The following is a 230,686-nucleotide window of genomic DNA, read 5'->3' as shown; positions in this document are numbered from 1 at the left end:
TCGAACAGACAGGCACGCCGTTCGAAGTCTTCAACCAGCCGCGCACGGAATTCGTTGCGCGCTTTCTCGGCGGCCATAACGTGCTTGGTGCGAATGGCCGGCTCTTTACCGTACGCGCCGACCGTCTGCGCATTGCGCCGCAAGGTGTGACGCCGGGCACGAGCGCGGGCGACAGCGGCCTGAGCCGCATCGGCGGGCTCGCCTGCACGGTGCGCGAAGCCGAGTATCAAGGCACGCATCTGCGTATCACGCTCGATCCGCAGGACGGCTCGCCTTCCCTTGTCTCGCTGATGAGCGACGCCGAATACGACCCGCAACGTCTCGGACCCGATGCACGCGTGACCGTCTGGTGGGACGAACAGAACGCACATCCACTCGCAGCTTGATGCACTCAACGACAATTTCTTAAGAGGAGAAAGCAATGAACGACGACAAGGCAGTCGCAGGCGTGCAGCAAACTGAAGAAGAGACCGTCAACAAGGGCATCTCGCGTCGAACGTTCATCAAGGGCGCAGTCGCGGCTGCGGGTATCGCCGGTTTCCCGTATGTGCACGCGCAAGAGAAGATCACGTTGCGCTACCTCGGCACCGCCGTTAACCAGAGCTCGGACATCGCGAAGAAATTCAAGGAAGACACGGGCATCGAGATTCAATACATCCCCGTGACCACCGACGACGTCACGAAACGCATCATCACGCAGCCCAATTCATTCGATATCGTCGACACCGAATATTTCTCGCTGAAGAAACTCATCCCGGCGGGCACGCTCGCGGGCATGGACGCAAAGCGTATCAAGCTTGCCGACAAGATCACGCCCGTACTGACGAAGGGCGAAGTGGACGGCAAGAAGATCGGCGATCAAGGCACGGCACCGAAGAAGGTCATGTTCCTCAAGGGCGCACGTTCGACGGAATTCTCCGCAACGCCGACCGAGTGGATGACGCTGATTCCCACCACGTACAACGCCGACACGCTCGGCATTCGCCCGGACCTGATCCCGCGCCCCGTAACGACGTGGGCAGACCTGCTCAATCCGCAGTTCAAGGGCAAGGCGGCGCTGCTGAACATTCCCGCAATCGGCATCATGGATGCCGCCATGGCGATCGAAGCAATGGGCCGCGTGAAGTACGGCGACAAGGGCAACATGACGAAGGCCGAGATCGATCAGACCATCAAGATCCTGATCGAAGCCAAACGCGCCGGCCAGTTCCGCGCGTTCTGGCGTGACTTCAACGAGAGCGTGAACCTGATGGCGTCGGGTGAAGTGGTGATCCAGTCGATGTGGTCGCCCGCCGTCACGAAGGTCCGCACGATGGGCATTGCGTGCAAGTTCCAGCCGCTGAAAGAAGGCTATCGCTCGTGGGCGTCGGGCTTCGGCTTTCCGCGCTCGCTGCAGGGCAAGAAGCTCGATGCCGCGTACGAGTTCGTCAACTGGTTCCAGGACGGCTGGGCAGGCGCGTATCTGATGCGTCAGGGCTATTACCCCGGCGTGACGGAAACGGCGCGCACGCACATGCAGGCGTACGAATGGGACTACTGGATGGAAGGCAAGGCAGCCGCGCAGGACATCAAGGCGCCCGACGGCCAGCTGCTCGAAAAAGCCGGTGCCGTGCGCGACGGCGGCTCGTACAACCAGCGCATGGGCGCGATTGCCTGCTGGAACGCGGTGATGGACGAGAACATCTACATGGTGCAGAAGTGGAACGAGTTCATCGCAGCATGACGGTGCTCACGACAACGCGCGGAGTCTGACGATGGCCTCGGTCGAATATCTCCAGCAAGCGAAGCAGACAGCCGTGCGCCATCGGCGCGTGAGCGCGTGGCTGCAAGCCACGCCGCTCACGCTGACGTTTGCGTTCTTCTTTATCGTGCCGCTCGTGATCACGTTGATCGTCAGCTTCTGGGACTTCAACGAGTATCAGATCATCCCGGCGTTCACGCTGAAGAACTACGCGGCGATATTCGACGGCTGCGGCTCGTTCACGGACGTCTGCGTGACGTTCAAGACGTACTGGTCGACACTGAAGTTCTGCGCGATCGTGTGGGCCGTGACGCTCGTACTCGGCTTTACGATCGCGTACTTCCTTGCGTTCCATGTGCGCACGACGGCGATGCAGACGGTGCTGTTCCTCGTCTGCACGATTCCGTTCTGGACGTCCAACGTGATCCGCATGATTTCGTGGATTCCGCTGCTCGGCCGCAACGGGCTCGTCAATCAGGCATTGATGTCGGCGCATCTGGTCGATCAGCCGCTCGAATGGTTGCTGTATTCGAACTTCTCCGTCGTGCTGGCGTTCGTGCATCTCTACACGTTCTTCATGATCGTGCCGATTTTCAACGCGATGATGCGCATCGACCGCTCACTGCTCGAAGCCGCGCGTGATGGCGGCGCAAGCGGCTGGCAGGTGATTCGCGACGTCGTGCTGCCGTTGTCGAAGACTGGCATCGTGATCGGTTCGATTTTCGTGGTCACGATCGTGATGGGCGATTTCCTCACGGTTGGCGTGATGGGCGGACAGCAGATTGCGTCGGTGGGCAAGATCATCCAGGTGCAGACGGGTTATCTGCAGTTCCCCGCTGCCGCCGCCAACGCGATCATTCTGCTCGCGGTGGTGCTCATGATCGTCTGGGCACTCACACGTGCCGTCGACATCCGGAAGGAGCTGTGACATGAGTGTTTCGCTCAGACATCGCGAGCGGCGGCCTGCTAGCTTTTACTGGCTTGCGCTGCTGTTCGGGCTGTTCGTGCTGTTTTTGTATGGGCCAGTGATCACGATCTTTATTCTGTCGTTTCAGGGACCCGAGGGCGGTTTGACGTTCCCGATGCGAGGCGTGTCGCTGCACTGGTTTCAGGTGCTGCGCGATGGAGTTGGGGATATCGATATCTGGGCGGCGTTCGGGCGCTCGGTCAAGCTCGCGCTTGCTGTTACCGTGCTGACGGTGCTGTTCTCTGTGAGCGCGGGGCTCGCGTTCAGAAGGCGGTTCCGGGGCGATACGGCGGTGTTTTATGTGTCGGTGGCGAGTCTGATCATGCCGTCGATCATCGTGTCGCTTGGTATTGGGTTGACGTTCCGGTTGCTCGATACGTTGATCAAGTATCTCGCTGGCGCGTGGGGCTTTCAGTCGGTTGCGGATACGTGGACTACCTCGATGGGTCTTTATACGTCGGCGCTTGGTGCTCATCTTACGTGGACCTTGCCGTTTGGTTTGCTCGTGATGTTTGCTGTTTTTAATCGATTTAATCCTGCGTTTGAAGAGGCCGCGCGTGACCTTGGCGCATCGCCGTGGCAGTCGTTCAAGCATGTCGTGCTGCCTATCATCGGGCCTTCTGTTATTGGTGTCGCGATGTTTGGGTTTACGCTCTCGTGGGATGAGATTGCACGCACCTCTCAGGCGATCGGGGATCAGAATACGCTGCCGCTTGAGTTGCAAGGGTTGACTACGTCGGTGACGACGCCTGTGATTTATGCGCTCGGGACGATGACGACCTTGATTTCCCTTGCGGTGATGGTGGGGGGGTTGTTGATTGCCAGGGCGCTTTCAAGGAAACGGGTTGTGGGGGGGTGATGTTCTGTTGTTGCTGTCGCGGTTTAGGTTTTCGCTGGCATCTGCGATTTCGCTGGCATCCGCGTTTTAGCTGGCATCCGCGATTTAGCTGGCATCCGCGTTTTGATATCGGTGCTTCAAGCGTCGCCCCTGTGCGGGGCGGCACCTACTTTTCTTTGCCGCGGCAAAGAAAAGTAGGCAAAAGAAAGCCGCTGAACACCGCCAGTTCTTCTTTCCGCCTGAGGGCCCCCAACGGGTCCTCCGCTTCAAACGGCAACCTGCCTTTCACTGCCCGTTGCCAGCGCTCCGAATTGGCGCCTCACCCGCTTCATGCTCCCGCGTCGCCATACACGCGATCAAATCGCCCACGTTCTATAGCGGCAAACTGTGTGTAGGCTGTCGCGGCTTATGCGCTTCACTCCGGACTGAAAAACAAGGTGGGCGGCTCGAAACCACGATCGGTGTCGTAGGAACGCTGACGTGTGAGGCACTACGACCTACACACAGTTTGCCACCTGGGCGGCATCAACCATTCGCAGCCGCTGGCTGCGCTACGGGTGATTGAAGCGGGTGAGGCGCCAATTCGGAGCGCTGGCAACGGGCATCAAACTGAGCGGTTGCCGGGTGAAGTGGAAGACCCGTTGGGGGCCCTCAGGCGGTGGTCAAGAACGGGCGGTGTTAGCCCGCTTTCTTTGCTTACTTTCTTTGCGGCGGCAAAGAAAGTAAGTGCCGCCCCGCACAGGGGCAACGTCTGAAGCACCGATAACAAAACGCGGATGCCAGCGAAAGCAAAAGCAAACCCAAACCCAAACCCAAAACCCAGATAGTTTTTCTATCCCACCCCAGCAGATCTTCTCATTTGCCGCACGGCATGCCAACACCGATAGTTGAGTCACCGAGACAAAAGCAAAACTCGGCACCCGTGGTCGCCTTCAGGGAATGGCTGCTCGCCGAGATCGGGTCGCGTTAGCGACTCGACGCGCGCCGGTATATGTACGACAAATCGCTGCGCGGAATATGTTCCGAATAGAACCGGGGTGCCGGCCGGTCATCAGCGTAGAACCCGTCAGCAACTATCCGCCCGCCTGCTCGCGCACGATGTATTCGGCGTACCAGTCGGGCCAGTTTTCATCATGCTGGCCGGTGGTTTTCTCGTGTTCGCCATGCGCGGCGGCGGCACGGCGCAGCGCGCCCGCGAGTTCTTTCGACGAAGCAAATGTCGTATCGCCTGGCTCGACTCTTCCGGGCAGCCGCGTCGTCACTTCCTGGAAAACCCAGCCGTTACCGTCGGGATCGCTGAACGCAGCGAACGACCCATAGCTGGCACGCACGGGATGCAGACCGCTCAATCGTCCGACTTCGCCGGCATGATGAAACACGCCGCCGACGTCATGGAAGATCTCGCTCACTTCAACGCCGCGTTCGATCAGTTCCGCGCGCGCCGCCTCGACGTCGGACACGATCAGATGGAGGCCTTGCACCGAGCCTGGCTTCTCCGTCGTGACGCCGTTGCCGAACAGAAGCGAGCATTGCGAGCCCGTTGGCGTGAAATGCACCACGCGAAACTGATCGTCCTTGACGATATCGACGTCGAGCCGCCAGCCAAGGCTCGAATAGAACTGCTTCGCGCGATCCACATCCGAAACGGGGATGACGACGACCTCCAGCCGCATGTCGACCGTTCTCGCTTTCCCGGTCGCCGGCGAAGCTTCGCTGCGCGTCTGTCCATTGCTCATGTCACGCTCCTCATGAATGGCCGATGCAGGGGCAAAAACAATCCAGCCGACTACCAAGGGGGAATCGTCGAAAGCAGTCTACCCGCCGGTTGCTCATGGGTCCAGGCAACGGACATGTGCAACTCGCGATCAAGATGGCGAGCGGCCACTGTGCGTGATGCTTCGTTACCTCGCCCGTTCATTCGCACGATTCTTCGCCCACACTGCACAGCCTGCCGTCACCAGGAGCAGCACGACAGCGAGCGCGACATTCCCTGCCGCGATGCCAATCAGCCGATGATAGGCAACCGCAACATCGTCGCTGAGCCACACGCGGTCATGAACGAACGTCAGGATCACGACCGCGCCGCATTGCGTGCCGACGTAGCTGATATCCGAATGCCCAAAGCGCAGATAGCACGACAGCCACACGAACACGCACACGGCCAGCAAACAGTAGACGATGCTCCCAGCCGTCAGCGGCAGCACGACGAGCACAATCGCGCAGCCCAATGCGCAACCCAGCAGCCGATGACACATCCGCTGAACGACACCATAGGGTGACCACGTGCCCTGTGCATCGACGGGGACCATCAGAACGACGAGCGCCGTCGTCATCGCCTGCGGAAAGCCCTCCACGGGATAACGCCACGCCAGATACGCGAGCACCGAAAGCGTGATTGTGCCGATCATCGTATGCGGCACCCGTCCAAGCGTGCGATCGGTCAATGCATGCGCGACGGAGGGACGCGCTTCATCGGGAGCGGGTTCGTGTGCATTCCGTAGCAGCATGACGGCTGCCCCGGCCAGCGTCACGCCCAGATAGGCGGTGGTGCCGATCAGTGCGTTGATCCACATGGCCTGTGCGACACCGCGCGTGTCTGCGTCGGGTGAAGCATGCGTGGTCGTTACGATGAAAATGGCGAGCGCGGTGGAAAGAATCCACATGTAGCCCGCCGAACGCTTCGTCGCCAGATAGAGTCCGCTTGCTGATAGCAGCGCCATCAAGACCACGAACTGCGCGACATCGTGTGCGGCGAAGCGCGACAGCAGCAAACCAATGACCGTACCGGCGAATGTGCCGATGATCTGCTGGACACCGAGATCGAGTGCGGCGCTAAACGCGAGGCCCGTTAGTGAGAACGCGCAGATTGCTGCCCACCAGGCTTCTGGTAAACCGAAGTAGCGGCTCGCGCATATGGCGATGATGGTTGCCAGCACTGCTTCCGTGCAACGGCGCAGGCGTGTGATGAATGTATGCCTGGAAAGGTCGGTCTTGAAGGCGGTGAGTGTGTTGCGCAGAGCGCGCAGGAATGTGGTGTACATGGGGTGGGTCCCGGTCGGGACGGAGGTTTTTGCATGGTACGACATTGGAAATGTTTTGGTTTTGGTTTTGGTTTTGGTTGGCTTCGCGGCTTGCCTTCGCGCTGGCATCCGCGATTTGTCTTGCCTGCTTCAGGCGTTGCCCCTGTGCGGGGCGGCACTTACTTTCTTTGCCGCCGCAAAGAAAGTAAGCAAAGAAAGCGGGCTAACACCGCCCGCTCTTGACCGCTGCCTGAGGGCCCCCAACAGTTCCTCCGCCTCAATCGGCGTTCTGCCTTTCACTGCCCGTTGCCAGCGCTTCGAACAGGCGCCTCACCCACTTCAATCACCCGTAGCGCAGCGAACGGCAGCGATTGGTTACGGCCGCCCAGGTGGCAAACTGTGTGTAGGTCGTAGTGCTCCACACGTCGGCGCTTCTACGACACCGATCGTGCTTTCGAGCCGTGACCTTGGTTTTCAGTCTGGAGTGGAGCGCGTACGGCGCGAAAGCCTACACACAGTTTGCCGCTATAGAACGTGGGCGATGCGATCGCGCGTGTGGCGACGTGGGAGTGTGGAGCGGGTGATGAGCCAATTCGAAGCGTTGGCAACGGGCAGTGAAAGGCAGGACGCCGTGTGAAGTGGAGGACCCGTTGGGGGCCCTCAGGCGGGAACGAGGGCTGGTGGTGTTAGCGGCTTTCTTTTGCCTACTTTTCTTTGCCGCGGCAAAGAAAAGTAGGTGCCGCCCCGCACAGGGGCGACGCTTGAAGTGGTAAGTCACATCGCGGATGCCAGCGAAAACCCAGGCAAACCAACCAAAACCAAAACCACTATTCAGCGCTAATCGTAGTCACAGGAACCCACTTCCCACCCTTAACCTGATAAAGCGTCGACGTCGGATGCTTAAGATCTCCATATTCATCAAACTCAATCTTCCCCGTAATCCCATCGTATCTGGTAGTACGCAGCACCGGCATAAAAACATCCGGCTTCGCCGAATTGGCCTGCTTCATCGCATTGATCGCCACCCACGCGCAGTCATACGCAAAAGGCGCATAAGTCAGCGTGTCCGCACCAAATCGCTTCTTGAACTTCTCGGCAAAAGCCTTGCCCTGAGGCAGCGACTCGACAGGGCGCCCATACTCCCATGCCATCGCGCCTTCGGCAGCACTACCCGCGACACTCAGGAAAATACTATCGGCAATCCCGCCGCTACCGACAAACTGCGCCCGCATGCCAAGCTGCCTCATGCGCTTCGTCAACAACGCCGCCTGATTGTTGAGCCCGGCAAAATACAGCAGATCGGCATTGGCCGCCTTGATACTCGTGAGTTGCGCGTTGAATTCGACGGCCTTGTCATTCGTGAATTCCGATGCCGCGATCTGACCGCCCGCCGCCTGCACCGCCTTCTTGAACTCGTCCGCTGCACCCTGGCCGAATGCAGTACGGTCATCCATCACTGCAATGCGCTTCGCCTTCGTGACGTTCACCGCATACTTCCCGGCATTGCCGGAGTTCTGCGCATCCGTGGCGATGATACGGAATACATTCTTCAAGCCTTGCCGCGTGATCGCCGGATTCGTTGCGGCCGGGTCGATCAGCGGTATGCCCGCCTTGGCGAAGATCGGCGACGAGGGTAACGCGACGCCCGAGTTGTAGTAGCCGACCACCGCCACCACGCCATCGTCGACCAGCTTTTGCGCGACCTGCACGCCAATGCGCGGATCGCCCTGATCGTCGACAGAATCGAGTTCGAACTGCACGTCCTGGCCACCCAGCTTGATATGCTGCGCGTTCGCCTCTTCAATCGCCAGACGCACGCCGTTCTCGATGTCCTTTCCGTTGGCCGCGCCATTGCCCGTCAGGGGCGCGGACACGCCTATCTTCACGACCTGCTGCGCACTGCAGACGTGACTCGCGAGCGTCAGCGCGACGGCAGTCAGCGCGAAGACGCAAAACCTGCGTGAAGTATTGAGCATCGTTTTACTCCTTGTTACCAGCGTGTCACGCGTTGCCGGGTTGTCAAACCGGTGCGCGAGAAACGATCGTCGAGCCAGTGTGAGCGACCACCAGCACCGTGCAGCCTTCCGCCGATGACGTGCTATGCCGCGAGCCCGCCGCGTAGCACACCGTGTTTCCCGGAAGGAAATCGGTGCCGTCTTCGTCGGTGAATACGCCGTCGAGGATCATGATGAGTTCCGTCGAATCATGCTGATGCTCGAACGAACGCGCGCCCGGCTGCAGGCGCATCCAGTAGCTGCTCCACGCGCCGCCTTCGTCGTCGGCGACGGGGATCCAGAAGAAGCCAGACAGCACCGTCTCGCCGATTTTCATCGGGCGCCAGTCGCGCTCGTCGATCGAATACCAGCGGCGCGCGCCTTTGACGTTCAGACCGAAGAGCACCATTTCATCAGTCAGTTGTGTTGCCGTCATGTCGTATCGTTCCTGTAGTCGTGTTGTGCGTGATCGCCGCGCGCGGTTCAGCTTTCGGCCATCACAGGCGAGTGGCTTTGCGGACGCGCCACGCGATAAGCCACGGGCGACTCGCCGAATTCCTTCCTGAACTCGCGGCCCAGGTGCGATGCATCGGAAAAGCCGCAAGACGTGGCGATATCGGCCACCGTGCGGTCCGAGCTCGTCAGCAGCCACGACGCCATGCGGATGCGAATCTGCCGCCCATACGCATGCGGCGACTTGCCCGTCTCGGCGGCAAACAGACGCTCCAGTTGCCTGACCGACATCTCCAGCCGACGCGCGAGTTCGGCGAGGCTCAACGGCTGGCCGATGTGCTGCTCCATCAGCAGGATCGCGCGCCGCACCTTCGGATGCGTGGCCGGTTCGAGTCCAGGCGGATGCGGCTGCGGCGCGTTGCCCTTTTGCGCGTCGTCGACCAGCATGATGCGCAGCGCCTTCTGCACGATCGTCGCTTCGACATGCCGCAGCAGAATCGCGGCCGCCACGTCGATCGACGCGCGTCCGCCAGAACACGTAATGCGTCGCCGGTCGATCACGAACAGGCGGTCTGCGACCAGCGTGCGTTCATCCACGCCCGGAAAGCGCTCGACAAAATCCCAATAGTGAAACCAGCTCACGCAGATGCGATAGCCTTCCATCACTTCGGCACGCATCAGCGCGAATACGCCCGTGCATATGCCGACCAGCGTCGCCGACGTTTTCGCGGCATGCTGGATGAACTGCAACGTGGCCTTGCTTGCCGACGGCCCCGAATGCAGCAGCCCGCCCACGACCACGACATAATCGAACTCGCCCGCCTGGTCGAAGGTCATCCACGGCGTGACCTGAATGCCGCAACTCGCCCGCACCGGCACGAGCGACTCGCCAACGATCGTCCACGAACAGCGCACGGGGCGGCTCATATCGCCTTCGTCGCTGGCCAGTCGGAGCAGATCGACGAAACCCGAAAACGCCGTCAACGTGAAGTTCGGCAACAGCACGATGCCAAAGCGCAATGGGCGCGCCGTTCCGGCCCTGTTGTGCATGACGTCGCTCAACATGGCGCTGCCTGCGTCGACGCTGTGGGACTCGTGGCCGCTCATGTCGTTTGCGCCAATACGCTATTTCGTCGCCGCTTCGGCTTCGACGCTGCGCCATTCGCCCATCATCGAGGCGACTTCTTCGCCGAGCCATTCACGGAACTGCAGATACTCGGGCCGCAGCTTCGCATTCTTGTGCGTGATCAGGTAGTGATGACGGTCGTTGAATTCGAGCGCATCCTGCACGGGCCGCAACAGCCGCCCCTGTTCGACCTGGCGATGCACGAGGTGATGCCAGCCGAGCAGCGTGCCTTCGCCGGCTTCCGCCTGCGCGACCAGCAGCCGGTAGTCGTTGCTCTCCAGATGATCGTTTTCGACCAGCCGGTCCGAGCCGTCGCCCTGCTGGAACCAGTTGCGCCATACGCGCCAGTCCACGTGCTCGCAAACCTGCGCGCGTCCCAGCAGCGACAGGTTCAAGGTCGGATGCGACAGCAGATCCAGCGGCTTTAGCTGTCTCGCGTGGAAATGCCGCTCATGAAACGACGGACTGCACACGGGATACACCACGTCATGAAAGAGCGGCTCGATCTCGTACTCCGGCTGGCGCGGCGGATTCTTCGTGATGATGATGTCGGGTTCCATGAGCTCGTCCAGCTCCATGAAATGCTCGGTGACCATCACATGCAAACGGATGTCCGGAAAGCGCTTGCGAAAGGCCGGCAGCCGGAGCGACAGCCACAGCGCCGAGAACGTATGCGACACGCAGATCGTCAGCGCATGCCGGTCGGTGCGGCGCACGGCTTCGGCCGCTTCGGCGATGTTCATGATCGACAGATAGGACGCGTTGTACAGAATGCGCCCCGCGTCGGTCAGCGCGATATGTCTGCCCGTGCGCTCGAACAGCGCGACTTCCAGCGAATCTTCCAGTTCCTTGATCTGGCGGCTGATCGCAGCCTGGGTGACGCACAGCACCTCGGCGGCCTGCGTGAAGCTTTCGTAGCGGGCGGCCGTGACGAAGCAGCGCAACGCGCGCAAAGATGGCATCTGCGCGAGCAGCCGGTCGGCGAACAACTGTTTCTTTTGCATGGCTTTCACCTGTGAAGCGGATGCGCAATGCGGCCGCGATGCGTCGGGTTCTTGTTGCCCGCGCTAAAAATAGTGTGCGATTCTTCCCGGCAACTGGCAATGGCGGGCAACCCGGGTGCGCTGACGCCTTCTTTACCGCTGTGCTGCATCTGATGATTATCCGCCGCCGGTGCTCGCATTGTGCCTTCGACGCCGCTCGTCACGCGCGTCCGCTGATTCGCCGCAGCACGCCGTCGAGCGCGTCGCTGTAACACGCGTAAGCGCCGCGGCGCGAAAGCTCGGCGTGCACCTGTTCATTGATGCCGCCCGGTGTCATGGAGTGCTGCACCATCGCTGCGAACGGCGCGTCGGTGCGTGTCGTGTCGTGAGCGAGGCCCACACAGTAGCCGGACAAAAATGCACGCGCGTCGGCATAGTCGAGCCCTTGTTGCACAAGCCACGATGCCTGCGTTTCGAGTACCGCGTAGAAGCTCGCCATCGTCGCCGTCACGGCCGATAGCGCATCGAACTTGTCTTCACTGTCCACTTCGACGGCTTTGCCCAGCGGCGCGAAAATCGCGCGGGCGACCTCGTCGGCGGGACAGATTGCCGTGCTGCCCTTACCCTCCGCCACGGCGGGCAGCGGCACGGCACGCGCAATCTTGCCGCCCGTACGAACAAGGCCGCGCAACTGTTCCAGCGAAACGCCCGCCATGAAGCTGATCACATGATGACGCGCGTCGAAATCGAGTTCGCGCAATACTTCCGACGCGATCTGCGGCACCACCGCAAGACACACGACGTCCGAATGCTGAAGCACTTCCTGATTGCTCGAGCAGACGTGAATACGCCCGTCACGCGCGGCCAGTTCAGCGGCCGTTTTCGCGTTGCGAGGCGACAGCGATATCTGGTCGAACGGCACGCCGAATTTCAGCATGCCCGTCACGACTGCCTGTGTGATCGTGCCCGTTCCGATGAATCCTAGTCGCATGGTGTTCCGCGTTGAGTTGTGGAAAAACCCGGCCTGAGCGGCCGGGTTGGCGTTGCACATTCAACCAGTCTAGTCGAGCTTCAACCAGGTGGTCTTCAGCTCGCAGTACTGGTCGTGCGCGTAAACCGATTTGTCGCGTCCGCCGAAGCCCGATTGCTTGAACCCGCCGAACGGCGTCGACAGGTCGCCCTCGCCGAAGCAGTTCACCGTAACGGTGCCCGCGCGAATCCGCGCCGCGACCTTGTGCGCGTTGTTCACGTTGTCGGTCCACAGCGAAGCCGCGAGGCCATAGCAGGTGTCGTTGGCGATCCGCACGGCTTCATCCACGTCCGCATATTCGACGAAGCACACCACGGGGCCGAACACTTCGTCGCGCGCGATGCTCATTTCCGGCGTCACGTTATCGAAGATGGTCGGCTCGACGAACCAGCCGCCCGACTCCGCGCGCGTCGCCTTGCCGCCGCACACGAGGCGTGCCCCTTCCGCCTTCGCCTTTTCGATGTGCGCGAGCACCTTTTCAAAGTGCTTCTGCTCGATCAGCGAACCGAGCTTGACGTCGGGGTCGAGCGGATCGCCCGTCTTCCAGCCTTCGAGTACCGCCAGTACTTTTTCGAGCAGGCTTGCTTTCAGAGAAGCAGGCACCAGGATTCGCGAGCCCGCGCTACAGTTCTCGCCCATGTTCCAGAATGCAGCGGCAACGGCCTGCTCGGCAACGGCATCGAGATTCGCAACGTCCGGCAACACGACTTGCGGATTCTTGCCGCCGCATTCGAGCACCACGCGCTTCAGGTTGGTGTCCGCCGAGTAATGCAAGAACCGTTTGCCCGTTTCCGTCGAGCCGGTGAACGCCACGAGATCGACATCGGCGTGGCGGCCCAACGCCTGCCCCGCGCTTTCGCCGAAGCCCGTCACCACGCTGAACACACCGGCCGGCACGCCCGCTTCCTGCGCGAGATCGGCGATACGCAGCGTCGATAGCGAGGTCTGTTCGGCCGGCTTCACGATCACGCTATTGCCGACCGACAGCGCCGGTCCGATTTTCCACGCAAGCATCAGCGCCGGAAAATTCCACGGCAGCACCGCGCCGACAACGCCAATCGGCTCGCGCGTAATCATGCTGACGACACTCGCGCCCGACGGCGACAGCGCGTCGTAACGCTTGTCGGTCACTTCCGCATGCCAGCGGATGCACGCCGCCGACTCGGGGATGTCCAGTCCCATGCATTCGCTGATCGGCTTGCCGGCTTCGAGTGCTTCGAGCAGCGCCAGTTCGTCGGCGTTCTCGTCGATCAGTTGCGCGAGGCGCAGCAGCACCGCCTTGCGCTGCGCAGGCGCGGCCTTCGACCACACGCCCGATTCGAACGCGTCTCGCGCCGCCGTCACAGCGCGATCGATATCTTTCGCATCGCACTTGGCGATATCGGCGAGTACTTTGCCTGTCGAAGGATTGAGCGTCGCGAAGGTCTCATTCGACGCCGCGTTTGCGCGTTCACCCGCGATAAAGGCTCTGCCGTCGAGCGACAAGGCGTCCGCTTTCTGCTTCCATTCCTGATACGTCGTCATGTCCTGTCCTCACAGATTTAAAGCTCGGCTCCCGCCGAAAATTCCTTGACCCAGATGGCCGCCGACACGGCGACATCGGCAATTGGCCGCACGGGCAGCGAACGCGGATGCGGCTGGTTCAGAAGCTGGCGCACGAGATCGCTTGACTGACCAAGCGCGTATTCGGCAATCAGCTTGCCGGACGCCGAACCGCGGCTAAGACCCAGACCATTGCATCCGACCGCTTCGAACACGCCATCGGCCCTGCGCCCGAAAAGCGCGCCGTTATTCGCCGACAGGCACAGCGGACCGCCCCACGTGTATTCGAGTTCGACGTCCTTCAGCATCGGAAAGCGCCGGTCGAAGGAGCGTTGATGCAGACTCTTCGCTTTTGCCAGATCGGCTTGCGATACTTCGAGGTTCGGCCGGAACGCGAAGTGATTGCGCACGCAGATGCGGTCGGTAGCCAGACGGCGCACGGTCGAGCCCATCGGGTCGGCGGGAATCAGCGACCATGAACGCGTGCCGCCCAACCGTTTGACTTCGTCAGGGTTCATCACGCGCGTCATCGATGCGAACGTGTACACGGGCAACAATCCGTTCGGATGACCGCCGAACGTCGCAGCGTACGCATTCGTGCAGAGAATCACGCGCTTCGCGACGATCTTGCCGTCCGCGAAAGTCAGCACCTTCGTTAGCCCTTCGTCCTCGATACGCTTGACTGCGCTGAGTTCGAAAACCTGCACATTGGCGGGCAAGGACGCAGCAAGACCGCGCATCAAAGCCGCGGGCTGCACCGTGCTGCATCCGGGCGTGAACAGCGCGCCTTCATAGAAGTCCGTGCCCGTGACCTTCGTAATAGCGGCTTTGTCCAGCCATTCGAAGGCTTCGTCGATGCGCTCCAGCCCTTCGGCAAAATGCGCGAGCGCCGCGTGTCCCTTGCGATTCACCGACGCATGAAATTTCCCGTCGTCGCGCCAGTCACACTCGATCTTGTGCGCCTTCACCGCCGAGCGCACATAGTCGATACCGTGACGCTGGAAGCGCACATCCGCCTTGTCCGCTTCCACGCTGCGCGAATAGCTCTCGCTGCTGATGTCGTGCGGCAGATCGACGAAAAAGCCGGAATTGCGCCCAGCCGTCGTGCGCCCGATGCGATCCGCCTCGACAAGCGCAATCGACGCATCGGGTGCAAGCTCGGCAAGCCGCCGGGCCGCGCACAAGCCCGTAATGCCGCCACCGACCACGACCCAGTCATAGCGGCGTTCCGACGACACCGCGACGGCAGGCTTGGGCGGCGGCAGGCTTTCCCACCATCCGTTGACGCCGTCGGGAGCGGGAAACCGCGCGAATTCCAGTTTCGAGGCCATGCAGATTTACTGAGCGTTGCGCAACAATGGGCGAACGAGCTTTGCAAACGTGCTGCGTTCTTCTTCATCGAGCGTGCCGAGCGGCGCGCGTGCCGCACCGACGGGCGTGCCCGCCAGTTCGCAGCCGTATCGAACGTACTGGATGAACTTGCCGCTGCGCTCCAGCAGCTCGAGCACGGGCAGCAATTGCGCCATCAACTGTCGGCCGGTCGTGAAATCGCCTTGCTTTACGCAGGCATCGAACAGCGCGGTATGTGCTTCCGGCAGGAAATTGGACGCGCCGCCCACCCAGCTCTTTGCGCCCCACACGAAGAATTCGAGTGCCTGATCGTCCATGCCGCAGCTCAGCACCAGACGGTCCTTGAAGTGCGTGGCGAGGTGATGCAGATGCGAAATGTCGCCGGTGCTTTCCTTCATCGCGATGAAGTTGGAGCGTTCGAGCAGTTTCGACAGCACGTCGTCGCCGATTGCCGTGCCGGTGCGCGCCGGGAAGTTGTACAGCATCACGGGCATGTCGAGCGCGTCGTCCACCTTCAGCAGATGGGCCAGCAGTTCTTCCTGCGTCGGCTGCGCGTAATACGGCGCGGCGAGCAGCAGCGCGTTGAGGCCCGCACGCTTCGCTTCCTGACCGAGGCGGATCACCTCTTTCGTCGTCGTGGCGTTGATGCCCGCCGTCAGATACGACTTGCCGCCCGCTGCTTCGGCGACAGTGTTGAAGGTCTCCACGCGCTCGTCGAAACTCAGCGCGTAGTATTCGCCCGTCGTGCCGCCAATGCCGAGGCCGGAAACGCGGCCCGCGAGATTCGCGGCGTGCTTGCCGAGCAGAACGTGATCGATCTCGCCATCGGCCTTGAACGGGGTGACGAGCGGTGTGTGGACTCCCTCGAAGCTCATGTCGGTTCTCTCTTGAGTAATTGCACTTGCGGCGCGCGAAACTGCGTGCCGCGGTCGGTTGAATCAGCGGCGTCGCTTAGACAAGCGCTTCCGCATGCGAATAGATCGGGAACTGGTTGCACAGGTCCCGCACGCGGCTGCGTACGGCGCGTTCCACCTGTTCATCGCCGCTGGGCTCCCGTTCCAGTGAAGTCAGCACTTCCAGAATCATCTGGCCGATCTGCTCGAACTGCGCAGTGCCGAAGCCGCGTGTCGTACCTGCCGGCGTGCCGAGGCGAATGCCGGACGTGACCGTCGGGTTTTCCGTATCGAACGGGATGCCGTTCTTGTTGCAGGTGATACCCGCGCGCTCCAGTGCTTTCTCCGTCTGCGTTCCCGTCAGACCTTTCGAGCGCAGATCGACCAGCAGCAGATGGTTGTCCGTTCCGCCCGTCACGAGGTTCACGCCGCCCGACTTGAGCACATTGCCGAGCGCCTGCGCGTTGCGCAGCACCTGATCAATATACGCCGTGAATTCAGGGCGCAGTGCTTCGCCGAACGCAACCGCCTTGCCCGCGATCACATGCATCAGCGGGCCGCCCTGCAAGCCGGGAAACACAGCCGAATTGATCTTCTTCGCGATGTCGCCGTTGTTGGTGAGGATGAAGCCGCCGCGCGGCCCGCGCAGCGTTTTGTGCGTCGTCGACGTCACGACGTCTGCGTATTGAACCGGGTTCTCGTGCCGGCCTGCCGCGACGATGCCGGCGATGTGCGCCATATCGACCATCAGCAGCGCGCCCACGCTATCGGCGATATCGCGGAACGCGGCGAAGTCCAGCGCACGCGGATACGCCGAATAGCCCGCGATAATCAGCTTCGGCCGATGCTCTTCGGCAAGACGGCGCACCTGGTCATAGTCGATGCGATACGTGTCCGGGCTCACGCCATATTGCACTGCGTTGAACCACTTGCCGGACAGCGCGGGGCGCGCGCCGTGCGTCAGATGCCCGCCCGCATCGAGCGACATGCCCATCACCGTTTCGCCTGGCTTGACCAGCGCGAGCATGACCGCGCCATTCGCCTGTGCACCCGAATGCGGCTGCACGTTGGCGAATTCCGCTTCGAACAGCGCTTTCACGCGATCGATGGCGAGCGCCTCGACGCGATCCACATGTTCGCAGCCGCCGTAATACCGCTTCGACGGATAACCTTCCGCGTACTTGTTGGTCAGCACCGTGCCTTGTGCTTCCATCACGGCCGCTGAGACTATGTTTTCGGAAGCGATCAATTCGATCTGCGTTTGCTGGCGGCGCAATTCCAGCGCAATCTCCGATGCGATGACAGGGTCGCGGCTCTGGAGCGTTTCTGCAAAAAAGCGCGAGTTCTCGTTCACGTGGTTACTCCGGGAAAATTCGTGAAGCATGTAGTGCAAGACGGCACAAACCAGTTGATGCGATGCGCAATGCTGTAAGGCTTACTGCTGCAGCCAGGCCTTCAGCTTTTCCGGGTGTGCATCGACGAATTTCTTGGCAGCCGTCGCGTAGTCGTTCGTACTGTTGCCTTCAAATTCGATCGCTTCGACGTCGGCGAGCGTCAGCTTGAAGTGCTTGAAGAACACGTCAGCACGGGGAAATTTGGTAGCGAACTGCTTCGATGCGAATGCGTGCACCTGTTCCTCGCCGCCGAGCGTGCCCTTCGGATCTTTCAGGTAGCGCATCTGCCACTTCTGGAACAGCCAGTGCGGGCTCCACACCGTCGCGACAATCCACTGCTTCGACTGATAGGCACGCGACACGCCAGCCAGCATGCCCGCCTCGCTCGACGATTGCAGGTTGTAGCCGTTCAGGTCATAAGCCTTGATGGCCTTCTCTGAAGCCTGCATCAGACCGCCGCCAGGTTCGATACCCTGAATCGTGCCGTTCAGCTTGCTCTTCACATCCGGCTTTTCGAGGTCGGAAATCGTCGCGACCTGCGACTCGGGAATATAGGCAGGCACCGCCCAACCGTTCTTGCCGCCCGTGTAGATCACGCCGACATCGTCCATGTCGTTCTTGTACTTCGCGTAGTAGGCGCCGTGCGTGACGGGCAGCCATCCGCCCACCATGATGTCGAGGTCGCCGCGCGCAACGCCCTGGTACTGGATGCCGATATCCGCCTGCACGAACTGCACGGGCTGCTTGAGGCTCGTTTCGAGCGCGTACTTGGCCACGTTGGCGACAGCGAGAACGTCTGCCCAGTTGGTGACTGCCATCTTGATCGGCTCGGCGGCGAGTGCGTGGCCCGCGCCGACGCTCATCGCCACGACTGTCGAGACAGTCAGTTTCGCAACCAGCGACTTGAACAGATTGGTCTTCATACAGTACTCCTACGCGATTATGAAAGTTTTCGAAAATGGACAAACATAGCGGTGTGGTGTGTTTCTGCTTTACTACGAGATGCCGATGCAGCCAGTATTCAGGTGCGCGCTGCTGCGCTCGCGCCCGGCTTTGCGGTCCGCACGCTGCTGCGTTTCGTCTTCTTTGCCTTTACGCCGAAGCTTTCCGTGAGACGGTCCAGCACGATCGCAAGCAGCACGACGCCCAATCCGCCCTCGAAGCCAATCCCGATGTCGAGGCGCTGGATGCCGCTCAACACGTATTCGCCGAGACCGCCTGCGCCGATCATCGACGCAACCACGACCATCGACAGCGCCATCATGATGGTCTGATTCACGCCCGCCATGATCGAAGGCAGCGCATTGGGCAACTGGATCTTCCACAACAGTTGCGAATCCGTGCTGCCGAACGAGCGCCCTGCTTCCAGCAATTCTTCGCGCACCTGGCGAATGCCGAGCGTGGTGAGACGCACGACGGGCGGCATCGAAAACACGATGGTCGCAATCACGGCGGGCACGCGGCCCAGCCCGAACAGAATGACAGCAGGGATCAGATAGACGAAGGCGGGCATCGTCTGCATGAAGTCGAGCAGCGAGCGCAGCACCACTTCGACGCGCCGGTTTCGCGCGCCCCAGATGCCCAATGGCACGCCGATCACGAGACTGAACACGGTTGCCGCCACCACCAGCGCGAGCGTCGAAACGGTCTGCGCCCAGAGGCCCATGTAGTGAATGGCAAGCAATGCAATGCCGACGAAGATGGAGAACACGACACCGCGCCGCCACAGCGCAAAGGCGACGAGAAATACGAGCATGGCGGCGAACGGAACGGCAGCAAGCCCGTCTTCCAGCAGCTTGATAACAGCACCCAACGCAGCGGAGAAAGCGTCGAAGCCGCCGCGGAAATGCTGAAACAGAAAATTGACCGCGTTTTCCGCAAACTTCCCGATGACTGACGAGTTCATGCTGCTCTCCGTTCCATGACCTGCTTGAGAATCGTCCGGCATGACACGACGCCTGCGAGCTTGCCGGCGGTGTCGGTGACGGGTACGTCGTGTTCCTGGTTCAACGCGATCGTCGCGAGCTGATGCAGATCCGCATCCAGCGATACGGCATTCATGTCCTTCACGAAGGCGTCGCGAATCGGATGGGCGCCAGACTTATGCAGCGAAGCGGGCGTGACGCAGCCTTGATACCGGCCGGCTTCGTCGCAGACGTAGCCGCATTCGACGCCACTATCGATCAGCTGATTCAGGTAGCGTTCGGACGGCGCGGCGACATCGCAGGAAATCAGACCGCGATCGACGCTCGTCATCAGGCTCGACGCTTTCAGGAAACGCGACACGTCGACATTGCGGAAGAAGTCGCGCACATAGGCATCGGCGGGCGACTGGATCAGTTCGGCGGGCGTGCCGACCTGAATCAGACAACCGTCTTTCATGATGCCGATACGGCCGCCAATCTTGATCGCTTCTTCGATATCGTGCGAAATGAACACGATGGTGCGTTGCTCTTCTTTCTGAAGGCGCAGCAGTTCGTTTTGCATTTCAAAGCGGATCAGCGGATCGAGCGCGGAGAACGCTTCGTCCATCAGCAGCACGGAAGGGTTCACCGCGAGCGCGCGGGCAAGACCAACCCGTTGCTGCATGCCGCCAGACAATTCGCCCGGCAGCAGCTTTTCATACGAACCGAGGCCGACCCGCGTCAACGCAGCGCGTGCGATCTCGTAGCGTTGCGCTTTCTTCAGACCCGACACTTCCAGTCCATACGCGATGTTGTCGATCACCGTGCGGTTCGGCAGCAACGCGAACGACTGGAACACCATCGCCATCTTCTTGCGGCGCACCTCACGCAGTTCGAGCGTCGACATGGGCGCGATGTCGCGGTCTTCGAGTATCACCTGGCCCGAGGTCGGCTCGATCAGCCGGTTGAGCAGGCGCACGAGCGTCGATTTGCCGGAACCGGACAGGCCCATGACGACGAAAATCTCGCCGGCCTTGACGCTGAGGCTCACGTTATTCACGGCAACCATGTTGCCCGTCTGTTCGAAGATCTCGTTGCGGCCGAGACCTTGCCGGACCAGCTCGGCAGCACGCTCGGGCTTGGGGCCGAAGATCTTCGACAGGTTCTTGACCGTAAGAATGTCGGTCCCGGAGATCGCGACAGACTTCGCCGCTGCGGAGAAGTCTTCCGCTCCGATCGCGCCCGGATGGATCACGCTGTCCGGCGCAAATGTCAGGTTTGGGGTCATTCGGTCATCCCAACTGGCAAGTTCAAGAAATTGGCGTCGCGTGTCGCGTATGTCCCGCGTGTGTCGTTGCGTGGCATCACTCGACTGCGAACCCGCGGTTCGTTCGCGCAAAATGTCGCTTGTCTTCCTGTTTGCAGAAGATTTGTGCGTCACATCCGGCGAACATCGGGCTTAATGCATGAGTTGCAGCGTATCAAGCCAATTTGCTTCAACCAGCTACATTTTCTACGCGCTTTTCCATACCTCTGGTAATGCAAGGTATTGGGGCAATGGGTGTGAGCGTGTGCTTTCGTCGTGCGGATGATGCGCGGTTCGAGGCGGGGCGGGGGTTTGCGGGCGATTGACGGGTTGTGCGTCGGGGGATTTGGGGGTTGCGGGACGGCGCGCCTTTGGCTGCCTCGTAGGGAATGTACCAGGGCAGCAGCTATATATATGGCAATTCGCCCCGTGCGACGTCACCCACGGGGGCTTGTGCCGCGCGCCTGGAGGCCTAGAACGCCGCGGGAACCGCGCCAGCCGGATGAAAGTCCCGCTCGAATTTCTCGCTCTGATAGCGTTCAAAAGCCTGACGGTCGCCTTCCAGTACACAACCGCATGCGGTCGGCCCTTCGTAGACAAACACATCGCCGTTCCCGATCTTCACAATGCGGCCAGGTGTCAGGCTATTCAATTCATGTGCTTTCAGATTACCAAGCGGTACAGTTTTAAAGCCTGCATTGGACAGCAGTGCTTCCGTTGCATGTGCCTCGTCTCCGACACTCGTACACGCGGCAAGGAGTGACGCAGCGATCAACAAGGCAGCGAGTCCGATCGTATTCTTCATGGCGAATTCCTTTCGAACTGCTACCGCATTTGCCAACCGCCTTGCTCGACATCACGCGCCGCGTGATCCTCGGCACAGTAAAACGAGATCGACACGGCCGCCATCGTCTTGACCACGACTTCCACCAGCGACAGATAGAAGAACGTGCGCGACAACGTGTACAACTCGGGCAGCGTCGCGCCAGTCACGACGATACTCACTACGCAGCAGAACGCGCACGCGGCAAGCGCTGCGAACGAGCCGCACAGCGCGGCCAATGCAATGCCCGCGATAACCAGCTTGACGAACACGATGATCGCAACATGGAGCTTGCCCATCGGATAGAGCAGATCCCAGCGCGTTTCAAGAAGCGACCACAACAGCATCGCGACGATGGATGCCCTGCAAGCAATACCCGGCGATGGCGTTATCCGGCTGTCGTGGGGTTCAGCACGCATGGCCACCTCCTTCGATACATGGCGAGTGAATCAATCTCACCGAGTATCCATGGATGGCTTTGCGCGCTCTCTCAGGTTCGTTCGGGAAATTGTCGATATGAACGGCGACGCTTGTCTCAGAACACCCTGGTTCTGTCCGCGGGCTCCGCGCGCCGCAGTTCCTCGCGCCCTTCGTCGTCGCGCGCAGGATAGCGATGCTGGCCAAACCGCAGGATGTACACGCTGATCGCGAGCACGGCTATTCCTAGCGTCGTGAACAGAACATGCTGATCGGCGGTATCGCCGGCACGCAGGATCAGATCCCGCGCAAGCGACGCCATCGCAATGTAAAGCGGGAAGCGAACCGGCATTTGACCGAGACGCAGATAACGCGCGTCCATCGCCAGTACTTCCAGATAAAGGAACATCAGCAGCAGGTCCGTGAGCGAAACCTGACCGGCCATCAGCACGCGCCACGCTTCGATCGCCATCGCGTATGCAGTCGCCAGGCCGATAAGTATCAGGCCCGCCAGTTCGACCACATTGATAAAGCGATCGAATCGGCGCCGGATGTTCTCCGTCATATTCTGTTCGGGACAATTCTTCATATCGACAACCTGGACGTCTCAGCATGCAATGAGAGAGAGGTTATCGTGTCGAATACGTATGAATGGCGTACAAACCGGCTGTTTCGCGTGCAGCACAGCAGCACAGCAGCACAGCACTACGCTAGCGATCCCTGTGCGACAGGCAGATTCGGCAGTTGCTCGCGCAAGAACTGAATCCACGTCTTCAGCTTGATATTGAATGAATGTCGCGGCGGATAGATCGCGAAGTACTGCACCTGTTGCGTGCTGTACGCGGGTAGCAGATGAACGAGCTTTCCCGTCCGAAGATGCGGCAATGCATCGGCAATCGGCAAAATGCCCACACCCATCCCGCGACATAACGCCACTGCCATTGCATCGGCCAGATTGACGGAGAATACGATCCGTCCCGGTACCGCCGATTCCTCGCCGTCCGGCCCGTCGAACAGCCATTCGCCGTGTGCGGCAAGCGGCGAGCGCAATTCGAGGCACGCATGCTGTGATAGTTGATTGAGCGAAGTCAGCAAGCCACGCCGCTCGACATACTCCCGCGAAGCGCACAGGATGCTATGCGCACTGCCCACGCGTTGCGACAACAAACCGCAGTCGCCGAGTTCCGTACCCTGTACGATCGATACGTCGTACCCTTCTTCGATCAGATCCGGCATTCGCTGACCGAGTGTCAGATCGATCTGTACATCGGGAAATCGCTCGCGGTAACGCGAGATAACGGGCACCACGCAGTGCTGCCCGAAGCTCGTGACGGAGTGAATCTTCAATCTTCCAGATGGGTGCGGCGCACCGTCTTCCGCTTCGGACTCAGCCTCATCGACGCTGGCAAGAATATGCTCGCATTGCTGCAGATAGCGCTGGCCTGCTTCAGTTGGTGAAATACGGCGGGTCGTGCGATCCAGCAAGCGCGTGCCAAGGCGCGATTCAAGATCGCTCACCGCTCTCGATGCGTGCGCGACTGTCGCCCCGATATCGCGTGCAGCCGCCGTAAAGCTGCCTGTTTCGATCACGCGCATGAACATGCGCATGTTGTTGAAAGTGTCCATCGTGAAGCTCTTCAATGTTCATCTGCACTGGATTCTTGCATGAAGAACTCACGTTATTGCACGGTATTCCAGCAATATTGCTTTGTCCGATAGCCTGTAATCCGCTGATTCCGCAACGTTTGGGAAAGCAGACTTTGCAGTAATCGTATTTATCCCTGCGTGCCGGGTTCCTAGACTGATCACCAAGGTCGCGAACAAACGTTTCTCGGCCTGACTGACCCAGACACGAGGTATGAATCATGAAGACTTTGATCAAGGCTGCTGCGCTGGTCGCAGCAATGGCAATGCCGCTGGTTTCGTTCGCACAAACCGCTCAGCCCGTCACGCGTGCACAGGTGAAAGCGGAACTGGTGCAACTGGAGAAGGCAGGCTACCGTCCCACCGATTTCAGCGACACCAACTACCCGGATAACATCCTCGCCGCCGAGGCCAAAGTTGCCGCGCAAAACCAGAAGGCACAAGACGGCGGATACGGACCGTCTACTGCCGGTGTTTCGCAGTCGGGCCATCGTTCAACGGACGCTTTTGCGCTGTCGTCGAGTCCCGTCTATGACCATCACTGAGACCGTATTGCCGGTTGCTCCGCCTTCGTGACGGATCAACCGGCATTGGCGAACCACACTCCTTCTGCAGTCCACTTTCTCCCCGCCCGCATCGCAATCACTGCGACTGCTTCGCAACGACAAACCCAAACAGTTCCTCGCTCAACAGCGCGCCTTCTTCGGATAGCGCTGCATAGCCGCGTCCGTCTTCGAACACTTCAAACTGAAGCAGCCCGGCCGACCTGAGATCGGTCAATGCCCTGCGCAACGTGCTCATCGGCAGCGCGCTGCGCTTTGACAACTTCGCCAGGGACCACGGTTGTTCCCGCGCTTCGTTGAAGGCGATCCACAACTGTTCGAGCACATCGACAAACACCGGATCGAATTCGACGCTTGCCGGCACGGTTTCGGTTTCGTTTTCCATTTTCATCACCATCACAGTTCGTCACGATGGCGCGATTGTAGTCACGAACACCCACTGTGCTCTTTATCCGATGCACTGCGTCGCACAGAAGAACCGAGCGTGCATTTATGAAAACAGGCGCTATATCAGGCGTTTTCTCCGCAAAATCAACCTGAAAACAGGCGCTTTTCAAACTGTACTCTTAACCGCCCCATCGATTTGTGCGCTCCGGCCAACTGTATTTGATTCTATTCTGCTCACCAGTCGGATGCGTGAATGAAGAACCTGTCTCCAGGCTTCAGCGCAGCACAGTCAACGGGAGCCGAACTCATGGACAAACCGAAACAGCAGGGCCGTATCGAGCCATACCATCACCCCGCAGCGGGCTGGGGCGCATTGAAGTACGTCGCGATCAATCTGATCAAGGAACGCGTGTCCGGCGGCAACTACCGCACGCTCTTCAAGCAGAACCAGCCTGACGGTTTCGATTGCCCGGGCTGCGCGTGGCCCGATCGCGAACATGCTTCCACGTTCGAATTCTGCGAAAACGGTGTGAAGGCCGTCGCCGCCGAAGCGACGACCAAGCGCGTCACGCGCGAGTTTCTCGCGGCGAATACGACCGAAGCACTGATGAAGCAGACCGACTACGAACTCGAGCAGCACGGTCGTCTCACGGAACCGATGGTCTACGATCCGATGACCGACACGTACAAGCCGATCGACTGGAACGATGCGTTCGCGTTGATCGCTGCGCATCTGAACAAGCTGGAGTCGCCGCATGAAGCCGCGTTCTACACATCGGGCCGCGCGAGCAATGAAGCTGCCTATGTGTATCAGCTGTTCGTGCGCATGTTCGGCACCAACAATTTCCCCGACTGCTCGAACATGTGCCACGAAGCGACGAGCCGTGGTCTGCCGGGCACGGTGGGTATCGGCAAAGGCACGGTGACGCTCGACGACTTCGAGCACGCCGACACGATCATCATCTTCGGTCAGAACCCGGCTACGAATCACCCGCGCATGCTCGGCGAACTGCGCGAAGCCGCGCGTCGCGGCGCGACCATCGTGTCGGTGAATCCGCTGCGCGAACGCGGGCTCGAACGTTTCTCAAGCCCGCAACACCCCATCGAAATGCTGACGATGGGCAGCACGAAGATCGCCTCGCTGTTCATCCAGCCGAAACTCGGCGGCGACTTTGCGCTGATCAAGGGCGTCGCAAAACATATCCTTGAACTCGACGATATTGCGGTCGAAAACGGCACGGAGCGTGTTCTCGATCTCGACTTCATCGCGCGTCATACGCTGGGCTTCGAAGCATTCGCAGAAGATCTGCGCAATGAAGACTGGTCGCTGCTGGAACGCGAATCGGGCGTCGCACGCGAAGACATCGAAGCGCTCGGCCGAATCTACGCGAACGGCAAGCGCACCATCGCCACGTGGGGCATGGGTATCACGCAGCACAAGCATTCGCATCAGACCGTTCACATCCTGTCGAACCTGATGATGATGAAGGGCAATATCGGCCGGCTCGGTGCGGGTCTGTGTCCCGTGCGCGGACACTCGAACGTGCAGGGCAACCGCACGGTCGGCATCGAAGAAAGACCTTCTACGGAGTTCCTCGATCGTCTCGCACAGGTCTACAACTTCGAACCGCCGCGCGGGCAAGGACTCGACGTCGTGGAAACAGTGGAAGGCATGCTCGAAGGTCACGTGAAGGTGTTTATCGGCCTGGGCGGCAACTTCGCGATGGCGACGCCCGACACGTTCCGCACGTGGGACGGCCTGCGTTCCTGCGACCTGACGGTGCACATCACCACCAAGCTCAATCGCAGCCACCTCGTGCACGGCAAGCACGCCCTCATTCTGCCGACGATGGGCCGCACGGAAATCGACATTCGCAACGGCGTCTCGCAAGGCGTGACCGTCGAGGATTCGATGAGCATGGTGCACATTTCGTACGGCATGAATACGCCCGCGTCGAAGCACCTGATGTCGGAGACAGCCATCGTCGCGAACATCGCGCATGCGACGCTTGGCGACAGCAAGGTCAAATGGCTCGCCTTTGCCGACGACTACTCGCTGATCCGCGACGACATCGCCAAGGTGTTCGACGACTTCGCCAACTACAACGAACGCATCAAGCATCCGGGCGGCTTCCATCTGCGCGTCGCATCGCGCGAACTGGACTGGCAGACCTCGACGGGCAAGGCGAACTTCGTCGTTCACGCTGTCCAGGAAGACACGCCGATCAAGCGCGCACAGAAGATTCACGGCGAACGCCTGATGACGCTAATGACCACACGCTCGCACGATCAGTACAACACGACCATCTACGCACTCGACGACCGCTATCGCGGCGTGTTCGGCCAGCGCCGCGTCGTGTTCATCAATCCCGCCGACATCGAAATGCTCGGCTTCAAGAATGGCGACTGGGTCGACATGACAACCGTCTGGGATGACGGCGTCGAACGTCGTGCGAATTCGTTCCGGCTCGTCGAATACGACATTCCGCGCGGCTGCATCGGCGCATATTACCCGGAGACCAATCCGCTCGTGCCGCTGCACAGCGTGGGCGATGTCTGCAATACGCCGACTTCCAAATCGATTCCCGTATTGCTGCATCACTCCGCCGAGCCGGAAGTCGCTCATCCGTTCTGACCCGTCACTTTGTATCCCACCGGGCGCGCTCCCCTTCGCGCCCGGCGTCAACCTGGAAATGGTATCTGTCATGTCTCTGGAAGCCCTCCACCTGGCACGCGGTCAGTTCGCGATGACCGCCATCTTTCACATACTGTGGCCGATTCTCACGATCAGCCTTTCCGCATTCCTGCTCGTCGTGGAAACGCTGTGGGTCAAGACCAACGAAGTCGTCTGGTACCGGCAGGCGCGCTTCTGGAGCAAGCTGCTGTTGCTGAACTTCGCCGTCGGCGTGGTCAGCGGCATTCCGATGGAGTTTCAGTTCGGCACCAACTGGGGGCCGTTCTCAAACTACACGGGGCAATTCTTCGGCAACATTCTCGGCTTTGAAGGCGCGATGGCGTTCATGCTCGAGGCGGGCTTTGTCGGCATCATGATGCTCGGCTGGGGCCGCGTGCCCAAGGGCGTGCATCTGTTCGCAACCGCCATGGTCGCGCTCGGCTCGACGCTCTCCGCGTTCTGGATCATGGTCGCGAATTCGTGGATGCAGACGCCCGCTGGCGTGACCGTCGAGAACGGCAAGCTGGTCGTGACGAGCTATATGAAGGCCATTTTCAATCCGGACATGTTCTGGGGCGTCAGCCATATGTGGTTCGCCGCGCTCGAAACCGGCCTCGTCGTCGTCGCGGGTATCTCCGCGTATTACCTGTTCAAGCGCCGCAACCCCGAATTTTTCATCCGCTCGTTCAAGGTCGCGCTGCTGTTGCTCGCGTTCGTCGCGCCTGTGCAGATCTGGCTCGGCGATTCGAGCGGTGTCGATGTGTTCGAAACGCAGCCTGCCAAGGGCGCGGCCATCGAAGGCCACTGGGAAACCAACGCACCGGGCACGGGCGCGTCGTGGTCGCTGATTGCATGGCCGGACAAGGCGAAGCAAGGCAACGACTGGTCGCTCGAAGTCCCCGGCTTGCTGAGCGTGCTCGGCACACACAGCCTGCACGGCCAGGTCAAGGGTCTGAAGGACATCCCCGTGGCTGACCAGCCGCCGATGCTGCCGCTCCTCTACTACGCATTCCGCGCGATGGCGGGTATCGGCTTCCTGTTCATGGTGCTCGCGTTCTGGACGATCTACGTGTTCCGCAAGACGCGCGGCAATTTCGAAGCGCTGCTCGCGCAGAAGAAGCTGTTCCTCGCGTGGGTGCTGGCGATTCCGCTGCCGTATATCGCGGTGGAATGCGGCTGGATCGTGCGTGAAGTCGGCCGCCAGCCGTGGGTCGTGTATGGACTGCTGCGCACCGAGCATGCGGCGTCTGCCGTGTCTTCGACGGCGATCAGCGGCAGCATGCTGATGTTCGCTGCGTTCTATGTGGTGCTGATCACGTCGTTCTTCATCTTCGCGCGCCGCTGGCTGAAAAACGGTCCCGACCTGACGCTGCAACCGCCCGTCGAGCCCGCGCCGCGCACGACGCAACAGGCAATCGAATACTGATTCGCCCGTCTGCCCATTCAATGCTCTTATCGACAGGCTGAAAAATGAACGCCGTGACAACACAGGAATTACTCAGTAACGCATGGTTCGGCATCATCGGACTCATGCTCGTCTTCTACGTGATAACGGACGGATTCGACCTTGGCGTCGGCATCCTTACGCTATTCCGCCGTAAAGAGTCTGACCGCGACGTGATGATCCAGTCGATCGGCCACGTCTGGGACGCCAATGAAACGTGGCTGGTCGCTCTCGGCGGCGCGCTGTTCGGCGCGTTCCCGGCGGCGTACTCGCTGCTGCTCACGCAACTGTACGTGCCCGTGATGCTGCTGATCGCGAGCCTCATCATGCGCGGCGCGTCCATCGAGTTCCGCCATGCGGCGCATCGCAGCAAGCCCGTGTGGGATGCCGTGTTCGGCATCGGCAGCCTGCTCACTGCCATCTGCCAGGGCATCGTGCTCGGCAAGGTGCTGACGGGTCTCGTGCCCGGCATCGACAACGCGGCCTTCGTCGCCGTCACCGCCATCGGCGTGGTGTCCGGCTATTCGCTGCTCGGCGCGACGTGGCTCATCAAGAAGACGACGGGCGCGATCGAAGACGCCTCACGCCGTTACGCGACTTATGCCGTGTTCACAACGGTGATCGCTGCGATCGTCGTGTCGCTCGGTACCGTGAAGATCAGCCCGGTTGGCGTGACGCGCTGGGACGACATTGGTGTCTTCCACGTGCTGCTCGCGCTGGCCGTGCTGGCTGCCGGCGCGTTCGCGTATATCCTCTACGCGATCCGGATGCGCGGCGAACATAGCCCGTTCGTTGCGTCGATGGTGCTGTTCGTGGTGTCGTTCGCGGGCCTCGCGATCAGCCTGTTCCCGTACATCGTGCCAGGGCAGCTGTCGATCGCGTCTGCAGCCTCGGATGGCACGACGCTCGTGTTCATGCTGTTCGGCATCGGCATCGTGTTTCCGATCATGATCGGCTACAACCTGTTCCAGTATCACCTCTTCCGTGGCAAGGTCGTGCCCGTCAAGCACTGATCGTCGGCTTCGCGACATGACGCCGGTGCGCGCGCTCGACGCCGCACCGGCGTTTGCATGAGACCCGCGGCCTGAGGCCGCACACCTGTGTGCGCCGGACAGGCGGCCCACTGCAACTGGATTTGACTTATGAACCTGACCGTGTGCGACGGTACTGTGCTACAGCATGTGACCCGTGTGCGCGACGGCGCAATCAGCACGTCCGACGACCTCGTCGTGCAGGAAATGCCCGTTTCACTCGCGTTCAACGGCACGTCACACGCGGTGATGATGTGCACGCCCTGCGACCTCGAAGCATTTGCCGTCGGATTTTCGCTGACAGAAGGTCTTGTCGACCGCGCCGCCGATATTCTCGACGTGTCAGTCGAACGTCATGCGGACAGTGCCGTTGTCGACATCACGATCACCTCCGAAGCCTTGACGCGCGTCAGACAGATGCGGCGAACGCTCGCGGGCCGCACGGGCTGCGGCGTATGTGGAATCGAAAGTATCGATCTGCTCGACATGCAGCCGCACCCCGTTCGCGATTCCAGCGCAGCGCGCGACGTGAGTGCAGCCGCGATCGGGCGCGCGGCGCGCGAGTTTCCCGAATGGCAGAATCTGATGCGCAGCACAGGCGCCGCGCACGCAGCCGGCTGGTGCTCGCTGAACGGTGCGGTGCTCGCCGTGATGGAAGATGTCGGGCGCCACAACGCGCTCGACAAGCTGATCGGCAAGCTCGTGGAGCGCGATGTCGATCTGACGCACGGCTTCGTTTTCATGTCCAGCCGAGCCAGCTATGAACTCGTGCGCAAGGCGGCGAGACTCGATATTCCGATGATCGCGACCATTTCCGCGCCCACGTCACTCGCGATACGCATCGCCCAGCAGGCCCACATGCGGCTGGTAAGCTTTTGCCGTAAGGACGGATTCGTCGAATATTGCGCAGCGCCTCTGCTGCAAAAGGCATGAGGTCATACACAATGAATCAGGGTTTGGAAACGGGCGTCGCTGAAAAGCCGGATCTGCTGGCCGATTTTGATTCCGTGCAGCAGTCGCTGCTTGCCGCTACCCCCACGCTCGATCTGGGCGAACAGCTTTCACTCGAGGAATGCGCCGGGCGCGTCCTGCTCGACGACGTGATCGCCGCTCACGACATGCCGCATGCCGACAACAGCGCGATGGACGGCTACGCGATCCGCTACGCGGACTATGCCGACGGCGCTACGTTTCCCGTTCAGGACTGCCATTACGCGGGCGACATGCCGCCGCCGCTGCAGCCCGGCAAGGCGACGCGGCTTTTCACGGGCAGCCTGCTGCCGGAAGGCGCAGACACAGTCGTCATGCAGGAACATGTCTCCTCGGACGGCGAGTGCATCCGGATCAACAAGCCAATACGCGCGGGGCAGCATGTGCGGCGCCGCGGCGAGTTCGCCCGGCACGGCGATACACTGATCGCCAGAAGCACGCTTCTGAATGCCGCGCACACCGGCCTGCTTGCGATGCAGGGCATCGGCTGGGTCCGCGTGCAGCGCAAGCTGCGCGTCGGCATTCTGACGACGGGCGACGAACTCGTGCGCGTTGGTGAACCGTTGCGCGCGGAACAAAGCTACGACAGCAACGGACCGATGCTCTCCGCGCTCGTGCGCGGCATGGGTGCGTCCGTCACGGCGCGCCTGCATGCGAAGGACGATTTCACGCAAACGCGCGCTGCAATCGCGCATCTGCTCGCGCATTCCGACCTCGTCATCAGCGCGGGCGGCATTTCGACGGGCGAGAAAGACCTGCTGCACTCGGTTCTCGATTCGCTCGGCGGCGAACTGGAAGTCTGCAAGGTGCGCATGAAGCCTGGCAAGCCGTTTTCGGTCGGCACCGTAGCGGGCAAGAAGCTCGTGTGCCTGCCGGGCAATCCTGGCGCGGCGTATGTGGTGTTTGCGTTGATGGTCAGCCCGATGTTGCGGCAGCTTCAGGGACGCAGCGCGGTACTTCCTCGCACGCCGCGTCTGCCGCTGGTTGGCCGCACCCGCGTGGCGGGACATCGCGACGAGTTCATCCGCGTCGAGCTGCGCGTTGCATCCGACGGCACGCAGCAATTGCATCCGTTCGATCAGCAAAGCCCCGGCTCGCTCAATACGCTGGCTGCCGCGACGGGTCTCGCGCGCATTCGGGCAGGCGGCAGCGCCAATGAAGGCGAACGCGTCGAGTACTACGACTTCGACACCTGGCTTGCCTGACGCGGCACTACCCCATCAGCGGCAGCGTGCGAATACACAAGCAGATTCGCGCGCGGCGCCGCAACATCGAGCCATTGGCCGTACCCAGCCTGTACCAATCAATCAAATCCGATATCCCAGTCTTATGGACATGATTCAGAACATGCGCGTCTTTACGCGTGTCGTTGAAAGCGGCAGCTTTACGGCGGCCGCGCTGACATTCGATGCGGCGCCCAGCGCCATGTCGCGCGCCGTCACCGAACTGGAAACCCATCTGCGCGCACGGCTGCTTACGCGCTCCACGCGCAGTCTCGCGCTGACGCCCGCCGGGCAGGTCTATCTGGAACGCTGCAAGCAGATCCTGTCCGACCTCGCGAGCGCCGAAGAAGCGGTGAACGAAGCGCACCAACGCCCGGCAGGCACGCTGCGTATCGTCAGCTATGCGAGCATTGGCCAGCACTACATTCTTCCCGCGATCTCGAAGTACCGCACGATCTATCCCGATGTGCGCGTTGAACTGACGCTGACGCAAAACACGCCCGCGCTGTATGCAATGGGCGCGGACGTCGCCATTTTCCCGGCCTCGTCGCTGTCGGACTCGGAAATGATTTCGCACACGCTCGGCTCGACGCATAACGTGCTGTGCGCGTCGCCGGAATATGCGCGTGCTCGCGGGCTGCCCGACACACCGTCCGAACTCGCAGCGCACGATTGCCTGACGCTGAGCATGCCCGGCTTTCCGACCTGCGAGTGGATGTTCGAAAAGGACGGCAAAACGGAAGCGGTGCACGTCGACAGCCTGTTGCAGGCGAATATCGCCGAATCGCTGATCGTCGCGATGCGCAATGGCATGGGGATCGGCGCACTGCCTTCGTATGCCGCGGTTCCCGCGTTGAAGGACGGCAGCCTTGTGCGCGTGCTGCCGCAATACTCGCTGCACAAGATGAACATCTATGTGCTGTATCCCGCAGGCAAATTCATCGACGCGCGCACGAAGACCTGGGTATCGTTCGTGCGAGATTACGTTTCTGAACTGATTACGCGCGATGAAGCGGCGCTTGAGCTGCCTGTCGTCGAGAACTTCATCTCGATCTGATCCCACGTCGGGCCGTGCCATCGCGGCCCCTTTTCTAACGGAAGTGGAACGGCGCTTCCTTGTCGATCAGCGTGCTGCGCATGAACCGCAGGCACGCTCGCATGCGTCGCACCTGCTGGATCTTATGCGTCGCGCCATACAGCTCATCGAGCATGTTTCCCGCCACGCCGATTTGCGCATCGATTGCCGCGATGCATTGCGTGAGGTTCGCCTTGGTCGGGTCGTCGAAAAGTCGCGAGAGCTTGCCCATCGTCCTGTCCGTCAACGCCAACCATTCCGGACGAATGATCGTCACGAAATGCGCGTCGCGGTTTTCGGTTCTCAGATCGATTGCCGCATGGCCGATTTCGAGCACGGCAAGCATCCATAGCAACGCGTCGTCATAGCCTTTCGGGTGTTGCGGCGCGAGTGCGCGAAGCTGAGACATCATGTCGTGCGTGCTCGACTGGAATATCTCCTTCAAACCGTCGGGTAACGCCGTGCATGTCAGTCTGACCTGTCCACGCAAGTCGCGTGTCAGCGCAGCCAGCCGCCATGGAATTTCGACCGGGAACACAACAGCGAACGCAAGCGCACAAGCCAGCATCGAGATCGTCAATGCGAGTCCATTGTTCAGCAATTGCTGCGGCATATAGTGGATCACGTTGTCGGGGCCGGCCAGCACGCAGAAGAAGATGCAGAAGCTCACGCCGTAGCCCGTCAGTTTCGGACGCGTGGCGAGGAATGCGCCGAATCCAAGCAATGGCGCAAGCACATAGCACAGCAGCGGAAACCCTGTGATGTTCGGATACAGAAACGCGAGTGCGAGATAACCCATTGCCGTGGCTGCCACCGCGCCGCCCGCCATCTGCATGCAGAACCTGGCCGGCTTCGGCGAGTTCGAACTCAGTGCAGCAGTCGCCGCCGCGCCAATGATCGCGTAGCCACCGCTCGGCCAGTCACTCGACAGCCAGAACGCGCCGATCGTACCGAGTATCACAGCTGTCGTGACGAACGTGAGCAAGACCACGTAGCGATTGGTCTTTACGACATACTTCACTTCCGTGTCTTCCAGCGCGTGCCGTTGATAGGCGAGCGACACATACGTCTGCGCATAGCGGACATAGCCTGATGCAAACGCTTCGAGCAATTCGATCGCCGTGTCGAAGTCGAGCTGCTCCTCTTCATTCAGCAGTTCGCCTGTGTCGTTCAGCGCCGCGCGTGCCTGCGCGGACAGCATGTTGCGAAACGTCGCGACGCTAGCCGCCTTTTCACCGACGTAGATATCGTCCACCATTGCGGGATCGCTATGCACGGCGATCAGATGCGCCAGTTCCTGCGCGAACGGCGTGACGATTCCAACGATACGCGCCCGGTCAGACATGCCGACTCGTGACATGAAACGATGCAGCGCATGCAGCCGCGTGCAGAGATCCATGAAGTCGCTATTGAGCCGCGCAAGGCGCTTCGTCCTGGCGCGGATATCCGGATCTTCGAACGACGCGAACGCGCGCGTCGTTTCGAATCCCACCACGCTGTCGACGAACTCGCCGTACCTGGCCCGAAAAGCAGTCGCGTCGATATCCTCGGTCAACGAGCGCGCGGCGAAGGTCGAAAAGTTGGCGAAGCGTTCGCGCCGCATATGTTTGAGCCGTGTGCCCGACCATTGCGGAAACACGATTGCGCTGACGAGACCCGAGCAGAGAATGCCGAGCAAGACCTCTGCGCCCCGATTGAGCGCCGCGATGAACAGCCCGTCAGGATTGAGCACAGTCGGAATGCCGATCAGCGCAGCCGTGTAGCCCGCCAGCACGAATGCGTACCACTGGAAACTCCGGTAGCGAATTGCGGCAGCCGTGCACAGCGCCACCCACAGGCTCATACCTACGACATACAGCGACGCCTGCTGCGGAAACAACGCACCAAGCGCGACGGCTGCAATTGCGCCCGCAAGCGTGCCGAGCACGCGGTAGAAGCTCTTCGACAACACCATGCCGCTGAGCGGCTGCATCAGCACGAAGACGGTCGCCATCGCCGTGCGAGGCGCGGGTATTTCCAGCTTCATCGCGATGCCCATTGCAAGGAACGCAGCGATCAGCGTCTTCGCCAGATGCAGCCAGATCAAGCCGTTGGTCGCACCCCAATGCGACACATGCATGCGCATCGATCTGAGCCATGCGCGTTCGGCCCGCGAGACCGTCATTTCCATGCAGAAACCTTTCTTCGATGTTCATTGCCCGCGTAACGCATTTTTCGAACGCGAACGCAGCGGCTAAAAAAATACCCAAGCCGCAGGGGCTTGGGCGAATCCATCAGGGTTGATGGAGAGGGTCTACGATACGGGTCAAATGGCCTTGCGAAGCACGAAAACGGGTTCCGTGTGACGCGCATCCATGTTGATCTTTCTGGCCCGCCCGCGCTGCCCTGCACGAACGGAAGTTTCTGTATCGCCCGCTGCCGGCGGGTATCACGCAATCTTCAACTGTCCACTGCGGGACGTCGTTCAACTGTGTATCCCACGCGTCGCGCACGCCGGTATGGTGTAGACATGAGGCAGCCGCTTTCTTCCGGTTGCCCGCTACACATGGCATCGACATATGGAACACGACACCGTCACCGAAGCAACCCTGCTCAACCTGTTGCGCGTCATCGCGCAGGCAACCGATCCAGAAGGGAATCTCGTCACCACGAAAACCATCGCAAAGCAAACCGGTTTGCCACTGGAACTCGCCACCCGTTTCATCTTTGGCCTCGCCGACGCCGAGGCCGTCGAACTCGAATCTTGCGGACGGCGCGACACGTCGGTACGGATCACGCGCTTCGGCCAGGAGATCCTGCAAACGGAGTCCTGATCTCACGACGTCGTGCCGCGCAGCGAGAGCGGGTGTGTCCTGTCGTCACTTTTGACGACGACGGTGCACGTGGTGCCCGCGGCAAGCTCGACGCCATCCGGCACCGAATCGATCTTGATGCGCACCGGCACGCGCTGCGCGAGCCGCACCCAGTTGAACACGGGGTCGACATTGGCGATCAGTTCCTTGCTCTCGGGGTTGTCCTGGTCGTAGATGCCGCGCGCGAGGCTCTCCACGTGACCTTGCAGCTCACCGCCGCCAAGAAGACGCATCTCGGCCTTGTCGCCGACTTTCACATGCGGCAGCTTGGTTTCTTCGAAGTAGCCGTACACCCAGAACGAATGTGCATCCACGACAGCAAGCTTCGCGGTGGAGATCGTCGCGTAGTCGCCTTGCCATGTGGTCAGATTCGTCACATAGCCGTCCACGGGCGACACGACCCGCGTTCTCGACAGATTGAGCTTCGCGGCATCGAGCGCGGCGACGGCTTCCTCATACGCGGCCTGCGCGGCGTCGGCCGAATGCTGCGAGTCTTCCTTCGTTTCCGTCGATACCACCTCGTTATCGAGCGCCGCACGGCGTTTCGCGTTGTCGCGCCGCAACGCCAGTTCTGCCTTGCGCGCAGCCACCGTGGCCTCCGCCTGCTGGACCGCGATCTCGTAGTGCGACGGATCGATCTGCATCAACAGATCGCCCTTCTTGACGAACTGGTTGTCGTGCACAGGCAGCCCGACGATGATGCCCGACACGTCCGGCGCAACGGTCACGATTTCAGCGTGGACGCGCCCGTCGCGCGTCCACGGTGCGTACATGTAGTGCACCCACAGCACGCGGCCCACTATCGCGGCGATCAGAACGAACAACGTCGTCGCGAGCGCCCCTACGATCTGCTTGCCTTTCATTTCGTCCTCTTGTTTCGTTCTCTTGTTTCGTTCTCTTGTCACCGGTACACGAACAGACTCAAGCCGCCGCACACGATCACGAGCAGACTCGCGCGAAAGAGCGCCGGATGCCACACGACCTTGTAGAGCGACACGTAGGCAAGCACGCGGTCGAGCAACCACGTCAGCCCCGCGCCGCCGAGACAGATCAGAATCAGGCTCGGCATGTAGGTGTCGAAGAATGCAATCTCACGCGGCATGGTCGGGTTCCAGTACGAAGCTTGAATGGAGTTCGGCGGCCGTCATTGACTCGCCTTCGGTTCAGCAGGCTTTTCGCCGAGGCCAAACGGATGCAGGCTTGCTTTCGGCAAGGTCTGATCGGATGAAGGACCATCCGAAGGCTGTGCGAGCCCACCGCCCAGCGCGACAACCAGCGATGCGCGGTTGTTCAGCCGTTCCGCCTGCACTTTCGCGAGACTCTCCTGTGCGTGCAGCAGTTGTGTCTGCGCGATCAGCACATTGACGTAGTCGGTGAGGCCCTGCGTAAAGCCCTTTTTCGCGAGGTCATAGTTCCTCTGCGCGATCGAAACGGAACGCTCCGCATCGTCCTGCTGCGTTTGCAGCGAGCGCATGTGCACCACTTCGTCGGATATCTCTTTCAGCGCGTTGACGATGCTCTGGTTGTAGTCGTCCACCGCTTCGTCGTAGCTCGCCGATGCTGCGCCCAGTTGCGAGCGCAGGCGGCCACCGTTGAAGATGGGCAGCGACAATGCGGGCCCCGCAGTCCACCCGCCGCTCATCGATTTGAGGAACTGGAACAATGGACCGGCCGCCGCGTAACCGCCCACCGATGCCAGCAGATTGATGTCCGGATAGAACTCGGCTTTCGCCACGTCGATGCCGCGTGCCTGCGCGGCAACCGTCCATCGCGCGGCAACCACATCGGGACGATGGCCGATCAGGTCGGCGGGAATCGTCGACGGCAATGCTGTCGGCGCACTCATCGCGAGGCTCGGGCGCTTCAATGCATCGCCTGCGCCCGGACCTTTTCCTGCCAGCGCGGCGAGCCGGTTCCGGTTCAGCGCAATCGATTCTTCAACGGCATCCACGCGCCGCTCGTAGTCGGGAATCGGCGTTTGTGCCTGCGTGACTTCGAGTTCCGTGCCGAGACCGCCCTTGAAGCGCTTCACGGCGATTTCCGCGATCTTCTTCTGTTGATCGAGCGTGGCGTTCGCAATGTCGAGCAACTGATAGTTCAGCGAGAGATCCACATACGTGCGCACCACGTTCGCTTCGAGTTCGAGTTGTGCAGCTCGTTCATCGGCGGCTGTCGCGTGCGCGAAATCGAGTGCCTTGAGCGCGCCGTTCCTGTCCTTGCTCCACACATCGAGGTGATACGAGAATTGCAGCGCGGCTGTGTTGTCCCACGTCGTCGCATCCGCGAGCGGACCGGGGCCATAAAACACGTTGTCGGGCCAGCCATGACGCTGCACGGACATGTTGCCGTTCACTTGCGGCGCGAGCGCCGAACGGGCGATGCCCATCACCGCCTGCGCCTCGCGGATTCTCGCCTGCGCAGCCGCCAGCGACGGACTGCCGCTCACCGCCATCGCGACCCAGTCATTCAATTGCGGATCGTCATAAACGGTCCACCAGTCGGATGCGGGCCATTGCGCGTCGGTATCGGCCGCGCGTATTGCCTTGCCCGCATCGAGCGATGCGGGATCGGATTGTTCTGCCTGAGCGTGGATGCCACCCGTACTCGCGCATCCGACTAATGTCAATGAAACGCCGAGAACCGTAGCCATGGCCGCTCGCTTCCATATCGGCGCCAACACAGTTCAACCTCTCCAAAGAAACCCGACGCATGGCGAGTTATGTTTTTGCCATTGCGCCAAACAATGCGGCACCCGGAGAGTGCGAACAGATTCGCATTCTCCCGACATTCGAATACTTCACTGGATGTCTTGCCGCGATGAAACGATGACCCGCGTTATCGCTTGCTTTCGATGCTTGCGCGAACCATGTCAGACACGGAATGACGATACGGGGTATCCCATCCGCTCACTTTCGGAATCCTTCCGCGCGCATTGAAAATGCACGCTGCCTTTCTTTCGCGACCTATCCCGCTGCGCAACTGCCGGGTTGCGAGCTGACAGCGACATGACCCTCGGCTTTCTGTTTCGCCTTCTGCGCCGCGAGCCTTGCCTCGGCCGCCTGGATCCGGTCCGGATAATCCTCCGCGTCGCCGTCCCACAGGTGATAGCCCGCATGCTCCAGTTCGACCAGTTGGGCGCGAACCTGCGCGCGCGTCAGCGCACACGGCGCTTGCGCAAAGGCTACAGCGGGCACCGCGAGTGCGATGGAAAGAACGATGGCTCGACGAAGGGCATTCATAAGGCTGGCTCCTGCACGGGTTGCGACGATGATCCGTCAGTCACAGGTATGAAGTCTAAGAGCCAGAACGGACATGAATAAGGGGTCGGGCGGGTAAGGAGAATTGCTCGGTTTCAGCGGTATCGGCGTGCGTGGAAACGCTTGCAGGCACCTGACGCGACAACATGTCGCGTATCGATCCGGTTCGCCGATTACTCACGAATCCGGCAAGTAAGCGTTCCCGACTATGGCCTTATTCTCCGCCGCTTCGCCTTATAGACTTGTTTCAACGTTGACGCACATCTGTTCAACGAACTTTCGATCCCTGATCATTATTGGAGTACCAGCCATGAAAACCCGCCTCATTGCCGCCGCCCTTCTTGCCGCTACTGCACTCGTATCCGCTCCTGTGTTCGCCAGCGGCTATGGTCCGGCGCCTTACTACAATCCGGCTGTTGGCGCGCCCGCTTCGCAACAGGGTCCGTCCGCCTCGGTCGCGCAAGGCGGCGACACGGGTTCGACGTCGTACGGCGGCGTGGCTGCAGGTGCATCGCAATCCGGTTCGCACAGCCTGTTCCACAAGCGCACCGGCGATAATTCGTGCGTCGGTCCCGTCAGCTACTGCAACACCTACTTCGGCAGCTAAGTGCCTATGCGTGATTTCGCATCGCACCTGAATCGCCCTTTACATCAGCGGTTGGCTTTGTTTCGAAGCTGCCGCTGATTTGCCTCACACGCTGCCTTTCTGTTCACTGCGCTATCGCGTCACTCAACGCGCCATCACGTCCTCTTCCGTGCTCGCCTCTCTGCGTTGAAACGAAACAACGCGCGCCGCAATCTTGCCAAGCGTAACGATCGAACCCTCGATTTCCGGCGACCATGCATAGCTGTAGTTCAGGCGGAACGCATTGCCGTACTGGCTCGAACGCGAAAACATGCAGCCCGGTCCAATTGTGATGCCGTTATCAATCGCGTTTCGGTAGAGTCGCATCGAATCCGTCGAATGCGGTAGCTCGACCCACAACAGATAACCGCCCGCCGGGTTGGTCATCTTCGTACCTTCAGGAAAGAAGCGTTCGACAGCGCTGCGCATCAGACTGACATGCTGCATCAGCGTGCGCCTCACGCGTCGCAAATGATGGTCGTAACCGTCGTTCTCCAAAAACTCCGCAATCGCAAGCTGCGCGCTGGATGGCGTCGTCAGCGTATTGAGCAGCTTTAACCGTTCGATCTGCGCGCGATAGCGGCCCGCCAACACCCAGCCGATGCGTAATGCAGGCGTGAGACTCTTCGAGAACGAAGCGCACTGTAAAACCAGTCCCTGCGTGTCGTATTGTTTCAAGGTGCCAGGCGGCGCGTCGCCGAAGTACAACTCGTTGTACACGGCGTTCTCGATGACAGGCACCTGATGCCGGTTCGTCAGCTCGATCAGCGCCCGCTTGCGCTCGTCAGGCATCTGATAGCCGAGTGGATTGTGGAAGTTCGGCATCAGCAGGCAGGCATCGACCTGTTTCGTTTCGATCAGCTTCGCGAGTGCGTCGACATCGATGCCCGTTGTCTGGTCGGTCGGTACTTCGACCACGCGCATGCCCATTCGCTCGATGGTGTGAGATATCGCGTAGAACGTGGGCGATTCGACGGCAATCGCATCGCCTGGTCGCGCCACGGCCTGCAGGCTCAGATTGATCGCTTCCGTTGCACCGAGCGTGACGACGATCTCGGCGGGATCGATTGCTGCGCCATTCTCCAGATAACGGCGCGCGATCTGCCGGATCAGTTCGGGCTTGCCGGGCGGCAATTCGGACGGCACGCCCCAGAAGGTCTGCTGACGCGCAATCGCATGCGCATAGCGGTTGATCCTTTGCAGCGGAAAGAGCGCGGTATCCGGATACGGCGAGCCAAGCGGAACCGCGCCATTTACACCGATCGAATGCAATGTGGACAGCACGAGACCGCTGATGTCGATCTGCGAAGGCTCAGTTCCCGCATCGGCTGCGGCGGCATGCGTCAGTGCAGGCTTGGTCCCTGCGGCGCTGCGCACGCGCACGAAATAGCCGGATTGCGGCCGGCTTTCGATCATCCCGCGGCTTTCGAGCAGCAGATACGCGCGAATCACCGTCGTAATGCTCAACTGATGGTTCTGGCTCGTCTGCCGCACGGATGGAATGCGCTCACCAGGCAGCAGCACGCCGCGCCGGATCTGTTCCTCGATTGCGTCAGCCAGCTTCTCGTATAGCTTCACGGTCTGTCACCCAGAAAATGAAAAAGCCGCGCCTTGCACGACGGCGCGGCCTTTCCGGTGGCATGCAATGTAATACGCGTTTGTGTGTCGCCCAGGCTTTTGCCGATATGCATGGCCGGGCTGTCGGTAGTTCAACTTTCGACTGTTACGACCTCGTCGAGCGGCAGGATGAACTGCATCGTCGTGCCGCGTCCTTCCTGCGATTCGGCCCAGATGCGCCCGCCATGCGCTTCGACAATCGAGCGGCAGATCGACAGCCCGATGCCCATGCCTTCTTTCCGCGTCGTAAAGAACGGGCTGAACAGACGCCGGCTGTTCTCTTCGCTGATGCCCGTGCCCGAGTCTTCGACGCGCAATTGCGCATGCTGCTCATCCACTCTGTGCGTGACGACCTTGAGCCGCCGCGCGCGGTCCTTCACTAAGGACATCGCCTGCACGGCGTTCATCATCAGGTTGATGATGACCTGCTGGATCTGCACGCGATCGACACAAACACGCATCACGTGTTGCAGATTGCGCGTTTCGACTTCGATCGCGTGTGCTTCCAGTTCGCGCCGCAACAGTTCGATCGCCTCGCGCGCGAGCGCATTCAGATCGAGCGGCATCGGCGCCGGATCGCGCTTTTGCGCCATCGCGCGTATCTGCCGGATGATGTCGGTTGCACGTTTGGCGTCGCGTGTCATGTTGCCGATCGACAGGCCGACTTCGTCGAGATCGGGGCGCGGCCGGTTGAGCCAGCGTGTGGCCGCGTCGCCGGCCGTGACGATCGCCGCGAGCGGCTGCGTCACTTCGTGCGCAATCGATGCCGCCATTTCGCCGAGCATCGTCACACGCGTGATATGCGCGAGTTCCGCTGTCGAACGATCGAGCGCTTGCTGCGCGGTGACGCGATCGGTGACGTCCATCAATGCGCCGACATACTCGACTTTCCCCGAATCCGGCGCCGACAGATGCGCAACATAATGAACGTGCCTGACGGTGCCATCCGTCAGCAGCAAGCGGAATTCACTATCGATATGCGACTCGCCCTGCATTGCCCGTTCATGCGTGCGCTTCACTTCTTCGATATCGTCGGGATGCGCGCGCGCCGCGATCAGGTCGATGGTAGGTGTCACGTAACGAGGCACGTCGAGAATCCGGTACGTCTCTTCCGACCACCACATGTCGCACTCCGGCACGCGCGTGCCGATGCTCCCGGTGCGGCTCAGGCGCTGTGCATCCGAAAGAAACGCCTCACTGCGCTGAAGCGCCTGCTGTGTCTGCTTGTGCTCTTCGATATCCGTATTCACGCCGTACCAGCGCACGATCTCGCCGTGCGCGTCGCGCAGCGGCTCGGCGCCGATATGCATCCAGCGGTACACGCCGTCCGTGCGCCGGATGCGCGCCGTCGTTTCGAGCGCACTGCCCGTCGCGACGGCGTCGCGCCACGCGGCCTGCATCGCGAGCAGATCGTCGGGATGAACGATCGACTGCCAGATATCGGGAATGTCGTCGGCAAGCTTCACGCCGTATTCGTTCCAGCGACGGTTCATGTAATCGGGGCAGCCGTCGCGCGACGAACTCCAGACCATGCCGGGAATCGCGTCGATGGTCGCGCGCAGTTCGTCCTGCTGGCGACGCAGTTCCGCTTCCATCTGCTTGCGCGCGGTGATGTCGTTGCTGGTGGCGAGCACTGCAAGCGGCTTGCCTCTGTCGTCACGCCACAGTGTGCAACGGCTGGAAATGAACACGGTCTCGCCGTCCTTGCGGATGCGTTGCAGTTCGCCTTGCCAGCCGCCATGCAATGCCGTCTCACGTCGGATATCGTCGATGCTCATCGCCGACGCCTTCGTTTGCGTGAGACCGTGCAAGGGCCTGCCCAGCGCTTGCGCCGCCGTCCAGCCGTACAGGCGCTCCGCGCCCTGGTTCCAGAACGTGATGCGGTCGGCCATGTCGTAGACGATGATCGCGTCGTGCGTGAGGTCGAGCATGTCGAGCTGCTTGCGCAGCATGTCGTTGCTGGCCTGGTTCCTGAGCGCGAGCATCGCCGTCGTGGCGATGGCGAGCAGGCTGACCACGCAGCGCGCCATCGAACCATCGGAGTAGTGCCCGTTGTGGGCCACGATGTAGCCGAGCAGCGTCAACGCGACGCAACCCCACGCGACATTGGTCGTCGTCGCGCGCGTTCCCGCCGATGCAACCAGCAACACTACCGTCGCATACAGCACGGCGACGGCGATATCGATCATCGTGAATGCGTCGATGACGAACACGGCCAGCGCAACCACGGCAGCCACCAGATAGAGCGCGCGCGTGCTCCTGACACGGCCGACCTGCAACGCACCGAATATCATCGCGCTCCCGCTGGAGGTTGCGCCGACGATGCGCGGGAAGTATGCGTGCGCACCGATTCGAGGCAGCGTGTCACGTCCGACACGTCGACCGGTTTGCTGAGCATGCAGACGGCGCCCGCGTCGAAGGCCTGCTTGCGGACCTTGTCCGAGGCGAAGGCGGAGATGAAGATGATCGGCGTCTGCACGCCCTGGCAGACGAGCCGCCGGTACATGTCGATGCCGGAGATGCCGGGCATCTGCACGTCGGAGATGATGCAGGTCACGTCGCAGAGATTGCCGCATGCCATGAACTGCTCGGCCGACTCATAGAGCCGGGCTTTCCAGCCGAGCGAGCGCACGAGGCTGGAGGTCGCGACGCGAACGGATTCGTCGTCGTCGATGATGGAGACAATCGGGTTGTTGCACACGACACGGCCCTTCAACTTTGAAGCGCCGCGCGCCGCCTGGCCCGTCTATTTCCGCTCGGGCATCCGGCGCGCGACTCAATGGATTGTCGCTGTCGATATCGACAGCCTGCATGGAATCCATTATCTGAGCCGCCATCGACGCAGCCTCCTTGTTCCACCCGGTAATTTCATATTTGCACGGCTTTCCCGATCGGCGGCATGACGCACGCGATCATCCCGCACGTCGCTGCGGCAGCAGACTTTGAGGCATTTGCTCCATAATCGAAGGCCGAACCGCACGGAGGATGAGATGGACTATGTGAAGCTGGGCCGCACCGGACTCGATATCTCCCCGCTCTGCCTGGGTTGCATGACCTACGGCGTGCCCGAGCGCGGCCCGCATCCGTGGACGCTGAACGAGGACGCGAGCCGCCCGCTGATCCGCCAGGCTGTGGAAGCCGGCATCAATTTCTTCGACACCGCCAACACCTATTCGGATGGCACGTCGGAAGAGATCGTCGGGCGCGCGTTGAAGGACTTCGCAAAACGCGATGAAATTGTGCTCGCGACCAAGGTGTTCTTCCCGATGGGCAATCGCGCGGATGCGAAGCGGCCGAACGGCCCGGGCCTGTCGCGCAAGGCGATTTTCCAGTCGATCGATGCGAGTCTCGCGCGGCTGGGCACCGACTACGTCGATCTGTATCAGATCCACCGCTGGGACTACGCGACGCCGATCGAGGAAACACTGGAAGCGCTGCATGACGTCGTGAAGGCGGGCAAGGCGCGCTATATCGGTGCATCGTCGATGTTCGCGTGGCAGTTCGCGAAGGCCTTGCATGTGGCCGAACGAAACGGCTGGACGCGCTTCGTGACGATGCAGAATCATTTGAACCTGCTGTATCGCGAGGAAGAGCGCGAGATGCTGCCGCTGTGCGCGGACGAAGGCATCGGCGTGATTCCGTGGAGCCCGCTCGCGCGCGGTCGTCTCACGCGCGACTGGGAGCAGACCACTGAACGCCAGCAGACCGACGGATACGGCAACAGTCTCTACGACAAGACGGCGGACGCCGATCGCCGCGTGGTCGAAGCCGTCGCGAAGATCGCGCAGGCGCGCGGCATTCCGCGCGCGCAGGTCGCGTTGGCATGGGTGATCGGGAAAGCAGGCGTGAGCGCGCCGATTATCGGCGCGTCGAAGCCGCAGCATCTGAGCGATGCGATCGCGGCGCTCGACGTGAAGCTCACTGCGGATGAAGTGGCGTCGCTCGAGGCGCCGTACGTGCCGCACAGCGTCGTGGGCTTCGAATAAGCGTCGTTCTCGCGGCGCGGCGGCAGCGCGCGATCACTCACAACATGGGCAGCATCGAGCGAATATGCTCCGCAAACGCCGTCGTCAACAGCGACGGCCTCGCCCTCGCGAACTTCAGCGTCACGCCGACGGCAGGCAGCAGCGGCAACCCGGCATCGGCGGTGAGCACGCTCAGGTCTGCGGGAACGGCCGTTTGCGTCATCACGGCGAATGCCTGTCCGGAACGCACCAGCGCGGTGAGACCCGAAAGACTGCTGCTCGCATACGCGATGCGATACGCCCTGCCCGCGCGCTGCAACGCTTCGCAGGCGGCGATGTGATCGAGCGTGTCCGGGTCGGACAGCGCCAGCGGCAAAGGGTCGAAGTGCGCGGAATCGAGCCCCGGATAGCCGATCCACACCAGTTGCTCACGGCGAATGATGTCGTCATGTGCGCTGGCATCAGGCAAGGAAATCATCGCGAGGTCAACCGCCCGCTTGTCCAGCCGCTCCAGCAGGCGCGGCGTCGGTCCGCACACGACCTCGACGAGCGCATGCGGATGCTGGCTCGAAAACTGCCTCAGCAGCGGCGGCAAAAACACGGCGGCGTAATCGTCGGGGCAACCGAAGCGGATCGTTCCCGATAACCCCTTGCCGGACAGATCGGCCATCGCCTCGTCATGCAGCCGCAGAATGCGCTGCGCATGAACCAGCAGACGCTCGCCGGGATTGGTCAGCACCACACCCCGGCCGGTGCGCTGAAACAGCGGCTGATCGACGATTTCTTCGAGCCGCTTCATCTGCTGGCTCAGCGCGGACTGCGTGCGGTCGACGCGGCTGGCCGCGCGGCTGAACGCCCGCACCTCGGCGATTACCGCGAACGATCGCAGCAGTTCGATCTCGAGCGAAACACTCAAGGTATTAGCCCCTCTTCTATCTCACATTAAAACTATTCGATTCTATAAAACCAGAGAGGCGCCTAGACTGCAAGCTATTCCTACCATCCGCGAGGAGAAGCACGGTGTCCAAAAACGACGACGCAGTCTTCTGGCAGAACGCCAGGCAGCATCTGATCCGCTACGGCGGCACGTTCGAGCCGATGATCATCGAGCGCGCGCAGGGCAGTTTCGTCTACGACGCGGATGGCCGCGCGATCCTCGATTTCACGTCGGGCCAGATGAGCGCGGTGCTCGGGCACAGCCATCCGGACATCGTTTCCGTCATCAGCGAATACGCGGGCAAGCTGGACCATCTGTTCAGCGGCATGCTGTCGCGCCCGGTGGTCGATCTGGCAAAACGGCTCGCCGACATCACGCCCGACGGGCTCGACCGCGCGCTGTTGCTCAGCACCGGCGCGGAATCGAACGAGGCCGCGATTCGCATGGCGAAGCTGGTTACCGGGAAATACGAAGTGGTCGGTTTTGCGCAGTCGTGGCACGGCATGACGGGCGCAGCCGCATCGGCCACGTATAGCGCGGGCCGCAGGGGCGTCGGCCCTGCGGCCGTCGGCTCGTTTGCGATACCCGCGCCGTTCACGTACCGGCCGCGCTTCGAACGCGACGGCCATTACGATTACCTCGCGGAACTGGACTACGCATTCGATCTGATCGACCGTCAGTCGAGCGGCAACCTCGCGGCGTTCATCGCGGAGCCGATCCTGAGTTCGGGCGGCATCATCGAACTGCCCGAAGGGTATATGGCGGCGCTCAAGCGCAAGTGCGAAGAGCGCGGCATGCTGCTGATTCTCGACGAAGCGCAAACGGGCGTCGGCCGCACGGGCACGATGTTCGCGTGCCAGCGCGATGGCGTCACGCCCGACATCCTCACGCTGTCGAAGACGCTCGGCGCGGGCCTGCCGCTCGCCGCTATCGTGACGTCCGCGCAGATCGAAGAGCGCGCGCATGAACTCGGTTACCTGTTCTACACGACGCATGTATCCGATCCGTTGCCTGCCGCCGTCGGTCTGCGCGTGCTCGACGTGGTTCAGCGCGAAGGGCTGGTTGCGCGGGCAAACGTGATTGGCGATCGGCTCAGGCGCGGCTTGCTGGATCTGATGGAGCGCTTCGAATGCATCGGCGACGTGCGCGGGCGTGGCTTGCTGCTCGGCATGGAAATCGTCAAGGATCGCCGCACGAAGGAACCCGCTGACGGACTCGGCGCGAAGATCACGCGCGAGTGCATGAAGCTCGGGCTCAGCATGAATATCGTGCAATTGCCTGGCATGGGCGGCGTGTTCCGCATCGCGCCGCCGCTGACGGTCAGCGAGGAAGAGGTCGATCTGGGCCTGGAGTTGCTGGGCGAGGCGATCCGGCGTTCGGTCTGATTACCGCCAACGGGCGACGCATGCACGTTCGTCGCCTGTTCTCTTGTGCTGATGGGCGATGTCGCTCGCCAATTCCCACGGTCGCTGCCCACGCGAGGCAGCGATTCTCTTCCGACGGTCGCGCCATCGCAGCCTTCGCAATCCTGTCCGGCGCCGTCACGCTCCAACTGACTTGAGATAGCGTCCACGGCTATATCGACTACTCTTCACTGACGAGATCGCGCCGGTGAACGCTTGCCATTCATCGTACGGTTAAGGATTGGCCCGGCACGTCATCCGCGCGCTCTCGCATGCCATTGCATCCGGACGTCCCATCTGCTCATGGAGCGCCATCATGCACATCGGGAGCCTGATACTGCCGATCTTCGCGATCATCCTGACGGGCTGGCTCGCCGGCGTATCGGGCTACTTGCCGCGCACGGTCGCGGGCGCGCTGATGCAGTTCGCCTACTACGTCGCGATGCCCGCGCTCGTGTTCCTGACCGTCGCCAAAGAGCCGTTGGCGTCGCTGCTGGAATGGCGCTTTCTCGCCGCATTCGGCGGCAGCTCGCTGATCTGCTTTGCCGCCGTGCTGCTCGCTTCACGCATCGTGTTGCGCGCGAGCCTCGGCAAAAGCGCAATGCTGGGCGCGATCGTTTCGATGACGAACACGGGTTTTGTCGCGCTTCCCATTCTGCGGGCGCTGCAAGGTCAGCATGGCGTGCTTGCGGCCGCCGTCGCGACGGTGTTTGTCGGCGCAATCATGTTTCCGGCGCTCGTGATTCTTCTGGAAGTCGATCAGCAGAGCGATTCGCACAAGAAGATGCGCGCAAGCGCGCTCGCGAAACAGATCGGCACGAACCCGGTGATTCTCGCCACGATCCTGGGCTTGCTGTGGTCGGTTGGTGGTCTCGCGTTGCCTGCACCGGTCGCGACGTACCTCGGCATCCTCGGCGAAGCGCTCACGCCCTGCGCGCTGTTTGCGATCGGCCTCGATCTGTCTGTCGACGAATTGCGCGGTCATCTGAACCGCTATGCGCTGCTCGCAGCGCTCAAGCTGGTCGCGATGCCGTTCGTCGTGTATGGATTGTGCGTTGCCGCCGGGCTGGACCGCACGCTGACGCTCGCGGCTGTGATCTGCGCCGCCGTGCCGACGGCCAAGAGCGCGTATGTCCTGGCGAGCGAGTATGACGTCGAAAAGACATCGACAGGCGCCGCCATTTCGATGACGACGCTCTTCTCGATCGTGACGCTGCTCGCCTGGCTCTACTGGCTGTAGATGGTCTGTAGACGCCGTTACGCTGCAAGCGACTGAAGCGCCCGCGTGATCTGCGCAGCCGTCGCGTAGCCGGAGCTGAGCTGGCCGATCTTTCCATCCGCTTCGACGAACAAGGTCGGGAAGCCTCTGACGCCCAGGCGGCGGGTCAATTCGAAATCACGCTGCGCGGCATCGATCGCTTCGTCCGAACTGAAGATCTCGAAAAACGCATCGACGGTCGCCGCGATACCTTGCTCCGACAAAGCCTTCGCGCCGACTTGGGAGAGCACCTCGCCATCCGTCGTATCGAGTCCGTCCACATAGAACGCGCGCTGGAACGCACGGAACACTTTCAGCAGATCCACCTCAGGCGCGAGCATTCGCGCCGTCACCACCGCGCGGCAAACGGGCTCGGTATCGTAGACGAAGTTCTGGCGCGCCATCAGCGCTTCACGGTTGAACTCGGCGCCGCTCATCTGCTCGACGCGCGCCCAGTGCGTGAGCCTGAACTGCTTGCCCGCATCGTCGAGCACCTGGGTCGAACCCGCCGCCATGCCGCCCACCACCACCTGCACTTCGAGATCCGGCATGCTCTGCGCAATCGCGCTCATTTCCTTGCCGAAGCCATAGCACCACGAACACATCGGATCACCGACAAATATCAGTTTCATACGCTATTCCATCTTCATCTGATGAAGCGCGACCCGGGAGTCGCGCGAATCTGCCGGCTATGTCAAGCCGACGCACGGGCCGACTATACGGTTGCCTCAGAACGAGATGAACGGCGTACGACGCATATCAGTCTTTACACGATGTAACGGCCCGGCCTCAGAAAAACGCGATGTCGTAACCGAAGCGCGACGCGGCGCTGACGATGTGCTGGCCCATCAGTTGACGCGCAGCAACGGCGTCCTTGTCGATGAATGCCTGAATCAGCGTCTCGTGCTCGCCGCGCGCGGCGTTGGGAATGTTGCCGAACATCGGCCCTTGCCGCGAGAAATTGGCCGCGATCAGTGGGCGCATCGGTTCGAGCACGATGCGGATCATCGCGGCGAGATAGTCGTTGCCCGACGCGGCCGCCACCGCGCGATGAAAGTCGAGATCCGCGTTGACGGTGTCCGACGTCGGCGCGCCTTCGTAGCGCATGCGTTCGACGGCGGCCTGGATCGGCTTGAGCCGGCGCGGCGTCATGTGCACGGCGGCGAGCGCGGCGGCCTGGCTTTCGAGCACGGCGCGGACTTCGAACATATTGCGGATCGTGTCGTCCCCTTCGAGCAGTTGCGAACTCACCTGCTGCAGCGGCTCAGACGGCTGGCGCGACGCCGCGACGAATGCGCCGACGCCCTGGCGCGACTCGATCAGCCCTTGCGCGCGCAGGCTCGCGATCGCCTCGCGCACCACGTTGCGGCTGACGCCGAAGTTCTCGGACAAAAAGTGCTCGGTGGGCAGGCGGTCGCCGGGCTTCAGCCTCCCGGACGCGATCTCGTCGCTCAGCGAGCGGGTGATGTGTTCCGCGAGATGAGGCCGCCGTTCGACGGGCCGCACGTTCAGTTCGCTCATGGTCGTTTCTGGGCTGTGGACTTGTCTTCTTATTCTACATCCAGAGCGAATGCGATCCGACGCAGGCGTGCAGCCCTTCGCGTTTGTCATCCATGAAATGCCTTTCTCATGGGCGTCTCGAGGGCGCCCATGTTGCACATCGCGCTCAATTGAATTGCCTGAAAAGAACAAGTTGTTCACTTGAAGGACAAGAGGATGTCTCATACCATGCAGAGCATACGGCGGGCTTTCGATCGGCTCGCTCGCAACCTGATCTGAGGTACGTCCAGATGAAAATCGCCAGTATCGAAACCATTCCCCTGCGCATTCCCTTCACGACGGGCGGACCGTCGGCGGGCGGCGTGTGGGGCCCGAAAGACCTGCAGGTGGTCGACTCGCTCGTCGTCAAGGTCACCACGGACGACGGCACAGTCGGCTGGGGCGAAACCTTCGGCTTCACGGCGATTCCCGCCGTCAAGCTCGTGATCGACAACATCCTCGCACCGGAGTTGATTGGCCGTGACGTCGCGTTGCGCGAAAAGTCGATGTTCGAGCTGCAGAAGAAATTCCACGTGTTCGGCCGCAGCGGCGCGTTTATCTACGGCCTGTCGGCTATCGACATCGCGCTGTGGGACATCGCGGGCAAGGCGGCGAACCAGCCGGTTCATACGCTGCTCGGCGGCGCGGAAGCCACTTCGCTCGCGTGTTATGCGAGCCTGATCCGATATGCCGATCCGGAACTGGTCGCGCGCAACGTGCGGCGTGCGGTGGAAAGCGGCTACCGGCATCTGAAGCTGCATGAGGTCACGGTCGAAACCGTGCGCGCGGCGCGCGAAGCAGCCGGCCCCGACATCGAGATCACGCTCGACGTCAATTGCCCGTGGACAGTCCGCGAAGCACTCGACATGACCGAGCGGTTTCGCCCCTTCAATCTGCGCTGGATCGAAGAGCCCGTGTGGCCGCCCGAGAACTACGCGGGCCTCGCCGCCGTTCGCCAGCACGGCGGCATCCCCGTCGCGGCAGGCGAAAACGCATCGACGCTGATGGACTTCCAGCATCTGCTCGAAGCCGGTTCCGTCGATTTCATTCAGCCCAGCCCCGCGAAGATGGGCGGCATCACGGAACTGCAAAAGGTCTTTGCGCTGGCGAACGCGCACAACGTCACCGTGATGGTCCACACCTTCTACGACGGCCCCGGCCTGCTCGCGAGCGTGCACGCGAGCGCGGCGCTGGGCGGCCCGAAGTCGCTGGTCGAATGGCGCTACTTCGATCTCGAAGCGCAGCTCTATGGCGACGCGATCATCCCGCGCAATGGCCGCATCGATGTGCCGCAAGGCCCAGGCCTCGGTATCGAGCCGAACCCCGACGTGATTCGCGACTATCGCATCGCTCTTTAAACAAGCACCGCTACGGCAACGCATAACAAAACTTGGAGTCAGGAGATGTTAGACAGGATTGTTGGTCCGCTTTTACCCGTCGCGTTCGTGATCGTGCTCGGCTTTATCGCCGGCAAGCGCGGGCGCCTCAATCATTCGGACAGTCTGCTTATCAGCCGGCTCGTGCTCGGCTGGATTTTTCCGGCGCTGCTGCTGGTCGGCATGGCGAGCACACCGCGCTCGCAACTGTTCGACTTCCGGCTGATCGTCGCGACGTTCATCGGCATCATGGGGATGTACACGGTTGCGCTGCTGCTCGGCTGGTGGCGTTATCGCGAACTGAAGGCGGCGACGCTCAAGGGCTTCGTCAACGGTTATCCCGACGCTGCATTCATGGGCATTCCCATTCTTCAGGCGATGTTCGGTGCGGGCAACATCTATTCGGTGCTGATCCTGAACCTGATCGCAAGCCTCGTGATGATTCCGCTGACCACCATGCTGCTGACCATTGCGAGTGGCACCGGAAGCGGCACGCAAGCGTTCCTGTCGAGCATCAAAAGCGCCGTGCGCCGTCCGTTGATGTGGGCACCCGCGCTCGGTATCCTCTGCTCGCTGTTGCAGATCAAGTTTCCGCCCGTGCTCGCCGAAGCCTTCAACCTGCTCGGCAAGGCGACGCCAGGCGTTTCGCTGCTGTGCCTTGGGCTGATCATGTCGTCGGTCAAGCTAAAGTTGTCGAACGAAGTGTGGGCCAACCTCGGGCTCAAGCTGCTGATCCATCCTGCGCTGATGTTCGCGGCCACCGTGCTGCTCGGCGTGCATGGGCTGTACGCGCAACAGATGATTCTTCTGTGCGCGCTGCCCTCCGCGACCATTCCGGCGATGTTCGCCAACGAGGCAGGTGCTTACCAAAGCGAAGCCGCGACGTCGATCCTCATCAGCACGGTGCTGTCGATCATCACGTTCTCGGCAGCCATCTATCTCGTCGATAACGGCCTCGCCGCTGCATGACGACGCGTATGTCGAGGCACACGCCTCGACATCGCGCTCAGTGCGGCAGCCGGTTCGCGACCTTGGCGACACCCGCTGCCGCACAGACTTCATCCTTGTCGCCACCCGGCGCTCCACCGATTCCCAACGCGCCCACCATCTCGCTGCCCGCCTTGAACGCGACGGCACCCGGCAGTGCCATCACGTTGTGCACTGTCGCGAGTTGCGGCGCGTAAGGGCTCGTTTTCATCAGTTCGAAGAACCCGCTCGAACGGTCGAAGCCGAATTCAGGCCCAAGCGTGACAACCGTAAAAGCCTTTCTGAAACTCGACTCGCCCGTGTGCACCGTCGCATGATCGCCGCGCATGACGACCTGCGGGATGCCGTCCATATCGACGACGGTCGCCGTCACCCAGTAGCGCTTTTCTTCACACACGCGCATGGCTTCTTCCGCTGCTTCGATGGCAAGATTGAGCGGCAACGAATAGTGATAGCCGGGCGGCGGCGCCTGCTGCGCACGCGCGGGACTATTCGTAAGCGACAGGCCGCAGACGAGCGCGGCTAACAGGGAAAATTTCATACGATCCTCCAGCATGAGTGATACAAACAACGCGCGTTAAAACGACGAAAGCGGCCGTAGCCGCTTTCCATTACACACACTACGCAAGCCTGAATACGCCAACTGTGGTCTTGAGTTCACCCGCCTGCGATTCGAGCGCACTCGCAGCCGCCGCGACCTGTTCGACGAGCGCGGCATTCTGCTGCGTCACCGAATCCATTTGCCCCACTGCTTCGTTCACCTGCCCGATACCTTTGCTCTGCTCAACCGATGCCGCTGCAATCTCGCTCATGATGTCCGTCACGCGCTGCACGGATTGCACGATCTCGCTCATCGTCGAGCCGGCCACGTTGACGAAATCCATGCCGGCCTTCACGCGTTGCGCCGAATCTTCAATCAGCGTCTTCACTTCCTTCGAAGCCGACGACGAGCGTTGCGCGAGCGAGCGCACTTCGCCCGCAACCACGGCGAAGCCGCGCCCCTGTTCGCCTGCGCGCGCCGCTTCGACGGCTGCATTGAGCGCGAGAATATTGGTCTGAAAAGCAATGCCTTCGATAATGCCGACGATATTGGCGATCTCACTGGAACTGGCGTTGATGCCGTCCATCGTCTCGATCACCTTCGACACGACACCGCTGCCGCGTTGCGCAACCTGCGTCGCCTGCACGGCGATCTGGCTCGCCTGACGCGCGTTGTCGGCGTTCTGATTGACCGTCGACGTCAGCTGTTCCATGCTCGCAGCCGTTTCTTCGAGCGAAGCCGCCTGCTCTTCGGTACGTTGCGACAATTCCTGATTGCCCGAGGCGATCTCGCTCGTGGCGGTTGCAATCGAATCGCTGGAAGCGCGGATGGTGCCGAGTGCGTCCGTCAACTGCTCCTGCATGCGTCGCATCGAATACAGCAGGCTGCTCTGATCGCGCGGCGCGGTCTCGACGACAACGGTCAGATCATTGCTTGCAATACGACTCGCGATTTCTGCCGCGCGTGCAGGTTCGCCGCCGAGCAGACGCAGAATGCCGCGGTTCAGCATGACGACTGCGCCGCCGAGAAGCGCCGCGATCAACACGAGCACGCCAAGGCTGCGCAGCAGCGTCTGATGAAAGGCGGCATCGATGTCATCGGTATAGAGGCCGGTCTGCACGACCCAATCCCACGGCCGATAACCGTCGCAATAGACGATCTTCGGCACAAGATCGCTCGTGCCCGGTTTCGTGAACGAGTAGCTCACGAAGCCATTGCCATTCTGCTTGACGATATCGACACTGACTTTCGCGACGCGAATCCCGTTCGCGTCCTTCAGATCGCCGGCATATTTGCCTTCGAGTTCAGGCCGTGTGGGTTGCACGAGCATCGTCACATTGGAGTCGAGCACGGTGAAATAGCCCGTGCCGTCGGCGCCGTAGCGCATCTTCCGCACCGTTTCCATCGCCTTCTTTCTGGCGTCGTCGACGGTGATCGTGCCCGCTGCCGCCTGATCGGCGAACGTCTTCACGACCGCGAGCGCAAGCTCGGTCGCATGAACCAGATCTTCTTTTCGCTCCTGAACGCTGATATTCCGGATGCGCAGGGCGTCCGATACCGACAGGCCCACCACGCACACCAGGCTCAGAATCAACGGGAGCCACAACTTTTGAGCAAACGACAGTCTCATGCTTTTTCAAACCTCTTCAAATGCCGGTCAGGCGTAGTTTCAACGGAGTACAAACTGATTGCTCCGTTTACGGCATTTGTAGATCGGTATTTGACGAAAGAGGCGAAACTGTCTTTTGAACAGATGGAAATAAGTGCGGATACAACGAGCAAATCAGCCCGAATGAGCGGGCGCGAAGCATGACGCGCCCGCCGCGAATCAGTTCGAACCCGTTTGCTTCTGATCGATTCCAAGCGCCTCGGCTTTTCGAACGAGGTCGGGCAGCGAGCGGGAACCCATTTTCTTCATTACCTGACCGCGATGAATCTTCACCGTGATTTCGCTCAGGTTCAGTTCGTAGGCAATCTGCTTGTTCAGCATTCCCGCCACCACGAACTTCATCACTTCACGCTCGCGTTGCGTCAGCGATTCATACGAATCGCGCAGCGTCGCCAGCGCGTGTTCCGATTCGCGACGCTCGGCATCGCGCTTGAGCGCGTGCGCGATTGCATCGAGCATGTCCTGATCGCGAAACGGTTTGGCGAAGAAGTCCAGCGCGCCTGCCTTCATCGCCTTGACTGTCATCTCGATGTCACCATGTGCGGTGATGAACAGGATCGGCATGCGTACGCCGCAACGCTGCGCCTCCTGCTGAAACGCAAGGCCGCTTTCGCCACGCAGCCTGACATCGAGAATCAGGCAACTGGGCACGTCGTACTTTGGAAAAGCGAGGAAATCCTTCGGCGACTCGAACGTCTCTACATGCAGACCGACCGAGCGCACAAGGCCATTCAAAACAAACCTGATCGATTCATCGTCGTCGATGACATAAACGACGGAAGACACACCGGACAGTGCGCCGTGCGGCTTGATTTCTCCATTATTTCTTGTGATCGAAGTCGAACTCGGTCCTGAGACCATTTCGCCTCCTTATGAATGAGTGAGAGATCCCTTTCGCAAACCGTGGATTGGCTGATGCAGATTCGGCAAGACACTCCATTGTTGTCCCAAACGGCGACGAGCGCAAAGCAAAGTCGCGTAGGGATTACTACATGAAGTGTTGAAGCGGAACAGACGTCTAGCTAGCTTCGATCTGAAGCTATCGCATTACGCGCTGCGATTGTGGCAAAGTGCGCGCATCGAAAAACCAATATTCGCTTTATTTGTTTTCTACGCCGAAGAATACGCATAGCAGTTGGGTGACTTCATCGGCCTTCACGAAATCAGACGGGTGCGGCCTCCGATCTCGCAACATCGAGAAACGCGCGCATGGCGTTGGACAGATACGCATCGCGCCGCCGGACAAATAGCGTTTCCATTCGCGCCGTATTGGAATCGAGTGCGTGCACCGCGACGCGATTCTTCTGCGCTGCATCCGAGACAATCGCACGCGGCAGCAGCGTAATACCGATGCCGGCCGCTACGCACGAAAGAATCGCTTCAATCGAACCGAATGCCAGCGCGGCAACCGACAGCACGCCCATTTCGGCGAGCAGCAAGTCAAGGCGCTCGCGATACGAACAGCCCTGGCTGAACACAATCGTCTTCAGGTTTTCGACGGCGCTCACTTCGTTCAGCGATTGCATCGCGGCGGGCGTGACGAGCACGAGTTCTTCGCTGAATACCGCTTCGACGTCGAGGCCGGGATCTTCCTGCGGCCCGGCCACGAATGCGCCATCTAGACGGCAGTCGGCGACAGCCGTCGTCAGCCCGTCGCTCGTGCCCGTCGTCAGCGACAGGCCGACTTGCGGATAAAGGCTCGCAAAGCGGCTCAGCGCATGGCTCAGTTGCAGCGCGCCTGTCGTCCACAGCGCGCCGATGGCGAGCGTGCCGCACGGCGGGCCGTCATCGAGTGCAGCAAGCCGCGCATCGGCGACCAGCCTTGCGGCGCGCGCCGCGTAGGGCAGCATGCGCTGCCCGGCGGGCGTCATCTTCACGCCGCGCACATGCCGCTCGAACAGCGCGACACCTACCTCGCCCTCAAGGGACCGGATTCGTCCCGTGACGTTAGACTGCACCGTATGCAACTCCAGCGCTGCGCGGCTCATGCTTCCGAGGCGAGCAACGGCGTCGAATACTTTCAGATCCGCCACGTCCATGATGTGCACCCCGATGAATCGCCATCGAGCCGAATAGCTCGCGTCGATATGTTTCCGTTCGATCACTTCGCTGATCCAACAGAACTAGCGTATCGGGCGGACAACGCGCGCACCAGCCTACTATTGCTTGGCATTCGTCCCACCATCGCATGACGGCGTCATACCATCGTATGTGCCGCGAAAACACGATCCGTGCGTGGGACATCAACTGCCGTCGGCGGCAGACGGCAGTCTGAAATGAAAACGCGCGCCGCCGTGCACCGAATTGTTATCGGCGGCGATGCGTCCGCCGTGCGCTTCGATGATCGAGCGGCAAATGGGAAGTCCCATGCCCATGCCGTTTTCCTTGGTCGTGTAAAAGCTCTGGAACAGCCGGTTGAGCGCCTCCGGCGGAATGCCCGGTCCGCTGTCTTCGGTCGCGCACAACACCGTGCCGTCTGCGCAAGTCTCGGTGCGGATCGTGATCTTGCGTTCGGGGCTGCCCGCCTGCTCCATCGCCTGCATCGCGTTGACCAGCAGATTGACGATCACCTGCTGCAACTGGATGCGATCGGCGAGCACCATCGGCGCGACGGCCGCGCGTTGCCGCAATACGATGACCCCACGCGACTGGAGTTCGTGCGTCAGAAATATGAGGGCTTCGTCGGTTAGCTCGTCGAGTTGCGCGACGGCGCGCTTCGGCGTGCGCCGCAGCGCCATGCCGCGGATGCGATCGACGATATCCACTGCGCGCCGCGCGTCGGCCGCAATCCGCACGTTGATGTGACGGGCCTCGGCGACATCGGGCACGGGCCGATCGAGCCAGCGGTTGCCGATCGAACTATTCATCGCAATGGCGGATAGCGGCTGGTTCAGTTCATGCGCGACGGAAGCCGTCAGTTCGCCCAGCATCGAAATGCGCGCGGCGTGCGCGAAGTCGGCCTGAAGCCGTTGCAGCATGTCCTGCGCGCGCACCCGCTCGGTCAGATCGACGAGGCTGATGAGCGCAATGCCCAGATCTTCGGCGGAGTTCGGCCGCGCGACCGTAAAGAGAACGTCGATAATCCGCCCGTCCAGCGTGGGCAGTTTCGTGGTTTCCTGAAAGATCGCCTCGCCGCTATAACGGCTTTCGAGCGCCCGCCGGAATGTGCCGGGGCTTTCCCGCCAGACCCAAGGCAGCGGACCGAGCAGCGCGCTGCGGTCTTTCGCGCCGAACATCTGCGCCGCGTGGTGGTTGACCTCTTCGACGATCAGCATTTCCATCGCCCGGTCGAGCCAGCCGGGATGCGCGTCGATATAGGCCGACAGATCCTCGACGCCTTGTGCCCGCAAGTCCGTCAGCAGCGCGATCAACGGCTGCGCTTCGATCTGCCACAGGCCGACGGGCATGTCGAAGAAGAGGCTGCGGTAGCGGTGCTCGCTGCGCTCCAGCGCGTCATGCGCCTGCTTGCGCACGGTGATGTCCTTGAGCGCGCCAAGCACGCGCAAGCGGCTTTGTGAATCGACCACGACATGCGCGACGATCTGCAGATGCCGGATCGATCCGTCGGGCATCTGCAGCCGGTGTTCGATATCGAACGGTTGCCGGTCGCGCGTCGCGCGGTCGAACGCGAGACGCACGAACGTGACGTCGTCGGGATGCACGCGGCTGAACATCATCTCGATGGTCGGCGCAGCGCCATGCGGGTAGCCGAAAATGCGGAAGCTCTCTTTCGACCAGATCAGCTCGCCGCCCGATACCTGCCAGTCGAAGCTGCCTGTTTGGCTCAATTGCTGTGCGTCGGCGAGCAGCGCTTCCGCGTCCTGCAGATCGGCATAGAGACGCGCCGTTTCGAGCGACAGCGCGGCCTGCGAGGCCAGCAGCCGCAGCATGGCGGTACGGGCTGGCGTGAACGCGTCCGAAGTCAGGTTGTTCTCGAGATAAAGCACGCCGATCAGCCGCGTCTGCTTGACGAGCGGCAGGCACAAGATGGACCGGCAGTCGTGACGGCGAACGTACTCATCGGCTGAAAACGGGCTGCGCGCGGACGCATCGTCGAGCAGCACGCTATCCCCAGTGCGAATCACATAGCGCAGCACCGACTCGGGCAGCGAATCGGCCGTCGCGCGAATTTTCGGCATACGCACATCCACACCGTCGTGCACGGTCGACGCTTCCGCTTCAATGCGCAATTCGTCGCCGCGACGGAAAATCAGCAGGCCGCGATTCGCGCCCGCGTGTTCGAGCGCCAGCACCATCAGCGTGTGAATCAGCTCGTTCAGATCGATGCCGCTGAAGATGGCGCGCGACACGTTGACCACGGTCGCCAGATCGAGCTGTTCGTTCGACGTCGCAATCGTGCCTTCGAGGCTCGTCGAATCGTGGCGCAACTGCGCGTACGTTCGTGCCAGTTGACGGGCTTTGCCTTTCGCGCCCCAGCGTTCGTAACAGGAACGCGCATTGAACAGATACGTGTCGGCGACCGTTTCGAGGCCGCGCGCCGCATGAAACTGCGCAGCGAGTTCGTACGCGAGCGCCTGATACTGGATGAAGCCGTGCTCGCGCGCCGCGCGTATCGCTTGCTCGTAGAAACGCATTGCATCGGCGTCGCGGCCTTCGATGCGCGCCACTTCCGCCGCGAGCAGCGCATGCCGGTGACGGAAGTTCTCGGGGCAATGTGTGCTCCACGTCTCGAACTTCGTGAGCTTTTCCGCGAGCAGGCTGCGCCACGCGTGCTGCTCGTCGTTTGTCGCGGCGGGATAGCGCGCCGCGAGCGTCAGCGCGTCGAAGAAGTGGAAGGTCGGCTCGATGGGCAACGCCATCGCGGCGGCCAGCATCGTTGCGGCCTCGCGCGCGGCGTTCGACGCGTCGGCAAAACGCCCGTCGAAGTACGCCAGAATCAGCTTCATCACGTGATAGAAGACGATGCCGCAGCCGAAGTTCGCTTTCTCGATCGTATCGAAGGATGCAGCGTCATCGAACACCGTGTCACCGAGTTTGAGCGGATCCGTCGTCACGCCCCGCAGGCTGGCGACGAATTGCTGTTCGAGCCGGATCGTTTCGAGAATGGCGTCGTTGTGACTCTGGCGTGCAAGCGCGGCGTGCTTTTCGGACAGCGGCTGGATCTCGTCGAGCGCCGAGCCTTTCTCGATGATCTGCCAGACCGTCGTGAAAGCCAGATAGCCGGCGAATACCAGGTCGCCCACTTCGAGACACGCGACGCTCGCGCGCTCGAGTATCGGCAGATCGGTCACGATGTGGCGCCGCCAGAAATTGACGTGATTGCCGTGCAGATGCAGCAGCTTGCCGTAGAAGCGCCGGTTGTCGAACTTCTCGTTCAGGCGCAGCGACATGTCGGAAAACTGCACGGCAGACGGAATGTCGCCAAGGCTCGACACCAGCATCAGCGCGTAATTGCCGTATGCAAAACTCGATTTGTCGGTATTGCCGTGCTGCAGCGACAGCACAACCGCCGTGAGCGTGATGAGCGGATAGTACGCAGGCCGCGCGACGAATGCGCACGGCATCGCTTCGACGAGCAGATCGACGACTGTGCGGATTGAGGGATCGTCAGCGACGGGCGCATCGACGAGTTCAGCGATCGCACGTCCCGCGAGACGCTCGGGAATCTGCTGCAAGACGGCATCGGCGGCTGGCGCCAGGTCGCGCTCGTCATCGGGCAGCAACACACCGAAATCGCGCAGCGCAAGCCGCGCGGCATCGAAGCTTTCGGCGAAGCGGCCCGCCACCTGATAGAGCGACATGCGCAGAATGAACACTTTCGCGCGGTCCAGATTCGAGCGGGCGCGCGCCAGCAGCATGTCGAGCAGCGCATCGGCCTCGGTGTAGTCACCGGCAAGATACTCGCATTCAGAGTAGGCAAGATACAGGTCGAACGTGCTTTCGTAGCGCTGCGTCCACGCATCGGGCGACAGCAGCGCCACACCTTGCGCCAGATAGCCGCGCGCCGACGCATACGCGGTCGAGCGCATCGCGCGCCGTCCCGCGATCAGATTCAGCGCGACTGTCCGTTCGCGCTCTTCATCCGTATCGATCAGGGCGACGCCACGATTCAGATGATTGACGATATCGAAGATCGACTCTTCGAGCGCTTCAGGCGCCGCTCGCAACGCGAGCGCCCTGCCGATCCGCGCGTGCGTCGCGGCACGCTTCTCCAGCGGAATCAGGGCGTAGGCCGCCTCCTGCACGCGGTCGTGCGCGAACGCGTAAGCCCCATCCTGACGAAACACGAGACCGGCCTGCACGGCGAGCCACAGCCGCGCATGTATCGACGCTTCCGGCTCGCCGTGCACGAGCGTCAGCGTCGCGAAGTCAGCGGCGTTACCGAGGCTCGCAAGCTGTCCCAGCGCTTCGCGGGTTGCTTCGGGCAACCGCGTCAGCCTGGCCGCCATCAGGTCGGCGACGTTTTCAGTGAACCCTTTCGCGCGGATGCGCGGAAGGTCCCACGTCCAGTGCGATACGTCACGGTCGAACACGAGCAGCGATTCGTCGGCGAGCGTGGTCAGGAACTGGATCACAAAGAACGGATTGCCGCCCGTCTTCTCGTGTACCAGTTGCGCGAGCGGAGCCGCCAGCGCGGTTGGACAGTGCAGCGCATCGGCGACGAGTTGCGCGACGCTTGCGGGCATCAACGGCGCAAGTTCGATGCGGTGCACGTTGCCGCCCGCGCGTTCGATCGCGCGCAGCGTGCGCGCCAGCGGATGCGCGTCGTCGACCTCGTTGTCGCGATACGCGCCCACCAGCAGCACATGCTTCACGTCGGGATGCGTGACGAGGTGTTCGAGCAGATCGAGCGTCGCCGTATCGAGCCATTGCAGGTCGTCGATAAAGAGCGCGAGCGGATGCGCGTGCTGCGCGAACACGCCGAGAAACCGCCGAAACACGATCTGAAAACGGTTCTGCGTCTCTTGCGGCGGCAGCGCGGGAACGCCCGGCTGCTCGCCGATGATCAGCGCAAGCTCGGGAATCAGATTGACGATCAACTGGCCGTTGGGCGCGAGCGCATCCAGCAAGACGCGCCGCCATGGCTCGATCTCCGCGTCGCTCTTGCTCAGCAGATCGCGCACTAGCGACTGGAACGCCTGCGCGAGCGGCACATACGGAATGTCGCGCTTGTACTGATCGAACTTGCCGGAAGCGAACAGGCCGCGCGGCGGCACCAGCACCTTGTGCAGTTCATTGACCACCGACGATTTGCCGATACCCGAATAGCCCGAAATCAGCACGAGCCCAGCCGGACCGCCCGCGACGATTCCGTTGAACGCCGCCACGATTCCGGCGATCTGCGCTTCGCGCCCGTACAGCTTTTCGGGAATCAGCAAGCGGTCGGATGCGTCGCGTGCGCCGGGCGTGAAAGGCGCAATGTCCGCGCTCAAGTCCCATTGCGCCGCGCACGAGCGAAGATCGGCTTCGACGCCCGCCGCTGTTTGATAACGGTTTTCCGCCGTCTTCGCGAGCAGCTTGAGGACGATCTGCGCGACAGGCGCCGGAATGCCGCTGACACGTTCGTCGGGCGGCGCCGGCCGGCGCGCAATATGGCAATGAATCCACTCCATCGCATCGGCGGCGGTGAAGGGAAGCGCGCCCGTCAGCATCTCGTAGAGCGTGACGCCGAACGAATAGAGATCGCTGCGCGCGTCGATCGACCGGTTCATGCGGCCCGTCTGCTCCGGCGCCATATACGCAAACGTGCCCGCGATGATCTCCGGCGGCGCGGGCGACTGATGCTCGTGCGGCAGTTGCGATGCAATACCGAAGCCAGTCAGCCGCACGCTGTCGTCGCCATCGACGAGCACGTTGGCTGGCTTGATGTCCTTGTGTATGAGGCCGCGGCCATGCATCTGGCCGAGCGCGCGTGCCAGATTCGCGGCGATGCGCAGGCAGCGTCCAAGTTCGAGCGGCCTGCCGAGCAGGCGCGCGAGCGGGTTGCCGCCGTCGTCGTCGAGAAGCAGCATTGGCGGCACTCTGCCGAGATCGAGCGCGACCGGCTGCGCGGCCCAGCGCGAATCGAGCAGCGAGGCCAGCTGGTATTCGCGTTCGAGCCGTGTGACGCTTTGCGATGCCGGGCGTGCGGCAACCAGCGCAAGCAGCGAGACAGGCGTATCGGGCCGCGTGGCGCGGCACAGCGATAGATCACCGTCGTCATGGAGCAGCTCCAGCTGAAACCCGGTGAAGTCCATGACGACGCTCCCGATTTCGCCTCACTTGACGTATCGGGAATAGCCTAACACGCTAGCAAACGACCTCGCGCCGCAAGGGCCGTGCCGCTGGAAACGACGGTTGTCACTGCAACGTGCTGCGCGCAACCATCGTCTCTCTCGGGAACCTCGTGCGAGGCTAGTGTCCCAGCGTGCCTGTGTAGTAGCCAAGCCGTGCTTCCACATCGTGATTCTTCTGCAGCCCGAGTTGCATGAGCTGCGCGATCTTCTCCTGCGCCTGCGGGCGGCCCACCGACGCAATGAACGCATCCCATTCGGGCGCGACGTCCTTGTCTGCCGGCAAGGTCACGGCATTCACCTGACGCTTGATCGCGACGATCGCCTCCTTGTCGAATGACGCGATCCGCGTTGCAAGTCCGTCGACGAAGGCATCGAGTTCGCTGTCCGCGAAGGCGCGGTTGACATAGCCGTAGCGCTCGGCCAGTTCGCCGTCGATGTCGCTGCCGCTCAACAGCACTTCCAATGCGCGGCCGCGTCCGACCAGACGCGACAGACGGTTCATCGGGCCGCCGCCCGGCACCAGCGCGGCGCCCACTTCCCACTGCGACAGCAGCGCTTTTTCGCGGCTGGCGAAGCGCATGTCGCTGGCAAGCGCCAGTTCGCTGCCGACGCCCGTCGCGCGCCCGCGGATCGACGCGATCGACACGACGGGCGCGCGCCCAAGCCGCGCCAGCATGTCCGGCAGCGGCGGCATGCCCGTCGGCCCCGGCGGCATGCTGGTGGTCTCCTGCAATGGCGGAATGAAGTCGTAATGTGTGAGGAAAAAGCCCGGTACCGCGCTTTCGAATACCGCCACCTTCACGTCAGGATCGGTTTCGAGCGCCGATACGACGGCGTTCAGTTGCGGCATCGACTCCGGTCCGTAAATATTGAACGGCGGGTTATCGATAATGACGCGCCAGTAGGCCTGGCTGCGTCGTTCAATGCGAAACTGCTGGTTCGTGCTGGCGTTGGTCATATCAATCTCCGGGGCGGCCAGATTCGATGAGTGAATGCGCGTGAGCTTTATTGCAGTTGTTTGAGCACCTTGAGCAGATCGCGTGCGCCCGCAGTCGACGATGCGGGATTCTGCCCCGTGACGAGCCGGCCATCGATGATCGAAAAGCTCTGCCAGTCATCGACTTTCTCGAACAGCCCGCCAAGCCGCTTCAGTTCGTCTTCGACGAGAAACGGCACGACCTTCGTGAGCTGGACTGCTTCTTCTTCGGAGTTCGTGAACCCTGTCACGCGCTTGCCCTTGACGAGCGGTTCGCCATTCACCTTCACATGACGCAGCACGCCGGGCGCGTGACACACGGCGGCAACGGGCTTGCCCGAGTTGTAGAAGTTTTCGATCAGCGCAATGGATAGCGGGTCTTCCGCCAGATCCCACATCGGGCCATGCCCGCCGGGATAGAACACCGCGTCGTAGTCATCTGCCTTGACGCTATCGAGCTTCACCGTGGTGGCGAGCACCTTCTGCGCAGCGGGATCGTTCTTGAAACGCTCCGTCAGCTCGGTTTTTCCTTCGGGTGTGTCGCTCTTCGGATCGAGCGGCGGTTGTCCACCCTTAGGTGAGCTGACTGTTATGGTCGCGCCGGCATCGAGAAACGTGAAATACGGTGCCGCAAATTCTTCTAACCAGAAACCCGTTTTCTTCCCGGTATTGCCGAGTTGATCGTGAGACGTCAACACCATCAGAATCTTCATTGTCGCACTCGCATGATGAAAGAACTGTGTACTTGCCGATTGGACGGGACGATCCACTTAAAGTGGCAAGTGCAATATAGTCGCTGCCCGTAGCCGCGACAAAGGAACGGACACGTGCTAATACCAAAGTATAGTGACCGATACGTACGTGCTATCGACTCGCTGGACCACTTGCGGTTTCATCATCCATGAGGCCGTTTCGACACGACGATATGTGGCTCGTGCCTGCGGCCATCGCGCTTTCTGAACTGATGCGGATCATTCCAGAAGCATTTGCCTGCTCGTGAGAAACGATCGTGAGAAACGAACATGAAGGTCAGTAGCATCGACGTCGATCTGTCGACCCGTGAGATTCAGGTACGCGGGCTTTCCGTGCCGGTGGGCAGCCGCGCATTCGACATTCTTGCCGTGCTGATGGCGGCGCGCGGCCAGGTAGTGTCGATTGAAACCATTCTTCGCAAGGTGTGGCCCGATACCGTCGTCGAGGAATCGAACATACGCGTGCAAGTGTGCGCGTTACGAAAGGCACTGGGCGAAGACAGGCGCCTGATCCAGAACATACCGGGACGCGGTTACCGGCTGACGCCAAAATGCGAAATGCCGGCTGCGATAGCCAGCATTTCGTTGTTGAACGAAGAGCGTGTCGATCAGGTCATCGCGTGAACATGTGGGCGCATGGTCATTCGAACTGGTTGCGCCCGCAATCTGATTGCGTTGCGCGTCAGAACGATTCGCCGACCCATTCTTCCGTCTTGCGCCACAGTGCCTCGGCATTTGCCGGGTCGAGCGCGTACTGCCGGACGCCTTCGCTGATGGGCGTAATGACGACGTCGTCGGCGACAACTTCGCTCACGTGGCAGTTTTCGCAGTAGCGGCCGCCAATCTCTTGTGCCGATGCCTTCGCGGCCACCCACACCGAAGTCGCCGCGCCCTGCGGCACGCTCTTGAACTCGAACGGCGGCTTGCCTTCGGACGCCAGCTGACTGTTGATTGTGTCGAGCAGCCCCGCCATCTGCCCTTCGTCCATATGACGCGCCAGTTCGGTGTGAATGCCGCCCGGATGCACGGCCGCTGCGCGCACGCCACGCGACTGATGGCGTTTGTCGAACGCGACTGCGAACAGGATGTTGGCCGTCTTCGAGCGTCCGTATGCGACGAACGGATCGTACGCCGTGCGCTCGAAGTTCGGATCGTCGAGATCGACGTTCGCAAAGCGATGTCCCGACGACGCCAGCGCAACCACGCGTCCACCAGATTGCAACAGCGACGCGATCCGGTTCACGAACACGAAATGCCCGATATGGTTTGTGCCGAACTGCGTTTCGAAACCATCCACGGTCTTGCCGAACGGTGTCGCCATGACGCCCGCATTCGCGATGACGATGTCGAACGGCTTGCCTTCGTCCAGCAACCTGTCGGCACACGCGCGCACGCTCGCAAGACTCGCGAGATCGAGCGCAACCAGATCGATGCCGCCGCCGCCCGCAGCCGCGTCGCGGCGTGCGGCCTCGACTGCCCGCGCCGCCTTGTCCAGATCCCGCGCCGCGCCGACCACGCTCGCGCCATGCGCGGCCAGCGAGCGCGCCGTCTCCACACCGAGTCCCGCTGACACGCCTGTTACGAGAATCCGCTTGCCGCGCAGATCGACGCCCGCGAGCACCTCATCTGTCGTCGAAGTTGCACCAAATTGTTCAGCCATTTCCGCCTCTCTGTTTGCAGTAAGGTTGACGTTTCGCCTCACGAGGGATAAAACGGAGTCCCTCTCCGTTTTTATATCCTAAACGGAGACAGCCTCCGCTTGCAAGCACCAATCGATAAGACAAAGGTATAAATGAATCACCCGACGCCCAAAGAACGGAAGCCCAGAGCCGATGCAGCGCGCAATCGCGAGCGCATTCTCGACGAGGCGAAAAAGGCGTTCACCCGCGAAGGCGCCGATATCAGTCTCGAAGAAGTCGCCCGTCAGGCGGGCGTTGGGCCGGGCACGCTGTACCGGCACTTTCCGACCCGCGACGCGCTGCTGGAAAGCGTCTACCGCGCCGAAGTCGAGAAACTCGCGAAGGAAGAGCGCCGGCTGAGCGAGACGATGCCGCCCGCCGAAGCGCTGAGAGCGTGGATGCTGCTGTTCGTCGATTACATCGCGACGAAGAAGATCATCGCGCCGGCGCTCAATTCGATCGTCGGCGGCCCGTCGAAGCTGTTCGAGTCTTCCGGCGCGCTGATCATGGACGCGATCAACTCGCTCGTTAGCCGCGCGATCGAAAGCGGCGACATCCGCGCCGATCTCGATCCACTGGATCTGTTGCGCGCGCTTGTCGGGGTGTCGAATGTCGCGTCGGCGCCGGACTGGCAGCAAAGCGCGCGCAGGCTGGTGGATATTCTGCTGCTCGGCTCGCGGCCAGCCGAGTGACGCATCGCTCACGCGGACGGCCTGGCGCAAATGACGCCAAAAATGTCATTTACCGCAATAGCCCGAACCTGCGTGCCAGACTACATTGATCCTGTCCGGCAGCGACGCGCGCGCGTGTTGCCGCCGACATCCGATCAATCCTCGCAGCTGGAGCCAGCATGAGCAACACGGCGCAACGTCCGACCCACGCCACTCTCGACCGCCCGATCTGGACCGCCCTCACGACGCGCCAGGCGCATCTCGGACAAGGCGATGCGCTCGCGCGTCGCTATCACCGCGACGTCGCGCCATTCGCGGCTTTGGCTTCGGAAACGCCCGACGCGTACGAGGCGCTGCGCCAGCTTCTGCAACCGGATGACCAGGCCGCGTTGCTGTCGATCGAACCATTGAGCGGCACAGATACGCTTCAGGCAATTCAGGTCGGCACGATCCATCAGATGGTCGACATACGTGACGAGACGGCCCAACCCGATGTTCGGGACGTGATCCGCCTGGATAGCGCCGACGTACAGGACATGCTCGCGCTCGTGCAAAAAGCCAAGCCAGGTCCGTTTGGCACTCGAACGTACGAGATGGGCAACTACATCGGCATTCGCGATCAGGGCCGTCTGATCGCGATGGCGGGCGAACGGATGCGCATCGACGGCTTTGTCGAAATCAGCGCGGTCTGCGTGGACGATGAATGGCGCGGCAAAGGCCTCGCAGGCCGGCTGATGAACATCCTGCGCAAGGAAATCGCACAGCGCGGCGAAACGCCTTTTCTCCACGTCTTCAGCCACAACACGACGGCGATCGGACTGTATGAGCGCCTCGGATTCGAACTGCGCCGCGCATTCGTGCTCACACGCCTCAGTCATGCCGGTGCGAATGTGAATACTGCGTGACATCGCGCTTTCCGCGCTCCGCGACCTTCAGGTTCTCCTTCATGTGACCGTTAACACAGCCGCAGCAACGTCCTGCGGCCATTGCTCTCGCGCCTGGCCGCGTGGGGACGACATCGTGGCTCACTTTGAAAACGAAAACTATGAAACTGAAGAATCTGCCCGTGCGAACGGGCTTTATCGCGGTTCTCTCGCTGTTTGGCATGCTCGTCCTCGTCACCGCGTTGCTCGGGATCTACTCCCTCTCGAAGAACAACGGCCTGTCGGAGCAGATCAGTACGCTCAACGCCGGAACGGTCGACCTCAAGGACGTCTACATCAACAACCTGAAAGCCCGTAGCGCGTTGAGCCGGGCCTTCATCGCGCTGTCGACGAACCCGGCTGACAAGGACGCCGCCGTCGCAGCCGCAACCACCTACTACAACCTCGCGAAGAAGTCGTTCGCCGCATTCGAAAACATCCCGAAGGAAACCGCGGCCCAGCAGGACGCGGCAAAACAGGTTGCCGACACGTTCCATGCGCACGCCGGCGCGATCGACCAGTCGTTCGCCGCAATCAGCGCGGGCGACGTGAAGGCGTATGCCGCGACGAACGAAGGGCCAATGACGCAGACAAGCGCGGCATTCGGCAAATCGGCGGATGCATTCTTCACCGTGGCCGCGGATGAAACGAACCAACTGAAAGATGAAAAGGCACGCGCCAAATCGCTGCTGATGGGTGTCGCGATCGGCCTGCTGGTGTTGTCGTGCGCACTGATCCTGCTCGTGTATTACACGCTCGAGCACACGGTCGTGCTGCCGCTCAAGGAAGCGAGCAATGTGCTCCAGCATGTCGCGCGCGGCGATCTGACCGTGCCGATCCATCATGAATCCACGAACGAGATCGGCAAGCTGTTCGAATCGATGAAGGAGATGAAGCGCAGTCTCGCCGGCATCGTGCACGCGGTTTACGGCGGCACGGACACCATCGCGACAGGCGTGCATCAGATGGCAAGCGGCAACACCGATCTGTCGCAGCGCACGGAAGAACAGGCGGCGGCGTTGCAGGAAACGGCGTCGTCGATGGAGCAGCTCACGAGCACGGTGCGCCAGAACGCCGACAACGCGAAGCAGGCCACGCAACTCGTGATGAGCACCGCGATGATCACCGAGCAAGGCAACCGCGCCGCGAAGGAAGTCGTGGTGACGATGCAAGGTTTGTCCGATCTGTCGGGCCGGATCGCCGACATTACGAACGTGATCGAAGGCATCGCGTTCCAGACCAACATTCTGTCGCTGAACGCAGCCGTGGAAGCCGCACGCGCCGGCGACGAAGGGCGCGGCTTCGCAGTGGTGGCGAGTGAAGTGCGCTCGCTCGCGCAGCGCAGCGCGAATGCCGCGAAGGAAATCAAGGATCGCATCACCGATTCGCTCGGCCGCGTTGAGCAGGGCGCGCAGCAAGTCGGAAAAGCCAGCGAAGTGATGGCCGAAATCCTCACTTCCGTGAACCGTGTCAGCGATCTGATGGGCGAAATCGCAGCGGCATCGGAAGAACAATCGGAAGGCATCGAGCAGGTGAATCGCGCGATCACGCAGATGGATCAGGTCACGCAGCAGAACGCTGCGCTGGTCGAGCAGGCGTCCGCGGCTGCGCTTGCGCTCGAAGAGCAGACGGTGGCATTGAAAGACGCGGTGTCGGTGTTCCGCGTCGATCGCTCGATGGCTCACGCATGATGTGACGCGAATCGCTGCCAACGTTCGCTCGACGTCAGGCATCCGTAACCAGCATGAAAGTAAGCGCCGCTTTTGCGGCGCTTTTCACATCAAACGAACGCGCGCTGCCTTGACATCCATCGCGCATAGGACGAATAATGAAACGTTCGTTTAACGAAACGATGTTCGAATAACGAACATCTGCCACAAAAGACGAATCGCACGCAACGCGTGGACATGACAGCCATTTGCCGTGTCCAGGTCTGAGCTTCACCCCGGAAATCCTGTCCCAACAGTCGCCCGACAATCGGATGACGTCAAGCTTGCCGGCGGTGCATGCACATGCACTCACACGCCGCGCGTCGGTTCAGTCCGCGCCGCCCACAGGCGGACGACGCCACACCGAGCGAGAACCATGAAGCGAGACACCTCCCCCTCCGCCACCCTTCAGCCTGCCGCGCCGCGCGGAATCGTCGAAGGCCTTGTCTATGTTTTCGAACGGGTCATGCCGGACCCGTTCATGCTGTCCATCTGCCTGACTTTCGTCGTTGCCGTGCTCGCGCTGCTGATCGCGCCGACGGGCAACCTGCCGACGCTACTCGACTCCTGGTACACCGGCACGTTCGGCATTCTCGCGTTCGCGTTGCAGATGATCCTGATCCTCGCAACGGGTTACGCGATCGCCGAAGCGCCGGTCGTTCAGCGCGGCTTGCGTGCGCTCGCGGCGCATGCGCAAACACCTGCGCGCGCAGCGCTGCTCGTGTTCCCGGTAGTCGGGATTGCTGCGTGGCTCAACTGGGGGCTTGGTCTGATCGTCGGCGCGCTGCTGTCGCGCGAAATTGCAAAGCGCGTCAACGTCGATTTCGCGTGGCTCGTCGCGGGCAGCTATTCGGCGTGGTCGGTGTGCAATAGCGGGCTGTCGAGTTCGATCGCACTGTCGCAGGCATCGCATGGCAATGCGCTCAATCTCGTCGAGAAAGCGACGGGCCACGTCGTGCCGCTCGCCGATACGATCTTCGCGCCGTTCGTGTTCATTCCGACCGTGCTGGTGGTCGTCGTGATGACGGTGATCTTCATCAAGATGCATCCGAAAGCGGAGAACGTGGTCGCGTTCCGCGATTCCGGCGAAGCGTCCGACGACGCCACCAGCGCCGACCCGCACGCACGCATCGGCGACGGCACGCCGACGTTCGCATCGCGCCTCGAAAATTCGATGCTCGGCACGCTGCTCCTGCTCGCGCTCGGCGTCGGTTATCTCGCGATGGAATGGCGCGAGAACAAGTTCGATCTCGACATCAACAACACGATCCTGATCTTCCTGCTGATCGGCCTCGCGCTGCAGCGCACGCCGATCGCGTATGCAAACGCGATCCGCCGCGCCGCACGTCAAACGGGTTCGATGCTGCTGCAATACCCGGTGTACGGCGGCATCATGGGCATCATGAAAGGCACGGGCCTCGCGTCGATGATTGCCAAAGCATTCGTGACGATCGCTACGGCTTCTACGTTGCCGCTGTGGAGCTATCTGAGCTCGCTGATCATCACGCTGCTCGTGCCGAGCGCGGGTGGTCACTGGGCCGTGCAAGGGCCGTTCGTGCTGCCCGCGGCGATCAGCCTGCATGCATCGGTGCCGCGCACCGCGATGGGCGTGGCAATGGCCGAGAACGTGTCGAACATGCTGCAACCGTTCTGGGCCGTGCCGATTGTCGCGATTGCGGGCATCCGCATTCAGCGCGTGATGGGCTATACGGCTGTCACGTTCGCTGTGTCGCTCGTGATTTATGCGGCCGCGCTTCTGTTCGTGCACTGAGCGTATCGAGCGCGTTGGGCGTGCGTCACGCCGCAACCTCTTGCGACACTTCGTCGAGGTTGCGGATCAGCTGACGATACTGATCGCCGCGCGCCGCCATCTCCTCTTCGCCGATCGATCCGCGCCGGCTCAGCGGCCCCACGTTATACGTGATGAACGGCTTGCCGTAGTTCATGCCCGCGAGATGCGCCGATTGCTCGAACGGCATCAGCAGCGCATCGACGATCTGCGTGCCATGCTGTTCGACGAGTTCGGGCTTCAGATATGGCCGCAGCACATCGTCAGCCCATACGTGGTCGCTCGCTTCAGGGAAATAGCGCTCACGGATCCGGCCGATCGTAACGGCCAGTTGCAACGTGCGCCCGTCGAGCGCCAGCGATTTTTCCGGCGCGCTACCGAACAGCGTGTCGTTGATCACATCGTCGAGCCATTTCTTCAGGAGCGGCGGGCAGCTATACCAGTACAAGGGAAACTGCAGCACGATATGCTCGTGCTCGCGGATCAACTGCTGCTCTCGGGCGGCGTCGATATTGAAGTCGGGATACAGCTTGTACAGCTCGCGGACGGTGACGTCCGGTTCCTGCACGATGGCATCGCGCAGGGCCTTGTTGCCACGCGAGTGTTCGATGTCGGGATGGGCGATGATGACGAGGGTTTTCATGTCGGCTCCTGCAGCTAGACGCAAATAGATTCGAATCGAGGCAGGTACGGCTTCACACACCGAACCGCGCCTCGAAGGGCATGCGACGACTATACTGAGTGGCCCACTGCGGGATAAACCGGGCACAGTCCAATTCACCTTTCGAGTAACTCAAAAGATGGACCGGATCGACGCGCTGCGTCTGCTGATCGATGTCGCCGAGATCGGCAGCTTTTCCGCTGTGGCGAGACAGCGAACGGTGGCGACGTCGTCGGTGACGCTGGCGGTGAACCAGCTCGAGCAGGAAGTCGGCGCCACGCTGATCACGCGCACCACGCGCCGGCTCGTCTTCACGCACGAAGGCCTGGCGCTGCTGGACAGCGCGCGGCGCATCATCGCGGAATGGGATTCGACGCTCGCGGGCCTCAAGCAGGAAGGCCCGCTGACGGGCCCGATCCGCGTGACGGCGACCAACGACTTCGGCCGCGTCCAGTTGCGGCCCCTGCTCGACCGCTTTCAGGCACTGCATCCCGCCATTCACATGAGCCTGTTGCTGAGCGACAGCACCGTCGACCTGATCGACGAGCATATCGACGTAGCGCTGCGCAACGGCCCGCTCGCGGATTCGAACCTGCACGCGCGTCTGCTGGTGCGCGGCGAGCGCGTGGTGTGTGCGTCGCCCGATTACTGGCGTACTCACGGCAAGCCCAGCTTGCCCGGCGACCTCGCGCACCACAATTGCCTGATTCTGGCGCGGCCCGGCGCGCCGCTCGCCGCATGGCGCTTTCGCGTGGCAGGCAAGCCGATCAACGTGAAGGTGTCCGGCGACCGTCAGGCCAGCGACGGCGGCGTACTGCGCGAATGGGCGGTGGCGGGTCTTGGCGTCATCATCAAGAACCGTTGGGACATCCGTGCGGAGCTGGCGGAGGGAACGCTCGAAACCGCGCTGGACGATTACGTCACGGAGCACGTCGATCTGTTTGCGGTTTATCCCGCCACGACGCCGCATCGTCGGATAACGGCATTGATCGAGTTTCTGTCCGGGGAACTGGGGGGACCGTGATACGGCAAGACGCCCGTTACGCGGCGGCCGAGCTCGCGTCGACGTGCGACAGTTCGAGCCGGTTGCCGCCGAGCGACTTCGCGCGATACAGCGCCTGATCGGCGGTTGCGAGCAGGTCGCCGAGTACGGACGCGGCGCTCTCCGACTGCACGAGTCCGATGCTCAGCGTGGCCTGGATGCCCAGACCGTTGCCGCTAAGGGTAGTCGTCTCGCCAAAAGCGGTCACCAGCGCTTCACCCGCTTCCTTCGCCTGCAAAGCATCGTAGCCGGGCAGCAAGGCCGCGAATTCTTCTCCGCCAATACGCGCGAGCAGCGCTTGCGGCCCGAGCACACTGCGGGCGATATCGGCGAAAGACTTCAGGACGCGGTCGCCTGTTTCGTGACCGTAGCGGTCGTTGACCTTCTTGAAATGGTCGAGGTCGATAGCGAGCAGCGCAACGGGCCGCGACGCATCGCTGCCGCGGATCACGCGCGCGCCCTGCTCGAAGAACCACCGGCGGTTGCCGAGGCCCGTCAGGAAATCGGTCTGCGATTCCTGCAACAGTTGCACGTGCGATTCGTCGCGCACCAGCCGCAGCAAGGTCATGGGGAGAACGACGGAATACAGCACGCCCTCGTACATCGTGATCTTGCTCGCGGTCATCAGGAAGTCGAAGCCGAATTTCGCGACGAGCCACGGCAGGATCAACGCCCTGAATGCGTACAGGACGGCATGCGTGCCCGTTACCAGCATCGCGATCTGCTGCCCCTGCAAGCGCTTCCTGCCGTCGCCGCGCGCGAGTTCGAATGCCGTCATGCCGCTCGCGAACGAGATCGGAATCGCGCTCGGATACATCCACATCACGTCCTGCCATTTCGCGCCGGCAATGACCCATGCAAGCGCAAGCAACACGAGCACGGCGAGCGAAAGCCGCACGTACTTGCGGCCGTTCAGCGCAGCCACGCCGTGCAGAACCACCAGATAACCGGAAACAATGACGAGATTGCTCAGCGCGGAGCCGAGCGCGCCGGGAAGCGTATGACGCCAGGAAGCCGCCGTGCAGCCGATGGCCAGCGTGGCGAAGCCCGCCGCGAGGATTCCCAGTTCCTTGCTGCGCTTCGGATGGACGCGCCGCTCCCAGAGCGTCATGAGCGCACTGGCGGTGAGAGTCCCGATCAGAAGGAGATAAAGCGTATTAAGATCGACATGCATCGCTGACGTAAGGGCACTACGCCGGTACATCGCGGCGGCAGTCGCATTTTACGCTGAAAATAAGCCTGCATCATGATGGTATGGCCGCGCTTCATTACGGCTGCCAGCGTGGGCATGCGCGATGCTATTCGATGCTTATTGCCTGGCATCGGGCGCCATCGAGCGTCCTCGAGTTCCGTCACCCTATGACCGATCCGATCGATCCCGAGCGCAACGCAGTGCGAGCCGCGGCCGACGCCGGTTCTGATTCCGATCGCGATCCCGTCGATGCATCGGGCATAGACGATGCGGCCGGTCCGGCGGCGCGCCGCCGCGCGCCTCGTCCACGCCGCATTCCCAAAGCCCCTGCTGCTCCGGCACCGGACGCGTTCACCTCCGCCGCCTACGCGCCCGCCCCTGACAAAGCCGCGATACCTTTCGCCACGCGCGTCCAGCAGTGGTTCGACGCGCGCGAGTGGCGGCCGTTCGAGTTCCAGCGCGAGGTATGGCGCGCGATCGCGGACGGTTCGAGCGGCCTGCTGCACGCGACCACGGGCGCGGGCAAGACATGGGCCGTCTGGTTCGGCGCGATGGCCGCATATGGCGATCACGCGCCTCGCGCACTCGCCGATCCGTTGACGGTGCTTTGGATCACGCCGATGCGCGCGCTCGCCGCCGACACCGCCCGCGCCCTGCAAAGCGCCGCGCACGAACTCGCCGTGCCGTGGACCATCGGCCTGCGTACGGGCGACACCAGCTCGACAGAACGCGCGCGCCAGAGCCGGCGCATGCCGAGTGCGCTCGTCACGACGCCCGAAAGCCTCTCGCTGATGCTCACGCGCAGCGACGCCCGCGAAGCGTTGAAGCATGTGCGCCTCGTGGTCGTCGACGAATGGCACGAACTGCTCGGCAACAAGCGCGGCACGCAGACCCAGCTCGCGCTCGCGCATCTCGCCCGATGGCGCGCGGACCTTCAGGTGTGGGGACTCTCCGCGACGCTCGGCAATCTCAACTTCGCCGCCGACGTGCTGCTCGCGCCCGTGAAGACGCCGCGCGTGTCGGTGAGCGGTATGCAGCCGAAGACACTCGTCATCGACACGCTGATTCCCGATACGATCGAGCGCTTTCCGTGGGGCGGGCATCTCGGCACGCGGCAAGTCGAACCGGTTGCCGATGGTATCGACAAAGCGCGCACGTCGCTCGTGTTCACCAATACGCGCTCGCAGGCGGAGATCTGGTATCAGGCGCTGCTGACGCTGCGGCCCGACTGGGCCGGACTGATCGCGCTGCATCACGGGTCGCTCGCGCAGGAAGTGCGCGAATGGGTCGAGGATGGCCTGAAAACGGGCAAGCTGAAGGCTGTCGTCTGCACGTCGAGCCTCGATCTCGGCGTCGATTTCCTGCCCGTCGAGCGTGTGTTCCAGATCGGCTCGCCGAAAGGCGTCGCGCGTCTGATGCAGCGCGCGGGGCGCTCGGGGCACGCGCCTGGCCGCGCGTCGCGCATCACGATCGTGCCGACGCACGCGCTCGAACTCGTGGAAGCGGCGGCGGCGCGGCGCGCGGTCGAAGCAAGACGCATCGAAGGCCGCGAAACGCCGCGCAAGCCGTTCGACGTGCTCGTCCAGCATCTCGTCACGGTGGCGATCGGCGGCGGCTTCACCGCGCCCGAACTGATCGACGAAGTGCGCACCACCTTCGCCTATCACGATCTGACGCAGCAGGAATTCGACTGGGCGCTGGCGTTCGTGGAGCGCGGCGGACCGTCGCTGCGCGCTTACCCGGACTTTCATCGCGTGGTGCGCGACGAGGATGGCGTGTATCGCGTGATGCGCGACGATCTTATCCGGCGACACCGCAGCAACGTCGGCACGATCGTCGCCAATGCGACGCTGCATATTGCGTGGCTCGCGGGCGGGCGGATCGGCTCGATGGAAGAATCGTTTATTTCGCGGCTCAAGCCCGGCGACGTGTTCACGTTCGGCGGCCGCGCGCTCGAACTGGTGCGCGTGCGCGACATGACGGCCTATGTGCGCAAAGCGTCGTCAGCGCGTGGCGCGATGCCGCAGTGGGCGGGCAGCAAGATGCCGTTGTCGTCCGAACTGGCGGACGCGACCCTCGCGATGCTGGCCGAGGCCGAACGCGGTGTCTATGTCGAGCCGGAAATGATTGCGGTGCGGCCTTTGCTGGAACTGCAGGCTAACTGGTCTGCGTTGCCGGAGTCGGGCCTGCTCGTCGCCGAAGTGCTGCGCACGCGCGAAGGTCATCACTTCTTCTGCTATCCGTTTGCGGGACGTATCGCACATATCGGCCTTGCATCGTTACTTGGCTGGCGCGCGGCACGGCATCAGCCTGGCACGTTCTCCATCTCCGCCAACGATTACGGCTTCGAGTTGTTGTCGTCGCAACCATTCGATTGGGCGACGCTGATTGCCGAAGGGCTCTTTTCTTCGACACGTCTCGCCGACGACATCATGGACAGCCTCAACGCATCCGAACTCGCAATGCGGCGTTTTCGTGAAATCGCCCGCGTTGCGGGTCTTGTTTATCAGGCTCATCCGGGACAACAGAAAAGCGCGCGGCAATTGCAGGCGTCGAGTGGCCTCTTTTACGAGGTGTTCCGCAAGCACGACAATGACAATCTGCTGCTCGCGCAGGCCGACAGCGAAGTGCGGTTGCAGGAACTCGAACTCGACCGCATGCGGCGCGCGCTCGATTCCATGCGCGCGAACCGGCTCGCATTGATGCACCCGAAAAAGCCGACGCCGTTTGCGTTTCCGCTGATCGTCGGGCGCATCCGCGAAAAGGTCAGCACCGAGAAGCTCGCGGATCGTATCGAACGGATGCTGGCGGAACTCGACAAGGCCGCGCGCCGATGAACTTCGACACACTGACCGTCGACGCGGGTGGTTATCCGCTGCAACTGTCCGCACAGCGCGCCGCGTTCGATCCGCATCTGAAAACCCTGTTCATCGCCGATGCGCATTTCGGCAAGGACGCCGTGTTTCGCGCGCATGGCGTGCCCGTGCCGGCCGGCGCGACGATGGATGATCTCGCGCGGCTCGATGCGCTGATCGCTGCGTATCGGCCCGGGACGATCGTGTTTCTCGGCGATCTGCTGCATGGGCGTGAATCGCTTGGCAGCGAAACGATGCGTGCGCTCGGCGAATGGCGCGCGCGGCATGCCTGTGTGCGCGTCGTGATGGTGGAAGGCAATCACGATCGGCATGCTGGATTGCTGCCGCCGTCGCTTGGCGTCGAAACGGTATTCGAGCCGTGGCTGCATGGACCGTGGGCGCTGTGCCACTACCCGCAGACGGTCGACGGCGCGTACGTGCTCGCGGGCCATCAGCATCCCGTCTATGTGATCGCGAGCCGTGCGGATGCCGTGCGCGTGCCCTGCTTCCGTTTTGCCGAACGATACGGCGTGCTGCCCGCGTTCGGCGCGTTCACGGGCGGCTTCGTCGTCAATCGATCCGCAGGCGACGCAGCGATCTATGCCGTCGCACAGAACCGGGTGATCGCCGTGCGCGAGCGCGGCTGACCGGGCGCTTCGCATCGCGCGACATCCATGCGCGTGCGCTCGAATTGATGCGACGATTCGAGCCAGACTTGGCAGACGCTCAATGTTCCGATCGTCATCGGGAGGTCGATTCGTCATGCCCAAAGTCACCAGCAGTTCTCCCTCTCACGTCGCTGCGCCGCCGACTACCAGTACGAGCCAGCCCAACACGCCATCGACGACGACAGGGGTCAAGCGCCGCGCATCCAGCCCGCCACCGGGGATGCCGCCGTCCGCGAAGCAGATGAAAACGGCGGCGGCGACCAGCCACGCACCCGCCGACTGGCACACGGAGGCGACCCGCTTCGGCATCTCTGGAAGCGGTATTGCACAGACGCAAGGCGGCAAGAGCGACGCGCTCGAAACACATGGCAGGGCCGCGCTGCGCGACCCTTCGGTATCGCCGACGGGCGCGCTCGCCGCAGCAAAGCCCGACGATCTGATCAAGAAAACGGCGGCACCAAAGGCTGGCGACCACTCACCGTCGATTTCATCCGTCAACCGGACGCAAGCAGACGAAGCCAAGGTACTCGGCCGCGGCGCGGCGAATATGCCGGGCGCCTTCAACATCGGCGAGCGGAATGTACCGACGCTGCAGTTCACCAACGACCGCTTCAAGACCGCGAACGACAAGCACGCGACGCAAGCCGATTCCGCCGCGCACAGCGCGTTCACGTCGTTGCGCGAGATGCACGGCGTAGGCGAACAAAGCGCGCATGCGAATATGGACTCGCTGCTTGACGCCACGGCTCGGGCCTATTCGCCCTATAACGCGCAAGGCGAGCCGTCGAGAGGCAGCGTCGAACTGCCGAAGACCAACGTTCATGCGCAAAACGTAGGCGGTGCGAGCCTGCACAAGTCAAAGGCAGGCGTCGATCCGATGATCGGCCAACAGATGATGAACATGTGGTATCGGCAGAACATCGCTGGCAAGCCGATGCTCGACGAACTGATCAGAACGCGTCAGCAGAATGCACCGGCTCCAGTGAGCAATCGCGACGACGACATGGACACGTCGTCGTGAACATGCCGTTCACGCATGTCCGCGAAACAGCGCGCAAACCCTGAACGCATTCTCCGAAAGCGGGATCTGCTTCGCGCGGCAATAGCGGGTGGTCAGCTTCAGCAGTTCCTTGATGTCGCGTCCGCTCGATTGCGGCCATGCGTCGGTGAGCGCTTCGATCAGCGCGTCATCGAGATCGGCGCCCAGTTGCGTCGCAAGCAGTTTCCACAGGTGGATCGCGTCTGCGCGCGGCGGCGTCTCGTAGTGAATCTTCGCGATGCAGCGCGACAGGATCGCGTCGTCGACATCGTCGATCCGGTTGGTCGTCATGAACAGCAAGCCGTTGAAGTACTCCAGCGTACGCAGAAACTCCGCAACGATTGCGTTGTGCTCGAGATCGTTGTCGCGCCGGCGAATGTACACGTCAGCTTCATCGAGCAGCATGATCGCGTTCCAGCGCGTCGCGCGCTGCAGGATGCCCGACAGCGCTGCGCCGACCGACGCCGCCGTGGTCCCGAGTTGCCCCGAATGCACGCGATACAACGGCTTGCCAACCACTTCCGAATAGACCTCAGCGGTCAATGTTTTGCCGAGGCCCGGCGCGCCCTGGCAGAGTATCGTCGTGCCGCCCGACTTGCCCGGCACGAAGTCCTGCACGAACACATTCGTCTTCGACGTCAGGATATCGATCAGATCGCGATGATGCGCGGGCAGAACCAGCTTGTCGCGCAGTTCGGGCTGATAGCGATACGCGCTCATGTGCTGCACATGCACCCAGATATTGCGGTGCCATTCCATATGAAACAGGCAAACGTAGCCATGCAGCGGCACCTTGTCGAAACCACTGTCGATGTCCACGCCGCGCCAGAACTCCGCGTCGGCTGTCATCTGGAAGCGGCGCTCGAGCGTCTCTTCATCGTTCACGCACTTCGCGCTCACGCCCTCGGGAATGCGGATCAACTCGGCGCCGCCTTTTGCATCGACGGAATAGGCGGCTTTTGAAATGACGAACTGCGCGCCGAAGCGCGGCTGGAATTCGAGGAAGCGTTGCGCGTGCCGCTCGTATTCGAGCTTGAATTCAGGGCATTCCTTGTAGAAACCGAACTCCGCGAGCAGCTCGGGAATCGTGCGGTTCACGATGTCGTGCCGGTTGATCACGAGCGATGTCGTCATGCCGGAGAGCCGCAGATGATGCTCGGTACGCTCCGAGTTCGCGGACTGCATCGTGTTCGCGAGCAGATCGACGACGACGTACGGCATGCCCTGATCCGGTTCGACCACGCGCATGCGGCGCACCAGCCACGGCAGCAGCGTGCCGTCCTTCGCGCGGCTATATAGCCAGCCGTCGATCGCATCGCGCGACAGGTATGCAACGAGACCCGACACGAGTTGATCGAGGCCTGGAATGACGCGCGCTTGCGGCGCGTTGTAGATGTTGTCGAGCGCGAGCATCTGGAACATCAATGCGCGCTCGTTGTTCGCCTTGCTCAGCGAATACAGCGTATTGAGCGATCGCGAATCGAATAGCGCGCTCGATACCACCATGCTGCCGTGACATGCGCCGTGCTGATTGAGCTGTCTTGCGAGCGGCGATTCCGATTCGATCATCGCAAGCAGAGGATGCACCAGTGATTCTGGAATCTCAAAGTCCATGGACGCACTCGTTGTTTGATGTCGGCGCGGCTGTGCGCAGCGCGCCTGTTAGCCGAGAAAGAATTCGATCGCCATGCCGACGATAGCAGGCTGGATCGCGTGAAGTCCGTTGAATTCGATGTAGTGCACGTCGTAGCCCGCGGCTTTCAGCTTGGCCGCGTTCGCGCGGCCGCTGGTTTCGATGGGCAACTGCTCGTCGCGCAGTCCGTGCGCAATGAAGACTTTAGGCGCGCCTTCCTGCGTGAAGACCGACATGAAACCGCCTGAGAACGCGATCACATGACTCGCGATATCGCCGTTCGTGATGCCGATGGACAATGCGTAGCTCGCGCCGTCCGAGAAGCCCGCGAACGCGAGCCGCGCGAGATCGATCGGGTAGTGTGCGCTCACCTCGGCGAGCGCGCGATCGAGCCGCTCCAGGTCCGGTCCACTGCCACCGATCACGATGTCCCACGTGGGATACAGCGAATGCGGCGCGAGGACCAGAAACTTGTCGCGCTCCGCGTGTTCTTCGATGAAGGGTAGAACCTTTTCAGGGAAACCGCCTGCGCCATGGAACATCACGAAGAGAGGCACGGGCTTGTGCGTGTCGAGACCAGAAGGGACGAACAGGACGGCGTCGCGCTCGTCTGCGATGCCGAGCCGGTTGCGGCCTGGCGTTAACGGCGCCTGGGACGGACCGGCAGGAACGAAGGACAGCCGGCCAAGCAGCGATGGATCGAACATGGTGGAACCCGGATTGAGCGCGCGCCGCGCGCACGGATGAACATTCCTGCCACTTGTGGGTACGACCTGCGTGGGCGGGGGATGACCGACGCCGGTAGCGGGCTGTGCTGCCCGTCCTGCTGGGTTAGCGGGACGGGTTATGTGTTGATATGTAATATATCATGAGAGATGAGGGTCGGTGTCAAGTCTGGAGAGGGCGCTGGTGACGTACAAATGCGGCCTGATCCGAGACAAACAAATCTGACATGGCAAAAATAGACATATGGAACTGATCTACGGCCAACTTCTGTGCGCAAGTGGTACTACAAATAAAACTGGCCTATGCACATCCTGTTGTTTTTAATGATTTTTTCAATATCTCCTTGGTCGGCGAAACACCAATGGCAAGCGTTGAAAAATTTACCGCCAGGGAACCGTCGGAGTGACAGCACGGGTCAATCACCGTAGTTACGGCTTCCGAGGCAGGGCAGAACAAATACATCTGATGTCCGAACGTTCCCGGACAAACAATTCTGTTCCCCGCGGCTGAAGGCGTGCCTAAGCGCCGTTGTCCAGTATAGACGGGCGCATGTGAGTGAGCTCTACGCAGAGCGAGTCGACCGCCCTAAGATAGGAGGTGGAGACAAACAACGTGACTGGGCCAAACAGTGCCATTGTCGCCGGTAGGAGAGACAGTGGAACAAAACTTCAGATGCTAACTCGACCCTACGTTCAAGACTGTGCTCGAAAGCGAGAACGCCCGGGACGACCACTATCGGCTGATAGTAAAACTCAGGCGATCCACTTGAGAATACGAATGGTCCCGTGACGTACACCAATTAAAACTGGACCCTACGCTGCAATATAACGTTGAATTAAATGGAATCCATAAACCGCGGATTTTGAACGTTGATCGTCAAATCAATCGATAGTTCTGATTGAAAATACGTAACCACGGGTAGGCGCCATGCTCCTTCGCGCGTTACGACAGCACAATAATGGGCAGGTGCAGCGCAGCCCTCCAGACACGAGTCAGTCATCCCGTGCATTGGAATGCTCCTGTCGGATCAAACGTGCTTCTGCGTCGAGGACGAGGTCAGATACTTTGCATCCCAATGACGCTGCAATCGATGAGAGAGTGTCGAGAGACGGATTCCGCCCTAGTTCTACCAGCGAAATGTATTGGCTCGACAGACCCGATGCATCGGCGAGCGCGACCTGACTGAGCCCCTTCTGCTCTCGCCTAAGCCGAATGACGTCACCAACCGGGAGACTCGCCATGAACATTGCGCCCAAATCCGAGAGTTTCACGGAACGCTGCGCGACGTTCTACAAACTATATTTATAATTAAGAAATTTCCTTAATTTTTTACCTCAATTAATCGGGACGTTAAGCATGAAACTAAAAGCCAAACTAGCTCGATGGAATTGCAAATCTTTCCTAGTATTAAATCAGACGAACAGATGGTTCACGCATGTAAGGTCAACCCGGATCTTGGACGCTGCAGCCTTTCCGCAAGCGGCGGTCTTTTCAATCCCCGCCGAGCACCCGCAGCACCACACCTCGTGACAGACGGATGCGAAGATCGGCGTTGAGGAACTCTTGAGTTTGGGAGGCCGTTATGATTCGAGGCGCGTCGCCGCAATGGGACTCGTCATTGCTCCGGAACGACAGTCGGGCATGGTTTGTCACCACGTTTCCCGGCAAGTTTGCGGGAACGCCCGACGCAGAATTGCTATTCGTGGTTGAAATACCCCGATCGCATTGCCTGTGCATTCGCCTGTTCCCGCCTACCGCCGGCTGGGAATTTCAAGCGTTATCAAGTCTCGCAGCACAGCATACCTCACCCGACGTACTGATTACGGACCACACGCGCTTACAGTCGTCGCTGGTGAACGCGGGCGCGAGCTTCAAGAAGCCGGCGACGGCATATCTCCATAAACCGATCACACTGATGCCTGCGATCTCACAGTGCATCCACTCACTTGTGGATATTCTGAATGAGCTAATGCCGTCGCACAGTTCTCTAGACACAATCAACACCAAACTCGAAGCATGGCGTATCGCGTATAACACCCGATAGATCCGATTTGCGCAAGTCTTAGAAGAGACCGTTTCGATGCTAGCCGGGCCTCAAACCGCGACGCACTAGTACAATTGACGGTCGACTCTCGTCTCGGCGCGCGGGGGGACTCATGCCACGGCGATTCAAGCCGCATCGTCGTTGCGACGACATTTATGTTACCCACTATCGGCCGCTTAAAAAAATGGCCTCAAACAGGCCATTTGTTCCTCCGCACCGCCTGAAAACCTTATTGTGGCTGGATGTTCGCTGCCTGCTTGCCCTTCGGGCCTTGCTTCACTTCGAACGACACCTTCTGATTCTCCTGAAGCGACTTGAAACCGCTCGACTGGATTTCCGAGAAGTGTGCGAACAGGTCTTCCCCACCGCCGTCCGGCGTAATAAAGCCAAATCCTTTTGCGTCATTGAACCACTTCACGATGCCTGTTGCCATTTCCTGATTGTCCTAGTTTGATGTTACGCGTCAACGACACGATGCCTGACACGAAATCTTGTTGTACCACGACTTGTCACTCACTCAAAATCGCGAACGTGGCGCGTCGAACACTGTTGACACACTACCTAGTACTGATCCTTGGCCAGCGTCTGCTCGCAGGAAGCAAAAATGGCTGACCACTTGATTCGAGCGGTCGGCCTCAACACGCACCACAAGTTTGGGACCTATCGCCCCTTCAGTAGCGACCTTAACGCACGCATGCGGCTGCCACAAAGAGCAATCGAGAATACGGCCGAGCGAGTCAATCGGAAGCGAAAAAAAGCTGTTCGCAGGAGCACAAGAAAGGTTTCGCAAAACACAACGTCCCCCTTTTAACGTATCGACGTCCCAAGCGTCCACGAAAAGGCTCACCCCTGTGTCACACTTTCGCCGGTACTTTCGCGGCAACCCACGAAGGCGTTGGCCGCAAGGTCGAGGCATGTGTGCCCGCAACGGATTTTATGTCCAGCGGTCGTATCTCGACTCGTTCCGCCGCCCTTTCCGCCGTCGCAAGCTATGTTCGCTGATCGGCCTCAGCTGACATTCAAGCTCACCGCTCGTAAGGCCGCTCCAGGTCACTTTCTTGTCGTTCGGACGTGCATGACCGCGAATGACTCAATTAGCGTCAGCGGACGCGTAGTCTCGACCCGTTGCTGACGGTCGGATGGTCGCGATTCCAACGGCGGGTATCCGAGTGGAACGGCCATACCGAGCCTTCGTCTATGGACTTGTCTTCGGCCTTAGCTGACATTCAGGCTCACCGTTTGTAAGGCCGCTTCAGGTTGCTTTCTTGTCGTTCGGACGTGCACGACCGCGAAAAACTCAGGAGGCGTTCAGCGAACGCGAACTCTCGACCCTGAGCGGACCTTGAGATTCTCCGGAAACAGCCGTTCATGCTAGGGTAACGCCACTTATCGACGGGGCGATGTAAATGAACGTCATCGAAATTAAATCTTGCGACTCCCAGACAGTGCTGACGTTGTCACCGCATAGCCGGAACGCCGACGAGGTTCTGTTTCTGGCCAAGATTTCGGCGGCCCCGTTTTCAGGCGAAGTTCTTGCGTCCACTTACGTTATCGGTCCGCCGACAACGCTGTTTGATGACATGGCAACGTCGTGGACTGGCTGGAGCGGCTCGAAGGATTGGCATGCGATCGACGGTGACCTGTCATTTGGAGCAACAATCACTTCTCTAGGGAATGTGACGTTAGTTGTAGAGATGTAAGCGCGCATTAGACGGCGTCCCTTGCGCATTGCCATGCGACATGCGTCAGGCCACGCTTGGATTCAGTCGCCAGGGCAGCAAAGCCTCGTAGTCGTCGGCGGTGTGTGCGTGCGGCAGACCTTTGAACAACGCGATGAGGTATTGGTACGGCTCAATGCTGTTGGCTTTGCATGTTTGCACGAGCGAATACAGGTTGGCGGCGGCGTTTGCGCCGGCGACGGTGTCACTGAAGAGCCAGTTCCGGCGTCCAACCGTGAACGGTCTGATCGCGTTCTCACACGGGTTGTTCGAGATGGGCCACGCTCCGTTGCCGACGTAGCGAACGAGCTTGGGCCACTGGCCTCGCAGATATTGAAGCGCTTTGCCGAACCCGCTTTGCGGCAGCACCGTGTTCAGATGACGCGATAACAGTGCCTCGATCTGATCAAGAACTGGCTGACTTTTGGCCTGTCTGAGTTGCTGGCGCTGCTCCGGCGTCATGTCTTCAGATCGTGCCTCAACGGCAAACAGCTGGCCGATCAGGCGAATGAATTCGCTCACCGGATGATTGCCGCCGCGCTGTACCTTCGGAAGGTCCTCTTCGGCCTCAATCATATAACGTCGCGCGTGCGCCCAACATCCGATGTGTACCAGCTGGTTTGTTCGGGCGATTTCGTTGTACGGCTCGTAGCCGTCGCTCATCAATACCGCGCCGGGTTTGATGCCAGCATAGAGCACGGCGGCCTGCGCCGCGCTGCGCGTGGGACTGTAGCTGAACATTCGCACTGGTGGTCCCGTACCGTTCATCTGCGCCCACATGTAGCTCTTGCGTTGTGCAGCACGGCCTGGTTCTTTTAGTACCTGCACCGTCGTTTCATCGCCGTAGACGATGTCGGCCTCGAGGAGGTGGTCGCGCATCAGGTTAATCAGCGGCTGCACTGCCATGCCGACGCGCACTACGCTTGCTGCCAGCGTGCCGCGCGAGAGATCGCCACCGAAACGGTGCAGCAACGCGGCAATCCGGTACAGCGGCAGCGCGTCAGCGAACTTACTCACAACCACCCATGCAAGCGCTGATTCAGTGAGTAAGCCCTTCGGGATGATGCGCGAAGGTGCCGGCGTCACCTTGATGCCAAGGTCGCAGCAAGGGCATGCGTATTTGATCCGCTGGTGCTGAATGACGCGGACCTGCTGCGGCACGATATCGAGTTGCTCGCTGATCTCGGCGCCGATCTCGACCAGTGCGTGGCCGTCGTGTGAGCAGACGCGTTCTGATTCGGGCAACTCATGGCGCACGACCTCGCGAGGCAGCATTGGGTCCAACGGTTTACGCCCACGCTTCTTGCGTTCATGCGCGCCGACTTCGACGCTATGTTCCGTTCCGGTCTCTTGCGCTGGTTCGCATCCTGTTGCGAGCGCTTCTGCTTCATTCAGGAAGAGGTCCCGTTGCTCAGCACCGCGCACTTCGCTCCTGGAGGCAAACAGTTGCCGCTGATAGGCCTTAAGCTTCTCTCGCAGCAAATCGCGTTCGACTGTCACCACACGCAACTCGCTCTTCATGGCAGCGAGTTCTGCGCGCAGCGCCTGCAGTTCGTCGGTAGAGGATGAGGATGGTGGCGGCATCACTGAATTAGACCAGCGATGCTGGTTCGCGTTTCAGGTCACGCGCTGATAATAGCGCCTCGGATGCGCGCGCATCGCTTCGATGTCGATGCCCTCCAGTAGCCAGTGAAGTTGCTCTGTTCGCAGCATGAGCACCGCCTCCTTGCGCGGCCATACGAAGCGGTCCTGCTCGAGCCGCTTCATGAGAAGCCAGAAGCCGTTACCGTCCCACAGTAGCATCTTGATGCGGTCGCGCCGCTGATTGCTGAACACATAAACCGCACGCGCGAATGGATCGAGCTTCATTGACTGCTCGACGATGGCGGCGAGACCGTTGATGCTCTTGCGGAAGTCAACGGCGTCACGATGCACATAGACCTTCAGTTCATCGTCCAGGCGGAACATCGCACCGTCCCAGCGTCTCGATCATGGCCGATAGCAACGGCGCGTCATTGCCGCTGCATTCAAACCGGAGTGTGACGCCGTTGGGCATCTGCACCATCAACCGCGCCGAAGTCATCGCGGGCGACGACGCCCTTGCTGCGGGGGTGCGCCGATGTGCCTTCGCGGATTCGGGTGCAACCACGGTTTCGTGACTATCGACTTCGACTACCGGAACGAAAGCTGTGCCGATCGGCGCCGGCTGTAAGGATGTGCCAGCCACTCGCTGCTGATGCAGCTTGATCCACTTGCGCAGCAAGTTGGCGTTGACCCCGTGCTTGAGTGCGAGCCCGGCGACCGAAGCACTCGGCTCAAGACACGCTTCCACCAACTTCTGTTTGGTTTGCCGGTCATATCTGCGCTTGCCGTCCCGACCGACGTTGACGACCTTCAGCCCAGTCGTTTCTGAGTGTTCTTCTGTCATGAAAGGTGTCCACTGATTCGAAAACAGTGGACATAGCCTGCACGCTCAGATCAAAGAGTTCCAGACGTCCATTTCTGCGCGCTTACGTAGAGATGAGCGCAAATTCTGGCGACGACACTCTCAAAGCAACATTGAAACTTGAGGCTGGCAGCCTTGATCGCATTGCCCACGACGTGCGTTCTATTTTCCGATCTGCATGAGAGCCTTCTACAGAAGTTGTGTCGGGTGTGCGTATTATGCAGGAAGCATATCCCGACCCTGAGCGGTCCTTCCGCAGGCTTCAATGCGGTCATTCGCTGCTTTCAGCTTTAGCCCGCCGCACCAAAAAGGGACACCGCCGAATCGTCGAACCATTTAAGGTACAGGCGAATAGCATCTGTGGTGGCTGAAACCGATGCGCGTAACGATAAAACCTTGTCCACATCGTATGTGCGGACGAGAACCTTTACGTGTTGTCCGGGTGGGCAAACGATAAACGACTTGGGCTCGCGATCGAACTGCTCGCCCCAATTCGTTAAGAAGTTGAAAATCCCATACTTATCCCAATCGAGTTCGCACTCTACGGCCGTACGATCATCCTCTTCAAGAACATGATGGCCTCGTGCGCCATACAGGAGCCGATCCAGACAATCTACCATTCCCTCATCGCTCAGATCGCTCAGGTCGTCCAACCATAGATTCGGAAGTACTTCTCCGAGTCGTTTAAAGCCGAGATAGGCCGGATACAAAGAGCACCGCGGATTAGAAAAATCCCCGAGCGACGTATTTTCACACCATACGCGCATTCGTCCATAGACCGCGGAGGGAGGTACCAGACCGGGCTCGATCATGGCCTCTATCGCAAACTCAGATTTCGTACCGAACAACATCGATCAACGTCCTTAAGCTGAGGCGAGAGTGTCTTTGCGGCGATTGTCGACGATTCCTATACAGATGTCGAACGACCGCTTATGGCCGTCAAGACTCATCCGCCGTTACGGCAAGCCGACGTTCGACCGCATGTCATCGCGAACGTCAGCAAAGCGGCGTAGTACAGCCGCATGGCGGCTGAACGGCGAGCACCGACCATGGCCGAAACGCCTCCGCCGGTCATTTGGTCAAACTTCGACCTGAATGGGCCACCGAGTCACGATGGTTGAGAAGGCGCCGACTGCAACAATCGCCACGATTGTGAACATTCGCGAGAGTGCAGCAGCTTCACAATGAAACTCCCATCCTTCCTGTGGGAGTCTGCCATGAAGACCGAACAATCGCGTGAAGCGTGGAACAAAGGCAAGCTGGTAGGCCAGAAACCACCCCTCAGGCCTAAAGACGTTTGGGCCATTCGGATCCACCTTCAGAACGCTCATGCTGTCCGCGATCTTGCCTTGTTCAACCTCGCGATCGACTGCAAACTCCGTGGCTGCGATCTCGTGAGTCTGCGAGTTCGCGATGTCACCCACGTCAATCAGGTCTTACCGCGGGCGCAAGTCGTTCAGCGAAAGACACAGCGTCCCGTGCAATTCGAACTGACTGAGCCGACCCGCTCTGCAGTCCGCGCGTGGCTCGACAAGGCCGCGCTACGGTCGGAGCAGTACCTCTTCCCGAGTCGACTGTCGACGTCTCCGCATCTTTCTACCCGGCAATACGCCCGGATGATAAGTCGATGGGTGGGCGCAGCAGGGCTTGATCCGACAGTCTACGGCACACATTCGATGCGCCGGACGAAGGCGACGTTGATCTACAAACGCACGAAGAAACTGCGGGCCGTCCAGTTGCTGCTCGGCCATAGCAAGATTGAAAGCACAATCAAATACCTTGGTATCGAAGTCGATGACGCGCTTGAGATTTCGGAACAGACTGAACTCTAGCGCAGTCAAGGCTGGCCGCACGACATGATGTTGCATGCGCATTCGTGCGGCCACTTTCCGTCGCGTCTCTTTCTGGCGGAGCGGCCGAGTTGTTTCCGCCAGCCCGCTCCGCAGAGCCGTCATCCGATTGACGGTAGCGCATCGGAGATCCGCGCGAGGACTGTCGAGTACAGTTCGGCCTGAGCTGACGTTCAGTCATCGCTGATTGTGAGGCAGGTTCACATTGCTTTCCTGACGTTCGGACCTACGCGCCCGCGAATGTCTCGTTGAGCTTCAGCGAATGACAGAGAAGTTGACGACGAAGGAGCCGTTTCTGGGGCATGGTCACTTTGAAAGATTCGATCCTCAGCGGTCGACATGACATGGATTTCGCCGTCGTTGCTTCCTACGTCGGTGCCCCAGTCGAAATAGTCGGGTCTAGTCGTTGCCCTGCGTTTCGTGACCAATGCAGTGCCGCTTGGAGAACGCAACAAACGCGAACCGGCACTGTCGCGATAAGCCATGTCGCGCCGGCCTCGCTAAGACGCGCATAAGAACATCGATAATGCTGAGCGCCGCCATCCTTCTCTCTCGGGTGTCTTCCGGTCGTCCGTCTAAATAGGGAAGCCGTACGAAGCCCGCAGTAAATCAGTCACGCAACACCGCCATCGCGGAAGCCAGCGTCGGAATCAACATTTGTTCTGATTTAACATCGGTGCACGCTTCGCGGAACGATTCGGCAAACGAATTGCCCTGCCGGAAATAAGCCTGATAGAAGCGATCAAAGAATCCGGCGCAAAGTTCGTCGTCGACTTTCCAGCGGAATCCCACCACACCCTCGGCGCCGCCCTTCATCGTCTCGATTGCCGTTACAATCGAGACGCCTTCGCAAGAAGACAGCACCATGAACTTGCAGCCCCCTTCGTTGAGCCATCCGGCGACGCAAGTAATCGGAACCGCCAGCGCGGAATGCGGTCTGTCAGGCAATATCAGATAGGGCACGCCCTCCTGCGGATAAACAATAGAGTGCCCCGAGAAGTGAAAGATATCGAAACCGCCCTTCGTCAGACGCTGACGTAGTTCTTCCGCGAGCGCCGCGCCGCCCGACAGATAATTCTCGGATCCCACGACCGTCAGCGTCGAAATGCGGCGCTCTCCGCCGGGCTGCGTGCACGCGTTCAGAGAATCTAGCTCTTTTTTCGGGCTGCGCAACTTGGCAAAAGCGAACTCACGTAACTTGTTTCCGGAATCGAGCTTCACCGTGGTCGTGCCGTGAACCTCGCTGCGCATGAACAGCACGCGGTAGTCGGTCCGGCCGTCTAAGCCGGATCCTGCCCCATCAGACAAGGCGGCTTTCGGCTGCGACCGGAATCCGAGGTTGAGGCGCCTCGCCATGGGAATGCGGGAACAGAAACATTTTCTGTCCGAGACATCGTTGATAAACTCGAACGGCAGGTTGAACATCTCTTCTTGTTCCGGGCTTCCGACCTTGATCTCGAAACGAAGATCGATCTTCGGCGACTGCGATCTCGCAGCGCCTCGGCGCAGCTTTAGGATCTCCGAGATTTGCGGGCCGACTGTATTCTTGATGAGAAGCCCGTACAGGGTCTTTCCCAGATTAAGCAAGAGCTCCCAATCGTTACCGAAACTCGTCCTGTCGTTGATCGACGAGTATCGCCGGATAGTGCCGAGCACATACTGGATCTCGTCCTTGCTTTCATACGCGATCGCCGTCGACCTTGCGACGCGGTATTTCCCACGCTCCACGAAATAGCGCGCCGCCTGGTCTCCTACCGCGATCGTATAGCGCAGCGGAATCTGCACGCTCGCCGTGGCAATTCCCGCGAGCGTCTCGGCAAAACCATCGCCGTGAGGATCATCGGGATCCACGGATCCCAGCAGCCAGAGGCCCGTCCGTGACCGGCTCAACACCTTGCGCTGCACCTCTTCCGGGGGAGCGGCAGCGGCAACTAGAACGGGTATGTGAGGATAGTCCTCACTTAGCGAGGCGAGAAAGGCGTTGACGTTGTCGCCACGACTCTGCATCAGGAGATCGTCGGCAATGGACACGCGCGGATCGATAATGATCAGCACCGGCAAGGCATCGTTGCGTGCAGCGCTACACAGATATGCCTTCCCATCCTGGAGCGAAGCTCGGATGTCGATCGTTCCATCGGAATATTCGCCGACTTCCGGGAAGCTGTCCTTCAGGTTCTTCAGCGCTTCTACGCGGGAGTCGATCAGCTCCATGAGCGAGCCGTCGTTCGTCAGCAGCAGGAGTTTGGAAGTCGGCATGATCGTCTTCCTACGCGCTGAGGAGCTGGATCTTGAAGGAAGTCACCGGACGCGACATGTCGCCGTCGCGGATGTCCTTCGGCTCGGTGACGAACACGCCCTTGTGCGCGTTGATCACGGCGCGAATGGTCGACATCGCGAGACGTGCATCGTCGCGCGCGCTGTCGAACACGAACTGCAACGGATCCGCGCTGTTGCCTGCGCTCTCCACGCCCGGACGCAGCGCTTGCGATTCCTTGGAAAAGGACAGCTTGATGCGCACCACGGGTCCTTCGTAGCGGCTGGATGTCTGCAGGCGCAGCGAAAGATGAACTCGGGTGTCGTCGATTGGCCGTGTCAAAAGCAGATAGCCGAGAATCGAGCGGATGATGAAGGAGAGCCGCTCCTCGTCGCCCTGAACCATGAACGGGCCATCGTCCCCGGAGCGTTCTATCACGCGCCGGTCGCGCTCTGGCAATGACTCGACGATGTTGTCGACACATGTCATGAGGTCGACCGGCTCGCACATTCGCATAGGATTCTGGCGCACCGACACCGCTTCGGCGAGGCGCTCGTAGGTGATGTCGGCCTTGCATAACTCCGAGGAAAGCCGCTTGCACAGCGTCAGGAAGCGCTCCTCGGCGCTGCCGTCGGACGTTGGCGCGCCTTCGGTCGTGGGACGCTTCACGAGTTCCCTGAACAGGGTCGACGCGATCGAGATCGGCGCGCGCGTCTGCTGCGCGATTTCCGTGACGGTCTCGCGCAGGAAGCGCAGGTCCCTGCTCCATGCGAGCTTCCTCAGGTCCGTGAAGAACCAGATGAACGTGTTGAAGCTATCGTGAAACTCCGAACGCGAAGCGAGCACGAGTCGCGACGACCCGTCGTTCGCGATCAGTTCGATGCGCCGGTGCAACGTGTTTACCGAACCCTTCAAAACGGAGCGAGCATGATCGTTGTACGCGTAGTCCCAAAGCGGCGTGGGATCGCCGAGAGGAGTATCGACGAGTGCGAGCATCTGCTCCGCGGCGGGATTGCGGTCGAGTATCACGCCATCCGCGCCCACCAGTACGATGCCGCGCTCCGAAGCACGCATAAGTTCATCATTCAGATCCGAATGTAGGCGGTCCTGCAATCCGCTTTCGAGGTCGTTCTTGAGTTGCTCGAGCGAGGTACGGTCCGGACCGAGGAACGCCTTCATCTTGTTCGACTCAACGAGGAATATCCACCCGACACGCCCGCTCAACGAAATTGGAATGGTCATCACTGATTGCACCGACGAGTGCCGGGGGCGGTAGCGATACTGCTCGACGCCGAGCTTGCCCACGCCGTTGACGATCCGCATTTCGTTCTTCGAAAGGGTGCTGTCGAGTATGCCGCCGTCGCCGAACGGCCGGTCTTCTTCGAGTTCGATCGGCTTGCCGGTCTCGTCGACCTTCGGCGATTGCGCGATTAGATGGAAGCATTTTTTCAGCCGGTCGACCTGATAGACCGCCGCGAGATCCCAGTTCAGCCGCCCCCTGATCCTTTCTACCACCCGCTGCGCCCCCTGTATCAAGTCTGTGGACTTTGCGACGATGAGCTTGATCTCCTCGGCAAACGAAACGGACTCCTGCCTGAGCTGGTCTTCGCAGCGCAGCAGGATCGGGTCAAGGTTGAGATCGTGCAGTACGTTGTAATCCGCCATCGTGTACCGGTCAAGTTCCTTCGCGCACAGAGACAGCGCCGAGGTCGCGCCATCCGGTCCGTTCACGACAAGCGTGACCGAGGACTCAATCTTTGCGTCCGTATAAGCCTTGGTCACCTCGTTGTGCAGCAGAGCCGGATGCTTCTCGACCCACTCCGAAATCCGGCCGATCGCGTACTCGCCCTCGTCGATGAACTTCTTTACAAAGCCTGGCTCGAGCTCAAGCCAGCGCTCGGGCCACAGTGTGTCGTCGTGCGGATAGACCGCGACGGCCTTGAACAGCTCGAGGTTCTTGGCATAGACCCCGAAGATCGCATGATCGAACTTAATCGCGGGCTGGATCGCATCGAGGATCATGCCAAGACGGCTGCGCCAGTCCTTGTTGCACGGATCGAGTGCAATCTTCGCGATGTCTGCACGCACGCGCTTGATGATCGACGCCTCAATGACCACCACCGCGCCGACGCTCTGCCGCGAAAGCGTCATGTCGGGCGTGAAGACCAGCGCCGCGTTTTCCATCTCGACCTGACTACCGGGTGGCTTCAAGATCTGCGTGTTCAAGGTTTTGGGACTCGTCTCGCGAATACATGCCGCGAGCGTCGACGCGACGGACGATTTGTCCGCTGCGACAACGAACTCCTGCAAAGGATGCCCTATGACTTCGGAGACGTCCCGGCCCAGCGCCTTCAATCCTTCGTCGTTTGCGAAGCGGATAATGCCGTCGCCGCTTACGCGCATGACGGTGTAGGGCGTCTTGTTGAAACGCACCGACTCGGCTTTCCGGAGCGGCGCGCAGTCCGTGACCGTGACAAGCGAGGCGCCGGTCTCCTGCACCCTGCAGACGACCTGCATGATCACAGGCATCGGCTCGCCGGTGGGGATTCGATAAGCGCCGCAAGCGCCAGCCGCACCCGTGTCGAGGCTCTGCAAGAAGTCGTGGTCGATATCGAAGGAATCGCTCAGCGTGCTACCGACGAGATCCGGCATCATCTGCCTGAGTGAGGTATTGGCCTCGATGACGACGCCCTGCGCGTCGACCCGCGCACAGGGCAGATCCGACGCCATGAACGCTGTCGCGGTACTGGCGTCGCCGCTGCCCGGCTCCCGCACACCCGCGGAACCTTCGTTGACTATCGTGGACATGTCTATCTCCGGATTCGATCGGGACCACGCTTTCACGCGTACAAAGCTGCGACGTGTCGCCCGGCTTGGCCGGGCAAGAAAGCGCGTCGCGCCACGCAAGACGTGCTTCAGGTAAGGTCCGGGCGCATCGTCTCCAGCGCCGGCGCGCGTGCGGTCCAGGCACGTTTCAACTTGATGCGCGCGTAAGGGTGACCCCACACGGAGTACGCCAGCCAACTGGGATCTCCCGCTTCCTTGGCTGCCTTGCGAGCGTGCCGAACGGCGGCCACGAGCGACTCCCCAGCGACCAGCCTGTCATAGAAACGATGCGCAAACAGCGATGCGGTACCGTCGCGCACGGACCACATTGGAGCAACCAGAATCGCCGCCTTGCAGGCGCTCAAAAAAGCGATGCCGAGACCGGCCGCTCCCGTCATGCCCTCGTTGGGAACACCTATCTGGCATGCGTTCAGGAAGACCAACGGGCGATTTCCTGTATGTCCCTGCAAGTGGAATTCACGCAAGTACTCGGGCGCCCCCCCCAAGCCTCTCGGATTAAGCAACAGTCCTCCTTCCCATGGGCTGCCCTGAATCGCCTCGCCGTGACAGCCGGCATGGAACAGATCGAAGCGCCCCGACCCGAACAGTTCGAGCATGCGCGCGGTGGTCGCTTCGAGCGGCTTTGCATCGAAGTGATGCGTCAGCAGTTGCCGGTCGTTCGAGGTCCCCGGAAGGTTCCATGCACCGTCATACTCGGGAATCAAGTAATACGCGAGATCGCAATCGATCGGTACGTGCGAGGGCGGATAGCCGAGCGGTGCGCTCCAGCGCAGCAATCCGAGTTCAGCGAGAAAGCATCCGTCCGTGATCGGCGCATGCTGCTCGGGGTCGCGCAGATAGAGCATCTCCCAGGGGATCGACGGCTCCTTCGTGAACACGCGCACAGCGCCGATCTTCTTTTGCATGTGGGCGGTCCAGAGTTCCTTGCGCACCTCCTTGGGGACCAACTGATCGCACAAGGCCGCGCCCCTTAGGCGCAGGTTTTGCTCGAAATTCCTCATGAACTCTGCGGCCCGTGACGGATCTGCCTGGCTCGAATAGGCGGCTTGCTGTAGAAAGCTTTCGATGTCCCTGTAAATGCCCTTGATATAAGCGGAGCGCTTCTGCGAGTTCAGTTCGACAGACTGCCCGAACAGCATGAACTGGAGATCGTCGGAGCTGAGATCGTACTCGAGCCTCACATTGCCATCGTCGTTCGCGCTCGTATCGCGAATGCGCAGGTCGATCAAGCCGCCTTCGTCTCCGCCGAGGTTCGCATCGGCCTGCACCGCCATGACTTCGGTATCGGCGACGAAGCTCGGATTGAGCGGAATGGTGATGAGCTTGCGATTGTCCTGCGCCGCCGAAAGCCACACCTCCGCCGGTCCTTCGGTCAGTCCGCGCACCTGAAACTGTACGATGCGCGGTTGCCCCGGTTCGGGTGCCGACACTTCATGCAGCGCTTCACCTTCGATCTTGCAGTTGTGAATAGCACGCGCCGTGACGCAGATCGGCACATCTGCCTCGACCGGTGCCTGCCCTCCGCGGTGCGCCGTGCCTGGTTGAAAGCTGCGCTCTTCGCGGGACAGCTGAAATACCACGTTCACCGTATCGCCGAGCTGCGGCCGAGACGGCATTTCCGCCTCGAAGTGACATTGGAACGAATCAGTACGCGCAGCGGGCGCAGGAGCCGCGAGCGCGGGCGCGCGACGTTGCGTAACCTCAGCATCGTCGTCGCCAAAGAGTTCGTCAGCGCCGGTGTGACCCATCGCGCCGACTTGTGCGCCCGCAACAAAGACATCTGACGCTCCCAACGGCACGCCCCTCACCAACGCAAACGATTGCCTATAAGTCCGCAACGCGTCCGACCAGTGGGGATCGGGAACGACGCCGATCAGCTCGCCGTGCTCGAGCACGACGGCGCGCGCGACCGAGGCGCTCTTGCTCGCGCGGGGCGTGCTCTCATTGCTGATTTTCCATAAGTCGCCACGATGCGATATCTCGAATTCGTCGGCGTCGACCTGCGTGTCGATATTCGAGGTCAGCCTAAGCGCTGCGTTGATATCCTCGTCGGAATTCGGATCGAGCGCCGCCAAGGCAGCTCGCAGCTCGTCGGCGCGTCGCAGATGATAGTGAATGCTGACGCCGCGGCGCTCCAGCACAACGACCGGTGCGAGCGGATCGTCGCCCAACTGCCCCAGGGTGTCGCCGATGCGCGACTCTCCGTCAACGAGCAGAAAACTGCTACGCAACCGGAGGAACACATCGCTACGATCGAGTAGCCATTCGCCAAGACAGTCATGCAGCTCGGGCGACGTGAAATAGATCGTGTGATAGAGACGATCCATCGACGATAGATCGCGTTGGTCGGTCACCCAGTCCATGTGGCTGCCGAAGTTGCGCATCATCGCGCAATCGACCACTAGATCGTTCGGCTCCTGGAACATCTGGCTCGCGGCGTGGTACATCAGATAGTCGTGGAATCCGGAGACGATGCCGGGCGCGCCCCCCTGCTGAACATCGAAAGACACTCCTGCCCAGAAGTACTTCGGATGTTCGCTATCGGTGTTACCCACGGCCGCATCATTGAGCTGGCGCACCAGTTGGCCGTCCGGCCGCATGGCCGCAATGCCGGGTACGCGCGATTCATCGATAGCCATCGTTGCGATATCCTGAACGAAGGCGCTGATGCACTTCATCGTTTGGCCGACGATCGCCGCGCCGGTCCCCAGTCCCGGAAGCATGCCGAGCGCACGAGTTCCAGCCAGAGTCAAATTCGTATAGAGATCGAGCATCCGCTTCCAGTTCCGCGGTTGCGCGAGGTTAGTCCCGCCATTGGTGCAGCCGATGAACACGGCGCGGCGCGCCCTTAGTTCCGGCAGCCGCGCGGACATCACCTGTTCGATGAAGCAGCGTAGTACCAGTCCGCCGCGGCTGAAGGCAATCGCGTCAAACTCCGCGTCCGGACTGAGCGCCAGCGTCCCGAGAGCCTGCGCCAGAGCCTCGGCATTCTGCAACGGATCCTGCGTGAGCGTCCGATGATCGAAACCGAGCACGAGGTCGTAGCGGGCCTGCGCCGCCGCTAGAAAACCCCGGCCGCTCTCCGTGACCGCCAGCGCACCGAAGCTGCCTCGCGTGCTGGAGAACGTTCCGTGCAGCAGAAGGAGAATCCTGCGCAAGGGTTTGTCGGTCGCGTGCACTGGCCTAGGGACCCAGTCCGCCGCTTCCATTCCCGTGATCGGGACGAGCGCCTGCGGGACATCCGGTTCCAGCAAGCTTGCCGCGTGCTTAACGGCGATGCGCGCCGCGAAGCGCAGGATGTAGACACGCACGGCTTTGCCGAGCCAGTCCGCGATCATGTCCTGAGCAATGCCGCGCGTGCCGGGCGCGGGAGCGTCTGGTTCGGACGCCGACGCCGGGTCGAGATCGAAGCGTAGGTGCGCTCCGCTACGCGTGCCGAGCGGCCCACCGTCGTCGCGCGGATAGCGCCAGGTGTACGCTCCGTCGCGCTCGACGAGCACGACGGCATGCTCGTCGGGCATCACCGGAACGTCGACTGAAACGGAATCCACATTGATCGGCGCGCCACCGTCCTCGAGGCGCAACTGAAACGCTTCATCCCTTATGAAATCGACGTCACGCAACAGATCGGGCAGGCCGTCGCTGGCCATCGGACCGCGCACATCGGGACTACCGAAAGCGAGCAAGGGAGGAAGATCTTTGAAGGCGATGCCGTCAGGAAAATTGACTTTGCTGCTGTACAGACTGGTCGAATGAGATGCCACGGTCTCCTCCCGCCTGAAACTTCATCAAGGTAACCTAAACATTTTACGAACGGTTCACTTTCGCCAGTGCGTTGACTGCGGCTTCGAACTGTAGGTGATGACGTGTCGTTGACCTATGTAAAACGATCCACATGTGAGAGGAATCGAACACTGCTCGTTGCTGCGGCCCGACATGGCGCAATCAGGCGGAGTACGCGCCGTTGATGTGGATCATGGAGCGACCTTTGCCGAATCGGTGATAGGTATGCTTCGAACCTTTTTAGATACGGATATCAGCGTCGTATCTTTCACTGAATCAATCGTCTGAGCCTCGATTGCCGAATGGGTGACAACGTCGACATGTTTCCATCGGCCCTCCGGCAGGTTACCGAATTGAACCGGCCGTTGAAATTGCGGCTCTAGGTGTTGCGCGAATGGCAACTATTGGCCGATTGTGCGCGCTCGCCGACATCACCCTAAGCCGCAGACCAGAACATTTGCGCCGCACCAGTGGCAGTTCTTCGAAACATAAGCGGGTGCAGGTAAATCTCTAAAAACTTCTAGCTCGGAGCGACGGACCTCTAGTGCGCCTTCGAATAAGCAATTCGGCGTATGCACTGCTTCATTGCGCTCGAAAGATCCACATCCGAGCAACAGATGACAGGTCACAGTTTCCCCGGAGAGCTAGGTTTACACTGCTGACTCCCGGAAAACTACTTCAAGCCCCTAAGCCGCAGGCAACGGAATCATCGGCTCTGACTTATCGCAGAATTTCGTCTGGCATCTGAAACGATAGCTTCCCATTTGCCACTTGTACCGGTGCAGGTTCAACCTTGCCAATCGCGTCAATAAAGCCGGTAACACCTCTAAACGCGTTTTGTGAACGCTTACTTTGGACTAGCAACGGAACGACACAATGTTTGACGACCTACGTCTTCAAATTTCCATGGACACGACGGCAGACTCGTCGTCATCAATAGTATTCCAAATCTCCCTGTTCCTCTAGAGAGGCGAGCAAAGTCTTATGGGCGCGGTCAATATGCTGTGAATCGTGCAGGTCGCAATTGGATAAGTTGGTTGGCGCAGTGTCCTTAATCAGAGTAACAAGCTCATGTCATAGCCTGCTGGCATGCACGCCAGTAACACCGGCCTGCACCTCGATACTCCGAATCATTCCAGACTAAAGTACGCAATCCGTGAGAAGCAGCACGAGCTCTCTTGTGCATTTAACAACTCCATCGTCACGCAAGTGTCGGCTGATCAAGCGTTCTGTAATCGAATAGCCGGTAGCCCATCCAGACAAATATCGTCGATCCACCGCCCAAATAATGTTGTGCATTAGAGAATAGTACCTGTGCAGCCATTCTCAATGGAGTGACAATTTAGATCGCTGGACAGGGCAGCCTGTCGGATGGAAGTAGGGAAAATGGTTGTACCACCTTGAGATGCGACCGTGAAATTGCTGTCTTACGTCGAGCAGCAGAGCCTCGTCGAACACAGTCGGAAAAAGGCAGCGGAGCGACCGTCCACCAAATCCTTAACAGTCGAGTGAGCTAGAGCCGCCGATGAACTCGCATTCGAGCGACGTCGGGAATGCCCAACTGAGTTTCATGAGTAACGGCAGAGTTTCCATTTGCGAAACGCTGCGAGTCGCCATTCCAATGGCTTCTTGGAATTCTTCGCTCGTCGTGCTGCTTCACACACAGACACGGGACCGGCGCGATGGATCGCGCCATCAAAATCATTGGAGCCGGGGGCTGATGAAGGCAATTCTCCAGAGGAGCTTTTTATTGATCTTGTTGTTGCGTCCGACCGTGAATCCGGAACTTCGACCGCGCAGACGTTAGATTCCGTTTCGACATAGCTGCTTGTTTACGCGTTTCCACATAGACTCCAGCCATAGCTGACGCGGCCTGAAACTGAGCTTGATATGCTCGTATGGGGAATCGGGCTGGTTCCCGAGCGTACCAGCCGCTCGAATTACGGCTTTCGTTTGACTGCCAACGGCAACATTGGCCGGCAGTACTCGTTCACACAAAGCACCGCAAGCTCCCGCGTGGGGGTTCATCGAACTGATGCTATCAGCCAGTAGCGGGCGTGGGTGATAGTGCCCAAGCGCGGTCACTCGCGTATTCGGTATGCGGGTGGGCCGAGTTGGCTCGCCTCGGCGCGCGAAGCGTCGTCAGTGGCCATTAGCCTTTGACGCCGAAGCCTTCGGACTCGCGTCGATCAATACAATGTCCTTACAGTCAGGCCGCGTTCAGGTCGAGAGCGTTAGATTTATTTAATCAAGTAATCCTGAGCATAAGGTACATGTCAACCTCGCGCCGTCGTCATTGTCTCACCGCGCTTATGCGTCGTGCATAAAAAGTGAGCATCATTTCCAACGGCGGTCATTCCCGCCCTGTGTCGGTTCATCGTCAGAGCCAACAGACCGCACCCAAAAAACACAGCCTCGCTTCGCGTCTGCCTGAATGGCTACGCGGCAGTCCCGGAGGCATACAGCGTGATTGGTCCCGTACACGGGGCCTCCCCAATGCTCGCATTCGCAACACGGATGCGTGCTTCCGTAGGGATTTGTCAGATGTGACATAGTGAGCTAATGCTGTATAAATATACAGTAGTTTAGCGGATCGCTATTCGCAAGTGCGGCGGGCTAAGATGGCGTCTCAAGGAGGCTGCGATGTGCACGTCATACGAAGCGAATCCGAACGATGCCCGCTGGGACACGTTCAGCCTGTTCCCGCGCCCGGACTTCGACTACAAACCCGAAATCTACAAAGACTATTTCGCGCCGATCTTCCGACGCGGCGGTGAAGCATTCGAAACGGTTCCTGCGTCGTTCGGCATCGTGCCGCGCCGACACATCCCGCCAGGCGTGAAGGTTTTCGACACGATGAATGCGCGGTCGGAGTCGGTCGAGCAGAAACGCAGCTTCAGCGGTGCTTGGAAGAACCTGCAACTCTGCCTGATTCCGTGCCAGATGTTTTTTGAGCCGAATTACGAGACAGGGAAGGCGGTACGGTGGAAGATCGGTATGGCGGATGGTGCGCCGCTCGCAATCGCTGGGCTGTGGCGTCAGTGGAAGGAAATGGACGGCTCGCCGTCGCTCGCGTTCACGATGTTGACGGTCAACTCTGACGAGCATCCGCTGATGAAGCGATTCCACAAGCCTGGCGACGAAAAGCGCTCCGTCGTAATCGTGCCGCCTACGGAGTATGGTGATTGGCTGTCGTGCAGTTCGATAGACGAGGCTCGGTCCTTCCTGCGACTGTATCCGGTCGAGGCGATGCACGCAGAGCCGTTTCCGCTGCCGCCGCGCAAACCGAAGGACGTTGCTGACAATGAGACGCGATCTTTGCTCTGATTTAGATTGGGTCAATGCGGCAGTATCAACCAACCTTTCACCGAGCCGATGATGAAAAGAACAAAAGACAGCCAATAAAGTGCGTCTGTGCATTTCGCGATGTAGCGCGGCCATCGCTTCCAGGATTTTTCGTCAATCTGAGCCATAAGTCCGTTCCATCCGGTTTTATCATCGATGTGATCGGAGAATGACTCTGTCAGTCGGTCAACAGTGAACATGAACCGATAGTATGTGGCGGCGAGTGCCAAACCCGTGGCAACGATGCCGACCACATAAAAAAATAACGTCCATTGAAGATGCAGTTCCGGCTTTTGCGCTAAGGCGGCTAAGACGGCAGCCGCACCTCCCGAATTTATTAAAAGCAGGAATTTGCTGATGCTTTCCACTTGGCGTTGCGTTAAATCAAGCAGCATTCCGTGCCTGCTTTCATACCACTCGAACCTTATTTTCTGTCCTTCCTCGGTAATTTGAGACCAGGTAGGGTCGTGCTTTTCTGACTGCGGTTCGCTCATGTGCGGCTTCCGTAAACGTCCAACATCGAGATGAACAACCTGATCGTCTATGCGTTTCAGTTGCCTGGATTCTGTGCTGGCATCAGACGCATTTACTGCGGAGACGATAATAGAGCGATTCATTGGCGAGTGGAACACCGCATGAGGGAAGATCAGCAAATCCGGTTGTCGTACAATTTCGCTTCGAAGACCGCCGTACGCTTCGCCCAATGAGACGATTTGGGCGCTTTAAAACAGCGCCTTTGTTACTTCCCTGGCAACCCTAGCTGTGACTGATCGGCTGGCGGTTGGCCTTGCCCGCTGACTGTCCCGAAAGCCCGCTAACCGTACCGGGAATCGAGTAATGGCATGGGAATCTATTCCAACTATTTTTGACGAGCGAGTTAGTAATGGATGAGTTTGGGCCGCTTCCGAAATTGGCATGGAACTTCGTTCGAAAAAATCCGCATATGGGGTTGGCCGTGCTGCTCTTTATGGTCGGAATCGTTGCTCTTCCAACGAAGCTCGCGATAATTTCAGGAGCTTTGTTTGGAGCGGGGGCTTCCCTGTTGGGGGCTTGGATAAACGAGCTGAACGCGCGACGCTCCAAGGCCGAGGAAAAAGCGCGGACTGAATCCGACGCGCGGCGATACTTCGCGGCAGAACTAAACCGCACCATCCAGCGGGTTCTGTATATTCACGAGCGAGCGTGCCCGAACTACATGGCCGCAGTAGACGAGTATATTTCGGTCGAGAACAAGGCCAAACCGAACGACCTTCAGGCCGATTTCCTTCCGGAAATGCCCGTACTGTATCCGAGCGCCCCACAATTCCGTGAACTGTCCGGCGACGACGCGACTGCACTTATCGCCTTCTATGATTCGCTCCATGCGCTGGAGAGCTTCGTGACGAACTGGTGGCAGAGGGAAGGTCAGTTGCCATTGAACATCTTCAATCAGATGCTCCACCTTAGTGAAAGGAGCCTTACGTTTGCGTTAGTGTGCATTCAGCGGTTTGATCTGGAGAAGCTGTGCCCGCCACCCTATGCGGCTTGGGGCACGTTGACGTCTCGTATCGAACGCTCACTGTCGTTTGCGAAAGAAATGTTGGAGAAACATATCGCTCGAATCGAAGCACATCACAAGCAGTCGAACCACTCAACCCAGCCAGCAAATCCATCCGGGCGCCGTGGCCCAACGAGGCGTCATCAGTGATCGCATCAGAAACCGCAGCTTGATGTTTTCGTTGGCGGGAGTTAAAGAACGTCACAACGTCGGTTCATTTCGGGATGTACACAACCGCGGACGTTGAGTTTTCGTCAATATCGGGCTGACCGTGTGCGTCATGCGTGCCTGTGTGAATCTTCATTTCGGCGATTATCGAAACCTAAGTGTTTGCCTTCACAACAACGGCTTGCATGTCGTCCATTTCGGCCTGTGGCAAAAACTCGTAATCGCCCCCAGCCAGTTTCAGAAGGTCTGCGCGCGCGATGATGTCGCCTTCGTCTTCATGGAATGCTTTACCCTCCACGGCATCGGGCGCGAGCCGACGCACGCGTAGTTCGAATGAATCGTGCTGGGCGCTTTGAAGTTCGAACTTGCTTGGACGCGGGTTCTTAGACTGAATATGCACAACGAGTAGCCGGAAATCGTCGTGATATGGCAGCACTTCCGTTTTGAGCGTGATGTTGTTTTGCCAGTCTGTCGAACCGCTTTCAGTGTATTGATACCACGCCCAAACGCCGCCGCAGACAAGTGCCGCGAGCGTCAAGAGACGAATCACGAAATCGGCAATTTCGACCTTTTTCATGTGGGTCTTCGGTTGTGAACCGCCATACTAGCTCCCCCGACCGCCGTTCTGGTAAAGTAGGCTCGTAAAAACTACACTCGATCCAAAATGCCTATCAAAAAGCCGGGTTTTACCTCTCCTTTGCCGATTGGCCGACTCCCCGGCGGTATCGCAAAGCCGGAATCTGGGCCAACAATCGTTACACCTGGTAGCAAGGCAACGGCTGGCGTCACTGGCCAGCGTATGCAACCTATCCCGAAAGGGAATGGCAATGGAAATGGCGGCGGCAAATCCGGTAGCGAGAAGAAGTAGATTCGAGCTTGGCAACGCGACGGGTACGGGGCGAAATTCGCGAGTCGTCCACCGAAAAGCACGCGAAGGAACGTACGCGGGTCCACGAACGAGAACGTGACGACCTAAGAAAGCGGCATATCTCGAACGCGGAGAACCTTGATAAATCAGTCCTGACGTACTCCGGTGCGGGGCTGGCCTTGTCGCTAGGGTTCCTCAAGGATTTCATTCCGATTCGGGAAGCCAAGCTATCTTGGGCGCTGTATGGCTCATGGATCGCTTTGGGTGCCGCGATGGTGCTGGTTATATTCTCGTACGTTGTCAGCCAGATAGTGCTTGAACTTCAGCTTGACCGTGCGCATCGCTACTACGATAAGCACGAAGAAGATGCCTTGGACGAGTGCAAGACAATCGATCTGGTTGCTAAGCATTTGAACGGGTGGATATACGCTGTAGCGTTTGGAATCGGGCTGTCACTGACGATTCTTTTTGTATCAGTCAACTTGAACGGTGCCAACATGGCGAACAAAAACGAGAAGGTTGGAAACGTGGCCTTTGCCCAAGACGCGGCAATCGGCACGAAGATGCAGCGGGTTGAAAGAGGTGTCACTGGAGGGAAATTGCAGCCAGTAAATCAAGGTACTTCGAAGCAACCTGCATCGCAGCCGCAAACAGGCAGTACGCCTCAGAGCAAGAAGTAATACTGCGCCCGTAGGGCTCCACTCGGGGTATTTCGATGAAGCTAAGGCCCGCTTCCGAGGTTTGGGAAGAGATGCACGCGCGTGACCCTCTTCGCGACTTCCATAGTTTCTGGGATGCTGTGGACGAATCCGACGTTGACGCGTTGCGTAACGCACTAGACACGGCGAACCGGGAAGAAGATATCCAGCAGTTCCTTCAGGCAAACCCCAAATACCTCATTCAACACCTTGGCGGGGGACATGGCCGCTGGGTCATCCCTAAGCAGCGCTTGGGCGCTCAGCATGTGACGGATTTTATGATCGGACAGCGGGATTCGATGGGATTCCGCTGGCAAGCAGTGGAGCTTGAAAGCCCGTTGGCAAAGATGTTCACGAAGGCCGGGAATCCGACCGCCCAGTTAACACACGCCATCCGCCAGATACAGGACTGGCGCATGTGGCTTACGGCGAACCAGAACTACGCTGCGCGCGACAGAGGCGAAGACGGGCTGGGCCTCACTGATATCCATCCGGACGTGGAAGGGCTGATTATCATGGGGCGACGCGCCACCGAATCAGACGACACGCGGCGGCTTCGTCGGCAGATGGGGCGCGATGCGAAGATCGAAATACGCACTTTTGATTTTCTTCTCGAATCTCTGGCCGGCCGCGTCAACAGTTTAAAAGAGCATAGGAAGATGACGGGGCGCTAAAACGGGATATCGTCATCCATTTCTGGCGCCTCTACCGTATGGCGCGGCTTTGCATCAAGTCGGCTGTGCAAATTCGCGATTATGATTTCTTGCTTTTCGCGCGAAGTTTTTCTGAGAAGGGCTATAAAGCTCTTCAAAACATCGACTTCGAAATATGCGTTGGTACCATATCTGTACGCCCCATTAATGAAGCAGCTTGAGACTACTGTTGGATCGGGTATGAAATCTTCAAGCATGACCCTGCGATAAATTTCTTCAAGCTTGGTCGATATGACCGAAGCTGAGGAATTGTACTTGGCATCGTTTTCAATAGATCGAAGCAGATTAGATAAACTGTCCGCGAACTGCCGATAGGTTCGCCGCTCGTCATCTGTGAAATCAGTACCAAAATCGGTGTCAAGGATTGCACTTTTCGCTTCAGCGAATGAACCGATTCGTCCATCCGGTTCGATTCGGCACATGCGTTCTAGAAGATCGCTGTGTTTGAAAGATTCTACTTGCAGTTCATTTATGACTTTCTCGAACAGCTTCCCGACAAAATAGACTTCGGTGCGGAAATCATAGATCGAATTTTTGAACTCGGCAGGCAAGTCGCACCACCAATTCAGGGAAATGCTTTTGTTGTAGCTACTATCCGGTGCCGTTTGTTTGCCAAATCCAAAATCGATAATTTTAACAACATTATCAGTCGTGACAAGAATGTTGCTTTCGCGAATATCACGATGCAATATTCCATTTTTCTCAAGATAGGCGAAGCCGTCTACGGTTTGCGTGAAGATATCGTTGATGCCATCCGATGAAATCAATGTGTGGGTGCCAATATCCATGCCGCTCACATATTCCATCAGAATATAACCCGTATTCTGCTTGGGAAAGAGATAGTAGTTAAACACCCGCACAATATTCGGGTGATTTATGAGGTGGAGAAGTTTTATCTCTCTGACAAACGCGTCAAAATATTGCGAAGCATGTGCTGGATTCGCGGGTTCATATTTTTTGCAGGCAAAGCGTTCGTTGATAACCGGATCGTGGAGTAGGACGGTATTACCCGTTGCGCCTTGCCCAAGGCGTTTCTCCAGCACGAAGTCCTTCTGCCGCACGAACTTGACTACTTGGTTATCCATCGGTGGTGCCCCGCAAGAATGCATGTGTTGTTCGTGAATATTATCTGCTGCTTTGGCCCCAATGTGCCAGGCCATCTTTTTGGGAGACTAGGCACGCCTTCGCGTAGCGGCGCGCATCTGGCGCGGTCCCAGCATCTGGCACGAATTCGAACGGTCCCATCCGCAAGACCACCGGACCACGCATCCGCCGCAGGAAGGAACGCCGGTAGCGCAAGCGCAATTTCTGGCGTGTGCGTCTAAAATGACACTTCTGTTACAGCGTCAGTCCACTGAGGTAGACTCCGGGCTGGCTTTTTTGCGCCCCCGGCACGGTGCCTTGGCGCTTCCGAAGAATACGTACGAATAGACCGCACCGGCTCCGAAATACGTACAGAATACGTACGAAACCGGCAAACCCTTATCCAGTAAGGCTCATGTTCTCCAAATTAAGGCCCACCGAGGGCAGATTCATCGTTGCGGGCCGCGCGAATTGGAACTCCTAATCCGATAACCCCAATGCGCTCGCGCTTGATTCAATGTCGTGCGACTGCTTCCGCTTCGGCCAATAGTTGTCGTCACACGTGTGACATGCAAAGTTGTCATTGCAATGGCCGGTGCGCTCCGCGCACATGAGAGATTCGAATTCCGAGCTACTTAGCGATTGCGGTCTTTGGGGCCAAGGGTCGCTATAGGTCACGTGAAGGATCATTCGCCGATAGAGAGAGGGGACATTCGTCAGCACGGGCTTCCGAATGTCAGTGAAGCAACCTTCAGCCGCCGCACCGCGGCTGATCGGCGAGCGTCGGCTTTGGCCGAATTCTGCGCATAGCTCGTACGTCAGGTTCCGGAGTAACACATCCGTTCCAATGGCAGGCTTCTCCGCACGCTGAACGGCAGATACTGGCCGGGAGTACGCGTACATCCACGTCGCATGAAAGTTGTCGTTGAGACTCGAACGTCAGCTCTGTGGGACGCGCGCGGAACTGGTGCTCTCGGCCATGAAGCGCCGTTCGCGTCGGCCGGCGACTGGGCCTTTGGATGACGGCTTCACCCTAGACAACGGACTTACACGCGTTGATCGATCAGAATCAACCTACCGCGCTCACGCTCCCCCGATGATTTGCAGCAACTGACGATCAACGGCTCGCAGGTGGTCAGGCGGTCGCACGCATCACCTGAAACTAGCTTCGCGTCGCGCCCGCTTGTCTAGGATCGAATACACAGCGGGATTGAACTAGACGGCGTCAAGCAGCACGGCCGGTCAGCGACAACTATCTTGGCCGGTCGACGGGTGTAGTTGTCGCTGGTTAAGAGGCCATAGTTGTCGCTCCTTCTTCGTAGTTGTCGCTGGGTAATTGTCGTCGGCGCACGCTCTGTTTGTCGCTGGCCTTACGGCGGCGATAGCTCTCAACGTTCAGTTCGAAGATCGTCGAGTGATGCACGAGCCGATCGATAGCGGCGATGGTCATGCCGGGGTCGGGGAAGACATCGTTCCAGCCCGAGAAGGGCTGGTTAGCTGTAATCAGAAGGCTTTTGCGCTCATACCTCTCGGCGATCAGTTCGAACAGCACGCTGGTTTCGGCCTGGTCCTTGCGCGCGTACGACAGATCATCAAGGATGATGAGATCGAAGCGATCGAGCTTCGCAAGTGCGGACGGCAATTGCAGGCTTTGGCGCGCAGCCTGCAACTTCTGGACGAGTTCACTGGTGCGCGTGAACAGCACCCGGTAACCGGCGTCGATCAACGCATGGCCGATGGCCGATCCCAGATGACTCTTGCCGGCGCCAGGCGGCCCGAACAGGAGAATTGTGGCGCCTTTCTCCAGCCAGGACTCCCCAGTTGCCAGCGCCGTGACATGTGCTTTCGAGACCATTGGCACCATACCGAAGTCGAAGGTGGCGAGCGTTTTGGTCGGATCCAGATGCGACTCAGCACGGTGCCGCTCGATGCGTCGTTTGGCACGTTCGGCCAGTTCGTGCTCGAGCAGCGCGCTGAGCAGGCGCGCGGCCTGCCATCCTTCCTTGTCTGAACGCTCGGCGAACTCGGGCCACAACCTGCCGATTGTTGGCAAACGCAACTCGTTGAGCATCAGGGCCATGCGGCCGTTGTCATGGGCGGGTGCATTCATGCCGCCACCTTGTGGAGCAATGCGTCATAGACTGCGACAGGTGGCATCTGAACGACCACTTCGGGACACAAGGTTTGGCGTGGCGCGAATTCGTCGCGCAACTGCTTCAGATCGGGCAGTTCGCCTGCTTCGAACAACGCGTCGAGCCGCTCAGCGAGTACGGCCTCTACGCCGTGGCGGCCCGCGAGTTCAAGCAGGCCTACCATGATCTTGCAGGCCTGGCGTTGCGTCAGTTGCGCCTCCAGCCGCTCCCAGGTTCGACGGTAAGCCTCGCGGGGAAACAGTGCGTCACGAAACGCGAGCCCCTTGAACGCCTGAGGTTTGCGCCTGAGCGAGTCGATGAAGTGGCGGTAATCAAGTGCGTGGCGGTTGTCGGCAGCACGGGTGCCTCGTGAGGTGCTGTGCACCAGTGCGCCAGACAGATAGCAGTCGAGCCGGTCACCATAGATCCGCACCTTCAGCCGGTGGCCGATCAGGCGCGACGGTGCACTGTAGAGGATGCCGCGCACGGTAAATGTGCTGCAGCGGGTCACGAGTGCTTCGTCCTCAACGAATTCAGTGGTACGACGTTCAGGCAGATCCCGCAGTTGTTCGCGCTCAATGCGAAACGCAGCGGCGTTGCGCCGGTTTCGACGCATTACCACCTCACGTACGAATTCATCGTAGGCGGGCCGGTCAGCGAAGTCGCGATGGCCTCGAAGCATCAAGGCCTGGTCGACAGCATCCTTCAGATACCGATGCGAGGACTCCACACTCCCGTTCTCGTGACCCAGACCGCGATTGTTACGCGTGCCCTCCATGCCGTAATGATCGAGCAGAGCTGCGTAACGCGTCGTGAAGTCCTCCTGTTCGGTCAGATTCCTGAAGGCGGCCGACAGACTGTCAGTGCGATGTTCACGCGGGCAGCCTCCCGCCTGCCATAGCGCGTTCTGCAATCCGGTCGCGAGGGCTTCGAAACTCTCACCACCCTCGACTACGTTTGCATACTCCCAGCGTGAGAACGCCAGCACGAAGTGATACAGCCGGTGGCCAAACGGGGCGCCGCCGATCGTCACGCACAGCTTGCTCATATCGGTGAAGTCCGACAGTCCGCGCACGCCGGGCTGATGCTCCTGAGGGAAGAACACTTCCTGGGTGGGGCCCTCAAGAGCCCGCCACTGGCGAATACGCCGTTCTAGCGTACGTCGCATGCTATCGGGATAACGATCCGGATGATCATCCTGCAGTTTGCGCAGGATTGTGATGCCCATCAGGTGGGGCGCGTTGCGCAGCAACGGCACGACTTCGCTATCCCAGACCTCGGCGAACGGATCGGGACGGGTCCGCCACGAATGCCGTGGCTTCTGGGATGGCAAGGTTGCATCACGTTCGATGCGGCGTGCCGTACGCACGCTGATGCCGGTCTTGGCGGCCGCCACTTCCTGCGAATGATGTTTGCGCTTGTTCATGTAGAGACGAACCTGTTGGTCGGTGATGCGGGTTCCAGACATGAGCTGACCGCTTCTTCTTTAAGCTTCGATCAGCCCATCCTAAAGCCCCGCCGACACAGCGCTGCCGGTGGCTCGTCGTCTCCGGCGGCTACGCCGCCTGCGACTCCTCACCACCGGCCAAAACAATCGTCAACGACCGGCCAAGATAATTGTCGCCGCCCATTGAACGCTGCACCACGCTCTTCGAGACTATAGAGCAGGTGCCGCAATAGCCCGACGTTCATCGCCGGCACCCGTTCATGGGCAATACCCATGTCCCATAGCATCTGCAAGTTCGTTGCCCCCTTGATATCGGTACCCTCCGAACTACGCGCCTTGATCGCGCCGCACACCCAGCGTGCGGCAGTGAGCCCAGTGAACAGCGTCCACTTGGCCGAGCCATCGCCGCTCGTGATCCAATCTGAGATTCCCCACGTTACGCCGAGCGCGATGAGTTCCACGACGAGTTTCCCAGTCGCTTGCGCGATCCCGCCTCCGAAAACAGAAAACCAGCTTGGCAGCTTGGCTCCCATCTGAAATGCCCCCGTTCCAGGCAGCAGGGGGCCGTCCACCAACTGACCAGGGGGCGTATCCGGCAAGTTGCCTGTGAACGCGCAAGCCGACGCGAATTCCGTCACCCTGTCGAATACCAAGGCATCCACAATGGCCCACTCCAGCAGTGGTGAAACGAAGTCATCGGCGTCTAGGTAGAGTTGCGCGATATATTCAACGCCATCTTTCCTGATGTTCAGGAGAAGGTCTTGCCTACTCTTAGATGCGCTCTCGGGTCGCAGTTCGCTCAATGCCCGCGTGTGTACCCAGACCGCCCCATAGGATTTAATGACCTTCTCCGGCTCGGTCTCGGTCACGGCTTTGGCCGCTTCAAGCATCTCGGGCACGCCTAAATCGAACAGCATGATTTCGCCGCTCTGGGTCTTCAATGTGACGTGGTGAAACGCGGAAGGAATAGCCGTCAATAGGTCCTTGATGCGCTGTGCGTGTTCCTCGACAAAATCATCCACCAAAGCGTCATCTATCCGTGGATCGGCCCGGTGAGCCGCGGCTTCACACACGGACTTACAGAGATCAATGTTTATCTGCCAAAGCTGCGACCGGGTCAATTAGCCTCTGCTTGATCTTGCAAACCGTGGCACACGTCGCAATGTCAATGCCCTCGAGTTCCGACATATCCCCTTCCCCCTGTCCATTCACTCATTCGTCGACATATGCAGAACTGACCCTGACGTCCCTGTGCAACACCAACTGCGCCCCCCGGCCTGACTCGCTCGTAGCGAAACAAGGTGGGCAGCGCGGGCGCTTTCCAGCGCTTAACCGGGGCAGGCGATCACCTTCGTCATCGCGACTTCATCCGGTATTCGTCAGCCAACGATAGGGACATCAAGCCGACGTTTGCCCACCGCAGGCGTATTAAACCCCAAATTCGGCCATTCGGTAACAGAGTCAATGAGCGGCTGTGAAGGGTCGCGTGCTCCCGATCACAGCCTTGGGAGGCCGAAGCTGTAATGCACATTGCATGAGTCGGCACCCGGGCCAATTCCAGCCGCTTCCGAACACCCGACGTAGTCATCCAAACGTCTGCTTGGGACCCGGTAAACAGTCATGCAACTCAAGCGCACCTTAGCCGGCAGGGCCAATCCTCTGGCCGCAGAGCGGCGCTGCCGACCTTCTGTACAGCCCTCTATCGACTTAAAAATATACCCGTACAGCCTATCCGTTCAATCAGCTTTCCCAACACAACTCCGAGGGTGGAAATGTTGGCTAAAGTTTCGTTCAACGGTGTCGTTATATTCGAGGAGACGTCAATCGAGCTTTCTCGCCGCCGCTCTTAAAGAAAAAGTCGTGGGCAACGAGAAGCACGGTCATATCTTTGAAGCAATGCTCGCAAGGCGCTCATGCCGAGGAGTTTTGCGAATTCTGGCAGCGTGATTAGAAGCTCAAATTGCTGCGTGGTTCGGCGCAAGCTGGTGCGCGACATTTAGAAAAACCGATCGAAGTCCACCAAAATTATCTCAATTCGCCCTATGCTCAAGAATCTTTACGTTGAGAATTTCAAATCTATCGGCCAGCGTACCGCAGTCGAATTGACCCCACTGACCGTCTTCGCAGGGTCAAATAGCTCCGGGAAGAGCACCCTTTTGCAGAGTGTGCTTCTTCTCGCACAAACGGTCCAAAGCAACGTCTTCCGGCGCCCTGTTGTTCTGAATGGTTCATTAACGCGCTTAGGCACGTTTAGCGATATTCTCTCCGCGAAGGCGGATTCTTCGCAAATCAGCATCGGCTTTGACCTTCAACCGCGGCCCGAAGAAAGCCTTTACCTTTCAAACCATCGGAATATTTACTTCTCCGAGGAACAACTGAGTCGCGCTAATTGCGTTCACTTCGAGATGAAGTTTTCTGGAGGCGGGCCGGGGTCGGGAGTGGCACAACTTCAGCCCGAACTTGATCGAGTGACTCTTCGCTACACTCCCAAAGCGGAGCCAAGTGGGACAGCCAAGTCCGAGATTTCGCTGCGGCGACGTCGCGGCGAACTTGATGATTTCTTCAAGCGCGAAAAAGTCAGCGTCGGCGCAATCTCCCTCCAGGAAAGAGCATCGTTTGCCTTCGAAGTAGAGCAACCGACATCATATAAGCCACGTTGGGGTGCGCCGCAGGCTCAGAATCCAAAGGCTCTTGGAGTTCACCTGCAGCATTTTCTTCCACGGTATATGAGCTTTACTTACGACATCGTGGACGCGCAATGCGAAAGTATTTATCGAATCTTCACCGCAACAGGTCAGGCCGCGCAGCAAGCGGTGGACGGTGCGCGAGATCTTTTACTTTCCAATCCAGAAGCGTGTGGATTTATCCTAAAGATAATGCATGCGCAGATTGAAAGACTCGCGAATGAGCGCGGCGACACCGCGGTATCTCAAAGGGTGGCCCGCCAATTTGAGACAATTGATGATGAATTTACGATCGATGGTCTAGACGCGTTCTTCTCTGCTATTCCAACTTTTTATCGACAGGCTATATGGACCGCTTTCGCGGAACCCACAGTAAAATCTACTCTTTTCGCAACGCTGAAGCGCGGAAAGAAAGACGAGCGGCGGATCAGCGGCGGACCGCTACCAGGTGAATTGGATTTTTCTGCAAGTTACGTTCATTCGTTTTTTTCGGAACGCATTCGCTACCTCGGGCCACTTCGGGATGAACCCAAGCCGATTTATCCATATGGCGGCTCAATCGACGCACTCGATGTGGGTACAAAAGGAGAATCAACTGCCGCCGTACTCGATCTCCATCGCGATACGGAGATTTTTTACATACCCAGTGCTTCGATCAAAAATACATTAGCCGCACCAACGCCGATTAAAGCATCGTTGTTGGTGGCAGTCTCGGACTGGCTCCAATATATGGGGGTAGCAAATCATTTGCATACCAACGATCAGGGAAAGCTAGGACATGAGTTGCGCGTGTCCACCGCAAACTCCTCGGCACTTCACGACCTCACTCACGTTGGCGTTGGCGTTAGCCAAGTATTGCCTATCCTGATTCAAGCATTGCTTGTCGAACCGGGCTCGTGTCTGATCTTTGAACAGCCTGAGCTCCATTTACACCCGAAAGTGCAAACGAAGCTCGCAGATTTTTTTCTGTCTGTAGCGATTCTAGGAAAGCAGTGCATTATTGAAACGCACAGCGAGTATATGATCAACGAGTTGAGATTTCTGTCGGCGCTTGCGCCAGACGATTCTGTCTCAAAACTGGCAACAGTTTATTTCGTGGAAAAAGGTGTGGATGGTTCGATTTATGAACCACTTAGATTTAATGAATTTGGAACAATTTCAAATTGGCCGGACGGATTTTTCGATGAGAGTGAAGATCTCGCCGCCGAGATCATTCGTGCTGCAATGAACAAGCGAAAAAATAACAACAAATAACAATAGAAATGCCGATAAATGTCTATGTGGACGTGTCCTCATTGGCTTGCCCAATGGCAACTCTTGCTGGGGATGAGATGGTAGTCGAGCTTGAGCGATATATCAATGATCTGGTTTTCGTTAAAGACAATTTAGATTCACAGTTATACCGATTTTTCAGTGCTGCCGATCTGCCTGAAACTTTATATAATACTGGACTGTATCCTCTTCTTAACGATATCAAACATATGCTTCAGGTTACAGGCCTGGAAAATGTTTATCAGGCTAGGGATGTTAATCGGTTGTTTGATTTATTATTCAAGAAAATGCCTTTTTCACCCCTTCCTGTTGTGGGCGAAGCAACCTTCACTGACCTTTCGGTCAACCCCTCCCTCAATCACCTTGAGAGTGACGAGTTGAAGGAAAAGCAGATTCTTGAGCTAGGAAAGGCCGCGGCGTCAAAGCGATCCGGATGGTTGAAAGCAGAGGATCTCGTTATCTTCGGCGATTTCATTGTCGAGGAGCACGTCGAAAAGCCTCTGACCGACGTACGCGGGATCATGCAGGAGGCGGAGTTTCACGACAATTGGTCTAATGGCGACATTTGTTTTCCGATTGCGTTCGCTGAACTGTTTCCATTGGTTCGAAGGCTTGCAAGTCTGCCGAACGAAATCGACGCAGCGGTTGAAGCCAGTCATTGCCGAAACACCGAACAGCTGACGACAGTTCTATCCATCGCCATGGCTCAAGTCGCCGGAGGGAGACTGGAGATTCGGGATTGGCGGCTGGGGCCATCATTCTTCGACAGCATGATCGCTCTTCACTTGGAGAATGACGCCACGGCGATTCGATGCCTCGTCGACGCAATTGTAGATACGGTGTTGCGGACAAATTTGGCGCAGACGCACCATCTAAGGAAAAACGCAGGTGGCAATTCGCCAGCACAGACAGACGGAGAGGCAGTAGCGTGGAGGCGCGACATTGGCCACGAATATCACTTGCATTATTGGGAGGTGCGAGGCGAATGTGAGATCGCATCGGTCGTGGTCCACGGGAACATGTCTATTCCACGGTGCGCCCGCGAGCACGAGTTGAACTGACTTGAGATGGTTGCGCCGCACGCCCAAATGAACAGCGCTTCGCGCCTCGGCGCAATTTGAAGGGGTGTAGCAAGTCATATTCAAGCGCGACGCAGGCGGTGTCAGCACCGCGACTCCTCGCGAAGCAGACATCGTCGCAGCAGTGAGACGAGTTGGCGACCACTAAGGTCGACGGCGTTCGAGTGGCGACCACGGTCTCACGTATGGCCGGTGCACCTCGGAAGCCGCCGTTGGTGGGATGCTGGGTCAAACGGCGGCTGGAGGGTGATGTCCTTTCGCAGGCCAAAAAGCTGTCATACGGAAGTAACCGTCGTCCAAGCGCAGCAGGGCAGCTCATAGCGGCCCTTGGCCGGCGATCGTCTCAGCGACCGCAATGGCCGAACAGCCGCCGAATTTCGTCTCGCCTTCCCTTTTTCACGGCGCCCCGCCCCAAGATTGCCGTGATGACGTAGGGGCTGAAGCCCTTTCAACCACACTGAGGCCCGTCGACTTGCTTGCTCACAAACGTGCACGGAACGTCTCGACTACTCAGACGCGCGTTGCGCGCATCCCTGAAAACCGGCCTTTGCTTGAGTACATAGCCTTCGCGCGCCCACTTATAGAGCGGCAGGCACAGTGAATTGAACGACCGCGCCGCGGGGTACGTTCGCGCTCGCCCATAACCGGCCACGATGCCCCTCAATGATCGAACGACAGATCGCCAGCCCCATCCCCAGACCAGTGGGCTTCGTGGTGTAGAAGGGTGCAAAAGCCTCCTCAACGTCGTCCGGGCCAAAACCCGGCCCAGAATCGCGCACTGTCACGAGCACACAATTCGACTCGGCCGCCTCTGTACCGACAACCAGATGTCGCAATCCATCGCTGACGCCACTCATCGCTTCTAGCGCGTTCATTATCATATTGAGAAGCACCTGTTGCAGTTCGACGCGATCTGCTTCGATGAATGGCAAGCCGTCTGACAGTTGCGTCTGCACCGAAGCACCGCTCTTCGTGGCTTCACCGCGTGTGAGTTCAATCACCTCGCGGATTGCCTCGTTTATGTTCACCGGCTCCTTGCGCGGCGGCACCTTCCTGACCAGATTGCGAATCCGGCTGAGCACGTCCCCTGCTCGGCCTGTATCCTTGACAATACGCCCAAGTACAAACTCGAGCTCGTCGACGTTCGGAGGCTGGGCATGCAGCCAGCGCAGCGCGGCCTGGGCATTGGTCACCGTCGCGGCGATCGGCTGGCTCACTTCGTGGGCAATCGAAGCCGTGAGCTGCCCCATGGTCGCAACACGGTTCGCGTGCGCCAATTCCGTCTGTACCTCGCGATAGCGCTGCTCGCTCTCCCGGGCCTTTAGCTCCGCGTGCTTGCGCTCGCTCAGATCGAGTACGAAAGCGACACCTCCCTCTCCTCCGGCTTCGAAGCTCGCCACGCCGATCAGCACGGGAACCCGGCTCCCGTCCCTACGAAAATACTCCTTCTCGAACGGCTGCGCGCGCCCGGTCGCTCCAATCTCTGCCACGGCCCGCTCGTCGCGCTCACGCCACTCTTGCGGTGTCAGGTCCTTCCAATGCACACGGCCCGAGATCAGATCCTCACGCTCGTATCCTACTATCCGGAGAAAAGCGTCATTGGCCTCGAGAATCTCGCCATCGACATTCCAGAAAATGATCCCGATGATGTTCGCGACGACGAGGCGCCGGATCTTCGCTTCGCGCTCTGCGAGATTGCGGTACAAACGGGCGTTCTCCAGTGAAATCGCCGCCTGCGACGCCACCATCTTCAGCACGGCAATCCGGGCTGGGCTGAACACACGCGCGGTAAGGCTGTTTTCGAGGTAGAGCGCTCCGGTGACCTTCGCCTGATTGGTCAACGGGAAGCAGAGAATCGAACGGGCACGTTGCTGACGAATATAAGGATCTGCAGCGAACGAAGACCCTGCCGCGGCATCGTCTAGAAAGACGTTCTCCCGGGTACGCAGAACATGATAGAGGAGCGACTCCGGAAGGATCGCTCCGCTGACGGGAACGTCGCGCAACTCCAAACGCGGTGTGTCGCCGGTGGTTGTTGCTTCCGCCACGATCCGCTCTTCTCCACTGTCCGACAGGATCAGCACGCCTCGTTCAGCACCCGCCTGTTCGATCGCTGTGCGCATGACCATTTCGATCAGCCTGTCCAGAACGATCTCGCCGGAGGCGGCCTGCGACACCTTGATCACCGTCGCAAGGTCAAGGTGTTCGACCGGCGTTGAAATCGTGGTGGTGGGGCCGGGCGCAAGCTCTTCCGCCCTCAGATATGGATACCTTTCCTCGAGTTGCCGCACCTTTCCGTGAGCTCCCCAACGCAGATAGCAGTAGCGGGCGTCTTGCAGATACACTCGGGCAATCTTCCCGAAACCGCGCGCCGCGTAAAAGCGGGATGCGAGTTCATTGGCGAGTGCCTCACCGTGGAGAAAGCCGCTGTCCTGCGCCGACTGGATGGCCTGCTCGTACAAATCCATGGCATCCACTACGCGACCTTCAATCCGCGCGATCTCGGCACCGACCAGCGCGGCGCGGTCCGCGAAATTCTCGGGGCAGTTTTTCACCCAGATCTGAAGCTGCCGGTAATGTGCAGCGACAGCGTCCAGGTGTTGCGGCCGCTCCTCGGCCGCGACGCACTCGCACCAGGCGGCTCGGGCCAGCGCGCCGTAAAAGTGATACTCGGCTTCCTCAAAGAACGTGGAAGAGACCCAGAGCAGCGGTTGCGCCTTCGACGCAGCGTCCATGGCCGCCGCATAGTCACCGGCGATAACGCGCCCCTGCAATTTCCGGATCCAGTAGAAACTCGCAGCGATGACCTGGGCCGGATTGCTGGACAGATGGGTTTCGGTGCGAAGTTCATTGAACTGCCCATCGTCCATGCAGCCGAACGTCGGCGTGTTACCGCGAAGCATCCGGATCAGCGCGAGTTGTGTGGTGATGAGGTCAATGACAAGACCGTACCGCACCTTCTCGGCGTACGCGAGGCCACGCTCGGCTTCGCCTTGCACCTCTTGCAGCGGTTCGCCGGCGAAGAGCAAGGCCGAGTTGAGGTTATCGGCCGCGTAAGCGCCATACGTGAGGTCTCCGATCCGGTTCGCCGCTTCGAAAGCGCGGCGCATCAGATCACGGTGAGACCGCACGTGTTTCATCCAGGGCGTGACGAAAATCGCGAAGCAAAGATACGTGCCCGCCTTGAACCGTCTTAACCCACGTCGCTCGACGAGGTCGCAGCCGAGCTGGCCGAACCGGAATCCGGTCTGGTAGTCACCGAAACGCGGTCCGGCGACCCTGCCGAGATTGGCATAGAGCAGGCATGAAGCGTCACAGTTGCCTCGCTCGATGCTGAGACTGACCCCCTTGCAGATCGTCAGCGAAACCAGGTTCATATCCGTCTGCACGGCCGACGCGAAACACTTGTTCAGCACCTCGACGGTCGCGAGTGAAGCCGCGTCGTCCATCAGCGGCAGTTCGATGAGTGCCTCAATTGTCCGGCCCCCAAGCTGTGTCCCGATGCGCTCGTATTCGCGTCGCACTTCCTCGTCATTCGGATGCGGAGACCACTCGATGCCGACATGCCGCAGGTAGGAGAGACAAACATCGACCGCGCGACCGATCTGATTGAGGACCAGGTAGACATCCATTTGCATGCACGCGACGAGCGCTTCTTCGACCGTTGTCGCGGCGCGCTTCGAAAGCGCTGCCAACCGCTCGTCTGAAACCGACAACTGCCCGGTCAGAAATTCGCATTCGGCCCGGTTCAGTTCCAGCGCAAACATCAGCTCATGCCGGCGCCCCCAGCAATCGTCGTTCAATAGTTCCGCGCCGGTGACGAGATAGGTGAGCGCCGAGGCATAGGCTGTCGACGCCTTGGCTCGCTGGCCAGCGAGCAGGTTGAACCCGGCGAGCTGTTCCCGTTCCTCTTGTTCGGTCATCAGCGCGGCGCCGCGATTGAGCTGACCGACGATCTCGAAGATCGCCTCCTCCTGCTTTTCAGGGGGTGTCCCTTTTGCGAGCAGCCGCCCGATCCGCAGATGTGCCTCGGTACGCGACGCGTGGGGGATCAGTGAATAGGCGGCTTCATGGACCCGGTCGTGCACGAACCTGTAAGAGTTCTCCAGCCGCTCGACCAGTTCCTGACGCATCGCCTCCCACAACTCCGCGTGGACCTGCGCCTCCGGAATGTCGAGAACAGTCGACAGTGTCGTGATCCCGGCGACGTTCCCGAGACAGGCAAGCTTCTCCAACGCGTGCAGCGTCCCAGCCGGCAGGCGGCTTAGCTTGCCGACCATCAGGTCCACGACGTTGTCGGTGTAGCCCTTGGCATGGATGCGACCGGGATCCCAGCACCATTGCCCCGCGTCATGATCGAAAGTGAGCAAATCTTCTTCGGCAAGCGCATGCAGAAACTGGATGACGAAGAACGGATTGCCGCCCGTCTTGTCATGGACCAGTTGCGCCAGTGGTGCGATGCGCGCCGGCTCGCAGTGAAGCGCTTCCGCGATCAGTTGCTCGATATGCGCCTTGGCGAGCGGCGCCAGCGTGATTTCATCGATCCGGCCGCCGGCGTTCTTGATGGCGTGGAGCTTTACCATCAGCGGATGCGTGGCATCGACCTCGTTGTCCCGGTAGGCGCCGAGCAGCATCAGGTGCCGCAGATCCGGGTGCGTCAGCAGGTCTTCGAGCAGGTCAAGCGTCGAAGAGTCGAGCCACTGCAGGTCGTCGAGAAAGAGTGCAAGCGGATGTTCCGCCCGGGCAAACACACTGATGAAACGCCGGAACACGAGCATGAAACGGCGTTGCGCCTGTTTCGGGTCAAGTGCCGGGACTGGGGGCGGCTCACCGATGATGAGCTTCAGTTCGGGAATCAGGTCAGTCAAGAGCTGCGCATTGGGCTCCAGCGCTTCCAGCAAGGCGTCGCGCCAGCCCGCCAGCTCCGTTTCGGGCTTGCCGAGCAGCGGGCGCACCAGGCTCTGAAACGCCTGGACCAGCGTCGAATAGGGGATGTCGCGCTTGTACTGGTCGAACTTGCCGGACGCGAAGAGCCCGCGCGGCGGCACCAGCACCTTGTGCAGTTCATTGACGACCGAGGATTTGCCGATCCCGGAATAGCCGGAGACCAGCACCAGCTCAGGCGCGCCGCTTTTAACTATCCGATCGAACGTGGCGACCAGGGTGCCGACCTCGCGCTCCCGCCCATACAGCTTCTCAGGTATCAACAACCGGTCAGGCGTGTCGTATTCACCCAGTGGGAAGGGATCAATGCGCTGCTGACGCTGCCAGTCGGCGAGGCAATGCTGCAGATCACGCTCAACACCGACGGCCGTCTGGTAACGCTCTTCGGCCGCCTTGGAGAGCAGCTTCATGACGATGTCAGATATCGCGCTTGGGACCGTCTCCACCAGCACGCGAGGCGGCGTGGGCCTTCTGGCGATGTGGCAGTGAACCCATTCCATAGCGTCAGCGGCCGTGAAAGGCAGCGCGCCAGTCAGCATTTCGTAAAGCGTGACGCCGAACGCATAGAGGTCGCTGCGCGAATCGATCGATCGATTCATCCTCCCGGTCTGCTCGGGCGCCATGTAGGCGAGCGTTCCAGCGATCGTCTCAGGCGGTTCGGGCGCCTGTCGCTCCCGCGGCAGCCGCGAGGTGAGACCGAATCCGGTAAGCCGGACCTGCTCGTCGGCGCAATGTACGAGGATATGCGCAGGCTTGAGATCCTTATGCACGAGACCGCGCTGGTGAAGCTTGCCTAGCGTCGCCGCGATGCCGACGGCGAGCCGCAACAAATCACCCGTCTCCATGGGCGCGCCGAGTAGCCGTGCGAGCGGCTCACCGCCGGGATCCTCCAGGATCAGCTGCGTGCGCCCCTCTTCGGTTGTGAGCTCAAGCGGACGCACTGACCACGAATCTTCAAGTTCGTCCTTCAGGCCATACTCGTGAACCAGACGATCAAGGCTAGCCGGCAGAGGTCGTTCAGCGGCAGGACGTGCGAGCAGGACGTTGTGGCTATCTACGCCCGGCCGCCGCCCGCGACAGAAGACGCGCTCGCCATCATCCCACAAGATCTGGAGGCTATTTCCCATCGGCGATGGAACCGTGCAGGTTGTCAGCTGGCGCACTCCGCCTTAAGGCCACCGCCTGTCATAGGCTGATATCCCACAGCCGCTCACGACAGAAGCCCTAATTGCATTAGGATACACCTCGACGATCGCCGCGCCATAGAAAGTATTCCGAGTAACCCGGTCAGACCAAAATCCACAATGCACTGCGAGCCAAGCCGCTCACGGCTTGGCTCGCAGTGCCGCCGCCTCGAATTGTGTCACGGAAAAACTGCGATCAAGTACAACGGAGTCTATGACTTTGTAGACCAGCTGACCAATCTTCATTGTTGCGCTGTCACCGATCAAACCGGAGAGCGGGGATCTTTTTAAATTTGGGGCCAGACAAAATGGAACGAAGGTTAGCCGGAAGTTCCCGCGCATTGGCTCAGCATCCCTGGACATCGCACAATGGATCGACAAGAAGCTAGAACAGTGCGTCCAATCTTGCTGCTTTCAAAGTGATGTCTCGTGTTGCGCATCGACGCCCAACGACACTGATTTTTTGACGAGATCCGCGAGGGTTCGCGCGGCCATCTTTCGCATGAGGTGAGAACGATGCATCTTCACGGTGATTTCACAGAGATTCACCCTTGACGCAATCTGCTTGTTCATCAGCCCAGCCACAACAAACCCCATAACTTCTCGTTCGCGCGGTGTGAGCGAGTCGTACGCGACACGGAGCGCCGCGATCGATTGTTCGGCGGCAAGACGCTCACCGTCGCGCTCCAATGCATTGGCGACGGCGTCCAGCATCTCCTGGTCGCGGAACGGCTTTGAGAAAAAGTCGACTGCCCCCGCTTTCATCGCCTGGACGGTCATCGCAATGTCGCCATGGCCAGTAACGAATACAATCGGCATGCGCAAACCGCGCTTAGCAACAAGCTCCTGCAACACGAGGCCGTTTTCACCGCGCAACCGGACGTCGAGAATCAAGCAACTGGGCGCGTCGTACTTCGGGAAAGCGAGAAAGTCCCCAGACGATCCGAATGTCTCTACACGTAGTCCGACGGACCGAAACAGATTACCAAGCGCAATGCGCATCGACTCCTCATCGTCAACCACGTAAACCACGGGCTCCTTCCGAACCTGGACGCTCCTGATTGAAGTCGAATGTGTACCTGATATCATCTCACCCCTCCTCCCGACCGATGATGCGCGCTGGGTGTCGCATCCTAACAATGCAGTCGGAGTCGCTGCAAATTGGAACAACGCTGCTTCCGAGAAATCGTCCCTCCGGCACAATTCATTAACGTCAAAGGATGCGTTGCCGACGCACACATACTTTCCCTTACACCGTATCTTTCCTTGCCTTAACGAAGCATACTTTCCTCGCTCCCACCGTGAACGGGACGCTCTGCGTAGTTCTTTGCGAAACAAATCGGCAGGACCACATCAACGTATAACGATGCAACCTGAATGGCACATTCGGAAGTAACCCAAGTGATCCATTTACGGCTCCCTCTATTGGCACATAGATGCTTGAGCCATTCGAGGCTTACGTTGCACCCGCTAGAGCAAACAAATGCGGCTCAGCTCCACGGTTCGACGATAGATGTTCCGGTTGAGCCATGGTACGAACGTGTACTCATCGTATGCGTTCACACCGACAAAGATCCAGTTGTGCAGCGTGTTGGACATCGCGTTCCCCTCAAAACCAGCCGTCAGATCAAGATGTGTTGCGACCGCACTGCGCGATTGCATCATCTATGACACAGAAGATAGACGCTCGGGTGCGCGAAGACCATAGTACGGAAGGGTGGCGTCGCACGTACATAGGCGTCGAACGCCGATACTTAGGTATGTCCTGCGTAATCAACATTCGCTGCAGGTCGTCGGGGCGCACGGGAACGATAGAACGTTATCGTGAACTCTCATCGCGCCCCGTTCAATGGAGAGCACTCACTGCCGCGACGAGAGACACATGGATCGAACGCGCGTGGGTCCGGATATGTAGTGATTCATTCATGCTGACGCGCTGCAATGGATAAACGCCACGACACATACCTAGGTATGTGTTCGTCATATCACTAAACTGGCACGGGGTGTGCCAGATTAGGGACACGATAAGCGGGATTAAGCGACACAAATATCCGCGCTAATACCTGTGTATGATTTCTTGTCGTTGATACGACAATTACGCTGGGTCTCGTAGACACAGACGCATGTATGCAGTGGCGTTATTGCCGCGTGGACTCCTTTTCCTGTGGATCGAGGCGAATCTTGTGCCCTACTCAGGTAGTTTCGATCGTTGACGACGATGAGGCAGCCCGCCTCGCGGCAGGAAGTCTTGTACGCTCGTTCGGCAGACATACACGCCTGTTCGCATCAGCGCAGGAATTCCTGCTCTCCGGCGAGCTCGCTGCGACGTCATGCCTCATCTCCGACGTTATGATGCCCGGCATGTCAGGAGTAGAGATGCACGACCGCATCATCGAGCTCGGCTACGCCCCGCCGACCATCTTCATTACCGCATTCCCGTCGGCCGACCTGAAAGCAAATGCCTTGGCAAAAGGCGCGCTGGCTGTACTCGAAAAGCCAATTGATCCCGACACTATCTCGTATTGGCTTAGCGTTGCGCTCGACGTGCGCTAGCCGCTCGATAAAGGGTAGAAATAGCTCTACCTATCTTGCAGATCTCAAAACGATTTCGGCGACTGGGCCTTGACGCCCAATGATTCCGATTTCCTGACGAGATCCGCGATGGATCGAGCTGCCATCTTTTTCATGAGGTGCCCACGATGAATCTTCACAGTGATGACACTGAGATTCATTTGGGCGGCGATCTGTTTGTTCATCAGACCGGCTACGACGAACCCCATGACTTCCCGCTCACGCAATGTGAGCGAGTCATACGCAACACGGAGCGCCGCGATCGATTGTTCAGTGTTCAGTCGCTCTGCGTCGAGCGCCAACGCATTAGCGACGGCATCCAGCATGTCCTGGTCGCGAAACGGCTTAGCGAGAAAGTCGACCGCCCCCGCTTTCATGGCCCGGACTGTCATCGGAATGTCTCCGTGGCCGGTTATGAATACGATCGGGATGTGGACCGGGCTCTTCGCAATCTGCTCCTGGAAAGCGAGGCCACTTTCGCCGCGAAGTCTGACGTCGAGAATCAGGCAACTGGGCGCGTGACACTTCGGAAAAGCGAGAAAGTCCCTCGACGATTCGAAGGTCTTCACGCGCAACCCGGCTGATCGCAGCAAATTCTCAAGGGCGACACGCATCGACTCGTCGTCATCGACCACATAGACGACCGGCGGTTCCTCCCGATCATGCGGACTCTGTGTCGAAGTCGAAAGCGAACTCATGCCCTCTCCCAGTTGACATGCTTCAAGACAGACAGCCCATTCGAATGATGGTACAGGCTAACGCATCACACGGATATGGGGTGGCTTGCACCAAGATTGAAAACCGGAAACATTTACGTCATCTTGTATCGTCCGACGGTTTCGCATCGCCGCCAGCCAGACCCAATGGCTATTCTAGGTGATTTGGATTCGCGGGCGTTCCCGCCCTGTTTCGTCAGACGTAACGTCGAGCCGCAGCATGCGCTAGCTGGACAGAAAACGAGACATCTTGCCAACGCCGTAGACAATATCCTGGTCAAATGGCACACAGGCGTGGCTTGCCATCGCTCACACCCTTTGAATAAATAGGTTGAGCGGGTGCAGGGGCAGAACCTTGTACTCTTCAGCGCTCCGATGCAGCGCTGGCTATCCGGATGGTCAGCTATCTAACCTTGTGATGGTGCATCATCGATTTACGCTGAACGCACTCGTCGAGCAAGCCGACAACCGTACGAATGCAATGGGAAGCCGCGAGGTTCCTGTCGATGCATTCACTAGTCACCCGACGAAAACCCACTATTGGAAAAGCCGTTTCCGTTCGGCCAGCCGCTTCCCGCCGATGAACCGCCATTCGTCGAGAAGCCAGTGCTATTCGAAAAGCTACCGTTGTTCGAGAATCCTCCGGAACTCGAAAAACCATTGCTATTAAAGGACTCTCCGCTCCCCGAGTTCGCCACATTTCTCGACTCCCCAGTACCTGCATGCAGGGCGTCACCGTCTAGCTGGGCCGGCTGCGAACCGTCCTGCACCGGCACTGACAGCGGTATCCCGTTGACTGCCGAATTCGGCGGCCGCTGCCCCGGCCCGAGTTGCGGCGGTCGTGCGATAAACACCCATTGCGTGTAACTGCGCTTGTCCTCGAAGCCCCGAAATCGTTCCGGGAACTGGCGAAGCTGGATCGGATGCTCGTGCGACGTGCTGTGAATACCTACGATCGTCTGTCCGTTCGGCGATAGAATTAAGACCCAGTCAGGCTTTCCGGTCATCGGATCAGCGTAGACACGGCGCAGATGGCGCATCGGATTCGGATAGCGCGGATCGCGCACGAGTTCGTCGAGCGTACGTGGCTGATTCGGCAGACCGACCGGAGTGTTATCGGCGTAACTGAGTAGCGCGCGCTGGAACTGATCGCCGATATAAAGCAGTTCCTTCTCAGCCATACGTCGCTGATAAAGTGCCCCGATCTGGATCGTTCCTGCAGCCGCAGCGCCGATGATCGCGATGCCAATCAGCAACGCAAGATACGCCAACCCACGTTGCTCTCGACGCGCACGCCGTGTCAGACGTGTCCCGTGTCGCCCTTTCCCCTCCCGCTTCGTCATAACGAATTGAAAGGCCGGCCGTCGCGCGTCGCGCCTTCGGCGCCGCTCTGAAGGTCGTAAACCTTGCCGGGAAATTGCTCGTCGGGCGGCAGGATATGCCAGGTGCTCGCGCTGTCCGTGACCGGATCGAACGGGGGGGCGCGCAGATAGCGCTTGTCGACGAGTTCGTCAAGCGAATCGGGATAACGACCGAGATCGCCGTAGAACTTGTCGATCGCATCTCGAGTCACGCGAAGATTCTCCGCAAGGATCTTTTCCTTCGACGCATCGATCGAATGGAAATACTGTGGCAGCGCTACCGTGAGCATCAAGGCGATGATCGACAACACGATCAACAACTCGATCAGCGTGAAGCCGCTCCGTTTGCATATTGGATTTCTCATCGCCGCCTCACCAGTTCCGGTAGGGAATACCGTTCAGGCCGATGCCTTTCGACATCGAGTAGACGTCGTACACGTCGTCGCCCTCCTGCGGATCGTCAGGCTCGCTTGCGTACGCGCGCTTGCCCCAGGTGTCCACCGCGTCGAGTTGAGGATCATTGTTCATCGGATCGCGTGGCAAACGGCGCAGGAAATAGATCTTTGCGCCCTTCGGATCGCTCTGATCCTTCACACCGTCGACGAGCACCTCCAGCTTCGGCGGGTAACCTGAGACGCCTCTATCTACAGAAACGCGGCCATCTTTCGCCGCCACCTTATACGCATCGATCGCGCCGCGGATCTGATGCAGCGCGTCTCGCAACGCCTGCTCCCGCTCGTGCTGCCGAATTACTTGCGCCACCGGTACCGCCATACTCGCGAGCACCCCGAGGATCGCGAGCGTGACAAGGAGTTCGATCAGCGTAAAGCCGCGCGGAGCACGACAGCCAAAGCGATTCGCGCAAATCACACGAACCGTGCCGGTGGTACGAGTTGAGGGAACACGCATCATGGTGTTGCGATGATCGTGAACGTATATGCCGACGGGGGCGCAAGCGTAATCGGCGTGCCGGTTAAGCCCACGACAGATCCAGGCGTGATCTTGACCGAGGTCTGCGAGACTGCCGCCACCGCGCGGAAGCTCAGCACGGCGTAAGCCCCCTTCGACCCGGCCCCCATCCCGCCCTGCACCGAATCGGACAACTGCACCTGGCCTGGACCCACCCGGCTCGAAAACGAAGTCGGCGCGCCGCCCTGTTTCAGGAAGTCGCCTTCCGTCACGCCGACGAACTGCAGTTTCGTCGCATCGAAACTGACGATCGACGATGCGCTCGCGACTGGTTGATCGGCCGACATCGACAGCGACACGGTCACCGAGTCGCCGGTCTTGGCTTGCGGTGGCCCCTCGATCGTCATCTGTGCCGTACCGGCCACGGGCGGCGCGCCCGGTGCGAACAGACCATCGCCGCCGTTATACGCACCGGCGCCGGAGCCGTTATACGCGCCCGCTCCTACGCCCGCACCTGAGGCGCCGTTCGTGTTGTTCGGCTGTACACCCGCACCGAAACGTGTCCCATTGCCGCTGCCACTCGACGCCGCCCCTGCCGAGGACGACGCGGCGGGCAAAGCCAGCCCGTTCGACTGGATCATGCTGCGCATGTTCGTCTCGGTGCCTGACGTAAAGTACGCGAGATCGGCATCGGGTCGGCGGACGTTACGGACCAGATGCGGGGTGATCGCGAGCACGATCTCGGTGTTTTTCGCCTGGGAGTCGGTTGCGCCGAACAGGTGGTCGAGAATAGGCAATTGGCCGATGCCGGGCAGCTTGTTGCCCGACACTCGCTCCTCGTTGTCGATCAAACCCGCGAGCACATCGGTCTCCCCGTTCTTCAGTTGGAGCACCGTGCTGGCCGAACGTGTGCCGATCTGATACGCGGCCGTCCCTGTGGTGGTGGTCACCGAGTTGCCGAGGCTGCTGACTTCCAGAGCGAGCTTGATGCCGACCGTGTCGTCAAGATAGACCGTCGGCTCGACGTTTAGCGTCAAACCGATGTCGAGATAGTTGACCGATTGCGACAGGAAGCCGGTCGAAGTTGCTGTAGACGTGATATTCGGCACACGCTCGCCGATCAGGATCTTCGCCTTCTCATGATTGCGTACGCGAATTCGCGGATTGGTCAGCAGCTTGACATCGGAATCCTGCACGTTCGCATTGGCGGTCGCCTGCAATGAAGACAGACCGATGGTGCGCGCAGTCTGGTGTAGCAGATCGTGCAGCGTCAGCGCCGGTGTCGAGCCGTTGCTGCTGGACATGCCGGTTCCGCCATAGCCGTATGGATACGACGACGAAGCGCCGGTGTTGGTGGCAGGCTGGCCCGTCACGGGCGCGATCACGCTACCGATCGGCAGCGGCGTTACATTGACCGAAGCCGGCCACGCAATGCCGAGATTAAGCTCGTGGTTCCGCTGCACCTCGAGCACTTCCACTTCGAGCATCACCTCCGGTTCCGGCACGTCCTCAAGCGACACGAGCCGCTCAGCCATCCGGATTGCGTCGGGACTATCACGCACGATCACCACGTTGAGCTTCTCATCGGCGATGACGTTCTGGATCTTCAATATCGTCTTCAACGTGTTCGCGATCGTCTTCGCGTCGGTGTTCGACAGGAAGAACGTGCGAACTGCGAGCTCCTGGTAGTCCTTCACCTTCGGAGCCGTGTTTGGGTAAATCAGCACCGTGTTCTCGTCGAGTACCTGCTGCGCAAGCTGGTTGGTCGCGAGCACGTAGCGAACTGTCGCGTCGATCGTGCTGTTCTTCAGGAAGATTGTGGTGCGCTGATCAGTCTTCACGTCGCGGTCAAACAGAAAGTTCATCCCGGACGAACGTGAGATCACGTCGAAAACCTGCTTAAGCGGTGCATCGCGAAAATCGATACGAATGGGTTTGCGGTATGCGGCGGCAAGCGCAGCCTCGACGCGCGCGGAGCCCGAGTCGGCAGCAAGCTTACGCTGCAGTTCGAGTGCGCGGCGGTTGGTCGGCGCTTCGGTCAGCACGGCGTCGAGCAAATGCCGCGCATCGTCGGGCTGGTGGCGCACGAAAAGCGCCTCGGCGCGGCTCAGCATGATATTGAGCCGAGCGTCAGTGTCGAGCGCGGCGAGCCCGGCTATCGCACGTTCGTTGCCGGGGCTGATCGCGAGCACGTGCTGATACGCCGCGCGTGCTGCATCGCGGGCAACGCTTGCCGCAAGCTGGTCACCCTGACCCATCAGATCGTTGATTTGCTTTTCGCGCTCCGCGAGCCAGACCTCGCGGTACTTCGCGTCCTGCGGCTCCTGCATTGAAGCGTCTTTCAGCTTGGCGACGCCCTGATCGACCTGACCAGCAGCGAGCAGTTTCCGCCCGTCACGATAGGATTGCGGGTCTACGCATGCCGCCAGCGGAACTGTCAGCGCAACGAGCAGCATGCCGCGTCGCAAATGGTGTATCGCGATGGCGCTCATCGTGGGTGTTGGATTTTGAATCGGGAGTGGCTTGAGCAACGGTTCATTCCTGGTAACCGGCGGATCAGTCGGCATTGCCGATGTCCAGCGTCTGAACAAGTTTTAGCGGCAGATAGACGAGAGTCATGTTTGGCGGGGCGATCGAATCGACCCGGTAATCGCCGTCGATCAGCATCTGGTCATGCACGATCAGCGTGTCGTCGCCGTGCGCGAGATAGACCTCCCAATGCCCCGCCGACTGCTGCTTGCCGATGTAGGTGAAGGGCATCGGCGGCGTGCTCGGCAGCGGCGGCACCTCAGCCTGCGGAGGCGCAGCGGATGGCAGCGGCGGCGCGAGCATCCGTGTGCTGAACAGCGAATGCGTACCGGAACCCGAATGATCCTCCCGCACGCGAACCGATGCGATCGCGACGCCGCCGGTCGTGCCGTGGGTGGCTCGCGGCGCGATAGATGCAGGCCTCGACGGCGTGGCGGGCGTGTGCGGCGCGGCTTCGACGATAGCGTCGTCCTGCGAATGGCTGCTGAATGCGAGCACCAACGTACAGGAAACAAACAGCACGGCCATCAAGATGCGCTGACGTTTCATCGTGCGATCCCCTTCGACGCGACGGGCTCCTTCGGCTTGACGGACGTTGGCGCCGAGCCGGGAATTGCAGATGAGGCCACAGACATCCCTGAAGAAACACCCACAGCCCCAGAAACTCCCGAGGCCACGATCGCCGAAGCGTCAGAAGCAGAAACTGCGGTGATCGACGCTGCGGCGGCTGCCACAGCCGCTGCACTCACGGGCGCGATCGTCACCGGACGCAGAAAAACCGTGAACCGCAGATTCGCTTCGACGCCTGGATCGTTTGCCGAACTGCGCTTGAATCGCATGTCGTCGAGCGCCGCGTACGGCACCATCACCAGCACCTTCTCGCTGAACTGCCGCAAGCGCGCGTAATCGCCCTTGATGGGCATTGCAATCGTGTACGTGTCGAAGCGACCGGATGCATCGTGTCCTGGCTTGTACTCAGCCTTGTCAAGCGTGACGCCCGCGGCGGCGGCGGCATCGAATAGTCGCATCACGATCTCGCCGGTATGCGCGGAATCGCCGAGTCCAGCGTAAAAATCCGCGAGCCGGCCGGCTGCCAGCACGGACGCTGGCACGACTGGCTTCGGCACCGGAACTGCGCGCAACCGACTCACCGAGCGAGTTTCGGCGGCGACGCGCGCCGACATGCCGGGCAGCACCCCAAGCCACAATACCGCCGCGGAGGCGAGTAACGCCACCGCCAGCAGCGTGCCTACGGCGAACCCTGAAAGCGCGAGACGAAGCCGCAGCAAGCTTCGGATAACAGACCGCATCATCACGATACCGTCCCCCGCCACTGCACTTCGACCTGAAACCGGAGCACGTTATCCATGCCGTCTTTCACGAGTTCGTGCCGGGTCAGCGTCACGCGTCCCAGAATCGGTTGCCGGCCGAGCGAGCTGAGGTAATCGAGCATGTCCTTGCTGCTCGCGCACTCGGCCTCGATGCGGATGAGCGCACGGCCCGGTTCTGGCGTGATCGACATCAGCGCGATTTGCGTTGGCGTCGCGGCCTCGACTGCATCGAGCAGGTTGTCCCACGGCAGGTTCAGTCGCGCGACGGCGAGATTGACGGCCGCAGCCTGTTTCACGTCGATCGGTTCGCTATGCACACGTTGCGACGCATGCGCGGCGCGCTCGTTACGATCGACGATCTGTGTGGATTCGCGCTCGAGCGCGTGCAAATGCACGAGCACCGTCTGCGCCCGATATGCGCCAACGGTGCACAGCAGCGCACCGGCCAGCGCGAGCAGGCGCACGGACGGACGAATCCGGTACCACTCGCGCCGCATACTGAACGGTGCGAGTTCGATGGATAACCTTCTCATTGCGTAGTGCCGCTCCACGCCAATGATGTGGCCGGCTCCACAACGGCGTTGTTTGCACCCGGCGTTGCGCGATCAGCGGGTTCAACCCAGCGCACAGTCATCGCTGCATCGGAACTGTCGATCGCGCCCTGTAGCCACGCGTCGCAGCGTCGGCCGTGCAGTAGCAGGGTCGATGGCGGTGACAGATTGTCGAGCAGCGCTGTGCGCGATACCCGCGCACGCAGCCATGCGATGGACGGCACCGGATCAGGCAGAGCGACCGTGCGGACCGCCGCTATCCTCGGACGTGGATCAACCGTGACCAGACCTAACGTCAACGAGTGTTCGTCGCACGTCGCGAGCCACGTGTCGCCGCCGAGGTCGCGGCAGGAGCGATTCCACGCGGCGACGAATTCCGGCACCGCCGACACGACACAACCACGCCCGGCCGAAACGGCCTGCTGCATCCCGTCCAGCCAGTGACGCGACACGGCGCATGCGAGGAACGGTTCGGCCGCCTTCCAGTCAGCGACGAATTGCCAATCGGCTGGATCTTCGCCAAAGAGTGTCAGGAAGCGCACGCCCGCAGCCGCGCGCAAGTCCTGAATCCGCACGCTGTTGTCGGCTGGCGTGACGATAAAGTAGCGGACCAGTTCGTCGGCGAACGTCACGTGTACCGGCAAGCCGTTGCTGCCCGACTCGTCAAGCGCGGCGGCTATCCACGCCGCGAGCGTCTCCGACGACGCGTCAGCGCCAGCCGGTATCGATCGTTCGACAAGTAACCCTGGCGCCTTCCGCGATGCACCGACGCGCCCCACCGTCAGCGCGTTGCGTGACAGCGTCAGCCGGCAGTAGCCACGCCGCACAACCCGTTTCAACCAGCGATCAAGCATTGAGAGTCACCCGCTTCACTTCGGCCAGCGTCGTCTCGCCGAGCTTCACGAGACCGAGCGCGACCTCGCGCAACTGCCGCGTGCCGTTACGGCGCGCAACATTCTTGATCACGCGAATCGGCTGCTTTTCGACCACCAGATCGCGAATTTCGTCGTCAAGAATCAAGATTTCAGCGATCGCGCGACGGCCACGATAGCCGGTGCCGCGACAGTCGCCGCAACCGATGCCTTGACGAAACACATAATCGGCGACGTCCTCTCTTGTCAGGCCCAAACGCGCAAGCTCAGAGTCGGTCGGCACATTTGGCGCCGCGCAACGCGGACAGTTCACACGCAGCAGACGCTGCGCCCAGATCCCGTTCAACGCAGACACAAACGCATACGGATCGATGCCCATATGACCGAAGCGGCCGAATACGTCGAACACGTTGTTCGCGTGAACGGTTGTCAACACAAGGTGCCCGGTCAACGCGGATTGCACTGCGATCTCAGCGGTCTCGCGATCGCGAATCTCGCCGACCATGATCTTGTCCGGGTCGTGCCGCAAGATCGAGCGCAGACCGCGCGCAAATGTCAGCCCTTTTTTCTCATTGACGGGAATCTGCAGAATACCGGGCAGTTGATATTCGACCGGGTCCTCGATCGTGATGATCTTGTCGCGGCCGTTGTGAATTTCGGTCAACGCAGCGTACAGCGTGGTGGTTTTTCCAGAACCCGTCGGGCCGGTCACGAGCAGCATTCCATATGGCTCCTCGGCCAGCGCGCGCAGAGCAACCAGCGATTCGCTGTCATAGCCGAGCGCCTCAAGGGTCAGCGAGCCGTAGGCCTCGATCATCGCGCGCTTGTCGAGAATCCGGATCACTGCGTCCTCGCCATGAATGCTCGGCATGATCGACACGCGCAGGTCGATATCGCGGCCGCCCGCCGCGACGCGAAAGCTACCGTCCTGCGGCACGCGCCGCTCGGCAATGTCGAGTTCCGCAAGCACCTTGAGTCGCGAGATCACCTGCTCGGCCGTTTCAACGCCCTGGATCGTCGCAGCCGCATCGAGCACGCCGTCGACGCGATACTTCAACGCAAGCCCTGTCGACGTACTTTCCAGATGAATGTCGGATGCGCCGGCCTTCAGCGCATCATAAAGCGTCGAGTTCACAAGCTTGACTGCAGGGCTCGCGGCCTCGTTGACCGTCTGGAATGACAGCACTTGCGCTGTGCGTCCGTCTACGTGCGTGCCGTCGTCCACGGACACGAGGCTGTCGACCGCGCGAGTCGTTTCCTCCATGCGGGTGTGATAAGCCAGCAGATCGCCGTGCAACGCAAGCCGTATTTCGACGACCGCGCCGGCCTGCGCCGTGAGCCACGTCTGCAGATCGAGATCGAATGGGTTCGTGACGACGCCGACGAGCACGGCGTCCGCTTCGCGCAGCAACGCGCAACGGCGCTGCATCGCACGCGACAGCGGGACGCGGTCGAACGCCGGCGCGAGCGCGAGCATCCCAGCCGTTTCGATCACCGGCATTGTGAGCTGCGTCGCCAGCGCGCGCAGCAGTTCGAACGGCTCAGCGCCGGTCAGCGCCTGTAACTCCTCGATGAGATGACGCTGTGTGGCCGCCGCCGCCGCACGAGCACGAAACAGGACATCCGCGTCGAACAGAGGCGTGAGCACCACCGCAGGCACAGCGGCGTGTACATCCGGCACGCTCATGACAGGCTCCCCGCGAGATCGAAAATCGGCATATAGAGCAGGACGACGATCGTGCCGACCACGACGCCGATCGCCGCCATCAGCAGAGGCTCGAACATCCGCGTGAAGCGGTCGATCCAGCGGCTAATTTCACCGTCGTAGAACGCGGCCGACTGGGTCAGCATTGCGCCGAGTTCGCCAGAACGTTCGCCCACCCGCAGCATCCGCAGCGAAATTGGTGTGATCAGGTTCTGCGCCAGAAACGCGGCGGAAAGCGGCTCACCTGACGTGACCGACGCGCGCGCCTTCAGCAGCCCATCTCGCATTGATGGCGAGACCGTGCCGCCGGCCGTCTCCATCGCAGCGACGATCGGAATGCCGCCTTCGAGCAGCATCCCGAGCGTCAGATACAGTCTGGATAGCTGATAAATCCGCAAATGCGTACCGAGCAGCGGAATCCGCGCGAGCAGGCTGACGAGGCCGGCCCGTGCAATCGCAGCGCGCGTACCCATGATCAGCACTGACACAATGCCAAGCCCGGCGAGAAGCAACAGCAAACCGTGAGCCGCCGCGAACTTGCCCCAGTCCAGCAACATTTGCGACATCCACGGCAATGCGCGGCCGGTGTCTTCGTAGATGGTCGCAAAGCGCGGCACCACGTACGTGATCAGGAACGCCGACACGCCACCGCCAACTACCAGCAGGATGCTCGGATAGATCGCCGAGCTAATGAGCTTGTTGCGGACCGTGTCGATGCGCTCCTGGTAATCGACATACCGTTGCAGTGCCCGCGGCAGGTCGCTCGTGCCTTCGGCCGCACGCACGATGCCCACATAGAGTGGTGGAAACACATCGGGCTGCTCGCCGAGCAGGCTCGAGAAGCGCTTACCCTCCCGCAGACCGGCAAGCAGGCGCCCGAGTACGCCACCTAGTCGCGCACCGCCCTCACGTTCGAGCAGAGCTTCAAGCCCTTCGACAATCGACAGACCCGCCTTCAGCAGCGCGAGCAGTTCCTGGCTGAACAGTACCAGCGAGATCCTGCCGCGCGAGCCCGCTGGCCGGCGCAACGCTCGCACTGGCACCACACGGGTCACGTGAAGGCCACGGACCTCGGTGTGCGCACGTGCGCCTGCCTCGTCCTGCGCGTCGACGACGAGGGTAATGATCCTGTTCTCTGGCGAGACTGCTCTTACTTCAAATTGCATGGTGCCGCGTTACCTTGGGTTCGCTATTGCTTGCTACATGGCGATGCGTCCGTCGTGGGCGCATTGCCATACAGAGTCCGCCAGCGGCGGACCTGTGAAACCTCATTCGCTGCTGATGTCGACATCCTCGCCCGCGCCGCCCGGCTGGCCATCGCGACCGTACGAAATCACCGCGTAGTCGCCCTTGGTGCCTGGCACCTGGTAGACGTACGGATGCCCCCATGGATCGAGCGGAAGTTCCTTCTTCAGATACGGGCCGTTCCACTTGTCCACGCTGGCCGGCCGCACCACCAGCGACTGAAGTCCTTCCTCGGCCGTCGGAAACCGGCCGACATCGAGCCGGAAATTGTCGATAGACTTGCTCAGCACGTCGATCTGCGCACGGGCCACCGTCACCTGTGACTTGCCTAGTTGCGCGAAATAACGCGGCCCGACGATCGCCGCCAGCATCCCGATGATGACGAGCACCACCAGCAATTCGAGCAGCGTGAAACCCTTCGCGTGGGACCGCGATACGAGCCGCTCATTGCGCTTATCCATAAATCGGACAGCCGTCACGTTACTCATCGATCACTCATCTGAAAAAAATTAGGGGGCGCCCGTACTGCGGGCGCCCTGGTTACATCGCACGTCCTGCGACGCCATCAGTGCCGCAGCATCGGCAACCGACACCAGACACATGTGTTCCGGAGCCGGCACCTGCACCGTCGAGCTCTGACTGCTCACGTCGTCTAACGGGTAGCTGTATGCAGGACCGCCGATGTCGTGTCGTGTCAGAAACGGGCGTACTCGTCGCTCTGGCGATCGGTTGATCGCCAGGTTGCCACTACTACGCGTACGCCCCCACATCCGACTTCACCACCGCGTAGTGACCGTCTTGCCTGACAAGTACTGTCTGCGCGGCAGGTTGTCGCAGAATCCGACTGCTCGCCTACGAAGGCTGGGTGCTGCTTCCAGTACCCTTGCTCATCGTCGCCCTCGCTGATGCCGGGTCGTTATAAACGGCGAACTCGAACAGCGAGTAACCGTAGCCCGTCGCGCGCAACCTGCCTTGCAGACGGATATAGCGTGCTGTCGTGTTATTGAGCGGAAGGTCCTCGATACCGCCCTTGCCGTTGCTCTGGTTGTAGGCGACATGCGTCCAGTCAATGTTGTCGTGTGAAGTTTGAATCTCGTACTGCTTGCCGTACGCGTTCTCCCAATTGAGCACCACACGATTGAACGTCGTCTCCTTACCGAGGTCGATCGTGATCCAAGCATCATCGGCAAAATTCGACGCCCAGCGCGTGTTGACGTTGCCGTCGATTGCATTCGACGCCGGATATCCGTCGTTCTCAAGACCGCTCGCCGTTGCCGTCGCACCGTGCGCCAGGTTCACCGCGGCCGAAGCCGAGTTGAACACGACGTTGATCGTATGCGCCGCCAACACGTTGTCGAACGTGTACTGATTGACGATGCCGATATCCCTCCCGTCAACCGTCACGCCCGTCACCGCCGAGCCTGTGGCCGGTACAAACTGGTACGTCTGCACGCCGCCCTGGTACACCGAGGTATTGCCCACCGGCGAGAGCGCGCCGCTGCCCGTCGAAGTGGCCGTGATCGGGAACTGCGGCGTGCTCGCGGTGTTGTACACCTCGAACTCGAACAACGAGTAGCCGTACTGCGTCGCACGCTTCGTCCCCAACATGCGGACATAGCGAGCCTGGACTGGTGAGCCGAAACGCAGATCCTCAGTGCCACCCGTGTCGCCAGTCTTGGTTACCGCGTCGTTCCAGATAGCGTTATCCGTCGAGGTCTGGATCTTGTAATCCACCCCGTACGAATTCTCCCAGCGCAACACAACTCGATCGACTGTCTGGATCGAGCCCAGATCGACCTCGATCCACTGCGGATCAGCGAACGCCGACGACCAGCGGGAATTCGTACTGCCGTCCGTTGCATTGGCCGGACCGTAGCCATCGTTCTCGTTACCGCTGGACGTTGTCGGCTTACCCAGCGCAAGGTTCGCACTCGGGCCTTGAGCCGGTGGAGTCGTACCGCCACCGTTACCGCCATTTCCACCGTCGCCGCCATTTCCACCGTTACCACCGTTACCACCGTTACCACCGTTACCACCGTTATCGCCGCCATTACCCGCAGTGGCCGCGACCACAGTCAGCGTCGCCGGCTGGCTCGGGCTCGTGCCGCCCGCATTGGTGACGTCGACGGTGTAGACCGTACCGTTGTCGCCCGCGACCGTGAGGACAGGCGTCGTGTACGACGGTATCGTCGTGATCGCGACGAGTTGACCGTTACGCTTCCACTCAAAGCTCAACGGACCGGTACCGGTGACACCAACCGTGAACGTCACGCTTTGGCCTTCGCTGGCCGTCAAACTCGCCGGAGATGCAGAGATCACCGGGGCCGGAATCGCGGGGCCGGACACACACATCACCCAAGCGGGCGTGTTGTTGACGATGCCTGGCCACGACTTGCCCGACGAATCGACGAGCCACGCGTTGTTCGCGAGATCCGGAACCGGAGTCGTCGTCCAAGTCCGCCACGGAGACGGGAATGCGCACGACGAATAGTTCGAACGTGCCACCGTCAGCGCTTCATTTAGGGTAGGTACTCGCATGCCGATCGATTTGCAATACTGGTTCGCGATCTCCTGCGTGAACTGGGCACCGTCTGCCGCGAACGTCGTGTAAGTCTGCTGCCACGTAAGGCCGCTCAGGTTGTCCTTCACGGTCGGGATAAACGGACCGTCCGGCAAGCCAGGAATCGTCGAGTGCCAGTTACCCGGCTGTGCAGCAATCGGTGTATACCGCTCAGTGTCAGCGCCGCACTGCGGTGCGTCGAGCACCTGAAACTCGAACAGCGAGTAGCCATACTGCGTCCCGCGCTTCAGACCCAACATCCGGATGTAGCGCGCCGACGTGCTCGAGAAGAAGCGCGTCTCCGTGCCGCCTGTACCGTCGACCGGGCTAATCGTATTGCCGGCCCCATCGGGTTGGCCGTTCGGAAACACGGTGTTCCAGGTTTTTTCATCGTTCGACACCTGAATGTCGTACTGAGTCGCGTACGCGTTTTCCCACGCCAGCACAACCTTGTCGAAGGTCTTCACAGTGCCGAGGTCCACTTCCAGCCATGACGGATCGATCTCCGGCGCTGACGACCATCGCGTGTTGATGGAACCGTCGATTGCATTAGCAGCAACCACGCCGCCGTTCTGATCGCTGCTCGACTTCGCGATAGCGCCGAGTGCGAGATTGGACGCGTCGGTGCCGCTGACGGTGAGCGTGGCCTTGCTGTCAGCCGTACCTGCGGTATTGGTGACTGTCACCGCGTAGGTGCCCGCGTCGCTGGCTTGCGCCTGCGAAATCAGAAAGCTCGGTGAGTTTTCCCCGACCGGCAAACCATTGTGGGTCCACTGATAGCTGAGCGGATTCGAGCCCGTAACGTTAACGCTGAACGTCACAGATTGACCGAACGGCACGCTCTGATCGGAGAGATCGGGTGTGATCTTCGGCGCGGTGGCGACGCTAACAGTCAAAGTCACCGGCGGCGTCGTAAAGGTGCCCGCGCTGTTGCTGATGGTCACGCTGTACTGCGCACCGCTGTCCGCCACCGTCATCGCCGGCGTCTCGTATTTCGGCGCGTTAGCGCCGTCGATGGGCACGTTGTTCTTCAGCCACTGATAAGACAGTACTGGCGAACCCGACGCCACCACCATGAATTCGGCTTTCTGACCTTCAGTGATGTTCTGCGCGAACGGAGGCGTGACGATCCCCGGCGCGGCCGGTTGCACCAGGGTGACCACCGCGTTGCGCGACGGGGCATTGCCGATTGTGTTGCTGACCACTACGCTGAAGGTCGCACCGTTGTCGCCCTGTTGCAATGCCGGCGTCGTGTAGGTGTAGCTATTCGCGCCGGCGATCTGCTGACCATTCTTGAACCACTGATAGACGATCGGCGTACTACCGGCCGTCAGCACGGTAAACGTGGCCGTCTGGCCAACTGTCACAAGCTGGTCGGCTGGTTGCGTGACGATTTCTGGCGATGTTGGAACCTGCTGGCCAACGACCGTCGCGTTGCCCTCGAACGCCTGTGCGTCGACTGCCGACACCACGTTGAACGAGGCCGAAGCGCTACCGAGATTCGGCGACGTGACCGTCACCTTCACGGTCCCTGTCGTGAACTGCGTGCGGACCGCGACTTTCGCCATCCCGCCTTCCGCTGACAGGTTCGGATCGCGCGGCGCATGATAGCCCTGCGGCTGGTTGTCGACTACGTAGTGATCCGAGCCACCGCGATAGGTGCCAGGACCACTGACGCTGAACGTCAAGGTTTGGGCAGCGTCGGGCACAAGGTTGCCGTTCGCATCGACGACCTGCGCCGTCAGCGTGGCCGCATCTGTGCCGTTCGCCGTCAGCTGAAACTGGTCACCGTCCGGCTTGGTCACCTGCGGGTCGACAGTCAGCAACAGGTGATCCGCCGGACCAGCCGTTACGAGCGAGTTGGTGGCCGCGACCTGGCCGTTTGAATTCAGACACTCCGCGACTAGCGTGCCCTGCTGGAACGCAATGTTGTCCCAGTGAACCTGGCCCGGTAACAACACCGTGTTTTCGGTAACGTCTGCGTTAGGATCCGAGTTAACCGGATTCGGCGCCTGCGCCCCACCGACCAGTTGGCCGTTCAGGCGCAATTGCACCGTTGGGCAATTGCTGAACGCATTTACACGTACGTTACCCACGCGGTTCCAGGTGTTCGCCAGCTTGACCACCGGCTTGATCTGATAGGGCGTCCAGACGGCTTCGTACATGTAGTAGAGCAAACGCGGAAATCGATTCCAGTCCATCATCGACGCGCCGTTCGAACGCACTTCGCTGTTCAGCGTACCGTCCGTCTGCGTGTTGATTTCACCCGGCGTATCCGCGAGATACCAGTGCGCAATACCGAACGACTTGCCAGCCACGCTGTGCACCCAGTCGCGGATGTACGAGGCTGCGAACTGGATTTCGAAGTCATACTTCCAGCGTCCCACACCGTCGCCCCAGTATTCCGATCCATAGGCCGGCGTACCCGGGTTGGTGCGCTTGACATTGATATCGCAACCCTGGCCGCTACAGCCAAGGACGTCGCCATTGGCCGGGTCCGGCGTACGGTCAGCCTGCGCGCGCGTATTGTTGAAGTCCCACTGCCGCGAAATCTGCTTGAGTTGCTTCGCGATGCCTTCGTCCATCTTGCCGTTGTTCGCTTCCCATGCAAGCACGGAGGGATGGTTACGATCGTGGATGATCATATCGCGATGCAGTTCTTCCTTCAGCGTCAGATTGTCTGGTGTCGCGCAATTTTGCTGCGTTACACCCGAGCAAATTGCACCGAAGCCGTTCTCCCCGTCGCCGCTCGGTTGCAGCATCATGATTCCGTATTCATCAGCGGCATCGAGCCACTCGCGACCCTGACTCGAATGGCCCGGACGATACGAGCTACCGCCCGCCTGCGCGAGCAAGTACAAATCCTGCCATTGCAGGTTCGGCGGCACAGCGGAACCGAGCGCCGGATAGTCATAACGGCCCGACGCGCCCCAAAGATAGTGCGAATGACCGTTGATGATTGGGAAATTGTTGTCCCATGTGATGGTCCGGATGCCGAGCGGGCTCTCCTTCGTGTCGACCACGACTCCGTTCACGCTGACCGAGTGAATCACGCGGTACATGTACGGGTGACCGTAAATGCTGTTGTTCGGATACCAGAGCGTCGGATTGTTGACCGTCAACACCTGATTGAACAGTGTCGGAGTAAGCAGCCCCGTGCTGTTTGCGGGAATGGTCTTCGAATCCTGTGCGCTCGCGACGATCGTGCCCGATCCGTCGACGATCTGCGTCGTCAAGCTCACCGGCTGGTTCGTAGAATATTCGTTGAGCACGTTGGTCTGCACGAGGATCGTTGCCGATGAGTCGTTCGCCGAAACCGTCGACACATACGTGCCCCAAGTGTTCAAAACTGCGTAGATGTTCTCGGGAATATGTACGCGATCCGTGATGTGCATCCACACTGGCCGGAACAGGCCCGTATCGTCTTGGCCAAAGCGGAACGCGCCAGAGAAGCTGGGAGACTGAAAAAAGCGGTCGCCGCGGGAAACCTTCACCGCTAGCACGTTGTCGACCGGTTGGCCGTTCGCATCCTTGAACTTCACATACGGCGTGATATCGACGATAAACGGAATAAAGCCGATCACGTGCGTCGCCTGCACGTTCGCCTGCACCTGGCTGTTGCCAGGAATGAAGTGACCGTTGATGTAGACCTGCACGCCCGTATGCGCGCCCTCGAACTCCACCAGGATTTTTCGATTCAGCTGGTCAGGTCCGTACGACGGATCGAGCTTGAAGTGCTTGCGGTACCAGTTGGTGTTACCCGTCAACTGGCCTTGTCCGCCGCCCGATTCTATGTTGATGAATGTATCGTCGTCGGCGGGTGTTTGCGGCACGCCCACCGACGACCAGTTGGAGTCATCGAACGGCGCGCATCCGACGCTCGAATCGCCCGCCGTCGGACACTTCGAATTTGGATCGTCGACGTCCTTGATGTATTTCCACGGTGTCGCACCCAGATTGACCCGGATGTGATTGCTCGACGGCAGCTTCACGGCCGCTCGCGCATGCACCGCAGAGAGCAGGAAGAGCCCCCACAAAAGGAGCAACAAGCCCGCACCCCGCCATGCGGAATGCTTACCATTTTTTCGCATGTTGAGTTTCCCCAGTTTTCTCTTTCTTATGCATTTCGTTACGCTCAAGGCCGCCCAAACAGGGCGAACCACCCTCTCATACGACACGCGAACACCCGATCAATCGCTACGCTCGTTCGCGTGTTCATTCGTCCAGCACACCGTTCGCTCGCCCCTCACCCGCTCATGACAGGGAGAACGCAAACGTTTGACTGACCAGATAAGGTGTAACCTTTTGCCCGGCATCAGCAGTGGATAACGCCCCCAAACGGAAACTCTTATTGGGGGTACACAATTAGTATTTCAAAACACTTTCTTGAACTCGCGACCAGGAACGGGCGTCCGCCTCGAGAGTGAAAGGAAAAATCGGTTCCGATTGATCGACGAAGCCGTCGCGCAGCCGGAAAACCATATAGCGAACGACGAACCAGCGAACCAAGCGCTCCTGATCTCCAAGGCGCATCGTGCATGTTTTGATGCGCATCAAGATGAGACAGCAATGCCACGCTAGTTCATCGAATATATAAAGTCAGAATGGCAAAGCGCGTACAGCCCGCTCACGTGGACGAGAGCGTGCAAAACATGGAGTTGTGAATTCTGTCAGAACGTCCATATCGCAGACGGCATGACTACACCGTCGGCTCTGTCCGCTTCCCGCTCATCCAATCGACGTTGATCCGACGCATTTACGGCATCACAAGCCAGCAAAACTGCGCCTCAAAATGCGATTGATGAGCGCCCCGCCGTTTCGACCGGATCACCCCACAACTTTGCTAGCGCCACCTGACGATCAAACACCTGGACAATCACCAGCCAGCCGTTTTAGCACGCTTGCATGAGCTCCGGATTAATCTTTACGCGATGGACTTTCGCCGCGACAGTGGGCCACGGCAATCTCTGCCCGACTCAAGCTCGCTGACCAACTCGACCCAACCGGGCACTCTCAGGCAATCTTCTTTCGGCCACACAATTATTGATCGTATTTGAGTGAAGTTATCGTAGTTCCCGGATGGGCAGATGCGACTTCGCCTGCTTACCCGATGAACGCCTCCGCAGAATCCGGCATAACACAACCGTTCTTACTGTTTGTACTAGCTAGTTCATATTGTAGGGGATGCGGTCGCGATGAGTTGATGATTTATTCGTTTGACCACGATATTCCGGGCGTTACTGCGTAACGATTCACACACTGAATTCTACGCGGCACGGGGAGGTAGGAGTTCGGGTTTAGTCATATCATGACGAACCCAACATCAGGCAATCAGAAGGCAAATCTCTGTTCAATGATACGGATGAGCATTTAGTTGATTCGGTCTAACCTGATCATTTGCATGAGTCTGGGCTAAAGTGAAGGCTCTTGATACGACGACGTGGAAATGTGCGGCGTCAAACATAAATCAAAGGTGATGCATATGCTCAAAATCTCGTCTCGTCACAGCCACTTTGTCTTTGGCGTCCTGCAATCGGGATTGACCAGTGCGATCGCAGCTGGCATCGCAAGCATCCCATTCATCAAGGGTGGCATGTTCGTCCCTCATTGGCTAACTTCATGGGGCATTTCATGGCTCACGATGCTTCCCGTTGTCGTGACAGCCGCTCCGTTCCTTCGTAAGGTAGCCGAGCGGATTGTGAGATGAACCGGATTCTCTACGTCGTGGAGTATGCAACTTGTACCGGAGATCAAACACTGGCACAGCCACACGCGAACCTCTCATAAGAGGCAAAAAGATAAAATTGCAGAGCGTCACACTTACATCGGACACAAACTGCGTAACATTCTCGTCCATTGGTTGATCATCCGAGTCGAACGCTGCGCGAGCCAAACTCAACCCGAACGCGTGGGATACGACAGTTGCCCCCAGCGTGTCCAACAACCTCTCACGCTCTACCTCCTTAACCCAACGGCATTGCTCTGATTTCCCGCCCAGCCGAGTCTCCCCTATGAGGGGATATCGCAAACAAAGCTGCATTCACTACCGCATTCATTCACTTCATCAAAATTTTCTCAGAGACTATGCAGTGTCTGTGATGCACCGAGCTATCGCTCTGGCAGGCAGAGGAACAGGTTGCACATTAAATTCTGATAAAGACCTTAAGCAAAATTGAGGGAAACGTTACCGCGTAACGAAAATCCATCCGCGGCGACCCGTCATATCCGATGACACTTGACGCGCGGGTGTCAGTCGCCACCAGTCAGACTGCGTTGTTCGTTCTCGCCATCGGCGACGTCGCGCCGCAAACCTCGTCAAGGTATTGAATGCATATACCAATGGAACATTGAACAGTGTTATCAGTTTTCGTTTAATCAGAAGTCGGTAGCTTCCGGGTACGGAAGCCACCGTGCGCAGTCTCAGGTACGACGGAAGGATTCAGTGTACCTCTCGACCAGACGTGAATCATGCCGGATAGCCGCCATGATTCCCACCGACTATCGCAATCACTGCAGGAGGTTCTTATGAGGCTCAGCAACATTCTCGGTTTCAATGTGCAAGGATCGGCTTTCACCCGACTTCGCTCGAGTACCGTCGTCGTTGCTGCAAGCATCATTGGTGGGGGTGCGCTTTTGTCGATCCATGCCAACCGTGTTCCAACGATTGTCGGAGACTCAATCGGCAATGGTGGCCACGCGATGCACTCAAGTGCTGCAGCAGACAGTGCAGACTCGGGAGCTAAACCACGCACGACCGTCACCCCGTTGAGTTGCCAGAAGCTTCCCAATGTGCCGGGAAAATCGATCACGTTGGCGCGCGTTGACTTTCCTCCGAATGGCTATACACCGGCTCATACCCATCCCGGTTCTGTCACAGCTTTCGTATTGAAGGGGACGCTCCGTTCCCAACTCGAGGGCTTCCCTGTTGAGACGTACACAGCTGGGCAGACCTGGTTCGAACCGCCAGGCACCGTTCATTTGTTCGCAGAGAACGCAAGTGCGACGGAGCCGGCCTCGATTCTCGCGACCTTCGTGGCGGATGACGACTGCGGCCCCCTGACGGTATTGAAATGACTCTACCCGGTTCGTTTTATCGCCAAAGCCGAGCTATCGAATCGACGTCGCCCAGCACGTCAGGTAGGGACAGAATCCTCCACGAGGCGAGCATGAAGAAGTGAAAGACTCGTCATGTTTATCCACGATCTCGCGAGGTCCGAATACGAAGCGCTCGCGTTGAGCACCCGAGAGCCGCAGTAGCGGTTGCAGTCGGGAACTTTCAATGATCGGCCCAGCTGAGAAATCAGGCAGCGCAGCGTCCCCGATGACCCCATACCGCTATGAGAGCACCGGCGTGTCGCGTCTAACGCAGCAAATCCATTGAACAGCGAGGCAGGTCGTCGACGATCCTGTTCATCCGCACCTCGACGCGACGAACAAGTTCGTTGCAGTTCATACGCTACCACTCAAATCCGCCAAGCAAACCGATTGAACGCTGTCGCTCGATCACCAAGCAGACGCTTCCGGCTTCGGGCCGCGGAGGCGAATGTCGAACTTCCCCCATCCGACTAGTTCCACGACATTCAACCACCGGCTACAGGGGGGCGCTTCATACTCACGAGCTCAACCAGTTCACGCCGATCGTCTGCGGATGAAATCGCGATCGTCAACCACTTCCCGTCATGGTATGCCCGCGCTTCGTCGTAGAGCTTCACCAACTGCGGCCTCCAGGAATAGCGTCGCTCATCGAATTTCGCCTGTTCCGCTCGTCCCAACACCACCAGAACCGAAAATAGCCTGTATGACGGGATCAGGGTGCAGAACGCCTTAGTTTGTTTGTAGCGTAGTGACCAACCACGTTTCTTGCCACCATAGAGCCAATCCGGCGCGAAAACGCCCGGATACGATGCCTCGATCCAGTTCTGTAGTTCGATCCAATGCTTGAACGACTTTGGTCCAATCCAGTCACGCACGGCCTGCTCATCGGGCGGTGCAGATTTGTCGTTGATCCTGTCGCCGATCTCTGGAGATTGGTTCATGCTGCTTTCCTCTTTATGAGTGACATGCTTCTGCTGCCCCTGATACTCTCTTTTCCTGCGACTTTAATGAGCTTCTCGCGGGCAATCTAAATGCATCGCGCTGCATAGCGCTACACTGTGCATGCTGGCAATTCGATTTTCGCCGCTCATCACAATCACCCTTGCGTTACCAATATAGTCCCTGCATCTGTAGATCAATAGGCCGTATTGACTATCGTGGGACGTAACCAGTCAATATAGTAATGCAACAGCTGGAATCATCCGCTTCGACATGTCAATCGATCTGCACATTCACGGGGAAACTCACTGCTTATCGTCAACCGCTTTATCTTGACCAACAGATACGACACCCGCAAACAGAAGCGACCGCGGTTCGTCGCAAAAGCGATACTGGGCACCGATGCGCCCAGTATCGCTATTTGCCCGCGCTTACTGTGCCGGCGCTGGGCGGCTCATACCCATCGCGCCGTCCTTCTTAATTTTTTCGCCCTTCTTCATGGAGCTGTGCGCCATACTCCCCTTGCCCATCGCGTCCCGCGACGTATTGCTTTTTCCCATTGCATCATGAGACATCGCGTTGTTTGCCATCGCGCCGCTTGCCTGAGCGAAAGCTGCCGATGTACTGATGGTCAATGTGATCGCAAACACAGCCGGCATTACTCGTTTCATTTGCATTTCCTTGGTGAGTTAAACGACGGAATCCGGTGAGATCGGAACCGTCATAGAAAAGTAGAATTCAGGACCCGCCGAACCAGTTATATCCTTGGTCAACCCAATATCCACCGGGATAGGTGTTGGTCACAAACATCTCAACGATGTGCTTAGGATTCTTGTATCCGAGCTTCGTCGGCATTCTCAGTTTCATGGGATAACCGTACTTCGCCGGCAGACGCTGGCCATCGTATTCGAACGTTAGAAGCGTCTGAGGGTGTAGTGCAGTGGCCATGTCTATACTCTCGTAGTAATCATCCGCACAACGGAAGCCGACGTACTTCGCTGTCGTGTCGGCACCAATGCGGCGCAGGAACCCCGAGAACGGCGTCCCGCCCCACCGCCCGATTGCGCTCCATCCCTCCACGCAGATATGACGCGTAATCTGCTCGGCATGCGGTAACGCGTACAATTCGGAAAGCGTCCAGATACGCTGTCCTGTCACGAGTCCTCCAACCTTCAATCGATAGTCGCCGCTACTCACATTGGGCACATCGTCAACGCCGTAGAACGCATTGAAAGGGAACGGCCGCGTGATTTGTGATTCGTTGTATGTCGGTGCAAGTCGATCCGCATCGAATAGGAACGCTTGTGCGCGATCATTGAGGCGCGAAACGGCAACCAGGAACCCGTTAATTGATTCATCGTCCGTGATCGAGCAACCTGTCAAAAGCGACAGCCCTCCCAAAGTCACCATCCGTTTGCCAAACGCGCGGCGCAACGGCATGTCAAGAGCATGTCTGGCGTCGACCAAAATCGACGCGCGATCCAATTTGGTAATTTTCTTTCCGCCAATCGCCATGGCTATCCTCGTCGGGACTCAACGTCCGCGCAGCATCATTAGCAGCGAGCGCGGGACAACGACGACCATTGCTGTATGTATGACGACAAAAGCTGCCATCACTGTCATCGCGCAGAAGTGAACGATACGCGCATTGTCATACCCGACCAGCGCTTCTCTTAATAAAGGGAACTGAACAGATTTCCAGATTGCGAATCCGGATAGAACGAGCACCATAATGTCCGCGATGACAACCACATACGCGAGTTTTTGTACTGAGTTGTACTGCTGCAAATCCACGTGAGAAAGCTTGCCACGTAATGTCGCGATCAAGTCAAGCGCTACATCGGTCGCTCTGATCGGGAACAACTTCTTCACACCGCGTCCACTTCCAAGATTTAGCGCGATGTAGAACACACCGTTACCTACGAGTAGCCACATCGTCGCAAAATGCCATTGCAATGCTCCGCCAAGCCATCCCCCAAGCGTGAGGGCCCGTGGTATTGCAATGCCGTTAAATATCGGAGATGCGTCATAAATTCGCCACCCCGAAAACATCATGACGAGCGCGGCAAGAGCGTTGACCCAATGAGAGAAGCGCAACCATAGCGGCTGAGTGGCAGGTTTAAGAGGCGAAAGCTCTGGTGGACTGGGTATCGGTTTCATCGTGCTAGATACGATTTTGTTGAACGTTAGACCGCGCACAGTTCGTGAAGAAAGCAGCGGATCACAGACGCCTGCTTCTACGAGTCGTTATTGGGTGGCTAAACAAAAATATCAAGAAATGAAGCGGGCTATCACCGTCATCACGGAGATCCCTGCTTTTTTCTCGCCACATAGGCTCGCGCGCCGTCTCAGACCAAGATAGAAAAATTCCAAGGATCGCCTACCCTACGAAGCAAGCAATCCACCGCATGGACAAGAAATCAGTACGCCGTCCGACGATCATCAGAGGGACGCGCCGAAGCGCTCACCGCACCTCACTCGAGAAATCCCGTTTCCCAACAGTTCAACCGCACATCTACCGGGCTGCGAAGGGATCTCCCTCGCAGCGTGTGTTGCGCGGTACGCTATCGCCTATAGCGATGTTCTTCGGAGTGGTCAGGTAATGTTACCGCGCAACTTCAGAATTTTCGATATACCCGCGTATCGCAGAAAGATACCAACCGTGCGGAAACGACCGGCTTCTGCGCCAGGCGTTTCGCACCTTGATCGCTGTGGCGGCGCGTCGGACCCAACCGGCGCCTAACACGATCACTATCGTCGCCGCGCCGGATAGCGGTCAGGCGCACGCGTCGCGCCTGCTTAGGGTAATTCAGACCATGACCCTGCCCGGGCACCGATATCGATATCGGTGGCACACCCGCTTCTCTATAGCCTCGACATCAGTGCGCGGTTCGTTCGCCCTCGATCACTCCAAGCGTTACAGTGCCTCACAATCAACACCGCACCTCAGGACGCCACCGTACATGGTCTCTCCGATGCGATGATAATCCTCATCGTCTCTTCATCATGGAAGACCGATATCCACTCCAGAAGCTGGATTCGCGAAAGAATTGAATTTCTAGGTGTGACGGCCGGCTTCAATTCTGTTTCTGGAGACCGTATTTCCCCACGTAGGTCACACGGAGCGCCTCTTCCGAAACACCCACTCCGAAGCGGTATGCTCGTGAAAGTAGTGGCAGCGCTTCACGCACGTCGACGCGGACCACGTCATTCACGGGATAGTCCTTGCCGTTCAAAGAGTCCAATCGTACGCCGTCCTGCCGCCTGCAACACGACGCCCATGAACGCTACAATCAAGCGATCTAAACGCCATTCGGCTTGACTTCGTTACGGCCCACGCATGAGACGACCTCGCTTACAGTGCCGTCCTCAAAAGAAAGTCGGGTTTGGTCTTACTGTCGAGCGAAACAACTCGCGCGCCTACTTTTTTTGGGTTCAGCGAGCCAGGTCGGTTGACCCGTTCCGCGAGCGCTGGCAGAGTCAACCTGACGGAGTCAGTGACCAATCGCGTCTCCGTTAAACCCGTTAAAACCAGAGTAGTATTCTGCCGCATCGGTTATCTCTGATTTTGTGAGGTTCCTTGCAATGTTTCGCATCTGTTCGCCGGCGTCATTATGTCGTTGGCCTGCGGAAAACGCATCCAGTTGATCCCCCAGATACGACTTCGAAAGACCTTCCAGAAATGGTGCACCAGCCTTGTGATCAACGCCTCCGTGGCACACCGCGCATGACGCAACGTTCCTCGTGGGGTTGCCATGCGCAACGATCGATGGCTCAGCTCCGACGCCCTTCTCGCTCGCACGTATTAAACGTCCTGATGAAGCAAAGTAGAGCGCAAGATCCCGCATATCTCTGTCAGTTAATCCCTTCACCATCGACGTCATAATTACATTCGTCCGCGCACCGCTCTGGAAGTCAGAAAGTTGCTTGTACACGAAGGCGGCGTCTTGTCCGCTCAGTAGTGGAGCAACTGCCTGGGATGCGTTGTGGCAACCGACGCAGCGGGTGGCCAGAACTCCGCCGCGTTGCACAACATTCGGATTGCTAGCAGAAAGAGTTTGTGGAGTGATAGTGACCGCGCTTACCGCCCCGCCCCCAGGCAATACGATTGATTCGCTCGGGGCCCACTGACGCGACACTCCGGCCGCGCTGCAGATAGCATTCCAAACACCTCGAAATTGAGGGTCGCTTTGCGCCGACGGAAGGAGGATAAACCCAATCAACGCTGAAATAACCGCGATAGCAATAGTTGCCGACACGCTGGCGACAAACCAACGATTCGTCGTGGAAAAAACTGACCTCCCGTCCATTTCAACGCTCCTGGCCGATGGGGATGCCAGGGACGGCCGTGTTGGGACGCGAAATCAGCGAGGCAATCGGATACCCGTAGTTGAACAATGTAAGACCAATCATCAAGGCGATCCACAGTCGGAAGCCATTCAACGAAGGTGGCACGCTCTCAGCGTGATGAATCGACAAGCTGAAGTCGTATTCCTCAATGGTCTGTTTCGTCGATCGGTGTGCACGAACCAGAATGATCAAAAAAAGAAGGCCCGATATCAGACAGACGAACCCTCCTACGACAGAAATGATAACTGGTAGTATCTGTGACGAAATCTCACTGTTCGAGTAATCGAAATACGCCATTCTTCTCGGCATTCCCATGATGCCGACAAAGTGCCACGGAATTGTCAGCACAATAATTCCAACGAACCAGAGCCATAGTTGAACGCGCATTAGCCTCATATCCGTAATCGCTCGACCAGTGATCTGCGGCCAAAGATCGTAAGCGATTGCGAAGTACATGATAACGACGGCGCCAGCAAAGATGAGGTGGAAATGTCCCGTCACCCATTGTGTGTTGTGTATCGTGGAATCCAGCTGATAACTCATATTGATGAGCCCACCTGCCCCACCGAAACCCAACATGACGAACGAAAACGTGATGGCGAGCATCATGGGATTATCCCACGGCAGAGCTTTCAACCAACCCACGATTCCCTTCCCGCCACGTAGCCTCCCCGCGATCTCCACAGATGCGCAAATAGTGAACACCGTAAGCAACGTAGGAATGGCGACCAATGCCGTGAAGACCGAATGCATAAATTTGAAGCCCGAACCTACTTGCGGGTCGGCAAAGAGATGGTGCATTCCAATCGGCATCGATAAAACAAGAAACATCACAAACGAAACGCGTGCCATCAAATCGCTATATAGTCGTCCACCGATTGCGCGCGGAACGATCGTGTAGTACGCAATATATGCCGGCATCAACCAGAAGTAGACGATCGCGTGGAGTGTCCATGAATAAAAAACGCGCGCAAGGCCAGCGTCGATATCGTGTCTTAATCCTAACGCGACCGGAAGAATCTGAAAAACGATTTCAATTGCTGCTCCCACCGCCGTCCATCCCCAGAGATATGCACTCGCAACACATGCGAACATTGGAAGTGGCACAGCGACCCCTGGGTGTGCCCGCTTCCATACCGCGAGATTCACGCTCATTAGCGCGACCCACACCCATGAACCAAGGACAATCAATACGATTCCGAGGTAGTAGATATAGCTACCAATCATCGGCGGGTAAAACGTGTATAGCACTGACGCAGTGCCTCTCCCGATCGCAAAGACCGCCAGCATAAAACCCGATAAGACAGAGAAAAATCCAACCCATGCCCACGTCACGCCGACGATCTCTCGCTTGAGCGATAATTCGATGACGGCGTATCCCAAGGCCATCGCTACAAGCGTCGGAAAGACATAAGCCATCGTCGAACCATGTGCGGAAACTGATCGGTAATATATTTCCGGATTCCCGATCCACGGATGCAACGGACTTCTGACGTACATCTGCCACGCCCCCAACACTAGAGCGACAGCGAAACTCGCGAAGGCTAGCCAGAAATGCGCCAGTACTAGTCGCTTATTAGTTAACACAATCCAGTCTCCCGTTCACACCTTTGCGCTTGAGCATTTCAAAGAACGATGCCCTATCGATAATTTTGACGTGTGCCCACATAGCTTGATGGCCTGTGCCACAGTATTCATGACACGGCATCAGATGTTCGGCCGGCCGGGGAAAAACGGTTTTGAACGTAGATATGTAACCGGGCTCGACCATCGAATTGATGTTAGTCCCCGTGACCAACATACCGTGAATCACATCGGCGCTTGTCGCTCTGAAAGTAATCGGTGTATTTGCTGGGATAAGGATACACTGAGGCGTGAACGAGTACTGTTGTGCGAGTATTCGTACGGTAACCGATCCGTCATTTGATTGCGCACTTCCCAAATTACTCTCGACGAATTCGCTACCTGTTCCCAACGACGCGACGAGCACCGTTTCTACCCTTGACGGTGGCATCATCGCCCAATGCAATCCGGTAAAGACAACGGTCAACACCAGAATGACAATGAGCGACGACATAAGAATCGCCCACTTTCGTTCGATCTTATGGACGACATCAATCGCCAAATCATTCTTGGTATCGTCGCTCATTGAATAACGCCACGAGGAAGAAAAACAAGTACATAAAATGCAATCCATACAAGCATTACAATTCCCGTCGCAGCGCCTGCCAACACGATCGCCCCCGTCGGCCCATCCCGCACAATGCGTTCAAGGTTCTGCTCCTCGTCTTCTGCAGCGATCACTGACGTCCTCATTTAGAAATACAGAACACGTTTTGGTATCGACGGCGCTTGTCGATAGACCAATTCAAACACGCGCTACCGTGGAAGCTGGCTTTTAAGGAAATCCTGACACGAGCACCGGCGCTCCTGCCGATGACCAAAACCAGTACTTTCTTCGCGACAAAATCGCGAGTGACAGTTCCACCAACGCGCTATCCGCCCACGTGGTTTGCAATTTTGGCTTGTCTGCAGTTCGCGCTGAAACGCATTAGTTGCGCATCATCTGCTATCTCATCTGACACACGGGCTCGCCTTCGGATCGCGCCACGCCTGCTCAAGGTGTACCACTCTTTCCCTTGAAGGCAGGAAAGTAGCGGCGAGCCTGTTTGCAATAACGCCAGCTCATAGATGTCGACCACAGCAACCTCCGCATGACATTCCCGCATCAGCGTCTTTCATATAAGGTCATCTTCCAGACACTAGCGAGTATTCTGAGAACCAGACCTACCATATGCCTATGGCCGGCACGCGTTTAACGCCCATTTCGTTGACGCATTCACGAAAAAACACCGTGCGACTGACGGGGCACATCAAATGCCCCGTATTACCGTCCAACGGCGTTAAGTCGGCCCCATGACCACGAAGAAATTAAGGTTTGTAGTTAGGATTCAGGTGACCATCATCGTCCAGAAGCCGATAGAATTGAGTCCACACGTCGTCCTTCTTTGCACTTGCGATATGGCAGAAAGCGCACTCTTCCTTCGCCTTAACTTTTGCCATCTTCGCCTTCGGTTCGCTGTGGTTGAAATTGAAGTATCCCCAGCCATCGGTCGCGGCGAAGCGCTTCGAATCTTTCACCGTCACATCGGCCCCATTGAACTTGCCGGGGAAATACCCCCGGCCCGAGGGCTCATTCCTTGAACCATCTGGGAACTGTTGCGTCGAAGTCAACTGAAGTTCCTTTACAAAGATAGTTCCTTCTGGAAACTCCCCCGTTTTTTTATAGATCGCGTACGAACCCGGTTCAATGTACACATTGTGATATTCCGGAAAGCCTGCCTTTCCACCGTTAAGGGCATTCGGCGTCAACGGACTCCCCACATAGATCCATTGATGAAAATTCTTCGGCAGCAGTAATTGCCCATCCTCCGTGTATTGCGGGAGTTGTCGTTTTACCGTCGGAAGATCTTGCCCATCGGAATCTGCCCAAACGCTGGTACTAAACGACGACGTGCATGCAATCAAAACGGCACCAATGACCATGAGTCTCTTTAACATCCGGATTCTCCTATACGTTAGCGAAGTAACCGAGACTCAGTGCGCTTTGCGATGTCCGAGTCCGTAGCCTGTGTCGGCTATCGAATTAGATACTTTCGATCCGCATCAATCAACGCTCCATTGGTATATGAATCATGGACCCGTGGTTGCATGCGGCTCACGACGAACGCTCGAACCTGGTCATATACGTATGTATAGTCGCTTACTCTTTTCTCTCCCCACAAATTGGTGTAGAAATCCGAATTTCTGCATAAGTTGAATCAGTGCGTTCGACAATGCACATCTGAGTTTCCGTGGATATCAACTCTCCACTCTGCCTACCCTCACCACATGGAGCACCCTTGAGTGAACGTCGAACGGCCGAAGTCCAGATCTCCCAGCGAGTGCCGAAACGCAGAAGCGACGTAAAGCGTGTCATCAACCTTCTCAAGTCAATGCGCTTTGCGATCGCATTGCTGGTGATACTTGCAATAGCGAGCACCGTCGGTACGGTACTTACACAGGAAGACCCATACGCCAACTACGTGAATCAGTTCGGCCCATTCTGGGCTGGCATCTTTCGTGAGCTCGGCCTCTATGACGTTTATGGGGCCTGGTGGTTTATGCTTATCTTGATTTTTCTCGTCATATCAATCTCACTCTGCGTTATACATAACGCACCGAAGATGATCAAAGACGCGCGAAGCTGGAAAGACCGGGTGCGTGAAAGTAGCCTGCAGGCGTTTAGTCACAAGGGCGAGTTCCACACATCCACGATGAATTCCGGAAATGCAGCTCAATTGCTGATGCGCCTCGGTCATCAGTGGGGTTATCGGCTAACCACCCGTGAGACTGCTGCAGGTGAAATTCTGATTGCGGGCAAACGAGGAGCGCTTGCAAAACTGGGATACATCTTTGCTCACGCAGCGATTGTCGTCATCTGTGTGGGTGGACTTCTGGATAGCAATCTACCTATCGAACTACAGATGTGGATTCTCGGCAAGACATCGGCCGAGTTGGACACTGACATTGACGCAATCCCACCGGCTCACCGACTCTCGCCTTCAAACCCAACCTTTCGGGCGTTCGCTCTGGTGCCAGAAGGGCAGCAAACCAGTTCCGCAATACTCAGTCGAGAGGATGGTTCACTGATACAGGATTTGCCGTTTTCGATCCAGTTAAACAGATTCGTGGTCGAATATTATTCAACAGGTATGCCCAAGCTATTCGCAAGTGACATCGTAATAGTGGACCACAAAACGGGTAAGCGCGTTCCGGCACGTGTCCAGGTGAACAAGCCGTTCGCCTACGACGGCATTTCAATATATCAGTCGAGCTTCCAGGATGGCGGCTCGAAAGTCGAGTTGACCGTGTGGCCTATGATGGGGCAGAAAGCTACGACGGTGCCGCTTCAGGGTGTGGTGGGAGGTAAGACCCATATCGGACTTCAGACGCTTGGGGAGAAAGGTGCGACGGTAGAATTCACCGATTTTCGGTCAATCAACGTTGAAAGTATCGGTAACGCCGGCGAAAACGTTATTGAGCGACAGGTTCCGAAGGCACACACTTTCGCCGACGAGATTGACATGCGACTCGGGTCTGGCGCGAAAAGCAATCACCCCGGCAGCCTGAGAAATCTCGGACCTTCGATCGAATATAAAGTACGTGATGCAAATGGACAGGCCCGCGAGTACCGAACTTTTATGCTTCCCATTGATGTAGCAGGACAGCAGATGTTTCTTGCCGGCGCGAAGTTAAGCCTCAACGATCCGTTCCGCTTTATTCGTATTCCAGCCGACGAACATCATTCACTGGCAGGTTGGATGAACTTACGGGCCGCCTTGGAAACTCCCGAAATGCGTCGCGAAGCTGTATCCCGATTCGTGCGACGTTCATACCCGAGTGCTAATGCTTCGACCCGGAATCGTGCTGAAGACGATGTTTCTCGAGTGCTGGATCGCTTCGCGGGCGTTGTTGACGGCAAACCACAAACACCCACCATATCACCGGCTGGCGGCTTTCAAGCTCTCGCAGAATTGCTCGACCATTCGGCGCCCATACAGCAGCAGGAAAAAGCGGCAACGGCACTACTGAGCACGCTGAATGGGGTGGTGTGGGAGCTCTGGCAGCTCTCGCGCATTAACATTGGCGAACCTGAGGTGACGCGGGATGAATTCCATGCGTCCTTCGTCCGATCTGCAATCAATGCGCTGTCGGATAGCTTCTACTATGGGACACCCATACTCCTTCAACTCGATTCGTTCACTCAGGTGCAGGCGTCGGCCCTCCAGTTGACCCGTGCACCAGGTAAGACGCTAGTTTATCTTGGGAGCCTGTTACTCGTCGTCGGCATTTTCTCGATGTTCTATGTTCGCGAGCGCCGCCTCTGGTTTTGGATCAAGAGGACCAAAGACGGTGGAGCGGACATCTTAATGGCAATGTCCACTGCGCGTCGCACGCTTGATTTTGAGGCCGAGTTCGCAAATACGTGCGACACGGTAAATGCCGCATTGAATGACGATAGCATCGCCATGCGTTAGTGGCAAAGTCCTCTGGACGACTTGCCAGTCTACTACTCTGGACAAGGGTGAAACCCCTCTAATGCTCAGTTTTTTGACCGACTTCTGATCATCGAGCGAGGTATCACTAGTGGCGCGTGTTCGGCGCGCCTCTAGTGAACGGCTATACACGTGGGAGCAGAAACCGGATGACGAAGCTCGGAAATGAGAACACCATCAGCAGCAATATAGTCATTACATAAAATGGCCAGCCCTGGACGAACACGGCTCCCTCCCTTGCCTCGAGGAGGTAAGACGTGGCGGCTAAGATCAGATACGTCGATGCAAACTCCAGCATGTAGATCCAGAAATTCTTACCCCTTCGAAGGGACAACATTCCAAAGACTCTGTCACTACCAAACGGAAGGTTGACCAAAAAAAGGGCCAGCACAACAACAAACCAACCAGGGATTGACATTACCGGCGACCTCATATCATTTGTAAGGTTTAGGCGTGAGCTCAACGCGGTGGTTGTCGGGACCCGTTTGAGCAAGGTATTCAACGAAGTCGAGCGAATCGATTACGGTTTCTATCCGGCATTCGAATCGCCGTGTGGTCACTGCAACTTGAAGTGATCCTTTTCAGCATCCTCATCAACAACCCTCCCGATTAAACGAGAACTCGGAACACCGTACAATATTCCATCGGTATATGCGTTCGATACCAAGAATTTTTCGAAATTCTTGCAACTTCGAAAATGCGACTATCCTCGACCCAATCACCCTGATGCCCAGGGTCGGTTCGTCAACTTTCGAGGACGTCATCGACGCACCGCTCCTTGTGCTGTGCCCGCGCACGCAACTCATATACACGAGGCGATATTCGGATACTCGAGATTCATTGAACGTTTTTAAGACGAAAATTAAAATCGACTTCGCCATCACCGAATATCAAGCAACCGCAGACACTTCCATGTTCAAAACCTGGAGAGTGATGGCCTTCTTTCACGGCGGTCACGATCCAAAAATTGGCCCGCATCGTCATGGTCATATGAACTATTTCTTATTCGAATTAAGGGACGAACAAATGGCTACAGGTACGGTGAAGTGGTTCAATAATACGAAGGGCTTCGGTTTCATCAAACCAGATGACGGCAGCGAAGACCTTTTCGCGCATTTCTCCGAGATTCAGTCGACTGGATTCAGGTCCCTCCAAGAAAATCAGCACGTCTCCTTTGATATCAGAACGGGACCGAAAGGAAAGCAGGCGTCGAAAATCCACGTGTCCTAAACTGTAAGTTTGAAATCAAAATCGCACGCGCTGGACGCTTTTTCGTCGCGCCCCCCCATTTCCGGCCCTAGCTGGATTACTTCCTCCATCTCTTTTAATACCGGACCCTGTCGGATCACAGTAGACACCCCTGTCAGAGTTGGTCCGCAGGCAGTCCCGCGACAAGCCATATCGTTGCTAAGAGCCGGATCATCTCTCCACGAGGCACATGCCATAACAGCCGCCCGAGTTGAAGGTCTGTTCCGTACAAGCGCAGGAACGACATTTGCCATGTGATCCGAGCTCTACATCACCGATTCGAATCCGGCTGTCCTTAAGACCGTCAAGGTTGATGCCTGATCTGACAGTATGGCGACGTAAGTTCGAAAGCGACAAGAGCTCGCGATCACAGCAACTCCCGACTCGTGTGTGGTCTCTTTGCTGAAGCGACGGTTTTCAAAGTTGAACTCAGTGTGACCGAATTCAGGCACGGTATGAAAGTATCATCTGTCGAATATCGAATATGACCTACTCCTACAATCAATTCTTGACCCTACAACCCATCCCTTCAAACCGCTACCATCCCTACCTTGAAGACGGAAAACTCGTATGGACACAACCCTGATGTTCCGGCACCTCGATTCCCGCGAAGACCTAACCCGCGCCTTCGACATCATGAAGGAGTTGCGACCTCACCTGACGGACGCTGAGTCATTCTGTGCACAACTAAGCCTTCAGCGGCAGGAAAATTATCGCTTGCTCGCTGTCTGTGAGGCCAGTGGCACCATCCTCGGCCTCGCAGGTTATCGCACACAAACGAACACGCTTTACGGACGCTTTATATATGTTGACGATCTCGTCGTGACCGCCCGGATGCAACGCTCCGGAATTGGGGCAGACCTGCTTAACGAGGTTCGCGAGATCGCGCGCGATACGGGCTGTGCCCATTTCGTACTCGATACAGGGTTGCACATGCCGTTCGCACAACGGTTCTACTTCCGCAACGGGCTGCTCGCGAGAGGTATGCACTTCGTCGAGTCCCTTAGTTCGAATCGATCGGAGCGTGCACCATGAAAATCCTTCTAGTTAACGCGAGCCCGCACGGGAAAGCGAGTCACGGCTACGGGCTCGCGCGCGAAATGATCGCAACGTTGGGCAAGACCGCCGATGTATCAATCGCAGAACGCGATCTTACCTTGCGACCATTGCCTCCAATCAGCGAATCCTACGCGCAAGCCATCGTTTCATCCGATCCAGATCCAGGACAATTTGATGTCTCGGAGCTGCTGATCCGCGAGATTGAAACGACGGACGCGCTAATCATCAACACTCCAATGCACAACTTCACGGTACCCGCCGCGCTGAAGCTGTGGATCGACTACGTAGTGCGCGTTCATCGTACCTTTGCCGCAGCCGCAGAAGGCAAGATTGGCTTGATGCGTGATCGTCCAACGTTCGTGATCGTGGGTTCTGGTGGGTTTCATAGCGGCGATCGAGCATGGCAGGGTGATTTCCTCACCCCTTACCTGCGCTATGCCCTCGCATCCATTGGCTTGAAGAGTGTGGATTTCCTCCTGCTGGAGGGACTCACACACGGCGACGAAGCGGTGTCGAATTCGCTAGAGTCCGCCCGCGAGAAAATTGCGCAGAACACGCTTTTTGCGTCGGATGGTGCCATCACTCTCTGATGCCCCCAGGATATTCCGCCGACACACACTTCACGGCCAATCGGCTTTTTGTGCGGGACACTCACCAGATCGTCTGCGGGACTGCTCGCGTCAGGGTTCATTAGCACGATGAGATGATCGAATCAGACCTGGTAGCTCGATGGCTACGCGCCGTGCATGTCCTCATGAATTGCGATGCGAAGAAGCAAGCGATCGCTCGGTAATCACAGAAAATGACATCGTGTCAATATTTGAACCCGGCGCCACCTTCTCGCGACGGGCATGTACTCCGCTCGCAGGTCCTCCAGACCCCATCTTCGTGAGCTCGAAACATGCATGATAACCACAGTTCAAGAACATCTCGTGTGCAGTATCGCCCTACGTTCGTTCCGGAGATTGCATGCTGATGGGTGGCATTGAATCCCTAACGGCGTCCAGACGTTGTTGGGCGATGTTCGCAATCCTACTCGGACTAGGTCTAACTTCCCTCGGAAGTGCGATCGTGAACATTGCATTGCCGAACATCTCACGGTCATTCGCGACTAGCGAAGCAGCGTCGGTTTGGGTCGTGAACATCTATCAGCTTTCAGCCACCGTCTGCTTGTTACCCGTTGCAAGTCTGGCGGAATCACTCGGCCTCAAGCGGCTTTACACAACTGGTTTAGGCATCTTTGTTCTCGCATCGGTTGGATGCGCTTTCGCGCCAACATTATCGATTCTGGTAGGCGCACGCCTGATTCAAGGTATCGGAGCGGCCGCAGTCGCCGTGGCCGGCGTTGCATTCGTCCGGATAATCTACCCACACGGCATGGTCAGTAAAGGCCTCGCATTGGTTGCGCTATCTGTGGCGATACCTGGTGCATTGGGTCCCACCATCGCCGCGGCAATACTTGCCGTGGGAAACTGGCCATGGCTATTCTTGGTAAATGTGCCATTTGCCCTAGCAGTACCACTTTTTATTGCCACCACACCACGAGACGTTAGGATGCCTCGCGCTCTCGACCTCACTGGAATCACCCTCAATGCAGTCGCGTTCGGCCTTCTCGCTCTTGGAATCGGAACGCTCGGCATGGGTGACTGGCGCATCGCAACAGCAGAGATCATCGTCGGTCTTGTTTGTTTTAGCCTCTTTGTTCGGCAACAACTCCGTCATCCGACACCGATGTTGCCATTCGATCTCTTTCGCATACCTGTCTTTACGCTTTCCGTGTGGACTTCTGTTTGCTCTTATGCGGCGCAGAATCTGGCGTATGTTTCGCTACCCTTTTTGTTCGAAGTAAGTCTTCATCTTTCTCCCGTAGAAACAGGTATTCTTGTGACGCCCTGGCCACTCCTGACTGCTGTAACAGCGCCCATCGCCGGTCGCTTGACCACTCGATACCCTGCCTCGGTTATTTGTAGCATTGGTTTGGTGTTATTGTCCGCCGGTTTACTCCTGATGGTCTTCTTACCGACGACTCTGACTAAATGGGATGTGGTATGGCGCCTCGCGCTTTGCGGTATCGGTTTTGGTCTTTTCCAAACCCCGAACAACACCTCGATGATGACGGCTGGTGCGATAGGGCGTAGCGGCGCCGCAAGCGGAATGAATGCCGCGGCGCGTTTTGTCGGATGGTCACTCGGATCTGCGTTAGTCTCACTGCTTCTCAGCTTCGGACAGAATCGTGGCGCGATCTTGTGTTTGATAACGGGCGCGGTATTCGCACTGCTGGGAGCCGCGACCAGTAGCGCCCGTCGGTTCAGATAATATCCGTACGCGACCCACACGACTCCTTGACCTACTGGTTCGCTTCGACAAATCATCATGATCGAAGCCCCGTACCGTAGTGTCGCGCCACACCGTTCGGTTTCGAGCCGTGAATGTGAGAATACTCGACGAGGACCGCGGTCTACTTCCTTGCCCACGAACTCCCCTATGTCCGCACTTAGCCACAGCCGCCATTCGAGCGGTAGCGGGCCATTGTGCGCAGCCGTTGTGTAATCAGGAAAACAGACAAACGAACTCGTCAGATTCAGATCGTGTCGTTCTTCAGCCCCCCGGTCCGGAACCGGGCAATATGACGGAAAGCGCTTTTTCCTTCGATCATTGGCGAAGTAGTCCCCACATCGCATCGCAAACCACCCGACGCAATACTCCGATTTCGACTGGCTGACCGACACATCTGTTCGAATGCTGGACTTCGCGAGACCACCACTACTGCGCACAGCGCTCCTTTCCTACCGAAACGCTCATGCTCTACATATTCGTCTCCGACGCTCAAACGGAGCCGACGTACTCGCCGCGCGCGGGATAATCATGCTCGATCGCAAAATCAAGCGCTTGAAGCAGCTCCTTAAAATTCGGAAGTGCGAACGGCATAGATTGGACGGACAGATAGTAGATAGTCCGGTACGGTCGAAGCAAAAACGGCCCGGGTTCGGAAAATAGTTCAGATTCTTCAATCCCTATGGATGACTTGCCCGGGTGTCGACGCGCGCGAGATTCACTATCCGAACTAATGGCAACCGTCTTGCTTCCTCGCTCTGCGAATTCCGGCGTCTAGCGTTCCAATTCCTTTAGATCCATCGCACATGTAGGACAATGAAGACCTCGATAAAAGCAGATCAGCGTCGTCACCTGCGGCGCCTCCAAATCTCCCGTGGCCGAAGGTCTCAAGGACAAGTGTGGGCGCTATTAGCGGGGAATAAGCATGATGCCACTCCTTTCGTAATAGATGATTGAAACCAGTTAAGGTGATCATCCGGCTCTTTCATACAGTCCAGCATAACAGCAGGCGATATTGCCCCGTTGGAGCCTGAGCACTTAACGATAAGAAATCTTTCGACCTGCTGTCCCCGCATTCAGGAAACAACTCTCACCTTGTTTACTCGTTACGCAGTAACAATGTCCGTACGCAGCCACGCCTTGATCTCTTCACTAATGCAAAATCCCGGCATACCGGCACGCAACGCGTCGCCCTGCTGATTTATCTGCTGGACTAATGATGTGAACCATTGAGGAGTGCACGAATGCGCGTGCTGTTTTTGTTCTGGTTTATCTCCAGCGCATCGTATATCGCGATGCGTGGAAAAATACGCTTCCCGTTTTGGCGTCAGCTGTCTGATCATTCAACGTTTCTGGCGCCTCTTAACGCAATCTTCTACGTATTTTCGACGCTGAAACGCGGCGCGTACATTGATACATCAAGCTTTCCCGAACTCTCATCTCTCAAAGAAAACTGGCAGACAATCCGCGATGAGGCGCTGGCGATTAGTGCCGCACAAAAGATTTCGGCCGGGGGAAACTACAACGATATCGGATTTAACTCGTTCTTCAAGACGGGTTGGCGACGCTTCTATCTCAAGTGGTACGATCATCCTCACCCCTCTGCACAGGCTCTTTGTCCTGTGACGACACGCCTGCTCCAAGAGATTCCGACTGTCAGAGCGGCAATGTTTGCACAGTTGCCACCTGGCGCGAGCCTCGTTCGGCATCGCGACCCCTACGCAGGCTCTGTTCGTTATCATCTCGGTCTCGTCACCGCGTCCAGCCCAGGTTGCTACATTGACGTCGATGGAGAGCAATACTACTGGCGCGACGGAGAAGTGGTCATGTTCGATGAAACGTACATCCACTACGCAAAGAATGAAACCGAGATTTCACGTATCGTCCTCTTCTGCGATATTGAACGCCCCATGCGTTACCGATGGGTCACGGCATTGAATAGAGTTTTCTCAAATATCGTACTCCGCGCGGCCGCCTCGCCCAATGAAACCGGCGATCGTACCGGTTTTCTGAACCACGCTTTCAAATACATTTATACAGTCCGTCGATGGGGAAAGCGGATCAAGGCGTGGCATCGACCAACCTACTACGCGGTTAAGTGGGTTCTCTTCGCTTCGATATTTGCCAGCATTTTCTACGCACTTTAGTCTCGGAAGCTCGAGCAACGTGCTCGTCCGAATATTAAACGCGATCATCCGTACGCTGCGCGCGAACCGCGCGCAGCGCCTTCGAGAATAGCGCTACCTCGGGACCTGTGGCGTGTCGGCTACACCAACGACAACTCCATCCCCCCATCCGCCGCCCAATGCACGCACAAGATTCACAGTAGCGGCGGCCTGAAGCCCTGAAAGCTGGACTGCAGTCGTTTGGGCCGCCAGCACCGTCCGGTCCGCGTCAATCACGTCGAGATAATTGACGGCGCCCTCTCGGTATTGCGTACGTGAAATATGTGCCGCGCGCGTCGATGCCTGTACCGCTTCGTTCTGTGTTTGTGTTTGTTCCTCGAGAATCCTGAGGTCGGACAGGCTATCCTCGACTTCCTGGAACGCCTTCAGAACCTGTTGACGATAATTGGCGACGTCCTCGTCAAAAGCTGCTCGCGCGTTCGCAAGGTTCCCCGCACGACGCCCCCCATCGAAGATCGGCATTGTCAGTGCCGTGCCAAAAAGTGGACCAAGTACGAAGGCCCGACTCGACCACTGAAAGAGGTCACCCAGTGTCGTCGACTCGAATCCTGCTGAACCCGTAATGGATAGCGAAGGAAAATACGCTGCCTTGGCGACACCGATCCGCGCGTTGGCCGCAGCCATTGCTCGCTCGGCCGCCGCGATATCCGGCCGTCGCTCCAGTAACGCCGAGGGAAGTCCTGGCGGAATCCGGATCTGAACGGGTCGCAATGGATTAGAGGCCATTGAAAATTCCGACGCTGACTTTCCCAGAAGAACCGCGAGACGGTGTTCAGCGGTCGCCCGCTCACGCCTTGCTGTCATTTCGTCGGACCGCGCAGTTGCGAGCTCCGCTCGCGCCCTCGCGAGATCCAATTCGGTGATGTCTCCTGCGCCGAACTTCGACTGCACTAGCTTCAGCGCCTGTTCGCGAAGCGAAACGTTCTGCACGTACACTTCCAGCTGCGCGTCAACTTCTCGAACCGAGAAGTAGTTCACAGCCACGTCAGCTTGCAGCGCGAGCTGCACCGAACGAAGAAGTGCTTCAGATTCCTCGCTTTCTGCGCGACTCGCTTTGACAGAATCGGATACCCGTCCAAAAAGGTCTGCCTCATAACTGACAGTGCCTTGTGCACGCCACAACGTTTGAGCAGGTACATCTACCCCATTAGGCGAGAACTGCGAGCCGGGAGAGACCTTCTCCCTGGTAGGTCCGAAGCCTGCGCCGATCGTAGGAAACAGGTTTGCGCTAGTAGCCTGTTGAATAGCGCGAGCCTCCTTCACCCGAGCCGATGCTGCAACCAGATTCTGGTTAGCGGAAAGCGCTTGTTCTTCAAAGTCGTTGAGCGTCGCGTCATCAAAAATCCGCCACCACTCTCCACGCGGAATTTGGTCCGCAGGTTGAGCGATCTTCCAGGTGCCTATCTCACTTCCAGTCGTCGCGTCAGATGTATCTTTCGTGGCCGATGCTTCCTTGAAAGCGGAGGAGCTCGCAGCGGCCGGCACCCGATACTCCGGCGCCAGCGAGCAACCTGCAGTAAAAGCAAGCGTTGCGAGCAAAGACAGCGGACCCAGCAAAACACGGTTTGTTCGGATTGTCGACATATTGACCTCACGCGTCGATCGAAGCGTTAACGCCCCGAACGTGTGGATGATGCCCGTGCTTGTCCACGATATGCTCGGTCCCCGTGAGCTTTCGCAGAACGACGTAGAAAACAGGCGTTAGAAGCAACCCGAACAGCGTCACGCCGAGCATCCCGAAGAATACGGCGATACCAATTGCGTGACGCATTTCCGAGCCCGCACCACCAGAAACGACAAGCGGAACCACGCCCATGATGAAAGCGAATGATGTCATCAGGATCGGCCGCAAACGCAGCCGGCTGGCCTCAATGGCCGCCTGAACGATGGAACGCCCTTCCATTTCGAGCTCACGCGCAAATTCGACGATGAGAATCGCGTTCTTCGCCGATAGCCCAACCAGCACCATCAGGCCGATTTGCGTAAAAATATTGTTATCTCCGCGTGTTAGCCAGACGCCCAACAACGCAGACAGCACGCTCATCGGAACGATCATCAAAATTGCAAGCGGAAGTGCCAGGCTTTCATACATCGCCGCGAGGACCATATAAACGAGCAGAACGCTGACCGGAAATACCCAAAGGGCGGCGTTGCCGGCCAGAATCTGCTGATATGTCAGATCAGTCCATTCAAATTTCATGCCTCGCGGCAACGTATTCGCGGCAATCCTTTCAATGGCAGCCTGCGCCTGTCCCGACGAGTAACCGGGTGCAGGACCACCGTTGATGTCGGCGGCGGTGTATCCGTTGTATCGAACGACGGAATCGGGTCCGAAAGTTGGCGTGACTTTCACAAGCGTCGACAGCGGCACCATTTCGCCCTTGTCATTACGGGTCTTTAGTAACCCGATATCATCCATGTGCGCGCGAAACGGCGCATCTGCCTGCACGCGTACCTGATAGACGCGTCCAAAGCGATTAAAGTCATTGACGTAGAACGAACCCAAATAGACCTGCATCGTGTTGAAAACGTCAGTGACCGACACTCCCAGCTGCTTTGCCTTCACACGGTCGACCTCGACATTCACCTGCGGCACGTTAATCTGATACGTGGAGAATTCCGGCCCAAGTTCAGGCGCTTTCGACGCCGCTTTGAGGAAAGCTTGGGTCGCGTTATCGAGTGCCGTATAGCCTGCGGCGTGCTGGTCTTCGATCTGTAGCTTGAAGCCACCAAGCGTGCCTAGACCGAGAACCGGCGGCGGAGGGAAGACAGCGACAAACGCGCCCTTAATTCCTGAAAAGCGCTTGTTCAGTTCTGCGGCGATACCCAACCCTGTCATCGATTTACCCTTGCGCTCTTCAAATGGCTTTTCGCTGAAAAACACGACCGCAGAACTCGACGAATTGGTGAAACCATTGACAGACAAACCGGGGAATTGCACCGCTGACTCGACACCCGGCGTCTTCATCGCGATCTCGCCGACCTGGCGCACCACCTCCTCCGTTCGGTCCAACGATGCACCATTGGGCAGTTGCACGATGGCGACCAGATATTGCTTGTCCTGAACAGGAACGAACCCACTAGGAACAATTTTGCTCATCAGCACCGTCAGACCTAGCAACCCGCCATAAATCGCGAGGATAAAGACTTTGCGGTTGACGACCCGCGACACTCCGCGCCCATACGACTCCGAGCCACGATGAAAGACTTTGTTGAACGCATTGAAGAACGGAGCGAAAATTCGATCCATTGCGCGCGTGAGCCAGTCCTTCGGCTCATGATGTCCTTTGAGCAGAAGTGCTGAAAGTGCGGGCGAGAGCGTCAGCGAGTTGAACGCGGAAATAACCGTCGAGATCGCAATGGTCATCGCAAACTGCTTGTAAAACTGCCCTGTCAGGCCACTCATGAAAGCGAGAGGCACGAACACGGCAATCAACGTCAGAGCAATTGCGATAATCGGCCCACTCACCTCCTGCATGGCCTGATGGGTCGCCTCTTTTGGCGACAGTCCTGTAGCAATGTTCCGTTCAACGTTCTCCACCACCACAATCGCGTCGTCCACCACGATGCCGATCGCAAGCACCATGCCGAAGAGCGATAGTGCGTTTACCGAGAAGCCGAAAGCGAGCATCAATGAGAACGTTCCGACAATCGACACAGGCACTGCAATTAGCGGAATGATCGACGCGCGCCACGTCTGCAGAAACACGATGACAACAAGCACCACGAGGGCGATTGCTTCGAGCAACGTGTGAATGACAGCATGGATGCTTGCGCGCACGAATTGGGTCGGATCGTAGACAATGTCATATTTCACACCGTCGGGCATATCGGCTTCGAGATCCTTCATTGCTTCTCGAACGTGCTGCGAAATATCGAGGGAATTTGCCCCCGGCAACTCGAAAACCGCCATTGCAACGGCCGACTTGTTGTTCAGAAGCGAACGTCGCGCATATTCCGACGCACCCATTTCGACGCGTGCGACGTCCTTGAGTCGTGTCACGGCTCCGTTCGGAGACGTCTTCAATACAATATCGCGGAACTGGTCTTCCGACTGAAGTCGGCCCAGCGCATTCACGTTGAGTTGTAAGGGTGCATCTGGCGTAGATGGAGACGCACCGACCTGACCGGCAGCGACCTGGACGTTCTGCTCCCGAATGGCCGTCACGACATCGTTGGCGGTCAAATCATGCTCCGCCACCAATTTTGGATCAAGCCAGATACGCATCGAGTAATCGCCAGCGCCCCACAAAGTGACCTGACCAACACCAGTGATGCGCTCCAGGCGATCACGAACGTTGATCAGAGCGTAGTTCCGAAGGTATGTACTGTTGTACTTCTCGCTGGGGGAAACGAGATGGACAACCATCGTAAGCGCCGGCGAAGACTTTATCGTGGTCACACCGAGGCGCTGCACGTCCTCCGGCAAGCGAGGCAATGCTTGATTGACCCGGGTCTCAACCTGTTGTTGTGCAAGGTCAGGATTGGTTCCGAGCTTGAATGTAACCGTCAACGTAAGCGTGCCGTCGCTGTTAGCCTGCGACTGCATGTACAACATGTTTTCGACCCCGTTGATCTGCTCTTCAAGCGGTGAGGCGACTGCTTCTGCGATGACCTTGGGGTTAGCTCCAGGATATTGGGCCGTTACGACGACCGATGGCGGTACAACGCCCGGATACTCAGAGATAGGCAGATTGACCATCGAGATCAGACCCGCCAACAGTATCATCGCGGACAGCACGGCCGCGAATATGGGGCGTTCAATGAAAAATTTGGACAGGTTCATAGCAATCTCTGGCTAAGCGCGAAGGGCATGATGAGGCGGGTGCACTCAGGAAGCAGCGCCCCTCACAGGAGTTGCGTCGCCCGGCATCTGTACAGGGTTAGGCTTGACGGGATCGCCCGGCCGGACCCGTTGTATGCCGTTTACAACGATGCGGTCGCCGGCTTTCAGTCCATCGTTGATAACGCGCAGGCTCTGATGCTGGTCACCCAGCTTAACCTCGCGGTACTGGATCTTGTTTTTCTTGTCGACCAGCAGCACAAACTTCTTGTCCTGGTCCGTCTGAATAGCGGCATCGCTGACCAGCACGGCTTGATGCGGCGCGCCACCACCAACGCGCGCCCGGACGTAAAGTCCCGGCACCAGCACGCCGTCTACATTCTCAAATCGCGCTCGCACGCGAATCGTCCCAGAACTCGTGTCAAGCCGATTGTCAACGGAATCGATCAACCCCTGCCGTGAATAGCCCGTCTCGTTAGCGAGTCCGACCCAGACCGGCACCGTCATCTTGGAATCCCGACTGAGAAAACGCAGATATGTCTGCTCGTCCACGTCGAATGACGCGTAGATGGGTGAAGTTGAAACTAGCGTTGTCAGCACAGGTGCGTTCGCACCGCTCGAAACGATGTTGCCGACAGTCAGTTCTGCCCGGGAAACTCGCCCAGAAACAGGTGCTGTAATGGATGTGTAGCCCAGATTAATCTGCGCTGCCTCCAGCGCCGCTTTAGCAGCCTTCACCGCTGCCGCCGCCTCACGATTCGCGTTCTGAGCCTGGTCATAATCGCGCTTAGCGATGGCATTGTCAGACAGAAGCCGTTGCGCGCGAGCCCAGTCCGTCGTTGCATAGCCACTGCGTGACTCGGCCGAAGCAAGTTGTGCTACCCATCGGTCGACCTCCGCCTGATACGGGCGCGGGTCTATCGTGAAGAGTTGGTCTCCCTTCTTGACCGTCGCTCCATCCCGGAAGTGAACGGCGACAATTGTTCCAGAAACGAGAGGCCGGATCTCCACATCGTGGACGGCCTCCATGCGGCCCGAATAGCTTTGATAGTCGGTGATCGATTCCGTAATCACAGTCGCCACATCGACGTCCGCCAATGACGGTGCAACCGCGGCTGCAGCCTCTGCGAGGACACTCCCGCCATACTCACGATAGACCAACGCGGCGACCCCAACGACGACCAGCGAGATCACGCTGGCCGCAAGCAGCTTATGCTTGAAAGACATTTCAGACTCCACTTGATTGCCGTCTGAGACCGCATGCGCTCTCAGACAGCACAAAAGCCATTTCGAAATAGTGCGATGGCGCGACACGTACGTTGCATCCTGACTCCGGTTCGTCATACACTGAAATTTATGTACCGCAGGACTGCGATAGGTAACCAAGCGTCAATCAGTTCCTCAGCGTTCCTTTCCTCCTAGAACGTGCATGAAATCGTTCGCGGCGATGGCGTTAGATCCACCACAATTCCTCAAGGCCGTGTGATTCGACGGGTGTTGCTTAAGTACACGCACGGTTGGCGCGTCGTACACGCACGCATTCACAAAAATATCTGGAGGCATTTCCGTATAAACGTACTCGATGCCCTAGGGAATTCTCTTGGTCACCCATGCAAGGCATAAATCAGACAGCGGCACCGTCGCGACCTGTTACGGTCAACCGTGTTACCAGATTGCCGCCTGCATCACCTCTTGCTACGACTATGTGTTCGGGGCCACTAGCCATTGCTGGCACGTTCGACACCGTCCACTGCGCGGCGAGGTATCCGCTGCATCTCCGGGAGAAACAGAGTTTGATAGCAGCAACGTGGGGTTCCCAGGCTACACAGACTTCCTCTCGAGTAGCGTCCGCGGACTGAGCAATGGCTGACCATACTGATACGAAACAGTAAAAGAATCGTTAAAGTCTTCCGTAGCTGTGCAACCCGGAAAGAAACATGTTGACGCCAATGAAGGCAAAGGTAGTTACTACCAAGCCAGTCAGCGCCCACCATGCTGCTGGTGTTCCGCGAAGCCCTTTAACTAGACGCATATGTAACCACACCGCGTAGTTCAGCCACACGATCAACGCCCATGTTTCTTTCGGGTCCCAACTCCAATATCCGCCCCACGCCTCTGCAGCCCAAAGCGCACCGAGAATCGTTGCAATCGTAAAAAAAGCGAAACCCACGGATATCGACTTGTACATAACGTCATCGAGAACCTCGAGCGCGGGCAGTCGGTCTTCAAAGATGCCTCGATCTTTCATCAGGTAGGCAACGGCAACCATCGCTGACAGGGCAAAGCTACCGTATCCAATGAAATTAGCGGGAACATGAATCTTCATCCACCAACTCTGAAGCGCGGGAACGAGAGGTTGGATTTGCTGCGCATCTCGGGTTATCGAATACCACATCATAAAACTGACCGCGGCGCTGATAATGAGCAAGACGAAGGCACCAAGTGCGCGTGTGTTGTAGTGTTTCTCGTAGTAAAGATAGAAGAGAGCCGTAATTAGATTGAACAGTATGAAGACTTCGTAAAGGTTCGATACAGGAATATGGCCAATGTCGGGACCGATCAGATAGGACTCGTACCATCGCACCATCATCCCGACGAAACCCATCAAGACCGCGCACCAAGTGAATTTCGACGCGATCGCCCACGCCGAAGACGAGCGTGACAGCATGCCAAGCCAGTAAAAAAGCGTCGCTAGCATAAATAGCGCGCTCATCCATAAGATCGAGGATTGGCTTGACAAGAAATACTTCAGAAAAATGGCATGATCGGCGCGACCCACGTCATCGCCGTAAAGATGAATCGCTAATAGAGATAGTGCGGCGATATTCACCATCAACGCGCGCGCCGGCTTCCAGTACGATCCCAGCACGATGCACCCAGGGATTGTAAATATTAAAACCAGCTGATCGTAATAACTCATGTGCGCATGGTACTTAACCAATGCGAACACAGCTCCGCAAACAATCGCTCCAGCGAATAAGAGATCAAGGAGCAAGCTCTGCAGGGGGACTCTCGGCTGCCAGACTCTAACACCTACAGAAGGCGCTATCGCTACCGTCTTGCTACGCGATGCCGAGCGACGCGCAGCACCAGATGTCACGTCCATTTCTAACCTCACTTTTGTGAATACACTGCGCTCGCTCTGCAATCTAATGTACGCCGTGTTGATAGAATCGATATTTTATTTTCAACGCCATCTTGAGCGGCCGCGATCTAACCGACTATTGCTGCGCGTGGACGGAGATGACAGAACCAAGCGATTCCCTGTCGGAGTCGCATTTTCATGCGCACACCCGGTCACCGTGAACTACCCTCTCCTCACATATCCGTTACACCAACCACCTCCTTCCACTGTCTTCCCAGTGAAGAGCGGACAAGCAGCAACCTTCGTAGATGCACTGCCCTGATAAAACTGACAGTTAGCGCACTCTTGGCCAATGGCGTACTTTGGAAACTTGGTCTTGTCCACTTTCGTTGCATCGGTTCGATAGCCAAGCGCTTCCGCGCTTGGATCTGCCTCAGATAACTCTGCCGCGGCATACGCGACCGCTGGCAGAAATACAATCGATGTGAGGCCTATAACGCTTTCCATCACGAACTTACGGCGACACGACATCATTTAAAATCCCCTTGATTGGCTTTTCCCGCAATATTGGCTATTCGGGAGACTTAGTAGACTGAACATATCGTAAATAACATGACGAATGTACTCACGAGAGTTCGTCGCGATATCTTTCGATAGCGACCACAGCGAACATGACTTGTAGCGCGCACCATTCATGGTATTGCGATGTTCTATCCGTAACAATGTTTCTCTGGTATGTCAGGGATATACCGCCGCATAGACGGTGTGATTTTTCCGAAAACGGGTCCGACCTCTCGCTCCGCAAGCATCAACAAATCAGTAACGCTCCAAACCAATGAGACTGCAAACCAACGAAGCAAGCAGCGTCGATGTCTTCAAGATAAGATCCATCAGTAGTACACTGAACACGACTACGGATGATTGATATGCCATTGGTAAAGCCTGCGCTACGACTACTGATCCGACCGCGCAGAGGAAAAGGAATATATTGGTCGCAAACCGCTTCTGATACGTCGTCCCGATGGCAAATGCGACCCAAATCACACGCCCTATGAGTGAAGCAAGACGCTCTGCCGAAGACTCCGTCAGGATTAGCTCAAGCGGTAGTTCAAGTATCGACCATACTGCAATAGAGATCGGTAGCGCGTGCCGCGCAACCCTTAATAATGCAAACAACCATTTTCGAATAACGCCCCACGATCCATCGCAGGTGAAATTAACCTCGTCGCGTCCGTACTTCAGTCGATTCTCTACGTTGCGCGGATGAATGCCATGCATAAATGCTCCGATGCTCTATGGCTTTAGCCCCTGTCTTGAGGCCTCTTAGCGGCTCATGACATTGCCGCGAAACACAACTGATTGCGTTCTTGCAACTCCATTTTTTGCCGATTTCCCTTCAGAGACGCTTTTTTAATTTTTACCTTACTGTCCTGTTCGTCGCGGGAACGACATGCCAACAGAAGAGGCGAGGATCATTCGATGACTATTTGCCGGTGTGCGAGTCTCGCACACCCACGGCCGCAATACGGAATCGCCGATTCCGATCGGCATGCCACTCAGCGCGCAGAACGACCGTGCGTGCGCAAGCCCCATCCTCCACACCTGTTCGGCAAAGTGCCCGGACGTTGCGTCACTCCAACAGATACTAAGCGTCACAGATGAGAGGCGCTCGACTATTGAGATTCGAGCAGGCATCAGTTCGTTCGCGATCGTTTCACTTTCCGATTGACTAACGCGTCCTTTTGTTTTCCGGAATTTCTTCTTTCTAACAAACTTTCCTTCAAGAATAGGCGGTGCTTTTGGAGTCAACAACGACAGCAGCGCTCGCTCAACAATATCTTCGCTAGCTTCTAGATTCATTTGACACCTTCATTGTCGATCGGCCAAGAATCGGTTAACGCTTGAGAGGGATATTAGCGAGCTACAATCTGGTGGACAACCTCCAATCGGTATCGTTTGCGCATCCGTCGGTATATGTTTCTAAGCACTATCCCCGGTTCGACCGGGCATAGAAAGGATCCTGATGCTCGTAGTCAGCGCTGCAGAATGGATAGTCAGCTCAATTCGACCGTAGGCCTGTAGTACACTCAGCGGATCGTAAAGGTGTCTACACGACGTCTTCACGTTCCTCGCACACGCGACCGTTGTTGTAATCCTTTAACGCGCCGGAGGATTACAGGTACGTCCCATGTAGCAACGGCGACGCATGTTCTGCGTGTCAGTGAGCACCACCAAGTCGTCGTCAGGTACCGAACGACGCGTCCGCAGAACGCAATTGAGTCCAACAGCGACCACGTGCTCGGGGAATACGTCGTCAAACCTCCAATGCACCTTGTCATTGATCGAAGTCTTCAAAGGAAAATCAAGAAGGGAAGAATGATCCTCTACTCGAACGCGCATGCTAATCAGTTGGATGTGATGCAATCGGTGGTAGGCTTGATCGACGCCGGAATTCGAATTGATTGAAATCTCAGAAGGTAGGGTCTGTTCACATACGAGTCGAGCTGAGACCCAATTCCCAGCACGCCACGCACGAGGTACCTCAGCACATGACTTCAGCATAGTGAAACCGCTCTGTTATCTCAATCGATGACGGTTAGGTAAGACCGTACTGAACCAAAATCATACTAACCAGTCTGTACTACGCATGAATTTCTTTGTGAATAAAGAAGCAACATCGCGGTCCTGCGGGCTACATCAAGAGGCAGTACGAGTTTGGGACTGGCCGGTGAGAATCTTTCATTGGCTACTTCTTGTTCTCGTCATCGCGGCGTATTTAACTTCCCGATACAACTGGATGACTTATCACGTTTATATCGGAAGAATTATTCTTACGCTATTGTGCTTCCGGACTATGTGGGGCTTTTGGGGTAGCGATACCGCCCGCTTCCGACGGTTTATAGTGCGTCCTTCGATCGCCTTCGCATACATTCGCGACCTCTTTTCGCAAACCTGCGAAAAACATATCGGACACACCCCTGCCGGCGGATGGATGGTGGTTGCGTTAATCGTAGTGCTCTGGATGCAGGTATTAACAGGTCTGTTTGTGAGCAACGACGTCGTTCGCGTTGGACCGCTGTTTGCGATTTTTTCCGGTGATACGACGAATACGTTGGTTTTCGTGCACGGAATACTATTTAATGTCCTGACCTTGTTTGTCGCGATTCATATTGCCGTTGTTGCCATCTACTGGACCGTGAAGCGACAGAACTTGATTAAGCCGATGATAACGGGAATACAGTCTCTCCCGCTGTGCGTTGAGAAACCAAGGTTCGTGTCCACAAAACGAGCGATAGGGCTATTCCTTTGCTCCATCGGCATAGCGCTGCTCATTGGCCTACTTTGATGTAGTTTCGGTAGATTGATGATCCATGCCGAAAAGCTTCGAACTGTATAGACTCTTGTTTGCGACCCGCGGCATTCTTTGCAAAGTCGGAACGTCGCTTACAATTCCGATTCAGTGTTCTTGTCCACAGCAACGGCATGTTTCTGCGGTATAGACGCAAAGTCATCCTAAGTCTCAAACTGAAACTTTCCGGCCGCTCCGTAGTGCTATTGGTAAGGCCGACAACTTAGTCTGTCGATAGCCTGGGCAAAATAACTTTTTGTCTTACTGCGTAGATGCGTGCTGGATCCGGGCTGCTGCTTCTTGCGCTGCAGAATTGAGAGGGAGAGGCTCAATAGCGAAACCAGCCCCCCGCCACGCAGCGAGTCCTCCGACGAGCGGAAACACATCTGGATATCCTTTTCTTTTCATTTTCTCCGCCACCAATGAAGCACTCACTTCGTTTGGGCAGTCACAATAGACGACAAATTTCCTACTCCGATCGATGCCGTCAAGTATCACTAGCGACGAAGATTCATCGAGCACAATCGCGCCCGGAATTCGGACAGGATCCCTTTGCAGTAGCAGTCCTCGTCGCGCATCGATGATCAAAGGTGGCGGATCTTGCGATAACAAAGCATCCAGCTGCAAAGCATCAACCCGGGGCATGCGCAGACGACGCAGCAATCTCACCCTATGTCGCCAACGAACGCCAATGTAAATAATCAAAAAGAGCGCGATCACAAAGGCTGCACCCCATCCAAACCAGTCCAAGAGGTCGAGCATTGTGTCGACCGCGTCAGCGAAAAACGATCCGAGTGCCACCCCTGCCGCCGCCCAAAGCGCGGCCCCGATGAAATCGTAGAAGAGGAAATTGATGAGGGGCACGCCACTCGCTCCGGCAACGGGTACAGCGAGTGTAGATAGACCCGGTACGAACTTGGTCACGGTCAGAATGCGAACGCCAAATCGTCCAAATACCTCTCCACTCCGATTGACACATGTGTCTCGTGAGATAGAAATGCTGCAAAGAAAGCCGAGGACGCGGCGCCCGTAACGCCGTCCTAACCAGAACCATAACAAATCGCCCAACAAAGCCGATATTGCCGCCACCAGGACCACATTGAATAGGGACAATCTCATCACCCAGGCGTCACCATCCATCCCCATCGACGCGATGATCGCACCAGTCAGGATGAGCGTCGGCATTGCGGGAACCGGCAAGCCGAGAGCCTCGAGAAGTACGTTAGCAACAACTAGCGGACAACCGTACTCAACGATCAATTCTCGAAGCATAGATTCGACTCACAGGACAAAAAACATGATGCGTCTGTACGTTTTCAACGATACCGCCATCCACGCCCGATGCTGCCTCACCTCGTATGGTCTGTCCAGCATCAGATGCACCGCCGGCACCTCAGATGTGTAATGCCATCCAGGGCACCATCACGTTATTGATGACTTGGCACGAAGGCCTCGCACCCTACGGCGTCACTTCGGCACGTTCTTTCTAGGGGTATTACCCCGGCCGAGGCATGCTCAATAGAAGCAACGGAGTGGTCAGGCAGCAACATCACTTCGTTACCGAGTAACGAAACGATTCAATCGATTTCCTCGCCTGCGTCCTGGCGATTGAGAACAAAAAAGCCTTTCGCACATCACATATCTTCCGTGCTGGATGCAGCATAACCTCACTTTTCCGGTCGAAAATCACGGTCACACTAATGCCGTTGATGACGCACACTCGTCAACATTCCTCGCTTAAACATACTTAGGTATATTCACTCATACCCGCGCAATGGGGGAAGCGGCGACTAACCCGGTAATATCGATGTCGTCTTCGCGGCGGCTTAAGAATGTCGACCAGTAACGTAGCGAACCATCCCGGCTTCTGCAACATCGTGAAATCGACTCCAGAATAGATATGGCTTTGTAGAAAAAGGAGAACCTCGCATAATGGGACCGCAACCTCGTCAGGCTACCTCTTTCTGGCTATATCGCTCTGATCAGGTCGCCACCGGCCAGATTCAAGGCGAGATCACCTGCACGCAACCCGCAGCGAACCTCGGTCACCACTTCCTTGCAAGGTTTTTTCGCCTTATCGTCCTCTTTCGGTTGTGGCCAGACCGCAAGCATCTCGAGAATGTCGTTCGCCCAATACTTTATGGGCTAAGAATCATTGAGATCGGTTTAACCCATAACGGCACTGCGCTTTAACGGGTGCGATGTATCTTTCCATGACCGGCGCGAGACAGCCAAGTATCGTGTAGCCCCGGAAACATAATATCGACCTTAAGCGGTACGACATGCATGATCGGCGATGAGAACCTCACACAATTACTGGCGATGGTCCGGACGTCGCAACAATTCTCCCGGGATGTCGATGAGCGGGAACTCGTTGCGATCTTCCTACGGGCTGTTCTGTCCGTGACCGCCGCACATCGCGTTCGACTCGTGAGAGATGAAGGATGTTCCCTCCTTGTCACATACGAGGCACGACACTCCCAAGAGAGCAATATTGACGTCACCCACGAAGAGCCCTTCGTTCAAGCCGATGAGCTGATCAGGAACATCTTCTGTACGGCTTCTCAAACCAACATCCCGGTAATTTTTGGCATAACTTCCTCCGATCCCAAAGACGTCCAGGCGAATCAGGGCAAATATGTCGTCGAGAACCCAATGTTGGGTATCACTTCGTTCAACGGCGGCCGGAACAAGCAAATCCTTATTTTGGATAGACATCATGATGCGCCTCCGTTCCGCCCATCACTCATTCCTTATCTCGAGATACTCTCCGCGCAAACAGCAGTGAAATTCGAGAACGTCCGACTTCGCTTGAGTATGGAGGCCGTAAGTTCGACGAGGGAGGAGGTCGAGATCGCACTACGTGCCAACGAAAAAGAGCTGGCGCACATACAGCGAATGAGTGGTACGGGAAGTTGGGTCTGGTACGCCTTCGACGATATGATTGAAGCTTCGTCGGAATGCTTCAGAATATATGCAATTCCAACGGCACGGCGCGCACCGAGTGTTAAATTTACAGATTTGACGCATCCGGATGACATCGCATCGGTGCGAATCGCACTCGAAAGAGCAGTTAGAGCACGACGCATGTTTAAGCTGGAATTCAGAATTGCGGTCGGCTTTGGTGAAATCAAATATATACAGATCGAAGGTCACCCACAAATAGATGAAACAGGACGCTTGCAATATGTCGGAGTGACCGTCGACGTCACAGAACGACGAAATGCGGAAAATGCGCTGCAAGCCGCACGCGCGGAACTTGCACGCGCTCATCGCCTTTCCGCGATGGGCGAGCTGACGGCGTCAATCGTCCATGAGATTTACCAACCCCTCACCGGGATTATCACTAATGCGGAGGTGTGTCTACGGTGGTTGTCCAAGTCGCCTGCCGAGACCACGCGCGCAAATGAATCGGCTCGACGGGTAGTCCGAGACGCTCGTCGAGCAGTAGAAGTGTTCAGAGGGCTACGAGCCGTAGCCGCGAACTCAGGAGTTGTTAAAGTTCCAGTAGATCTGGACGACGCAATCAGGGAGGTCGCGTTCATTTTACAGGGTGAACTTGATCGCGCGAACATACGTTTGCGCTTGCAAACTACTTCAACGAAGCCCGTACTTGGTGATCGCACGCAGATTCAACAAGTTATCGAGAATCTCATGCGTAATGCGATGGACGCTTTAACGCACGTCGTCGGAACACAAAGGCTTGTAACCGTCGACTCTGAACCACATAATACCGCGTTTGCGCTTGTGAGCGTGTATGACAATGGATGCGGTTTTGGTCAACACTCTTCCGATGAGCTATTCGCTGCGTTATTTACAACCAAACCCAATGGTATGGGTATGGGGCTCAAGGTGTGTCGCTCCATCATCGAGTCGCACGGAGGCACACTTCAAGCAGAGCGATGTGGAGACGACACTGTATTCCGATTCACTTTACCTTATATAGACGGTGCATCTGACCGATGACTTACATCGAGCAGACAATGAGGATCGTATACGTTTAAATCGAAACCTAAGGATATTTGACATGGAATCTTCTACTTTGATTTATGTCGTCGACGACGATATTTCTGTCAGAGAATCAGTATCCGATCTGTTGGCGACAGTAGGACTTGAGTCAAGATCTTTCAGATCCGCGGCCGATATGTTTGACGTATTGGAGACTACTCCAGTCAAGCCCATACCTATACCAAACTGCATTATTCTGGACGTTAGAATGCCTGGGGTAGGAGGTCTCGAGGCGCAAGAACGACTTGGCAGGCTACAACTATCCGTACCTGTCATCTTCATGACGGCACACGGAGATATTGCGATGACCGTGAAAGCGATGAAGTCCGGCGCCCACAACTTTCTCAGCAAACCGTTTCGTGATCAAGACATGCTTGATGCCGTTCGTTCCGCCGTGACGTATGACCGCACACACCAAGAGAACGAACGTGTACGTCGCGAGTTACGAGAACGCTACGAGTCATTAACCGTCCGCGAACGCACGCTTCTATCCATGGTCACAAGCGGCTTGATGAACAAACAAATTGCAGCAAAGATGAACCTCAGCGAGATAACGATTAAGGTACATCGCGGTCAGCTTATGCGAAAAATGAAAGCCAAGACGCTCGTTGAACTCGTCAAAATGGAGACACGTATGCCGAGATCGGATCGATGAGCCTTCTCGTCACGACCTGACTGACTATACCTAGATATATAAACCATGTACGTTCGGCGGCGTGAATTCCTGCATCTTTTATCTTAAAATTGATCGACCAGACCAAATTGGATTGCTTGACAGGAGACGTGAATTGAGCCGCATAGCAATCCCTGCTCGAGACGAAGCACCGGCGTGTTCAGAGTCGATGCCTGACGCGATTGAGAAACAGTTCGGATTTGTCCCGAACCTGTTCAGTATCATGTCTCTCAGTCCCAGCGCCCTTATGGGTTGGGTAGGCCTCCAGGGCGCACTCGCTAAAACGCTAGATATAAAGACTAGAGAAGGGATCGCACTGGCGGTGTCGCAGGTGAATTCTTGCCAATATAGTCTTTCGGCACACACCTTTACCGCGAAGAACATTACGAAGCTCTGTGCGGAAGAAATTTTGCGTAACCGGCACGCTACTTCGAGTGATTTGAAAACAGAAGCTGCGCTGAAATTTGCAAAGAAGGCGGTCGAGACGCGTGGACACGTTACTGAAGCGGACCTCGTCGCTGTACAGGAAGCAGGTTACGACGAAGAAAACATCGTTGAGATCATCGCGCTTAGCACGCAGTTTCTACTGACAAATTTTCTTACTAACGTCTTTGATACGCCAATCGACTTCCCGGTGGTTAGCCTAGATCCGATAAGCGCATAGTTCGTTTGATACTTTTTCTTACGAATCCATCTTGACGTCGGCATGTTGCTCCAAGCAACGAGTAAGCATACCAAGACGCCTTGATCGCTTCTCGTGCGACGCCGAATAGAGATCATATTCCATGCAACTCACCTTCGAGGACTCTTATATGCCCGTCCCGTCAGAACTCCGTTACACAGATACCCACGAATGGGTACGGATTGCAAGCGACGGCCTACTTTCAGTGGGAATAACCGATCACGAGCAAAACGCCCTTGGCGAGATAGTTCGACTGGAACTGCCTACGCCTGGTACGACGGTCCATAGAGGCAGCCCCATCGCGACCATCGAATCTGAAAAATCGGCGTCTGATATCAACGCGCCCGTTTCAGGCGAAATAGCAAGCGTCAACGAGAGTCTCAGGTCGTCCCCCGGTTCGATCAACACTGCGCCGTACGAAAGTTGGCTGGTCAAAATCCGACCTTCAGACGCCACGACTACGGACGACTTGTTGAGCGCTGGAGAGTACGCCGCACGAATCGGAGAGTGATCCTACGCCGACGGCGAATGCACACAAGCCGACCCGGCAGATTTGTGGTCGCCTATTGCAGCCATACCGATGCCGAAAGATCCCAGCGCAAATCGATTAAATCGCCTTAAAACGGTACCACCGAGACTCTACGACTATCTTGTAACCACCGCGAAAAGTGCAATGTATGATCCGGTAGAGATGATAGAGATACTTGCTGTCTGCATAGCGTTAGCGGGCATCGTTTGCCTTCCCCAGTTACTGGCCCCGGTAAGACCACCGGCACTACCGAAACCCGTGCTCGAATACTCCATATACGGTGATCTCATTTTTCCCAGTGACTTCTATGACTGGATACATGTGCAAATGAGTGACGAATCTTCCTCGAATTTGATTGACTTCGGCGTTTTGATGACCTTTCATGATGCGTACATCGCTCCTGCCGCATATAAAAACTTCCTCTCGAGCCATACTCTGCCAGATGGCACCATTGCCTTCAGGAGAGTCAGTGGACAGTTTGCAATATCAAGCGCTGGACTCGCCGATCGAAGCTGCAGACTGTGTTCGATGGCGTCCGATCTTGAATCTGCTAATGTGGCGGTCAAGGATAAACTCCAGTTTGGCGAAAATCGCAAATGGGGATTCTTCCACCTGCGCGAGGCTCAGTTTGAGGACATGAAGCACACACCTCGCTCACGAAGAGCTTAACAAATTGACAAATCGGATCGTTCTGTTCCGACCGTCTTTCAATGTCTATACTGGCATACCATCGAACCCATCTGCTCGTGATAATGGTCCAGGCTCATCGAACATCTTCGAAAAATCTGGATGAAGATCAAATACGTTCGCTAGTAGATTCGTCATAAAGGACAGCGCGCATAGTGCGATGATCTCAACGATCTGAGCATCAGAGTATCCGGCCGCACGTATCATGTCGAGATCTGCATCCTTGACCTTTCCTCGTGTTACAGCGACTTCACGCGCAAACTTTATCGCTGCCTCAGCCTTCAGATCTAACGACCGCCCCTGGCGGTTCAGTACGATTTCTTCTGGTATGAGTTTCGCGAAATGGTGTCCAAGGTAAGAATGCTCAGAGATACAGTATTCGCATTTGTTCACCTCCGACACCGCTAATGAGATACGTTCGCGCATGCGTACATCCAACGTTCGCGAGAGAGCGGTTTGCATTTCTATCAAACCTGTCAACGAGGTGGGGCTGATGGACAGGATGCGGTAGATATCAGGCACGAACCCATAACGCCTGCTGACAAGATGAAATAACGACTTTAAAGTCGATGGTATAGTTTCACGATGACTTGGTATTCCAATGCGCGACATGGTTTCTCCTCCGATAGCGCTGGGTGTTTGTAGCGCAGCACTGATCGTAGTCTTTCATCTGCACCCTGATAAGCAGCTGATTTTGAGAAGCGCAATTTCAATAAATGAGAACTTGACAAGCCGATCAAATTTCAGACCTTCGGGTGAAACATCTTTCCAAATGGCGCTCCCTATAGGCACAAGCAATTCAACGAGCGACCGGAGGATTGCTCGCTTGTCGCCTTCATCAGAGCGCGATTGCCTCGCACTCAGACGAACACGCTAAAGAACTGCCTCATCTAACTCAGCGGCGAGCTCAGTCTCGATGGAGTGCCCTCAACGACGAGATGGCTTCTTTTCCATACAAACTCGCCTTATCAAGTATCGAGGCGTGCTTTGGCGGCCGAAAATCCGGTGGCCGCCGACGCCCCGCTGTAAGCCCCATCCTACCTAGGTCCGAAACTTCCCAAAACAGCATCGATCCCCCTTACCCATGTCACCTTGCATGAACAGATCATGTTCACAGTCATACCGCCCCCACCTCAACATCCACTTCTGGAAAGTCGACTCTTGTATCGAACACGTTATTAATTAGATTTGTGAAGGTGCAATACGCGCTGGCTGCGACGATCTCGACTATCTGGGCGTCTTCGAAACCCGCGGCCCTTATCATCCTTAACTCACCGTCATCGATCTTTCCACGCTTCACGATCATTTCCTGGACGAACCTCACAAGTGCCCTAGCCTTTGGGTCGACAGAATCACCTTGCCGGTTAAGCAACATCTCGGCTGGGCTCAATCCACCGTAGTTCATCCCTAGATATGTATGGAGCGACAGGCAATACTTGCACTTATTGACCTGCGACACTGCCAGGCCGATACGCGCGAATGTACGCGCATCCAATACTTTTGCTATTGCACTCTGAAGCTGCGTCATAGCCGTAAGTGCATCAGGACTGATCGAAGCCGCACGGAACACCGCTGGGACGAACCGTAGCTGTCTCGCGACCGCATTCAGCATGTCCTGCGACTCCGTAGGTACGTCGTCGCGATCAGGGATCGAGAATCTCGGCATGACTTTCTCCTGTCGGCTATACGTTACTGATTGAGGGGGATACCTAACGGCCCCCGTGTTCGTTGATAATCCTGTATTTTCATACGATTGGTCTCAACAAATGAGAGGATAAATGGACCGCTTCGAGGCAATGTTGTTCTTCGTTACCGCTGTTGACCTGGGCAGTTTCTCCGCAGCGGCGCGTAAGCTCAGCATTCCTTTACCGACCGTAAGCCGCAGAGTCGCAGAACTTGAACAGCATCTGAATACACAGTTGCTTGTCCGCTCTACACGAAAGCTTACTGTCACAGAGGCTGGCGAGGCATATCTGACCGCCTGCAGGACCATCCTTGACCAGGTCGGCGACGCAGAAAGGAACGCATCTGGCGAATATTCAACTCCGCGAGGTGATATGGTCGTAACAGCGCCCATTGTGTTCGGCCGCCTTCACCTTTTGCCAATCATCAATGATTTCCTTGCCGCCTTCCCGGACATTCACATCAAACTGATCCTGTCCGATCTAAACCTGAATTTGATCGACAATCGAATCGACATCGCACTGCGTATCGGCCATCTTCCGGATAGCTCGCTCATCGCAACACCTGTCGGTACGGTAAACCGTGTGTTTTGCGGCAGCCCTGCGTACTTCGCAGGTGCTGGCAGACCCAAGAAGCCGGACGATCTTACTGACCACGCGTGCGTGAGCTTCGACGCACTCGCGTCCGGACCGACATGGTCTTTTGCCTCCACTCACGGCCAGCGTCCAGACCTCCAGGTCGGCATCCGACCACGCCTATCAGTTAACACAGCAGAAGCCGCCATCGATGCCGCGATCGCAGGGGTCGGTGTTACGCATGTGCTTTCCTACCAAGCCGCCCATGCCGTCGAAAAAGGCTCTCTTACACTTGTCCTCAGGGATTTCGAGCCCGAGCCGATTCCCGTCAGCGTAGTGCATGCTGGACAAAAAATACAACCAATCAAGATCCGAAGATTCATCGAATTCTGCGTTCCGCGACTCAGAAAAACCTTGGCTCTCGATAGGGCCCATTTCAGGACTGGTTCATCGGCTAACAGCTTAAAGACATGAAACCCCTAAATACAAGCAGAAATCCAATTTTAGAACATCTTACCTAAAACGTGTAGATATTCCAAAGACTGCATCGACTTGTCCTGCTCACGCAACAGGAAGTAGCTGGACGACCGCCATCTCTATCCTCTCAACTTTTGAGACATTGAATATCAAACAGGATGGCTTTTCTATTCCAACGCAGAACGATACGATTTTCTCCAATCGATAAGCACTCGTATGCCATTGGAGAGAATATGTCCCGTACCACTATCCCGTCCCGTGACCAACTCCCCGTTGATTCGCAAGCTACACTTGAGAGCCTCGACAAATTATTTGGCTTCGTTCCTAACGCTTTTGCTGTGATTGCGCAAAGCCCCTATGCGCTAAAAGCTTTTAAAGGTTTGCAGATTCCGCTTGAGAAAACGCTTGATCCGAATATTCGCGAGTGCATCGCGCTTGCAGTCTCGGAAGTCAGTGGTTGCGAGTATTCCATCCGCGTCCACTCTTACATCGGAGCCCGATTCAGCAACCTCGGTGCAGCTGAACTACAGTTAAGTCGTGATGGCAAGTCTAGCGATCCGAAGACCGGATCGGCTGCCCAGTTCGCGAAGAAGGTCGCTGAGATGCGAGGTAAGGTGACTGACGCCGACCTAAAGTCAGTCCGCGATGCCGGTTGGACCGATGCGCAGATCATCGAGATCATCGCGCGTATCGCACAGTTCCTCTTCACAAATTTCGTGAGCAACGTTTTTCAAACCGAGATCGACTTTCCGTCACTGGAAGCGGTCGAAGGCGAATTGCAAAAGGAGCTATCCAGCTTCCTCGATTGCTGATCGATATTGCAAGCTCGAGCTTGACAGTCTAACTTCCGTCACGACCGCCTCTGCTCATAGCAAGATTATCGATCTTCGACGTCGGGAACTTCTCTATATATGGGGCGATTCTTGCAAGTGTTCGCCAGCGTAGTACCTATATACGAACGCATGTTTGTCTCTGACCTGCGCACGGTATAGCATTTTCTTATCGAAATCGTATCCGTTGGTGACAATGCTCCTGTCTGTGACAGACTTTGAAATCATCGAGCGTTGCTACCGAGGTGCTCATGCGTGTCGATAGGAGCTTGCACACGACCAAGATCTCATGTTGTCTGTTGCAATCCCGCCCCGGAGGCAACGATGGAAGCATCGGTAGCGAGAGCAGAGCTTGAATCATCGACTTCGACCGCGAGTTTTCGCTCGCGAGAGGCGCCATCTCTAAGAGGTGTCCCAGCTGCGATCCCCTCTCGTCAGTCACTGAAGGAGTGCGTCTGGAAGAGTATTGTCCTATCCATCGCTACATCGAGCGCACGATCTTCCGAGCGACATCCTTCCGATCGCCCTATCGCGCGCCGAGGAATTGGCTCACCTCACGATATTGTTCCGGGCCGCGCGAAAGTCGATGTGCTGGAGCGGACGTCCGTGTCCACCGCAATTATTTCGTGGCACGACGCAACACAATGCAGCTATCGCTTTCAGCTTTGGCGTCGCGTGGTCTCGACCAGATCTGGAGTTTGCGCGCTGACTGGCATTGCCATCAATGTAGGCGACAGTATATATAGGCCAGGAACGAAACCACTACCACGCAATGCTTCTGCAATGATTCTCGCCTCTGCGATCGAGAATCGGTTCAGCTATGAATAGTTTGAACACTCTTACGTTCAACCATTTCGTTACGCGGTAACGAAATGGTTGACCCGATTCGGAGAGGACAATATAAACCTCAATTGTTTTCGAGATCGAGCTGTCTTGATGATTGAGAATTTGAGGCTAGCAGACCCCGGCTTTTTTGAAGCCGCGTTGATCTGTTTCTCGACCTACAGTTTCGAAAGGGTCACCATCCATCAAATATCTGATTTCACGGTTGTACGCCCCGCGGTGCTGCAAGCAGAGTTCGGAGACAAGACGCGATTGCTAGCCGCCGTCCTCACATGGTATATCGATAACGGCTTTGATTCGATGCTTCGACAACTGCGAAAAACATGCTGTCCTGTCAGCGCAATTCTGTGCTTCTTCCGGGCAATAGGCGAACGACCGCCCCTCCCTGGAGGTGGTGGCGCGCGGCTTCTATTCAGCACGGCAATGAGGCTCGCTGGCCATGACTCTGCCTTCGCACAAATCGTCTCAGATGCCATGCAAAAGCTTGAAATCTTTTTCTACGAGTGCGTAGTTGAGAGTCAGGAAGCGAATGATCGTATGACGCGGGCTCCTGCGGAACATGTCGTGGATCTACTAATCGGATACATCGCAGCCTTCCCAGCTATGCCTCGAGCGAAACACTCGGGATCGACCGTGGATCAAGTCATCAAATCTGTGGAACTCCTGCTCCGGAGACCACTTGCCTAATCACGCATTGAATAGAACGGGATGACAGTTCGGCCGTCACAAGTTATCAGGCGTCTTATCTCGAGTATCGGTCAATTTGCAGCGCACCAACAGACGATCATTGCTTCAGTATTAAGATCGCCGAGCGGGCTATCCCTTCAAGCAGGGCGCGATTCGGCCGCACTCTGGCAAGCACGCGGATCCCGAGTAAGGCGCCTAGTAAAAGACGGGCTAAATCAGCAGCGGGGAGCTCGGCCGATACCTCTCTCTGCTCCTGACCTGCTGCGATTGCCCGCTTGAAAAATGACTCAATCTCTACAAACACGACCGAGACGACCTCTTTCACCTCTGAATCATCATCCCCAAACTCAAGGGCTGAGTTTACTAGCAAACAGCCTTTCCGATTCTTGTCTTTTAGTGAGTAGTTGACAATATCCTTAAAAAACGCATCGATCGCTCCGACCGATGAGTCATGTTCTCGAAGGATGCGGCCTTCGATACTTGTCTCGATGTAACGCCCGAGCGCCAACTTGAAAAGGGCGCGCTTATCCCCAAACGCGTTGTAAAGACTGGCGGCTGTGATACCCATCGCATCAGCCAGTTCGCGGACCGAAGTGGACTGATATCCATGGATCCAGAAGTGCTCTACCGCCGCGTCGAGCGCGGCTGTCTCCTCGAACTCTCTGGGACGCGCCATTCCAACAACCCTCCTTAAGTTTTCCGCGTAGAGCGACCCAGGTCGCCATAATGCCCCATTATAAACGTGGGTGCATTCACTTCGTCACGAAGGTGATCCAACCAGCGTGCGTCCACCTGCCGAATGTCAGCGATAGCTTGACAAAATTTGCAGCGCGGCATTGATTCACAAGCCGAGACGGTAACGTTGGTCCGACCTCAGATAGCAGCAGAATAGTCGTCGTGTAATACTTCTAGCCTAGATTTGATTGGATCGCTCACCACGAAAATACTGTGCGATGGTCCGCGTACGGTCTACTGTTTTTTAAACGGAGCAAAGATGTTCACCCATTTTCATACATCGCAACGTGACATCGGGAGCAAAAGAGAGACGGAACGTGAGTCGATTGTATACGTCGTCGACGATGACGAGCCGACGAGGCACTCTTTGAGTGCCCTCCTCCGTTCCGTGGGTCTACGCGCAGAGACGTTCGGATCCGCACGTGAGTTCCTGGCGTTTTCAAGGCCCGCGATCCCGAGTTGCCTCATTCTCGACGTGCGACTGCCACATGAGAGTGGGCTTGAGCTTCAGCAGCAACTAACGAGGATGGGTGCACCTACTTCCATCGTTTTTATAAGTGGTCATGGCGATATCCCCATGACAGTTCAGGCTATGAAGGCGGGGGCTTTGGATTTTCTGGCGAAGCCGTTTCGAGATCAGGACATTCTTGACGCCGTCGCCTCAGCCTTGCGTCACGATGCGCAGCGTCTGATGAACGAACGCTCGATGGCCGATCTCCGGTACAGGTATGATTCAATGAACGCGAAAGAGCGAGCTGTCATGGGCTATGTAGTCGCCGGCCTTATGAACAAACAAATTGCAGCCGAAATGAATCTCAGTGAGATCACAATAAAAACGCATCGAGCTCACGCAATGCGAAAAATGGAGAGTCGCACACTTGCAGAGTTTGTTCGCATCGGAGAAATTCTCGGCATCGAACCGTCGCAACAGTTCTTATCGAAACGCGATTGATTGATCGAGTTGCTTTTATCATGTACGCATTCTGACGCAACCCGCTATGAAATGTGTCTATGTTGAGCGATGAAAGTCATTATCATCTGCACCCCTCTTGATATTCAGGAATACGTAGGCGTCGTCAGATCGGGTACCAATCTGGATGGCGAAGGCGAATGGCACCCCGGTTCGGAAAGCATTACTTCGAACCGTGTTCCATAGGGAATCAATCGTTCAACGGAAAGTCGGCCTGCGTGAGCCTGCACGATGGAACGGCAAATTGCCAGGCCCATGCCCATGCCTTGCGGCTTTGTCGTGACGAATGGCGCAAATATGTGTTCAACCGAACCCTCCGCTACGCCGATGCCGGTATCCTCGATCACGAGCCTTACATATCCTCCAATTGTCGAAGTCAAAAGTATCAAGCGACGTTCGCGGCCCGTGATTTCCTGCATTGCCTCAATTGCGTTGACTACCAGAATGAAAACTACCTGCTGGATCTGAACCCTGTTACCCCAAACAACGCTTTTATCAGAAACTGCGCTCACATCAAGCCGGATGGCATGCCTCTCGCACTGCTCCCTTGTCGCTCTCAACACCTCCTCGATAACGTCGCTCACATCGAACGCCGAAAAGGAAGCGGCAGATCGTTTGACTAGATCCCGTAAGCTTTGCACTATGTCATGCGCACGAGCACTGTCGAACTGGATTCTCTCTAACGCATCCTCGACTTCGACCAAGTCAGGCACGTCACGCCTCATGAACCTCAACGCAGCACCAGCGCCGGTTGCAATCGAAACTAGCGGCTGACTCACTTCGTGCGCAATAGCCGCTACGAACTGCCCCATCGTTATATGGTTTCCGATTCGTGCGAGTTCCTTCTTCGATTCCCGCAACTCCTGTTCAGCCGCATCGCGCAGTTCGTTGCTCCGGACCGTATCAGCATAGAGCTGTGCATTTTCAAACGAGATTGCCGCTTGCGAAGCGAGTACCTCGAGCAGTGTTGCTATTTCTTCCGTGAATGCGGCGGATATCACGTTGTTCTCGACATAAAGAATTCCGACAAGTTTAGATTGCCTCAACAAAGGCACGCACAACACCGACCGGATTCCTCGTTGAGAAACACATCGGTCATTCGAGAATTCATCGGAACACGATGCATCGTCAAGTAGAACCTTCTGGCAAGTCCTAACTACAGTCATAAATATGTCAAGTGGCAGATCTGCTTCGCGAGGCACACGCGATTCGATCGCATATATAGGACCGTCCAGAGTGACATTCGCTTCAGCCTCTATACGAAACCCATCTTCCCGAATTAGCACAACAGCACATCGTTCCCCGCCGGCGTGTTCCAGAACATTTCTAATAAATAGCTTGAGAATCCGAGGTAGGGTAATTTCGCCGGAAAGATCATGTAATGCAGCGACCACCGTTCTCGTATCAAGACGCATCCCTTGCACATCTTGTCCAGGTTTCGCCCTCGAACGCCCAATGACGCGCATCGGGCGGGTCTCGATCTCCTCTGCTTTCGCCTCCGCGCCCCAATGAAGGTATGCGTATCGAACATTTCTGATCAATGCTTCTGCTATAACTCGAAGATTTCGTTCGAAATAGTAATCGGCCGCCGCTTCGAGCGCGACCGCCTCGTTTTGAACAAACTCTCCCTTTCTCGCGAGCTCTATCGCTCTCTCATATAGTAATTCAGCATCACTACTCCTGCCCTGCACCCTTGCAAGCAACGCCCCAGCAAGCGCGGCACGATCGCCAAAATTATCGGGACACGACTGCGCCAACGATTGGAGATAGTCGCAGTGTTTCTTTAAAATAATGAGGTGCGATTCTCGTTCATCTTCTTGCGTTGCCCTTGAAAATGCTGCCGCTCTGCAGAGGGCACCGTAATAGCTAAGATCTGCAACCTCAATGTGTGCGAGCGAAGCGCCAAGTAGTTCTGTCGCCATCACTTCAGCTTCCAGTCCTCCATCCCAATCGCGAAAAAGAACGCTGATTTGAAGTCGATGTATCCAGAATGCAAACGCGGCAGTGCTCTCGCGCGAAAATCCATGAACAAGGTTCTCATTCCAACCCGAATCCAGCCCCTTTGACTTAAACGTCTGAGCGTACGTGCCCTGCAGCGTAGAAACGAGCATCGGTTGTGCAAGTATCATATCGACGAGAAGCTGAGATCTTGCATCGCGTGCGAGATCGACCGCGTCTTCTGCCAAACGTATAGTCTCTACGAGGGGCGCACCACCGAACAATATACTAGAAACAAGATACCTCTGAGAAAATTCGGCAAATAGCAAGTCGCAACTTTCATATGTCTTCCTGACAGCGTCTTTAATGTAGGATTGAGCAAAGCGTACGTGCCTAGTCCACGGTATTAGCAGGACACCGAAGCACATACGCACGCGTGTAGCCAAGCTGCGAGAGCCGTCCTCGGAACTTAACCGGAGCGCTACTTTTGCGAGCGACAGGCTTTGCTCGAGATCGCAAAAACGGAAAGGCGGAATTCCAACTGCTTGAGAAAATGCGTAACCTGAAGCGCTGCAGTAGCCCTTGCCTACGGTCGGGAGAGTCATAGTGACCACGAGACTCTCCGCCAGATTCTCAATGTTGCAAAAGAGCGCAGGCAGAATCAGGTCACCCAATACATCCATCGCGCCAGCCCACAATGGACTCGTGATTTCTCTCCTCCGCGTAGCTCCATCAATCAATGCGCAATCAATGTATTGGACCAACCTCGCGCGATCCCTCTCTAACTCCTGAGCGTGTGGCTCGCTTCGAATGATAACGCCGAGTTCTGCCAGATAAGACAGCCCAATGTCGATGGCGACACGTTGCATTCCTGGAGTCGTGTATAGGGCTAGCTCAGACCGCAGCACCCAAGGCTGTCCGGCGCCCGAATCGAGAGAGGCCGTCGCGAGCAAGACCGGCTCCCCGTCATCATTCCAACAACGGTACAGTTCAATATTGCCCACGCGAAGCAGAGACATACTGGGGGTAGCACGTTCGTTCATGTTAGCTTCGCTGATATCCATTGCAATCGGTTCGACCGTTCGTACGGGACGTGATCGTACCTACACGCCTTGCAGGCATTTTATTCTATTCGTTCTAAAATGCATCACACTCGTCGCCCGACACCATCAAAAAAGAGAGCACATCATCTGACCGTGAGTCACCTGAGCACACAGCATTACGAACCACTTACGGCACATGAACACTTATGAGCCGCGAGTCTTTACAGTATGAGCACGAGAGAACTTCATTCTCGCGTGAATAACCTCCCAGCCGTGGCCTTGCATTACTCGCATCCGCAAGATTGAACGTCCACAAGTTTGGTCCAGCACTGTAAAGCCGAGACTATGAAATCGGCTCGATCGTGTCATGCACATCTCGTCAAAACTGTGCCGGCGGCGGTTTTGATATACCAACGTATGTTTGTTAGTGGCTTCGCATGCACATATGATCCATTTGATATGAAAGGGCCGCAAACGATCGATCGCATGTTCATGTTCGTCGACGATGATCCGATCACCTGCAGGCCCTACACTCGTTCGTTACACACGCTTCGTTGCGTCGGGAGTTCAATATGTACGACATGTCAAATCTCAATCGTCTTCAAAAACTTGAAGACCACGCGCCCACCGGTATAGCGGCGTTCTGGGCTTTCGACAAGGCGGCCTTTGAGGCAGGCGCTTTATCCGTTCAAACTAAGCAACTGATCGCGGTGGCGATCGCGCTGACCACGCAGTGTCCGTATTGCATCGAGCTTCATACGAGTGCTGCCCGAGATGCCGGCGCCACAAATTCCCAGCTGGCAGAGGCTGCTGTCGTAGCAGCTGCAATTCGTGCGGGTGGTGCAATCACCCACGCGACACATCTCATGCAGGAATGATGGCGCTTCGCCGCCCTGTTAACACCGTGTAGAACATTCGTAGACGTTGCATACGAACAGAATTTTTTGATTACAGCCTCCCGAGCATGTTCGAAAAATGATGGCATTTTTCTTTTCCAAGGGAGATCGTCACGCTGAAACACTGTGATATTGGTGTCGTTACACAAGCACACGCACGTGCATCAATCCCTAAGGAGATCGGCCGATACCTACGTATGTTTGTTAATGGCGATCCATCCAGATATCATTTTTTGACTGACGTTCGGTAAAGCATCGAATGTTTGCTCAGCGCGAGTTAATTCGCGATATCAGGATAAAGGTCAGACAGCAAAATCGCGCTCGTGACCAGACAACCTGATCAATACCGCCGATCGCCCTTGTTTGGGACAGACATATCGTTATAGACGCTATCGGGGCGTAGGCTCGTTCAACCCAGCTTCTCATATGAAATCTAATGGAGCGAAATATGCTTAAGAACCCGCGGATTGCAGAAAAGCATGACACGTCCGATTGGCCACTCGGCTTTCTTCGTTGGGCCTTGGTCGTTGTGTTCCTCTGGTTTGGTTGCATGAAATTCACAAGTTACGAGGCTCACGGAATCTCTTCGTTCATCGTGCACAGCCCCTTTATGGGCTGGCTTAACACTTTGCTCGGTGTACAGGGTGCGAGCGACGTCATCGGCGTCCTGGAATTGTCAACGGCGGCGGCACTTATATTGGGAGCGTTCGTCCCATTCTTTTCGGCTCTCGGGGCGGCAATGTCATGTGCGACGTATGCGATCACGCTAACGTTTATGTTTAGCACTCCAGGCGTGACCGCCGCACCGCTGGGCGGCTTCCCTTGGTTATCAGGCGATGTGGGACAGTTCCTGCTTAAGGATCTTGTTCTTCTTGCTGCATCCGCGTGTCTGCTCATCAAATCCGTTCAGACTGCCCCGCGCCGCGCACCCGAAGCAGCAGTAATGTCTCGATAGTCGCTCAAGACGTCGTCACTCCTTGGCCGCTCGTCGTGCGAGGACGTATCAACGACGAGAGAAATCGACGATGCAGATAAGGAGATTGCATCGTCGTATCGACCTTGCTTGTAAAATTCTTACCGGGTGATGGTCCGCAATCCCACACCGCATCTTGTGAAGCGGCGCCCCTGCCGTGCACTGGCCGCAGATCCAGACACACACTGACGCTCTTTCTGCACATGACGCACACACCTCACGTAGAACGTCACATAGGAACGTTACGGATATGCCGCCTACTCCTTCCGAACAGTTAGAGCGTGAAACCGGCATGGCTCACTGTAAGCCACCCACGCCTTGACAACTCAAAGAAGCTTCCGACGCGATAAAGACACAAATTGAAGTTGCTGGACCTATGCAGGGGCGGTAAAGCGGATACGCCGTTGAATCATACGTATCCTTTCACGAATCACCGTGCCCTAGACGCTCGCATCTGCGCCAGCATCGCATGGATTTCTGACACAACCGCCGCCCCTTCTCCGACAGCAGCGGAAACTCGTTTGACGGATGCGGAGCGTACGTCGCCTATAGCGAAAATGCCAGGCACATTGGTTTGAAATTCAAGACATCCTGACGCCCCAGAATCGCCTGCCGATTTCGTCAATACAAAACCCCTATCATCGACTTCGACATCACAGTCGCGTAGCCATTGAGTATTCGGGTCGGCTCCTGTGAACAGAAACAGATACCTCGTTTCGATTGAATCCGTCCGTCCCTCAGTGTTCACTGTTAGACCGCAAAGTCCGTCTTCGTCTCGTGACGCCGATTCAATTGTGGTACGAGCATGTATCGTCACATTGCGCAACGACATCACGCGGTCGACAAGATACCTGGACATCGTCTCTTCCAGCCCGTCTCGTCTGACGAGCACATGAATATGGCTCGCATAGTTCGAGAGATATACAATAGCTTGCCCCGCCGAGTTTCCACCTCCGACGAGTACAATCTCCGTCCCTTGGCAAAGCTTCGCTTCAATGGCCGACGCCCAATGAAATACACCGTTCGCGGTGGATGCGTCGAGGCCACGGATCTTAGGACGACGATACGAGGCACCACTCGCAATTACAACTGACTGCGCGCTGACGAGACCGCCATCAGTGAGATGGACCTTGAACGGCGTCACTGCACACTCCAGCCTCGCGATTTCAGACGGGATCGATATTTCCGCACCGAACTTTACGGCCTGCATGAATGCTCGATGGGCCAATGTATGCCCCGAAATGCCGCTGGGGAAACCCAGATAGTTTTCAATACGGGCGCTGGCGCCCGCCTGCCCGCCAGCACCGTGTGCGTCGAATACGATGACGGACAGGCCTTCCGAAGCGGCATATACGGCAGCAGCCAGTCCTGCAGGACCTGCCCCAACTATCGCGACGTCGTAGACATTTTCCGGGACCAGATCCGGCAGAAGTCCGAGCTCGGCAGCAAGCGTCGCTTCATCAGGATGACGCAAGATCGCGCCGTTGGCCAACACCACGATTGGCATCGATTCACGCCAGTCCGGAAGTTTTTCAAGAAACCTGACTGTTTCCGCATCACTCTCCGTATCGACCACACGATAGGGATGGTTTACACGCCGAAAAAATCCTTCGAGCGCCAAGGTCTTCGCATCAGTCGTCGATCCGATGAGTACGGGGCCGCTACCCTCCTGTACGAGCACCGCACGGCGCAGTATGAGGGCGCGCATGATGATTTCGCCGAGCTGCGCCTCTTCTACGAGAAGTGCCCGCAATCGCTCCGGCGAGATCAGAAGGCTTTCCACATCCTTGATCGCATAGCCGTCCACAAGGTACGGTTTCCCCGTGAGTTGCGCAGTCTCTCCAAGGAATTGCCCTTCGCTCAATTCAGCGAAGAAATGCGATTGTCCCAATCCATCCCGCCGCGTAAGCAAGACGCTGCCCTGCAATATGACTCTTATTCCGTGCCCCGGGTCGCCGGTGCGGAACATAATCTCGCCAGCTTTCCACAACTCAACCGTGCCGAAACGACGCGTGCGCTCGACCCTCGCATCCCCGATCTGAGGGAACATCTGCGAACGCCGCTGCTCAATCGAGATGCGAGTGCTCCGCAGTTGCTCATCGTGAGAGGTTTGATTTCGGTTTAGGTACGAGGTGTAGTTTGCAGACTGTCTATCACTCACATGCTGGGATTTTGTCTGAACATGATCGGACGATGCATTCGAGATGTAGCGGCCATAGTTAGCGGAAACGCCGCTTTGATTAATAGCAGACTCAGGGCGAACCACGGATAGGTCACGCCCGCTAACCCCGGGCACCTGCGCGTCGATGTCGGGCGAAAGCTTACGCTCCGAGTCAAACGTCGATTCCTCGTCTGCATTCATAGAACGTCTGGTTGAGCGGAACTTTCGTCCCGTGGACTACGTCGCGACAGCGAACCTAGTCAGTAGTAGACCTTGGTCTGCGCATGAAACAGTTCGCTATCGTGTTTCAGCTACTTGACGCAACAGCATCATTTTTCAGATCGTCCGGACATCGTGTTCAGCAACCGTAGCTAAACAAACCTGACCCGGTTCCCGATAGTCTCATGCATGCCACGGCTTTCTGCAACGTGTGCGTAGTATCGCTTTCATATGCTCACGTATAGACGCGCAATGCACTTTCTCTATATACACTAATCAGAAAAACCGATTGACGTTCTGGGCTATTCTGCATTCGATCAATATCCAAAATTGGATCAAGAATAAACACACTTTCACGGTTATGTAGTGGCCATCTGACCGATTGGTCTAACGTTTGGTTGATGATTTGTGGATATGAGCCATTGCACTACGGATCATGCAATTTGGCCTCTAAGGAGCATGCGAACATGCACGATAGAACTACGAATCTTAGGGCTTTGATCGCATCTATGTCTCCGGTCCTCAATCGGGAACGGGTAGCGATCGTGAGTCTTGCTTTAGGAGAATTGGCGCCAGCTGGTATTCCGGGAAGTGCCATTATCGGGACATTCCGGGAGCAAGAAGGGCTGACTGTATTCGTAGAACTCGACATAGCAGAACGATTTAATTTGCAGATATCGTTTCGCGCTGCGTGGATCACTTTGTTGCTTCGCTCGGACCTGACATCTGCGGGGCTCACTGCCGCTTTCTCCGCGGCGCTCGGCGCGGTCGGTATAAGTTGCAATGTAGTCGCCGCGACCTATCACGACCATATTTTCGTTCCACTGGAAGCTGCCAACGAGGCGATGTGTGTCCTTGAACAACTTCAGCGTGATGCAGCCAATCACGACGGCTCGACGCTTCAATGAACATGCAACCCACCGGGCTAGTCAACCACTCTAGTTCCTTCCTCAGAGAATTCTACAAACGAATAGCAGGCAGCGACCAAACGCTCGCTTTCAACTTGCTCAGCGATTAATACGCTGATACGCGTTGATTGACGTATCGCTGGTCTACTGCAAGAAAAGTTAATCCTTGACGATGCCGAAACAAGGGGAGCAACAAACGCTATCCGACATATTGAACGAAGGGAGATACGCACAGCGCACAATTACTCTTATCCCTAGACCTTCTCCATAACCCAACCCGAAGGAATGACCATGACCAACTCCGTCATTGAATGTATCCTGAGCCGAAGCGCCGCCAAGTACTATGACCCCGCAGCCATCTTGAGCGACGACGAAATCCGAGAACTCGTGAGAATCGGCACCGCCGCGCCGACGTCCTTCCATTTGCAGAACTGGCGCTTCATCGCCGTGCGCACACCTGAAGCCAAGGCTCGATTGAGTCCAATCGCCTGGAATCAACCCGCGATCACCGATGCAGCCGTTACCTTCATTATATGCGGTCAGTTGGCTGATTCCAGCGTAATTCCGGAACGCCTCGCACCACTGGTTGCCGCCGGTGTAATGCCGGCGGCAATGGTGCCGGAGTGGGAGACCCCCGCACGTGGCCTGTACAAGGACCACCCCCAACGTCAACGCGACGAGGCAGTACGTACTGGCACCTTTGGCGCGGCAGCGATCATCTATGCGGCCCGCTCAATGGGTCTAGGCTCCACGCCGATGATCGGTTTCGACGCCGACGGCGTGCACCGCGAGTTCGGGCTGTCGAAAGACGAGGTACCCGTCATGCTGCTGGCCATCGGAGCGGAGAGGTCCGGAAACTGGGCGCAAAAACCCCGTCGCCCGGTCGCCGACGTGCTGAATCTCGTATAAGTGAAACTCGTTTCCTAAAGGATGACTACTATGTCACGTACTGCAGTTCTAACGCCGGAACAAGTGCCGGCCGAATCGAAACCGACTCTCGATGCATTCACCAAAAACATCGGGTTCACCCCGAATATGATGGCGAGCTTCGCGCAGAGCCCAATCGCGTTCAACTCATGGGCTACTCTCCTCGGCTCCATGAGCAAGGCGCTCGACGTGAAGACACGCGACAGCATTGGTCTTGCCGTCTCCGAAGTGAATGGTTGTAACTACTGCCTGACAGTTCATAGCTTTACGGCCGAGCATATGGCCAAACTGCCAACCGACGAGATCATCCTTGCGCGGAAGGGCCATGCAACCGACCCTAAGCGCGACGCTGCCGTCCAGTTCGCGCGGAAGGTCATCGAGACACGTGGTCAGGTCACCGACACAGATCTCAAAGCGGTCCGGGACGCCGGATACACGGACGCGAATGTGATGGAAATCATCGCATTGGTAGCCATGTACTCCCTGACCAATTATTTCAACAACGTGTTCGATCCCGAGAAGGATTTTCCCGCCGTCACAGCTGCCGGCTCGATTTGACCTTCATGAATTCGTATCGAACACCTCGATTTCCGCCCGAAGGCGTCTGATGCGAGCCTAACACCGACGCCCGGAACACCAGGATGCGAGTCTTGGAAATATGTCCGGGCTTCTCCTATGAGCTGACGGATCAAGGAGCAACAAAAGGGCGCTCGATCATCTGAAATATTCGCATCGGCCGGTCGACCTTGCACATCGAATTTACCGGGCGTAGTGCGAACTGCTGCACGGTGCGCGACGTCCGGTGCGCCTTGATACGGGATTGTTCCAATCGATTGGCGCCGACGATGTCACGGTGATCCTCACGGAGTACACCCCTCCCGCGGCTTTAATCAATATAGTCGACATCATCGGCCCAAACCGCCCTCCATTAATTGAGGTTGACACGGCTTACCCAAAGTCGATCAACGACTCGACCCTCGTGATGACGGATCACGATATACGGTAATTTGCCGGCGACGTCGACATGCAGTCGCTCCTAACGCTCGGAGACTCGCGCTTTGAAAGCATCAGTTCGAGCATTGACTTTCCATAGTAAACAAGCGTTGATTGCGATTGCACGCAGAAGCTGAACTGACATGTTTGCGTTCGGCGTGACCAGAATTGCGGAATCAGTGTGGGTCGCCTCCCATCAACATTCCTAGGTACATCTTATGAGCACTTCACGAAAAGTTGTTGTTGTGACCGGCGCCTCGCAAGGCATAGGCCATGAGATCGTCAAAGCGTTTCGTATGCTTGACTATTATGTCATCGCGAACGCTCGATCGATCAAGCCGTCGGACGACACGAGCATCCTGACGGTTCCGGGTGATATTGGCGATCCGGCAACGGCTCACCGGGTCATGCCTGAAGGACTCGAGCGCTTCGGCCAAATCGACACGCTGGTAAATAACGCTGGCATATACATTGGCAAACCTTTCACAGAACACACAGTGGCAGACTACACCGCAGTAGTGAACGTAAATCTCTCGGGGTTCTATCACATCACTCAACTCGCAATCGCCGAAATGGAGAAGCGTCGGAGCGGCCACGTGGTTAGCGTGTCCGCCAGCATTGTTGACGCGGCGAAAAGCGGCGTCTATTCCACCTTGGCAGCCCTGACGAAGGGAGGGTTGAACGCGGCCACCAAGTCACTGGCGATTGAGTACGCGGCGAAAGGGATTCGCGCGAACGCCGTCGCACCGGGAATCATCAAGTCACCCATGCACTCACCAGAAGCTCATGATGCACTGGGTGCCTTTCATCCACTCGGTCGCATGGGCGAGATGAGCGATGTTGCGAATGCGATTCTCTTCCTTGATTCTGCACCATTCATAACCGGAGAAATACTGCACGTCGACGGCGGTCAAAGCGCAGGACGATAACCATCAGCCAGCGCTTGTGTCGCGCGCACAGCGCGATCGCGTTCAAGCGAGCCGTCTGGGCGATTGCTAGCGAGCCCCCTAAAGGTTCGCTCCCTGCATCCGCTTCAAGTCGCCTTTCCGTTGAACATCGGCCTGGGGACTGCCTGGCTCAAGTGTTCGGGATAAGGCAACGGAGCAGCGGGCCACATCCCAAAGCAAAAGATCGCTCGAACAGTAACTGAACTCTCCGTTGCGTTCGCAACGCTGGTAGGTTTATTCGGCATTCGTCCATACGGGGCGGCGAGTCTGTGGACCCAGCTTTCCGCGACGATTGAACGTCGCCACAGCGGCATTGTGGAAACGAAATTACCTGTGTGGATGTTCCGGGGGCGTCTCAACGACCCGGTATGACGCTCGCAGCGCACGGAACGCAAGGCGTGAGCTCGTTGTTCGTACGTGATCGTTGCTCGTAGGTGATTCATGGCGTGACTCACCTTCCATCCAGATCAATTTGAGTGGCGGACTATTGCATGTGCCTCTGCACCGTCAGCGATGGTCGGAACTCTCCCGTTGTCGAAGCGATGCTCCACGAACCGGCTTCGCATGTACGCGCAGATCGCTGCTGCGAGCATCAACAGCAGGCGGAAAAAATGGGCCTTGTGGTCAAAAAAAGCGCCGCCAGAATGCCCGCTGGCCGCGTCGATGCTACTACGAAAGCTTTAGAATCAGATGATGCAGCCGATCACATGTACTCGGAAGTTGCTGCTCAATTGCGGTCGCTACGCCAAGGAGCAGTCCCGGTCGCTTGGTGGACTCGGAACAATACCATCCCGATAAAGGCGCTGGTGCCAGCCCATACGCATAGGCTTCTTGAGCGATCGTCTTATCGTCCGCCCCATCGGCGAGCCTGAGCACCAATGAGAGTCCCGCGGGAAACACCTCGAGCCCCTTGGCTTCCAAGGTAGCCCGAAGGGCGTCGCTCCGAGCGGCATAGATGCGCTTCATGCGGCGTAAATGGCGCATATAGTGTCCGTCCCGAATGAATTCAGCAGTCGCTATTTGTACTGCCGGGCCAGGCGCGCTGCCAAGACATGCGGCGGCTTCGTCGAATCTGGACACCAACGTATCCGGTGCAACGACAAATCCAAGCCGAAGCGTCGGGCTGATGGTCTTACTGAACGACCCGATATGTATCACACGACCCGCTCGATCCAGTGATGCAAGCGCCGGCGCCGCGCGGCGTCGCAAGTGGAACTCGCCCAAATAGTCGTCTTCTATGATCCAGGCATCCGCGCGTCGCGCCCATTCGAGGAGCCGAACTCGTCGGGCGAGAGACAATGTTGGGCCTAAAGGCGCCTGTTGCCCGGGAGTCACGAGCGCCATCACTGCGTCCGGTGCGCACGCTTCGCCGTAGCCGACATCGAGCCCTTCCTCGTCGACGGGAACAGGGATTGTCACCAGCCGCGAAATCTCTAATGCCATCCGGCCGGGTACAAATCCTGGATTCTCGACCCAAGCCTTTCGGCCTTCGGCTTGCATCACTCGCAGCACGACGCCAAGCGCGCCCGAGAACCCCGCAGAAATAAATATCTGCGACGGCTGGCATTCTATGCCGCGAGACAACGCCAGATGCGCTGCGATCTCTCGCCGAAGTTCATGTTCCCCTCGTGGGTCCGGATAGGCTGCAGGCGCTTCGACTTCGTCACGTGCGGCGCGCGCTCGCAGCCGAGCAAACGACGCAGCCGGGAAACAGTCCGAAGCCGGCACTCCCATCTGAAAGACTGCAGGTCCGGGTAGGTAGTGTTGGTACAACGTGGAACGCAGATTCGTCTCAATAGAGTGCGTACGTTCCGCAGTTGCTCGCCTAGCGGTTTTTTGGTCAGAGACTCTGGTGCCCGCTGCACCAGCTGAAACGATCAGTTGCTCATCGGTTAGCCGCTCATACGCAGTCTTTACCGTGCCGCGCGCAACGCCGAGTTGCGCGGCCAAGTCTATCCACGACGGTAATCGGGCGCCAGGAACGAGTATTCCGCTCTCAATCGCACTGGAAATACTGTACCGAATTTGCTCGGATAGCGAAATTGTGGAAGTTCGATCAACCTTCAGATCTAAGTTAGTCATGGTTGATGGTACATAAAAAAATTATGTTCTTGGTTCTTTTCTCTGAACCTCTAACAGATCATGATTCTAGCGTCCAAGGAGCTATCCATGAAACTTCATTCTATTCTTCTCTCAGCCGCAGCCGCCGCGAGCATGACCTTCGCCGGGGCTACAGCAGCTCATGATGTCAGCGATAAGGTTAAGCCGAATTTCTCCGGAGCGATATCAAACATTCCAGGGAAGTCGCTGATCGCCGTAGAGGTGCTCTATCCCCCAGGCGGCGCCTCGCCCGCTCATACCCATGCCAAGTCCGCGTTCATTTATGCATACGTCGTCTCGGGTAGCGTGGTTAGCAAGGTCAACGACGGGCCCGAACGCGTGTACAAGGCTGGGGAAAGCTTCTTCGAGGAGCCTGGCTCCCTCCATGCTGTGAGTCGGAATGCAAGCAAGACCAAACCCGCGAAGCTACTCGCGGTATTCGTTGTCGATTCGGACGACAAGCAACTGACGACCAAGGTAAAGTAAATTATGGAAATGAGACTGGACTACATCAAAGCATCGCCGGGAGGCGTGAAGGCGTTCGGCAACGTGTACGGTTATGTCGTGCAGTCGGGGCTTGAAGACGTTCTCATCGATCTCGTTTATCTGAGGGTAAGCCAAATCAATGGGTGCGCATATTGCATCGATTTACACACTCGCGACCTCCTCAAAAAGAACGTCGCACCCGCCAAGCTCGCCCTTGTGCAAGCTTGGCGTGAAGCAGAACCGATGTTCAGCGGTCGAGAACGAGCCGCGCTGGCATGGGCTGAATCGGTAACTCGCGTGGAAATCACTCGTGTGCCCGACGACGATTTCAATGCCGCAGCCGCAGTGTTCGGCGAGAAAGAGCTCGCCGACCTCACGATGGCCATCGGCTTGATGAACGCCTATAACCGGCTCGCCATCAGCTTCCGCCGCGTCCCTGACTCCGTGTTGGCCGAGAAAGCATGAGCGGTGTCGAGCCCCCGATAAGATCGGAAAATGAGCGGCTCCGTTCTATGCTCTGAGAATGCATCATCATTTCCAGCTCAGAACGCAGCCGCATGCGATGGGGAAACGTTTCATACGGTGCAGGCCCGACAGTATTGAAATGCATTTTAACCCCTTCGCATGAAAACTCGCTTTCAGCGTGTCACGTGAGAACGCTATCACATCTGGTGATCGCCGTCTGGTCGATAGTCTGAAGGTAATGGGGTGCGAGCGTCGAGAAGGACGTTCTGATGCGGATACATACTCGCGTATGTAAAAGACAGACTTTGATTCTGTTGCACTCGTGACTCGTTAAAAGTCTAATTGACCTCACGGCATCTCACATCTCACAGATCCCGCAATCACGATCTGCGAATCTGAAGCATTGTCGAAAACTGAAGACTACCCAAGCCGTACATCCACAATCGATACTTGTTTTGAACTAGATGCAAGAACCCGGTCGATGGCCGAAGTTGGAAATAGTTCAATGTTACTGAGTAACGAGTTCCATGAAACGTATTTGGTCTTCAGCCCGCAGTCAATAGAATCTCGCGCACGACGATCTGGACAATAGATCGCGGAATGATTATTGGCAAAACCATCCATGGCACTTTCTAATTCGGAACGACAAAGTCAGTATCGGAAGCGTCGACTCGGCGTCGGAGGCAAGCACGAGCGCGTTTATTGTCTCGTATCTATCGCCACGAAGCGAAGTCTGGAACGCTTGGCATTTCATTTCGATTGCACCATTACCGACACAATTGAGAAGTTGATTACCGATAAGACGAATGAGGTGTTGAGTGCGCTTGATGAGGACGAACAGCAACGATTCTTTTCGCAGGGCTTCGTATCGAACGATGCCTAACTACGGCATCCAGTGCACACGCAATGGTTCAATGTGATGTGAAAGAAGCCGTGCAGAGCCAGATATCGCTAGTTATTAGATGGATAACTTGCTAAAAAACGTTATTGAATCGTGTAATCGGCCCAGGCGGCGACAAATCCGTTTGCCGTCCCGGCTCGAAGAGTGTCAGTTCAAAGCGTGTTCCGTGTGGTGTCAGACGTTCGGCAGTGAGTCGACCAGCGTGTGCTTGTACGATCGATCGGCAAATGATCAATCGCGCACCGATTCCAGTATGGTTGGTGGCGGCAAACGGCTCGGACGTGTCATCTGACAGCTCGCCCATGATCCCGGCCCCTGTATCCTCGACGGACAGTTTCACTTTCCCCTTCGCAACTACGCTTTTTATCGTCAAACAGCGTTCGTGATCGATGATGTCGTGCATCGCCTCGACCCCACTCACTACCAGGTTGAGTACGACCTGCTGTATTTGCACTTTGTCCCCCCAAACGTACCTAGGTGTCGCGATCTCGTCCGCAACAACCCGCACGGACAGCCTGTTAAATTGGCTCTGCGTGACTAGCAAGACCTCCTGAATCGCGGCATGCAGGTCAAATGCACAAAAAGACGGTGCTGAACGCTTAACCAAGCCCCGCAGCCTTTGAACGACGTCACGGACACACGCACTTTCTGATTGGATTCTCTCCAATTCTTCTTCGATTTTGAGGTGATTTGGGCCGTCTCGCCTCACGGCACTCAGCGCCGTAGCAGCACTGGTCGCAATCGAAGCGAGTGGCTGATACACCTCATGTGCGATGGACGCAACTAGTTGACCCATAGTTGCAAGACTCGCTACTCGGGCAAGCTCGTCCTTCGAGTCTCGCAGTTCTTGTTCCACAGTTTCTCGCTGCGCGTTGCTCTCCGCACTGCCAGCATGGCGCGTGGCGTTCTCAAGCAAAGCAGCCGCTTGCAAGGCGAAGACCTCCAGCACGCTACTCTTCTCGTCCGTAAATGCGCCAGACAGCAGATTGTTCTCGATGTACAAGATCCCGACGAGTTCAGATTGCTTTAGCAAGGGCATGCACAATACTGATCTCAGTCGTCGCCTGATTACATCGGGGTCTCGAGAAAATGTGCCAGTCCAGAAGGCATCGTCGAGTAAAACCCTTCGGCGAGTTCTCGTAACTGTCATGAATATACCTAACGGTATATCTGCTTCCGTCATGTTTCGCGATTCGATAACGCCGTCAACGCCATCCCATGAGGTTCGCACCTCCGCTTCAACTCGGAATTTCCCGTCTTGATGTAGCACAACAGCGCAACGTTGCGCACCAGCGTACTTCAGAACATTCCATGCGAGAACCTGCAGAAGTCGCGGTAGGGCAGTCTCACTAGACAGCGCACGTGATGCTGTCAAAATCGCTCTGGTATCAGGATGCACAGACTCAGATCCAAGCCCTTTCCGGGAGTGCTGACGTCCGACAACGCGAGTCATACGAGCCTCTACCTCTTGAGCCTTTCCGTTCGCGCCCCAGTGAAGATAGGCACATCTGGCGTCGCTAAGCAGCGTCTCGGATATGGTCGGCAGATTCAGGGACGCATAGAAATTTGCAGCCGTCTCAAGGGCGATCGCTTCGACCTGCACGAAATTCTGCTCGCGCGCGAGTCTAATCGCGAGCTCGTACAACGACTGTGCATCTCGTTCCCTACCGTGAACTCTGGCGAGCTCTGCAGCCGCTAGCGCAGCGCGATCCGCGAAATTATGATGACATGTTTCCGCGAGTGCTTGCAAATGCGCACAGTGGTTCTGCAGCGCGCTCATATGGCTCTTTTGCAATTTCTCATCTTTCGTGATGGAATATGCCATTGCTCTGCAAAGAGCACCATAGAACAGAAGATCTGCAGTCTCGATATGTGTTGCGGAAGCGCCAAGCAACTCAGTCGCCTTCTTCTCTGATTCAAGGGCACATTCCCAGTCGCGAAACAGCACGCAAATCTGAAGTCGATGGACCCAAAACGAAAATGCTCCCATACTGGTGCTGGCCATTCCTTGAAGGAGACCCTCGTTCCAATCGGCGTCAAGTCCTCTCGCTTTGAACGACTGTGCACAGCTATCTCTTAGTGTCGAAACAATCATCGACTGGGCCAAAATCATATCGACATACAGCTGAGATCGAGTGTTTCGCGTGAAGTCAACGGCGTCCTCGAGCACACGCATGACCTCCTCTAGCGGAGCACCCGAGAATAGTAGATTCGAAACGAGGTTCCTTTTAGAATAAGACCCGAATGCAATATCGCAGCTGGCATATTCCGCTTTTGCGGCGTCTTCGATATAGCTTTTAGCCGAGCGGATTGGCCGCGTCCATGGAATTACAAGCGAGCCAAAACACATCCCGACCTGTATCGCCAGTCTCCGGAATTTTTCCCGGGAGCTAAGTTCGAGCGCCTTTTCCCCGAGCAGAATGCCGCGTTTTACATCTCTGTTGCGAGACGCGAGTATTCCAGCCGCGTGAACGTATCCGTATCCCGATGCGGCACAACACCCATGTTCTACGCTCATCAGCGCCAACTTGAATGCAAGGCCAATTGCCAGGTTAGCGTTGTTACACAAAAGCGCCGGAAGAATAATTTCCGCCAACACATCCATTACCCCGGACCAATATGGGTCTGCGGTCCTCCAGACATCTGCACTTGTATCGATCCGCCCCTCGTCGAGATATCTGATTAGTCGCAAACGGTCTCGTTCAAGATCTTCATCGAGTGGACTATCCGAAAGGGGAATGCCAATTTCAGTGAGAAACGAAAGACCTAGTTCGACCGCGACTCGCGGTTTTCCGTCCGCCGTGTATGCCGCCGCACGTAACCTGACAACGCGAGATGTCAACGCCAAATCAAGGACGGAAGGCCCTTGATTTTCGAGTTGGCTGCCGGCACTAAACAACTCAACCGTCACGAACTCACTCCTGTCATCATTGCATGGCCCGATCCCATATACCACGCTCGTTCGTCGCGCAAGTTAAAGACTGTATCTCCCAAGCCGCTATCACGACGCGCGATCTGCTTGTCTATGTTCCGTCGATATCGCATAGATATTCAGAAACTGACCCGACGTCTGCAGACGCACGGCTCTACTCCTTGTACACCGAAGCACCCGAATGTGAAATGACTCGTCTCATGCTTGCCTGACGATTACCGATTCGTGGCGTTACTGAGTCTGGTCATGATCGAGCCTTCGTTCTCGCCAAATAACTATTTTAGTCCACCCGTTCTAAAATAGCGCACATTTGTGTGCACGCCATCACGAAATATTGGCGTGTCGACCATTTCGATGAGGATTAACCCTCGCGTCAATTAGTTCGCTCGTCGTGCTGCAGCGAAACTCAGACGCGAACCGGGGTTCATGAAAACGATTTTTACGTTAAGTCAATATCCACGCCAACTTGTGTGTCGACTACTTAGAAGATAGATGCTCACGTCATATTAGATGTATATCTATCGGACATTCTTTTCAGTTGATAACAGGGATCTCTCGAATAGCCACCGCCATTGCAATAAGCCCCGTTATCCTAAGCCCGCAACACGCACTGATTCGGCGGACTAAAACCGATGCCGCAGCGAAAGCTTGACCGCGACTTGCGTCTGCGTCGATGATAGCCCCAACGTGCTTATCGCCGCGACTGCAGCGTGGCCTGTCGAATCGATCCCCGATGCGTGCTGCCACACGCCGACCAGATTTATGTCAGTACGCTTGGACAGTGAGTAGTTTGGACCGAAATCAAACTGCTCATATTTTGCACGGGACGCTTTCGTGTAATCGAACGACGCGCCGATCAACAATGCCGGCGTGACGTTATAACGGCCGTTGATCTCGTAGCTATTAAAAGTCGCACTGCCTGTGTTCGGTGTAGAGACTGTATGGAGAATGTCCAGGAACCGTGCGTTCGTATAGACCAATCCCACGCTGCCTTCGCCGAACTTGTAAGATGCTGCCGCGCCGAAGATCTGCCACACATTCGCCGAAGCGTAACCGCTGTACACTGGAGTTTTGCTCGGGCTGAGGTAGCCTGACTGGCCTGGCGACAGGGCACTGTCGAGCACTGAGACAGACGGGTTATTGATGTTGTCGTAACCGAGCGCGGCAGTTAGCGAACCGATCGTGTATTTGAGCCCCAACGCATAGACACGCCCCGACCCGAAGTTACCTGCCACGCCACCCGGCGCAAACATACCGCTCGCCTCGAAACCGTAAACCTTCGGCGATTGATATTTAACTGCGTTATTCACGCGAAACGTCGAATTCAGATTATCGAAGTCACCCGGATGAGTGCCAAGCCACGCCCACATTGACGTCGCGGCAATCGCGCCGATGAGTTCCGTCATTGGGTCGTATTGGTGGCCGAGCGTTACGGTACCCCACTTCTCGCTGCCAAGTCCAACGAACGCCTGGCGGCCGAATTCGCGTCCACCTTGCAGCAGCTTGCCGTTCGACGTGTCGAAACCGTTTTCTAGTGTGAAGATCGCCCTCAGGCCGCCACCGAGGTTCTCGCTACCGCGCAAACCCCAGCGGCTTCCGTTAGTCTGCCCGTTGACCATTTGCACATTCGCGTGTCCCGACTGGTTGTTAACATATACGAGCCCAGATTCGATAAACCCGTAAAGAGTAACGGCGCTTTGTGCATGAACCGAACCCGTTACGAGCGGTAAAGTCAACATCGCGATTGCGGTTTTTTTCATAGTGTCTCCGGCTAAGCGAGTCCGCGCCTCCTCGTCGGAGAGCGAGGAAACATCAAACATCGCCAGGTTTCTGAGTGATTGTTTTGCAGACGTTTTTCGATGCATCAACCGGAAAGCTACGCAACCGGTTGAAAACTGAATCAGCGGCCTATCCGGCTTTGCTCGTTTGAACCGACACGTTACGAGAACCGTAGATGCGCCCCATTACGAACACGCCGAGACCGGCGACGAGCACGGGCCACGCCGAAAAGCGGAAGATCTCCGCAGGCGTCCAGTGCGCCGAATACAACATTCCCGCGATCAACGGCCCCGCGATGCCACCGAGCCGACCAACACCGAGTGCCCAACCCACGCCAGTTGAGCGAAGATTTAGCGGGTAGTAGACAGCTGCGAGTGCGATCACGCTTTTTTGCCCACCGCTGATGCAGAAGCCGGCGCAAAAAACCGTCGCCATCAACCACCCGACACTGCCGGAGAACGCACTACCGACAAGCCACATAAAAACGCAGCCTGCGATGTACATCACGGTCAGCGTCATATACGGGCCTACGCGATCCATCGCAAGGCCAAGCGGTACGGCTGACAGCACGCCGGCTATTGTGGGCAACGCCGTTACCCAGACAATCGCCGAAGGTGAATACTTCAAACCCGTCATCATCGTGGGCAACCAACTCTGCATGAAGTAGAACTCAGCGAGGTTGAGAAAGAAAATCATCCAGAGCAGCACTGTGCCGATTGACGTGTGACCTCGGACAAGGGCCGCGACGCTCGCACGCGTTCCATTCTGATCCTCGAGCCGGAAAGTACTGCCAAACGGCAAGTCAACGTGGGGGAAGAGCCTTCGCAATATGATGCGCATATGCTCGTCGCCTTGAGAACGCAGTTGGAGGAAGGCCAGCGACTCCGGCAACAACCACGCAAGCAGCAGGATCAACACTAGCGGCGCAATTGCTCCGACCAGCATCACCGATCGCCAGCCATAGGCGGGAATCAGCGCGCCGGCGGTAAGTCCCGCCGCGACGAAGCCGAGCGAAAAGCCGCAATAGACCAGCAGCACGAAGGTGGCTCGCAGCCGCTTCGGCGCAAATTCGCAGGTCAGCGCGACCGCGCTCGGTGCCGCCGCGCCCAAGCCGATGCCTGTCAAAAAGCGCAAGCCGATCAGTTCGGTTATGTTCGTCACGAAGACTGTCAGCATTGTGAACACGCCGAACAGCACCGTGCTCGTCAGCATCATGCGTTTGTGCCCGAAGCGCGCCGACAACGGTGCGATGGCAAGATAGCCGATCATCAGCCCGAACAGAGCGGCGGAGAAGATTGAGCCGAGGATCTCTCGCGGAAGATGCCAGTCTTTCGACAGCACCGGCACGATGTAACTGATCGCCTGCGTGTCGAAGCCATCAAGGAACATTAACAGCGCACAAAGCAGGACCACCAGACACTGTCCGGCGCCGACCTTTTGGCGTTCAATGACGTCGACTACGTCGACAACGGGGGGGAATGCCACGGGTTTGTCTCCTGGTTATTTTCTGCGGATGCGTCGTGTCTTCTACGGACGGATATCGGTGTGCACGAAGGCGTCGCTAAAAAAGTCTTCGTTAGGCAAGCCGGCTTCGACGAAAGAACGCTGGGCAGCACTCGTCATCGCTGGATTGCCGCACGCGTACACCTGATAGCCCTCGAGCGAATCGAAGTCTTCGAGCACAGCCTCGTGCACAAACCCACGGCGGCCAGTCCAGTCAGCCTGCGGCTCAGATAGCACCGGCACGAACGTCAGCTTGCCGCTCTTGTGCCACTTCTGCACCAGATCGAACTGGTACAGGTCTTCCTGACGCCGCGCGCCCCAATACAAATGGAGCGGACGTTCAAGCTTGCGTTTGATCACATCCTCGATGATCGACTTGATCGGAGCGAAACCTGTGCCGGTTGCCAGCAAAATCGCAGGACTGGTCGCTTCATCCTGCAGGGTGAATTCGCCGAAGGGCAATTCGATACGAAGCTTCTGCCCTTTCTCGAGCCCTCGAAGCACGCCGTCGGAAAACTTTCCGCCCGGCACGTGGCGCACATGAAGCTGCACACTGTCGCTTTCATGAGGTGGATTCGCCATCGAATAATTGCGGCGGCTGCCGTCTTCGAGCTCGATTTGCAGATACTGACCGGCACGGAACCTCGCACGCACGCCGGTAGGCAGGCGCAACTGGACGACGCTGACGTCCGCGGCGGGTTGCGTGACGCGATACACCGACATGTCGAGTGTCTTGCGCACGACTGGCTCACGCTTTTCGATCTTTCGCGGCGCGATCGTCATGTCGGATGATGGCCGCAAGCAGCACAGCAGCACCCGCTCAGCCGGTGCCGTCACGTCACCCTGCACAGTCGAATGGCCTGCGCCAGCAATCACGCCGCCTTCGCAGGTCGAACACACGCCTTTACGACACGAATACGGGACGCTGTAGCCTGAACGCTCGGCGGCGTCGAGCAGGGTTTCGCCCTCGGCACACGAGAATGCGACATCGCTTCCAGCGATGGAAATCTGATAATCCAAAACGGGACCTCAATGAGCAGTTAAGACGTATCAGGCCGCCTGTGCTGGGAACAAGGTTCCTGTCGCCACGAGACGCAACGCGCCCAGGAGTGGCGCTGCATCGGCTTGCAGCGTGCCAGCGATGTCGAAGCCGCTGCCGTGACCGACGCTTGAGAACACCACTCCCGCTCCTACTGACAGCGCAGCACTATGGCGCCCCGCCCTTAGCTTGACGGGAATGTGCCCTTGGTCGTGATACATCGCGACAAACACGTCGACCGTGGGATTCGTCAGCAACAGATCCGCTCCTTGCGGTCCGATCACATCGATGCCATCGTCCCGTAATTGGCGCGCGGCGGGCTCGGTGATGTCGATGTCGTCGCGGCCGAACAGCCCGCCTTCGCCTGCGTGCGGATTAATGCCCATCAAGCCAACGACTGGACGCTCGATGCCAATCCATCGCAGCGTTTGCGCGGCAGCTCGTGCAGCCTGCACGACGTGACGCTGGTCAATCCGCGCGAGCGCCGAGACCAAGCCTTCGTGCAACGTGACATGAACAATGCGCAGGCCGCCGCCAACGAGCAACAGATATACATCGTCGGCCGGCACGCCCATTTCCTGTGCGACAAAGCCGGGATATCCGCTGAAGCGCACACCGCTCGCATTAATTGCTGTCTCCGAATGCGGGCACGCGATCACGGCACCAACGCAACCCTCACGCGCAGCAGCGAGAGCCGCTCCGACGTAAGCAAGCGTCGCGGTTCCGGCAGCGGCCGCCACTTTGCCCGGCAAGAATGCTGAGGCGCTCAACGAGGCAACGTCGACCACGTCTATCGCTCCGGATTCGGCATCGGGCAAATCGTCGACGCGCACCTGTCGAACTGTCATTCCTGGACAACAGCGTTGCGCATACCATTGAATGACGTACGCATCACCGAACAGAACGACACGCCGCTGTGGACCTGCATCGGCGGCGTCGAACACACTCTGCGTGACGGCCTTCACTGCGATCTCGGGGCCAATGCCGTTCGGGTCGCCAATCGCGAGCGCGATGACTGGAGAGTGGCTATTCGGCTGCTTCATAGCGGCAGCGCCAAAAGCGTATCGACGCGCGAGCTGTCGCATACGACGATCCGTTCGCGCAGCTTCACGTTTCCATCAACGACCACGTACAAATCGCAGTAACGACCTGTGGCGAAGAGCGTCGTCGTGCCGTCACGCATGATGCGCGCTACCATGAACGAGGTTTCGCTGCGCACGTCCTGTTCGCTACTTGCGATGAGATAGGGCTGACCTAATAGATGCCGGTAAGCGTGACGCTCATAGATGTTGGCATCTCGAAGCGACGCGACGCGATCGATTAACATGCCCCGCGACGCGGCGTAAATCATGCTGCCCGCGAGGCCGCGCTTGTAGTTTTCAGCGGTCGTAATCTTGTAGATGCATGCTTCGGTAAAGAACTCCGGCCATTGCGACAGATCGCCATCATCAATGCACCGCACGTATTCGGCTTGGGCGCGCGCGATTAGTTGGTGGATGTCTTGCGCCATTTCTAGTATCCCATTGCGTTGCGGTAAGCCTTCCAGAAGCCTCGGATTGATGCTTCCGTCACGCGGCTTTCGCTGCTTTCAGCGCTATCGCCGCCCATCTCAATCACCGAGCGGCTGTCGCTGGCACCGTCGATGCCCCGCTGCACAAAGCCACCGACACATCCGTCTTCCATCGACACGTAACCGGCAGGCCCTACGAGATTGGCTTGCCGTAGACGCATTTCACGCAATTCGGGGGTATCGTCCGTGAAACCGAGGTAGGTCCAGTTCAGTTCGGTCTGCTGCGTTCCGCGCGGCAAGATCTGGCGAACCGCAATCGCATTCTGGATCTGTTGCAGCACAAAGCCGGGAAACACGGAGAGAATCTGCAGGGTTACGCCATCGCCGAATTCGTCAGTGCCAGCCAGCACTGACGTGTCTTCGAGCCGGTGCTCGCTTTCGGAGCGAATCTTTTGATCCGCGTAATCGCTGACAGCTTTTGCCGGGATCGTCGCCTCGGTGGTATGGTCGACAGCAGAGTAGCTGACGTGATGCCCGCCACTTGGATCAACGATGATGCCGCCGCGTTGCGACAAACGGTTCAACTGGAACGTCGTGAAGAACAAATGCAGGATGCTTGCGTGATAAGAATCCTTGACGTTCTCAAAGTAGAGTTTCCAATTGTTCGGCAGCATCTGCGTGAACCGGCCGAGCACAACTGGTGTGCGCCCCTCGAGCACACGTGCAATACGCTCAACGATATCCTCACCAAGATATTCATCAAGCGGCGCGACATCGTCGGAAAAGCTACCGAAGACGAGGCCGTGCAGCGTCGCAACCCGCAGCTTACGCAGCCCATGATTGGCCTCGCAAAAGTCCGACTTCATGCCACCCTTGCCGCCGATACCGTCCTTGAAAGCGACACCAATCAGGTCGCCCTGAAGGTTATACGTCCACGCGTGGTAGACGCAGCTGAAGTCCTTCGCATTACCCTGATCTTCCAAGCACACCATTGCGCCGCGATGCGCGCAACGATTCTCAAACGCATAGAGTTCGCCATCGGTGTCGCGCGTCACCACTACTGGCGTGTCACCGATAAAGCTACTTCGAAAATCCCCTGGATTCGTCAACTCCGCTTCAAGACACAGGTAGCTCCAGTTCGGGCCGCGAAAAATTGCGTCCTGCTCATCTGCGTAAACGTCTGAATCCTGAAACAGGCTGTAAGGGACCCGGGTGATGCCCTCGGACGGCCAGACGACACTGGCGCGCCGCGCCAGCTTGATTGGAATGATGTTCAAGTCGCTTGCTCCATGTATTGCACGGACCACTACACATTCCTGGGCTGCATCGCGATGCCAGTATTCACGCGCCGACAAAGTTGACAGGCCTGGTTAAATGTGTTCGAATACCGTACGTTGTTCGATATTTAGACTAAATATGACATCAGTCAAAGACCCTGTCAACGACCAGGCGGGCGCGTCGTCGCCCGAAGAAGACACTGAATCGGGCGGCAAAGTGCGCGCAAAGGAAGGCATGGCGGGCCTCGCCAAGGGGCTCGCGATCATCGAGGCGTTCGGCGCATCGACGACTCGAATGACAGTTTCAGATGCCGCGCACCTTGCTGATCTGAGCCGCCCCGCCGCGCGTCGGTGTCTACTGACGCTCGTTGATCTCGGATATCTCGGACACGACGGCAAATTTTTTACGCCCCTGCCGCGCATGTTGCGACTGGGTAGCGCCTACCTCAGCACCTCCTCATTGCCACAAATCGCGCAGCCACTCCTCACGAATGCCCGCGATGAATTGCAGGAGTCGGTGTCGCTGGCGGTCATGGATGAGGGCTACTCGGTGTTTATCGCTCGCGCGGAGGCGCTGAGGATCGTTTCGACCGGGGTCAAGCTCGGCGGGAGGTTGCCCGCCTACTGCTCGGCGACCGGGCGCGTGCTTCTGTCCGATTTAGATGAAGAGGAAATCCGAAGGCACCTCGGGCTCGTGCCGATGAAGCGCCTGACCGATCGGACGCTCGCGACTACCGGTGCAGTTTTGCAAGCTGTCGATCGCGCGGCGAAAGACGGCTATGCAATCAGTAATGAGGAACTCGAGATCGGCATGTCCGCGATGGCGGTGCCGGTGAGAAATCGTAGCGGCAAGATCGAGGCCGCACTCAGTGTTAGCGTGTTTTCGGGACGAGTAAGCGTGACGACTTTAGAGGAAAAATTTCTTCCGGTTCTAAAAGGTATCGCTACGAGACTGGAGCGGGCTCTTTGAGTGAAGAGCAACTTTGATCGAATATTCGCTGGACGGAGTGCGCCATGACTGACAGCGACCTTGAACTGTTTGAGCACCGCCTCGATCTTACGAGCGTGTGCTCACGCGGACTCCTATCGCGACACTAGCCATTGCGGCCTGACGGGCTCTTACCGGGTACACGCCAAAGTCGCGAAAATCTGAACGCGGCGTTTGCATGCCGTGCTCTAGCAATATCGATCAATGATCTCGAACAGACGACGGCATGATTCGGCGACGTGCTCTTCAGGCGCCGTGGCAACCCCAAGCAAAAGCCCGGGTAAGGACCGAGATGACGTCGCGAACCACGAAGACAAAGGTGACGGCGCCATACCAACAGTCATTGCCTCCCGAACGATCTGCACGTCAGGCGCGCCGTCGGGCAGCCTGAGAAGCACCGCGAGACCGGCATTAATCCATTCCGCGTTGTGCATTTGTAACTGCTCACATAGCGCGTCGTGCTGAACGGCATATAGACGCTTGAGCCGACGGACGCGCCGGAGGTAGTGTCCATCATGCATAAAACGCGCAGTGGCGAGTTGAACCACTGGTGAGGGCGCAGGGGCGAGCGTAGCGGCTACTTCCGAGAACGCTGTGACCAGATTCGGTGGTGCAACGACAAATCCGAGGCGCAACCCCGGGCTAATAGTTTTGCTGAACGACCCTATGTGGATCACCCGTTTGCCCTCATCTAACGACGCCAAGGCGGGTGCCGGTCGCCCCTCCAGTTGTAGCTCGCTGAGATAGTCATCCTCGATGATCCAGGCTTCGTTGGCAACCGCCCATTCAAGCAACTGAAGACGTCGCCTCAAAGAGAGGGTCGGCCCCAACGGAGCTTGTTGACCGGGCGTCACCACCGCCAACGCAGCGTCCGCAGCGTTCTCGATTCCGTAACCTACGTCGAGGCCTTCGGCGTCCACTGGCACCGGAACGATATTCAAACGAGCGAGCTCTAATCCCTTTCGTGTGAGAAGGAAGCCGGGCTCTTCCATCCAGACCTTCATCCCATCCAAACCCAACACTCTTAGTACAAGACCTAAGCCAGAACTGTATCCTGATGTGACAAACACCTGGTCTGGGAAACAGTGAAGGTTTCGGGAAATGGAGAGATAACCCGCGATTTCACGGCGCAGTTCGAACTCTCCTCGAGGGTCTGGATAAACGATTGACGAGAATGAGCCTGTCTTCAATAGATTTGATGCGCGCGCGCGCCCGAAAAGCTTTTCCGGAAAGCCTTCTAACGCCGGAATACCAAGCTGGAAGATCGCAGGCCCGGCCATCATCTCCTGATAGATTCTCATAAAGTCCCCGGGCTGCGGCGCTTCGGGTTGAGCGGCCGCCGCCTGGGGCCGCGGCGCGACTCGGGTGCCCGCCGCTCCGAATGTCTCGATCATCTGATCGTCGGATAGCCGCTCATACGCCGCTTGGACTGTACCGCGTGCCACGCCTAGCCGCGCGGCCAAGCCCTGCCATGAAGGCAGCCGAGCCCCTGGTGTGAGCAAGCCCGACGTTATCGCCCTGCTAATACTCATATGAATCTGGTCTGACAAGGACAGCTTCGCTGTCCGGTCGAGCTGAATCTGTAGGTCTGAGTCCATACTCTTGGTACACACAAAATTGAGAATCTTGGTTCTTCTATTTACGCCATCGATGGTACAAGATTTATACGTCAATATGGAGAAAACCAAGGATGATCATTCGCCAAATTTAAGCCGCTCTTTGTGCGACGGCCGGGTACTTCGTAAGTGTCGACGTTTCAGGGTATTGGCCCGGTAACATTTACGCGCGACCATTTGAACAATCGATCCGGAATCTGCCTGGCAAATCACTGAACGCGGTAGAGCTCAAGTGTCCACCAGGTGCTGAACTGGTTGCTCGCGTGCACACAAAATCCGCGTTGATCATTACGTGCGTGCCATCCAGCGCGGTCGCATCGTAGATCAACGACGGTGCCGTGGACGTGCCACACGCTGGCGACGCCTAGTTCGAACCGTCTGACACGAAACATCGTGCAAGCCAGAATGCAAGCAACCTCAAGCACGCAGCTGTTGGCAGTATTCCTCGTAGACAGCAACGCACTCTTGGAGTTCGCCCGTTCAAGCGGTCTACCACAAGCTCGTCGCACCCTATAGTGCAATGTTGATTTGTTATGCTTACGATTACTTCTTAGACATGCATACTTTCCACGGTATTCATCAGTGTAGCGTTGCCAAAACGGGTGTGCGGCTCTCCGTGTGCGAGAGCAACGCCAAGAGCTGAAGTGCATCGTGTACCGATGCGAAGTTGCTTGGCTGTCGCCGCCCCGTCGCGGCCGACCAACTGCGCAGTCAGTCGGCCCACGGACCGACTGGTTTGCGCCGCGTGCTGATCTTTTTTGTGTGGCGACGCCTGCTGACTGAAATGCGGTGCATCACCCGATGAGACTCATTCGTGCGGACCCCATCACAGCGAGGGAGAAAACACCGCCCACCAGCACACGCGAGAAACAGTATGCAGTGTGCGAAAACGCGTCGTACATCAACCCGCTCGTTCGCCCGCGCTTCACACCGTCACACAATTCTTGAGCACTTTGAGTTTCAGAGGTTCTATGTCCCAAGTTGACTGGCTTAGCCATCTACTGCAAATGATCACCATCACTGGCCAGCTAGAGGTACGCTGCTCATACGGCGCCCCTTGGCGTGTTGCCTGGGACAAGTCAGCGGCGCACGAGATTCCTTACCACGTCGTGCTCAAAGGTCGGGCGATTATTGAGGATCCTGAGACGGGGACGACCCGGGAGCTCTTGGCCGGTGATATTGTGCTGCTGCCGCACGGGTCGGCGCACGTACTGCACGATGGCAGCGGGTATGCACCGGCTCCTACCGAGAATCGCCAAGTTCCCGCTGGATGGACGTTCAGCGAGAATGAAAGCTCGGGCGAACATTTGGATATGTTGTGTGGGCGTGTTTTCATTGGGCCACCCCATGACCGCTTGATTCGAAATTACCTCCCCACGAATCTGGTGGTACGAGCCATGGATCCCCAAGGCGAAGAAGCCATCGGGTCCGCGTCCAGTCACCTGGCCAGTCTCGTAGCGCTGATGCGCATGGAGTCTGCCGGGGACAAGCCAGGCGGATACGCGATCCTTAACTCGCTTACCTCAGCGCTGTTCACATTGGCGCTTCGCGCCGCGAGCGAATCGAAACAAGCCCCGGCTGGCTTGTTGGCGCTTGCCGGTCATCCACGACTGGCACCTGCCATTTCAGCCATGTTCGCCGATCCCGCGCGACCATGGAATCTTCCTGACCTAGCCGAATTATGCAACATGTCGCGTGCGACATTCATGCGCCACTTTCAGGACAAACTGGGACGCACGGCTACCGATTTGTTGACCGATATCCGGATGAGCTTGGCCGCCAACGAACTAAAAAAACTAGAAACGAGCACTGAAGATATAGCCGACTCTGTCGGGTATCGATCCGTGGCCGCATTCCGGCGTGCGTTCACCGATAAGATGGGGATGACCCCGGGGCAATGGCGTCGTCTTGCGCATGGCGGCGCTGATCGCGTCGCTTCGGTAGCCCAAGCGGAATGAGGAGCCAAGCATCTCGGCGGACGGCTTTCGATCCTGCGTGCGAGCAATTGAGCCAACGATACGAATCCCGAATCCCGACGAGACGACGCGTGCCGTCCCGTATCGCATCAAGGTTGGCAGCCGCAATAACCCGGGACGGACCGGGTCATCATTTTGATCCTTTCTGACATTTTATTGAGACCACGTAGTCTCGAAATGGCTGACGCGCAGGCCTAAAGTAAAGGCTCCAAACCACCTGATAAAGGATTTGCACAGTGAGCCGAAGCGGTATCCACGCCATCGATTCGTCCGCCCGTGCCGTCGCGGATATCCACGCACAAACCAGACGGATCGAGGGTAGCGGTGCTCCCAACAAGGTCCCCGCGTTGGGCTTCCAGTCGCGGGCCTTTAGGCCATGCAACTCAAAATCGGCGGCGATCAGAATCCTGAATGACAACCGCTTCAGATAAAGCGATAGCACTCTTGTACCTCGCCCTATCCCTTCACCCAAAGGAATAAACATGAACAATGCCGTCATCGAATGTATCCTGAGCCGCAGTGCCGCCAAGTACTATGACCCCGCAGCCACCTTGAGCGACGACGAAATCCGAGAACTCGTGCGAATTGGCACCGCCGCACCGACGTCCTTCCATTTGCAGAACTGGCGTTTCATCGCCGTGCGCACACCCGAAGCCAAGGCTCGATTGAGTCCAATCGCCTGGAATCAACCCGCGATCACGGATGCAGCCGTCACCTTCATTATCTGCGGGCAGTTGGCCGATTCCAGCGTAATACCGGAACGTCTGGCTCCACTGGTTGAAGCCGGTGTCATGCCCGCAGAAATGGTTCAGGAATGGGAGACCCCCGCACGTGGCCTGTACAAGGACCACCCCCAACGTCAACGCGACGAGGCGGTCCGAACCGGTACCTTCGGCGCTGCAGCGATGATCTATGCGGCCCGCTCGATGGGTCTGGGCTCCACGCCGATGATCGGCTTCGACGCCGACGGCGTGCACCGCGAGTTCGGTCTCGCCGCAGACGAAGTACCAGTCATGTTGCTGACGGTAGGCGCGGAGCGGTCCGGAAACTGGGCACAAAAGCCACGCCGTCCCGTGTCGGACGTATTGGATCTGGTTTGAGTTTGTCGCCACGGAAGTAAGCGTGTCAACTAGTTAAAGGGCCGTTAAGTGCTGGTTGACCAGCATCGATCGAACACCTCAAGGCTTAGACACGAAGTACCACAACGAGTAACTTTCACCAAGATTTTATTCAATTAGTGAAATCAATTATCTAAGGATACCTACAATGTCGCGAACTATTACTCTGAAGCCGGAACAAGTGCCGGCGGAATCGAAACCGACTCTCGACGCTTTCACCAAGAACATCGGATTCACCCCGAATATGATGGCAAGCTTCGCGCAGAGCCCGATCGCATTCAACTCATGGGCCACTCTCCTCGGCTCTATGAGCAAGGCGCTCGACGTGAAGACACGCGACAGCATCGGTCTCGCCGTCTCCGAAGTGAATGGTTGCAACTACTGTCTTACGGTTCACAGCTTTACAGCAAAGCATATGGCCCAGTTGTCGGCCGATGAAATTATCCTCGCGCGGAAGGGTCACGCCAGCGATGCGAAGCGTGATGCCGCAGTTCAGTTTGCACGCAAAGTCATCGAGACCCGAGGTCAGGTTACTGACGACGACCTGAAAGCAGTCCGCGAAGCCGGCTACACCGATGCAAACGTCATGGAGATTGTCGCGCTCGTCGCCATGTACTCTCTGACGAACTTTTTCAATAACGTGTTTGATCCTGAGAAAGATTTCCCCGCTGTTACGCCGGCCGGCGCGATCTGAAGTCTCCCGGTTCTATAAACCGGCTCCGAAGAGCGCAGATGTTCGCAGTAATCCGAGCGTAATGCCGAAGCCCGGACGCATCCACGAAAGAATCCCGGGAATGCATCTGGGCTGTTGGTATGGGCCGACAAGTCTAGGAGAAGCAAAGTGACACTCAATCATGCAATTTTCACTCGCTGGCCGGCGAAGTACCCCGATCGGCTTCAGCTCTTCTCCCTGCCTACCCCCAATGGCGTGAAAATTGGAATCATGCTGGAGGAGACGGGGCTCGCCTATGAACCGCACCGAATTGATATCTTGGCGAACGAAAACCAAGATCCTGCATTCCTTGAACTCAATCCGAATGGCAAAATTCCAGCGATCTACGATCCAGATGGGCCAAGCGGTCGACCGCTTGCCTTATTCGAATCTGGCGCAATCCTAATCTATCTCGCGGAGAAAACCGGGCAGTTACTCTCTACTGATCCGGGCAAACGCTATGAAACGATCCAATGGTTGATGTGGCAGATGGGTGGAGTCGGTCCGATGTTTGGTCAAGTCGGATTCTTCAACAAGTTTGCCGGCAAAGCCTATGAAGACAAGCGACCGTTGAACAGATACGTAGCCGAATCAGCACGACTCCTCGGTGTGCTCGACGAACGGCTCGCCGGTCGCAATTGGGTGATGGACGACGGTTTCAGCATCGCCGACATCTCACTGCTCGGCTGGGTGCGTAATCTAATCGGTTTCTACGAAGCGCGTGACCTCGTCGATTTCGACCGCTTCACAAGCGTCCAACGCTGGTTCGACCGTGGGCTCTCCCGTCCGGCAGTCCTACGAGGGCTACAAGTGACCGCGGCCTAAAACTTGCCGATCGAATAGGCGATAGAGAAGACATTAACTTTCCGCCGCGAGCCGCATGTCCGGCTTCGATTGTGGGGTGGGTCCGCCAAGCTCATCGACGAAAACGGGTGTAAAGTTCTCGACGCGACTATTGAAAGCGATGGACGGCGACAGGTGTAGAAGCATCGCGCAAATATCACATCATTGCTGTCCCATATCTTCAGGAGTATTCGATGCAAACAGTCAATATCAGGCCGATCGAAAGTAACGATTTTGATATATGGCATCCGCTATGGAAAAGCTACCAGCGCTTTTATGAAGTAGATATCCCCGAGTCGGTGACGCTTACAACATGGACACGCCTCTTGGATCCATTGGAACCGATGCATGGCGCGCTTGCCATGGTGGGCGAACAAGCTTTAGGACTGGCGCATTCCCTCTATCATCGATCTACCTGGACAGAGGGAGACTACTGCTACCTTCAAGATCTGTATGTTGCCGGCGACGCCCGTGGTCGCGGAGTCGGTCGAGCGCTAATCGAACACGTTTACGAGAACGCGAAGCAGCGCGGCGCACCGCGTGTCTACTGGACCACCCACAAATCGAACGATAACGCAATGCAACTTTACGACCGCATCGCTGACCGATCGCATTTCGTCCAGTACCGGAAACTATTCTCCTGACCCGCTGACCCACATCTGCCGGAGGACTTGCTCGATACCTCGCTATACCGCGTAAACACGACGACCTAGCCCTCGTTCACTACCGTTGATCCGGTGCGCCTTCCTGCAGGTTCGTCACCGTCATGGATATATCCTGGTTGTGACCTGTTGCTTGCTGCGCTTGGAGCACCAGTTCGTCCACTACCTTTGCTTTTCGAGGCGTATTGGGTGTGCTTTCCAGTATAAGTTAGCCAGACAGGACTCTGAATCTCGCTCGAAAGGTAAGCCCCTCGCGGCAGCTTCGTTTCCCACTTTCGCGTGTCGCGAAGATGGTCTGCTGCGATCGCTCCTAGCTTGGCGCGACGCCCGGCGAGCCGGCGCTCCAGTCGGCGGATTCGTTTGACGACGGTTTTGCGCTCGTCCTTGCGCGGCCCACGCGTGCCGTTGAGTAGCCCCTGTAAGTCGATGACTATAGCAGTGAATATTCGCGCGGAGATACCGTGTTAGCAACGGAACGCGTGCTTGTTTGTTTAAAGGCGACAGGCGCGTCTGTGTGGTCGCCCGCATCAGACGGTCAACGCGCGGCTACGCGAGCCGTACGGTCGGGATGAAAGATCGTCAAGACTTCAACCACGTCTTCTGCGAGTTGCTGCTCACTGCTCGCATCCGCCACTGTATCCCGGACAACCACTCCCACGTCAGAGAGCTCGCAACTGCGAGAGAGCAATTCGCTGTCGAAACGTAGCAACCCATCCTTAACGACGACCATCTTGCAGCCGAAGCGACCCCGAAGGATTTCGAGCAAGTATCACGCTACAACCCTTTCTTCCGGTCGTTCAGCCCACTGCCCAGGTTAGCCATGATCCATTGAGCCGCAGATCGCCTCGTGTTTGATCCTTTCCAGCATTGAATTGAGCAAAGGTCGTCTCGAAAACGTTACCCGGTGGCCCTAAAGTAGAGCCTTCCGAGCAGTTGATGAACGAGTCACGCTATGCCCCGAATCGCTATTCGCACCTGTGAATCAATCATTGGTGCCGCCACCAAGTTACACGCGTGGACCAAGAAGAACACAGATGTCCGCGCACCAAAAATGTTCGCGATGTTGGGCCACTTCGGTCCAGCCTCTTTGGTGACCCTCAACGCCGAAGGCGCGTTTATCACGGGTAGTCTGCCCGACGCCTCGCTAGCCGTGGTATTCACCGTCGTCTCAAGTATCTCGAACCGATTCAGAGATAAAAACGACAACTCCCCACCTCCAGAGTAAACATCGGAGAGGGGATGTAGTTATACAAATAGATCTAGTCCACAGATGCATCTTCCTCCAGTTTTATATATTCGAGTCGAAGTAAAAATCCGCGACTACGACTTAAACATTTGAAATTGCGCTCTACACAAATACACGTTCGATTCGAATTGATAATGTCAAAATGATCAGTCACTTAAATCAATCTCGTCTCCAAATCGCCGAAAAAAGCGTTGGATCGCTTTCCTCAATGGCCCTCCTGAGATGGACGCTGGTGATTGTCTTCCTTTGGTTCGGTGGATTGAAATTCACCACCTACGAAGCCAACGGTATCGCTCCGTTCATCACCAACAGCCCCATCGTGAGGTGCTTGCACGCTCTGTTCGGAGTTCAAGGCGCAAGCGATGTCATAGGTGTACTTGAGATATCGACTGCGGTCGCTCTTATCCTCGGCGCCTTTCGCCCGATATTCTCCGCATTGGGAGCTGCGATGTCAGTCGCGACCTATGCCATCACGCTCACGTTCCTCCTGAGCACACCGGGCGTAACAGAAGTGTCTGCAGGTGGATTTCCCGCGATTTCGGCACTGCCTGGCCAGTTCCTTCTTAAGGATCTTGTATTGTTTGCGGCATCCCTCGCTCTCCTTCTAGCATCTATACAGAAATCGCCCGGCACAGTCAGAAGTCGCGACGTGCACAGATAGCCCCAGTGTCGCAGACAACGAAATTTCGATGCTACACGGATGATCCTCTTATGGAGAAATGCATCATTAATAACCGACATACTTCAACGCCAAACCTGATGCAGAAATAAGTTGCTCTGCGTTTTCAACCTTACATCATCACGGAGTCTAAATTGCGCTACCAAATCATCGGACTTACATTGCTAGCAGCGTCATTTTCTATAACGATGCCTGCCTTCGCGAGCGGCTACGGTCCGGCACCTTTCTATCACCCCGCCGATGCCGCCCCCGCATCACAACGTGGTCCGAGCTCAGCGACTCCTGCATCCGAATCCGCGAAATTTGACACTCGCGAATCATATGGTGACGGCGCAACTATCAACACCGAGTCAGGTTCAAAAGCGAAACAATCTCCCGGAGTCCACTACCACCATTAAGCCGGATTCAAATCAACCGCGCATCTTATGTACAGCTTACCGCCCGAGCCTGATTAAAAGCAAATCTGGCATCGGCGCGGCTGACTCTGACAAAGAATCTTCCTAATTGGCAGCAATTTCATTCCTGCCGTAGTTCAGGTAAAGAAAGCCGCTGACACGAGAACCTTATTCCGTTACTGGACCCAAAGGTTGCTTCGCTAAAAAATCCCCGCATCAATACGTTTCACGAACCGCTTCGGGGTGAATTTCCTATACGCACGTATAGTCAATGCGATACTCCATGACTACACGTACCCTAGTACACTTGTTCGCCACACTCGACATAACATTTTCGTTGCTTCAATATGAACGTCGGAATCCTGGAGCCGTTCGTCCGATTCCGTTGAAGGTCAATCCATAATCAAAACGCGAACAAGTGAAGCTAATTAAAGGATTTCTACAGCATCGGGCTGCGCATACATCTCTCGGGTTAAGGTCTCGCTTACGTATAACCACTGCTTCTTTGTTCTTGCTGTCACTGGGTGCGCCCGGGATCGCGCGTGCAGATCATTTTGGAGTTCAAGTCGCAGGTGGCATCGCAAACAGTCACGATGTGCATGAGAATAAGGTCGATCTTGCTGGAGTATGGGATCCGAAGTGGTCATGGTGGGCGATCGCCGGCTGGCACTTCACGGCTGTGTTCGAAGCGCATGCGGCTTACTGGCACTCAGGTGCGGCAGATGCGCATAACAACATTTTCGAGTTTGGCTTAACACCCGTCGTGCGTTTCATCAAGAACAGTGGAGCGATTCGTCCTTACGTCGAAGCTGGAGTTGGTGTCCGGTTGCTTTCTCATCCTTCCATATCTAGCCACTACACCATGTCCAGCGCTTTCCAGTTTGCCGACATGGTTGGCGTCGGCGCTAGTTTCGGCGGTCGCCAGCAATATCAGGCCGGATTTCGCTTCCAGCATCTATCGAATGCCAGCATCAAGGAACCGAATCCTGGCATTGACTTTGAACAGCTATATGTTCAATACAATTTTTGATTGCTCTAATCATCACGGATCGCACTCACCTCATCGGATTCCTTGTCGACGCAGATTACGGGACTCTTCCTGCGGGTTGTTATACGGAAATGCGCGACTATCCTTAACCTACATATTCGAAACTACCCGCAGAATCGCAGCATGGACAACGAGCGACGTAACCTGATTGCAAACACACTAGCGCTTGCTCGCGCAGCGGGTCCGTTTGCGAACGCCGAACAATCAGAGTCTGAGTCGACGCGCATTTGTTCGACAGGTACGCTTCTTTCTGACTCTTTCTCAAGAATACGGCGCGGCTGATCCGGCCGCATCGGGTGGCATGAGCCGGTTCGGAAGCCGCATCGTCGAACTCCTAGAGGCATGGCCACCCACCACCGCTTATCGCCATCTGGCCTACCTTGCGCGCCTTGAATGGCTTATTCAACTAGCCCGCTGTGCGCGAAATGCGACGATCTGGCCAACCGACCCATGAGCTAGTTGCGTACCGGAAACGTTCGGCGACTCTTCGATTCAGCTTCATTCCGCTGTTCAATTTCTACATACGTCTACGAGCGCCGCAGATCGTTGGCTTGCCGTACACGACTCCAGCACAAGCCTAAAATCGCTTGAGGTGGAATACTCTCAATGGATGGTTGTTTCATGACCGCGCTCGAAACCTGAACTGATCGCGGTCACGCCGAATGGGTTCATGACGCTGGGTGACCTTCGCACCGGCACCACATTGGGCGAGGCTCTCGACGCTGCACTCACGCGCGACCCAACTTTTAACTTTGCGCGCAGCTCGCGCGCATGGATCGGAGACGGGATTATAGTCTCGCCCGTATTTGCAAATACCAGGGTTGAATAAGGGACGGGCGATGTGCGCAACGGCAGGATTGCCTTCACGTAAGACCTGCACACGTCTATGCACATAAACTCGACTTCTGCCATTCTTCGACAGAAAACGTTTCTATTGTGCATATGCAACATCTCATCAAAACGACTGCTCTTTATCTGTCGAGGCAACGCGAAATCGACTCAGATCAATCGCATAAATGCTGCAGACACGGAGTCAAAAGTAGTATTGACTCGAACGCAAAAAAAGTCGCGCCACACCCTTACTACGTAGGGTTCAGTGCGTTGAAAACAAACTCACTTGATTCAATTTTTCCTGCTAACAACTCACCATCCTCATGCGGCCCGGAGGACCTGCTTCCGTCTTGCTCCAAGAAGCCATGAGACGTTTTGAGTGATTTCAACCTCGGCGAGCCCGTTGCGACAGGGATGCACGCATGCATTGCCTAAGAAGATCTCCGGGCGTTTTTGGCGTGAACGAATATCCCAGATGGATAAGCACTTCCATCAGATCGAAGCGACGTTTCGCTGGTTTTCGGTAGACAAACGTGATCCGAGCCATCCGTTTAGACCACCCCACTTCCTACCCGGTAATTATTCGCGGCCAATCGGAACACTCGCGATGAGAATTCAAGCGACGCACTTAGCTTCGCACGAGTAACCGCAATGTCATTCGCTTTCGGGTTTTCCCCTGCGAGATAAATGAACTCTGTGCTATGGATGCCGATCACGGAAAATACATGGCGCAGATACGGTGTGACGAAGTCAGGTTGACTCACTCCTTCGCCAACGCATGGACTGTCGGATCGCACAAGAACCAGCGTCGGTCGGTCCTTGAGCAATCCAATCTTTCCCCGATGTGCACGTTTGAACGTCCGGCCTTCGCGTACAACGTGATCGATCCACAACTTCAGTACCGACGGGACGGCAAAATTATGAACCGGCGTCGAGATAAGCACGCAGGTACTCCTCTCAAGTTCATCGATAAGTTCGTCTGAATCCAGGATGTCATCCGAAGTATGCATCGATGACTCAAGGCGAGCTTGCCCATACGCGCCCGACACCGCTCGCAACCGACTATTCGCAAGGCTTCGCCTGATCACATGAATTTCTGGACGTCCGAACTGGAACTGATCAACGGCCTCCCAATTCAACTGAGTCCCCAGCGACTCCTCACCGTATGGGCTACATTCCAACAAAAGAAACGTGCTCATTACCTAACCACCTGAACGAAATTCAACCTCTGATTAGCGATGCTTATCGAATCTAAACGCGCTCACTCAAACACTATCGCGAACGGGAAAATCATACTGCTTTGCTTCGCCTAATTGTTACCAATGAAATCGATCTTTACTACAATCCACGACCGGGTTTGTCTGTAATGGTCACTACATCATCGCTGCTGGTGACGCACCGGTACTGCGAGGTTATTCTTTAATCGATGTGTCCCGGCGAAGCTACAGCCCGAGGCCTCCTAGGCCTATCGAGCAGTCAAATCGTGCGCAGCCGTCGTCACGCCCGGCAAATGCTACGCGCCCGTCGAGGTTCGCCCCTTCCATCACGGCATTGTCCGGAATGCGATCTTTGACCATTGTCGAAATGATGCCAAGAGGTCGTCCGTCTCGGAAAATTCCTTGTTGTAGAGCAACCAGTTTAGGGATTTGGCGACCCATCCGATAGGCACAAGATGTATCTGTTCGACTGGGACATCATAAAGACCTGCCCCAACTCAAACGAAGTCAGAAGTCACGAATCGCGGGTTCGTCTGCCGTCGAGCCGGCAAATTCTCGACATCAGAAACGAAGATTAGTCACAACCCGTAGTCGATCGACGCATACCTCTTTTTACCTAATGCAAGGCCGAACACGGTACTTGACAGAAAGTCACCTGTTATCAGATGCGGATTGCGGACACGACGCTTCTTGTTTCGCGCAGGCTCCAACGGGATTAAGGTATCGGGCGGTATGCTTTCGCGCTCTGCCATCGAAGTCCCCGCGGAGGTCGGAATGTCGGTTGTTCCGCAGATGCCCTCAATAGCGGTGTGGGAACGATCCGCACCACTCCAGGTGTCGGCCAAGCGGTCGTTGGCAAGACCGATGTTACGCACGCTTCCTTGCACCACCACGAGGGATAGCGAGAACCTGCTGACGCCCGCAACACGATTTGCGCACCGAGACGGTCTCCATTACCTTCCGCCGAAACCGCTGACTCTTTCTGCTTTCACGACTACAAAGCGCCACACGCATCGTTCAAATTGTTTCGTCCATTCAACAATCGACAATTACTTTTTACGCCCGCTTCCTACACCGGCATCCGATCCCCAGCCCCATACACAGCCGAAGCCAAAATCATAGCCTGTGCGTTTTGTGGCGGTGCATTTGTGTAGGCCGGCCTGAAAACGTCATCGCCTTTCTGAATGGCAACACGACTGACCACACAATGGCCGGCGATGCGCGCTTTGGTGATACGCCAGGATTGATGCCCATAGAAGCATCTCCCCGGATCGCGCCAGTGAATGATAAGCGTGGAATTGGTGGGCCGCTCGAGGATGCGAATTTGCACATTCCCACTAGCGCGATACGCCGTAGGATAGCTCCTGGCCAACGTGGCACTGGCCTGATTACGGGTAGATTCTTCGTCGATCTCAGCTCCCAGCATCTCAATAATCCGAAGCCACACTGGTCCGCTTCTTACATCGTCATCAATGTACATTGTTGTTTTGCCTTTACTATGCTCAAACCTCTAACCAGTCAGTAACACCGTTTAGTCAACGTGTAGATAAGGCGGTGTGGCACGAGCGTGACTCAAAGCTGTCTTTGTCGTAAGAGAGAGATGTCACAATAGAGCACACATACCCACGAATAGCGCAATGTTCTTCTCGCGGAATCCCTTCAAATAATCTCCACTGTAAAGGGCGGTGACCCTTCTCTGATACAAACTAAGCCTTCAGGCAAACCACATAGCCCGTCTACCTAACTTCATCGAGAAGCGAAATATTTACGGCGCACCCCACAGACAGTGGGTGGGATGTTGGCAGTGCGCGTAAAGGTTCGGAAAGCGCACCAATTCGCTGACATCGAAAAAATCTATCGGGTATCGAAAGCGGCGAATCGATGTGTGGACTTCAGTTTTGTACCCCAGCCTTCGCCTGAGAGACGATTGGCACATCACATAGACGCTGGGATCGCATGACGTGTTGATCCTAGGCCCGTGGTTGCACATATTCTTCGGCTAGCCATCTACGCCGGAATCAATAGCGTTGAGCGAACACATCGACAGAGGCGTCAAGACGAAGTAAATCTCAGCCGCCTGTCTGCGTGAAAATGACAGATGCTCCCTCACAACGCAAGCTTCGTGGGTGATGAGTTCTACGCGGTCCGGATTGTAGATCGCTTGATCGAGATGGCTAGACTATTTCCAGTTTTTTGCATGACATTTAATGCGTTACTGCGTAACGATTTCGATGACGATGTACTCGTCTCGTTCACGCGTGCCTGCTGTCAAGGTCGACCCGCTTGCATATCGTTACCGAGTAACAATGCCCGCGCAGACCAGATCAAGCGCAGATCAAACGATGACTCTCGGTCTCAATCATCACTTCAAGCAACGCGCCCCGCAGTAGTTCATCAAACAGACGAAATCTCGGCAGGGAGATTGTGTGCCACCTTGACTATACGGCGAGTAGTTGATTCAGATTCCCTGATTACGTCAGTACTTGGGCAAAATGGACTTGCTAGCAAGTTCTACTCCTTTTCCCGCTCGGCAGCACAGCAGTGATCGACGTCATGGTGACGTGCAGGTTACGCAATTGAAAATTTTCGAGAATAATGACCTACTCTACAAATCCCAAAAGTCTCTCTTCAGTCGGGACATTGCAATGGACTTACCTCTGAAATCGATCAAAAGCCGGGAATCGCCTATTTATCTACAGTTGTACTGGCGGTTTCGGAATGCTATCGCGGACGGAAAACTGGCTCCGGGCGACCGTGTCCCTTCGATTCGGAGCCTCGCGAGTGAGTTGAACGTGGCGCGCGGGACTGTCGAAGCTGCATACGAAATGCTAACCAGTGAAGGATATTTGATAGGGCGCGGGCCCGCGGGCACCGTCGTTTCTCCGCAACTTGATGGTCGCATTGCTGCTGCCCCGCGAATTGAGTTGACGGCACCTCATCTGCCAAATCGGACCAAGACCTCTGGTTTCGCCTCTCTGCAGCTGGGCTTACCCGCACTGGACGCGTTCCCCCGGAAAACCTGGGTGCGGCTCTCCGGGCGAAACTTGCGCGCGATGAACTCAGGAGACATGGTCAATGCGGAGCCAAACGGATATGAGCCGCTACGTCGGGCGATCGCAGCATATCTGGCCGTTTCTCGCGGCATCGTCTGCACACCGGATCAGGTCTTCGTAACGGCGGGATATCGGGGGGCATTGGAGCTGGCTCGACGCACCCTGTTTAAGCAAGGCGATACTGGTTGGTTCGAGGATCCCGGTTATCTGCATGCTCGGCGCTTCCTTGAGGATGCCGGTATGCGATTAGCTCCAATACCCGTGGACGAAGATGGCCTAAACGTGGAAGCGGGACTTCAACGAGCCAAGCACGCACGATTCGCCGTAGTTACTCCGACGCATCAGAGTCCGTCGGGTGTCGCCCTATCACTCGCCCGTAGGTTAGCATTGCTTGAATGGGCCGAAGCGCAGCGAGCCTGGATCATCGAGGATGATTACGACAGCGAGTTCCGATATCATGGCCGTCCTCTCCCCCCTCTAAAGACCCTCGACCATGGAGGGCGCGTCCTCTACGCGGGTACGTTTAGCAAGGTACTCTACCCTGGATTGCGCCTGGCCTACCTGGTGGTTCCGGAACGGGAGGTTGGCAAGTTCCGCAATACGATGGCGCAACTTGGCGGCAGCCCCAACCTTTTTCAGGCCACGGTGGCGGATTTCATGGACCTCGGACACTTTGCACGCCACATCAAAAAGATGCGGTCACTCTATCCAACTAGGCGGAGTTACCTGGTTCAGGCCCTGAAGCATGTGTTTGGTGACGCGTTGCATATACCGGACCGCGCTGGCGGCATCCACGTGCTTGCATACTTAAAGCCGAAGTATAACGATAAGGTGCTGGCAACCGAGGCAAATGCCAACGGCCTAGCGGTCATGGCTCTAAGCGAATGGCAGATATGTCCCGGATCTCCCGCCGGTCTGCTGATGGGGTTCGCGAATATCACCACGGCCGAAGACGCGCTTGAGCACGCACTTCATTTGCGAAGAATCTATAACGAACTTTTGTGATCCGGCCAACAACCTATGGTTTTCATCACAATCCTACGCGTTCAGAGGAATCTCCAATGCTTTAACTTGGTCGATCAACACCAAAAATTTGGACTGCGACGACGAATCAGTTCCTGATTAGAGAAATCGGTCTACCTCTAGCAATCCGACACCACCATCGGAAATGAGCCAATCGACTTTCATGCGTTACAACGTAACGACTGCTTTGACTCGCAAATCAAGTAGCGTAGAATGGCTTGCGGGTGAAATTTAAGAATTATTTCAAGATGTGCCGCAACACATAGGATTGCGAGACAATAGTTGTCTCAGTTTGAACCTCCTCCTCGGATTTGTACGCTCCGAGGATTTTCAAACGCCGGCGCGTGCCGGCGTGCTTTTTTCACTCCGCACAAACTTCTCAACACGCGAATCTTCTGTAAGCGTGGCAGCAGCCTTGCAATTACCCACTTCTTTTTAGCGCGAGCTCATAGCCGAACTGAATGTCAGTCAGACGTCGCATCCCGCGCCACATCACTGTATTGCCAGGCGGAGGGTCGCTGGCGCGCGCAAGGTAACCGCC

179 protein-coding genes and 2 pseudogenes (1 of these 181 cut by a window edge) are annotated in these 230,686 nt (G+C 57.6%); 73 read left to right on the top strand and 108 right to left on the bottom strand.

Annotation, left to right across the window (positions count from 1 at the left end; translation table 11 throughout):
• The 4 genes in view from G3O01_RS00910 to G3O01_RS00895 are tightly spaced (at most 35 nt apart) and all read left to right on the top strand, a layout consistent with a single transcriptional unit that may run on beyond the window.
• Positions 1–386 carry the final stretch of an ABC transporter ATP-binding protein gene (locus G3O01_RS00910; RefSeq protein WP_205802557.1) on the top strand. Its footprint begins 670 nt before the window's first position, so the window shows 386 of its 1,056 coding nt (coding positions 671–1,056); the start codon falls outside the window, past its left edge; it ends in the stop codon at positions 384–386.
• A gap of 35 nt (positions 387–421) precedes the next feature.
• The gene (locus tag G3O01_RS00905; RefSeq protein WP_205802556.1) at positions 422–1,723 is read left to right on the top strand and encodes an extracellular solute-binding protein; all 1,302 of its coding nucleotides are present in this window, start codon (positions 422–424) and stop codon (positions 1,721–1,723) included.
• A gap of 31 nt (positions 1,724–1,754) precedes the next feature.
• Entirely contained in the window at positions 1,755–2,669 is a 915-nt protein-coding gene (locus G3O01_RS00900; RefSeq protein WP_205802555.1) for an ABC transporter permease, read from the top strand.
• Position 2,670: 1 nt separating this feature from the next.
• Complete coding sequence (locus G3O01_RS00895) at positions 2,671–3,567, top strand: ABC transporter permease (protein ID WP_205802554.1); 897 nt, start codon at positions 2,671–2,673, stop codon at positions 3,565–3,567.
• Positions 3,568–4,619: 1,052 nt separating this feature from the next.
• On the opposite strand, the gene G3O01_RS00890 is transcribed toward G3O01_RS00895, so the two are convergent.
• The 18 genes from G3O01_RS00890 to G3O01_RS00805 all read right to left on the bottom strand — a co-directional run bounded on the left by G3O01_RS00890 (position 4,620) and on the right by G3O01_RS00805 (position 23,407).
• Positions 4,620–5,282 (bottom strand): VOC family protein, encoded by a 663-nt coding sequence (locus G3O01_RS00890; RefSeq protein WP_205802553.1) that lies wholly within the window; start codon positions 5,280–5,282, stop codon positions 4,620–4,622.
• Positions 5,283–5,447: 165 nt separating this feature from the next.
• A complete protein-coding gene (locus G3O01_RS00885; protein WP_205802552.1) occupies positions 5,448–6,587 on the bottom strand; it encodes an FUSC family protein in 1,140 nt (379 codons plus the stop codon).
• An 806-nt stretch (positions 6,588–7,393) separates the two neighbouring features.
• Positions 7,394–8,542, bottom strand: coding sequence for a branched-chain amino acid ABC transporter substrate-binding protein (locus G3O01_RS00880; protein ID WP_205802551.1), 1,149 nt, complete (start codon positions 8,540–8,542; stop codon positions 7,394–7,396).
• Between the two features lie 43 nt (positions 8,543–8,585).
• The gene (locus tag G3O01_RS00875; protein WP_205802550.1) at positions 8,586–8,996 is read right to left on the bottom strand and encodes a cupin domain-containing protein; all 411 of its coding nucleotides are present in this window, start codon (positions 8,994–8,996) and stop codon (positions 8,586–8,588) included.
• 47 nt (positions 8,997–9,043) lie between these two features.
• Positions 9,044–10,078 (bottom strand): GlxA family transcriptional regulator, encoded by a 1,035-nt coding sequence (locus G3O01_RS00870; RefSeq protein ID WP_205803043.1) that lies wholly within the window; start codon positions 10,076–10,078, stop codon positions 9,044–9,046.
• A gap of 60 nt (positions 10,079–10,138) precedes the next feature.
• Positions 10,139–11,143, bottom strand: coding sequence for a LysR substrate-binding domain-containing protein (locus G3O01_RS00865; RefSeq protein WP_205802549.1), 1,005 nt, complete (start codon positions 11,141–11,143; stop codon positions 10,139–10,141).
• Between the two features lie 199 nt (positions 11,144–11,342).
• Positions 11,343–12,113, bottom strand: a complete 771-nt coding sequence (locus tag G3O01_RS00860; RefSeq protein WP_205802548.1) for a pyrroline-5-carboxylate reductase — start codon at positions 12,111–12,113, stop codon at positions 11,343–11,345.
• A 69-nt stretch (positions 12,114–12,182) separates the two neighbouring features.
• Positions 12,183–13,676 (bottom strand): aldehyde dehydrogenase, encoded by a 1,494-nt coding sequence (locus tag G3O01_RS00855; RefSeq protein WP_205802547.1) that lies wholly within the window; start codon positions 13,674–13,676, stop codon positions 12,183–12,185.
• A 17-nt stretch (positions 13,677–13,693) separates the two neighbouring features.
• Positions 13,694–15,025: an FAD-binding oxidoreductase gene (locus G3O01_RS00850; protein ID WP_205802546.1), complete on the bottom strand. Its 1,332-nt coding sequence runs from the start codon at positions 15,023–15,025 to the stop codon at positions 13,694–13,696.
• Positions 15,026–15,031: 6 nt separating this feature from the next.
• Entirely contained in the window at positions 15,032–15,919 is an 888-nt protein-coding gene (locus tag G3O01_RS00845) for a dihydrodipicolinate synthase family protein (protein WP_205802545.1), read from the bottom strand.
• A 76-nt stretch (positions 15,920–15,995) separates the two neighbouring features.
• The gene (glyA, locus tag G3O01_RS00840; RefSeq protein ID WP_205802544.1) at positions 15,996–17,291 is read right to left on the bottom strand and encodes a serine hydroxymethyltransferase; all 1,296 of its coding nucleotides are present in this window, start codon (positions 17,289–17,291) and stop codon (positions 15,996–15,998) included.
• 81 nt (positions 17,292–17,372) lie between these two features.
• Entirely contained in the window at positions 17,373–18,254 is an 882-nt protein-coding gene (locus tag G3O01_RS00835; RefSeq protein WP_205802543.1) for a glycine betaine ABC transporter substrate-binding protein, read from the bottom strand.
• 98 nt (positions 18,255–18,352) lie between these two features.
• The gene (locus G3O01_RS00830; RefSeq protein ID WP_205802542.1) at positions 18,353–19,237 is read right to left on the bottom strand and encodes a proline/glycine betaine ABC transporter permease; all 885 of its coding nucleotides are present in this window, start codon (positions 19,235–19,237) and stop codon (positions 18,353–18,355) included.
• Positions 19,234–20,523, bottom strand: coding sequence for a glycine betaine/L-proline ABC transporter ATP-binding protein (locus tag G3O01_RS00825; protein ID WP_205802541.1), 1,290 nt, complete (start codon positions 20,521–20,523; stop codon positions 19,234–19,236). The genes G3O01_RS00830 and G3O01_RS00825 overlap by 4 nt, the downstream gene beginning before the upstream one ends.
• A 490-nt stretch (positions 20,524–21,013) precedes the next feature.
• A complete protein-coding gene (locus G3O01_RS00820; protein WP_205802540.1) occupies positions 21,014–21,346 on the bottom strand; it encodes a hypothetical protein in 333 nt (110 codons plus the stop codon).
• Between the two features lie 20 nt (positions 21,347–21,366).
• Positions 21,367–21,783, bottom strand: coding sequence for a hypothetical protein (locus tag G3O01_RS00815; RefSeq protein WP_241023540.1), 417 nt, complete (start codon positions 21,781–21,783; stop codon positions 21,367–21,369).
• Positions 21,784–21,899: 116 nt separating this feature from the next.
• Positions 21,900–22,370, bottom strand: a complete 471-nt coding sequence (locus tag G3O01_RS00810) for a phosphate-starvation-inducible PsiE family protein (protein WP_205802539.1) — start codon at positions 22,368–22,370, stop codon at positions 21,900–21,902.
• A gap of 116 nt (positions 22,371–22,486) precedes the next feature.
• Entirely contained in the window at positions 22,487–23,407 is a 921-nt protein-coding gene (locus tag G3O01_RS00805; RefSeq protein WP_205802538.1) for a LysR family transcriptional regulator, read from the bottom strand.
• Between the two features lie 239 nt (positions 23,408–23,646).
• On the opposite strand from G3O01_RS00805, the gene G3O01_RS00800 reads away from it, so the two are divergent.
• Entirely contained in the window at positions 23,647–23,970 is a 324-nt protein-coding gene (locus tag G3O01_RS00800; RefSeq protein WP_205802537.1) for a DUF4148 domain-containing protein, read from the top strand.
• A 97-nt stretch (positions 23,971–24,067) separates the two neighbouring features.
• On the opposite strand, the gene G3O01_RS00795 is transcribed toward G3O01_RS00800, so the two are convergent.
• On the bottom strand, positions 24,068–24,373 hold the full coding sequence (locus G3O01_RS00795; RefSeq protein WP_241023538.1) for a helix-turn-helix domain-containing protein: 306 nt from the start codon (positions 24,371–24,373) through the stop codon (positions 24,068–24,070).
• A gap of 309 nt (positions 24,374–24,682) precedes the next feature.
• Here G3O01_RS00795 and G3O01_RS00790 point away from each other — a divergent pair, with 309 nt between their 5' ends.
• The 6 genes from G3O01_RS00790 (at position 24,683) to G3O01_RS00765 (ending at position 32,794) form a co-directional block, all read left to right on the top strand.
• Positions 24,683–27,010, top strand: coding sequence for an FdhF/YdeP family oxidoreductase (locus G3O01_RS00790; RefSeq protein ID WP_205802535.1), 2,328 nt, complete (start codon positions 24,683–24,685; stop codon positions 27,008–27,010).
• A gap of 70 nt (positions 27,011–27,080) precedes the next feature.
• Positions 27,081–28,475: a cytochrome ubiquinol oxidase subunit I gene (locus G3O01_RS00785; protein ID WP_205802534.1), complete on the top strand. Its 1,395-nt coding sequence runs from the start codon at positions 27,081–27,083 to the stop codon at positions 28,473–28,475.
• Between the two features lie 44 nt (positions 28,476–28,519).
• On the top strand, positions 28,520–29,506 hold the full coding sequence (gene cydB / locus G3O01_RS00780) for a cytochrome d ubiquinol oxidase subunit II (protein ID WP_205802533.1): 987 nt from the start codon (positions 28,520–28,522) through the stop codon (positions 29,504–29,506).
• 129 nt (positions 29,507–29,635) lie between these two features.
• Positions 29,636–30,457: a formate dehydrogenase accessory sulfurtransferase FdhD gene (gene fdhD, locus G3O01_RS00775; protein ID WP_205802532.1), complete on the top strand. Its 822-nt coding sequence runs from the start codon at positions 29,636–29,638 to the stop codon at positions 30,455–30,457.
• Between the two features lie 11 nt (positions 30,458–30,468).
• Positions 30,469–31,719, top strand: a complete 1,251-nt coding sequence (gene glp, locus G3O01_RS00770; RefSeq protein ID WP_205802531.1) for a gephyrin-like molybdotransferase Glp — start codon at positions 30,469–30,471, stop codon at positions 31,717–31,719.
• 124 nt (positions 31,720–31,843) lie between these two features.
• Positions 31,844–32,794, top strand: a complete 951-nt coding sequence (locus tag G3O01_RS00765) for a LysR family transcriptional regulator (protein ID WP_205802530.1) — start codon at positions 31,844–31,846, stop codon at positions 32,792–32,794.
• A 34-nt stretch (positions 32,795–32,828) separates the two neighbouring features.
• On the opposite strand, the gene G3O01_RS00760 is transcribed toward G3O01_RS00765, so the two are convergent.
• Entirely contained in the window at positions 32,829–34,982 is a 2,154-nt protein-coding gene (locus G3O01_RS00760; RefSeq protein WP_205802529.1) for an FUSC family protein, read from the bottom strand.
• A 388-nt stretch (positions 34,983–35,370) separates the two neighbouring features.
• Between G3O01_RS00760 and G3O01_RS00755 the strand changes: the two genes are divergently transcribed.
• Positions 35,371–35,625 (top strand): hypothetical protein, encoded by a 255-nt coding sequence (locus G3O01_RS00755; RefSeq protein WP_205802528.1) that lies wholly within the window; start codon positions 35,371–35,373, stop codon positions 35,623–35,625.
• Positions 35,626–35,627: 2 nt separating this feature from the next.
• Here G3O01_RS00755 and G3O01_RS00750 read toward each other — a convergent pair whose 3' ends face one another.
• The 4 genes from G3O01_RS00750 to G3O01_RS00735 form a co-directional block, all read right to left on the bottom strand.
• The gene (locus G3O01_RS00750; RefSeq protein ID WP_205802527.1) at positions 35,628–36,527 is read right to left on the bottom strand and encodes an HlyD family secretion protein; all 900 of its coding nucleotides are present in this window, start codon (positions 36,525–36,527) and stop codon (positions 35,628–35,630) included.
• A gap of 38 nt (positions 36,528–36,565) precedes the next feature.
• Entirely contained in the window at positions 36,566–36,766 is a 201-nt protein-coding gene (locus G3O01_RS00745; RefSeq protein ID WP_205802526.1) for a DUF1656 domain-containing protein, read from the bottom strand.
• A 42-nt stretch (positions 36,767–36,808) separates the two neighbouring features.
• Positions 36,809–38,314, bottom strand: a complete 1,506-nt coding sequence (locus tag G3O01_RS00740; RefSeq protein ID WP_241023535.1) for an efflux transporter outer membrane subunit — start codon at positions 38,312–38,314, stop codon at positions 36,809–36,811.
• 313 nt (positions 38,315–38,627) lie between these two features.
• Positions 38,628–38,903, bottom strand: coding sequence for a DUF4148 domain-containing protein (locus G3O01_RS00735; RefSeq protein ID WP_205802524.1), 276 nt, complete (start codon positions 38,901–38,903; stop codon positions 38,628–38,630).
• A 328-nt stretch (positions 38,904–39,231) separates the two neighbouring features.
• Here G3O01_RS00735 and G3O01_RS00730 point away from each other — a divergent pair, with 328 nt between their 5' ends.
• A complete protein-coding gene (locus G3O01_RS00730; RefSeq protein ID WP_205802523.1) occupies positions 39,232–39,528 on the top strand; it encodes a hypothetical protein in 297 nt (98 codons plus the stop codon).
• A gap of 123 nt (positions 39,529–39,651) precedes the next feature.
• Here G3O01_RS00730 and G3O01_RS00725 read toward each other — a convergent pair whose 3' ends face one another.
• The 3 genes from G3O01_RS00725 to G3O01_RS00715 all read right to left on the bottom strand — a co-directional run bounded on the left by G3O01_RS00725 (position 39,652) and on the right by G3O01_RS00715 (position 43,864).
• A complete protein-coding gene (locus G3O01_RS00725; protein WP_205802522.1) occupies positions 39,652–41,124 on the bottom strand; it encodes a PLP-dependent aminotransferase family protein in 1,473 nt (490 codons plus the stop codon).
• Positions 41,125–41,255: 131 nt separating this feature from the next.
• Positions 41,256–43,457 carry a PAS domain S-box protein gene (locus G3O01_RS00720; protein ID WP_205802521.1) on the bottom strand — a complete coding sequence of 734 codons (2,202 nt, stop codon included), beginning with the start codon at positions 43,455–43,457 and terminating at the stop codon, positions 41,256–41,258.
• A complete protein-coding gene (locus tag G3O01_RS00715; RefSeq protein WP_205803041.1) occupies positions 43,454–43,864 on the bottom strand; it encodes a response regulator in 411 nt (136 codons plus the stop codon). Before G3O01_RS00715 ends, G3O01_RS00720 begins: the two co-directional genes overlap by 4 nt.
• A 289-nt stretch (positions 43,865–44,153) precedes the next feature.
• Here G3O01_RS00715 and G3O01_RS00710 point away from each other — a divergent pair, with 289 nt between their 5' ends.
• Entirely contained in the window at positions 44,154–45,149 is a 996-nt protein-coding gene (locus tag G3O01_RS00710) for an aldo/keto reductase (RefSeq protein WP_205802520.1), read from the top strand.
• Between the two features lie 37 nt (positions 45,150–45,186).
• Here G3O01_RS00710 and G3O01_RS00705 read toward each other — a convergent pair whose 3' ends face one another.
• Positions 45,187–46,044, bottom strand: a complete 858-nt coding sequence (locus G3O01_RS00705; protein ID WP_205802519.1) for a LysR family transcriptional regulator — start codon at positions 46,042–46,044, stop codon at positions 45,187–45,189.
• A gap of 104 nt (positions 46,045–46,148) precedes the next feature.
• Here G3O01_RS00705 and G3O01_RS00700 point away from each other — a divergent pair, with 104 nt between their 5' ends.
• Together G3O01_RS00700 and G3O01_RS00695 are read left to right on the top strand one after the other, a co-directional pair.
• Positions 46,149–47,450, top strand: coding sequence for an aspartate aminotransferase family protein (locus tag G3O01_RS00700; RefSeq protein ID WP_205802518.1), 1,302 nt, complete (start codon positions 46,149–46,151; stop codon positions 47,448–47,450).
• A gap of 334 nt (positions 47,451–47,784) precedes the next feature.
• The gene (locus G3O01_RS00695) at positions 47,785–48,708 is read left to right on the top strand and encodes an AEC family transporter (RefSeq protein ID WP_205802517.1); all 924 of its coding nucleotides are present in this window, start codon (positions 47,785–47,787) and stop codon (positions 48,706–48,708) included.
• Positions 48,709–48,725: 17 nt separating this feature from the next.
• On the opposite strand, the gene G3O01_RS00690 is transcribed toward G3O01_RS00695, so the two are convergent.
• Entirely contained in the window at positions 48,726–49,358 is a 633-nt protein-coding gene (locus G3O01_RS00690) for a DsbA family protein (RefSeq protein WP_205802516.1), read from the bottom strand.
• 157 nt (positions 49,359–49,515) lie between these two features.
• Positions 49,516–50,247 carry a FadR/GntR family transcriptional regulator gene (locus tag G3O01_RS00685; protein WP_205802515.1) on the bottom strand — a complete coding sequence of 244 codons (732 nt, stop codon included), beginning with the start codon at positions 50,245–50,247 and terminating at the stop codon, positions 49,516–49,518.
• 269 nt (positions 50,248–50,516) lie between these two features.
• Here G3O01_RS00685 and G3O01_RS00680 point away from each other — a divergent pair, with 269 nt between their 5' ends.
• The gene (locus tag G3O01_RS00680) at positions 50,517–51,623 is read left to right on the top strand and encodes a mandelate racemase/muconate lactonizing enzyme family protein (protein WP_205802514.1); all 1,107 of its coding nucleotides are present in this window, start codon (positions 50,517–50,519) and stop codon (positions 51,621–51,623) included.
• 45 nt (positions 51,624–51,668) lie between these two features.
• Positions 51,669–52,610: an AEC family transporter gene (locus tag G3O01_RS00675; protein ID WP_205802513.1), complete on the top strand. Its 942-nt coding sequence runs from the start codon at positions 51,669–51,671 to the stop codon at positions 52,608–52,610.
• 37 nt (positions 52,611–52,647) lie between these two features.
• Here the strand turns inward: G3O01_RS00675 and G3O01_RS00670 are convergent, their stop codons facing one another.
• The 7 genes from G3O01_RS00670 to G3O01_RS00640 form a co-directional block, all read right to left on the bottom strand.
• On the bottom strand, positions 52,648–53,169 hold the full coding sequence (locus G3O01_RS00670; RefSeq protein WP_205802512.1) for a heme-binding protein: 522 nt from the start codon (positions 53,167–53,169) through the stop codon (positions 52,648–52,650).
• 79 nt (positions 53,170–53,248) lie between these two features.
• Positions 53,249–54,799: a methyl-accepting chemotaxis protein gene (locus G3O01_RS00665; RefSeq protein ID WP_205802511.1), complete on the bottom strand. Its 1,551-nt coding sequence runs from the start codon at positions 54,797–54,799 to the stop codon at positions 53,249–53,251.
• Positions 54,800–54,997: 198 nt separating this feature from the next.
• Positions 54,998–55,699 carry a response regulator transcription factor gene (locus G3O01_RS00660; protein ID WP_205802510.1) on the bottom strand — a complete coding sequence of 234 codons (702 nt, stop codon included), beginning with the start codon at positions 55,697–55,699 and terminating at the stop codon, positions 54,998–55,000.
• A gap of 302 nt (positions 55,700–56,001) precedes the next feature.
• Positions 56,002–56,943 (bottom strand): LysR substrate-binding domain-containing protein, encoded by a 942-nt coding sequence (locus G3O01_RS00655; protein ID WP_346779135.1) that lies wholly within the window; start codon positions 56,941–56,943, stop codon positions 56,002–56,004.
• A gap of 138 nt (positions 56,944–57,081) precedes the next feature.
• Positions 57,082–63,036, bottom strand: a complete 5,955-nt coding sequence (locus G3O01_RS00650; protein ID WP_205802509.1) for an AAA family ATPase — start codon at positions 63,034–63,036, stop codon at positions 57,082–57,084.
• Between the two features lie 157 nt (positions 63,037–63,193).
• Positions 63,194–64,033, bottom strand: a complete 840-nt coding sequence (locus tag G3O01_RS00645; protein ID WP_205802508.1) for an enoyl-CoA hydratase/isomerase family protein — start codon at positions 64,031–64,033, stop codon at positions 63,194–63,196.
• 47 nt (positions 64,034–64,080) lie between these two features.
• Positions 64,081–64,764 carry a type 1 glutamine amidotransferase domain-containing protein gene (locus G3O01_RS00640; protein WP_205802507.1) on the bottom strand — a complete coding sequence of 228 codons (684 nt, stop codon included), beginning with the start codon at positions 64,762–64,764 and terminating at the stop codon, positions 64,081–64,083.
• A 309-nt stretch (positions 64,765–65,073) separates the two neighbouring features.
• Here G3O01_RS00640 and G3O01_RS00635 point away from each other — a divergent pair, with 309 nt between their 5' ends.
• On the top strand, positions 65,074–65,427 hold the full coding sequence (locus G3O01_RS00635) for a winged helix-turn-helix domain-containing protein (RefSeq protein WP_205802506.1): 354 nt from the start codon (positions 65,074–65,076) through the stop codon (positions 65,425–65,427).
• Positions 65,428–65,485: 58 nt separating this feature from the next.
• On the opposite strand, the gene G3O01_RS00630 is transcribed toward G3O01_RS00635, so the two are convergent.
• Complete coding sequence (locus G3O01_RS00630; protein WP_205802505.1) at positions 65,486–66,463, bottom strand: SDR family NAD(P)-dependent oxidoreductase; 978 nt, start codon at positions 66,461–66,463, stop codon at positions 65,486–65,488.
• A 132-nt stretch (positions 66,464–66,595) separates the two neighbouring features.
• Here G3O01_RS00630 and G3O01_RS00625 point away from each other — a divergent pair, with 132 nt between their 5' ends.
• The 3 genes from G3O01_RS00625 to G3O01_RS00615 all read left to right on the top strand — a co-directional run bounded on the left by G3O01_RS00625 (position 66,596) and on the right by G3O01_RS00615 (position 69,767).
• Positions 66,596–67,174 (top strand): TetR/AcrR family transcriptional regulator, encoded by a 579-nt coding sequence (locus G3O01_RS00625; RefSeq protein ID WP_205802504.1) that lies wholly within the window; start codon positions 66,596–66,598, stop codon positions 67,172–67,174.
• 158 nt (positions 67,175–67,332) lie between these two features.
• Entirely contained in the window at positions 67,333–68,058 is a 726-nt protein-coding gene (locus G3O01_RS00620; RefSeq protein ID WP_205802503.1) for a GNAT family N-acetyltransferase, read from the top strand.
• Between the two features lie 140 nt (positions 68,059–68,198).
• Positions 68,199–69,767: a methyl-accepting chemotaxis protein gene (locus tag G3O01_RS00615; RefSeq protein WP_205802502.1), complete on the top strand. Its 1,569-nt coding sequence runs from the start codon at positions 68,199–68,201 to the stop codon at positions 69,765–69,767.
• A gap of 34 nt (positions 69,768–69,801) precedes the next feature.
• Here G3O01_RS00615 and G3O01_RS00610 read toward each other — a convergent pair whose 3' ends face one another.
• Entirely contained in the window at positions 69,802–70,020 is a 219-nt protein-coding gene (locus G3O01_RS00610; protein WP_205802501.1) for a hypothetical protein, read from the bottom strand.
• 141 nt (positions 70,021–70,161) lie between these two features.
• Between G3O01_RS00610 and G3O01_RS00605 the strand changes: the two genes are divergently transcribed.
• On the top strand, positions 70,162–71,556 hold the full coding sequence (locus tag G3O01_RS00605; RefSeq protein ID WP_205802500.1) for a TIGR00366 family protein: 1,395 nt from the start codon (positions 70,162–70,164) through the stop codon (positions 71,554–71,556).
• A gap of 25 nt (positions 71,557–71,581) precedes the next feature.
• On the opposite strand, the gene G3O01_RS00600 is transcribed toward G3O01_RS00605, so the two are convergent.
• Complete coding sequence (locus G3O01_RS00600) at positions 71,582–72,217, bottom strand: NAD(P)H-dependent oxidoreductase (RefSeq protein WP_205802499.1); 636 nt, start codon at positions 72,215–72,217, stop codon at positions 71,582–71,584.
• Between the two features lie 157 nt (positions 72,218–72,374).
• Here G3O01_RS00600 and G3O01_RS00595 point away from each other — a divergent pair, with 157 nt between their 5' ends.
• The gene (locus tag G3O01_RS00595; protein ID WP_205802498.1) at positions 72,375–73,259 is read left to right on the top strand and encodes a LysR family transcriptional regulator; all 885 of its coding nucleotides are present in this window, start codon (positions 72,375–72,377) and stop codon (positions 73,257–73,259) included.
• Positions 73,260–73,275: 16 nt separating this feature from the next.
• Here G3O01_RS00595 and G3O01_RS00590 read toward each other — a convergent pair whose 3' ends face one another.
• On the bottom strand, positions 73,276–74,451 hold the full coding sequence (locus G3O01_RS00590) for a GGDEF domain-containing protein (RefSeq protein WP_205802497.1): 1,176 nt from the start codon (positions 74,449–74,451) through the stop codon (positions 73,276–73,278).
• A 185-nt stretch (positions 74,452–74,636) separates the two neighbouring features.
• Between G3O01_RS00590 and G3O01_RS00585 the strand changes: the two genes are divergently transcribed.
• The 3 genes from G3O01_RS00585 (at position 74,637) to G3O01_RS00575 (ending at position 79,013) form a co-directional block, all read left to right on the top strand.
• The gene (locus G3O01_RS00585; RefSeq protein ID WP_205802496.1) at positions 74,637–77,306 is read left to right on the top strand and encodes a ligase-associated DNA damage response DEXH box helicase; all 2,670 of its coding nucleotides are present in this window, start codon (positions 74,637–74,639) and stop codon (positions 77,304–77,306) included.
• A complete protein-coding gene (gene pdeM, locus G3O01_RS00580) occupies positions 77,303–77,971 on the top strand; it encodes a ligase-associated DNA damage response endonuclease PdeM (protein WP_205802495.1) in 669 nt (222 codons plus the stop codon). The genes G3O01_RS00585 and pdeM overlap by 4 nt, the downstream gene beginning before the upstream one ends.
• A gap of 115 nt (positions 77,972–78,086) precedes the next feature.
• On the top strand, positions 78,087–79,013 hold the full coding sequence (locus G3O01_RS00575; protein ID WP_205802494.1) for a hypothetical protein: 927 nt from the start codon (positions 78,087–78,089) through the stop codon (positions 79,011–79,013).
• A 9-nt stretch (positions 79,014–79,022) separates the two neighbouring features.
• Here G3O01_RS00575 and G3O01_RS00570 read toward each other — a convergent pair whose 3' ends face one another.
• The 3 genes from G3O01_RS00570 to G3O01_RS00555 form a co-directional block, all read right to left on the bottom strand.
• Positions 79,023–80,645 carry an ATP-binding protein gene (locus G3O01_RS00570; protein WP_205802493.1) on the bottom strand — a complete coding sequence of 541 codons (1,623 nt, stop codon included), beginning with the start codon at positions 80,643–80,645 and terminating at the stop codon, positions 79,023–79,025.
• A 48-nt stretch (positions 80,646–80,693) separates the two neighbouring features.
• A complete protein-coding gene (locus tag G3O01_RS00565; RefSeq protein WP_205802492.1) occupies positions 80,694–81,371 on the bottom strand; it encodes an esterase in 678 nt (225 codons plus the stop codon).
• A gap of 2,292 nt (positions 81,372–83,663) precedes the next feature.
• On the bottom strand, positions 83,664–83,867 hold the full coding sequence (locus G3O01_RS00555; protein WP_152765322.1) for a cold-shock protein: 204 nt from the start codon (positions 83,865–83,867) through the stop codon (positions 83,664–83,666).
• A gap of 973 nt (positions 83,868–84,840) precedes the next feature.
• Here G3O01_RS00555 and G3O01_RS00550 point away from each other — a divergent pair.
• Positions 84,841–85,134 (top strand): DUF6228 family protein, encoded by a 294-nt coding sequence (locus G3O01_RS00550; protein ID WP_205802490.1) that lies wholly within the window; start codon positions 84,841–84,843, stop codon positions 85,132–85,134.
• Positions 85,135–85,179: 45 nt separating this feature from the next.
• Here G3O01_RS00550 and G3O01_RS00545 read toward each other — a convergent pair whose 3' ends face one another.
• The 4 genes from G3O01_RS00545 to G3O01_RS00530 all read right to left on the bottom strand — a co-directional run bounded on the left by G3O01_RS00545 (position 85,180) and on the right by G3O01_RS00530 (position 88,449).
• On the bottom strand, positions 85,180–86,736 hold the full coding sequence (locus tag G3O01_RS00545) for an IS66 family transposase (RefSeq protein ID WP_205802489.1): 1,557 nt from the start codon (positions 86,734–86,736) through the stop codon (positions 85,180–85,182).
• 33 nt (positions 86,737–86,769) lie between these two features.
• Entirely contained in the window at positions 86,770–87,120 is a 351-nt protein-coding gene (tnpB, locus tag G3O01_RS00540; protein WP_205802488.1) for an IS66 family insertion sequence element accessory protein TnpB, read from the bottom strand.
• Entirely contained in the window at positions 87,101–87,580 is a 480-nt protein-coding gene (locus G3O01_RS00535) for a transposase (protein WP_205802487.1), read from the bottom strand. Before G3O01_RS00535 ends, tnpB begins: the two co-directional genes overlap by 20 nt.
• 308 nt (positions 87,581–87,888) lie before the next feature.
• A complete protein-coding gene (locus G3O01_RS00530; RefSeq protein WP_205802486.1) occupies positions 87,889–88,449 on the bottom strand; it encodes a hypothetical protein in 561 nt (186 codons plus the stop codon).
• A gap of 366 nt (positions 88,450–88,815) precedes the next feature.
• On the opposite strand from G3O01_RS00530, the gene G3O01_RS00525 reads away from it, so the two are divergent.
• A complete protein-coding gene (locus G3O01_RS00525; protein ID WP_205802485.1) occupies positions 88,816–89,430 on the top strand; it encodes a tyrosine-type recombinase/integrase in 615 nt (204 codons plus the stop codon).
• A gap of 627 nt (positions 89,431–90,057) precedes the next feature.
• Here the strand turns inward: G3O01_RS00525 and G3O01_RS00520 are convergent.
• From G3O01_RS00520 to G3O01_RS00510, 3 genes are all read right to left on the bottom strand, one after another.
• Entirely contained in the window at positions 90,058–91,704 is a 1,647-nt protein-coding gene (locus G3O01_RS00520) for a CHAT domain-containing protein (protein WP_205802484.1), read from the bottom strand.
• Between the two features lie 10 nt (positions 91,705–91,714).
• Complete coding sequence (locus G3O01_RS00515) at positions 91,715–94,432, bottom strand: PAS domain-containing protein (protein ID WP_205802483.1); 2,718 nt, start codon at positions 94,430–94,432, stop codon at positions 91,715–91,717.
• A 185-nt stretch (positions 94,433–94,617) separates the two neighbouring features.
• Positions 94,618–98,313 (bottom strand): CHAT domain-containing protein, encoded by a 3,696-nt coding sequence (locus G3O01_RS00510; RefSeq protein WP_205802482.1) that lies wholly within the window; start codon positions 98,311–98,313, stop codon positions 94,618–94,620.
• 2,662 nt (positions 98,314–100,975) lie between these two features.
• Between G3O01_RS00510 and G3O01_RS00505 the strand changes: the two genes are divergently transcribed.
• A complete protein-coding gene (locus G3O01_RS00505; RefSeq protein ID WP_205802481.1) occupies positions 100,976–101,659 on the top strand; it encodes an SOS response-associated peptidase family protein in 684 nt (227 codons plus the stop codon).
• Between the two features lie 11 nt (positions 101,660–101,670).
• Here the strand turns inward: G3O01_RS00505 and G3O01_RS00500 are convergent, their stop codons facing one another.
• A complete protein-coding gene (locus G3O01_RS00500; RefSeq protein WP_205802480.1) occupies positions 101,671–102,330 on the bottom strand; it encodes a hypothetical protein in 660 nt (219 codons plus the stop codon).
• A 230-nt stretch (positions 102,331–102,560) separates the two neighbouring features.
• Here G3O01_RS00500 and G3O01_RS00495 point away from each other — a divergent pair, with 230 nt between their 5' ends.
• Positions 102,561–103,364, top strand: coding sequence for a hypothetical protein (locus G3O01_RS00495; RefSeq protein ID WP_205802479.1), 804 nt, complete (start codon positions 102,561–102,563; stop codon positions 103,362–103,364).
• Positions 103,365–103,536: 172 nt separating this feature from the next.
• Here G3O01_RS00495 and G3O01_RS00490 read toward each other — a convergent pair whose 3' ends face one another.
• Complete coding sequence (locus tag G3O01_RS00490) at positions 103,537–103,959, bottom strand: hypothetical protein (RefSeq protein WP_205802478.1); 423 nt, start codon at positions 103,957–103,959, stop codon at positions 103,537–103,539.
• Positions 103,960–104,258: 299 nt separating this feature from the next.
• Here G3O01_RS00490 and G3O01_RS00485 point away from each other — a divergent pair, with 299 nt between their 5' ends.
• Positions 104,259–104,930, top strand: a complete 672-nt coding sequence (locus G3O01_RS00485; protein WP_241023532.1) for a hypothetical protein — start codon at positions 104,259–104,261, stop codon at positions 104,928–104,930.
• Positions 104,931–104,965: 35 nt separating this feature from the next.
• Positions 104,966–105,622 (top strand): Shedu anti-phage system protein SduA domain-containing protein, encoded by a 657-nt coding sequence (locus G3O01_RS00480; RefSeq protein ID WP_205802477.1) that lies wholly within the window; start codon positions 104,966–104,968, stop codon positions 105,620–105,622.
• On the opposite strand, the gene G3O01_RS00475 is transcribed toward G3O01_RS00480, so the two are convergent.
• From G3O01_RS00475 to G3O01_RS00460, 4 genes are all read right to left on the bottom strand, one after another.
• Positions 105,619–106,746, bottom strand: coding sequence for a protein kinase family protein (locus tag G3O01_RS00475; protein ID WP_205802476.1), 1,128 nt, complete (start codon positions 106,744–106,746; stop codon positions 105,619–105,621). The two genes, G3O01_RS00480 and G3O01_RS00475, sit on opposite strands and share 4 nt — an antisense overlap.
• 1,286 nt (positions 106,747–108,032) lie before the next feature.
• Positions 108,033–108,854, bottom strand: a complete 822-nt coding sequence (gene istB / locus G3O01_RS00470; protein WP_180728587.1) for an IS21-like element helper ATPase IstB — start codon at positions 108,852–108,854, stop codon at positions 108,033–108,035.
• Positions 108,851–110,344 carry an IS21 family transposase gene (istA, locus tag G3O01_RS00465; RefSeq protein WP_180728588.1) on the bottom strand — a complete coding sequence of 498 codons (1,494 nt, stop codon included), beginning with the start codon at positions 110,342–110,344 and terminating at the stop codon, positions 108,851–108,853. Before istA ends, istB begins: the two co-directional genes overlap by 4 nt.
• Before the next feature lie 107 nt (positions 110,345–110,451).
• On the bottom strand, positions 110,452–111,444 hold the full coding sequence (locus G3O01_RS00460) for a hypothetical protein (RefSeq protein WP_205802475.1): 993 nt from the start codon (positions 111,442–111,444) through the stop codon (positions 110,452–110,454).
• A 921-nt stretch (positions 111,445–112,365) separates the two neighbouring features.
• Here G3O01_RS00460 and G3O01_RS00455 point away from each other — a divergent pair.
• Both G3O01_RS00455 and G3O01_RS00450 read left to right on the top strand, forming a co-directional pair.
• Positions 112,366–114,261, top strand: coding sequence for a DUF3696 domain-containing protein (locus G3O01_RS00455; RefSeq protein ID WP_205802474.1), 1,896 nt, complete (start codon positions 112,366–112,368; stop codon positions 114,259–114,261).
• Positions 114,262–114,314: 53 nt separating this feature from the next.
• The gene (locus tag G3O01_RS00450) at positions 114,315–115,340 is read left to right on the top strand and encodes a hypothetical protein (RefSeq protein ID WP_205802473.1); all 1,026 of its coding nucleotides are present in this window, start codon (positions 114,315–114,317) and stop codon (positions 115,338–115,340) included.
• A gap of 596 nt (positions 115,341–115,936) precedes the next feature.
• Here G3O01_RS00450 and G3O01_RS00445 read toward each other — a convergent pair.
• Both G3O01_RS00445 and G3O01_RS00440 read right to left on the bottom strand, forming a co-directional pair.
• Positions 115,937–121,429: an AAA family ATPase gene (locus tag G3O01_RS00445; RefSeq protein WP_205802472.1), complete on the bottom strand. Its 5,493-nt coding sequence runs from the start codon at positions 121,427–121,429 to the stop codon at positions 115,937–115,939.
• Between the two features lie 471 nt (positions 121,430–121,900).
• Positions 121,901–122,575 (bottom strand): response regulator, encoded by a 675-nt coding sequence (locus G3O01_RS00440; protein WP_205802471.1) that lies wholly within the window; start codon positions 122,573–122,575, stop codon positions 121,901–121,903.
• Positions 122,576–123,613: 1,038 nt separating this feature from the next.
• On the opposite strand from G3O01_RS00440, the gene G3O01_RS00435 reads away from it, so the two are divergent.
• On the top strand, positions 123,614–124,039 hold the full coding sequence (locus G3O01_RS00435) for a response regulator (protein ID WP_346779134.1): 426 nt from the start codon (positions 123,614–123,616) through the stop codon (positions 124,037–124,039).
• 44 nt (positions 124,040–124,083) lie between these two features.
• Here the strand turns inward: G3O01_RS00435 and G3O01_RS00430 are convergent, their stop codons facing one another.
• The 13 genes from G3O01_RS00430 to G3O01_RS00370 form a co-directional block, all read right to left on the bottom strand.
• Positions 124,084–124,755, bottom strand: coding sequence for a response regulator transcription factor (locus tag G3O01_RS00430; RefSeq protein ID WP_205802469.1), 672 nt, complete (start codon positions 124,753–124,755; stop codon positions 124,084–124,086).
• A 533-nt stretch (positions 124,756–125,288) separates the two neighbouring features.
• Positions 125,289–126,044, bottom strand: coding sequence for a hypothetical protein (locus G3O01_RS00425; RefSeq protein ID WP_205802468.1), 756 nt, complete (start codon positions 126,042–126,044; stop codon positions 125,289–125,291).
• Positions 126,045–126,112: 68 nt separating this feature from the next.
• The gene (locus G3O01_RS00420; protein WP_205802467.1) at positions 126,113–126,499 is read right to left on the bottom strand and encodes a type II secretion system protein; all 387 of its coding nucleotides are present in this window, start codon (positions 126,497–126,499) and stop codon (positions 126,113–126,115) included.
• Positions 126,500–126,506: 7 nt separating this feature from the next.
• Positions 126,507–127,004 (bottom strand): type II secretion system protein, encoded by a 498-nt coding sequence (locus tag G3O01_RS00415; RefSeq protein ID WP_346779144.1) that lies wholly within the window; start codon positions 127,002–127,004, stop codon positions 126,507–126,509.
• A 38-nt stretch (positions 127,005–127,042) separates the two neighbouring features.
• Positions 127,043–129,535: a secretin N-terminal domain-containing protein gene (locus G3O01_RS00410; protein WP_205802466.1), complete on the bottom strand. Its 2,493-nt coding sequence runs from the start codon at positions 129,533–129,535 to the stop codon at positions 127,043–127,045.
• Positions 129,536–129,599: 64 nt separating this feature from the next.
• Entirely contained in the window at positions 129,600–130,121 is a 522-nt protein-coding gene (locus G3O01_RS00405) for a hypothetical protein (RefSeq protein ID WP_205802465.1), read from the bottom strand.
• Complete coding sequence (locus G3O01_RS00400; RefSeq protein ID WP_205802464.1) at positions 130,118–130,885, bottom strand: hypothetical protein; 768 nt, start codon at positions 130,883–130,885, stop codon at positions 130,118–130,120. The genes G3O01_RS00405 and G3O01_RS00400 overlap by 4 nt, the downstream gene beginning before the upstream one ends.
• Positions 130,885–131,436, bottom strand: coding sequence for a pilus assembly protein (locus G3O01_RS00395; protein WP_205802463.1), 552 nt, complete (start codon positions 131,434–131,436; stop codon positions 130,885–130,887). Before G3O01_RS00395 ends, G3O01_RS00400 begins: the two co-directional genes overlap by 1 nt.
• Complete coding sequence (locus tag G3O01_RS00390) at positions 131,433–132,308, bottom strand: hypothetical protein (protein ID WP_205802462.1); 876 nt, start codon at positions 132,306–132,308, stop codon at positions 131,433–131,435. The genes G3O01_RS00395 and G3O01_RS00390 overlap by 4 nt, the downstream gene beginning before the upstream one ends.
• Positions 132,301–134,013, bottom strand: coding sequence for a GspE/PulE family protein (locus tag G3O01_RS00385; RefSeq protein ID WP_205802461.1), 1,713 nt, complete (start codon positions 134,011–134,013; stop codon positions 132,301–132,303). The genes G3O01_RS00390 and G3O01_RS00385 overlap by 8 nt, the downstream gene beginning before the upstream one ends.
• Entirely contained in the window at positions 134,010–135,197 is a 1,188-nt protein-coding gene (locus G3O01_RS00380) for a type II secretion system F family protein (protein WP_205802460.1), read from the bottom strand. The genes G3O01_RS00385 and G3O01_RS00380 overlap by 4 nt, the downstream gene beginning before the upstream one ends.
• Positions 135,198–135,299: 102 nt before the next feature.
• Entirely contained in the window at positions 135,300–135,737 is a 438-nt protein-coding gene (gene gspG, locus G3O01_RS00375; protein ID WP_205802459.1) for a type II secretion system major pseudopilin GspG, read from the bottom strand.
• 391 nt (positions 135,738–136,128) lie between these two features.
• Positions 136,129–141,927, bottom strand: a complete 5,799-nt coding sequence (locus tag G3O01_RS00370) for a discoidin domain-containing protein (RefSeq protein ID WP_205802458.1) — start codon at positions 141,925–141,927, stop codon at positions 136,129–136,131.
• 1,355 nt (positions 141,928–143,282) lie between these two features.
• Between G3O01_RS00370 and G3O01_RS00365 the strand changes: the two genes are divergently transcribed.
• Both G3O01_RS00365 and G3O01_RS00360 read left to right on the top strand, forming a co-directional pair.
• The gene (locus tag G3O01_RS00365) at positions 143,283–143,543 is read left to right on the top strand and encodes a DUF2798 domain-containing protein (protein WP_346779133.1); all 261 of its coding nucleotides are present in this window, start codon (positions 143,283–143,285) and stop codon (positions 143,541–143,543) included.
• 818 nt (positions 143,544–144,361) lie between these two features.
• Positions 144,362–144,910 carry a cupin domain-containing protein gene (locus G3O01_RS00360; RefSeq protein ID WP_205802456.1) on the top strand — a complete coding sequence of 183 codons (549 nt, stop codon included), beginning with the start codon at positions 144,362–144,364 and terminating at the stop codon, positions 144,908–144,910.
• A 313-nt stretch (positions 144,911–145,223) separates the two neighbouring features.
• Here the strand turns inward: G3O01_RS00360 and G3O01_RS45080 are convergent.
• From G3O01_RS45080 to G3O01_RS00315, 10 genes and pseudogenes are all read right to left on the bottom strand, one after another.
• Positions 145,224–145,388, bottom strand: a pseudogene (locus G3O01_RS45080) (3-hydroxyanthranilate 3,4-dioxygenase); the annotation flags it as partial.
• 28 nt (positions 145,389–145,416) lie between these two features.
• Positions 145,417–145,872 carry a DUF3788 domain-containing protein gene (locus G3O01_RS00355; protein ID WP_205802455.1) on the bottom strand — a complete coding sequence of 152 codons (456 nt, stop codon included), beginning with the start codon at positions 145,870–145,872 and terminating at the stop codon, positions 145,417–145,419.
• A 429-nt stretch (positions 145,873–146,301) separates the two neighbouring features.
• Positions 146,302–146,541 carry a pentapeptide MXKDX repeat protein gene (locus tag G3O01_RS00350; protein ID WP_205802454.1) on the bottom strand — a complete coding sequence of 80 codons (240 nt, stop codon included), beginning with the start codon at positions 146,539–146,541 and terminating at the stop codon, positions 146,302–146,304.
• Between the two features lie 67 nt (positions 146,542–146,608).
• Positions 146,609–147,385 (bottom strand): molybdopterin-dependent oxidoreductase, encoded by a 777-nt coding sequence (locus G3O01_RS00345; RefSeq protein ID WP_205802453.1) that lies wholly within the window; start codon positions 147,383–147,385, stop codon positions 146,609–146,611.
• A gap of 18 nt (positions 147,386–147,403) precedes the next feature.
• A complete protein-coding gene (locus G3O01_RS00340; RefSeq protein ID WP_205802452.1) occupies positions 147,404–148,030 on the bottom strand; it encodes a cytochrome b/b6 domain-containing protein in 627 nt (208 codons plus the stop codon).
• Positions 148,031–149,364: 1,334 nt separating this feature from the next.
• Positions 149,365–150,180, bottom strand: coding sequence for a c-type cytochrome (locus G3O01_RS00335; RefSeq protein WP_205802451.1), 816 nt, complete (start codon positions 150,178–150,180; stop codon positions 149,365–149,367).
• Between the two features lies 1 nt (position 150,181).
• On the bottom strand, positions 150,182–151,807 hold the full coding sequence (locus tag G3O01_RS00330) for a b(o/a)3-type cytochrome-c oxidase subunit 1 (RefSeq protein WP_205802450.1): 1,626 nt from the start codon (positions 151,805–151,807) through the stop codon (positions 150,182–150,184).
• Positions 151,797–152,369 (bottom strand): cytochrome C oxidase subunit II, encoded by a 573-nt coding sequence (locus G3O01_RS00325; protein WP_205802449.1) that lies wholly within the window; start codon positions 152,367–152,369, stop codon positions 151,797–151,799. Before G3O01_RS00325 ends, G3O01_RS00330 begins: the two co-directional genes overlap by 11 nt.
• Entirely contained in the window at positions 152,366–152,524 is a 159-nt protein-coding gene (locus tag G3O01_RS00320) for a hypothetical protein (RefSeq protein ID WP_205803121.1), read from the bottom strand. The genes G3O01_RS00325 and G3O01_RS00320 overlap by 4 nt, the downstream gene beginning before the upstream one ends.
• A gap of 627 nt (positions 152,525–153,151) precedes the next feature.
• Positions 153,152–153,781: a cytochrome P460 family protein gene (locus G3O01_RS00315; protein ID WP_241023531.1), complete on the bottom strand. Its 630-nt coding sequence runs from the start codon at positions 153,779–153,781 to the stop codon at positions 153,152–153,154.
• Positions 153,782–154,215: 434 nt separating this feature from the next.
• On the opposite strand from G3O01_RS00315, the gene G3O01_RS00310 reads away from it, so the two are divergent.
• The 6 genes from G3O01_RS00310 to G3O01_RS00280 all read left to right on the top strand — a co-directional run bounded on the left by G3O01_RS00310 (position 154,216) and on the right by G3O01_RS00280 (position 163,106).
• Positions 154,216–156,300, top strand: a complete 2,085-nt coding sequence (locus tag G3O01_RS00310) for a cytochrome c biogenesis protein ResB (RefSeq protein WP_205803036.1) — start codon at positions 154,216–154,218, stop codon at positions 156,298–156,300.
• A gap of 1,044 nt (positions 156,301–157,344) precedes the next feature.
• Complete coding sequence (locus tag G3O01_RS00300; protein ID WP_205803035.1) at positions 157,345–157,548, top strand: cold-shock protein; 204 nt, start codon at positions 157,345–157,347, stop codon at positions 157,546–157,548.
• Positions 157,549–158,136: 588 nt separating this feature from the next.
• Positions 158,137–158,601, top strand: coding sequence for a GNAT family N-acetyltransferase (locus tag G3O01_RS00295; protein ID WP_205802447.1), 465 nt, complete (start codon positions 158,137–158,139; stop codon positions 158,599–158,601).
• On the top strand, positions 158,598–159,215 hold the full coding sequence (locus tag G3O01_RS00290) for an NAD(P)H-dependent oxidoreductase (RefSeq protein WP_205802446.1): 618 nt from the start codon (positions 158,598–158,600) through the stop codon (positions 159,213–159,215). Before G3O01_RS00295 ends, G3O01_RS00290 begins: the two co-directional genes overlap by 4 nt.
• Before the next feature lie 379 nt (positions 159,216–159,594).
• Positions 159,595–160,941 carry an MFS transporter gene (locus G3O01_RS00285; RefSeq protein ID WP_205802445.1) on the top strand — a complete coding sequence of 449 codons (1,347 nt, stop codon included), beginning with the start codon at positions 159,595–159,597 and terminating at the stop codon, positions 160,939–160,941.
• 1,262 nt (positions 160,942–162,203) lie between these two features.
• Positions 162,204–163,106 (top strand): aspartyl/asparaginyl beta-hydroxylase domain-containing protein, encoded by a 903-nt coding sequence (locus tag G3O01_RS00280; protein WP_205802444.1) that lies wholly within the window; start codon positions 162,204–162,206, stop codon positions 163,104–163,106.
• Positions 163,107–163,199: 93 nt separating this feature from the next.
• On the opposite strand, the gene G3O01_RS00275 is transcribed toward G3O01_RS00280, so the two are convergent.
• The 7 genes from G3O01_RS00275 to G3O01_RS00245 all read right to left on the bottom strand — a co-directional run bounded on the left by G3O01_RS00275 (position 163,200) and on the right by G3O01_RS00245 (position 172,873).
• Positions 163,200–164,729 (bottom strand): efflux transporter outer membrane subunit, encoded by a 1,530-nt coding sequence (locus G3O01_RS00275; protein ID WP_205802443.1) that lies wholly within the window; start codon positions 164,727–164,729, stop codon positions 163,200–163,202.
• 7 nt (positions 164,730–164,736) lie between these two features.
• On the bottom strand, positions 164,737–167,931 hold the full coding sequence (locus G3O01_RS00270) for an efflux RND transporter permease subunit (RefSeq protein WP_205802442.1): 3,195 nt from the start codon (positions 167,929–167,931) through the stop codon (positions 164,737–164,739).
• Between the two features lie 45 nt (positions 167,932–167,976).
• Complete coding sequence (locus tag G3O01_RS00265) at positions 167,977–169,155, bottom strand: efflux RND transporter periplasmic adaptor subunit (RefSeq protein WP_205802441.1); 1,179 nt, start codon at positions 169,153–169,155, stop codon at positions 167,977–167,979.
• Positions 169,156–169,828: 673 nt separating this feature from the next.
• Positions 169,829–171,034: a c-type cytochrome biogenesis protein CcsB gene (gene ccsB, locus G3O01_RS00260; protein WP_205802440.1), complete on the bottom strand. Its 1,206-nt coding sequence runs from the start codon at positions 171,032–171,034 to the stop codon at positions 169,829–169,831.
• A gap of 201 nt (positions 171,035–171,235) precedes the next feature.
• The gene (locus G3O01_RS00255; protein ID WP_346779143.1) at positions 171,236–171,520 is read right to left on the bottom strand and encodes a high-potential iron-sulfur protein; all 285 of its coding nucleotides are present in this window, start codon (positions 171,518–171,520) and stop codon (positions 171,236–171,238) included.
• A gap of 309 nt (positions 171,521–171,829) precedes the next feature.
• Positions 171,830–172,291, bottom strand: a complete 462-nt coding sequence (locus tag G3O01_RS00250; RefSeq protein ID WP_205802438.1) for a hypothetical protein — start codon at positions 172,289–172,291, stop codon at positions 171,830–171,832.
• Positions 172,292–172,435: 144 nt separating this feature from the next.
• Positions 172,436–172,873 carry a DUF3331 domain-containing protein gene (locus G3O01_RS00245; RefSeq protein WP_205802437.1) on the bottom strand — a complete coding sequence of 146 codons (438 nt, stop codon included), beginning with the start codon at positions 172,871–172,873 and terminating at the stop codon, positions 172,436–172,438.
• A 799-nt stretch (positions 172,874–173,672) separates the two neighbouring features.
• Here G3O01_RS00245 and G3O01_RS00240 point away from each other — a divergent pair.
• A complete protein-coding gene (locus G3O01_RS00240; RefSeq protein ID WP_205802436.1) occupies positions 173,673–174,359 on the top strand; it encodes a cytochrome b/b6 domain-containing protein in 687 nt (228 codons plus the stop codon).
• A 264-nt stretch (positions 174,360–174,623) separates the two neighbouring features.
• On the opposite strand, the gene G3O01_RS00235 is transcribed toward G3O01_RS00240, so the two are convergent.
• The gene (locus tag G3O01_RS00235) at positions 174,624–175,547 is read right to left on the bottom strand and encodes a VTT domain-containing protein (protein ID WP_241023528.1); all 924 of its coding nucleotides are present in this window, start codon (positions 175,545–175,547) and stop codon (positions 174,624–174,626) included.
• A 1,101-nt stretch (positions 175,548–176,648) separates the two neighbouring features.
• Between G3O01_RS00235 and G3O01_RS00230 the strand changes: the two genes are divergently transcribed.
• From G3O01_RS00230 to G3O01_RS00210, 5 genes are all read left to right on the top strand, one after another.
• On the top strand, positions 176,649–178,328 hold the full coding sequence (locus tag G3O01_RS00230; RefSeq protein ID WP_205802434.1) for an ATP-binding protein: 1,680 nt from the start codon (positions 176,649–176,651) through the stop codon (positions 178,326–178,328).
• A 61-nt stretch (positions 178,329–178,389) separates the two neighbouring features.
• A complete protein-coding gene (locus G3O01_RS00225) occupies positions 178,390–179,025 on the top strand; it encodes a response regulator (RefSeq protein WP_205802433.1) in 636 nt (211 codons plus the stop codon).
• 133 nt (positions 179,026–179,158) lie between these two features.
• A complete protein-coding gene (locus G3O01_RS00220; RefSeq protein ID WP_205802432.1) occupies positions 179,159–179,707 on the top strand; it encodes a carboxymuconolactone decarboxylase family protein in 549 nt (182 codons plus the stop codon).
• A gap of 121 nt (positions 179,708–179,828) precedes the next feature.
• Positions 179,829–180,236, top strand: coding sequence for a glycine cleavage system protein GcvH (gene gcvH / locus G3O01_RS00215; protein WP_346779132.1), 408 nt, complete (start codon positions 179,829–179,831; stop codon positions 180,234–180,236).
• A gap of 69 nt (positions 180,237–180,305) precedes the next feature.
• Positions 180,306–180,923 carry a cytochrome P460 family protein gene (locus G3O01_RS00210; RefSeq protein WP_205802431.1) on the top strand — a complete coding sequence of 206 codons (618 nt, stop codon included), beginning with the start codon at positions 180,306–180,308 and terminating at the stop codon, positions 180,921–180,923.
• Positions 180,924–180,968: 45 nt separating this feature from the next.
• Here G3O01_RS00210 and G3O01_RS00205 read toward each other — a convergent pair whose 3' ends face one another.
• Positions 180,969–181,553: a carboxymuconolactone decarboxylase family protein gene (locus G3O01_RS00205; protein ID WP_205802430.1), complete on the bottom strand. Its 585-nt coding sequence runs from the start codon at positions 181,551–181,553 to the stop codon at positions 180,969–180,971.
• Between the two features lie 505 nt (positions 181,554–182,058).
• Positions 182,059–182,607 (bottom strand): carboxymuconolactone decarboxylase family protein, encoded by a 549-nt coding sequence (locus G3O01_RS00200; RefSeq protein WP_205802429.1) that lies wholly within the window; start codon positions 182,605–182,607, stop codon positions 182,059–182,061.
• 112 nt (positions 182,608–182,719) lie between these two features.
• Here G3O01_RS00200 and G3O01_RS00195 point away from each other — a divergent pair, with 112 nt between their 5' ends.
• The 3 genes from G3O01_RS00195 (at position 182,720) to G3O01_RS00180 (ending at position 186,036) form a co-directional block, all read left to right on the top strand.
• Positions 182,720–183,673 (top strand): LysR family transcriptional regulator, encoded by a 954-nt coding sequence (locus G3O01_RS00195; protein WP_205802428.1) that lies wholly within the window; start codon positions 182,720–182,722, stop codon positions 183,671–183,673.
• 236 nt (positions 183,674–183,909) lie between these two features.
• Positions 183,910–184,488: a carboxymuconolactone decarboxylase family protein gene (locus tag G3O01_RS00190; protein WP_205802427.1), complete on the top strand. Its 579-nt coding sequence runs from the start codon at positions 183,910–183,912 to the stop codon at positions 184,486–184,488.
• Positions 184,489–185,442: 954 nt separating this feature from the next.
• Positions 185,443–186,036 carry a hypothetical protein gene (locus G3O01_RS00180; protein ID WP_205802425.1) on the top strand — a complete coding sequence of 198 codons (594 nt, stop codon included), beginning with the start codon at positions 185,443–185,445 and terminating at the stop codon, positions 186,034–186,036.
• A gap of 97 nt (positions 186,037–186,133) precedes the next feature.
• On the opposite strand, the gene G3O01_RS00175 is transcribed toward G3O01_RS00180, so the two are convergent.
• Positions 186,134–186,712, bottom strand: a complete 579-nt coding sequence (locus tag G3O01_RS00175) for a TetR/AcrR family transcriptional regulator (RefSeq protein ID WP_205802424.1) — start codon at positions 186,710–186,712, stop codon at positions 186,134–186,136.
• 318 nt (positions 186,713–187,030) lie between these two features.
• Here G3O01_RS00175 and G3O01_RS00170 point away from each other — a divergent pair, with 318 nt between their 5' ends.
• Positions 187,031–187,723, top strand: a complete 693-nt coding sequence (locus G3O01_RS00170) for a response regulator transcription factor (protein ID WP_205802423.1) — start codon at positions 187,031–187,033, stop codon at positions 187,721–187,723.
• Positions 187,724–187,827: 104 nt separating this feature from the next.
• Here G3O01_RS00170 and G3O01_RS00165 read toward each other — a convergent pair whose 3' ends face one another.
• A complete protein-coding gene (locus G3O01_RS00165; protein ID WP_205802422.1) occupies positions 187,828–190,743 on the bottom strand; it encodes a GAF domain-containing sensor histidine kinase in 2,916 nt (971 codons plus the stop codon).
• Between the two features lie 551 nt (positions 190,744–191,294).
• Here G3O01_RS00165 and G3O01_RS00160 point away from each other — a divergent pair.
• Both G3O01_RS00160 and G3O01_RS00155 read left to right on the top strand, forming a co-directional pair.
• Entirely contained in the window at positions 191,295–191,600 is a 306-nt protein-coding gene (locus G3O01_RS00160; RefSeq protein WP_205802421.1) for a carboxymuconolactone decarboxylase family protein, read from the top strand.
• Between the two features lie 466 nt (positions 191,601–192,066).
• Positions 192,067–192,573 carry a DUF417 family protein gene (locus G3O01_RS00155; protein ID WP_241023527.1) on the top strand — a complete coding sequence of 169 codons (507 nt, stop codon included), beginning with the start codon at positions 192,067–192,069 and terminating at the stop codon, positions 192,571–192,573.
• 448 nt (positions 192,574–193,021) lie between these two features.
• Here the strand turns inward: G3O01_RS00155 and G3O01_RS00150 are convergent, their stop codons facing one another.
• Positions 193,022–194,953 carry an FAD-dependent oxidoreductase gene (locus G3O01_RS00150; protein WP_205802419.1) on the bottom strand — a complete coding sequence of 644 codons (1,932 nt, stop codon included), beginning with the start codon at positions 194,951–194,953 and terminating at the stop codon, positions 193,022–193,024.
• A gap of 485 nt (positions 194,954–195,438) precedes the next feature.
• Between G3O01_RS00150 and G3O01_RS00145 the strand changes: the two genes are divergently transcribed.
• The 4 genes from G3O01_RS00145 to G3O01_RS00130 all read left to right on the top strand — a co-directional run bounded on the left by G3O01_RS00145 (position 195,439) and on the right by G3O01_RS00130 (position 198,728).
• Positions 195,439–195,879, top strand: coding sequence for an ACT domain-containing protein (locus G3O01_RS00145; RefSeq protein ID WP_205802418.1), 441 nt, complete (start codon positions 195,439–195,441; stop codon positions 195,877–195,879).
• Between the two features lie 291 nt (positions 195,880–196,170).
• Entirely contained in the window at positions 196,171–196,788 is a 618-nt protein-coding gene (locus tag G3O01_RS00140) for a nitroreductase family protein (RefSeq protein ID WP_205802417.1), read from the top strand.
• A gap of 30 nt (positions 196,789–196,818) precedes the next feature.
• The gene (locus tag G3O01_RS00135; protein WP_205802416.1) at positions 196,819–197,364 is read left to right on the top strand and encodes a peroxidase-related enzyme; all 546 of its coding nucleotides are present in this window, start codon (positions 196,819–196,821) and stop codon (positions 197,362–197,364) included.
• A 653-nt stretch (positions 197,365–198,017) separates the two neighbouring features.
• Positions 198,018–198,728 carry an SDR family oxidoreductase gene (locus G3O01_RS00130; protein WP_205802415.1) on the top strand — a complete coding sequence of 237 codons (711 nt, stop codon included), beginning with the start codon at positions 198,018–198,020 and terminating at the stop codon, positions 198,726–198,728.
• A 687-nt stretch (positions 198,729–199,415) separates the two neighbouring features.
• Here G3O01_RS00130 and G3O01_RS00125 read toward each other — a convergent pair.
• Both G3O01_RS00125 and G3O01_RS45710 read right to left on the bottom strand, forming a co-directional pair.
• Positions 199,416–200,480: a PLP-dependent aminotransferase family protein gene (locus G3O01_RS00125; protein ID WP_346779142.1), complete on the bottom strand. Its 1,065-nt coding sequence runs from the start codon at positions 200,478–200,480 to the stop codon at positions 199,416–199,418.
• A gap of 123 nt (positions 200,481–200,603) precedes the next feature.
• Positions 200,604–200,828 (bottom strand): annotated as a pseudogene (locus G3O01_RS45710) (winged helix-turn-helix domain-containing protein); the annotation flags it as partial.
• Positions 200,829–200,915: 87 nt separating this feature from the next.
• Between G3O01_RS45710 and G3O01_RS00120 the strand changes: the two are divergent.
• From G3O01_RS00120 to G3O01_RS00110, 3 genes are all read left to right on the top strand, one after another.
• On the top strand, positions 200,916–201,332 hold the full coding sequence (locus G3O01_RS00120) for a cupin domain-containing protein (RefSeq protein WP_205802413.1): 417 nt from the start codon (positions 200,916–200,918) through the stop codon (positions 201,330–201,332).
• 3 nt (positions 201,333–201,335) lie between these two features.
• Complete coding sequence (locus G3O01_RS00115; RefSeq protein ID WP_205802412.1) at positions 201,336–201,797, top strand: carboxymuconolactone decarboxylase family protein; 462 nt, start codon at positions 201,336–201,338, stop codon at positions 201,795–201,797.
• A 607-nt stretch (positions 201,798–202,404) separates the two neighbouring features.
• Positions 202,405–202,680 (top strand): hypothetical protein, encoded by a 276-nt coding sequence (locus tag G3O01_RS00110; RefSeq protein WP_205802411.1) that lies wholly within the window; start codon positions 202,405–202,407, stop codon positions 202,678–202,680.
• 91 nt (positions 202,681–202,771) lie between these two features.
• On the opposite strand, the gene G3O01_RS45705 is transcribed toward G3O01_RS00110, so the two are convergent.
• From G3O01_RS45705 to G3O01_RS00075, 7 genes are all read right to left on the bottom strand, one after another.
• Positions 202,772–205,609, bottom strand: coding sequence for an ATP-binding protein (locus G3O01_RS45705; RefSeq protein ID WP_205802410.1), 2,838 nt, complete (start codon positions 205,607–205,609; stop codon positions 202,772–202,774).
• A gap of 644 nt (positions 205,610–206,253) precedes the next feature.
• The gene (locus tag G3O01_RS00100) at positions 206,254–207,390 is read right to left on the bottom strand and encodes a porin (RefSeq protein WP_205802409.1); all 1,137 of its coding nucleotides are present in this window, start codon (positions 207,388–207,390) and stop codon (positions 206,254–206,256) included.
• 148 nt (positions 207,391–207,538) lie between these two features.
• Positions 207,539–208,894, bottom strand: coding sequence for an MFS transporter (locus G3O01_RS00095; RefSeq protein ID WP_205802408.1), 1,356 nt, complete (start codon positions 208,892–208,894; stop codon positions 207,539–207,541).
• A 42-nt stretch (positions 208,895–208,936) separates the two neighbouring features.
• Positions 208,937–209,932: a 2Fe-2S iron-sulfur cluster-binding protein gene (locus G3O01_RS00090; RefSeq protein ID WP_205802407.1), complete on the bottom strand. Its 996-nt coding sequence runs from the start codon at positions 209,930–209,932 to the stop codon at positions 208,937–208,939.
• Between the two features lie 30 nt (positions 209,933–209,962).
• Positions 209,963–210,994 (bottom strand): 4-hydroxythreonine-4-phosphate dehydrogenase PdxA, encoded by a 1,032-nt coding sequence (locus G3O01_RS00085; RefSeq protein ID WP_205802406.1) that lies wholly within the window; start codon positions 210,992–210,994, stop codon positions 209,963–209,965.
• Positions 210,991–211,461 carry an aromatic-ring-hydroxylating dioxygenase subunit beta gene (locus tag G3O01_RS00080; protein ID WP_205802405.1) on the bottom strand — a complete coding sequence of 157 codons (471 nt, stop codon included), beginning with the start codon at positions 211,459–211,461 and terminating at the stop codon, positions 210,991–210,993. The genes G3O01_RS00085 and G3O01_RS00080 overlap by 4 nt, the downstream gene beginning before the upstream one ends.
• A gap of 2 nt (positions 211,462–211,463) precedes the next feature.
• Entirely contained in the window at positions 211,464–212,732 is a 1,269-nt protein-coding gene (locus tag G3O01_RS00075) for an aromatic ring-hydroxylating dioxygenase subunit alpha (RefSeq protein WP_346779141.1), read from the bottom strand.
• A gap of 145 nt (positions 212,733–212,877) precedes the next feature.
• On the opposite strand from G3O01_RS00075, the gene G3O01_RS00070 reads away from it, so the two are divergent.
• Positions 212,878–213,708 carry an IclR family transcriptional regulator C-terminal domain-containing protein gene (locus G3O01_RS00070; protein WP_205802404.1) on the top strand — a complete coding sequence of 277 codons (831 nt, stop codon included), beginning with the start codon at positions 212,878–212,880 and terminating at the stop codon, positions 213,706–213,708.
• A gap of 206 nt (positions 213,709–213,914) precedes the next feature.
• Here the strand turns inward: G3O01_RS00070 and G3O01_RS00065 are convergent, their stop codons facing one another.
• Positions 213,915–215,324, bottom strand: a complete 1,410-nt coding sequence (locus tag G3O01_RS00065; RefSeq protein WP_205802403.1) for a PLP-dependent aminotransferase family protein — start codon at positions 215,322–215,324, stop codon at positions 213,915–213,917.
• A gap of 989 nt (positions 215,325–216,313) precedes the next feature.
• Here G3O01_RS00065 and G3O01_RS00060 point away from each other — a divergent pair.
• The 8 genes from G3O01_RS00060 (at position 216,314) to G3O01_RS00025 (ending at position 224,003) form a co-directional block, all read left to right on the top strand.
• Positions 216,314–217,300, top strand: a complete 987-nt coding sequence (locus G3O01_RS00060) for an AraC family transcriptional regulator (RefSeq protein ID WP_205802402.1) — start codon at positions 216,314–216,316, stop codon at positions 217,298–217,300.
• 500 nt (positions 217,301–217,800) lie between these two features.
• Positions 217,801–218,418, top strand: coding sequence for a nitroreductase family protein (locus tag G3O01_RS00055; RefSeq protein ID WP_205802401.1), 618 nt, complete (start codon positions 217,801–217,803; stop codon positions 218,416–218,418).
• Positions 218,419–218,584: 166 nt separating this feature from the next.
• Positions 218,585–219,130, top strand: coding sequence for a carboxymuconolactone decarboxylase family protein (locus G3O01_RS00050; protein ID WP_205802400.1), 546 nt, complete (start codon positions 218,585–218,587; stop codon positions 219,128–219,130).
• Between the two features lie 147 nt (positions 219,131–219,277).
• Positions 219,278–219,973 carry a glutathione S-transferase N-terminal domain-containing protein gene (locus G3O01_RS00045; RefSeq protein WP_205802399.1) on the top strand — a complete coding sequence of 232 codons (696 nt, stop codon included), beginning with the start codon at positions 219,278–219,280 and terminating at the stop codon, positions 219,971–219,973.
• Between the two features lie 212 nt (positions 219,974–220,185).
• Entirely contained in the window at positions 220,186–220,635 is a 450-nt protein-coding gene (locus G3O01_RS00040; RefSeq protein ID WP_205802398.1) for a GNAT family N-acetyltransferase, read from the top strand.
• Between the two features lie 970 nt (positions 220,636–221,605).
• A complete protein-coding gene (locus tag G3O01_RS00035; RefSeq protein ID WP_205802397.1) occupies positions 221,606–221,878 on the top strand; it encodes a hypothetical protein in 273 nt (90 codons plus the stop codon).
• Positions 221,879–222,041: 163 nt separating this feature from the next.
• The gene (locus tag G3O01_RS00030; RefSeq protein ID WP_205802396.1) at positions 222,042–222,560 is read left to right on the top strand and encodes a DUF417 family protein; all 519 of its coding nucleotides are present in this window, start codon (positions 222,042–222,044) and stop codon (positions 222,558–222,560) included.
• 918 nt (positions 222,561–223,478) lie between these two features.
• Positions 223,479–224,003, top strand: coding sequence for an acyloxyacyl hydrolase (locus tag G3O01_RS00025; RefSeq protein WP_241023523.1), 525 nt, complete (start codon positions 223,479–223,481; stop codon positions 224,001–224,003).
• 1,400 nt (positions 224,004–225,403) lie between these two features.
• On the opposite strand, the gene G3O01_RS00020 is transcribed toward G3O01_RS00025, so the two are convergent.
• From G3O01_RS00020 to G3O01_RS00010, 3 genes are all read right to left on the bottom strand, one after another.
• Positions 225,404–226,051: an NAD(P)H-dependent oxidoreductase gene (locus G3O01_RS00020; protein WP_205802395.1), complete on the bottom strand. Its 648-nt coding sequence runs from the start codon at positions 226,049–226,051 to the stop codon at positions 225,404–225,406.
• Between the two features lie 596 nt (positions 226,052–226,647).
• Positions 226,648–226,944 carry a hypothetical protein gene (locus G3O01_RS00015; RefSeq protein ID WP_205802394.1) on the bottom strand — a complete coding sequence of 99 codons (297 nt, stop codon included), beginning with the start codon at positions 226,942–226,944 and terminating at the stop codon, positions 226,648–226,650.
• A 194-nt stretch (positions 226,945–227,138) separates the two neighbouring features.
• The gene (locus G3O01_RS00010; protein ID WP_205803030.1) at positions 227,139–227,495 is read right to left on the bottom strand and encodes a DUF3331 domain-containing protein; all 357 of its coding nucleotides are present in this window, start codon (positions 227,493–227,495) and stop codon (positions 227,139–227,141) included.
• A gap of 1,219 nt (positions 227,496–228,714) precedes the next feature.
• Between G3O01_RS00010 and G3O01_RS00005 the strand changes: the two genes are divergently transcribed.
• Positions 228,715–230,127 (top strand): PLP-dependent aminotransferase family protein, encoded by a 1,413-nt coding sequence (locus G3O01_RS00005; protein WP_205802393.1) that lies wholly within the window; start codon positions 228,715–228,717, stop codon positions 230,125–230,127.
• The last annotated feature ends 559 nt before the right edge of the window (positions 230,128–230,686 follow it).

The organism is Burkholderia sp. Ac-20365 (genome assembly GCF_017104715.1).
Classification (GTDB): Bacteria; Pseudomonadota; Gammaproteobacteria; order Burkholderiales; family Burkholderiaceae; genus Paraburkholderia.
Note: the sequence above shows the minus strand (reverse complement) of the source record. Positions and strands in the feature narration are given on the sequence as shown.

Bases quoted from the DNA above. Each gene is read 5' to 3' on its own strand.
- G3O01_RS00710 (WP_205802520.1), top strand. From the start codon at position 44,154: ATGGACTATGTGAAGCTGGGCCGCACCGGACTCGATATCTCCCCGCTC.
- G3O01_RS00475 (WP_205802476.1), bottom strand. From the start codon at position 106,746: ATGGATAACCAAGTAGTCAAGTTCGTGCGGCAGAAGGACTTCGTGCTG.
- G3O01_RS00250 (WP_205802438.1), bottom strand. From the start codon at position 172,291: ATGCATGGCATTCATCCGCGCAACGTAGAGAATCGACTGAAGTACGGA.
- G3O01_RS00850 (WP_205802546.1), bottom strand. From the start codon at position 15,025: ATGGCCTCGAAACTGGAATTCGCGCGGTTTCCCGCTCCCGACGGCGTC.
- G3O01_RS00535 (WP_205802487.1), bottom strand. From the start codon at position 87,580: ATGACAGAAGAACACTCAGAAACGACTGGGCTGAAGGTCGTCAACGTC.
- G3O01_RS00225 (WP_205802433.1), top strand. From the start codon at position 178,390: ATGGAATCTTCTACTTTGATTTATGTCGTCGACGACGATATTTCTGTC.
- G3O01_RS00440 (WP_205802471.1), bottom strand. From the start codon at position 122,575: ATGATATCAGGTACACATTCGACTTCAATCAGGAGCGTCCAGGTTCGG.
- G3O01_RS00790 (WP_205802535.1), top strand. From the start codon at position 24,683: ATGGACAAACCGAAACAGCAGGGCCGTATCGAGCCATACCATCACCCC.
- G3O01_RS00050 (WP_205802400.1), top strand. From the start codon at position 218,585: ATGTCGCGAACTATTACTCTGAAGCCGGAACAAGTGCCGGCGGAATCG.
- G3O01_RS00785 (WP_205802534.1), top strand. From the start codon at position 27,081: ATGTCTCTGGAAGCCCTCCACCTGGCACGCGGTCAGTTCGCGATGACC.
- G3O01_RS00155 (WP_241023527.1), top strand. From the start codon at position 192,067: ATGCTTAAGAACCCGCGGATTGCAGAAAAGCATGACACGTCCGATTGG.
- G3O01_RS00010 (WP_205803030.1), bottom strand. From the start codon at position 227,495: ATGCTGGGAGCTGAGATCGACGAAGAATCTACCCGTAATCAGGCCAGT.
- G3O01_RS00890 (WP_205802553.1), bottom strand. From the start codon at position 5,282: ATGAGCAATGGACAGACGCGCAGCGAAGCTTCGCCGGCGACCGGGAAA.
- G3O01_RS00735 (WP_205802524.1), bottom strand. From the start codon at position 38,903: ATGAATGCCCTTCGTCGAGCCATCGTTCTTTCCATCGCACTCGCGGTG.
- G3O01_RS00590 (WP_205802497.1), bottom strand. From the start codon at position 74,451: ATGCATGTCGATCTTAATACGCTTTATCTCCTTCTGATCGGGACTCTC.
- G3O01_RS00900 (WP_205802555.1), top strand. From the start codon at position 1,755: ATGGCCTCGGTCGAATATCTCCAGCAAGCGAAGCAGACAGCCGTGCGC.
- G3O01_RS00830 (WP_205802542.1), bottom strand. From the start codon at position 19,237: ATGAACTCGTCAGTCATCGGGAAGTTTGCGGAAAACGCGGTCAATTTT.
- G3O01_RS00520 (WP_205802484.1), bottom strand. From the start codon at position 91,704: ATGCCGACTTCCAAACTCCTGCTGCTGACGAACGACGGCTCGCTCATG.
- G3O01_RS00340 (WP_205802452.1), bottom strand. From the start codon at position 148,030: ATGAAACCGATACCCAGTCCACCAGAGCTTTCGCCTCTTAAACCTGCC.
- G3O01_RS00635 (WP_205802506.1), top strand. From the start codon at position 65,074: ATGAAGGTCAGTAGCATCGACGTCGATCTGTCGACCCGTGAGATTCAG.
- G3O01_RS00205 (WP_205802430.1), bottom strand. From the start codon at position 181,553: ATGTCGCGCATTGGAATACCAAGTCATCGTGAAACTATACCATCGACT.
- cydB (WP_205802533.1), top strand. From the start codon at position 28,520: ATGAACGCCGTGACAACACAGGAATTACTCAGTAACGCATGGTTCGGC.
- G3O01_RS00755 (WP_205802528.1), top strand. From the start codon at position 35,371: ATGGAACACGACACCGTCACCGAAGCAACCCTGCTCAACCTGTTGCGC.
- G3O01_RS00005 (WP_205802393.1), top strand. From the start codon at position 228,715: ATGGACTTACCTCTGAAATCGATCAAAAGCCGGGAATCGCCTATTTAT.
- gspG (WP_205802459.1), bottom strand. From the start codon at position 135,737: ATGGATAAGCGCAATGAGCGGCTCGTATCGCGGTCCCACGCGAAGGGT.
- G3O01_RS00380 (WP_205802460.1), bottom strand. From the start codon at position 135,197: ATGCAATTTGAAGTAAGAGCAGTCTCGCCAGAGAACAGGATCATTACC.
- G3O01_RS00265 (WP_205802441.1), bottom strand. From the start codon at position 169,155: ATGTCTTTCAAGCATAAGCTGCTTGCGGCCAGCGTGATCTCGCTGGTC.
- G3O01_RS00825 (WP_205802541.1), bottom strand. From the start codon at position 20,523: ATGACCCCAAACCTGACATTTGCGCCGGACAGCGTGATCCATCCGGGC.
- G3O01_RS00745 (WP_205802526.1), bottom strand. From the start codon at position 36,766: ATGCCGCGTGAGATTGCATTCTTCGACACCTACATGCCGAGCCTGATT.
- istB (WP_180728587.1), bottom strand. From the start codon at position 108,854: ATGAATGCACCCGCCCATGACAACGGCCGCATGGCCCTGATGCTCAAC.
- G3O01_RS00835 (WP_205802543.1), bottom strand. From the start codon at position 18,254: ATGAAGACCAATCTGTTCAAGTCGCTGGTTGCGAAACTGACTGTCTCG.
- G3O01_RS00865 (WP_205802549.1), bottom strand. From the start codon at position 11,143: ATGCAAAAGAAACAGTTGTTCGCCGACCGGCTGCTCGCGCAGATGCCA.
- G3O01_RS00335 (WP_205802451.1), bottom strand. From the start codon at position 150,180: ATGGACGGGAGGTCAGTTTTTTCCACGACGAATCGTTGGTTTGTCGCC.
- G3O01_RS00555 (WP_152765322.1), bottom strand. From the start codon at position 83,867: ATGGCAACAGGCATCGTGAAGTGGTTCAATGACGCAAAAGGATTTGGC.
- G3O01_RS00505 (WP_205802481.1), top strand. From the start codon at position 100,976: ATGTGCACGTCATACGAAGCGAATCCGAACGATGCCCGCTGGGACACG.
- G3O01_RS00615 (WP_205802502.1), top strand. From the start codon at position 68,199: ATGAAACTGAAGAATCTGCCCGTGCGAACGGGCTTTATCGCGGTTCTC.
- G3O01_RS00695 (WP_205802517.1), top strand. From the start codon at position 47,785: ATGCACATCGGGAGCCTGATACTGCCGATCTTCGCGATCATCCTGACG.
- G3O01_RS00585 (WP_205802496.1), top strand. From the start codon at position 74,637: ATGACCGATCCGATCGATCCCGAGCGCAACGCAGTGCGAGCCGCGGCC.
- G3O01_RS00135 (WP_205802416.1), top strand. From the start codon at position 196,819: ATGTCACGTACTGCAGTTCTAACGCCGGAACAAGTGCCGGCCGAATCG.
- G3O01_RS00765 (WP_205802530.1), top strand. From the start codon at position 31,844: ATGGACATGATTCAGAACATGCGCGTCTTTACGCGTGTCGTTGAAAGC.
- G3O01_RS00490 (WP_205802478.1), bottom strand. From the start codon at position 103,959: ATGAAAAAGGTCGAAATTGCCGATTTCGTGATTCGTCTCTTGACGCTC.
- G3O01_RS00255 (WP_346779143.1), bottom strand. From the start codon at position 171,520: ATGGAAAGCGTTATAGGCCTCACATCGATTGTATTTCTGCCAGCGGTC.
- G3O01_RS00855 (WP_205802547.1), bottom strand. From the start codon at position 13,676: ATGACGACGTATCAGGAATGGAAGCAGAAAGCGGACGCCTTGTCGCTC.
- G3O01_RS00640 (WP_205802507.1), bottom strand. From the start codon at position 64,764: ATGAAGATTCTGATGGTGTTGACGTCTCACGATCAACTCGGCAATACC.
- G3O01_RS00280 (WP_205802444.1), top strand. From the start codon at position 162,204: ATGCGCGTGCTGTTTTTGTTCTGGTTTATCTCCAGCGCATCGTATATC.
- G3O01_RS00210 (WP_205802431.1), top strand. From the start codon at position 180,306: ATGCCGAAAGATCCCAGCGCAAATCGATTAAATCGCCTTAAAACGGTA.
- G3O01_RS00445 (WP_205802472.1), bottom strand. From the start codon at position 121,429: ATGGGAAATAGCCTCCAGATCTTGTGGGATGATGGCGAGCGCGTCTTC.
- G3O01_RS00345 (WP_205802453.1), bottom strand. From the start codon at position 147,385: ATGGCGATTGGCGGAAAGAAAATTACCAAATTGGATCGCGCGTCGATT.
- G3O01_RS00405 (WP_205802465.1), bottom strand. From the start codon at position 130,121: ATGAAACGTCAGCGCATCTTGATGGCCGTGCTGTTTGTTTCCTGTACG.
- G3O01_RS00115 (WP_205802412.1), top strand. From the start codon at position 201,336: ATGGAAATGAGACTGGACTACATCAAAGCATCGCCGGGAGGCGTGAAG.
- G3O01_RS00170 (WP_205802423.1), top strand. From the start codon at position 187,031: ATGTTCACCCATTTTCATACATCGCAACGTGACATCGGGAGCAAAAGA.
- G3O01_RS00545 (WP_205802489.1), bottom strand. From the start codon at position 86,736: ATGCCGCCACCATCCTCATCCTCTACCGACGAACTGCAGGCGCTGCGC.
- G3O01_RS00055 (WP_205802401.1), top strand. From the start codon at position 217,801: ATGAACAATGCCGTCATCGAATGTATCCTGAGCCGCAGTGCCGCCAAG.
- G3O01_RS00730 (WP_205802523.1), top strand. From the start codon at position 39,232: ATGAAAACCCGCCTCATTGCCGCCGCCCTTCTTGCCGCTACTGCACTC.
- G3O01_RS00290 (WP_205802446.1), top strand. From the start codon at position 158,598: ATGAAAATCCTTCTAGTTAACGCGAGCCCGCACGGGAAAGCGAGTCAC.
- G3O01_RS00410 (WP_205802466.1), bottom strand. From the start codon at position 129,535: ATGAGCGCCATCGCGATACACCATTTGCGACGCGGCATGCTGCTCGTT.
- G3O01_RS00200 (WP_205802429.1), bottom strand. From the start codon at position 182,607: ATGCCGAGATTCTCGATCCCTGATCGCGACGACGTACCTACGGAGTCG.
- G3O01_RS00165 (WP_205802422.1), bottom strand. From the start codon at position 190,743: ATGGATATCAGCGAAGCTAACATGAACGAACGTGCTACCCCCAGTATG.
- G3O01_RS00670 (WP_205802512.1), bottom strand. From the start codon at position 53,169: ATGAAATTTTCCCTGTTAGCCGCGCTCGTCTGCGGCCTGTCGCTTACG.
- G3O01_RS00195 (WP_205802428.1), top strand. From the start codon at position 182,720: ATGGACCGCTTCGAGGCAATGTTGTTCTTCGTTACCGCTGTTGACCTG.
- G3O01_RS00815 (WP_241023540.1), bottom strand. From the start codon at position 21,783: ATGCGTGCTGAACCCCACGACAGCCGGATAACGCCATCGCCGGGTATT.
- G3O01_RS00905 (WP_205802556.1), top strand. From the start codon at position 422: ATGAACGACGACAAGGCAGTCGCAGGCGTGCAGCAAACTGAAGAAGAG.
- G3O01_RS00400 (WP_205802464.1), bottom strand. From the start codon at position 130,885: ATGATGCGGTCTGTTATCCGAAGCTTGCTGCGGCTTCGTCTCGCGCTT.
- istA (WP_180728588.1), bottom strand. From the start codon at position 110,344: ATGTCTGGAACCCGCATCACCGACCAACAGGTTCGTCTCTACATGAAC.
- G3O01_RS00315 (WP_241023531.1), bottom strand. From the start codon at position 153,781: ATGTTAAAGAGACTCATGGTCATTGGTGCCGTTTTGATTGCATGCACG.
- G3O01_RS00020 (WP_205802395.1), bottom strand. From the start codon at position 226,051: ATGAGCACGTTTCTTTTGTTGGAATGTAGCCCATACGGTGAGGAGTCG.
- G3O01_RS00720 (WP_205802521.1), bottom strand. From the start codon at position 43,457: ATGATATTCGGTGCGTTGCAGGTCGGCCGTGTCAGGAGCACGCGCGCG.
- G3O01_RS00125 (WP_346779142.1), bottom strand. From the start codon at position 200,480: ATGGGAGTGCCGGCTTCGGACTGTTTCCCGGCTGCGTCGTTTGCTCGG.
- G3O01_RS00100 (WP_205802409.1), bottom strand. From the start codon at position 207,390: ATGAAAAAAACCGCAATCGCGATGTTGACTTTACCGCTCGTAACGGGT.
- G3O01_RS00760 (WP_205802529.1), bottom strand. From the start codon at position 34,982: ATGGAAATGACGGTCTCGCGGGCCGAACGCGCATGGCTCAGATCGATG.
- G3O01_RS00235 (WP_241023528.1), bottom strand. From the start codon at position 175,547: ATGCCGACGCTCATCCTGACTGGTGCGATCATCGCGTCGATGGGGATG.
- G3O01_RS00480 (WP_205802477.1), top strand. From the start codon at position 104,966: ATGAAGCTAAGGCCCGCTTCCGAGGTTTGGGAAGAGATGCACGCGCGT.
- G3O01_RS00145 (WP_205802418.1), top strand. From the start codon at position 195,439: ATGCACGATAGAACTACGAATCTTAGGGCTTTGATCGCATCTATGTCT.
- G3O01_RS00085 (WP_205802406.1), bottom strand. From the start codon at position 210,994: ATGAAGCAGCCGAATAGCCACTCTCCAGTCATCGCGCTCGCGATTGGC.
- G3O01_RS00430 (WP_205802469.1), bottom strand. From the start codon at position 124,755: ATGAGTTCGCTTTCGACTTCGACACAGAGTCCGCATGATCGGGAGGAA.
- G3O01_RS00845 (WP_205802545.1), bottom strand. From the start codon at position 15,919: ATGAGCTTCGAGGGAGTCCACACACCGCTCGTCACCCCGTTCAAGGCC.
- G3O01_RS00895 (WP_205802554.1), top strand. From the start codon at position 2,671: ATGAGTGTTTCGCTCAGACATCGCGAGCGGCGGCCTGCTAGCTTTTAC.
- G3O01_RS00230 (WP_205802434.1), top strand. From the start codon at position 176,649: ATGATCGGCGATGAGAACCTCACACAATTACTGGCGATGGTCCGGACG.
- G3O01_RS00525 (WP_205802485.1), top strand. From the start codon at position 88,816: ATGAAGACCGAACAATCGCGTGAAGCGTGGAACAAAGGCAAGCTGGTA.
- G3O01_RS00180 (WP_205802425.1), top strand. From the start codon at position 185,443: ATGATTGAGAATTTGAGGCTAGCAGACCCCGGCTTTTTTGAAGCCGCG.
- G3O01_RS00575 (WP_205802494.1), top strand. From the start codon at position 78,087: ATGCCCAAAGTCACCAGCAGTTCTCCCTCTCACGTCGCTGCGCCGCCG.
- G3O01_RS00660 (WP_205802510.1), bottom strand. From the start codon at position 55,699: ATGGTCTCAGGACCGAGTTCGACTTCGATCACAAGAAATAATGGAGAA.
- G3O01_RS00810 (WP_205802539.1), bottom strand. From the start codon at position 22,370: ATGAAGAATTGTCCCGAACAGAATATGACGGAGAACATCCGGCGCCGA.
- G3O01_RS00350 (WP_205802454.1), bottom strand. From the start codon at position 146,541: ATGAAACGAGTAATGCCGGCTGTGTTTGCGATCACATTGACCATCAGT.
- G3O01_RS00450 (WP_205802473.1), top strand. From the start codon at position 114,315: ATGGCAACTCTTGCTGGGGATGAGATGGTAGTCGAGCTTGAGCGATAT.
- G3O01_RS00080 (WP_205802405.1), bottom strand. From the start codon at position 211,461: ATGGCGCAAGACATCCACCAACTAATCGCGCGCGCCCAAGCCGAATAC.
- G3O01_RS00385 (WP_205802461.1), bottom strand. From the start codon at position 134,013: ATGAGCGTGCCGGATGTACACGCCGCTGTGCCTGCGGTGGTGCTCACG.
- G3O01_RS00875 (WP_205802550.1), bottom strand. From the start codon at position 8,996: ATGACGGCAACACAACTGACTGATGAAATGGTGCTCTTCGGTCTGAAC.
- G3O01_RS00595 (WP_205802498.1), top strand. From the start codon at position 72,375: ATGGACCGGATCGACGCGCTGCGTCTGCTGATCGATGTCGCCGAGATC.
- G3O01_RS00370 (WP_205802458.1), bottom strand. From the start codon at position 141,927: ATGCGAAAAAATGGTAAGCATTCCGCATGGCGGGGTGCGGGCTTGTTG.
- G3O01_RS00665 (WP_205802511.1), bottom strand. From the start codon at position 54,799: ATGAGACTGTCGTTTGCTCAAAAGTTGTGGCTCCCGTTGATTCTGAGC.
- G3O01_RS00565 (WP_205802492.1), bottom strand. From the start codon at position 81,371: ATGTTCGATCCATCGCTGCTTGGCCGGCTGTCCTTCGTTCCTGCCGGT.
- G3O01_RS00035 (WP_205802397.1), top strand. From the start codon at position 221,606: ATGCCCCGAATCGCTATTCGCACCTGTGAATCAATCATTGGTGCCGCC.
- G3O01_RS00495 (WP_205802479.1), top strand. From the start codon at position 102,561: ATGGATGAGTTTGGGCCGCTTCCGAAATTGGCATGGAACTTCGTTCGA.
- G3O01_RS00645 (WP_205802508.1), bottom strand. From the start codon at position 64,033: ATGACCAACGCCAGCACGAACCAGCAGTTTCGCATTGAACGACGCAGC.
- G3O01_RS00620 (WP_205802503.1), top strand. From the start codon at position 67,333: ATGAGCAACACGGCGCAACGTCCGACCCACGCCACTCTCGACCGCCCG.
- G3O01_RS00065 (WP_205802403.1), bottom strand. From the start codon at position 215,324: ATGGACTCAGACCTACAGATTCAGCTCGACCGGACAGCGAAGCTGTCC.
- G3O01_RS00530 (WP_205802486.1), bottom strand. From the start codon at position 88,449: ATGTTGTTCGGTACGAAATCTGAGTTTGCGATAGAGGCCATGATCGAG.
- G3O01_RS00515 (WP_205802483.1), bottom strand. From the start codon at position 94,432: ATGGCGTCGGATCTGCCCTGTGCGCGGGTCGACGCGCAGGGCGTCGTC.
- G3O01_RS00820 (WP_205802540.1), bottom strand. From the start codon at position 21,346: ATGAAGAATACGATCGGACTCGCTGCCTTGTTGATCGCTGCGTCACTC.
- G3O01_RS00570 (WP_205802493.1), bottom strand. From the start codon at position 80,645: ATGGACTTTGAGATTCCAGAATCACTGGTGCATCCTCTGCTTGCGATG.
- G3O01_RS00325 (WP_205802449.1), bottom strand. From the start codon at position 152,369: ATGAGCGACGATACCAAGAATGATTTGGCGATTGATGTCGTCCATAAG.
- G3O01_RS00680 (WP_205802514.1), top strand. From the start codon at position 50,517: ATGAAAATCGCCAGTATCGAAACCATTCCCCTGCGCATTCCCTTCACG.
- G3O01_RS00310 (WP_205803036.1), top strand. From the start codon at position 154,216: ATGCGCTTTGCGATCGCATTGCTGGTGATACTTGCAATAGCGAGCACC.
- G3O01_RS00885 (WP_205802552.1), bottom strand. From the start codon at position 6,587: ATGTACACCACATTCCTGCGCGCTCTGCGCAACACACTCACCGCCTTC.
- G3O01_RS00435 (WP_346779134.1), top strand. From the start codon at position 123,614: ATGCAGTGGCGTTATTGCCGCGTGGACTCCTTTTCCTGTGGATCGAGG.
- G3O01_RS00455 (WP_205802474.1), top strand. From the start codon at position 112,366: ATGCTCAAGAATCTTTACGTTGAGAATTTCAAATCTATCGGCCAGCGT.
- pdeM (WP_205802495.1), top strand. From the start codon at position 77,303: ATGAACTTCGACACACTGACCGTCGACGCGGGTGGTTATCCGCTGCAA.
- G3O01_RS00355 (WP_205802455.1), bottom strand. From the start codon at position 145,872: ATGAACCAATCTCCAGAGATCGGCGACAGGATCAACGACAAATCTGCA.
- G3O01_RS00245 (WP_205802437.1), bottom strand. From the start codon at position 172,873: ATGAATCTAGAAGCTAGCGAAGATATTGTTGAGCGAGCGCTGCTGTCG.
- G3O01_RS00190 (WP_205802427.1), top strand. From the start codon at position 183,910: ATGTCCCGTACCACTATCCCGTCCCGTGACCAACTCCCCGTTGATTCG.
- G3O01_RS00795 (WP_241023538.1), bottom strand. From the start codon at position 24,373: ATGGAAAACGAAACCGAAACCGTGCCGGCAAGCGTCGAATTCGATCCG.
- G3O01_RS00140 (WP_205802417.1), top strand. From the start codon at position 196,171: ATGACCAACTCCGTCATTGAATGTATCCTGAGCCGAAGCGCCGCCAAG.
- G3O01_RS00685 (WP_205802515.1), bottom strand. From the start codon at position 50,247: ATGAGCGAACTGAACGTGCGGCCCGTCGAACGGCGGCCTCATCTCGCG.
- G3O01_RS00630 (WP_205802505.1), bottom strand. From the start codon at position 66,463: ATGGCTGAACAATTTGGTGCAACTTCGACGACAGATGAGGTGCTCGCG.
- G3O01_RS00690 (WP_205802516.1), bottom strand. From the start codon at position 49,358: ATGAAACTGATATTTGTCGGTGATCCGATGTGTTCGTGGTGCTATGGC.
- G3O01_RS00675 (WP_205802513.1), top strand. From the start codon at position 51,669: ATGTTAGACAGGATTGTTGGTCCGCTTTTACCCGTCGCGTTCGTGATC.
- G3O01_RS00650 (WP_205802509.1), bottom strand. From the start codon at position 63,036: ATGGACTTCACCGGGTTTCAGCTGGAGCTGCTCCATGACGACGGTGAT.
- G3O01_RS00625 (WP_205802504.1), top strand. From the start codon at position 66,596: ATGAATCACCCGACGCCCAAAGAACGGAAGCCCAGAGCCGATGCAGCG.
- G3O01_RS00275 (WP_205802443.1), bottom strand. From the start codon at position 164,729: ATGTCGACAATCCGAACAAACCGTGTTTTGCTGGGTCCGCTGTCTTTG.
- G3O01_RS00365 (WP_346779133.1), top strand. From the start codon at position 143,283: ATGTGCGGCGTCAAACATAAATCAAAGGTGATGCATATGCTCAAAATC.
- G3O01_RS00880 (WP_205802551.1), bottom strand. From the start codon at position 8,542: ATGCTCAATACTTCACGCAGGTTTTGCGTCTTCGCGCTGACTGCCGTC.
- G3O01_RS00860 (WP_205802548.1), bottom strand. From the start codon at position 12,113: ATGCGACTAGGATTCATCGGAACGGGCACGATCACACAGGCAGTCGTG.
- G3O01_RS00800 (WP_205802537.1), top strand. From the start codon at position 23,647: ATGAAGACTTTGATCAAGGCTGCTGCGCTGGTCGCAGCAATGGCAATG.
- ccsB (WP_205802440.1), bottom strand. From the start codon at position 171,034: ATGGACGTGACATCTGGTGCTGCGCGTCGCTCGGCATCGCGTAGCAAG.
- G3O01_RS00150 (WP_205802419.1), bottom strand. From the start codon at position 194,953: ATGAATGCAGACGAGGAATCGACGTTTGACTCGGAGCGTAAGCTTTCG.
- G3O01_RS00805 (WP_205802538.1), bottom strand. From the start codon at position 23,407: ATGGACACTTTCAACAACATGCGCATGTTCATGCGCGTGATCGAAACA.
- G3O01_RS00550 (WP_205802490.1), top strand. From the start codon at position 84,841: ATGAACGTCATCGAAATTAAATCTTGCGACTCCCAGACAGTGCTGACG.
- G3O01_RS00175 (WP_205802424.1), bottom strand. From the start codon at position 186,712: ATGGCGCGTCCCAGAGAGTTCGAGGAGACAGCCGCGCTCGACGCGGCG.
- G3O01_RS00300 (WP_205803035.1), top strand. From the start codon at position 157,345: ATGGCTACAGGTACGGTGAAGTGGTTCAATAATACGAAGGGCTTCGGT.
- G3O01_RS00600 (WP_205802499.1), bottom strand. From the start codon at position 72,217: ATGAAAACCCTCGTCATCATCGCCCATCCCGACATCGAACACTCGCGT.
- G3O01_RS00160 (WP_205802421.1), top strand. From the start codon at position 191,295: ATGTACGACATGTCAAATCTCAATCGTCTTCAAAAACTTGAAGACCAC.
- tnpB (WP_205802488.1), bottom strand. From the start codon at position 87,120: ATGTTCCGCCTGGACGATGAACTGAAGGTCTATGTGCATCGTGACGCC.
- G3O01_RS00395 (WP_205802463.1), bottom strand. From the start codon at position 131,436: ATGAGAAGGTTATCCATCGAACTCGCACCGTTCAGTATGCGGCGCGAG.
- G3O01_RS00750 (WP_205802527.1), bottom strand. From the start codon at position 36,527: ATGAAAGGCAAGCAGATCGTAGGGGCGCTCGCGACGACGTTGTTCGTT.
- G3O01_RS00420 (WP_205802467.1), bottom strand. From the start codon at position 126,499: ATGAGAAATCCAATATGCAAACGGAGCGGCTTCACGCTGATCGAGTTG.
- G3O01_RS00040 (WP_205802398.1), top strand. From the start codon at position 220,186: ATGCAAACAGTCAATATCAGGCCGATCGAAAGTAACGATTTTGATATA.
- G3O01_RS00740 (WP_241023535.1), bottom strand. From the start codon at position 38,314: ATGGCTACGGTTCTCGGCGTTTCATTGACATTAGTCGGATGCGCGAGT.
- gcvH (WP_346779132.1), top strand. From the start codon at position 179,829: ATGCAACTCACCTTCGAGGACTCTTATATGCCCGTCCCGTCAGAACTC.
- G3O01_RS00120 (WP_205802413.1), top strand. From the start codon at position 200,916: ATGAAACTTCATTCTATTCTTCTCTCAGCCGCAGCCGCCGCGAGCATG.
- G3O01_RS00270 (WP_205802442.1), bottom strand. From the start codon at position 167,931: ATGAACCTGTCCAAATTTTTCATTGAACGCCCCATATTCGCGGCCGTG.
- G3O01_RS00285 (WP_205802445.1), top strand. From the start codon at position 159,595: ATGCTGATGGGTGGCATTGAATCCCTAACGGCGTCCAGACGTTGTTGG.
- G3O01_RS00870 (WP_205803043.1), bottom strand. From the start codon at position 10,078: ATGTTGAGCGACGTCATGCACAACAGGGCCGGAACGGCGCGCCCATTG.
- G3O01_RS00060 (WP_205802402.1), top strand. From the start codon at position 216,314: ATGTCCCAAGTTGACTGGCTTAGCCATCTACTGCAAATGATCACCATC.
- G3O01_RS00295 (WP_205802447.1), top strand. From the start codon at position 158,137: ATGGACACAACCCTGATGTTCCGGCACCTCGATTCCCGCGAAGACCTA.
- G3O01_RS00605 (WP_205802500.1), top strand. From the start codon at position 70,162: ATGAAGCGAGACACCTCCCCCTCCGCCACCCTTCAGCCTGCCGCGCCG.
- G3O01_RS00030 (WP_205802396.1), top strand. From the start codon at position 222,042: ATGATCAGTCACTTAAATCAATCTCGTCTCCAAATCGCCGAAAAAAGC.
- G3O01_RS00390 (WP_205802462.1), bottom strand. From the start codon at position 132,308: ATGCTTGATCGCTGGTTGAAACGGGTTGTGCGGCGTGGCTACTGCCGG.
- glp (WP_205802531.1), top strand. From the start codon at position 30,469: ATGAATCAGGGTTTGGAAACGGGCGTCGCTGAAAAGCCGGATCTGCTG.
- G3O01_RS00130 (WP_205802415.1), top strand. From the start codon at position 198,018: ATGAGCACTTCACGAAAAGTTGTTGTTGTGACCGGCGCCTCGCAAGGC.
- fdhD (WP_205802532.1), top strand. From the start codon at position 29,636: ATGAACCTGACCGTGTGCGACGGTACTGTGCTACAGCATGTGACCCGT.
- G3O01_RS00360 (WP_205802456.1), top strand. From the start codon at position 144,362: ATGAGGCTCAGCAACATTCTCGGTTTCAATGTGCAAGGATCGGCTTTC.
- G3O01_RS00070 (WP_205802404.1), top strand. From the start codon at position 212,878: ATGACATCAGTCAAAGACCCTGTCAACGACCAGGCGGGCGCGTCGTCG.